Origin of the sequence: Halorubrum sp. SP9 (assembly GCF_005435015.1) — an archaeon.
GTDB classification, from domain to species: Archaea; Halobacteriota; Halobacteria; order Halobacteriales; family Haloferacaceae; genus Halorubrum; species Halorubrum sodomense.
This window is the reverse complement of sequence record NZ_SGXU01000001.1, coordinates 167599-359541: the sequence shown is the minus strand read 5'-3', so window position 1 is coordinate 359541 and position 191943 is coordinate 167599. Positions and strand designations below refer to the sequence as shown.

Annotated in this window: 181 protein-coding genes, 1 tRNA gene and 3 pseudogenes (1 of these 185 only partly in view); 74 read left to right on the top strand and 111 right to left on the bottom strand. The window is 69.5% G+C overall.

The window, feature by feature from the left end:
- A partial coding sequence (locus EXE45_RS01740) for an MFS transporter (protein ID WP_137693357.1) occupies positions 1–432 on the bottom strand: 432 nt, incomplete at its 3' end.
- A 105-nt stretch (positions 433–537) separates the two neighbouring features.
- Positions 538–1725: a Xaa-Pro peptidase family protein gene (locus EXE45_RS01735; protein ID WP_137693346.1), complete on the bottom strand. Its 1188-nt coding sequence runs from the start codon at positions 1723–1725 to the stop codon at positions 538–540.
- Positions 1726–1911: 186 nt separating this feature from the next.
- Here EXE45_RS01735 and msrB point away from each other — a divergent pair, with 186 nt between their 5' ends.
- Positions 1912–2349 carry a peptide-methionine (R)-S-oxide reductase MsrB gene (gene msrB, locus EXE45_RS01730; RefSeq protein ID WP_137693345.1) on the top strand — a complete coding sequence of 146 codons (438 nt, stop codon included), beginning with the start codon at positions 1912–1914 and terminating at the stop codon, positions 2347–2349.
- Positions 2350–2400: 51 nt separating this feature from the next.
- Here msrB and EXE45_RS01725 read toward each other — a convergent pair whose 3' ends face one another.
- The 5 genes from EXE45_RS01725 to EXE45_RS01705 all read right to left on the bottom strand — a co-directional run bounded on the left by EXE45_RS01725 (position 2401) and on the right by EXE45_RS01705 (position 6451).
- A complete protein-coding gene (locus EXE45_RS01725) occupies positions 2401–3147 on the bottom strand; it encodes a sensor histidine kinase KdpD (protein ID WP_137693344.1) in 747 nt (248 codons plus the stop codon).
- 69 nt (positions 3148–3216) lie between these two features.
- Complete coding sequence (locus EXE45_RS01720; RefSeq protein WP_092922291.1) at positions 3217–4371, bottom strand: acyl-CoA dehydrogenase family protein; 1155 nt, start codon at positions 4369–4371, stop codon at positions 3217–3219.
- Positions 4372–4486: 115 nt separating this feature from the next.
- Positions 4487–4807: an antibiotic biosynthesis monooxygenase gene (locus EXE45_RS01715; RefSeq protein ID WP_137693343.1), complete on the bottom strand. Its 321-nt coding sequence runs from the start codon at positions 4805–4807 to the stop codon at positions 4487–4489.
- Positions 4808–4826: 19 nt separating this feature from the next.
- Positions 4827–5966 carry a pyridoxal phosphate-dependent aminotransferase gene (locus tag EXE45_RS01710; protein WP_137693342.1) on the bottom strand — a complete coding sequence of 380 codons (1140 nt, stop codon included), beginning with the start codon at positions 5964–5966 and terminating at the stop codon, positions 4827–4829.
- Positions 5963–6451 (bottom strand): Lrp/AsnC family transcriptional regulator, encoded by a 489-nt coding sequence (locus tag EXE45_RS01705; RefSeq protein ID WP_137693341.1) that lies wholly within the window; start codon positions 6449–6451, stop codon positions 5963–5965. Before EXE45_RS01705 ends, EXE45_RS01710 begins: the two co-directional genes overlap by 4 nt.
- 118 nt (positions 6452–6569) lie before the next feature.
- Here EXE45_RS01705 and EXE45_RS01700 point away from each other — a divergent pair, with 118 nt between their 5' ends.
- From EXE45_RS01700 to EXE45_RS01690, 3 genes are all read left to right on the top strand, one after another.
- Complete coding sequence (locus EXE45_RS01700; RefSeq protein WP_092922304.1) at positions 6570–6845, top strand: ribbon-helix-helix domain-containing protein; 276 nt, start codon at positions 6570–6572, stop codon at positions 6843–6845.
- A gap of 67 nt (positions 6846–6912) precedes the next feature.
- A complete protein-coding gene (locus EXE45_RS01695; protein WP_241989412.1) occupies positions 6913–7101 on the top strand; it encodes a type II toxin-antitoxin system RelE/ParE family toxin in 189 nt (62 codons plus the stop codon).
- 74 nt (positions 7102–7175) lie between these two features.
- Entirely contained in the window at positions 7176–8039 is an 864-nt protein-coding gene (locus EXE45_RS01690) for an aldo/keto reductase (RefSeq protein ID WP_137693340.1), read from the top strand.
- Between the two features lie 30 nt (positions 8040–8069).
- Here the strand turns inward: EXE45_RS01690 and EXE45_RS01685 are convergent, their stop codons facing one another.
- Positions 8070–8879 (bottom strand): hypothetical protein, encoded by an 810-nt coding sequence (locus EXE45_RS01685; protein ID WP_137693339.1) that lies wholly within the window; start codon positions 8877–8879, stop codon positions 8070–8072.
- 102 nt (positions 8880–8981) lie between these two features.
- The gene (locus EXE45_RS01680; protein WP_092922313.1) at positions 8982–10379 is read right to left on the bottom strand and encodes an adenylosuccinate synthase; all 1398 of its coding nucleotides are present in this window, start codon (positions 10377–10379) and stop codon (positions 8982–8984) included.
- Between the two features lie 301 nt (positions 10380–10680).
- Here EXE45_RS01680 and EXE45_RS01675 point away from each other — a divergent pair, with 301 nt between their 5' ends.
- On the top strand, positions 10681–10986 hold the full coding sequence (locus tag EXE45_RS01675) for a hypothetical protein (RefSeq protein WP_004595838.1): 306 nt from the start codon (positions 10681–10683) through the stop codon (positions 10984–10986).
- Positions 10987–11069: 83 nt separating this feature from the next.
- On the opposite strand, the gene EXE45_RS01670 is transcribed toward EXE45_RS01675, so the two are convergent.
- Positions 11070–13370 (bottom strand): hypothetical protein, encoded by a 2301-nt coding sequence (locus EXE45_RS01670; protein WP_137693338.1) that lies wholly within the window; start codon positions 13368–13370, stop codon positions 11070–11072.
- Positions 13371–13497: 127 nt separating this feature from the next.
- Positions 13498–13971: an NUDIX hydrolase gene (locus EXE45_RS01665; protein ID WP_092922321.1), complete on the bottom strand. Its 474-nt coding sequence runs from the start codon at positions 13969–13971 to the stop codon at positions 13498–13500.
- 125 nt (positions 13972–14096) lie between these two features.
- Here EXE45_RS01665 and EXE45_RS01660 point away from each other — a divergent pair, with 125 nt between their 5' ends.
- A complete protein-coding gene (locus EXE45_RS01660) occupies positions 14097–14585 on the top strand; it encodes a cupin domain-containing protein (RefSeq protein WP_137693337.1) in 489 nt (162 codons plus the stop codon).
- Between the two features lie 50 nt (positions 14586–14635).
- Here EXE45_RS01660 and EXE45_RS01655 read toward each other — a convergent pair whose 3' ends face one another.
- Together EXE45_RS01655 and EXE45_RS01650 are read right to left on the bottom strand one after the other, a co-directional pair.
- Positions 14636–15607 carry a transcription initiation factor IIB family protein gene (locus EXE45_RS01655; protein WP_092922328.1) on the bottom strand — a complete coding sequence of 324 codons (972 nt, stop codon included), beginning with the start codon at positions 15605–15607 and terminating at the stop codon, positions 14636–14638.
- A 271-nt stretch (positions 15608–15878) separates the two neighbouring features.
- Positions 15879–16532, bottom strand: coding sequence for a hypothetical protein (locus EXE45_RS01650; protein ID WP_092922331.1), 654 nt, complete (start codon positions 16530–16532; stop codon positions 15879–15881).
- An 86-nt stretch (positions 16533–16618) separates the two neighbouring features.
- Between EXE45_RS01650 and EXE45_RS01645 the strand changes: the two genes are divergently transcribed.
- Positions 16619–16906, top strand: coding sequence for a CDGSH iron-sulfur domain-containing protein (locus EXE45_RS01645; RefSeq protein WP_092922334.1), 288 nt, complete (start codon positions 16619–16621; stop codon positions 16904–16906).
- A 19-nt stretch (positions 16907–16925) separates the two neighbouring features.
- On the opposite strand, the gene EXE45_RS01640 is transcribed toward EXE45_RS01645, so the two are convergent.
- The gene (locus tag EXE45_RS01640; RefSeq protein WP_092922337.1) at positions 16926–18011 is read right to left on the bottom strand and encodes a DNA topoisomerase IV subunit A; all 1086 of its coding nucleotides are present in this window, start codon (positions 18009–18011) and stop codon (positions 16926–16928) included.
- Positions 18012–20477, bottom strand: a complete 2466-nt coding sequence (locus EXE45_RS01635) for a DNA topoisomerase VI subunit B (protein WP_137693336.1) — start codon at positions 20475–20477, stop codon at positions 18012–18014.
- A gap of 170 nt (positions 20478–20647) precedes the next feature.
- On the opposite strand from EXE45_RS01635, the gene EXE45_RS01630 reads away from it, so the two are divergent.
- Positions 20648–21616 carry an oxidoreductase gene (locus EXE45_RS01630; protein WP_137693335.1) on the top strand — a complete coding sequence of 323 codons (969 nt, stop codon included), beginning with the start codon at positions 20648–20650 and terminating at the stop codon, positions 21614–21616.
- A gap of 70 nt (positions 21617–21686) precedes the next feature.
- Here EXE45_RS01630 and EXE45_RS01625 read toward each other — a convergent pair whose 3' ends face one another.
- Together EXE45_RS01625 and EXE45_RS01620 are read right to left on the bottom strand one after the other, a co-directional pair.
- A complete protein-coding gene (locus EXE45_RS01625; RefSeq protein ID WP_137693334.1) occupies positions 21687–22226 on the bottom strand; it encodes a hypothetical protein in 540 nt (179 codons plus the stop codon).
- A 117-nt stretch (positions 22227–22343) separates the two neighbouring features.
- Positions 22344–22538, bottom strand: coding sequence for a cold-shock protein (locus EXE45_RS01620; protein WP_004045866.1), 195 nt, complete (start codon positions 22536–22538; stop codon positions 22344–22346).
- Between the two features lie 180 nt (positions 22539–22718).
- Between EXE45_RS01620 and EXE45_RS01615 the strand changes: the two genes are divergently transcribed.
- The gene (locus EXE45_RS01615; RefSeq protein WP_137693333.1) at positions 22719–25382 is read left to right on the top strand and encodes a heavy metal translocating P-type ATPase; all 2664 of its coding nucleotides are present in this window, start codon (positions 22719–22721) and stop codon (positions 25380–25382) included.
- 81 nt (positions 25383–25463) lie between these two features.
- The gene (locus tag EXE45_RS01610) at positions 25464–26120 is read left to right on the top strand and encodes an NAD(P)-dependent oxidoreductase (RefSeq protein WP_092922352.1); all 657 of its coding nucleotides are present in this window, start codon (positions 25464–25466) and stop codon (positions 26118–26120) included.
- Positions 26121–26147: 27 nt separating this feature from the next.
- On the opposite strand, the gene EXE45_RS01605 is transcribed toward EXE45_RS01610, so the two are convergent.
- From EXE45_RS01605 to acs (EXE45_RS01575), 7 genes are all read right to left on the bottom strand, one after another.
- Positions 26148–26423, bottom strand: a complete 276-nt coding sequence (locus EXE45_RS01605) for a hypothetical protein (protein WP_092922355.1) — start codon at positions 26421–26423, stop codon at positions 26148–26150.
- Positions 26424–26495: 72 nt separating this feature from the next.
- Positions 26496–26957 (bottom strand): universal stress protein, encoded by a 462-nt coding sequence (locus EXE45_RS01600; protein ID WP_092922358.1) that lies wholly within the window; start codon positions 26955–26957, stop codon positions 26496–26498.
- Complete coding sequence (locus tag EXE45_RS01595; RefSeq protein WP_137693332.1) at positions 26957–28786, bottom strand: VC_2705 family sodium/solute symporter; 1830 nt, start codon at positions 28784–28786, stop codon at positions 26957–26959. The genes EXE45_RS01600 and EXE45_RS01595 overlap by 1 nt, the downstream gene beginning before the upstream one ends.
- Positions 28783–29262 carry a DUF4212 domain-containing protein gene (locus tag EXE45_RS01590; protein WP_137693331.1) on the bottom strand — a complete coding sequence of 160 codons (480 nt, stop codon included), beginning with the start codon at positions 29260–29262 and terminating at the stop codon, positions 28783–28785. Before EXE45_RS01590 ends, EXE45_RS01595 begins: the two co-directional genes overlap by 4 nt.
- 111 nt (positions 29263–29373) lie before the next feature.
- Positions 29374–31368, bottom strand: a complete 1995-nt coding sequence (gene acs / locus EXE45_RS01585; protein ID WP_092922367.1) for an acetate--CoA ligase — start codon at positions 31366–31368, stop codon at positions 29374–29376.
- 96 nt (positions 31369–31464) lie between these two features.
- Positions 31465–33243 carry a bacterio-opsin activator domain-containing protein gene (locus EXE45_RS01580; protein WP_092922370.1) on the bottom strand — a complete coding sequence of 593 codons (1779 nt, stop codon included), beginning with the start codon at positions 33241–33243 and terminating at the stop codon, positions 31465–31467.
- A gap of 202 nt (positions 33244–33445) precedes the next feature.
- On the bottom strand, positions 33446–35407 hold the full coding sequence (acs, locus tag EXE45_RS01575) for an acetate--CoA ligase (protein WP_137693330.1): 1962 nt from the start codon (positions 35405–35407) through the stop codon (positions 33446–33448).
- 281 nt (positions 35408–35688) lie between these two features.
- On the opposite strand from acs (EXE45_RS01575), the gene sfnG reads away from it, so the two are divergent.
- Positions 35689–36837, top strand: a complete 1149-nt coding sequence (gene sfnG / locus EXE45_RS01570) for a dimethylsulfone monooxygenase SfnG (RefSeq protein ID WP_137693329.1) — start codon at positions 35689–35691, stop codon at positions 36835–36837.
- Positions 36834–37433 carry an NADPH-dependent FMN reductase gene (locus EXE45_RS01565; RefSeq protein ID WP_137693328.1) on the top strand — a complete coding sequence of 200 codons (600 nt, stop codon included), beginning with the start codon at positions 36834–36836 and terminating at the stop codon, positions 37431–37433. Before sfnG ends, EXE45_RS01565 begins: the two co-directional genes overlap by 4 nt.
- A 61-nt stretch (positions 37434–37494) precedes the next feature.
- Here EXE45_RS01565 and hflX read toward each other — a convergent pair whose 3' ends face one another.
- From hflX to EXE45_RS01550, 3 genes and pseudogenes are all read right to left on the bottom strand, one after another.
- The gene (gene hflX / locus EXE45_RS01560) at positions 37495–38862 is read right to left on the bottom strand and encodes a GTPase HflX (protein WP_137693327.1); all 1368 of its coding nucleotides are present in this window, start codon (positions 38860–38862) and stop codon (positions 37495–37497) included.
- Positions 38859–38960: pseudogene (locus EXE45_RS21190) on the bottom strand (DUF2209 domain-containing protein); the annotation flags it as partial. The gene hflX and the pseudogene EXE45_RS21190, both read right to left, overlap by 4 nt.
- A 103-nt stretch (positions 38961–39063) precedes the next feature.
- Positions 39064–40107 (bottom strand): low specificity L-threonine aldolase, encoded by a 1044-nt coding sequence (locus tag EXE45_RS01550; protein ID WP_137693326.1) that lies wholly within the window; start codon positions 40105–40107, stop codon positions 39064–39066.
- Between the two features lie 166 nt (positions 40108–40273).
- Between EXE45_RS01550 and EXE45_RS01545 the strand changes: the two genes are divergently transcribed.
- The gene (locus tag EXE45_RS01545; RefSeq protein WP_137693325.1) at positions 40274–41800 is read left to right on the top strand and encodes a carboxypeptidase M32; all 1527 of its coding nucleotides are present in this window, start codon (positions 40274–40276) and stop codon (positions 41798–41800) included.
- Positions 41801–41826: 26 nt separating this feature from the next.
- On the opposite strand, the gene EXE45_RS01540 is transcribed toward EXE45_RS01545, so the two are convergent.
- The 6 genes from EXE45_RS01540 to trpC all read right to left on the bottom strand — a co-directional run bounded on the left by EXE45_RS01540 (position 41827) and on the right by trpC (position 47760).
- A complete protein-coding gene (locus tag EXE45_RS01540) occupies positions 41827–42444 on the bottom strand; it encodes a hypothetical protein (protein WP_092922391.1) in 618 nt (205 codons plus the stop codon).
- A 108-nt stretch (positions 42445–42552) separates the two neighbouring features.
- Positions 42553–43725: a 3-dehydroquinate synthase II gene (locus tag EXE45_RS01535; RefSeq protein ID WP_137693324.1), complete on the bottom strand. Its 1173-nt coding sequence runs from the start codon at positions 43723–43725 to the stop codon at positions 42553–42555.
- A gap of 92 nt (positions 43726–43817) precedes the next feature.
- The gene (locus tag EXE45_RS01530) at positions 43818–44609 is read right to left on the bottom strand and encodes a 2-amino-3,7-dideoxy-D-threo-hept-6-ulosonate synthase (protein WP_092922397.1); all 792 of its coding nucleotides are present in this window, start codon (positions 44607–44609) and stop codon (positions 43818–43820) included.
- Between the two features lie 101 nt (positions 44610–44710).
- Positions 44711–45607: a tryptophan synthase subunit alpha gene (trpA, locus tag EXE45_RS01525; protein WP_092922400.1), complete on the bottom strand. Its 897-nt coding sequence runs from the start codon at positions 45605–45607 to the stop codon at positions 44711–44713.
- Positions 45608–46912, bottom strand: a complete 1305-nt coding sequence (trpB, locus tag EXE45_RS01520) for a tryptophan synthase subunit beta (RefSeq protein WP_092922403.1) — start codon at positions 46910–46912, stop codon at positions 45608–45610.
- Positions 46909–47760 carry an indole-3-glycerol phosphate synthase gene (trpC, locus tag EXE45_RS01515; RefSeq protein ID WP_137693323.1) on the bottom strand — a complete coding sequence of 284 codons (852 nt, stop codon included), beginning with the start codon at positions 47758–47760 and terminating at the stop codon, positions 46909–46911. The genes trpB and trpC overlap by 4 nt, the downstream gene beginning before the upstream one ends.
- 154 nt (positions 47761–47914) lie before the next feature.
- Between trpC and EXE45_RS01510 the strand changes: the two genes are divergently transcribed.
- Entirely contained in the window at positions 47915–48385 is a 471-nt protein-coding gene (locus tag EXE45_RS01510) for an MGMT family protein (RefSeq protein WP_092922409.1), read from the top strand.
- 156 nt (positions 48386–48541) lie between these two features.
- Here the strand turns inward: EXE45_RS01510 and cmk are convergent, their stop codons facing one another.
- Positions 48542–49156: a (d)CMP kinase gene (gene cmk / locus EXE45_RS01505; protein WP_092922412.1), complete on the bottom strand. Its 615-nt coding sequence runs from the start codon at positions 49154–49156 to the stop codon at positions 48542–48544.
- 132 nt (positions 49157–49288) lie between these two features.
- Between cmk and EXE45_RS01500 the strand changes: the two genes are divergently transcribed.
- Both EXE45_RS01500 and EXE45_RS01495 read left to right on the top strand, forming a co-directional pair.
- Entirely contained in the window at positions 49289–52252 is a 2964-nt protein-coding gene (locus EXE45_RS01500) for an ATP-dependent helicase (protein ID WP_137693322.1), read from the top strand.
- Positions 52200–53048 (top strand): CDP-alcohol phosphatidyltransferase family protein, encoded by an 849-nt coding sequence (locus EXE45_RS01495; RefSeq protein WP_241989411.1) that lies wholly within the window; start codon positions 52200–52202, stop codon positions 53046–53048. The genes EXE45_RS01500 and EXE45_RS01495 overlap by 53 nt, the downstream gene beginning before the upstream one ends.
- 38 nt (positions 53049–53086) lie before the next feature.
- On the opposite strand, the gene EXE45_RS01490 is transcribed toward EXE45_RS01495, so the two are convergent.
- Complete coding sequence (locus tag EXE45_RS01490) at positions 53087–53467, bottom strand: hypothetical protein (protein WP_137693321.1); 381 nt, start codon at positions 53465–53467, stop codon at positions 53087–53089.
- Between the two features lie 165 nt (positions 53468–53632).
- Here EXE45_RS01490 and EXE45_RS01485 point away from each other — a divergent pair, with 165 nt between their 5' ends.
- From EXE45_RS01485 to EXE45_RS01470, 4 genes are read left to right on the top strand one after another with little or no spacing between them, the layout of a single operon-like run.
- Positions 53633–54682, top strand: coding sequence for a zinc-binding alcohol dehydrogenase (locus EXE45_RS01485; RefSeq protein ID WP_137693320.1), 1050 nt, complete (start codon positions 53633–53635; stop codon positions 54680–54682).
- Complete coding sequence (locus EXE45_RS01480; protein ID WP_092922424.1) at positions 54682–55053, top strand: 6-carboxytetrahydropterin synthase; 372 nt, start codon at positions 54682–54684, stop codon at positions 55051–55053. The genes EXE45_RS01485 and EXE45_RS01480 overlap by 1 nt, the downstream gene beginning before the upstream one ends.
- A 7-nt stretch (positions 55054–55060) precedes the next feature.
- The gene (locus tag EXE45_RS01475; RefSeq protein ID WP_137693319.1) at positions 55061–56227 is read left to right on the top strand and encodes a glycosyltransferase family 4 protein; all 1167 of its coding nucleotides are present in this window, start codon (positions 55061–55063) and stop codon (positions 56225–56227) included.
- Positions 56224–56997 carry a class I SAM-dependent methyltransferase gene (locus EXE45_RS01470; RefSeq protein ID WP_092922430.1) on the top strand — a complete coding sequence of 258 codons (774 nt, stop codon included), beginning with the start codon at positions 56224–56226 and terminating at the stop codon, positions 56995–56997. The genes EXE45_RS01475 and EXE45_RS01470 overlap by 4 nt, the downstream gene beginning before the upstream one ends.
- 34 nt (positions 56998–57031) lie before the next feature.
- On the opposite strand, the gene EXE45_RS01465 is transcribed toward EXE45_RS01470, so the two are convergent.
- Together EXE45_RS01465 and EXE45_RS01460 are read right to left on the bottom strand one after the other, a co-directional pair.
- A complete protein-coding gene (locus tag EXE45_RS01465) occupies positions 57032–57220 on the bottom strand; it encodes a hypothetical protein (protein ID WP_092922433.1) in 189 nt (62 codons plus the stop codon).
- Positions 57221–57371: 151 nt separating this feature from the next.
- Positions 57372–58352, bottom strand: a complete 981-nt coding sequence (locus tag EXE45_RS01460; protein ID WP_137693318.1) for a formyltransferase family protein — start codon at positions 58350–58352, stop codon at positions 57372–57374.
- A 180-nt stretch (positions 58353–58532) separates the two neighbouring features.
- Between EXE45_RS01460 and purS the strand changes: the two genes are divergently transcribed.
- From purS to EXE45_RS01445, 3 genes are read left to right on the top strand one after another with little or no spacing between them, the layout of a single operon-like run.
- Complete coding sequence (gene purS / locus EXE45_RS01455) at positions 58533–58784, top strand: phosphoribosylformylglycinamidine synthase subunit PurS (protein WP_092922439.1); 252 nt, start codon at positions 58533–58535, stop codon at positions 58782–58784.
- Between the two features lie 25 nt (positions 58785–58809).
- Positions 58810–59487, top strand: a complete 678-nt coding sequence (gene purQ, locus EXE45_RS01450; protein ID WP_137693317.1) for a phosphoribosylformylglycinamidine synthase I — start codon at positions 58810–58812, stop codon at positions 59485–59487.
- A 38-nt stretch (positions 59488–59525) separates the two neighbouring features.
- Entirely contained in the window at positions 59526–59918 is a 393-nt protein-coding gene (locus tag EXE45_RS01445) for a VOC family protein (RefSeq protein WP_092922450.1), read from the top strand.
- Between the two features lie 28 nt (positions 59919–59946).
- Here EXE45_RS01445 and aglF read toward each other — a convergent pair whose 3' ends face one another.
- Positions 59947–60699, bottom strand: coding sequence for a UTP--glucose-1-phosphate uridylyltransferase AglF (gene aglF / locus EXE45_RS01440; protein WP_092922453.1), 753 nt, complete (start codon positions 60697–60699; stop codon positions 59947–59949).
- Between the two features lie 143 nt (positions 60700–60842).
- Positions 60843–61595: a glycosyltransferase family 2 protein gene (locus EXE45_RS01435; RefSeq protein ID WP_137693316.1), complete on the bottom strand. Its 753-nt coding sequence runs from the start codon at positions 61593–61595 to the stop codon at positions 60843–60845.
- Between the two features lie 306 nt (positions 61596–61901).
- On the opposite strand from EXE45_RS01435, the gene EXE45_RS01430 reads away from it, so the two are divergent.
- From EXE45_RS01430 to EXE45_RS01415, 4 genes are all read left to right on the top strand, one after another.
- Complete coding sequence (locus tag EXE45_RS01430; protein WP_092922459.1) at positions 61902–62720, top strand: AAC(3) family N-acetyltransferase; 819 nt, start codon at positions 61902–61904, stop codon at positions 62718–62720.
- A 256-nt stretch (positions 62721–62976) separates the two neighbouring features.
- Entirely contained in the window at positions 62977–64167 is a 1191-nt protein-coding gene (locus tag EXE45_RS01425; RefSeq protein ID WP_241989410.1) for a glycosyltransferase family 4 protein, read from the top strand.
- Between the two features lie 181 nt (positions 64168–64348).
- Positions 64349–64780: an NUDIX hydrolase gene (locus EXE45_RS01420; protein WP_394327279.1), complete on the top strand. Its 432-nt coding sequence runs from the start codon at positions 64349–64351 to the stop codon at positions 64778–64780.
- Between the two features lie 20 nt (positions 64781–64800).
- The gene (locus tag EXE45_RS01415; protein ID WP_137693315.1) at positions 64801–65331 is read left to right on the top strand and encodes a hypothetical protein; all 531 of its coding nucleotides are present in this window, start codon (positions 64801–64803) and stop codon (positions 65329–65331) included.
- 26 nt (positions 65332–65357) lie between these two features.
- Here the strand turns inward: EXE45_RS01415 and EXE45_RS01410 are convergent, their stop codons facing one another.
- Both EXE45_RS01410 and EXE45_RS01405 read right to left on the bottom strand, forming a co-directional pair.
- The gene (locus EXE45_RS01410; protein ID WP_137693314.1) at positions 65358–65933 is read right to left on the bottom strand and encodes a metal-dependent hydrolase; all 576 of its coding nucleotides are present in this window, start codon (positions 65931–65933) and stop codon (positions 65358–65360) included.
- Positions 65934–65936: 3 nt separating this feature from the next.
- Positions 65937–66896 (bottom strand): DUF1616 domain-containing protein, encoded by a 960-nt coding sequence (locus EXE45_RS01405; protein WP_137693313.1) that lies wholly within the window; start codon positions 66894–66896, stop codon positions 65937–65939.
- Positions 66897–67254: 358 nt separating this feature from the next.
- Between EXE45_RS01405 and EXE45_RS01400 the strand changes: the two genes are divergently transcribed.
- Positions 67255–67554, top strand: coding sequence for a transcriptional regulator (locus tag EXE45_RS01400; RefSeq protein WP_092922471.1), 300 nt, complete (start codon positions 67255–67257; stop codon positions 67552–67554).
- Here the strand turns inward: EXE45_RS01400 and EXE45_RS01395 are convergent.
- On the bottom strand, positions 67496–69676 hold the full coding sequence (locus EXE45_RS01395) for a hypothetical protein (protein WP_199233583.1): 2181 nt from the start codon (positions 69674–69676) through the stop codon (positions 67496–67498). The genes EXE45_RS01400 and EXE45_RS01395 overlap by 59 nt on opposite strands.
- Before the next feature lie 215 nt (positions 69677–69891).
- Between EXE45_RS01395 and EXE45_RS01390 the strand changes: the two genes are divergently transcribed.
- Entirely contained in the window at positions 69892–71016 is a 1125-nt protein-coding gene (locus EXE45_RS01390) for a DUF354 domain-containing protein (protein WP_092922474.1), read from the top strand.
- Positions 71013–72386, top strand: coding sequence for an antibiotic ABC transporter permease (locus EXE45_RS01385; protein WP_241989409.1), 1374 nt, complete (start codon positions 71013–71015; stop codon positions 72384–72386). The genes EXE45_RS01390 and EXE45_RS01385 overlap by 4 nt, the downstream gene beginning before the upstream one ends.
- A 32-nt stretch (positions 72387–72418) precedes the next feature.
- Here the strand turns inward: EXE45_RS01385 and wecB are convergent, their stop codons facing one another.
- From wecB to EXE45_RS01355, 6 genes are read right to left on the bottom strand one after another with little or no spacing between them, the layout of a single operon-like run.
- Positions 72419–73501, bottom strand: a complete 1083-nt coding sequence (gene wecB / locus EXE45_RS01380) for a non-hydrolyzing UDP-N-acetylglucosamine 2-epimerase (protein WP_137693312.1) — start codon at positions 73499–73501, stop codon at positions 72419–72421.
- 3 nt (positions 73502–73504) lie between these two features.
- On the bottom strand, positions 73505–74749 hold the full coding sequence (locus EXE45_RS01375; protein ID WP_137693311.1) for a glycosyltransferase family 2 protein: 1245 nt from the start codon (positions 74747–74749) through the stop codon (positions 73505–73507).
- Positions 74749–76143: a nucleotide sugar dehydrogenase gene (locus EXE45_RS01370; RefSeq protein WP_092922484.1), complete on the bottom strand. Its 1395-nt coding sequence runs from the start codon at positions 76141–76143 to the stop codon at positions 74749–74751. Before EXE45_RS01370 ends, EXE45_RS01375 begins: the two co-directional genes overlap by 1 nt.
- Complete coding sequence (locus EXE45_RS01365; RefSeq protein WP_137693310.1) at positions 76140–77126, bottom strand: Gfo/Idh/MocA family protein; 987 nt, start codon at positions 77124–77126, stop codon at positions 76140–76142. The genes EXE45_RS01370 and EXE45_RS01365 overlap by 4 nt, the downstream gene beginning before the upstream one ends.
- On the bottom strand, positions 77119–78246 hold the full coding sequence (locus tag EXE45_RS01360) for a DegT/DnrJ/EryC1/StrS aminotransferase family protein (protein ID WP_137693309.1): 1128 nt from the start codon (positions 78244–78246) through the stop codon (positions 77119–77121). Before EXE45_RS01360 ends, EXE45_RS01365 begins: the two co-directional genes overlap by 8 nt.
- Entirely contained in the window at positions 78243–78863 is a 621-nt protein-coding gene (locus tag EXE45_RS01355) for an acyltransferase (protein ID WP_199233582.1), read from the bottom strand. Before EXE45_RS01355 ends, EXE45_RS01360 begins: the two co-directional genes overlap by 4 nt.
- Positions 78864–79308: 445 nt before the next feature.
- Here EXE45_RS01355 and EXE45_RS01350 point away from each other — a divergent pair, with 445 nt between their 5' ends.
- Positions 79309–81093 (top strand): hypothetical protein, encoded by a 1785-nt coding sequence (locus EXE45_RS01350; protein WP_137693308.1) that lies wholly within the window; start codon positions 79309–79311, stop codon positions 81091–81093.
- A gap of 49 nt (positions 81094–81142) precedes the next feature.
- On the opposite strand, the gene EXE45_RS01345 is transcribed toward EXE45_RS01350, so the two are convergent.
- The 3 genes from EXE45_RS01345 to EXE45_RS01335 form a co-directional block, all read right to left on the bottom strand.
- On the bottom strand, positions 81143–82327 hold the full coding sequence (locus EXE45_RS01345; RefSeq protein ID WP_137693307.1) for a hypothetical protein: 1185 nt from the start codon (positions 82325–82327) through the stop codon (positions 81143–81145).
- A 182-nt stretch (positions 82328–82509) separates the two neighbouring features.
- Positions 82510–83727, bottom strand: a complete 1218-nt coding sequence (locus EXE45_RS01340) for a glycosyl hydrolase (RefSeq protein WP_137693306.1) — start codon at positions 83725–83727, stop codon at positions 82510–82512.
- A 10-nt stretch (positions 83728–83737) separates the two neighbouring features.
- A complete protein-coding gene (locus EXE45_RS01335) occupies positions 83738–84949 on the bottom strand; it encodes a Gfo/Idh/MocA family protein (protein WP_137693305.1) in 1212 nt (403 codons plus the stop codon).
- 170 nt (positions 84950–85119) lie between these two features.
- Here EXE45_RS01335 and EXE45_RS01330 point away from each other — a divergent pair, with 170 nt between their 5' ends.
- On the top strand, positions 85120–86130 hold the full coding sequence (locus EXE45_RS01330) for a glycosyltransferase family 2 protein (RefSeq protein ID WP_137693304.1): 1011 nt from the start codon (positions 85120–85122) through the stop codon (positions 86128–86130).
- Between the two features lie 41 nt (positions 86131–86171).
- Here the strand turns inward: EXE45_RS01330 and EXE45_RS01325 are convergent, their stop codons facing one another.
- The 8 genes from EXE45_RS01325 to EXE45_RS01290 form a co-directional block, all read right to left on the bottom strand.
- Positions 86172–86399 (bottom strand): hypothetical protein, encoded by a 228-nt coding sequence (locus tag EXE45_RS01325; protein WP_092922508.1) that lies wholly within the window; start codon positions 86397–86399, stop codon positions 86172–86174.
- A gap of 96 nt (positions 86400–86495) precedes the next feature.
- Positions 86496–86714 carry a hypothetical protein gene (locus EXE45_RS01320; protein WP_137693303.1) on the bottom strand — a complete coding sequence of 73 codons (219 nt, stop codon included), beginning with the start codon at positions 86712–86714 and terminating at the stop codon, positions 86496–86498.
- A 108-nt stretch (positions 86715–86822) separates the two neighbouring features.
- A complete protein-coding gene (locus tag EXE45_RS01315) occupies positions 86823–89921 on the bottom strand; it encodes a hypothetical protein (RefSeq protein ID WP_241989408.1) in 3099 nt (1032 codons plus the stop codon).
- Between the two features lie 278 nt (positions 89922–90199).
- A complete protein-coding gene (locus EXE45_RS01310; protein WP_137693302.1) occupies positions 90200–92020 on the bottom strand; it encodes a right-handed parallel beta-helix repeat-containing protein in 1821 nt (606 codons plus the stop codon).
- On the bottom strand, positions 92017–93606 hold the full coding sequence (locus EXE45_RS01305) for an alkaline phosphatase family protein (RefSeq protein WP_092922517.1): 1590 nt from the start codon (positions 93604–93606) through the stop codon (positions 92017–92019). Before EXE45_RS01305 ends, EXE45_RS01310 begins: the two co-directional genes overlap by 4 nt.
- Positions 93607–93735: 129 nt before the next feature.
- Complete coding sequence (locus tag EXE45_RS01300) at positions 93736–94968, bottom strand: alginate lyase family protein (RefSeq protein WP_158293694.1); 1233 nt, start codon at positions 94966–94968, stop codon at positions 93736–93738.
- 49 nt (positions 94969–95017) lie between these two features.
- Positions 95018–96190, bottom strand: coding sequence for a VCBS repeat-containing protein (locus tag EXE45_RS01295; RefSeq protein WP_137693301.1), 1173 nt, complete (start codon positions 96188–96190; stop codon positions 95018–95020).
- Positions 96191–96250: 60 nt separating this feature from the next.
- A complete protein-coding gene (locus EXE45_RS01290; protein ID WP_167603399.1) occupies positions 96251–97756 on the bottom strand; it encodes a lipopolysaccharide biosynthesis protein in 1506 nt (501 codons plus the stop codon).
- A gap of 179 nt (positions 97757–97935) precedes the next feature.
- Here EXE45_RS01290 and EXE45_RS01285 point away from each other — a divergent pair, with 179 nt between their 5' ends.
- Positions 97936–98946 carry a glycosyltransferase family A protein gene (locus EXE45_RS01285; protein WP_137693300.1) on the top strand — a complete coding sequence of 337 codons (1011 nt, stop codon included), beginning with the start codon at positions 97936–97938 and terminating at the stop codon, positions 98944–98946.
- Positions 98947–98955: 9 nt separating this feature from the next.
- On the opposite strand, the gene glmS is transcribed toward EXE45_RS01285, so the two are convergent.
- Positions 98956–100770, bottom strand: a complete 1815-nt coding sequence (glmS, locus tag EXE45_RS01280) for a glutamine--fructose-6-phosphate transaminase (isomerizing) (protein ID WP_137693299.1) — start codon at positions 100768–100770, stop codon at positions 98956–98958.
- A 563-nt stretch (positions 100771–101333) separates the two neighbouring features.
- Here glmS and EXE45_RS01275 point away from each other — a divergent pair.
- The 5 genes from EXE45_RS01275 (at position 101334) to EXE45_RS19550 (ending at position 104220) form a co-directional block, all read left to right on the top strand.
- The gene (locus tag EXE45_RS01275) at positions 101334–101933 is read left to right on the top strand and encodes a hypothetical protein (protein WP_092922531.1); all 600 of its coding nucleotides are present in this window, start codon (positions 101334–101336) and stop codon (positions 101931–101933) included.
- Positions 101934–102120: 187 nt separating this feature from the next.
- Entirely contained in the window at positions 102121–102675 is a 555-nt protein-coding gene (locus EXE45_RS01270; protein WP_092923261.1) for a hypothetical protein, read from the top strand.
- Between the two features lie 196 nt (positions 102676–102871).
- The gene (locus EXE45_RS01265) at positions 102872–103135 is read left to right on the top strand and encodes a HalOD1 output domain-containing protein (RefSeq protein ID WP_167603401.1); all 264 of its coding nucleotides are present in this window, start codon (positions 102872–102874) and stop codon (positions 103133–103135) included.
- Positions 103136–103562: 427 nt separating this feature from the next.
- Positions 103563–103874 (top strand): HalOD1 output domain-containing protein, encoded by a 312-nt coding sequence (locus tag EXE45_RS01260; protein WP_137693298.1) that lies wholly within the window; start codon positions 103563–103565, stop codon positions 103872–103874.
- Between the two features lie 169 nt (positions 103875–104043).
- Positions 104044–104220 carry a hypothetical protein gene (locus tag EXE45_RS19550; RefSeq protein ID WP_158293491.1) on the top strand — a complete coding sequence of 59 codons (177 nt, stop codon included), beginning with the start codon at positions 104044–104046 and terminating at the stop codon, positions 104218–104220.
- Between the two features lie 392 nt (positions 104221–104612).
- On the opposite strand, the gene EXE45_RS01255 is transcribed toward EXE45_RS19550, so the two are convergent.
- Positions 104613–104849 carry a HalOD1 output domain-containing protein gene (locus tag EXE45_RS01255; RefSeq protein WP_158293490.1) on the bottom strand — a complete coding sequence of 79 codons (237 nt, stop codon included), beginning with the start codon at positions 104847–104849 and terminating at the stop codon, positions 104613–104615.
- A 327-nt stretch (positions 104850–105176) separates the two neighbouring features.
- Positions 105177–105907, bottom strand: a pseudogene (locus tag EXE45_RS01250) (TrmB family transcriptional regulator).
- 277 nt (positions 105908–106184) lie between these two features.
- Here EXE45_RS01250 and EXE45_RS01245 point away from each other — a divergent pair.
- From EXE45_RS01245 to ilvD, 3 genes and pseudogenes are all read left to right on the top strand, one after another.
- Positions 106185–107435: pseudogene (locus tag EXE45_RS01245) on the top strand (RNA-guided endonuclease InsQ/TnpB family protein).
- Positions 107436–107534: 99 nt separating this feature from the next.
- Positions 107535–108335 (top strand): TrmB family transcriptional regulator, encoded by an 801-nt coding sequence (locus tag EXE45_RS01240; RefSeq protein ID WP_092922540.1) that lies wholly within the window; start codon positions 107535–107537, stop codon positions 108333–108335.
- Positions 108336–108528: 193 nt separating this feature from the next.
- Positions 108529–110319: a dihydroxy-acid dehydratase gene (gene ilvD / locus EXE45_RS01235; protein WP_092922543.1), complete on the top strand. Its 1791-nt coding sequence runs from the start codon at positions 108529–108531 to the stop codon at positions 110317–110319.
- A 160-nt stretch (positions 110320–110479) separates the two neighbouring features.
- Here ilvD and EXE45_RS01230 read toward each other — a convergent pair whose 3' ends face one another.
- Positions 110480–111070 (bottom strand): NYN domain-containing protein, encoded by a 591-nt coding sequence (locus tag EXE45_RS01230; RefSeq protein ID WP_241988310.1) that lies wholly within the window; start codon positions 111068–111070, stop codon positions 110480–110482.
- A 210-nt stretch (positions 111071–111280) separates the two neighbouring features.
- Between EXE45_RS01230 and EXE45_RS01220 the strand changes: the two genes are divergently transcribed.
- A complete protein-coding gene (locus EXE45_RS01220; protein WP_092922549.1) occupies positions 111281–111535 on the top strand; it encodes a hypothetical protein in 255 nt (84 codons plus the stop codon).
- A 315-nt stretch (positions 111536–111850) separates the two neighbouring features.
- On the opposite strand, the gene EXE45_RS01215 is transcribed toward EXE45_RS01220, so the two are convergent.
- The gene (locus EXE45_RS01215; RefSeq protein ID WP_092922552.1) at positions 111851–112513 is read right to left on the bottom strand and encodes a S26 family signal peptidase; all 663 of its coding nucleotides are present in this window, start codon (positions 112511–112513) and stop codon (positions 111851–111853) included.
- A gap of 127 nt (positions 112514–112640) precedes the next feature.
- Here EXE45_RS01215 and EXE45_RS01210 point away from each other — a divergent pair, with 127 nt between their 5' ends.
- A complete protein-coding gene (locus tag EXE45_RS01210) occupies positions 112641–113825 on the top strand; it encodes a glycine cleavage system aminomethyltransferase GcvT (RefSeq protein WP_137693297.1) in 1185 nt (394 codons plus the stop codon).
- 37 nt (positions 113826–113862) lie between these two features.
- On the opposite strand, the gene moaC is transcribed toward EXE45_RS01210, so the two are convergent.
- Together moaC and EXE45_RS01200 are read right to left on the bottom strand one after the other, a co-directional pair.
- The gene (moaC, locus tag EXE45_RS01205) at positions 113863–114390 is read right to left on the bottom strand and encodes a cyclic pyranopterin monophosphate synthase MoaC (RefSeq protein WP_137693296.1); all 528 of its coding nucleotides are present in this window, start codon (positions 114388–114390) and stop codon (positions 113863–113865) included.
- Positions 114383–115882 carry an NAD(P)H-hydrate dehydratase gene (locus tag EXE45_RS01200; protein WP_137693295.1) on the bottom strand — a complete coding sequence of 500 codons (1500 nt, stop codon included), beginning with the start codon at positions 115880–115882 and terminating at the stop codon, positions 114383–114385. The genes moaC and EXE45_RS01200 overlap by 8 nt, the downstream gene beginning before the upstream one ends.
- Positions 115883–116243: 361 nt before the next feature.
- Here EXE45_RS01200 and EXE45_RS01195 point away from each other — a divergent pair, with 361 nt between their 5' ends.
- From EXE45_RS01195 to EXE45_RS01185, 3 genes are read left to right on the top strand one after another with little or no spacing between them, the layout of a single operon-like run.
- Positions 116244–117308 carry a glycosyltransferase gene (locus EXE45_RS01195; RefSeq protein ID WP_092922564.1) on the top strand — a complete coding sequence of 355 codons (1065 nt, stop codon included), beginning with the start codon at positions 116244–116246 and terminating at the stop codon, positions 117306–117308.
- Positions 117309–119075, top strand: a complete 1767-nt coding sequence (locus EXE45_RS01190) for a DUF2070 family protein (RefSeq protein WP_092922567.1) — start codon at positions 117309–117311, stop codon at positions 119073–119075.
- Positions 119076–119115: 40 nt separating this feature from the next.
- Complete coding sequence (locus EXE45_RS01185) at positions 119116–119616, top strand: hypothetical protein (protein ID WP_137693294.1); 501 nt, start codon at positions 119116–119118, stop codon at positions 119614–119616.
- 7 nt (positions 119617–119623) lie between these two features.
- On the opposite strand, the gene EXE45_RS01180 is transcribed toward EXE45_RS01185, so the two are convergent.
- On the bottom strand, positions 119624–120637 hold the full coding sequence (locus EXE45_RS01180) for a lysylphosphatidylglycerol synthase transmembrane domain-containing protein (protein ID WP_092923270.1): 1014 nt from the start codon (positions 120635–120637) through the stop codon (positions 119624–119626).
- A 148-nt stretch (positions 120638–120785) separates the two neighbouring features.
- Here EXE45_RS01180 and EXE45_RS01175 point away from each other — a divergent pair, with 148 nt between their 5' ends.
- The 5 genes from EXE45_RS01175 (at position 120786) to EXE45_RS01155 (ending at position 125823) form a co-directional block, all read left to right on the top strand.
- Positions 120786–121649: a hypothetical protein gene (locus EXE45_RS01175; RefSeq protein ID WP_092922570.1), complete on the top strand. Its 864-nt coding sequence runs from the start codon at positions 120786–120788 to the stop codon at positions 121647–121649.
- Positions 121650–121707: 58 nt separating this feature from the next.
- On the top strand, positions 121708–122745 hold the full coding sequence (locus tag EXE45_RS01170) for a glycosyltransferase family 4 protein (protein WP_092922574.1): 1038 nt from the start codon (positions 121708–121710) through the stop codon (positions 122743–122745).
- 88 nt (positions 122746–122833) lie between these two features.
- Positions 122834–123610: a pyrroline-5-carboxylate reductase gene (gene proC, locus EXE45_RS01165; protein WP_137693293.1), complete on the top strand. Its 777-nt coding sequence runs from the start codon at positions 122834–122836 to the stop codon at positions 123608–123610.
- A complete protein-coding gene (gene proB / locus EXE45_RS01160; protein ID WP_137693292.1) occupies positions 123603–124478 on the top strand; it encodes a glutamate 5-kinase in 876 nt (291 codons plus the stop codon). The genes proC and proB overlap by 8 nt, the downstream gene beginning before the upstream one ends.
- Positions 124462–125823: a glutamate-5-semialdehyde dehydrogenase gene (locus EXE45_RS01155; protein ID WP_137693291.1), complete on the top strand. Its 1362-nt coding sequence runs from the start codon at positions 124462–124464 to the stop codon at positions 125821–125823. The genes proB and EXE45_RS01155 overlap by 17 nt, the downstream gene beginning before the upstream one ends.
- Positions 125824–125850: 27 nt before the next feature.
- Here EXE45_RS01155 and EXE45_RS01150 read toward each other — a convergent pair whose 3' ends face one another.
- Both EXE45_RS01150 and EXE45_RS01145 read right to left on the bottom strand, forming a co-directional pair.
- The gene (locus tag EXE45_RS01150; protein WP_092922584.1) at positions 125851–126504 is read right to left on the bottom strand and encodes a TrkA family potassium uptake protein; all 654 of its coding nucleotides are present in this window, start codon (positions 126502–126504) and stop codon (positions 125851–125853) included.
- A gap of 4 nt (positions 126505–126508) precedes the next feature.
- Positions 126509–127963, bottom strand: a complete 1455-nt coding sequence (locus EXE45_RS01145) for an APC family permease (RefSeq protein WP_137693290.1) — start codon at positions 127961–127963, stop codon at positions 126509–126511.
- Positions 127964–128170: 207 nt separating this feature from the next.
- Between EXE45_RS01145 and EXE45_RS01140 the strand changes: the two genes are divergently transcribed.
- Positions 128171–128824 (top strand): TrkA family potassium uptake protein, encoded by a 654-nt coding sequence (locus tag EXE45_RS01140; RefSeq protein WP_092922590.1) that lies wholly within the window; start codon positions 128171–128173, stop codon positions 128822–128824.
- Between the two features lie 186 nt (positions 128825–129010).
- Positions 129011–129811, top strand: coding sequence for a sulfite exporter TauE/SafE family protein (locus EXE45_RS01135; RefSeq protein ID WP_092922593.1), 801 nt, complete (start codon positions 129011–129013; stop codon positions 129809–129811).
- A gap of 105 nt (positions 129812–129916) precedes the next feature.
- Here EXE45_RS01135 and EXE45_RS01130 read toward each other — a convergent pair whose 3' ends face one another.
- Together EXE45_RS01130 and EXE45_RS01125 are read right to left on the bottom strand one after the other, a co-directional pair.
- Positions 129917–130603, bottom strand: a complete 687-nt coding sequence (locus EXE45_RS01130; RefSeq protein WP_137693289.1) for an SCO family protein — start codon at positions 130601–130603, stop codon at positions 129917–129919.
- A gap of 96 nt (positions 130604–130699) precedes the next feature.
- Entirely contained in the window at positions 130700–131203 is a 504-nt protein-coding gene (locus EXE45_RS01125; RefSeq protein WP_092922599.1) for a helix-turn-helix domain-containing protein, read from the bottom strand.
- Between the two features lie 113 nt (positions 131204–131316).
- On the opposite strand from EXE45_RS01125, the gene EXE45_RS01120 reads away from it, so the two are divergent.
- Entirely contained in the window at positions 131317–131676 is a 360-nt protein-coding gene (locus EXE45_RS01120; RefSeq protein ID WP_394327280.1) for a hypothetical protein, read from the top strand.
- A gap of 81 nt (positions 131677–131757) precedes the next feature.
- Here the strand turns inward: EXE45_RS01120 and EXE45_RS01115 are convergent, their stop codons facing one another.
- From EXE45_RS01115 to EXE45_RS01100, 4 genes are all read right to left on the bottom strand, one after another.
- On the bottom strand, positions 131758–132330 hold the full coding sequence (locus EXE45_RS01115) for a nitrous oxide reductase accessory protein NosL (protein ID WP_092922602.1): 573 nt from the start codon (positions 132328–132330) through the stop codon (positions 131758–131760).
- A gap of 135 nt (positions 132331–132465) precedes the next feature.
- Complete coding sequence (locus EXE45_RS01110) at positions 132466–133329, bottom strand: copper ABC transporter permease (RefSeq protein WP_137693353.1); 864 nt, start codon at positions 133327–133329, stop codon at positions 132466–132468.
- Between the two features lie 14 nt (positions 133330–133343).
- Entirely contained in the window at positions 133344–134216 is an 873-nt protein-coding gene (locus EXE45_RS01105; RefSeq protein WP_092922605.1) for an ABC transporter ATP-binding protein, read from the bottom strand.
- Positions 134213–136312 carry a NosD domain-containing protein gene (locus EXE45_RS01100; RefSeq protein ID WP_137693288.1) on the bottom strand — a complete coding sequence of 700 codons (2100 nt, stop codon included), beginning with the start codon at positions 136310–136312 and terminating at the stop codon, positions 134213–134215. The genes EXE45_RS01105 and EXE45_RS01100 overlap by 4 nt, the downstream gene beginning before the upstream one ends.
- Positions 136313–136666: 354 nt before the next feature.
- Between EXE45_RS01100 and EXE45_RS01095 the strand changes: the two genes are divergently transcribed.
- From EXE45_RS01095 to EXE45_RS01070, 6 genes are all read left to right on the top strand, one after another.
- Positions 136667–137500 carry an MBL fold metallo-hydrolase gene (locus tag EXE45_RS01095; protein WP_137693287.1) on the top strand — a complete coding sequence of 278 codons (834 nt, stop codon included), beginning with the start codon at positions 136667–136669 and terminating at the stop codon, positions 137498–137500.
- A gap of 94 nt (positions 137501–137594) precedes the next feature.
- On the top strand, positions 137595–139355 hold the full coding sequence (locus EXE45_RS01090; protein WP_092922614.1) for an alanine-zipper protein: 1761 nt from the start codon (positions 137595–137597) through the stop codon (positions 139353–139355).
- Positions 139356–139453: 98 nt separating this feature from the next.
- Positions 139454–140359 (top strand): hypothetical protein, encoded by a 906-nt coding sequence (locus EXE45_RS01085; RefSeq protein ID WP_092922617.1) that lies wholly within the window; start codon positions 139454–139456, stop codon positions 140357–140359.
- Positions 140360–140719: 360 nt separating this feature from the next.
- Positions 140720–141100: a DUF5805 domain-containing protein gene (locus tag EXE45_RS01080; RefSeq protein ID WP_137693286.1), complete on the top strand. Its 381-nt coding sequence runs from the start codon at positions 140720–140722 to the stop codon at positions 141098–141100.
- Positions 141093–142124 (top strand): tyrosine-type recombinase/integrase, encoded by a 1032-nt coding sequence (locus EXE45_RS01075; protein WP_137693285.1) that lies wholly within the window; start codon positions 141093–141095, stop codon positions 142122–142124. The genes EXE45_RS01080 and EXE45_RS01075 overlap by 8 nt, the downstream gene beginning before the upstream one ends.
- 215 nt (positions 142125–142339) lie before the next feature.
- A complete protein-coding gene (locus EXE45_RS01070) occupies positions 142340–143200 on the top strand; it encodes a phosphatase PAP2 family protein (protein WP_092922626.1) in 861 nt (286 codons plus the stop codon).
- Between the two features lie 164 nt (positions 143201–143364).
- Here EXE45_RS01070 and ftsY read toward each other — a convergent pair whose 3' ends face one another.
- The 10 genes from ftsY to EXE45_RS01020 form a co-directional block, all read right to left on the bottom strand.
- Positions 143365–144462: a signal recognition particle-docking protein FtsY gene (gene ftsY, locus EXE45_RS01065; protein WP_137693284.1), complete on the bottom strand. Its 1098-nt coding sequence runs from the start codon at positions 144460–144462 to the stop codon at positions 143365–143367.
- 15 nt (positions 144463–144477) lie between these two features.
- Positions 144478–144933, bottom strand: coding sequence for a prefoldin subunit alpha (gene pfdA / locus EXE45_RS01060; RefSeq protein ID WP_092922632.1), 456 nt, complete (start codon positions 144931–144933; stop codon positions 144478–144480).
- Positions 144933–145109: a 50S ribosomal protein L18Ae gene (rpl18a, locus tag EXE45_RS01055; protein WP_092922635.1), complete on the bottom strand. Its 177-nt coding sequence runs from the start codon at positions 145107–145109 to the stop codon at positions 144933–144935. Before rpl18a ends, pfdA begins: the two co-directional genes overlap by 1 nt.
- 160 nt (positions 145110–145269) lie before the next feature.
- Positions 145270–146085 carry an ABC transporter permease gene (locus tag EXE45_RS01050; protein WP_092922638.1) on the bottom strand — a complete coding sequence of 272 codons (816 nt, stop codon included), beginning with the start codon at positions 146083–146085 and terminating at the stop codon, positions 145270–145272.
- On the bottom strand, positions 146082–147056 hold the full coding sequence (locus EXE45_RS01045) for an ABC transporter ATP-binding protein (RefSeq protein WP_137693283.1): 975 nt from the start codon (positions 147054–147056) through the stop codon (positions 146082–146084). Before EXE45_RS01045 ends, EXE45_RS01050 begins: the two co-directional genes overlap by 4 nt.
- A 76-nt stretch (positions 147057–147132) precedes the next feature.
- A complete protein-coding gene (locus EXE45_RS01040; RefSeq protein ID WP_092922644.1) occupies positions 147133–147798 on the bottom strand; it encodes a translation initiation factor IF-6 in 666 nt (221 codons plus the stop codon).
- A 1-nt stretch (position 147799) separates the two neighbouring features.
- Positions 147800–148078 (bottom strand): 50S ribosomal protein L31e, encoded by a 279-nt coding sequence (locus EXE45_RS01035; protein WP_092922647.1) that lies wholly within the window; start codon positions 148076–148078, stop codon positions 147800–147802.
- Positions 148079–148231: a 50S ribosomal protein L39e gene (locus EXE45_RS01030; RefSeq protein ID WP_004050128.1), complete on the bottom strand. Its 153-nt coding sequence runs from the start codon at positions 148229–148231 to the stop codon at positions 148079–148081.
- A gap of 93 nt (positions 148232–148324) precedes the next feature.
- Positions 148325–149443 (bottom strand): M20 family metallopeptidase, encoded by a 1119-nt coding sequence (locus EXE45_RS01025; RefSeq protein ID WP_092922650.1) that lies wholly within the window; start codon positions 149441–149443, stop codon positions 148325–148327.
- Between the two features lie 123 nt (positions 149444–149566).
- Positions 149567–149851: a DUF357 domain-containing protein gene (locus EXE45_RS01020; RefSeq protein WP_137693282.1), complete on the bottom strand. Its 285-nt coding sequence runs from the start codon at positions 149849–149851 to the stop codon at positions 149567–149569.
- Positions 149852–149963: 112 nt separating this feature from the next.
- Between EXE45_RS01020 and EXE45_RS01015 the strand changes: the two genes are divergently transcribed.
- From EXE45_RS01015 to EXE45_RS00995, 5 genes are read left to right on the top strand one after another with little or no spacing between them, the layout of a single operon-like run.
- Positions 149964–150734 (top strand): RNase P subunit p30 family protein, encoded by a 771-nt coding sequence (locus EXE45_RS01015; RefSeq protein ID WP_137693281.1) that lies wholly within the window; start codon positions 149964–149966, stop codon positions 150732–150734.
- On the top strand, positions 150718–151341 hold the full coding sequence (locus EXE45_RS01010; RefSeq protein ID WP_092922659.1) for a class I SAM-dependent methyltransferase: 624 nt from the start codon (positions 150718–150720) through the stop codon (positions 151339–151341). Before EXE45_RS01015 ends, EXE45_RS01010 begins: the two co-directional genes overlap by 17 nt.
- 10 nt (positions 151342–151351) lie before the next feature.
- Positions 151352–151831 (top strand): Rpp14/Pop5 family protein, encoded by a 480-nt coding sequence (locus EXE45_RS01005; RefSeq protein ID WP_137693280.1) that lies wholly within the window; start codon positions 151352–151354, stop codon positions 151829–151831.
- A 4-nt stretch (positions 151832–151835) separates the two neighbouring features.
- Positions 151836–152606 (top strand): archaeal proteasome endopeptidase complex subunit alpha, encoded by a 771-nt coding sequence (psmA, locus tag EXE45_RS01000; protein ID WP_092922665.1) that lies wholly within the window; start codon positions 151836–151838, stop codon positions 152604–152606.
- A 53-nt stretch (positions 152607–152659) separates the two neighbouring features.
- Positions 152660–153565, top strand: coding sequence for an SDR family oxidoreductase (locus EXE45_RS00995; RefSeq protein ID WP_137693279.1), 906 nt, complete (start codon positions 152660–152662; stop codon positions 153563–153565).
- Between the two features lie 13 nt (positions 153566–153578).
- Here the strand turns inward: EXE45_RS00995 and EXE45_RS00990 are convergent, their stop codons facing one another.
- Complete coding sequence (locus EXE45_RS00990) at positions 153579–154133, bottom strand: hypothetical protein (RefSeq protein WP_137693278.1); 555 nt, start codon at positions 154131–154133, stop codon at positions 153579–153581.
- 228 nt (positions 154134–154361) lie between these two features.
- Between EXE45_RS00990 and EXE45_RS00985 the strand changes: the two genes are divergently transcribed.
- Positions 154362–156287, top strand: coding sequence for a beta-CASP ribonuclease aCPSF1 (locus tag EXE45_RS00985; protein ID WP_092922674.1), 1926 nt, complete (start codon positions 154362–154364; stop codon positions 156285–156287).
- A gap of 30 nt (positions 156288–156317) precedes the next feature.
- On the opposite strand, the gene EXE45_RS00980 is transcribed toward EXE45_RS00985, so the two are convergent.
- The 3 genes from EXE45_RS00980 to EXE45_RS00970 form a co-directional block, all read right to left on the bottom strand.
- Positions 156318–157928 carry a hydantoinase B/oxoprolinase family protein gene (locus EXE45_RS00980; RefSeq protein WP_092922677.1) on the bottom strand — a complete coding sequence of 537 codons (1611 nt, stop codon included), beginning with the start codon at positions 157926–157928 and terminating at the stop codon, positions 156318–156320.
- The gene (locus EXE45_RS00975; RefSeq protein ID WP_241989407.1) at positions 157925–160033 is read right to left on the bottom strand and encodes a hydantoinase/oxoprolinase family protein; all 2109 of its coding nucleotides are present in this window, start codon (positions 160031–160033) and stop codon (positions 157925–157927) included. The genes EXE45_RS00980 and EXE45_RS00975 overlap by 4 nt, the downstream gene beginning before the upstream one ends.
- Positions 160034–160156: 123 nt before the next feature.
- Positions 160157–160531 (bottom strand): cupin domain-containing protein, encoded by a 375-nt coding sequence (locus tag EXE45_RS00970; protein ID WP_092922680.1) that lies wholly within the window; start codon positions 160529–160531, stop codon positions 160157–160159.
- A gap of 231 nt (positions 160532–160762) precedes the next feature.
- Here EXE45_RS00970 and EXE45_RS00965 point away from each other — a divergent pair, with 231 nt between their 5' ends.
- The 3 genes from EXE45_RS00965 (at position 160763) to EXE45_RS00955 (ending at position 163187) form a co-directional block, all read left to right on the top strand.
- Positions 160763–162103 (top strand): hypothetical protein, encoded by a 1341-nt coding sequence (locus EXE45_RS00965; protein WP_137693351.1) that lies wholly within the window; start codon positions 160763–160765, stop codon positions 162101–162103.
- A gap of 113 nt (positions 162104–162216) precedes the next feature.
- Positions 162217–162597 carry a methylglyoxal synthase gene (locus EXE45_RS00960; RefSeq protein WP_137693277.1) on the top strand — a complete coding sequence of 127 codons (381 nt, stop codon included), beginning with the start codon at positions 162217–162219 and terminating at the stop codon, positions 162595–162597.
- 50 nt (positions 162598–162647) lie between these two features.
- Positions 162648–163187, top strand: a complete 540-nt coding sequence (locus tag EXE45_RS00955; protein WP_137693276.1) for a hypothetical protein — start codon at positions 162648–162650, stop codon at positions 163185–163187.
- 4 nt (positions 163188–163191) lie between these two features.
- Here EXE45_RS00955 and EXE45_RS00950 read toward each other — a convergent pair whose 3' ends face one another.
- The 3 genes from EXE45_RS00950 to EXE45_RS00940 all read right to left on the bottom strand — a co-directional run bounded on the left by EXE45_RS00950 (position 163192) and on the right by EXE45_RS00940 (position 164998).
- Positions 163192–163734, bottom strand: coding sequence for a hypothetical protein (locus tag EXE45_RS00950; RefSeq protein WP_137693275.1), 543 nt, complete (start codon positions 163732–163734; stop codon positions 163192–163194).
- Positions 163735–163808: 74 nt separating this feature from the next.
- A complete protein-coding gene (locus EXE45_RS00945; RefSeq protein WP_092922692.1) occupies positions 163809–164129 on the bottom strand; it encodes a transcription factor S in 321 nt (106 codons plus the stop codon).
- Positions 164130–164197: 68 nt separating this feature from the next.
- Positions 164198–164998, bottom strand: a complete 801-nt coding sequence (locus EXE45_RS00940; protein WP_092922695.1) for an alanyl-tRNA editing protein — start codon at positions 164996–164998, stop codon at positions 164198–164200.
- 165 nt (positions 164999–165163) lie between these two features.
- Here EXE45_RS00940 and EXE45_RS00935 point away from each other — a divergent pair, with 165 nt between their 5' ends.
- A complete protein-coding gene (locus tag EXE45_RS00935) occupies positions 165164–167002 on the top strand; it encodes a hypothetical protein (protein ID WP_137693274.1) in 1839 nt (612 codons plus the stop codon).
- 32 nt (positions 167003–167034) lie between these two features.
- Here the strand turns inward: EXE45_RS00935 and EXE45_RS00930 are convergent, their stop codons facing one another.
- Genes EXE45_RS00930 through EXE45_RS00900 form a run of 7 tightly spaced genes read right to left on the bottom strand, consistent with a single transcriptional unit; the run spans position 167035 to position 176416 of the window.
- Positions 167035–167808 (bottom strand): hypothetical protein, encoded by a 774-nt coding sequence (locus EXE45_RS00930; protein ID WP_092922701.1) that lies wholly within the window; start codon positions 167806–167808, stop codon positions 167035–167037.
- Positions 167805–168290 carry a hypothetical protein gene (locus EXE45_RS00925; RefSeq protein WP_092922704.1) on the bottom strand — a complete coding sequence of 162 codons (486 nt, stop codon included), beginning with the start codon at positions 168288–168290 and terminating at the stop codon, positions 167805–167807. Before EXE45_RS00925 ends, EXE45_RS00930 begins: the two co-directional genes overlap by 4 nt.
- Positions 168283–169266, bottom strand: coding sequence for a hypothetical protein (locus EXE45_RS00920; protein WP_199233580.1), 984 nt, complete (start codon positions 169264–169266; stop codon positions 168283–168285). The genes EXE45_RS00925 and EXE45_RS00920 overlap by 8 nt, the downstream gene beginning before the upstream one ends.
- Positions 169254–169868 (bottom strand): hypothetical protein, encoded by a 615-nt coding sequence (locus EXE45_RS00915; RefSeq protein WP_137693273.1) that lies wholly within the window; start codon positions 169866–169868, stop codon positions 169254–169256. Before EXE45_RS00915 ends, EXE45_RS00920 begins: the two co-directional genes overlap by 13 nt.
- 1 nt (position 169869) lies before the next feature.
- Positions 169870–170397 carry a hypothetical protein gene (locus tag EXE45_RS00910; RefSeq protein ID WP_092922713.1) on the bottom strand — a complete coding sequence of 176 codons (528 nt, stop codon included), beginning with the start codon at positions 170395–170397 and terminating at the stop codon, positions 169870–169872.
- A complete protein-coding gene (locus tag EXE45_RS00905; protein ID WP_137693272.1) occupies positions 170387–172414 on the bottom strand; it encodes a type II secretion system F family protein in 2028 nt (675 codons plus the stop codon). Before EXE45_RS00905 ends, EXE45_RS00910 begins: the two co-directional genes overlap by 11 nt.
- Positions 172415–172441: 27 nt before the next feature.
- On the bottom strand, positions 172442–176416 hold the full coding sequence (locus EXE45_RS00900; protein WP_137693271.1) for a type II/IV secretion system ATPase subunit: 3975 nt from the start codon (positions 176414–176416) through the stop codon (positions 172442–172444).
- A 107-nt stretch (positions 176417–176523) separates the two neighbouring features.
- On the opposite strand from EXE45_RS00900, the gene EXE45_RS00895 reads away from it, so the two are divergent.
- The gene (locus EXE45_RS00895) at positions 176524–177222 is read left to right on the top strand and encodes a DUF1405 domain-containing protein (protein WP_092922722.1); all 699 of its coding nucleotides are present in this window, start codon (positions 176524–176526) and stop codon (positions 177220–177222) included.
- Positions 177223–177272: 50 nt separating this feature from the next.
- Complete coding sequence (locus EXE45_RS00890) at positions 177273–177587, top strand: nucleoside triphosphate pyrophosphohydrolase (RefSeq protein ID WP_092922725.1); 315 nt, start codon at positions 177273–177275, stop codon at positions 177585–177587.
- Between the two features lie 248 nt (positions 177588–177835).
- On the opposite strand, the gene EXE45_RS00885 is transcribed toward EXE45_RS00890, so the two are convergent.
- The 3 genes from EXE45_RS00885 to EXE45_RS00875 all read right to left on the bottom strand — a co-directional run bounded on the left by EXE45_RS00885 (position 177836) and on the right by EXE45_RS00875 (position 179198).
- Positions 177836–177908 (bottom strand) — tRNA-Arg (locus tag EXE45_RS00885).
- A 51-nt stretch (positions 177909–177959) separates the two neighbouring features.
- The gene (locus EXE45_RS00880; protein ID WP_092922728.1) at positions 177960–178235 is read right to left on the bottom strand and encodes a twin-arginine translocase TatA/TatE family subunit; all 276 of its coding nucleotides are present in this window, start codon (positions 178233–178235) and stop codon (positions 177960–177962) included.
- A gap of 81 nt (positions 178236–178316) precedes the next feature.
- Positions 178317–179198 carry a hypothetical protein gene (locus EXE45_RS00875; RefSeq protein WP_241989406.1) on the bottom strand — a complete coding sequence of 294 codons (882 nt, stop codon included), beginning with the start codon at positions 179196–179198 and terminating at the stop codon, positions 178317–178319.
- A gap of 183 nt (positions 179199–179381) precedes the next feature.
- Between EXE45_RS00875 and EXE45_RS00870 the strand changes: the two genes are divergently transcribed.
- Complete coding sequence (locus EXE45_RS00870) at positions 179382–179852, top strand: redoxin domain-containing protein (protein ID WP_092922734.1); 471 nt, start codon at positions 179382–179384, stop codon at positions 179850–179852.
- Positions 179853–179890: 38 nt separating this feature from the next.
- On the opposite strand, the gene EXE45_RS00865 is transcribed toward EXE45_RS00870, so the two are convergent.
- The 4 genes from EXE45_RS00865 to gyrB form a co-directional block, all read right to left on the bottom strand.
- Positions 179891–181990 (bottom strand): AMP-binding protein, encoded by a 2100-nt coding sequence (locus EXE45_RS00865; RefSeq protein ID WP_092922737.1) that lies wholly within the window; start codon positions 181988–181990, stop codon positions 179891–179893.
- Positions 181991–182038: 48 nt separating this feature from the next.
- A complete protein-coding gene (locus EXE45_RS00860; RefSeq protein WP_092922740.1) occupies positions 182039–182419 on the bottom strand; it encodes a hypothetical protein in 381 nt (126 codons plus the stop codon).
- 87 nt (positions 182420–182506) lie between these two features.
- Positions 182507–185005, bottom strand: a complete 2499-nt coding sequence (gene gyrA / locus EXE45_RS00855) for a DNA gyrase subunit A (protein WP_092922743.1) — start codon at positions 185003–185005, stop codon at positions 182507–182509.
- Positions 185002–186918 (bottom strand): DNA topoisomerase (ATP-hydrolyzing) subunit B, encoded by a 1917-nt coding sequence (gyrB, locus tag EXE45_RS00850; RefSeq protein WP_092922746.1) that lies wholly within the window; start codon positions 186916–186918, stop codon positions 185002–185004. The genes gyrA and gyrB overlap by 4 nt, the downstream gene beginning before the upstream one ends.
- 175 nt (positions 186919–187093) lie before the next feature.
- On the opposite strand from gyrB, the gene EXE45_RS00845 reads away from it, so the two are divergent.
- Positions 187094–188305: an iron-containing alcohol dehydrogenase family protein gene (locus EXE45_RS00845; RefSeq protein WP_092922749.1), complete on the top strand. Its 1212-nt coding sequence runs from the start codon at positions 187094–187096 to the stop codon at positions 188303–188305.
- 37 nt (positions 188306–188342) lie between these two features.
- Here EXE45_RS00845 and EXE45_RS00840 read toward each other — a convergent pair whose 3' ends face one another.
- The 5 genes from EXE45_RS00840 to EXE45_RS00820 all read right to left on the bottom strand — a co-directional run.
- Complete coding sequence (locus EXE45_RS00840) at positions 188343–188726, bottom strand: nuclear transport factor 2 family protein (RefSeq protein ID WP_092922752.1); 384 nt, start codon at positions 188724–188726, stop codon at positions 188343–188345.
- Positions 188710–189903: a potassium channel family protein gene (locus tag EXE45_RS00835; protein ID WP_137693270.1), complete on the bottom strand. Its 1194-nt coding sequence runs from the start codon at positions 189901–189903 to the stop codon at positions 188710–188712. Before EXE45_RS00835 ends, EXE45_RS00840 begins: the two co-directional genes overlap by 17 nt.
- Before the next feature lie 100 nt (positions 189904–190003).
- A complete protein-coding gene (locus EXE45_RS00830) occupies positions 190004–190531 on the bottom strand; it encodes a hypothetical protein (RefSeq protein ID WP_092922757.1) in 528 nt (175 codons plus the stop codon).
- Between the two features lie 45 nt (positions 190532–190576).
- Positions 190577–191515, bottom strand: a complete 939-nt coding sequence (mch, locus tag EXE45_RS00825) for a methenyltetrahydromethanopterin cyclohydrolase (RefSeq protein ID WP_092922760.1) — start codon at positions 191513–191515, stop codon at positions 190577–190579.
- A 241-nt stretch (positions 191516–191756) separates the two neighbouring features.
- Positions 191757–191943, bottom strand: the end of a protein-coding gene (locus EXE45_RS00820) for a hypothetical protein (RefSeq protein WP_137693269.1). It continues 311 nt past the right edge of the window; 187 of the gene's 498 nt are visible here — the last part of the coding sequence; the start codon falls outside the window, past its right edge — the gene reads right to left on this strand; its stop codon occupies positions 191757–191759.

Genomic DNA, 191943 nt, shown 5'->3' with positions numbered 1-191943 from the left:
GAGCCCCGCGAGCGGCCCGCCGGCGACGTGGACGCCGACGGCGCGGCCGGTGTCCTCGAACTGCCGCGTCAGGAACGTCGTCGCGACCGAGTAGTGGAGGCCGGCGCCCACGCCCAGCGCGGCCGCGAACAGCCCGAACGCGAGCATCGACGGCGACGCGGCGAGGAGGACGGAGGCGACCGCGGTGGCGCCGACGGCGGCGAGGATGACGCGGCGCTCGCCGTAGCGGTCGCCGAGGACGCCGGAGGGGAACTGCGTCAGCGCGTACGTGAGCCACATCCCGCTGAGCGCGAGCCCGACGGTGCCGTTGGTCACGTCGAACCGGGTCGTGATCTCCGGCACGAGCGGGCTGACGACGAGCCGCGCCACCATCGTCCCCGTGAACGCGAGCGTACAGAGCGCGAGCGCCGTGTGTTCGTACCGCCAGTTCACGGTCGCCGTTCCCGACACGGGTCAAAGCGGCTTCCGATCGCGGTCAGACGGGCCGGGTGTCGCGCGGCGGTCGCCCCCGACGCCCGCGTCTCCACCGTCCCGGGCTCACTCCGCCGCGAACCGGATCGGGTAATCGGTGAGGTTCTCGTAGCCGTCCTCGGTGACGACGACGAGGTCCTCGATCCGGACGCCGCCGACCTCGGGGTCGTAGAGGCCGGGCTCGACGGTGATCACGTGCCCCGGTTCCAGCTCCTCACCGCCGTTCGCCAGCCGCGGCGACTCGTGGACGTCGAGGCCGATCCCGTGGCCGGTCGAGTGGATGAACCCCGTCTCGGTCTCGGGATCGGTCCGGAAAGTGGGTTCTCCGGCCTCCTCGTACACCTCGCAGGCGGCGGCGTGGACCTCCTCGCCGGTGGCGCCGGGCTCGACCGCGTCGAGCGCGGCGTCCAGCGCCCGCTCGGTGAGGTCGTACCACTCGCGGAGCGCCTCGCCCGGCTCGCCGACGCAGAACGTCCGCGTCATGTCGGCGTTGTACTTCGTCGCCTTCGACCGCGGGAAGATGTCGACGATGACCGCCTCGTTCGCGCGGAGCGGGCCCGAGCCGCGGTCGTGCGGGTCCGCGGCCTGCGCGCCGCCGGCGACGATCGTCTCGTCGAGCGCACAGCCGTGTCGCAGGAGGGTCACCTCGATCTCCTCGGTCACGCGTTCGCTCGTCAGCGGTTCGCCATCGCGGAGCAGGGTGCCGGGCTCGACGCCGCCGTTTGCGGGAACGTCCTCGCCAGCCACGTCGGCTCCGGCGATCAGGGCCTCCGCGGCCCCCATCGCCGCCTCGTTGGCGCGCTGTGCCTCGCGGATCGCGTCGATCTCGTCGTCGGTCTTCACCGCCCGGACCGCCTGAAGGCGGTCGTCGGTGTCGACGGTGACCTCGACGCCCCGCTCGCGGAGGGCGTCGGCGGTGCCGACCGGGCCGCGGGGTGGCATCGAGACGGCGTCGACGCCCTTGTCGCGGACGAACGCCGCGTACATGTCGTTCTTCTCCTCGCGACTGCCGTACTCGTAGTCGTAGTCGGCGTGGCGTTCCACCGTGTCGGCCGTCGCCTCCGACTTCGCGCGGCCGTACTCCAACCCGCTGACGAGGACGTGGACCTCGCCGTCAGCGTACAGCGTGAGGAACGGGTCGTGCCCGGTGAACCCGGAGAGGTACAGCTGGTTGGCGTCCTCCTGCGAGGCGTCGAGCAGGTAGCCGTCCGCGTCGATGTCGGCGAGGCGGTCGTCGAGTCGCGTTCGGTTCATACCCGAACTGCTCGGGCGAGGCCCAAATCGATTGCCCTCGCGGAACCCTCGGGGGTCCGGCGTCGAACCGTCCGAGTAGGCGGGAATCTCACGGGGGCCGGCCGACCGACGCGTCGGTCGCGTCCGTCTCCGTCCGTCTGCCGGGACCGCCGCAACGGCCTTTGGCGTGGGGCTCGTATCGGTGGTATGAGCGAAACCGGCGAGCGCGACGCGGCCGACGGCTCGACGCCGACCGACCCCGACGAACTGACCGACGCGGAGTGGCGCGAGCGGCTCTCCGAGGAGGAATACCGCGTGCTTCGCGAGAGCGGCACGGAGGCGAAGTTCTCCGGGGAGTACGTCGACCACCTCCCCGACGACGGGGAGTACCGCTGTGCCGGCTGCGGCACGGTGCTGTTCGACGCCGAGACGAAGTACGAGTCCGGCTGCGGCTGGCCCGCCTTCTACGCCGCCGAGGAGGAGTCCGTGACGACGACGGTCGACACCAGCCACGGGATGCGCCGGACCGAGGTCCGGTGTGCGAACTGCGACTCGCACCTCGGCCACGTGTTCGACGACGGCCCCGAGCCCACCGGGAAGCGGTTCTGTATCAACTCGGTCGCGATGGAGTACGACGACGAGTAGCTCGGACGGCAGGACCGGGCCGGGATCGGCGGCGCGGTGGATCCCGTCCGGTCAGGCGTCACAGAGCGGGAGCCGGACGACGAAGACGGCGCCCTTCGGCTCGTTGTCCTCGATCCGCGCGTCGCCGCCGTAGATCTCGACGAGCGATCGGACCAGGTAGAGCCCGATCCCGGCGCCCGGGCTGTCGAGCCCCTTCTCGCCCTTCCCGAATATCTCGTCGCGCTGGTCCTCGGGGATCCCCGGTCCGTTGTCCGCGATCCGCACCTCCGCGACGCCGTCGGCCTCGTCGACCGTCGCGGACACAGTCACCTTCGGCGGGGTCTCGTCGTTGTGCTGGACCGCGTTCCGCAGGAGGTTCCGGAACACCGAACTCAGCATCTCGTCGCCGACGACGTCCGCCTCCGGGAACGACCCCTCGACCGTGAAGACGGCCTCGGAGTACGCCGACCGGACCTCTTCGACCTGCTGTGAGAGAACCCGATCGAGCGAAACGCGGCTCGGCTCGGCGTCCTCTCGAAGCATCACCTCCGCGAGGTCCCGGACCGTCGTCGTGAGCGAGACGGCGCTCTCCGTGTTCCGCTTGATCACGTCGAGGTACTCTTTCCCCTCCTCATCGACGTGGTCGTCGAGCAGTTCGGCGTACGCGCCGACGAGCTGGAGGTCGTTGCGGATGTCGTGGCGCATCACCTGGTTCAACAGCTGTAGGTCGTCTCGCTGCCGCTTGAGACGCTCTTCGGGGCTGAGATCCCCATCCGCGTCCGCCTCGCGGTCCGGTTCAGCGTTCGCCTCCTCGCTCATGAGGATCCGTACGCTCCCCCGTCGCTTTTACGTACCGGTCGCTCCCGACGCGTCCTCCCGACGGCGGGGTTACATCCCCTCGTCGAGCAGCTCGCGGGCGACGATGTTCTTCTGAATCTCCGTGGTGCCCTCGTAGATCTGAGTAATCTTCGCGTCGCGGTAGAGCCGCTCGACGTCGTGGTCGTTGACGAAGCCGGCGCCCCCGTGGACCTGGACCGCCTCGTCGGCGACCTCGACCGCGGTGCGCGAGGCGAACTCCTTGGCCATCGACGCGAGCGCGGTGAGGTCGCCGGCCTCGTTGTCGACCGCCCACGCCGAGCGGTAGGTGAGCCAGCGGGCGGCCTCGGTGTTCGTGTGCATCTCCGCGAGCTTGTGTTTGATCGCCTGAAAGTCGCTGATCGGGCGGTCGAACTGCTCACGCTCCTCGGCGTACTCCAGCGCGCGCTCGGCGGCGCCGCGGGCGATGCCGACGCCCTGCGCCGCGACCGCGGTGCGGGTCTCGTCGAAGAACTGCATCAGCTGGAGGAACCCCATCCCGCGCTGGCCGATCAGGTTCTCCTCGGGCACCCGTACGTCGTCGAACCTGAGTTCCGCGGTGTCGCTCGCGCGGATCCCGAGCTTCCCGGTGATCTTGTCGCGGGTGAGCCCGTCGCGGTCGCCCTCGACGAGGATCTGCGAATAGCCGGAGTAGCGGTCGTCGACCTCGGGGTCCGTCTCGCAGACGACGACGAAGTAGTCCGCGACGGTGCCGTTCGTGATCCACATCTTCGAGCCGTTGATCACCCACTCGTCGCCGTCCTTCTCCGCCCGAGTGGCGACCGAGGTGACGTCCGATCCCGCCTGCGGCTCCGAGATGGCCGAGCCCATCACCGCGTCGCCCGCGGTCACCTCGGGGAGGACGCGCTCCTTCTGTGCCTCCGTGCCGAACTCCATCAGCGCCTCCGCGCCGAAGCCGGCGCTGGAGATACAGAGCCCGATCCCGGGGTCGGCGGCGAACAGCTCCTCGGTGAGGATCGCGTTCTCCAGCGAGGAGTAGCCGATCCCGCCGTACTCGACCGGGACGTGCGGCGCGAGCAGCCCCATGTCGGCCGCCTTCTCCATCACCTCGTGGGGGTACGCCTCGTCGACGTCGTACTCCGTCGCGACCGGTCGGATCTCCTCGTCCGCGAACTTCCGCACCTCCTCGCGAAGCTGTTTCTGTTCGTCGGTCAGTTGGAACTCCATGTCCCGACGAACAGGATCGAACGTGATAATCGTTGGCGAACGGCGATGAATTCGAGAAGAGTTGTTCGTTTATTTGTGCCGCGTTTCCGGCGGCGGAGCGATCCGAGACCGCCGCTCAGTACTCGCGCTCCTCGCGCACCTCGTAGTGGCGCGCGCGGTCGTCGTACCGCTTCAGCACCTCGCGGGCCGCCGGCGGAACGTGCGCCTCCCGGTACTCCTCGCCCGCGAACCGCTTCACCGACTCGACCGAGTCGAACCGGAGGATCGTGACGAACTCGACCTCGTCGGCGTCGGCCTCGCGGCGGAGTATTCGAGCGCCCCGGTAGCCGTCGTTGTCCGCGTCCGCGAACGAGGGGAGGATCTCCTCACGGAGCAGTCGCTCGTACTCGTCCGCGTTCTCCCGAGTCGTCCAGCCGTGCCAGATCCTGTCGATCATCGGCCCTCCACGAACTCGGTCATCGGCCCTCCACGAACGCCGCGATCCGGTCGGTCGCCTCCTTCAGCTCGCGCATCGAGGTCGCGTACGAGACTCGGAGGTGGCCCTCGCCGCCCGCGCCGAAGACGGAGCCGGGGACGACCGCGACGCCCTCCGCCTCCAGCAGCGCCTCGGCGAACGCCTCGTCGTCGCCGCCGCACTCGGGGAACGCGTAGAACGCGCCGCCCGGCTCGAACGTGTCGAGGCCCATCTCGTTGAACCGGGAGACGACCAGCCGCCGCCGGCGGTCGTACTCCTCGACCATCTCCGTCACCTCGTCGTCGCACCGGTCGAGCGCCTCGATGGCGGCGTACTGCGGCGTCGTCGGCGCCGACAGCATCGTGTACTGGTGGATGCGGTTCATCGCGTCGATGGCGTCGGTCGGGCCCAGCGCGTACCCCAGTCGGAGTCCGGTCATCGCGTACGCCTTCGAGAAGCCGTTGACGACGACGGTCCGCTCGCGCATCCCCGGCTGCGTCGCGATCGAGGCGTGGTCCGTCCCGTAGGTGAGCGCGGCGTAGATCTCGTCGGCGACGACGCGGAGGTCCTCGTCGCGGCAGAACGCGGCCACCTCGGCCAACTGCTCGTCGGTCATCGTCGCGCCCGTGGGGTTGTTCGGGTAACAGCACACCAGCAGGTCGGCGTCGCCGGCGCCCGCGGCCTCCAACGCCTCGCGGGTGAGCGCGAAGTCGTCCGCGGCCCGCGTGGGCACCGTCAGCTGCTCGCCGCCGGCGAGCTCGATTCCGGGGCCGTAGGAGATGTACGTCGGCTCGTGGACGGCGACCGTGTCGCCGGGGTCGACCAGGGCCCGGAACGCGAGGTCGACCGCCTCGCTCGCGCCGGTGGTGACCAGTATCTCCGACTCCGGCTCGTACGACTGATCGTAGCGCTCGTGGTGGTCGGCGATCCGCTCGCGGAGCGCCGCCATCCCGCGGTTCGCGGTGTATGAGGTCTTCCCGCGTTCGAGCGAGTCGATCGCCGCGGTCCGGGCGGTCCACGGGGCCGAGAAGTCCGGCTCGCCGACCCCGAGCGAGATGACATCGTCGCGCGCCTCCGCGAGCTCGAAGAACTTCCGGATCCCCGACTCCGGGAGGGTGCGCGCGCGGTCCGAGAGCCTCATGGCGACACGGAGAGGCGGTCGTCGTCGTCGCCGTCCTCGAACCGGATCCCGCCGTCCTTGTACGTCTCCATGATGTAGTGGGTCACCGTCTGGGTCACCGCCGGCATCGGCGCGACCTGCTCGGAGATGAACTCGGAGACGTCCTGCATGTTCTCGCCGAGCACCTCGACGGCGAAGTCGTAGTCGCCCGAGACGAGGTGGAGGGCGTCGACCGCGGGGAACTTCGCGATTCGGTCGGCCACCTGCTCGTACCCCGTTTCGCGGTCGAGCTCGACGTTGATCTCGACGACCGCGCGGATCTTCCCCTCGTCGACGCGGTCCCAGTCGATCACGGCCTGGTAGCCGTGGACGACGCGGTTCGACTCCAGCGCGTCGATCGCGTCCGCCACCGCCGCCGCGTCGAGGCCCGTCTGGGCCGCGATGTCGTCGATGTCCTCGCGGGCGTTCCGCGCCAACACGTCGAGTACCTCGCGCTCGGCGTCCATACCTCACGATCGCGCGGGGGCGGTTTATGAGTAGCGACGGGCGCAACACGGACGAGCGGCGGGGCGTCGGGTGCGTGCGCCCCGAACGCTTTTCAGTGGTACCACTGTATCACACGATATGAGCACCGACACAGACGCGGGCGACGACCGGATGGAGAAGATTAACGTCCGGGTTCCGAAGTCCCTGCTGGACCGTATCGACGAGGAGTGGGAACGGCGGGGGTACGCGAGTAAGTCCGAAGCGATCCGCGATGCGCTGCGCGACTGGGTGGACCCGTCGGTGACGCTCTCCGAGGAGACGCTGTCTGATTTGGCGGAGAGCCGCGAGCAGGCGGAACGCGACGAGACGGTGTCGGCCGACGAGGGACGCGAGCGACTGGGCCTGGATGACTGAGGTCGAGTACACCGAACAGGCGCTCTCTCACCTCGAATCACTCGATCCGTAGGCCGCCGACCGGATTATGAACAAGGTCGACGAGGCGACGGAGTGGACCGAGCACCGGTTGGAACCGCTCTCCGGCTACCCGTACCACAAGCTCCGAGCCGGAGACTACCGAGCCATCGTCACGTGGGACCGGAGCGCCGACCTCATCCGCGTCGAGGCCGTCGGTCACCGCCGGAACGTGTACGACCGACACCTCCCGCCCTGACCGCTCACTGCTGCTCCTCTCCCTCTCCTTCCGGCATCCCCACGGCTTTCCGCGTGGCGCGAGATCGGTGACCCATGGCTTCCAACACCACCGGCGGACGCGAGACGTTCGACGTCGGCGGCGAACTGACAGTCAACCGCCTCGGCTTCGGCGCGATGCGGGTCACGGGCGAGGATATCGTCGGCCGCCCGGACGACGAGGCGGCGGCGAAGGACGTGCTCCGGCGCGCCGTCGACCGCGGCGTCGACTTCGTCGACACCGCCGACTCCTACGGCCCGGGCGTCTCGGAGCGGCTCATCGGCGAGGCGTTGGGCGACCCCGACGACGTCGTCGTCGCCTCGAAGGCCGGACTGCTCCGCAACCGCGAGGGCGACTGGCTCCCCCACGGCGACCCGGACTTCCTGAAGAACCAGGTGCTGTGTAGCCTCGACCGGCTCGGCACGGAGACCATCGACCTCTACCAGTACCACCGGCCTGACCCGGACACCGACTTCGAGGAGTCGGTCCACGCGTTCGCGGAGATGAAGGACGCCGGCCAGGTCGCCCACGTCGGCCTCTCGAACGTCACCGTCGAGCAGCTGGAGACGGCGACGGAGATCGTCGATATCGCCACCGTCCAGAACCGTTACAACGTCGGCCACCGCGACGACGAGGACGTGCTGCGCGCCTGCGAGCGCCGCGACGTCGGCTTCATCCCGTGGGGCCCGATGTACGCGGTCGACGAGGGGGACGGCGGCGACGCGCTGGACGAGGTCGCGGAGCGCCGCGACGCCACGCCGCATCAGGTCGCGCTCGCGTGGCTGCTCGACCACTCCGACGTGACGCTCCCGATCCCGGGCACGTCGAGCGTGGAGCACCTCGAGTCGAACCTCGCCGCCGCGGATCTGACGCTCACCGACGAGGACCTGGCGACGCTGAACGCCGTCGACCCGCAGTGAGCGAACGGCTCGGTCGACGACCGACGACCGCTACCCGACGGTCTCGATCCCGGCCATCTCGGCGACCTTCAGCGCGGTCGCGACGTTGAACGCGAGCCCCAGCGGCGCGGCGACGACCGCGGCCGCGACCGCGCCGCCGGGGCCGGCGTGCGCGAGGAGGCTCACGGGGACCGAACAGAGCGCCGTGACGACCGCGACGGCGAGGAAGAAGCCGAGCGGTCGGTGTTCGTCCACGAGCGCCCGCGCCCGCCGCGCAGCGGACTCGATCCCGCGGTCCTCCAGGGCGATGACGTAGACGGTCGGGAAGTACAGGTACGAGACGACGAGCGCCGCGAGGACCGCGACCACGAACAGCGGCGGGACGACGACCAACGGGAGGAACAGCGCGACGAGCGCGGCGACCACGAGCGCTTCGAGGAGGATCATCCGGACGCCGAACCGCCGGACGCCGGCGGTGAAGTCGAACCGACCGGTCGTGATCCCGGCCGCGATGCTCCCGAAATACCCCGCGCTCAACGCGCCGGAGACGACGACGTACGCGCCGATCAGGGGGACGAGCAGCGGCAGCGGATCGACGGCCCCGAACGGGAGCGACACCGTCACGCCGCCGCCGCGCGGCGCGTCGACGAAGCTCCAGAGGTCGTACCGGTAGACGGGGAACGAGGCGCGGAGCGAGACCCCGTTCGTCCGTCCCGTCGCGAGCAGTTCCCGGGCGCGGAACAGCGCCGTAGCCAGCGGGACGAGCGCGAGCGGAAGCAGCCGCCCGAGGTGCGAGGCGGTTCGTTCGACGAGCGATTCCGGCGAGTCGGGATCCGAGCGATCGCTGGAGGGCTGCGCCATAGCGGCGGTTCGCGTTCCGGCCTCAAAAACGTCGGCCGGCCGCGACGGTCGTTCGCACGGGCGAGCGGGTCCGACGTCTGCCCCGTCGCCGTCGGCCGCGCCCTACGCCTCGAACGGGTTCGTCAGTTCGACCGTCTCCTCGCGGTCGGGGCCGACGCCGACGGCGTAGACCGGGGTGTCGATCTCGTCGGCGACGAACTCCAGGTACTCGCGGGCCGCCTCGGGTAAGGCGTCGTAGCCCGCCTCGGCGACCGCGGCCGAGTCGAACGGCTCCCACGTGTCGAGGGTCTCGTAGACCGGCTCGCAGCGCTCCCAGCGGTCGGTGGTGGTGGGCACGGTGTCGAGCGCTTCTCCGTCCAGTTCGTAGCCAGTACACACCTTCAGCTCGTCGAGTCCGGCGAGCACGTCGACGTGGTTGACCGCCACCCCGGTGAACCCGGAGACGCGCGCGGCGTGGCGGAGCATCGGGAGGTCGAGCCAGCCGATCCGGCGCGGGCGCCCGGTGACGGTGCCGAACTCGCCGCCCCTCTCGCGGATCTCGTCGGCGAGCGCCTCCTCGTCGGCGTCGCCGTCGAGCTCGGTCGGCATCGGCCCCTCGCCCACTCGCGAGAGGTACGCCTTCACGATGCCGACGACCTCGCCGGCGCCGACGGTCGTGACGCCGACGCCCGAGCCGACCGCCGCGGCGCCGGCGGTCGGGTTCGAGGAGGTGACGAACGGGTAGTTCCCGTGGTCGACGTCGATGTGGGTACCCTGTGCGCCCTCGAAGAGGATCTCGTCGCCCGCCTCGCGGCGGCTGTGGAGGTAGTCGGAGCAGTTGACGGTCATCCCCTCGTCGGCGAGGCGCTCGCCGATCGCGGCGAACTCCTCGTGGAGCGCGTCGACGTCGAACGCCTCGGCGCGGTCGTCGCCGCCGGACTGCGTCCGGCTGCCGGGGGCGCTCTGCGCCTCGCTGCCCGTGAGGTCGATCCCGTACACGTCCTCGACGAGCGCGCGCTTCTGCGGGACGACGTACTCGAGCTTCTCGCGGAGCGCGTCGGGGTCGAGCAGGTCGGCGACCCGGATCCCGCGACGCCCGGCTTTGTCCTCGTAGGTCGGGCCGATGCCGCGGCCGGTCGTGCCGACCTCGTCGCCCGCGTCGTCGTCGGCCTTGACCTCCTCTTCGATCCCGTCCAGCACGCGGTGATACGGCATGATGACGTGGGCGCGGCGGGCGACTCGCACGTCCGGATCGAGCCCCCGTTCGCGCAGGTCGTCGATCTCGGTGAACAGCGTGTTCGGGTTGACGACGCAGCCGTTTCCGAGGACGCCGACCGTGCCTCGGACCGCGCCGCTGGGAACCAGCGAGAGCTTGTACTCCGCGCCGCCTTCGACGACGGTGTGACCGGCGTTGTCGCCGCCCTGATAACGGACTACGACGTCCGCGTCCCCTCCCCATCGGTCGACGAGCGCGCCCTTGCCCTCGTCGCCGAGCTGGGAGCCGACGATGGTGAGTGTCATACGACCTGCCGATTCCCGGCGGGGGGTAAAACCGATTACGGTCTGGGACCACGAGACCACCACAGACATGGATCACAAACACGATACACTGATGGGAATACTCCCGTTCGTGTATTTACTCGACTTCGCTCCGCGGCGTCAGCTTCGGTCTCCTCCGTCGCGGTACGGTCCCCGTCCGCCGTGGCGGGATCGAACACGTTAATTACTGTCACGTCAAAGCGTTCGGTCACGCGATCTACCGGGTCCGTGCCGGCCGCCGACAGCAACTTTTAAACGGGGGCATGACGAGTTAACATGTGCCATGATAGATCGACTAGAGAAAGAGGTAGACATGCTGGAGCGTCACCTCCAGGTCCTACGGATGGTCATCGAAAACGAGCCGATCGGCATCGTGAAGATGTCGAACGAGACCGGCTACCCGCACCACAAGGTGCGGTACTCGCTGCGCGTCCTCGAGGAGGAGAACCTCATCGAGCCGTCCAGCCAGGGCGCGATCACCACGGAGCGGACCCACGAGTTCGTCGACGAGCTCGACGAGAAGCTCGACGAGACCGTCGAGAAGCTCGGCTCCATGCGGATCGACGACGCCGCCGAGCTCGAGAACTGACCGGAATTCCGATTTCGCCCGCCGACGTGACTGCCGCGCTTTCGCTCCCCGCGTAGCCGCGAGTCCGAACCGCTCGGCGGCAGCTACAGGTCCGGAACCGTCATGTGGAACCCGCCGTCGCGCGCCTCGACGAGACACAGGTGGAACCCCTGCTTGCGCGAGAGCTTCACGAAGCTCGCTCGCTTCGACCGGCTGAACAGGCCGCCGCCGACCGCGTCGCTCGCGGTCTCTAACGCCCCCGGCTCGAAGAAGCTCTCCGTCACCGCGAACGCTCCGGCGAACGTCTCGTTCGACGCCGCGATGTCGCGCCCGTTCCCGACGAGCGACTCCAGCGTCCCCTCGGGCGTGGGGTCCCGGCTGTCGTTCAGGTCGGCGACGAACAGGGGGTGGCCCATCCGGTCGCGCAACACGAGGTCGAACGCGCGCTGTTCGCGGGTCTCCTCGCCGCCCTCGCGGAGTTCGATCGACACCGTCCCGCCGATCTCGGCGCGGTCGACCTCGGGCAGCGCGTCGTAGAGGTCGCGGAGGGTCCCCTCGTTGCCCGTGCCGCGGACCTCGAACGGGAGGTCCTCGACGAGCCAGCGGGTGAAGCCGTACTCGATGGTGTCCGCTAAGAACTCCTCGAACGGCTGTCCGTCGACCGCGAGGCCGTCCGTCTCGAAGCTCGTGTGGTGTTCGACCCGGAGGTTCTCGCGGAGCGCCTCGCGGTCGACGCTTCCCTCGTGGGCGTCGGCCAGCGTCGCGCCCTCCTTCGAGTCGTACCTGATGAACAGGTTCGTCCCGTTCCGGGCCTCGGACGGCGTGAGCGTCCGGTCCGCGTCCGGGAGCCGTTCCCTCGCGTTCGAGAGCTCGCGACGGAGGCGGTCGCGCTCCTCCCTGAGGTCGTCCACGTCCGATTCGAGCCGCTGGACCTCGTCGGCCAACTCGTCGCGTTCCGTCTCGATCTCGTCCCGCTCGGCGGCCAGCCGGTCGCGTTCGTCGGCGAGCGACTGCCGCTCCGTCTCCGTCTCCTCGAGCGCCGTCTCGAGCTTCCGGACCCGCTCGGGGGCCGCGTCGCTCGACGCGTCGCGCCCCTCGCGCTTCGAGACCGCCGACGGCCCCGACGCCGACTGGGCGGTCGAGCGCGGCGACGGCGACCCGCCGGCCTCGCTCGACTCGCTCCGTTCGGACCGACCGCGGTCGTCAGCCGACCGAGAGCGCCCCGACGATCCGGTGCGTCGGTCGTCGGTCGTTCGGGGCTCGCCGCCCGCTTCGGAGGGGTCGAGCGCCGGAATCGACTTCTCTTCCCGCCACTCGGCCTCCTCCGAGAAGACGTCTTCCGCGTCCGGCGCGTCGCCGGCGTTCGAGTCGGCGGCGCCCGCTGTCGGGCCTCGGTCGGAGTCCCTCGGCGGCCGTCGCCCGGGGTCGGGCGCGCCTGCCTCCTCGGTGTCCCGGTCGGCGGACTCGGCGTCTCCGATCTGAACCGCACCGGACGTCGGCGCGTCGTCCGCATCCGTGGCCTCCCCGCTCGCATCGGCGTCGTCGGATTCGTCCGCGACGGGGCCCGCGTCGGCGCCCGTCGGCTCATCCCCTCGGGTCGGCGCCGTCGAGTCGCCGTCTCGGCCGGCGCTCGAGGCGGAGCCGACGGCGCGCGGCGGATCGTCGTCGCCTCGATCCGCGGTCTCCGTTTCGTCGTCACTCCCGATGCCCGCAGTCTCGTCGTCACTCCCGACGCCCGCAGTCTCGTCAATCGGCTCTCCGTCCGCGGCGGCGGTCGATCGATGCGGTTCGGTCGGGTCAGTCGAGTCGGTCGAGTCGGTCGGGTCAGTCGAGTCGGTAGTGCCGCTCGCCTCGCCCGCACCGTCTCCGTCCGGGAGGTCGCGAACGTCGAGTTCGACCTCGTACACGGTGTAGATGCCGACCTCGTCGGCGGCGAGGTCGAACGCCTCGTCGCCCGTCTCCAGCCGCCTCGCGTTGCCGACGTACGCCGCCGCCATCGACTCGCCGCCCGTGTAGGCGACGTAGTAGTCGCCCGAGAGGACGTTCTCCGACAGCTCGATGTAGCCGGTGAATCCGCCCTGCGAGAGCTTGCGGTCCGCCTCTGCCAGCGGCGTGTCCTTGGTGTAGTACTTCGCCCGCGGCTCGCCGTCGAGCTCCTGCATCGCGAAGAGCACCGGGAGCGCGTCGTCCGGGGCCCGGTAGACGGTCCCCGAGGCGTCGGCGAAGGCGTCGAGCGTCGCGTCCGCGACGCCGACGACGCGCCCGCCGACGAAGAACAGCCAACCGGTCCCGTCGGTCGCCGCACCGGAGAACCCGTCGTCGACGATCCGACGGAGCCCCGCGAACCCGTCCGAAAACGAGCGGTCGTCCCACTCGGCGATCGCTTCCCGTCGCTGTGCGTCCATCCTGCGTTTACGTCGCCAACACCGACCCAAATACCTTCCGGAGCGTGAGACGGCCGTCTGACGCCTCGACTCCGGGTCCGCGTCGAACGACGGCGGTTCCGTTCGACCGCTCGACGGTCCGAACCGCTCAGTCGCCGTCGACGGCGGCGATCGCCTCCCGACCGAGGTCGACGACGTCTTCGGGGAGGTCGCTCGCCGCGAGCTCCTCGGGGGTGTACCACCGCCACTGCGTCGGGTCGACCTCGTCGTCGCCGTCGGGAGCGATCGCTCGGGAGTCGACCCGGGCGTAGTAGAGGTGGTCGACGTGCTGGTGGCCCACCGACCCGTCTTCGTGAACGTTGATGTCGTGGAGCATGAGGTGGGCCGGCTCCGGGAGCCCGCGGGTGTTCGGGCCCGTAATCTCCGACGCCGTCGCGATCAGCTCGGGGGTCAGCCCCGTCTCCTCGCGGACCTCGCGGCGCGCGGCCTCGTGGGGGAGCTCGTCGCGGTCGACGTGGCCCCCCGGCGGCAGCGTGATCCCGAGCCGCTCGTGCTGGTGAAGGGCGGTCGCCCCGTCGTTGACGATGTACGTCGTCGCCGTGAAGTGGCGAGTCGTCTCCATACGGTGGGGTGGCGACGCGCCGCCTTCGCGGTTTCGGCTCCCGACCGCGCCGGGCCGAGGGGCCGGACAGCGGACGTTCCCCCGGCGACGCGAACGACTTTGGCGTTCCCTCCTAACGGTCGTCCATGCCACCGATAAACGCGGACGACCTGTCGTGGACGACGCCCGACGCCGACGACGCCGCCTGGCGGCGGAAGCAGCTGGCCGAGGCGGCGGGCGGCGACGCCCTCGGCTGTAGCCTCTACGAGCTGCCGGCGGGGGAGCGCTCGTGGCCGTACCACTACCACACGGCCAACGAGGAGGCCCTGTACGTCCTCGCGGGCGAGGGGACGCTGCGTCTGGACGAGGAGGCGCACCCGCTTCGACCGGGGGAGTACGCCGCGTTCCCCGCCGACGCCTCGGGCGCGCACCGGGTCGTCAACGACGGCGACGAGGTCCTGCGCTACCTCGTCGTCTCGACGATGCGCGAGCCCGACGTGACCGTGTACCCGGACTCAGAGACGTTCGGCGTGTACGTCGGCTCGCCGCCCGGCGGCCGCGAGGAGCGGTCGCTGTCGGGGTACTATCGGATCGGCGACGAGGTGGACTACTGGGAGGGCGAAAGAGGCGATTGAAACCGGGAGCGACCTCCGAACGCCGCGACGCCCGGACCCGGAGCGACGCGTCAGTTCAGCGCGACCGAGTCCTCGGCCTCGAGGAGCTCGTGGTACCGGTTCCGGATGGTGACCTCGCTGATGTTCGCGACCTCGCTGACCTCGCTCTGGGTCACCTTCTCGTTGACGAGCAGCGAGGCGGCGTAGACGGCGGCGGCGGCGAGCCCGACCGGTGACTTCCCGGAGTGGATCCCCTGTTCTTTCGCCGTGTCGAGCAGGCCGCGTGCGCGCCGCTCGGCCTCGTCGGAGAGGCCGAGGTCGGAGGCGAACCGCGGGACGTAGCTCTCGGGGTCGGCGGGCTGGATCTCCAGCTTGAGCTCGCGGACGACGTAGCGGTACGTCCGGGCGATCTCGTCCTTCTCGACGCGGGAGACGCCCGCGATCTCGTCGAGGCTGCGCGGCGTCCCCGCCTGCCGGGCGGCGGCGTACAGCGACGCCGTCGAGACGCCCTCGATGGAGCGGCCGGGGAGCAGGTCCTCGTCGAGCGCGCGGCGGTAGATGACGGAGGCGGTCTCGCGGACGTTGTCCGGAAGGCCGAGGGCGCTGGCCATGCGGTCGATCTCGCCGAGCGCCTGCTTGAGGTTACGCTCCTTGGAGTCGCGGGTGCGGAACCGCTCGTTCCAGGTGCGGAGCCGCTGCATCTTCTCGCGCTGGCGGCTGGACAGCGACTTGCCGTAGGCGTCTTTATCCTGCCAGCCGATGTTCGTCGAGAGCCCCTTGTCGTGCATCATGTTCGTCGTCGGGGCCCCGACCCGCGACTTGTTGTCCTTCTCCTTGGAGTCGAACGCACGCCACTCCGGCCCGCGGTCGATCTCGTCCTCCTCGACGACGAGCCCGCAGTCGACACAGACGGTCTCGCCGTGCTCCGTGTCGGTCGCTAACTGGCCGCCGCACTCCGGGCACTGCAGCTCCTCTGTCTCGCTCTCCGACTCGGTCTCGCTCTCGTCCTGCTCGGTCGTGTACGTTCGAAGGTTCTCGCTCATTGGTTTGGTGCGTGGAGGGAAAGACGAAACCGAGAGACGGATCTCGGTGTTTTCCTCACCCTACGGTAAGGGATCCGAATACTTAAATGTTCGTGTGTTTGGCGTCCCAGGGACACGCCCGAAACTGCCGTGTACAACCCTGTACAATTCGGGATTGCCGATCGAGTCGACTGAGCGGCGACGAGCGGGTAATCGACGGCTTCTGAGCGAGGTATAGTATATAGGCGTTTCGCGGGCGTTCGGGTGCCATCCGGAACGAGCGCACCGGCCGTCAGTCGCCGGCCGCGACCGCCGCCGCCGCGCCGGCGAGACCGCCGACGGTCACGCTCAGTCCCGTGACGAGAACGAGGGCCGCGACGAGGTCGGGCCCGGCGGACACGCCCGTCGCCTGCGACACCGGAATCCCGTCGGCGTCCGATATCGGAACGGCCCCGTCGGCCGCGTGGCGAGTGAGCGGCACGCGCGAGATCCACCGCAGCGCGAGCATCGTCGGGAGGTACCCCAGCGCCGTACCCGCCCCGGTCACGGCCCCCGTCAGCGGGTCGGTGGTCCCGAGGTACCGGACCGCGCCCGCACCGGCGACTCCGATCACCGCCACGACCCCGCGGAGCGGCCACAGCGCGGCGTCCGCCTGTACCAGCGGCCGGCCGAAAATCGTGGTCCCCAGTCCGGGGCCCGTTCGTATCCGAACCCAGTGCGCGTCGAAGAGGAACCAGATCGCGCCCTCGACCGCGGAGATCGGACCCCCGACCGTCCACCGAGCCACCTCCGAACCGCCGGGCGTCACGCCGGCGGTCACGAGACCGATCCAGGCCGACGCCAGTCCGAGCAGCGCCGCGCCGCTCCCGGAGGCGACGACGACCGGCAGCCAGCCCGCGGGGAGGGTCACGAGCGAGCGGACGGTAGTCCGTTCGGTTGTCGGCATCCCGGACCCCGTTACCTAATGAGCGGTATATGCCTTGTCGCGGTGCCGGCCGCAAGCCGTATTCGGGTGCGCACCGATCGACGACTATGGCGCGCGAAGTGACGCACGAGGAGCGCGGACCGGCGATACTCGACGAGTCCGACGCCGGCGACGACGGCCTGATCTACGTCTGTCAGTGCGGTCTGTCGGACGCGAAGCCGCTCTGTGACGGCTCGCACAACGCGACCGACGACGAGGCGGACGGCGTCGTGTACAAGTACTCGAACGACGACGCCGACGGGGAGCGCCGGGAGGTCGGCGAAATCGACGGCGGGCGGCGGGGAGTCAACAGCGAGCGGCGGGAAATCGACGGAAACGACGACGCGGACCGGTAGCGGATGCGGCGGCGGGCGTTCAGAGCACGCCCATCTCCCCGAGCCGCTCGGGGAGGTACGTGTCGGTGACGAAGTCCAGCCCGCGGCTCGCGAGCGACTGCTGTTCGGACTTCTTCCCGATGTCGAGCTGGAGTTCGATCTGCTCCTCCCAGTAGTCGGTCTGGAATCGCGGGTCCTCCAGCTCCGATTCGAGGGCGTTCACGTCCGAGTCGGACAGCGGGTCCGAGGGGAGGTCGTACTCGACGATGTCCTCCGGTTGGATCCCGATGAACCGCGCCTCGGGGGTCGCGAGGTACTTCGAGAGGTGCGCCGACTTGATCGAGCCGTACGCCACGGAGCCGTAGATCCGGTACGACCACGGGTCGCCGTCGGTGAACACCACCACCGGGAGGTCCAGCTCGTCGCGGAAGCGCTTCGTCAGGCGGCGCGTCGCGCGGGCGGGCTGCCCGCCCAGGTGGACGACCAGGGCGTCGTGCGCCTCGTCGAACCCGTTCTCGACGAGCCGGTCGCGCATCCCGCCGGTCTCGACGCAGAGGACGAACTCGGCGTCGTTGTCGAGGAACTCGATGGTGTCCGGGTTGTTGGGGATCTGGTAGCCGCCCTGGCCGACGTCGAGCTGACAGTGGATCTCGCGGTCGCCGCGGTTGGTCTGCTCGCGGATCTCCAGCGGCCCCATCACCTTCGCGCCCGACTCCTCCGGTCGCATGTGGAAGTCCTCGCGGGTGACCCCGGTGACGATTTCGAGGTCCTCCACGAGGTCGTTCGACTCGTCTTGGCTCTTGAACTGCGCCTCGTCGTTGTTCCACGACTCCGAGAGGTAGTACAGCTCACGCAGCGTCGACGAGCGGTCGTCGTCGAGCTGGTTCGCGAGGAACTCGATCGTGTACGCCGCCTTCAGCAGCTTGCGCGCGCCCCGAACCGAGTTGGCGCTTCGCGTCGAGGTGCGGTCGCCGTAGGTCCAGACGCCGCTCGCCTCGTCGTACTCGATGTTGCTCTTCGTCCGCGTGGGAAGCGTCATCTCCGGGATGTCGCCGGCCGCGAACTGGTCGTAGAAGTCTGCCGCCAGGTCGATCAGCTCGTCTCGTGCGTCGCTTTCGGTCGTCATTTAGGCGTTCACCGTGAGTTTCTCGGTCTCCACGCCGCCGACACTGACCTCGAACTCGGGGTCGCCGTCGACCGCGTACGTCAGTTCCCGCTCGTCGCCCGAGGGCACCTCGGGCTTCCACTGGACGAACCACTCGCCGTCCATGTCCACCACCGTGCCGTCCGACAGATCGGTCGGCTCCGTCGAGACGATGTCGGTGATCTCCAACGCCTCGTTCACGTCCGAGTGGTTCTCGACGACGAGCGTCACCGACTCGCCGTTCACCTCGCGCTCGACGCTGACGTTGTTCATGATCCGCGCCAGGGCCCCGTCGATGTCCGGGCGCGGCCGGCCCGTCACCTCCGAGACCTTGTCGGCCATCTCGGGGAGGATCTTGCCGAGCACGTCCTGCTTCTCCCGGCGCTGCTGCATCGAGCGCCGCTTGTTGAGGAACGACTTCAGCTCGCGGGCGGCCTCCCGCACCGCGAGCTCGATCTCGTCTTCGATCGCCGGGACGTTCGCGAGCGCGTCCTTCGACTCGCTCGTGAACGGGACGTTCGTGGAGGCGACGTGGATGCTGATGACGGCCGGGCCGTTGGGGAGCCCCGAGCCGCCGGGCTGATCGAGCCCGTAGTTGCGCCACCCGATCCGCTTTATCACGTCCGTCGTCGCGCAGGCGCCGCGCTGGTAAACGAGCGGGACGCGGTTCGCGAACCGGAGCAGTTCCACGGACCCGTCCGCCGGAATCTCGCCGCCGTACGCGATGCCGGCCTCGACGATGAACGGGTCGCCGCCGTGGACCTCGGCGTCGCGGGTCGCGGCCGCGTAGAAGTCGGCGTCGTACTCCTTCCGGAGCCCGGCCTCGACCAACTCGGCGGTGATCGGCGCGAGGCAGTCGGTCGGCGGCGCGAGGATGTCGGTCGTCCGCATCGCGTCGAGCAGGTCGGCGGCCGCGTCGCGGCTGCCCGCGATCGCCTTCACCTTCGGCGGGTCGTCGGGGACCCTTCGCGCCCGCGACCAGAACGCCTCGACGACGTTCTCGCGCGCGGTCTCGCCGAACGTCGCGTCGCGCTGCTCGGCGACGAACGACGCCGCGTCCGCGACGAGCCGTTCGAGGTCGTCGCGGGTGATCCGGAACGCGTCGCCGTCGAGGTTCTCGAACCGGCGCGCGAGCGCCTCGGCCATCGCCTGAACCGCGGCGTCGTCCTTGCGCGTCGACGTCGCCTCGTCGACGAGCGCGTAGGCGTCCGCGACGAGCGGCGACTCGTCCGCGTCGTCACCGCTTTCGGTGTCCCCGCCCGAATCGGTGGCCTCGTCCTCGTCACCGCCGAGCCCCGTCACCGCCCGCCACGCGGCGTCGACCGCGTTCTCGCGGACGGTGCCGCCGAACGTCTTGTCGGTGTCGTTCTCGACCGTCTCCGCGACGGTGTCCACGACCTCCGCGAGCTCGGAGCGGGTGATTCGGTCGCTGTTCCCAACCGTCTCCGCGACGCCCTCCGCGAAGGCGGTCGTCGCTTCCGCGCCCTTGTTCGCGACGGCCTCGCTCACCGCGCTCGCGACGTCGCGGTCGTCGCGGGCGCGCGGCGGCGACCAGGCGAGCTCGCGGCCGTAGTAGACGTCGCGGAAGTTGTCGATCACGCTGTCGGCGGTCTTCTTGCCGACCCGCGTGAACTCCTCCTGGAGGAACCCGGAGACGGAGTACGACTCGGTCGCCTCCAGCATCTTGATCAGCGCGCCGAGTTCGACGCCGTGCGGGTGCGGGCGGATCTCCTCCGTCTCCGCCGGCAGCTCGTCGGTCGCGCGCTCGAACTTCAGCGGCTCGTCGAGCCCGGGCTCGCGCAGCTCCAGCCGCGCGTGGGGGTTGACGACCGCGGTGTGTTTCACGTAGTCGTGGAGCTGCTGGCGCGCGCGCATGTTCGCCTCCATCTCCAGCTCGATCCGGGTGCCGTGCGGGCGGTCCCACGTCGTCTCCTCGTCGGCCTGAATCTCCGGCTCGTTCGTGTCCGTGTCGATGATGAGCTCGAAGTACTGCGCCCGCGACTGCCCCTTCGGCCGCGAGGTGATCTTCGCGGGCTGGCCGGAGGTCAGCTGCGAGTACAGGACGGCCGCCGAGATCCCGATCCCCTGTTGACCGCGATTTTGTTCACGAGTGTGAAACCTTGAACCATACAAGAGTTTGCCGAAAACTTTTGGGAGCTGTTCCTTCGTGATGCCCGGCCCGTTGTCTTCGATGACGACCCGGTAGTAGTCGCCCACCTCCTCTATCTCGATGTAGATGTCGGGGAGGTACCCGGCCTCCTCGGTCGCGTCGAGGGCGTTGTCGACCGCCTCCTTGACGGCGGTGACGAGCCCGCGGGCGCCCGAGTCGAACCCGAGCATGTGTTTGTTCTTCTCGAAGAACTCGGCGATGGAGATCTCGCGCTGGCCCTCGGCCAGCTCCTCCGCGATCCCCTCCTCGTCGCCGATCGTCGACTGGAAGGACGTCATTCGGTACTCCCTCCTTTCACCGAGGCACCTAAAAACGCACCGCCGGCGCGGTGAAAGTGGATCCCGGCGTCAGACGGCGTCTCGTCGCCCCGATAGAGAACTTCTCTCACGAGCGGGTAACGTCCGATCCGGCCGACAGGTTTCTCCCCCTGACGCCCCTTCGGTACCTCATGGCAGACTGGACGACCGACGAGATGCCGCGATTGGACGGGAAGACGGTGGTCGTCACGGGGGCGAACAGCGGGCTCGGCTACGCGGGGACCCGCGCGTTCGCCGCCCGGGGTGCGACCGTCGTGATGGCGTGTCGGAGCGTCGACCGCGGCGAGGCGGCGGCCCGCGAGATCCGCGCCGACGCGGGGGGCGAGGTTGGCGGCGACCTCGATGTCCGCGAGTGCGACCTCGCCTCGCTCGACTCGGTCGAGGCGTTCGCTGACGGCCTCGCCGCCGACTACGACGCCGTCGACGTCTGCTGTAACAACGCCGGCGTGATGGCGATTCCCCGCAGCGAGACCGAGGACGGGTTCGAGACGCAGTTCGGCGTCAACCATCTCGGGCATTTCGCGCTCACCGGGCGGTTGTTCCCGCTGCTCGAAGCGGCCGACGGCGTCGGCGGCGACGCCCGCGTCGTCACCCAGTCGTCGGGGGCCCACGAGCAGGGCGAGATGGACTTCGCCGACCTCAACTGGGAGGGGTCGTACGGCAAGTGGAAGGCGTACGGGCGCAGTAAGCTCGCGAACCTGCTGTTCGCCTACGAGTTCCAGCGGCGCCTCGACGCGGCGAACGGCGAGAGCGACGAGCCCGACGAGCCCGGGATCCGCAGCGTCGCCTGCCACCCCGGCTACACGGACACGAACCTCCAGATGCGGACCGCCGAGGAGAGCGGCAACCCCCTCATGAAGGTCGGGATGAAGGCCGCGAACGCGCTGCTCGGACAGGACGCGGACATCGGCGTCGAGCCGATGCTGTACGCCGCGACGGGCGACGTCGACGGCGGCGCCTACGTCGAGCCCGGCGGCCTGATGAACATGCGCGGCCACCCGACCGTCGGTCGGTCGAACGACGCCTCCTACGACCGCGATGACGCCCGGCGGCTCTGGGAGTACTCGACGGAGGCGACCGGCGTCGAGTACCCGGTGTAGGCGGTCGCGGCCCGGCGCGACCCGGCGCGACCCGGCGCGGTCCGGCCTCCGCGACTCCGCGGCACGCCGCTCAGTGGAGCGTCCCGTCCCGAACGTGCGCGTCGTACGCGAACAGCGCGTAGCCCACGTCGAACGCGCGGTAGCCGGTCTCGGCGGCGATCTCGCGGATCGGCCCGATCATCGTCACGTAGTCGGCGGCGTCAAACGACTCTTTGCGGCCGTCAAGGTAGCCGAGCCGCTCCAGCGACGCCCAGACGCGCGTGTCGACGACGGCGTGGCGGTCGCCGTCGAGCGCGGCGACCACGCACGACGCCGTCGGCGCCTTGAATCCGGAGAGCCCGGTTATCAGGTGGATCGCGGAGAAGTCGCCGTCGACGGCGCGGGCGTTGCGCGTCACCTCCCGACACCGAGACTCGGGGTTCTTCTCGACGTGGTAGGCGCTCCGCGTCGACGACTCGTAGGCGATCTCGTACAGCTGGTCGCGCGTCAGGTGTCCCTGCGAGCGGTACGCCTCGCCGAACTCGTCGAGCCGTTCGGGAAGGACGCCCTGCGTCTCGGCGTAGCGGTCGAGGTTCTCGGCGACGAACGCGTCGAGGTCGGCGGCCTCCATGCGCGCCGCTTCCGGCTCGGCGACCAAAACGGCGGCGCCGCCGCTTGGGGTGATAATATACGCGGAACGCGTTTCGAGAGCTGTCCGAGTTCGCCGGTAGCGGATGCCGCGACCGAGCTACAGCCGAGTGAGGTTCGTCGCGCGCGGACCCTTGTCCGCCTCCTCGATCTCGAACTCTACCTCCTGTCCCTCCTCGAGGTCCGGGCCGCCGACGTCTTCCATGTGGAAGAACACGTCCTCGTCAGCGTCGTCAGTCTCGATGAATCCGTAGCCGCCGGTGTCGTTGAAGAAGTCGACCTTACCTGTCGCCATCGCATCCAAACCGTCTCCCGACGTGGTGATAAGTGTTGCGTGCCGCGCTCGCGGCGGAGAACTCGACACGATTTCGACGCAAACCCGGAATGAGGTTTCGATCCGAAATTTCATCCTCGTTCAGACTTTGGTTTCGAATGGGAAAGCGCACTAAGGGAGTAGCCCCTAGTACCAACCAAGATGAGTACCAGAACCACCCACCTCGACGTCACGGGAATGAGCTGTGCCAACTGCTCGGCGACCGTCGGTGACGCCGTGGGGTCGCTCGACGGCGTCACGCGGGCGGACGCGAACTACGCGACCGACGAGGCGACCGTCGAGTACGACCCGGAGGCGACGTCGCTCGCGGCGATCTACGACGCGATCGAGGGCGCGGGCTACGGAGCGGTCTCCGAGACGGCGACCGTGGCGATCACCGACATGTCGTGCGCGAACTGCGCGGACGCCAACCGCGAGGCGCTCGAGTCCGTGCCTGGCGTCGTCGACGCCGACGTGAACTACGCGACCGACGAGGCGCAGGTCCGGTACAATCCCGCCGACACGTCGCTTTCGGCGCTGTACGACGCCGTCGAGGACGCGGGCTACTCGCCGGTCCGCGAGGACGGCGACGGCGCCGGTGAGTCCGACGGGGACGGCGACGGATCGGGCGAGAGCGCGCGCGACGCGGCCCGGAACGCCGAGATCCGCAAACAGCGTCGGCTGACGCTGTTCGGCGCCGCGCTGGCCGCGCCGCTCCTCTTCCTCCTCGTCGACAACCTCCTCCTCGGGGGCCGCATCGCCCCGGACCGGGTCTTCGGCGTCGGGATCCACTGGGTCGCGTTCGCGCTCGCGACGCCCGTCCAAGTCGTGCTCGGCCGGCCGTTCTACGTGAACTCCTACAAGGCGCTCGTCACGAACGGTCGCGCCAACATGGACGTGCTGATCGCGTTGGGATCGACGACGGCGTACGTCTACTCCGTCGCCGTCCTCCTCGACGCGGTCGCCGGGAGCGTCTACTTCGACACGGCGGCGCTCATCCTCGTCTTCATCACCCTCGGCAACTACCTCGAGGCCCGCTCGAAGGGACAGGCGGGGGAGGCGCTCCGAAAGCTGCTGGAGATGGAGGCCGACACCGCCACGCTCGTCGACGAGGACGGGACCGAACGGGAGGTCCCGATCGACGAGGTCGAGGTCGGCGACCGGATGAAGGTCCGGCCCGGCGAGCGGATCCCGACCGACGGCGTCGTCGTCGAGGGACAGTCCGCCGTCGACGAGTCGATGGTGACCGGCGAGTCCGTTCCGGTCGAGAAGACCGAGGGCGACGAGGTCGTCGGGTCCACCGTCAACGAGAACGGCCTCCTCGTCGTCGAGGCGACGAAGGTCGGTGCGGACACCGCCTTACAGCAGATCGTCCAGACGGTGAAGGAGGCGCAGTCCCGCCAGCCCGACATCCAGAACCTCGCGGACCGAATCTCCGCGTACTTCGTGCCCGCGGTCATCGCGAACGCGGTGTTCTGGGGCGTCGTCTGGTTCGCGTTCCCCCAGACGCTCGCCGCGTTCGTCGACTGGCTCCCGCTGTGGGGCCAGGTCGCGGGCGGCCCCGCAGTGGTCGGTGGAACCGTCTCGACCTTCGAGTTCGCGGTCGTCGTCTTCGCCTCGTCGGTCCTGATCGCCTGCCCGTGTGCCCTCGGGCTCGCGACGCCGGCGGCGACGATGGTCGGAACCACCATCGGCGCGCAACACGGCGTCCTGTTCAAGGGCGGCGACGTCCTCGAGCGCGCGAAGGACGTCGACACCGTCGTCTTCGACAAGACGGGGACGCTCACGAGAGGCGAGATGGAGCTCACGGACGTGGTCGCGGTCGGCGAGCTCCCCGACGGCGGCGCGGTCGCCGAGCGCGGCGACGCGGCGACCGACGACGGTTCTGCGGGGACCGGCGACGGCGCGCTGGCCGACGAGGACGAGGTCCTCCGGCTCGCCGCGAGCGCGGAGCGCGGCAGCGAACACCCCCTCGCCCGCGCCATCGTCGACGGCGCCGAGGCGCGCGGCCTCGAACTCGGTGACCCCGCCGACTTCGAGAACGTCCCCGGTCACGGGGTGAGGGCCACCGTCGAGGGCGACGAGGTGCTGGTCGGCAACCGGAAGCTGCTGCGCGACGCGGGGATCGACCCCTCGCCCGCCGCCGAGACGATGGAACGCTTAGAGAGCGAGGGGAAGACGGCGATGCTCGTCGCCCGGATCCGGGCCGGCGCGGACGACGGGGAGCTCCTCGGCGTCGTCGCCGACGCGGACACGGTGAAGCCGAGCGCGGAGACGGCGGTGAGCCAGCTCCGCGAGCGCGGCGTCGACGTGATGCTGATCACGGGCGACAACGAGCGCACGGCCCGTGCGGTCGCAGAGCAGGTCGGCATCGACCCCGACGACATCCGCGCCGGCGTCCTCCCGGAGGACAAGTCCGACGCGGTCGAGGCGATCCAGGCCGACGGCCGCCGGGCGATGATGGTGGGCGACGGCGTCAACGACGCCCCGGCGCTCGCGGTCGCGTACGTCGGCACCGCCATCGGCTCCGGGACCGACGTGGCCATCGAGGCCGCCGACGTGACGCTGATGCGCGACGACCCGCTCGACGTGGTGAAGGCGATCCGCGTCTCCGACGCCACCCTCCAGAAGATCAGACAGAACCTCGTGTGGGCGCTCGGCTACAACACCGCGATGATCCCGCTCGCCTCGCTCGGGCTGCTCCAGCCCGTCCTCGCGGCCGGGGCGATGGCGGTCTCCTCCGTCTCCGTCCTCACCAACAGCCTCCTGTTCCGCCGGTACGACCCCGACGGCGACTACGCGCTCCTCGGGTTTCTCCGGCGCTGATCGGCCGTCGACCGACCGCGGGTTTCCCCGTCCTGACGGCGCTCCCGAAGCCCCAAGACGGCGCGGGGCGTACGACGGCACATGTCGACCCTCCTCGTCGTCGGCGGTAGCGGCTTCATCGGACGCGGCGTCTGTCGGTTCGCGGTCCGCGACGACCACGAGGTCCGCAGCGTCTCGCGGGGCGGCCGCCCCGACGTCGACGCCGAGTGGGCGGACGCCGTCTCGTGGACGAGCGCCGACCTGTTCCGCCCGAACGCGTGGCGCGACCGACTCGACGGCGTCGACGCCGTCGTCCACTCGGTCGGGACGCTCACCGAGTCGCCGAGCGACGGGGTCACCTTCGAGCGCGTCAACGGCGACGCGGCCGTGCTCACGGCGCTGGAGGCGGAACGCGCCGGCGTCGACGCCTTCGTCTTCCTCTCCGCCGCGGCGAAGCCGCCCGGCGTCCGGAACGCCTATTTGACGGCCAAGCGCCGCGCAGAGACCTCCGTCGCCGACCTCGACCTCGACGCCGTCATCCTCCGGCCGGGACCGGTGTACGGCGAGGGCCAACCGCACCTCCCCGGGGTCGCGGACCGGTTCCTCCGGTTCGTCGCGAGCGCGCCGCCGATCGCGTCCCGGCTCGGCGAGTCGCGACCGCTCTCCGTCGACACCGTCGCGAGGGCGACGTATCGGGCCGCGCTGAATCCGGACGCACGGCTGCTCGACGTCTCGGACATCCGAGAGCTCGCTCGGTGACCGACCGACCGGAAGCGGGGTGCCGACTCAGCGCGCGCCGCGCTCCCTCGCGATCTCCAGCGAGATGAAGAAGCCGAAGTACGCCGGGATCCCGGCGAGCATGAACATGTACAGCACCCACTGCGGAGCCGCGGAGAAGGCGAAGTCGTACAGCAGCGACACGAGCCCCACCCACGCGAACGCGAACAGCAGGTCCTGGACCATTCCGGTGCCGTTCTCGCTGAGCACGTTCCGGGCGCGGTCAGCGACGCTGGGGTCGGGTGAGGCGTCGTCCGGCGTCTCCGCGGCGTCCGTGTCGGGCATGAGGTGAGTGTGTGAGAGGGGGTACGTCGGTGTTGCGGAATCGCGCGGGGTCGGCCGCGCGATCGAGGACGTTCAGTCCTCGTCGAGGTAGTCGACGACGAGGACGGGGACGTGCGTCGAGCGCAGGGTGCGCTCCGTGACGCTGCCCAAGAGCGCGCGCCTGACGCCGGCCCGGCCGTGGCTCCCCATCACGATGAGGTCGATCCCGTTGTCCTCCGCGTAGTCGGCGATCACTTTGTGCGGCCGGCCGCCGGAGACGTGTTCGACGACGTCGACGCCACGCTCGGCACCGTGGTCGGCGACCACGCCGGTCGCCTCGTCCGCCTGGTCTTTCAGTTCGCCCATCTCGTCGAACCGACCCTGCTTGAGCCGGTCGACCTGCTCGGTCCCGAGGCTGAAGTTCACCGAGTCGATGTCGACCACGTACAGCGCGTGGACCTCGGCGTCGTACCGCTCCGCGAGGTCGAGCGCGTGGTCGACGGCGGCCTCCGCGACGTCGCTTCCGTCGGTGGGAACGAGGATGCGTTCGTACATTACCGCTCCGCCTCCGTGGAGTCGTCGTCAGCGCGGTCGCTCTCGGCGGCCGCGTCGTCAACTGCGGGGCCGCCGTCTGCGGCCGCGTCGTCAACTGCGGGGCCGCCGTCTGCGGCCGCGTCGTCAACTGCGCGGCCGCCGTCGGTCGCCACGTCCTCGCCGCCGTCCGCGGCGACGACGTCCTCGGCGGTCTCCTGTTGACTCATCGGCTCGGGGCTGTGACACTGCCGGACGATGCGCTTCGTCTCCAGCGACGGTTCGTCGGTCGCCATCGAGACGACGATGGTGACGACGAACACGATCGGGAGCGTGATGAGCGCCGAGCCGATGGCGGGCATCCACGTCGCGAGCCCGGTCGACAGCGGCGCCTCGAGCGAGCCGATGTACGTCGGGACGATCTGGTTGATCATCGGGATCGACCAGAGCGTCAGCCCGGTGGTCATGCCGGCCAGCGCCCCCTGTCGGTTGGCGTTCTCCCACCACATGCCGAGGAAGAACATCGGGAACAGCACGGAGCCGGCGAGCGAGAACGCGTATCCCACGAGCGCCGCGATCGAGGACGCGGGATTCAGCGCGGCCAGCGTCGTCAGCGCGCCCAGCGCGACGATCGAGAGGCGGCCGACGAGGATCTGCTGGCGCTGCGTCGCGTCCTCGTTGATGATGTTGGTGTAGATGTCGTGGCTGATCGCCGACGAGCCGGCGATGAACAGCCCGGCGACCGTCGCGATGGCCGCGGCGATACCGCCCGCCGCGACGATGCCGACGAACCAGTCCGGGAGGCCGGACAGCTGCGCCGCCAGCACGACGATGACCTCGCTGGCCGCGCTCGTCATGCCGGGGTCGCCGTACGTCGCGCCGACGTTCTGCGAGTAGAGGTCGGTGCCGAACGCCGCGAACGCCGGGGCGCTCCAGTAGAGGATACAGATGAAAAACAGCCCCCAGACCGTTGACCAGCGGGCCGTCCGCTCGCTCTCGACCGTGTAGAACCGGACGAGGACGTGCGGAAGCCCGCAGGTGCCGACGATGAGCGAGAACGTCGTGGCGACCCAGAGGTAGTAGCTCGAACCCGCGAACGGCTCGGAGAACTCGCTGCCGAGCTGGCTGATCAGCGCGCCGTACTCGAGCTGCGGCAGCACCGTGGAGTAGCCGTTGGTGTAGCCGACGACGAACAGTCCGACGACGAACGCGAGGATGAGGATGACGTACTGGACCGCCTGGTTCTTCGTGGCGCCCAGCATGCCGGACAGCGTCAGGTAGCCGACGGTGACGACCATCATCGCGACGACCATCACCTGGTACCCGTCTAAGCCGGGGATGAGGCCGCCGTAGTTACCGAAGATGTACAGGCCGACCAAGGCCATCCCCTTCGCCTGTCCGATGGCGTAGACGAAGCCGATGAGGAACGTCGTCACCGCCGCGATGGCGCGCGCGGTGTCGGAGTTGAACCGGTCGCCGACGAAGTCCGGCGCCGTGTACTTCCCGAACCGGCGCAGCTGCGCGGCGAGGAAGATGAGCAGGATGAAGTAGCCCGTCGTCCAGCCGACGACGAACACCAGCCCGTAGAAGCCGGCCAGCGCGATCGACGCCGCCATCCCGAGATACGACGCCGCGGACATCCAGTTCGCGCCGATCGCCATCCCGTTCTCGACGTTCCCGATGGACCGGCCGGCGACCCACATGTCGTCGGTGTCGGCCACGCGGAAGACGAACCCGATCGTCAGGAACAGGCCCAGCATTCCGATCACGAGCAGCGCCGGCCCGATCTTGAACGAGATGTCGAGGGCCTCCGGGAGGAGTTCGCTCTGGAGGAGCAGCGAACGTCCCGTCATTCGTCGGTCCCTCCGTCGGTCGCGGCGACGTCAGTGTGCTCGATCCCGTACTTTTCGTCGAGCGCGTCCCGCTTGCGCGAGTACCAGAACGCCAAGATCAGCGCGCTGGTCGGCGCGCCGAACGCGACGAGGAAGTAGTGGAGCGGGAACTGTAAGATCGGCATCGTCTGCGTCATCGCCTCGGGTGCGAGCCGAGTCAGGGTCACCGGCCCCCATACCGCGAGGACCCAGATCGCGAACCCCGTCCAGACGATGCGGAGGTGATCGCGCATGTACGGCGTGCTCGGGTTCAGGATGTTCACCTCCGCTCCGAGGTAATCGGTATCCTTGTGCGTCTGTGCGGCTCCCGCGGAAGCGACGCCGCCATCAGTGGCCACGTCATCGGTTGCGCGGCCACCGTCGGCCGCCGCGTCGCCGGTTGCGCGGCCACCGTCGGCCGCCGCGTCGTCCGAACTTCGTGAGTTATCGTTTGTCATGTGTTGTGGTGTGTATTATCGTGATTCGTTTGTGCGATTTTATCGTGATATTCGTGCGCCGTGCCGTGCGCTCCGTCCGTGTTGGTCGCCTCGAAAACGGGCCGCCGAGCGCTACTCGGCGTCGGCCTTCTGTTGGATCTCCTCGACGATCTCGGGGTTCCGGAGCGTGCTCGTGTTCCCGAGCTCCTCGCCGTCCGCGATGTTCTCGAGCAGGCGACGCATGATCTTCCCGGACCGGGTCTTCGGCAGGTCCGGCGTGAACACGACCTGCTCGGGGCGGGCGATCGGCCCGATGGCGTCCTCGACGCCCCCGACGATCGCCTCGCGGAGTTCGTCGGTGCCCTCGTAGCCGTCCTCGGTGGTGACGTAGGCGTACACCGCCTCGCCTTTGATCTCGTGGTTCCCGCCGACGACGGCGGCCTCCGCGACGCCTTCCACGCCGACGATCGCCGACTCGATCTCCATCGTCCCCAGCCGGTGGCCGGAGACGTTGAGCACGTCGTCGACGCGTCCGAGAACGGTGATGTACCCGTCGTCGTCGATCTTCGCGCCGTCCTCCGGGAAGTACACCCAGTCGTCGGGATCGTCGCTGTCGGTGTCGGAGTACTCCGCCCAGTACTCCTCGATGTAGCGCTCGTCGTTGTTGTACAGCGTCCGGAGCATGCCGGGCCACGGCTTCTGTACCGTGAGGTATCCGGCCTTTCCGGGCTCTACCTCGTCGCCGAGCGTGTCGAGGATCTGGACGTCCAGCCCCGGCAGCGGCGGCCCCGCGGCGCCGGGCTTCATGTCCTTGACGCCGGGGAGCGTCGTCACCATCATCCCGCCGGTCTCGGTCTGCCACCACGTGTCCACGATCGGGCACTCCTCGTTCCCGATGTGCTGGTAGTACCACTTCCACGCCCGCGGGTTGATCGGCTCGCCGACCGTGCCGAGCAGCCGCAGCGAGGAGAGGTCGTGGCGGTCGGGGAACTCCGAACCCCACTTCATGAACGCGCGGATCGCGGTCGGCGCGGTGTACAGCTGGGTCGCGTCGTGTTCCTCGACGATCTCCCAGAGCCGGTCGCGCTCCGGGTGGTCCGGCGTCCCCTCGTACATCATCGTCGTCGTGCCGAGCGAGAGCGGCCCGTAGACGATGTACGAGTGGCCGGTGATCCAGCCGATGTCGGCCGAACAGAAGTAGGTGTCATCGGGCTTGATGTCGAGGACCGACTGCGAGGTCCACGACACCCACGACATGTAGCCGCCGGTCGTGTGTTTCACGCCCTTCGGCTTGCCGGTCGTCCCCGAGGTGTACATCAGGAACAGCATGTCCTCGGCGTCGCGGGTGACCGGCTCGACCTCGGCGCCCTCGTGGGCCGCGACGAGGTCGTCGTAATCGATCTGGTCGTCGCCGAGGTCGTGGCCGAAGTCGTCGCCGTTCGGGCCGAGCCGGTCGACGACGACCGTTGTCGTCTCGTGGTCGACGCCCGCGAGCCCCTCGTTCGCCTTGTCGAGGTGGTCGAGCGGGTCGCCGCGACGGTAGTAGCCGTCGCAGGTGACGAGGTACTCCGACTCCGCGGCGTTCATCCGCGTCGCGAGCGCGTCGGCCGAGAACCCGGCGAACACGACGCTGTGGGGCGCGCCGATGCGCGCGCACGCCAACATCGCGATCGGCAGTTCCGGGATCATCGGCATGTACATCGTGACCACGTCGTCCTCCTCGACGCCCTGCTCCCGAAGGGCGGCCGCGAACTCGTTCACCTCGCGGTGGAGTTCCTCGTAGGTGTACGTGCGGTCGTCCTCGTCGACGGGTTCACCGACCCACTCGATGGCGGCCTCGTCGCCGCGCTCGTCGAGGTGTCGGTCGAGGCAGTTCGCCGACGCGTTCAGTTCACCGCCCGTGAACCACTCGTAGAAGGGCGGGTTGCCGTCGTCGAGCACCTGGTCGTAGTCGGTTTCCCACTCCAGCAGGTCGGCGGCCGCCTCCCAACACTCGGGCCAGTTCTCGTCGAACTCCTCGTAGATTTCCGGGTCGGAGACGTTCGCCTGCTCGACGAACGACTCCGACGGCTCGAATACTTCCTGTTCCGCTAATCTCGCTTCCAGTTGGCCGTCTCCCTCTGTCATGGTACGGTCGTACTCAACCAATATCGCCATATAAACGCTGACGCTAAATACGAAAAATCGTGACAGACTGGTGCCGATCTGTCCGGGTCGCCGGGCTCACCCGTTGCGGACCGCGCGCTCGTCGCCGTCCCGGACCGATCGCTCCGTACCGTCCTCGAAGACGCCGTCGAGCAGGGCGCGCTGGGCCTTCCGGAGGTGGTTGTGGAACGTCGGCGACGAGACGTCCATGGCGTCTGCGACCTCCTCGGCGGTGCTGCCGCGCGGCCAGTCGAAGTAGCCGCCGTGGTACGCCGCGGACAGCGCGGCCCACTGGCGGTCGGTGAACCTGTCGGCGATCCCGTCTCGCAGCGACGACTCCGTGCGCGGCGAGCGCGCGACCGACTCCTTGCTGGCGAGTCGAACGTCCGCGAAGCGGTCGCGGAGACCGTCCGCGACGGGCCTCACGTTCGTGCCCTCGGGGAAATCTGCGGCGACGCGGACGCGGCCGTCGGCGGCGGACGCCTCGCGGACCGTCGCGCCGCGGTCGACGAGCGCCCGGACCAGCGATCCGGCGGCGAGGCGCACCGACGCCGAGCAGCCGTCCTCGCGGGTCTCGATCACTCGGAAGTCGGAGACGCCCGGCGCCGCCTCGACGGCGGCCGCGAAGTCCTGCGGGCGCGCCCCGTCGACGGAGAGGTACGCCCGGGAGACCTCGTCGTCGACGTCGACGGTCGACGCCAACTGGATCCGGCAGTCGAGTCGCTCGCTCGCCCGCGCGAGGAACGCGGCGTCGTCCCTCGTGTGGAATTCGACCTCGGTGACCGCGTCCGAGTGGAGCAGCTCCCGCCATCGGTCCGCGGTGATCGCCCGACCGAGACACCGTCCGAGGACGGCGAGCGCCCGGCGCTCGGTCCCGCCGACGGGATCGTCGTCGGCCGCGACGACGCAGAGCGCCCCGTGAACGACGCCCTCGTAGGCCGCCGGGACCGCGACCGCGGGCCGGCCCCTCGTTCCCTGGTGACCGTCGGTCGCGGTCGGCGTGCGGTCCGCTATCGCGTCCGACCACGGTCCCTCGGCGGTCGCGCCCCGGTCCGCGAGCGTCTCTCGGTCGACGCCCGCGGTCGCGGCCACGTCGGCCGGCTCGCCCCCGACCGCCCGACGGACGACCCAGGCCTCGGCCCAGCGATCGCTCTCGAGGACGCCCGCGGGGACGGCCGCGACGGGATCTCCCGATTCGGGGTCCGCGAGCGCCTCGAACCCCGCCAAGGCGGTCGTTCCGGTCCGCTCCGCCGCGGCGGCGTCCTCCTCGCCGGCTATCGCGGCCGCGAGCGCCTCGCCGTCGAGCGGATCGAGGTACGGGTCGAGCGTGCCGAGCGACTCCCAACCGCCGGCGTCGCGGACCGCCCGCGGGTCGACGTCGCGCTCGACGAGTAACCGCCGAGCGAACGTCTTCCGAAGGGCGCTCGGGGTGACCCGCTCGTCGGGCGCGGCGTCGGTGCGGTCGGCGGCCCGCGCGGCGGTCTCGCTCACGATCATCTGGACGCGACGCGGCGAGACGCCGACGTACGGGTCGTCGTCGTCGAGTCCCTCGCTCGTCGCGTACCGATCGAGGTCGGCGGCCAGCGAGGCCGAAACGACGGTCTCGCGGTCGATCGGGTCGTCTCCGGGTCCCGTCGACTCCGCGGCGTCTCCCTCGTCGCCGCCGATCGCGGGCACCGCGAGGATTCGAACGCCCGCGACCGACTCCGCCTCGCGGAGGTGCCGGGGGGCGACGCGGGGTATCTCTCCGGTGCGGAGCCCCGCCTCGCCGGCCAGCCTGACGACGAGCGCCGCGCGATACGTCTCCGCGGCGGTGACGAGCGCGCCGTAGGCGTCCGCGTCGAGGGCGTCGACCATTCGTTTCGGATAGCAATAAGCAGACGAAACTAAACTGTTCCGGAAGTTCGCTCCTCGCCGCGGTCATTCGGGCACGCGCGGCGAGACGCCGTCGTCGGGCGTATCATCCGGGTACTCGTTTCGTTATCTCATCAGATCCCGAAACGGTCGCGGTCCGGCGTCGAGACGCTCCGACGGGAGGAGACCGAATCCCGCGAGACCGTCAGTCGTCCCCCTTTCGGACGGTCGACTCGATTTCGCCCACGACCTCCGGGTTACGGAGCGCGCTCACGTCTCCGAACTCCTCGCCGCGGGCGATGTCCTCCAGCAGTCGTCGCATGATCTTCCCCGAGCGCGTCTTCGGGAGTTCCGGGGTGAACACGATCCGATCCGGGCGAGCCACGTCTCCCACCGCGCTCGCGAGTCGGTCCGCGATGGCGTCGCGGAGCCCCTCGTCCGGCTCCACGTCGCCTTTCGTCGTCACGTACGCCACGATCTGGCCGTCGTCGTCACCGACGACCGCGGCCTCGGTCACTCCCTCGGCGTCGACGATGGCCGCCTCCAGCTCGCCGGTGTTGAAACGCTGTGCCCGGACGTTGATCACGTCGTCGACGCGGCCGAGGATCGCGACGTAGCCGTCCTCGTCGACGGCCGCGCCGTCGCCGGTCCGGTAGCGCCAGCCGTCCTCGCCGTTCAGCCAGTACTCCCGCAGGTAGCGCTCGTCGCCCTCGCGCAGCCCGCGGAGCATCCCGGGCCACGGGGACGCCAGCGTGAGGTACCCCGACTCGCCGGGGTCGACCGGCTCCCCGTCCTCGTCGACGACGCGGGCGTCGATACCCGGGAGCGGCGGGCCGACCTTCCCCGGTTTCATCGGGGTGATCCCGGGGAGCGTGGCGAGCGCGATGGCCCCGGTCTCGGTCTGCCACCACGTGTCGACGACGGGGGCGTCGCCCCCGCCGACGTGCTCGCGGTACCAGCGCCACGCCTTCGGCGTGATCGACTCGCCGACGGTCCCCAACAGCCGGATCGACGAGAGGTCGTGCGACTCGGGGTATTCCGCGCCCCACTTCATGAACGACCGGATCGCGGTCGGGGAGGTGTAAAAGACGGTGACCGCGTTGCGCTCGATCAGGTCCCAGACGCGGTCGCGGTCGGGGTAGTCGGGCGACCCCTCGTACAGCACGGTCGTCGTGCCGGTCGCGAGCGGGCCGTACACCCCGTAGGAGTGACCGGTGATCCAGCCGATGTCGGCGGCGCACCAGTAGGTGTCGTCGGGGCGCACGTCGAGGACGTTCCGCGTCGTCCACGCGACGTGCGCGAGGTAGCCGCCCGTGGCGTGTTCGACGCCCTTCGGTCGCCCGGTCGTCCCCGAGGTGTACATCACGAACAGCAGGTCGGTCGCGTCGCGCGCGACCGGTTCGACCGTCTCGCCGTCGTGCGCGTCGACGAGCGCGCCGTACTCGTGTTCGTCGTCGCCCAGCGAGACGGCGAGCTCGTCGCCGAGCCGGTCGACGACGACCGCGGCCGACAGCTCCCCCTCGGCGCGGATCCGAGCGTTGTCCGCCTTCGACTTCTGGTTGAACGCGTCCTCCCGGCGGTAGTAGCCGTCGCAGGTGATCAGGTACTCGGAGTCGGCCGCGTCGATCCGGGTCGCGAGCGCCTCCGCGGACAGGCCCGCGAAGACGACGTTGTGCGGCGCGCCGATGCGCGCGCACGCCAGCATCGCGATCGGCAGCTCCGGGATCATCGGCAGGTACAGCGTGACCACGTCGTCCTCCTCGACGCCGAGGTCGCGGAGCCCGGCCGCGACCGCGTTCACCTCCCGGTGGAGGTCGAGGTACGTGTACGACCGGCGCTCGCCGCGCTTCCCGAACCACCGGATCGCGAGCTGGTTCCGGCGGTCGTCGAGGTGGCGGTCGACGCAGTTCGCCGCCGCGTTGAGCCGCCCGTCGGGGAACCACTCGTAGAAGGGGGGCTCGGAGTCGTCGAGGACGGTCTCGTACTCCCGGTCCCACGTCAGCAGGTCGGCGGCCGCGCCCCACGCCTCCGGCCCCTCCCGGTCGAACCGCTCGTACACCGCGGGGTCGCTCGCGGCGGCCCGACCGCGAAATTCCGCCGGCGGCTCGACGGCGTCGCCGTCAGCACCCCCGAACGCTCGCCACCCGTCGACTCCGACGTCGTCCATGGTACCAGTTCGCAATCCAAGGGATGTATACTTTGTCCGGATCCCCGCCGGCTGAGGGTGACCGGTCCCCCGCCAGTAGGGGCCGATTGAGCCCCTGCCCCATGGAAGTGATCGGCTCCCTACCGAGTGGAACGGTCGGGGCGCCGATGCGGACCGGCCGGCGGCGGCGTCCCGTTCGTCCCGCGGATCCGAGAGAGCGTCAACCATTGCCGTCTCCGGGGAGCAACGCCATGACTCACCACTACGGGGCCTCTTACCCGTGAACCGACCGGACGAGGGGTATGGACACGGAGTTCGCCTACTGGGTACCGAACGTCAGCGGCGGGCTGGTCGTCTCCGACTGGGAGATGGACACCGACTGGACGTACGAGTACAACCTCGACCTGGCGCGGACGGCGGAGGACGTCGGCTTCGACTACGCGCTCGCGCAGGCCCGGTTCTTCGGGAGCTACGGCGCCGACCGCCAGTTGGAGGCGCTGTCGACCGCGAACGCGCTGGCGGCGCAGACCGAGACCCTCCACGTCATCGGCGCCGTCCACCCCGGGCTGTGGGAGCCCGGCCCGCTGGCGAACTTCATCGCCACCGCCGACCGCATCAGCGACGGCCGCTTCTCGATCAACGTCGTCTCCGGGTGGTTCAAAGGCGAGTTCACCGGGTTCGGCCGGTCGTGGCTCGCCCACGACGAGCGGTACGCCCGCTCCGAGGAGTTCATCGAGGCGATGAAGGCGCTGTGGACGGAGGAGCGCGCCACCTACGACGGCCGGTTCTACACGATCGGCCGCGACATCGACGGCTTCGAGGGCGCGCCGCTGGAGCCGAAGCCGGTCCAGGAGCCGTACCCGCAGGTGTTCCAGGGCGGCAACTCGCAGGCGGCCCGGAAGATGGCCGCGCGCAACGCCGACGTGCTGTTCATCAACGGCGGGAGCCTTCAGGAGATCCGCGCCGTGATCGAGGACGTCGAGGAGTACGCCGCGGAGTTCGACACGGAGCCGCCGCGGTTCGCGGCGAACGCCTTCGTCATCCAGCGCGACACCGAGGCCGCGGCGAAGGAGACGCTGGAGGGAATCATCGAGAACGCGACCGACGAGGCGGTCGAGGCGTTCCGGGAACAGGTGAAACAGGCCGGGCAGTCGTCCGCCGAAGGCGAGGGGATGTGGGCCGACTCCGACGTAGAGGACCTGGTCCAGTACAACGACGGGTTCAAGACCGGACTCATCGGGACCGACGATCAGATCGTCGAGCGGATCCGGAAGCTCGACGCGATCGGGATCGACGTCGTGCTCGCCGGGTTCCTCCACTACGACGAGGAACTGGAGCGGTTCGGCGAGACGATCATCCCGCGGGTCGAGGAGGCCGACCCGCTCGATCTCGACGAGATCGAAGGGGGCGACGAGGTCGAAGAGATCGCCGGCGCGCAGGTGGCGCGGTGACCGACGCGACCGGCGTCCTCGGGATCGCGGGCAGCGTCTCGACCGAGTCGAAGACCCGCAGCGCGGTCGAGACCGCGCTCGAGGCGGCCGATTCGGCCGGCGACGGGGTCGAGACGGAGGTGCTCCACCTCGCGGAGTACGACCTCGTCACCGCGGACGGACGCGGGCTCGACGAGTACGAAGGCGACACCGCGGCCGCGCTCGAACGGATCGTCGCGGCCGACGCCTACGTCGTCGGTACGCCGGTCTACCGCGGCTCCCACTCCGGGGCGCTGAAGAACCTGCTCGACATGGTCCCGCGCGGCATGTGGCAGGCCGACGTCGCGCCGTTCGAGGACGCCGCGGTCGGGCTCGTCGCCACCGGCGCGACGGATCACCACTACCTCGCGGTCGATCAGGAGCTCCGACCCGTCTTCGCCTTCTTCGGCGCCCACGTCGTCGACGGCGTGTACGCGAGCGACGACGACTTCGAGTCCCGCGAGGTGGCGGACGACGCCGTCCGAGAGCGGCTGGAAACCCTCGGGGCCGCGACCGTCGACCTCTCGCGGGCGATAGAGGAGAGCAACGCGCTCGGGTCGCTCGGTCCGCAGTTCTGAGCCGGAGCCGTCCCACCGGCCCGCAGCGAACCGGACCCGGTCGCGTCGTCGAGGCGACCCCTCACGCCGACTCGGCGGGCGCGATTTCGGCCGCCTTCGCGCGGGCCCGAGAGACGATGGAGGGCTTCGCCTCGAAGTCCACCGTCACCTGGTCGCCCGCGTACGTCTCCTCCGCGACGTACCCGTGGTCGTGGACCCACGAGACGAGGCTCATCGCGTCGTCCGAGACGGGGAGGACGAGTCGCTCGCGCTCCCAGTCGGGGAGCTCGCCCTCGACGCGGTCACGGAGTTCGGCCACCCCGGCCCCGGTCTTCGCCGAGACCGCGATCGGATCGGGCGCGACGCCCGAGAGGGCGGCGCGCTTGTCCGCGAGTTCGCCGGGTTCCAGCCGGTCGATCTTGTTGAACACCGTGACGACGGGCGCCTCGTTGCGCTCGTAGAGGGTGTCGTGGCTCGTGACGAGCTTCTCGCGCATCTCCGCGACCGGCTCGCTGGCGTCGACGACGAGCAGCACGAGGTCGGCCCGGTAGACGGAGTCGAGCGTCGACTCGAACGACTCTACGAGCCAGTGCGGGAGGTCCGAGATGAACCCCACCGTGTCGGTGAGGAGGACGTCGCGCTTCTCCATCTCCGCCCGGCGCGTCGTGGTGCCGAGCGTCGTGAACAGCATGTCCTGCGACTCGGCGGTGGTGTCGAGGTCGCGGTGGCGGTCGGCGTTCTCGTCGACCGCCAGCTCGTCCGCGAGCCGGCGCATCAGCGTCGACTTCCCGGCGTTGGTGTAGCCAGCGAGGGCGACCAGGTCGAAGCCGGACTCGCGGCGCTGCTCGCGGCGCGCCTCCTCCTTCTCCGCGATCGACTCCAGCTCGTCGCGGATCTCGGATATCTGGCGTTTGATGTCGCGCTCGACGCTCTCGTCGTACTCGCCCAGCCCCATGAATCCGGGGCGCTCGTCGCGCTTCGCGAGGCTCGCCTTCGCCTCCGCTCGGGGGAGCTCGTACCGCAGCTCCGCGAGCTCGACCTGGAGCTGCGCCTTCCGCGTGTTCGCGCGCTGCCCGAAGATCTCGAGGATGAGCGTGAAGCGGTCGACCACCTCGACGCCCTCCGGGAGCTTCCCGCCGACGTTGAACGTCTGGTACGGGCCCACGTCGTTGTCGACGATCACCGCCTCGGCGCCGGTCCGGCGGACCAGGTCGCGGAGCTCCGCGACCTTCCCCTCGCCGAACATGAAGGCGGCGTCCTCAGTGCGGGTCTGCGTGAGTTCGTCGACCACCTCGTAGCCGGCGGCGGCCGCGAGCTGCCGGATCTCGGATAGGTCGGCCTCGCCGGAATCGACGCGCTTGGCGACGACCGCTCGGCGCATTCCGGTGATCGGTTCCCCGTCGCTGCCCAACTCCCCGTCGCTACCCGGCTCCCCGGCACCGCCGCTCATGGAAGGGGATCGCGGGCGGCGTTCGCGGCGTGATGTGCTGCCTGCACTGTTTCGGCCCCGTCTACGCCCTCGACGTATTTAAAATCGGGCTGGAGGGCGCGTTCGCCGCGGGTCGAGGCCCGCGGGGTCGGCGACCCGCGGCTTCAGTCGCGGGCTCGCCGGTGAGCGCCGCCCGTCTCCGCCACCGACCGAACCGTCGAGTCAGTCTCGCAGGCCCTCCACGACGGCCGCGATCCGGTCGATCGCGGCGTCGACGTCGGCCTCGTCGACGTCGAGGTGCGTGGTGAACCGCGTCGTGTAGTCGTCGAATTCGACACAGCCGACGCCGGCCTCCTTACACGCCGCGTAGAGCGACTCGGCCGGGATGCCGGCGTCCTCGGTGTGGGCCACGACGATGTTGGTGTCGGGCGCGGGCGCGTCGACGCCGTCGAGCGCGTCGAGACCGGCCGCGAGCCGCTCGGCGTTGGCGTGGTCCTCGGCGAGGCGGTCGACGTTCTCCAGCGCGCGGAGCCCGGGCGCCGCGATGATGCCCGCCTGGCGCATCCCGCCGCCGAACAGCTTGCGGACGCGGCGCGCATCCTGGATAAACGACTCGTCTCCGGCGAGGATCGAGCCCACGGGCGCGCCGAGCCCCTTCGAGAGGCAGAAGGTGACGCTGTCGACGGGGGCGACGATCTCGCTCGCGTCGACGCCGAGCGCGACCGCGGCGTTGAACACGCGCGCGCCGTCGAGGTGAATCGGCACGTCGGCGTCGCGTGCGGCCTCGGCCGCGGCCGCGATCCGATCGACGGGGATCGCCTTGCCGCCGCGGTAGTTGTGCGTGTTCTCCAGGCTGAGGAGCCCGGTACCGGGGCGGTGGAGGTCCTCGTCGACGAGCCCCTCGCGGACGGCGTCGGGCGTCGGGACGCAGCGCTCGCCGGCGTCTATCGTCCGCGTCTGGACGCCGGAGAGCTTGGCCGCGCCCGCCAGCTCCCACCGGTAGATGTGCGACTCGCGCTCTAAGAGGAGCTCCTGACCCGGTTCCGTGTGGGCGTGGACCGCGATCTGGTTCGCCATCGTTCCCGAGGGGACGTACAGCGCGGCCTCGGTGCCGACCGCCTCGGCGGCGCGCCGCTCCAGCTCGTTGACGGTCGGGTCGTCGCGGTACACGTCGTCGCCGACCTCGGCGGTCGCGGCCGCCTCGCGCATCTCCGCCGAGGGCGCCGTGACGGTGTCGGACCGCAGGTCGATGAACTCGTCGGACATCCGTTACGGGTCGTTCCGCGGCGGCGGACATATATCTCGCGCTCGACGAACGGCCGCGGCGACGGGGAGAGTTCGGCGGTTCCGCGTCCGGTCCCGGCGGTTCCGCGCGAGTCGGCCCGGTTCCGCGTCCGGTCCCTTCTTAACGGCCGGGATCGATCCGTCGCGTATGGCAACGGAAGCCGCGCCAGACGACGCAACCGACGCACCGGACGCCTACGACGCCCTCCTCGACCGGGTCCAGCGGTGGAACGCGGTCGGCAGCGCCTCCGGCGTCCTCGGCTGGGACCAGCAGGTGATGATGCCCGAGGGCGGCACGCCCGCCCGGTCGAAGCAGCTCTCGGCGCTCTCCTCCGTCCACCACGACATGGTCACCGCCGACGAGACGGGCGAGCTGCTCGACGAGCTCGACGACGCCGACCTCACCGACGAGCGGGCGGCGGTCGTCCGCGAGGTCCGCCGCGAGTACGAGCGCGCCGATGCCGTCCCGGTCGAGCTCGTCGAGGAGATCTCCGAGACGGGTTCCGAGGCGCTCCAGGCGTGGGAGGAGGCGAAGGCCGAAGACGAGTTCGAGACGTTCGCGCCCTACCTGGAGAAGCACGTCGAGCTGAAGCGAGAGTACGCCGAGCACATCGACCCCGACCGCGACCCCTACGAGGTCCTCTTCGAGGAGTTCGAGCCGTGCCTCTCGATGGAGCGCGCGGAGTCGATCCTCACCGAGCTCCGGGAGGCGCTCGTCCCGATGATAGAGGCGATCCGCGAGTCGGATGTCGACCTCGCGGTCGACACCTTCGAGGGGACGTTCCCCGAGGAGACGCAGGAAGCGCTCTCCCGTGACGCGCTGGAGCTCGTCGGCTACGACTTCGACCGCGGCCGCCTCGACGTCTCCTCGCACCCGTTCACCTCCGGCAACCAGTTCGACTGCCGCGTGACGACCCGGTTCGACGAGGAGGACCCGCTCGGCGCCGTCGGCTCGACGATCCACGAGTTCGGTCACGCGCAGTACAACCTCGGGCTCCCGCAGGAGCACTTCGGCACCCCGCTCGGGGAGTCCCGCGACCTCTCGGTCCACGAGTCGCAGTCGCGCCTCTGGGAGAACCACGTCGGCCGCAGCGAGGCGTTCTGGGAGCGGTTCCTCCCCGTGTTCCAAGAGCACTTCCCGCAGACGGAGGATGCGACGGTCCGTGACGCCTACGAGGCGTTCAACCAGGTGTACGAGGACAACTTCATCCGCGTCGAGGCCGACGAGCTCACCTACCACCTCCACATCGTCATCCGGTTCGAGATCGAGCGCGACCTGATCCGCGGCGACCTCGACGTCGAGGACGTGCCCGAGGTGTGGAACGACAAGTACGAGGAGTACCTCGGTATCCGCCCCGACACCGACAGCGAGGGGTGCCTCCAGGACATCCACTGGAGCCACGGCAACTTCGGCTACTTCCCCACCTACTCGCTCGGCTCCGTGATGGCCGCCCAGCTGTTCGACGCCGCCGAGGCCGACATCGACGACCTCGACGGGAAGATCGCCGAGGGCGAGTTCGACGACCTCCAGGACTGGCTCGGCGAGAACGTCCATCGGCACGGCTCCCGCTACGAGACGAACGAGCTCGTGAAACGGGCGACCGGCGAGGACTTCTCGGCGGACGCCTTCCTCGACTACGTCGACGAGAAGTACGGCGAACTCTACGGGATCTGAGTCGCTCCGTTCCCGCGACGTTTCATTTATATTCCCAGTCGGAACCCCGTCATCAACACGATGAGCGCGAGCATCACGGCGCCCTCGAACAGGCCGACGACGAGGTTCTGCTTCTCGATCGATTCGAGCCGCGAGGAATCCGGATCCGGCGACAGCGTCTCGTAGTACGCGCTGAGCTGGAGCCGGTGGGGAACCGCCAGCCCGAACGCGAACAGCCCCCAGCCGACGCCGAGCGCGAGCCCCGACCACGTCCCGCCGAAGCCGTACCCGAGCCCGAGGTCGGGCGTGAGGAGGACCGTCCCGGACAGCACCGTCGTCAGCGAGAAGCCGACGAGGAAGAAGACGGCCTTCGGAATCAGCGTCCTGTTCACCGCGGCCGACGCCTCCTCGTCGAGGCCGCCGAGCGTCGGACCGATGAGGGCCGGGAAGATGACCGCGAAGCCGAACCAGACCGCGCCGGCGGCGACGTGCGTGTAGAAGAGCAGTTCGGTGCTCGCGAGCGCGAGGCTCGCGGCGAAGAACGCCAGCGGCACGAGGAAGCTCCCGGCCGCGAACGCCGGGTTCGCGGCGTCTGCGAGGTGACGAACCCGGTCGACGAATCCCGACTCAGCGACGTGACGGCTACCTTCGTCAGCGACTGCCATGGACACCGGATCCGGGGTCTCCGTGAAATGCGTTCGGGTCGACACGATCCGGGCCGGTTCTCCGCCCCCGAGCGCGATCGGAGTCGCGGCCGCGCGACCGCGACCGCCTCACTTCTCGATGATGCTCTCCTCGACGGCCTCGCCGAAGTGACGCGCGACGTCCTCGTAGAACACGAGCGCCTCGTCGCCGGGCTCGACGTCGGTGACGGCCTTGCGCCCCTCGCTCGTGGCGATCTTCACGGTCTCGGCGTTCTGGATGAGCGTCTCGATCCGGTCGGTGCCGTCGTCGGTCTCGATCTCCGCCTGGATCCGGAACATCGGGCGCTTCTCGATCTTCACCCGCCCCACCACCGCCTCGCGGGTGTGGCCGTCGGTGTCGACGACCTGGACCTCGTCGCCGCTCGACAGCTCCGCGAGGTAGTTGGTGCCGCCCTCGGGGTTGCGGACGTACGCGTGGACCGCGCCCGCGTTCACGCGGAACGGGCGCGACTCGACGTACGGCGACTCCGCGGTCTCGGCGTGGACGAAGAAGAGCCCGCGCGACATCGAACCGACGAGCATCCCCTCGCTGTCGTCCATCAGCGATCCCGTGTCGATGCAGACGCGGTCCGCCATCCCGGTCTGTTCGATCTCCGTCACCTCGGCGCGGCGGAGGTCCAGCGTCTCGCGGTCGGCCGCGTCGCGGGCCTCGACCGCGCCGCGGATCTCGTCGGGCGAGTCGGAATCGAGGAGGACGCCGTCGGCGCCGATCTCCAGCGTCTCGAACGCGGTCCGGGCCTCGGCGGCGGTCGTCGCGCCCGCGACGAGGTGCGTCTCCTCGCCGACGCGGGCGATGAGGTTCTCGAGCGGGATGATCGACCAGTCCTCGCCGACGACCACGGTGAACTCGGCGTCTTCGGCCGCCGCCTCGGCGAAGCGCTCGTACTCGGTGCCGAGGACGCGGACGTACGCCCCCTGTGCGCGGTCGTCGCGACGGCGCAGCGTTGTCAGGTCCGCCGACCCGGAGAAGTCCTCGGGCATCGATATCGTCCCGTCGCCCTCCCCGCCCTTCCCGACGAAGTACGCGTCGGCCTCGACGTCGGTCTCGGCGTCGTCGATCACGTCGGCGTCGGAGCGGAACGCCGCCACGTTCACGTCGCCCAGCTCCCGGACGCGACCCACGTCGTCCTCGTCGACGAGCACCCAGTCCGCGCCGGCCTCGATCGCGGTCGTGACCCGTCGCTTGCGCGCCTCCCAGTCGCCGACGTCGCCGTCGGCCTTGACCCAGACCGTGCGTGTCATTACCGGAACCTCACGGCGCGACGGCTTGAAAACTGCGAAAGGAACAGCGGACCGGGCCGAACCGCGGCCCCGCGGTCAAGCCCCGCCCGACCTCACGCCTCGACGAACCCGCCCGCCCGGAGCGCCTCCTCGACGCCGGCGTCGTCGTGGACGACGGCGGAGACCGCCCGAGCGATCCCCTCGGGGTCGTCGTGCTGGAAGATCGACCGCCCCATCGACACGCCGGCGGCGTCGCCGTCCATCGCGCCGCGGACCATCTCCACCGTCTCGCGGTCGGTCCCCTTGGAGCCGCCGGCGATGACCACCGGCAGGCGGGTCGACTCCGTGACGCGTTCGAAGGAGTCGCCGTCGCCGGAGTAGCCCGTCTTCACCACGTCCGCCCCGAGCTCCTCGGCGAGCCGGACGGCGTGCCCGAGGGCCTCGGGATCGGACTCGTCGACGCCCGGGCCGCGCGCGTACGCCATCGCGAGGACGGGGAGCCCGAGGCGCTCGGCGTCGGCGGTCAGCTCCGCGAGCTCCTCGATCTGGTTCGGCTCGTACTCCGAGCCGACGTTGATGTGGAAGGAGACGGCGTCGGCGCCGGCGCGGACCGCGTCCTCGGCGGTGCCGGTGACGCGCTTGTCGCTCTCGTCGGGCCCGATCGTCGTCGACCCGTTGAGGTGGACGATGTAGCCCGCGTCGTTCTTGTTCTCGTGGACGCGGGGCGCGATCCCACGCTGGGTGAGCACCGCGTCCGCCCCGCCGCCGGTGACGCCGTCGATCGTCGACTCGATGTCGACGAGCCCCTCGACGGCGCCCATCGTGATCCCGTGGTCCATCGGGACGATGAGGTATCGGTCGTTCGTGGAGATGCGGTCGAGTCGTGCCGAGAGTCCTGCTGTCATGGTGTGGTGGGTCGTTGTGTGAGAGTGTGGCAATCGGAGGTAAGTCGGTTTCGTTCGGGGACGTATTGTGTCGTTTCGGTCCGCGGGCGTCCCGGTCCGACTCAGGCGGACTCGACGGCCTCGGTCCGCGAGCGGTAGCCGCGCTCGGCGCCCGCCTTCAGCTCTCGCGAGAGCGCCTCTAGACGGTCGGCCACCTCTTCGGTCGACAGGTCCTCCGCGACGCCCTCGGCGACCACGTCGACGAGCGCCGAACCGACGATGATCCCGTCGGCGCCGCCCGCGACGATGCGCTCGGCGTGCTCGCCGGTCGAGATGCCGAACCCGACCGCCTTCGGCACGTCGTACTCGCGGAGCCGGTCGAGGCTCTCCGTGGTCTGGTCGGAGACGTCGTCGCGGGCGCCGGTGGTCCCGAGCCGTGCCTGGACGTACACGTACCCCGACACGCGCTCCATCAGCCGGTCGAGGCGGTCCGCGCGGGTCGTCGGCGCGACGATGAAGACGAGGTCGAGCCCGAACTCGTCGCACGCCTCGCGCAGCGGGTCCGCCTCCTCGGCCGGGAGGTCGGGGACGACGAGCCCCTGAATCCCCGCGGCCGCCGCCCGCTCGACGAACGGCCGGGGACCGGTGCTCGCGGCTTCGCCGCTCGCGTTCGAGGCGCTTCGCGCCTCGCCGTCACCGTACTGGTAAATCAGGTTGTAGTAGGTCATACAGACGAGCGCGGCGTCGACCTCCACCTCCTCCGCGAACGCGAAGAACCGCTCCGGCGTCATCCCCGCGTCGAGCGAGCGGACGAGCGCCTCCTGGATCGTCGACCCCTCCGCGATCGGCTCGGAGAACGGGAGGCCGAGCTCGATCACGTCGGCGCCGCCGCGGTCGAGCGCCTCGACGTACGCCTTCGACGACTCGTAGTCCGGGTCGCCCACGACGAGGTACGGGACGTAGGCGGGGCCGTCCGCGAACGCGGCGGCGACGGCGTCGGAGTTGCCCGTCTCCCCCATTCAGATCCCCCCCGTGAACATCGACATGTCCGGCGCGTTCGGCACGTCGCGCCGGTCCGTCTCCTCGATGGCGGCGTCGAGGTCCTTGTCGCCGCGCCCGGAGACGTTGACGACGACGCGGTCGCCGAGGTCCTCGTGGTGCTCTTCGAGGTAGCCGAACGCGTGGGCCGTCTCAAGTGCGGGGATGATCCCCTCGGTGTTCGAGAGCCGGTGGAACCCCTCCAGCGCGGCGTCGTCGTCGACCGCGACCGGTTCGACGCGCCCCTCGTCGACGAGGTACGCGAGCTCGGGGCCGACCCCGGCGTAGTCGAGCCCGGAGGAGACGGAGTGGCTCTCCATGATCTGCCCGTCGGAGTCCTGGAGGAGCTTCGTCCGCGCGCCGTGGAGGACGCCCTCCTCGCCGGCGTACAGCGACGCGGAGTTGGGCGCGACGCCCGCCTCCTCGTCGACTTCGAGCGTGGAGCCGCCCGCCTCGACGGCGCGGAGCGCGACGGACTCGTCGTCGACGAACTCGGCGAAGGTCCCCATCGTGTTCGAGCCGCCGCCCGCGCAGGCGACCACGTCGGTCGGAAGCCCGCCCGTCTTCTCGATCGCCTGCTCGCGGGCCTCCTCGGAGATGACCGCCTGGAAGTCGCGGACCATCACCGGGAACGGGTGCGGCCCGACGATGGACCCGATCACGTAGTGGGTGTCCTCGACGGTCGCCGCCCAGTCCCGCATCGTCTCGGAGATGGCCTCCTTGAGCGTGCCGCGCCCCGTCGTCACCGGCTTCACCTCCGAGCCGTTGAGCTTCATCCGGAACACGTTGGGGCGCTGGCGGTTGATGTCGCGCTCGCCCATGTAGATCGTACAGGGCATGTCGAGGTGCGCGGCCGCCATCGCGGTCGCGGTGCCGTGCTGCCCGGCGCCGGTCTCCGCGATGATGCGCTCCTTGCCCATGTACTTCGCGAGCAGCACCTGCCCGAGCGCGTTGTTCAGCTTGTGTGCGCCGCCGTGGAGGAGGTCCTCCCGCTTGAGGTACACCTCCGTGTCGTAGCGCTCCGAGAGCCGGCCGGCGCGCTGGAGCGGCGTCGGCCGCCCGCCGAAGTCGGCGAGGCGCTCGCGGAACTCGTCCATGAACCCGTCCTCGTTGTTCAGGACGTAGCGCTCGTAGGCGTCGGTCAGCTCCTCGATGGCGGGCATCAGCGCCTCCGGAACGTACTGGCCGCCGTAGCGGCCGAACTTCCCGTCGTCGCGGCCGCGCTCGCGGCCGGGGCGCCGCGCCCGCTCCGTTTCCTCCGTCGTCCGCGTGTCGGTCTCGCTCATGTGGGGGTCTCCGTGGTGTCTTGGGTGTCGCTCACGTCCTCCTCGTCCGCGACCGCGCCGCCCTCCGCGGCGCCGTCACCGTCCGCCTCCGTCCGCACCAACTCGCGCGTGTTCGCCTCCACGTCGCCGTCCATTATCGCGCTGCCGACGAGCAGCGCGTCGGCGCCCGCCGCCCGCATCCGGCGGACGTCCGCGGGCGATCCAATGCCGCTCTCGGCGATCAGCGTCACGTCGTCCGGGACGCCGGGCGCCACGGACTCGAAGGTTTCGAGGTCGACGACGAGCTCCGCGAGGTCGCGGTTGTTCACGCCGACCGTCGTCGCGCCCGCGTCGAGCGCGCGTTCCAGTTCCCCGCGGTCGTGGACCTCGACGAGGACCTGAAAGCCGCGGTCGCGGGCGGCCGCGAGCAGGTCCGGGAGGTCGTCGCCGACGAAGCGAGCGATCAGGAGGACGACGTCGCTCTCGACGGCGTCCAACTGTCCCTCGTCGACGACGAAGTCCTTCCGGAGGACCGGCACGTCGACGGCGTCGCGCACGCGTTCGAGCGTGTCGACGCTCCCGCCGAAGTGCTCCGGCTCGGTGAGCACGCTCAGCGCCGCCGCCCCGCCGGCGACCATCCCCTCCGCGAGCGCGACCGGGTCGTCGTCGCGAGCGCCATCGGTCGTCGGGCTCGTCGGCTTCACCTCGGCGATCACCGGGACGCGCCCGTCGGTCTCGGCCCGCTCGAACGCGGCCGAGAGGTCGCGTGAAGCGACCGAGACGCTCTCTCCCGAGCCCGCGTCGGCGCGCTCCCGAGCGGCGGACAGGATCGATCTGACCGCCGGCGCCAGCTCGTCTGGATCGTCCATTACTATACACTAATGTACGTATCTGTTCATAAGGCTTGCGGGCCTCGCCGATCGACTCGGAATCGACGCGGGGCCGGGTCGGGGACCCGCGCCTGCGATCCAAACTCGGTCTCGCGGCCGGTGATTTAAGTGTTCGACCCTTCCAATGGAGGGTATGAGTATGTCGGGCACGTCCGGCGTTTTCGCCCGGGAGTTCGACGAGATCGGTCGGACCGTACAGGTCGGGTTCGCCGGCGGGCGCGTCATCTCGGTGTCGTTCCCCGCCGATCCGCCGGCGGACGCAGAGACCGATCACGAGTTACTGGACCGGATCGACGCGTACCTCGACGGCGAGCGCGACGAGTTCCACGAGGTCGCGCTCGGACTGACGGTTCCCACCGAGCAGCGGGAGGTGTTGGAGTCGCTTCGGAGCGTGCCCTACGGCGAGGACGTCTCCGTGAGTCGGCTCGCGCGGCTCGCCGGGTTCGACCCCGACGACGCCGACGACTTGGAAATCGTGACCGACGCGCTCACCGACAATCCGATACCCGTCCTGCTCCCGGACCACCGAGTGGGCGGCGGACCGCACGCGACGCCGAGCGACGTCCGGAGCGCGTTCCGGCGCGTCGAGGGCCTCTCTCAGTGACGGTGCCCCGCGTCGGCGTGCGAGACCGGAGAGCCTCGCATGAGAACTCTCTGTGATCGTTCGGTATCGGCGGCGACGAGGCGTTGCGACTCGACGCTCGGTCGCCCGCTGAACGACGGCAGACACCGGGCCGTCAAGTCCGCTGCGCTCGCGGACTCAGATCTCGAAGTCGGGGGTGTCGAACGCGCCCTCGTCGGCGTCGACGTCGTACCCCTTGATGCCGGTGAGCGCCAGGTCCAGCGTCGCCTCGGCGTCCCACCGGCCCGTGTTGACCACGAGGTCGTAGATGGAGCGGTCGCTCAGGTCGATCCCGTAGTATGACTTGTAGCGCTGCTCCTCGATGACCTCGCGGACCTGCATCTCGGAGGTCATCTCCTCGCGCTCCGCCGTGCGGTCCGCGCGGACCTCGTCGGGCGCGTCGAGCCAGATCCGAATGTCTGCGCGGTTACCGGCGATCCAGCCCGCGAGCCGCGACTCCAGCACGAACGCCTTGTTCGCGGCACCCCACTTCTCGGCGATCCGGCGGAGCCGGCGGTCGAGCGCGCGGTCGATCTCCTCGGACTCGCCGGTCTCGGCGATGAGCTGCGAGAGGCTCATGTCCCGCTCGGCCGCGATCTCGCGGAACAGCTCGCCGCCGGAGACGTAGCCGCAGTCGAGCGCCTCGGCGATCCCCTCGACGAGCGTCGTGGCCCCGCAGCCCGGCGGGCCGGAGACGGTGACGAACAGGTTCCGGTCGATCCGTCGGTCGGGCTCCGGCGAGGTGCCGCTCATGCGTGTGGCGCCACGGATGGCCGCCGGATAAACGGGTCGGTTCCGCGAACGTCCGCGGAGCCGCCGGATAAACGGGTCGGTTCCGCGAACGTCCGCGGAGCCGACGCAACCGATTTCCCTTCCCGAGCCCTCGTGAACGTCGTGAGCGAGACCACGGATCGCGGCGACGAGGCCGCCGCTCGGGCGCTCCTTAGCGACGCCGTCTCTCGCGGCGCTATCCCGGATCCGAACTTCGATCCGGAAACGGTCACGATCGGTGACGCCGACGTGCTCGCTCGGCTCTCGCCGCCGGTCCGTCGCTGGTGGGTCGAGCGGTTCGGCGGGTACGTCGCCGAGAACGGCGGCTTCTTCACGCCGCCGCAGCGCGAGGCGATCCCCCACGTCGACGCCGGCCGGAACTGCCTCGTCGCCGCGCCGACGGGCAGCGGGAAGACGCTCGCCTCCTTCCTCGCGGTCCTCGACGACCTCTTCGCGCGCGACCGCGCCGGCGAGCTGGAGAACTCCGTCTACTGCCTGTACGTCTCGCCGCTGAAGTCGCTCGCGAACGACATCGAGCGCAACTTGGAGGCGCCCTTGGCGGGGATCGGCGAGGCCGTCGCCGCGGCGGAGGCGGACGGAGACGGTACGGACGCGACCCGGGAAGCCGCTCTCGACGACGCCGGAGACCCTTACGAGCCCGGCGTCAGGCAGGCGATCCGGCACGGCGACACCTCGAAGGCGGACCGGCAGGCGATGCTCTCGGAGACGCCGCACGTCCTCAACACCACGCCCGAGACGCTTTCGATCCTGCTCAACTCGCCGAAGTTCAAGGAGAAGCTCCGCACCGTCGAGTACGTGATCGTCGACGAGATCCACTCGCTGGCCGCGAACAAGCGCGGCACCCACCTCTCGGTGTCGCTGGAGCGGCTGACCGAGCTCGCGCGGAACGGCGAGGGGGAAAGAGAGACCGCGATCACTCGGATCGGCTGCTCTGCGACCGTCGAACCGCTCGACGGGATCGCCTCGTTCCTCGTCGGGCGCGAGCGCGTCGCGGGCGAGGCGGGCGACGTCGACGGGTTCGAGACGCGCCCCTGCGAGGTGGTCGACGCGCGGTTCGCCCGCGAGTTCGACCTCGAGCTCCGGACGCCCGCCGCCGATCTGATCCACACGCCGCGGTCGGCGGTCACCGACCGCTTCTACGAGTCGCTGCGCGAGCTGATCGACTCGCACGAGAACACGCTGGTGTTCACGAACTCCCGGTCGGGCGCCGAGCGCACGCTCCAGGAGCTCCGCCAGCGGTTCGACTACGACGAGTCGGACTCGGGCTGTCACCACGGGAGCCTCGGGGAGGCCCAGCGCACCCGGGTCGAGGAGGGGCTGAAGTCGGGCGAGCTCGACGTGGTCACCACCTCGACGAGCCTCGAACTCGGCATCGACATGCCGCACCTCGATTTGGTCGTTCAGGTCGGCTCCCCGAAGTCGGTCGCGGCGCTGCTCCAGCGCGTCGGCCGCGCGGGCCACAGCCCGGGCGAGACCGTCGAGGGGCGGGTGTTCGCGCTCGACCGCGACGAGCTGATCGAGTGCGCGACGCTGCTCGCGCGCGCCGAGGACGGGTTCGTTGACCGGGTGTTCCCGCCCGAGGGAGCCTACGACGTCGCCGCCCAGCACGTCTACGGAATGGCCATAAACCGGATCCGACCGGACCGGGAGGTCCGCGAGGTCCTCCGTCGCGCGCACCCGTACCGCGACTTCGACGGCGGGGCGTACGAGCGGCTCATGCGGTACCTCACGGGCGACTACGACGGGCTCGAAGCGAAGAACGTCTACCCGAAGGTGTGGCGCGACGCCAACGACCCGCCCGACGGCGAACACCACCATCCCGAGTACCCCGTCGGTGAGACGCTGGTCGGGAAGCGCGGGCAGCTCGCGCGGGTCATCTACATGACGAACGTGGGGACGATCCCCGACTCGTTTACCTGTGACGTGTTCACTCGCGACGACCGGTGGGTCGGCACCCTCGACGAGTCGTACCTCGACACGCTGGAGTCGGGCGACGTGTTCGCCCTCGGCGGCGAGCGGTTCGCGTTCCGCTACCGCCGCGGCTCGAAGGTGTACGTCGACCGGACGAGCGAGCGCCCGACGGTCCCGTCGTGGTTCGCGGAGCGCCTCCCCCTGTCCGCCGACCTCGCGCGGGAGGTCCTCGAGTTCCAGGCCGAACTCCTCGACCGGCTGGCCGGCGACGGCCCGAACGCGGGCCCGGCCGCGGTCCGCGCGTGGCTCCGCGAGTTCCCCCTCGACGGGAACTCGGTCCGCGCGCTCGCCCGGATGTACGACGAGCAGGTCCGGTACGCCGGACCGGAGGCCGTCTCGACGCCCGACCGCCTCGTCGTCGAGGAGGAGCTCGACCGCAACGAGTACAAGCGCCGGTTCTACGTCCACTCCGTCTACGGCCGGCGGTTCAACGACGGGCTCTCTCGGCTCGTCGCGGCCGCGGTCGCGGACCGGACCGACGCCAACGTCGCCGTCGCGGTCGCGGACCGCGGCTTCAGCCTCGCGCTCCCGCTGAACCGAAAGGTCGACGTGGCACGGATTCTGGCCGATCTCGACCCGGAGACGGTCCGCGAGGACCTCCGCGAGGCGGTTCAGGGAACGGACCTGCTTCAGCGCTACTTCCGGATCGACGCGGGGCGATCGCTGATGATCCTGAAACGGTACAAGGGGTACGAGAAGTCGGCCGCCGAACAGCAGGTGTCCGCCGAGATGCTGCTGTCGTTCGCGGCCGACTTGGAGGAGTTCGCCGTGCTGGAGGAGACGTACCGCGAACTGCTGGAAGACCGGCTCGACGTCGAGGGGATCCGCGAGATCGTCGGGCGGGTTTCGGCCGGCGACCTCGCGGTCGAACACCGCGTCGTCGACTCGCCCAGCCCCCTCGCGTTCGGCCTCGCGACCCTCGTCGACTCCGACACCGTCATCGCCGACGACGAGTCGGCCGTACTCCGCGAATTCCACGCCCGCGTGATGGAGGAGATAGGCGAGGCGCCGCCGGGCGCCGACGGCGGTGCCGGTGACGAGGGGGACCACGACGCCGAACCGCCCGCGGACCGCGGACCAGACTGACATGTCCGGTCCCGAGTCGCCTCCGGCCGCGTCCGCGCCGCCTCGGCTCCGTCTGCGGTTCGCCGGGAGGGTCGCGCTCGGCGCCCTCGGACTCGCCGTGCTGCGGGGCCCGCTCGGGACCGCGTGGGTCCTCGCCGCGGCCGTCCCCGGCGCGTACCTCGCCGCGTACGCGCGGACCAACCTCGACGCGAACCGCTCGCCGGACGGCGGGGAGCCGTTCGCGCGGCTCGGCACGGCGAACGGGATCACCCTGTTCCGCGGCTGGCTCGCGGCGGTCCTGACCGGCGCGCTGGTCGCGTCCCCGCCGGACCCGCGGATCCCCGTCGCGCTCTTCGCCGGCGCGGTCGGCCTCGACGCGGTCGACGGCGCGGTCGCCCGACGCACCCGCGAGACGGTCCTCGGCGCGCGGCTCGACGGCGCGACCGACGCGCTGGCCGTCCTCGTCGGCGCCGCGGTCGCCGTCGCGCTCGGGTCACTCCCGGCGTGGTACCTCCTCGCGGGCGCGGTCTGGTACGCCTACGCCGGGTCGCTGTGGCGGCGACGGCGGAACGGGGAACCGGTGTACGATCTCCCCCCGAGCCGGATCCGCCCGTTCGTCGGCACCGCGCAGTTCGCCGTCGTCGCGCTCGCGCTCCTCCCGAGCGTCGGCGGCGCGGGCGGAACCCCCCGGCTCACCGCGCTCGCGGGGGTCGTGCTCGCGGCGCTGTTGGGGAGCTTCGCGCGCGACTGGGCGGCCGCGACGGGGCGGCTCGGCCGCGACGACCCGCCGCTCGCGTCCGGACGGGGCGGCGACTGAACGGGGCGGTGACGGACTCGGCGCGGAGTCGGCCGAGTCTACGATTCTCTCGACAACAGGACCGCGAGGACGCCGATCAGCAGGATCTGCGCGACCTTGTCGACGGCGCCGTAGATTCCGATGTCGGCCGGGAACGAGTACGTCCCGGCGACGAAGTTGATGACGTACCACAGGACGATCTGTCCGGCGGTGAACGGGATTCCGAGCGCGTACGTCAGCCGCCGCCGGTAGCCGGCGATGATCGCCGTCACGCCCGCGCCGAAGCCCAGGGTCGCGACGAAGAAGGAGATCCCCAGCGCCCCTCCGACCTGAACGCCGAGCACGGCGTGTACGATCCCGGACACGGTCGCGGCGAGGATTCCGATCCAGTGGAGGGAAGTCAGCGATTCGACGTCGACGCCGGCGTCGGAGCGTGCCATGGACACGTGGAACACGGACTCGGACGGCTTATGTCTACTCCTCGTCACCGCGGTCGACGGACGGGATTCCCGTCCCCGTTACTGCCGTGGGTTTATGCCGGATCGGTCCGTGTAATCGCTAATGACACATCGTCTCGGTCGTCGGTCGCGGACGGGTGAGTCCGCGTGAGCGACGGCGACGCGGAACGAGCGGTGGAGTTCACCGGGCCGGAGCGCGTCGAGGTCGTCCCGATCGACGACCCCGTCCCCGATCCCGACGAGGTGGTCGTCGAGGCGTCGGTGTCGGCGGTCAGCGCAGGCTCCGAACTGCTCGCGTATCGCGGGGAACTCGACCCCGAGACGGTCGCGGACGAGGAGCTGTCCTCGCTCGACGGCGACCTCTCGTACCCGCTCCGGTACGGCTACGCGGTCGTCGGTCGGGTGACGGCGGTCGGCGACGCCGTCGACCCGTCGTGGCGCGACCGGACCGTCTTCGCGTTCAACCCCCACGAGAGCCGGTTCGCCGTCTCCCCCGACGCGCTCCGCACGGTCCCGGACGGGATCGACCCGGAGACCGCGACGCTGTTCGCGAACGCGGAGACGGCGGTCACCCTGACGCTCGACGCCGCTCCCCGGATCGGCGAGCGCGTCGCGGTGTTCGGCCAGGGCGTCGTGGGCCTGCTCACGACCGCGCTGCTCGCGCGGAGCGGCGCCGAGACCGTCGTCGCGGTCGAGCCGAAGGACCGCCGGCGGGAGTTGGCGGCCGAGTTCGGCGCCGACGCCGTCGTCGACCCGAGCCGGTACGACGGGCGCGAGGGCGTCGTCGACGCGGTCCGCGAGCGGGCCGGCGACGGCGTCGACCTCGCCGTAGAGGTCTCAGGGCGACCCGAGACCCTCAAAACGGCCGTCGAGACCACGCGGTTCGACGGCCGAGTAATCGTGGGCTCGTGGTACGGGACCAAGCGAGCCGACCTCGGCTTCGGCGACCACTTCCACCGGGGGCGAGTCACCGTCCGGAGCAGTCAGGTCACCACCATCGCGCCCGAGCTCCGCGGGCGCTGGGACAGCGAGCGGCGCCGCGAGACGGCCTGGCGCGAGCTCCGACAGCTCGACGCCGACCTCGACGTGGCCGACCGGCTCGTCACCGACCGCGTCCCAGTCGTGGGCGCACCGACCGCGTACCGACGGCTCGCGGACGAGGCCGAACCGACCCTCCAGGTCCTGTTCACCTACTAATGTACGAACTGACCGTCAGCGAGTCGTTCGTCGCACAGCACTACCTCACCGTCCCGAACCCGCCGGCCGACGAGGCGGAGCTCCACTCGCACACGTTCGAGGCGGAGGCGACGTTCCGCGGCCCGGAGCTCGGCGAGCACGGCTACCTGCTCGACATCGACCTCGCGCTGGAAGCGATCGCGGACGCGGCCGACCGCTACCGCGACGAGACGCTCAACGATCACTTGGAGGGGAACCCGAGCGCCGAGCGGCTGGCGCGGGCCCTGTTCGACGCGCTCGCGGACGTGGACGCCCCGGCCGCGACGGAGCTGACCGTATCGGTTCGGGAGGACGACGCCGCGAGCGTCTCGTACACCGGCGAGCTGCGGTGACCGCGGGATGCGCGTCGCGCTCGTCCTCGCCGGCGACATCGAGTCCGGGTCGGGCGGCTTCTACTACGACCGGCGGCTCCGCGACCGGCTCCGCGAGCGCGGCCACGCGGTCGAGGTCGTCTCGCTGCCGCGAGGGTCGTACCGGGAGCGCCTCGCGCCGAACCTCCGCGCCCGCGGGCTCGCCGACCGGCTCTCCGGTTTCGACGTCATCGTCGAGGACGGGTTAGCGCACCCCTCTCTGCTGTGCGCCAACCGGCGGCTCGACGCGCCGACCGTCGCGCTCGTTCACATGATCGCTTGGCGTGCGCGTACGGCGGAGGCGGCGGCCCGGGCGGGGGGGACCGGACTCGGCGGGCGCCTGCGCGCCGAACTCGGGCGCCGCGGCGTCGCGGCCGTCGAGCGCCGGTTCCTCCGCGGGGTCGACGCCGCGGTGTACAACGCCGAGACGACGCGGCGCGACGCGGCCGGGCTCGGCGGGCCCGACCGCAACACCGTCGCGCCCCCGGCCGGCGATCGGTTCGACCCCGTGACCGCGGCGTCAGAGATCCGCGAGCGGGCGGAGACCGGCCCGCTCGAGGTGACCTTCCTCGGCAACGTCGTCCCCCGGAAGGGGCTCGACGCGCTCGTCGAGGGGGTCGCACGGCTGGACGGGACCGACGTGGACTGGCGGCTGACGGTCGTGGGCGACCGGAGCGTCGATCCGGGCCACGCCGAGTCGGTCGCGGACGCGGCCGACGCGGCCGGGATCGGCGACCGGGTCGACTTCGCCGGCCGCCTCGGCGACGAGGCGGTCGCGGCTCGGCTCCGCGAGAGCCACGTTCTCGCGGTTCCCTCCCGCTACGAGCCGTTCGGCATGGTGTACCTGGAGGCGATGGGGTTCGGCTGCGTCCCGGTGGCGACGACCGCGGGCGGGGCGGGCGAGTTCGTCCGCGACGGCGAGTCGGGGGTCCTCGTTTCCCCCGACGACCCTCGGGCCGTCGCCCGGGCGCTCCGGGACCTCGACGACCGCGACCGGCTGGCGGCGATGGGGACCGCCGCGCGCCGCGACTACGAGGCGCGGCCGGGGTGGCCCGAGACGCTCGACCGCGTCGTCGAGTTCCTCGAAGCCGAGGCGGCGCGCGGGGCGGACGACCGGGCGGCCGGCGAGCGAGGGGAGCGAGGTGAGCGCGCGTGACCGATCACGCGGCGTACCTCGACGCGAAGCGCGCGCTCGACGACCGGTCGCTGAACCGCGACGTCCTCGACCGGTTCGCGGCCGAACTCCCGCCCGAGCCGGAGGTCCTCGAAGTCGGCGCGGGCACGGCGACGATGGTCGAGCGGCTCGTCGACTGGGGTGTGATCGAAGGGGGTCGGTGGGTTGCGGTCGACGCCCACGAGGAGGCCCTCGCGGCGGGCGAGGCCCGGATCGGCGACGCGGTCGGCAATGTCGCGGTCGAGTTCCGCGCGGCCGACGCCTTCGAGTTCGCGGCGGAGGCCGCGGGCGCCGGCCGGCGGTTCGACGCGGTCGTCGGCTGCGCGTTCTTCGACGTGGTCGACGCGGCGCCCGCGGTCGACGCCCTCGGCGAGGTGACCCCCGTCGCGTACGCGCCGATCACCTACGACGGCGAGACGCGCTTCGCGCCGCCGGATCCCGACGACGACGCCGTCCTCGACCGCTACCACCGTCACATGCGGGAGTTCCGGCCCGGGGGTCCGGACGGGGCGGCGGCGCTGGCCCGGGAGGCGACCGTGATAGCGGAGGGCCCCTCGCCGTGGCGGATCGAACCGCCGTACGAGTCGGGCGAACGGACGGTCCTCGCGCACCTGCTCGACACCGTCGAGGAGGCCGTCGGGGAGACCGGCTACGACGCGAGCGACTGGGCGGACGGGCGGCGGGAGGCGCTCGGTGACGGCCGGCTGCGCTACGAGGCGGCGAACCGGGACCTGCTGGTCCGGCTGGAGTGAGACGCGACCGGGAGCGATCGTGGGCGTCCGTCGGCTACGGCCGGGGCGGCACGTCCGGTATCGGGTCCGGGAGCCCCTCCAGTAGCAGCGTCGTGTAGTAGAGGAAGACCGCGAGCGCCGCGAGCGACAGCAACAGCAGGAACAGCAGGATCAGTCGCTCGTCGCTGCGGACGACCGCGGCCGTGTCGGCGAGGAACCGCCCCCAGGCGCCGCGCTGAGTCATGGACCCGTCGTTGCGGCCGCGTCCGCTTAAAACTGGGAGGCGAGGCGGCCGGGTCGGTCGAACCGGTCCGGCCCGCTGGCTCGAACTCGGCCTGTCGGGTCGACCTCGGTCCGTAAACTCGACCCGATCCGCCGCCGGCGACCGTGCGCTGTCAGTCGTCGGAGGGGGACACGGGAGAGCGACCGAGGGGCTCGCCGTCGACGGGCTCGTCGGGGTTCGCGTCGATAGCGGCGTCGGAGAGGCCGAACTGCGCGTCGACGTCGGCCTCCTCGCGGACGTGGACGGTGCCGCGGTGGACCGCGATGGCGTCCGCGAGGTGGAGCCGGACCGCGTCGATCAGCACGTCGGCCTCGAGGGGCTGCCCGCGGCGCTTGATGGCCTCGACGTCGGCGCCCGGCGGCACGTCGAAGGCGCGCTGGGCGATGACCGGGCCCTGGTCGAGGTCGGTCGTGACGTAGTGGGCGGTGACGCCCGCGATCCGGACGCCCGCGTCCTTCGCCTGCCGGTACGCCTCCGCGCCGGGGAACGCCGGCAGCAGCGAGGGGTGGACGTTGATGATCCGCCCCTCGTACCGGAAGACGACCTCCGGCGAGAGGATGCGCATGTAGCGGGCCAGCGCGATGAGGTCGACGTCGTACTCCGCCAGGAGGTCGAGGAGGCGCCCCTCGTCGGTGTTGCCGTTGCCGTCGCCCACGTCGTAGAACGGCTTGTCGTAGCGCTCCGCGAGCGACCGGAGGTCGCCGCGGTTGCCGATGACGACCGGAATTTCCGCCTCCGCGCCGTCGTCGGCCAGCTCGTCGTTGGCCTCGGCCTCCAGGAGGGCCTCGGGCGCGTGCGTCTCCTTCGTGACGAGGATCGCGACCCGGCGGGCGTCGCGGTCGCTCGGGAAGCGGACCTGGATGTCCACGTCGAGCTCGCGGCCGAGCTCGGCGAGCGCGCGGCGCAGTTCGCCGCGGGAGGTGTCCATCTCCGACGCGTCGACGCGGGTCGTCATCCGGAAGACGCCCTCCCGGACCGCCTGGTCGAGGTCCTCGATGTTGATTCCCCGCTCGAACAGCAGGGAGGTGACCCGCGCGATGAGTCCGGTCTTGTCTCCTCCGACGACCGTGATCTCGGTCAGTTCGCGGGTCATGCGACGATCACCTCCGCGGGTTCGAGCGGCTGCATACAGATCACCCAGCAGTCGGAGGGTTTTGCCCCTTTCGTTCCGTGCGCTCTCTGCCTCCCGCACGAACGACCGGCACATATCCACAAACGTGCCCATAAACGCCGTTCCAAAACGGTTTTTACACACGACTCCGCACCGATAGGTATGACCGCGTACACGGCGACGGTGACGGTCCGGCTGAAGCGGGGCGTCCTCGACCCGGAGGCCGAGACGACCCAGCAGGCGCTCGAACGGCTCGGGTTCGACCTGTCGGATCTCCGCTCGGCGGACCGGTTCGAGGTGGACCTCGACGCCGCCGACGCCGACGAGGCCGCCGACCGCGCCGGCGAGATGGCCGAGCGGCTGCTCGCGAACCCGACGATCCACGACTACGACGTCGCGGTCGCGGAGCGATGACGGTGGCCAACGCGGGGTGGGCGGCGTGACCGTCGCCGTCGTCCAGTTCGGCGGCTCGAACTGCGACCGCGACGCCGTCCGCGCGCTGGACCACCTCGGCGTCGACGTCGAGCGCGTCTGGCACGGGGACGGCCTCCCCGACGACGCTGAGGGAATCGTCCTCCCCGGCGGCTTCTCCTACGGCGACTACCTGCGCGCCGGCGCGATGGCCGCCCGCGCCCCGATCATGGAGGAGGTCCGCGCCGCGGCCGACGACGGCGTCCCCGTGCTCGGTGTCTGTAACGGCGCGCAGATCGGCTCGGAGTCCGGGCTGACGCCCGGCGCGTTCACCACGAACGCCTCCGCGCGCTTCCAGTGCGAGCCGGTCCACCTGCGCGTCGAGCGCGCCGACACGCCGTGGACCGCGGCCTACGACCGGGGCGACGTGATCGAGGTCCCCATCGCGCACGGCGAGGGGCGCTTCGAGATAAGCGAGCCCGCCCACGCCGACCTCGTCGACGACGACCGCGTCCTCTTCCGCTACTGCGACCCGGACGGGAACGTGACCGAGGAGGCTAATCCGAACGGCTCGACCGACAGCGTCGCCGGCGTCCTCGGCGAGCGCGAGACGGTCGCCGTGCTGATGCCCCACCCCGAGCGCGCCACCCTCCCGGACCTCGGTCGCAGCACCGACGGTGCGGGAGTTCTCGAAGCGTTCGCCTAACTGTCGCCTTTTTGCGGCCGGCCGCCGAATCGGCTCCCATGCGAGCGCGACACATCGACCACGTCAACCTCCGAATCCCGGGCGACGGCGCCGACGACGCCCGCGAGTTCTACGGCGAGAAGCTCGGATTTGGCATCGAGGACGCGCTGTACGCGGCCGACGAGAAGCCGTTCCTCGACGTGCGGCTCTCGGCGACCGCCGTGATCCACCTCTGGCCGACCGACGAGTTCGAGCGGCCGACGAAGACGAACTACGACCACGTCGCGGTGGTCGTCGAAGAGTCGGTCGAGGAGATCGAGCGCGAACTCGAAGACGCGGGCGTCGCAGTCGAGAAGACGCTCGACTCGCCGCTCGGCGCGACCGGCGAGGCGGGCGCGGTGTACGTCCGCGACCCGTTCGGCTACCGGGTGGAACTGAAAGCGCGGGTGTGAACGGAGCGACGGCGGGTTGCGATCGCCGTCAGTCGTCGGCGGCGTCGCTCCCCGTCACCGCCTGTTCCTCGTCGGCGCGCAGCAGGCGTTCAGCTCGGTCTCGGTCCTCGGGGTAGCCGACGTCGACCCGCCAGCCATCCATCGGGATCGCGTCGATGCTCCGGCCGGACTCAAGCAGGAGGTCGATCGTGTCCGGGAGTTCGTACTCGCCGCGGTCGGAGGCTTGGACGAGGTGGCAGGCGTGGAATATCGCCGGAGAGAAGGTGTAGAACCCGGTCATCACCAGGTTCGACGGCGGGTCGTCCGGCTTCTCGACCACTTCGACGATCTCGCCGTCCTCGGTGGTCTCACAGACGCCGTACCGGGAGGCCTCCTCGATCGGGACCTCTTCGACCAGGAAGGCCGCGTCCACGTCCCCGCGGCGCTGACGGTCGATCACGTCTCCCAGGTTGGCGTCGAAGACGTTGTCGCCGAGCATCAGCGCGAACTCCTCGTCGACGTACGGCTTGGCCTGTAAGAGCGCGTGAGCGAGGCCGAGCTGCTCGCGCTGGTGGGCGTACGTGATCGGCACGCCCCGGAAGCTGTCGCCGTACCGGTCGATGATCTGGCTCTTCCGGTAGCCGACGACCACGACGAACTCCGAGATCCCCACCTCGACGAGCTGCTCGAAGACGTGCTCCAGCAGCGGTCGGCCGTCCACCTCGACGAGGGCCTTGGGCTGATCGTCGGTCAGCGGCTTGAGTCGCGTGCCTTTCCCCGCCGCGAGGATGACTGCCTTCATACACGCCCCTGGCCGGAACACGACCTAAAGTATGAGCGGCCTTATTTGGTCGGTAGCGGCAGTACGAAGCCGTTCGAACCGAAACGGTGCGCCCGCGACGACACCCTGAACCCGTTCCCCGGCCGTCGGCGCCTCGGTTCCGCTTAGTCGGTCGGACCCGCATCCTGCCGACGCATTCCACGGACGCGGCCGGCAGCGCCGGCCAGCGTCCCGGCGCCGTGAATCAGGCCCGATCGCAGCGGCAGCCCGATGTAGTTCGTGGGCGTGACCGCGTCGGCGAGGATCATCAACCACTGCTCTCGCTCGCTCCGCCCCTGTTTGGCCCACAGGTACGGTCGCTCGACCTCCTGACGATACGTCTTCGTGAGGTAGTCCGACACCGAGTCCGCGTATACGTGATCGACCACCAGGTCCGGGTCGTAGTATATGGGCGAGACCCTGAGGACCCGCTCCGCGAGCTCGAGCTCCTCGTGTCCCCACGGGATCTCCTCGTCCCACCCGCCGACCTCGTCGAACACCGCTCGCCTGACCCCCATGTTACAGCCCCAGAAGCGCGTGACGTAGCGCGGCTCGTCGCCGAAGTCGTAGTGTTTGGTGAGATTCCCGGCGAAGATGTCGTCGCGGGGGTGGACCGTCCTCCCAGCGACGGCCGTCTCCGTTTCGAACAGCTCGGACATCCGAGCGAGGTACCCCTCGCGCGGCCGGGAGTCGTCGTCGAGGAACACCAGTTTGTCCGACTCCGCGCGCTCGATGCCCGCGTTCCGGGCAGACGTCGCCGTGGGCTCGCTCTGGAGGCAGACCTCGTAGTCGGAAAACGAGTTGGACTCCAAGTGGTCGATACACTCGACCTCGTCTCGAGGCTTCAGCGTGGGGATAATGACACTGATGTCCGTCATACACCTTAGATCGGCGGTTCTCGCTTTCGTTATAGATTACTTACCAGTTGTTCGGACGGTCCCGCGGTCCTCCCGCTCCGAAATGGGCCGAGCCGTTTGGCCAGCGTTGACGCGTCGACGGCGCTCGCGGTCTCGTCTCGCACCGGTAACGATACGTTACTCTAGGGTACGAAGATCGTAACTAGGCCGCGGAACCGTGACGACCGAGTATGACCGTTGTGCGTGTCGCCCGGGGTCGGACCGAGACAACTGTAACTGAGCGACGCCGCGGGTCCGGCGAGACTGACCGACCCGGCGCGAACTGACATGCCGTTCGAACCGCTGTCGGACGCGAGCCGGGCCGCGAACCTGGTCAAACACCAGGCTCTCAAGCGGCTCAACCGGCGACGGAGCACGTCTGCGGTCCCGCCCGCTCGGTTCGAAGAGCTGCTCGACTACCACGGCGACGGGCACTCGAAAGCGTTCGTTCACGTCGGGCTGAGCGACGTGAAACAGGCGTTCGGGACCGACCCGTACGCGTTCCTCCGGTCGACGCTGAGCGACCGCTTCCGGAGCGTGCTCGCGCCGGGGTTCACGGACTACTTCGCCACGTCCGGGGTGTATCACAAGGAGTACTCCCGGCCGAAACACGGGACCTTCGGGCCGCTGTTCCTCCGGGACGCGGACTACCGGACCGACGACGCGATGAAGTCGATCCTGGTCGAGGGGCCGTACCGCTTCGACGGCTGCCGCCACTCGGACAGCTACCACGAGGACGGCTGCTTCGCCCGTCTCGTCGAGGAGGACACCCTGATACTGGACGTCGGGACGCCGTGGCTTACCTGCTCTCACCTCCACCACTTCGAGAGCCGGCTCGACCTCGACTACGTCGCCGAGGAGACCTTCGAGGGGGTGCGATGCTCCGAGGAGGACGGCTGCGTGCCGGTCGAGCAGACCTGCGGGGTCCGGACTTCGCCGTTCTACTCGTGGAACAAGCCGAAGCTGACCAGGCGCCTAGAGCGCGACGGCGTGCTCCACAGGTACGACCTGAACGGGCTCAAAGTCCTCTTCTTCACCCTCGGCGACCTGGAGTCGTCCCTCGTTCCGCGTCTGAAAGCGGACCCGCAGTACCTGGTGACGCTATGACCGTGATCCCCCGACATTCAGACGACACCAGGGTAGGTGAGACGGTGCGGGCCGCGCCGCCGGACCCGCTGGGAGCCCCTCGCGGCGCCGTCGTCGGTAGTCGACGGATAACAAAACTGATCTCCGTGGAGGGGGCTGACATGAACGGCGAATCCCCGCCCGGTCGGCCGCTCATCGGGCCGTGCGGTGCGGACGAGGGCGGCGGTCGACAGTTTGACGGCGCGCCCGAGGAGGAGACCGCGCGGAGGCGGTCGGTGTGCGGACGGAGGGCGAGATGAGCCTCGTCGACGGGGCGGACGCCGACGCCGCCGACGGCGAGTCGGTCTCGGCGTCGGCCGCGTCCGCGGTCCCGATGTCGACGGCGGTGCTCGTCGTCGGCCCGGCGGGGTACCGTACCGAGGGTACCGGAGGGATCGGCCAGTACATCGCCGAACAGCGGCGGCATCTCGAGGACCGCGTGTCGCTAAACGTCGTCGACACCGCCGTGCGGACTCCAGAGCGACCGATCGAGTACCTCCGGACCGTAGTGACCGTCCTCCTCGTGTGGCTCGGATTCCTCGCGCGCCGGCGACCCGACATCGTCCACGTCCACACCTCCCACTCGTTCTCGTTTTTCCTCTCGGCCCCGTACGTACTCGTCGCCGGGCTGTTGTGGCGGCGGCCGGTAATACTCCACGTCCACGGCTCCGCGTTCGACGAGTTCCTTGAGGACGCCTCGGCGGTGGCCGCTCGCTTCCAACAGGCGGTGTTCGACGCCTGTACCGCGGTCGTCGCCCTCTCGGACCACTGGCGCGAGGTCCTCGCTGCTCGCGTCCCGTCGGAACGCATCGTCGTGATCCCCAACGCCGTCAACCCGGACGAGTACGACCCGGACCCTGGAGCCGACCCGCCGCATCTCGTGTTCGTCTCTAACCACATCGAGCGGAAGGGGATAGTAGAGGTGACGAGGGCCATCGACGAGCTCAGAGACGCCGGGGTCCGGTTCCGGGCGACAATCGCCGGAAGCGGCCCGCTGTCCGACCACGCTGAGGCCGTCGCCGACGCGCACGACGGTGTGGAATACGTCGGCTTCGTGTCCGAAGAGCGGAAGCGCGACCTCCTCGGTGAGGGGAGCGTCTACGTCCTCCCCACGAGGGCCGAGGGGCTGCCGATCGCCGTCCTCGAGGCGATGGCCGGAGCGAACGCGATCGTCTCGACCGACGTCGGGGGGATCCCTTCCCTCGTCGACGAGGCGAACGGTGCGCTCGTCGTTCCCGGGGACGGTCGGGCTCTAACAGACGCCCTCGAGGAGGTGCTCGCGGATCCGGAGGCGACCGAACGGATGGGCCGAGTCAGTCGCCGCCGCATCGAGGAGTCCTATGCGTGGCCCGACGTGGTCGAAGAACTGCTCTCGCTGTACGCTCGCGCGCTGGACGACGACGCTGCGACCACCCCCCCCGAGGAGTGAACCGGTCCTCCCCGCGGCCGCTGCGTCCGGTGGACCTCGGTCAGAAGGCTGTACCTGTGCCGAGGTATGAGCCGTATAATAATCAACACGGGTCCTGTCGGTAGGGAGTATGCGAAATCACCCTTCCGAAGGCGTCGTCCGGTGGGTACGCGATGAGCGAGGGGCTCCGTCCCCTCCGAACGTGTCGGAGGGTGAACCCGAGCGCCGGAAGCTCCGGTTCGGAGCGAAAGCCCTCGTCACGAACGACGACGGGGTCCTGCTCGTCAGGGAGCGCCACGACGACGGCTCGCCGTTCTGGACGCTCCCGGGCGGCGGCGTCGAGCCCGGGGAATCCCTCTCGGAGTGTCTCAGCCGGGAGATCGCCGAGGAGATCCGGTGCCGCGCCGCCGTCGGCAAGCGGGTCGGCCGCCTTGTTTACCGGCACACGAGTCGCCCCGCGACGACCGTCTACACGATATTCGACGCGACGCTCGAGTCGGAGCCAGCGCCGAACCCGTCGGAGCGAATCCTCGACTACGACTGGCTGAAGCCCACTGAGCTGCTGTCGACGACTCTCGAACCCGTCGAGCGCTTCATCGAGCGGTCGGTGGCGGAACCGGACGGAGAGCGGTGACACCGCCACCGAGCCACACGATGACGGAAACTCAGGAAAACGGACTGAGCCAGGACGAGCTGTTCAGCCTCCTCAGCAATCCGCGACGGCGGTTCATCCTTCAGTACCTGAATAAGAACCCGGGTGGGATCCGACTACAGGACCTCGCGACCGAGGTCGCGGCGTGGGAAAACGAGACGGACCCCGAGGAGCTGACCGACAAAGAGGAGAAGCGGCTCTACGTCTCCCTCCATCAGACGCACATTCCGAAGCTCGAAGCGGCCGGGATCGTCGAACACGACAGCGACACGGGCGAGATACGGCTCACTGACCGCGGCACCGACGTCAACCGCTACCTCGACGCGGACGCCCCCGACGGCGACGACTCGCGACCGTGGGGACGCTACTACCTCCTGATCGCCCTGTTCGGTGTCGCGGTGTACGGCCTGGTCACGCTCAGCGGCGGATCGGTCGACCAGACCGAGGTCGTGGCGATCGGTGTCGCCTGGGCTCTGCTCGTCGCGATCGCGCTGTTCCAATATATCGAGACCGAACGGGGCGGTCGGGACTGAGCCGCACCGTCGGGGGGACCCGTCCGTCACTCCGAGCGCCAGACCGCCCGCGGCAGGGCGAAACCCGGTTTTCCGTCGCGGAGCCAGAGAGCCGCGGTCCCGCAGAGGAAGAGCCCCTGTGCCAGGAAGTACGTCCGACCTACTTCGCCGCCGAGGAGAGCCCGGCTGTCCAGCAGCAGCTGTAGCGTCTTCGCGCCGAGCCCCGGCGGGGCGGAGGCGGACACGGGGGGCGCGTAGACCGGCCAGAGGAACGAGGGGAGGACCGGCGGCCGACCGAACAGGCCGGCGAAGAGGATGTCTCCCAACACGTGGATCACGTTGCCGATCGCGACCGCGGCGCCGAACTCGGCCTGACCCCTGAACCGGAGGCCGACGGCGACGGCGAGCGCGACGGGAACGCCGACGATCAGGGAGTGCGCGGCGCCGACGCCGTTGCTCAGCAGTCCGAACTGCCAGGCCAGTGGCTTGTCGATGAGGTCCGGAAGTTGGGTGGCGACCGCGAGGACGACCGCGGCCCGGTCGCTCGGCCGACGCCGTAACGCGATCCGGACGAACGCCGAGAACGCGACGTACCCGACCGCCAGGTGACTCCACGGCCACATCGCTTACTCACCGCTCGCCGCGGACGGCTGGATGTCCAACCAAACGTAGGTGGTCCTGTACGCCGTGTCGGCCGTCGGGTTCTCGGGCGGATCCCCTCGGTAGAGATACGTCACGAAGCGCACGTTCTCACCGGCGAGCGACGCCCGGAACTCCTCGGACTCGCGCCAGCTCTCACCCTGCGCCAGCTCGAAGGCGTGTTGGTCTATCCGACGCTTGTCGGTGACGACGACTGACCGCCCGCTGAGCTGAAATCGTTGAAGCTCAGTGACGACGGTGTACTCGACCGGCCGATGCTCGTCGTTGGTCACGCCGACGGTGATGGCAGCCGACTCGCCCTGGGTCAGCGCGTTCGGGTAGTCGTTCGCGACCAGCTGTCCCCCCTGTTCGGTCAGGAGGTGGAGGTCCGTCGCCGTCTCTCCGTCGGCTGGGACGGTCACCGCCGTGCCCAGCGTTCCGACCGCGAGGATCACGCTCACCGCGAGGATGACCGTGGAGGGAGTTAGACCGCCGGAGAGGAGGCCGGATGACGATATCTCGGTCCCGGATCGCGCCGGTCCGGTCCGGTGACCGCCGCCTCCGGAGTGGCCGGTGCGACGGACGACCGTGGCGGCGGCGACGACGACGACGTACCCGGAGACGAGCCCGACGAGCCCCCACGTGGTCAGCGCCCCGACCGCGAGGTAGACGATGATCGCGAGCAGGGGGAGTATCGCCAGACTGCCGCCGAGCGAGAGCGCGAACCGCTCGACGACGGTTGTGAACGTCCATGGCGCGCGCTCGCGCCCGGCGTACGCGAACGCCGCGGTCACGTACCCGGGGAGCACGAGGAGCAGGAGGACGGCGGGCGGGAGTCGGGCCACACCAGTCGTACCGATCGCGATGGTCACGACCGAGACCGCGACCGACACCCCCACCGCCAGAAGGTCGCGGCTCTCGAAGAGCTCGTCGGCTATCGAACTCATCGCCGTCCGGGGCGCGAGCGGTTGGGCCCGCTACGGCGGGTTCCTACGGCGACCGGGACTGGACGACGGTCACGCGGTGCGGGGTGACGCTCGCCGGACGAGGGGGCACGGCCGCGTGAGACGAGACGGCGGTCACTCATTCGGACATCTCTCCGTCGGGTCGCCATATCGTTATGGAGAACATATTCCGGTCCTCTGACGCGATGGCCGATCGCCCGCAGCCGGTAAGATTTCGTTACCGCCTGACTCCGCGCGGATCGCCGACAGCCGGACCGCGGGAACCGAGTCGTCGTCGCGGCGCTCGGGTCGTCGTAAACAATCTCCACGCCTTATGCCCGTACGGCAGGTAGGGAGCCCGATGGAGAACGAGCGGAACGAAGACTCCACTGACTGGGATCAGATCGGGTTCATCATCAGCTCCAAGTACCGAACGGCGGTGCTCGAACAGCTCGTCGACGGCCCGTCGATCCCCTCGTCTATCGCGTCCCGAACTAGTCTCCCGATCACGCACGTCTCGCGGGCGCTGCGCTCCCTCCGGGAGCGCTCGCTCGTCGAACTGCTCGTCTCGAAAGAGAAGCGAAAGGGTCGCATCTACGGCGTCACTGAGGAAGGGAAGCGGCTCTGGGAACGGATCGAGGCCGAGGGGTTGGCCGACTGAGCCTCGACGCGGCCGCGACGGGAACGCTCGGCGCCGTTCTCCGCGCTCTCCCGGAGGCGATCCGCTCGCGGTCGTCGACCGCGTTCGCGGACGGGTCCTCCTCGATGTCGACGAAGTAGACCGTCAACTCGCCGTTATCCCTGACTTTCCCGACGTTCGGCTGGGCAGCAACGGCCTCGAAGCTCTCCGCGGAGTACCGCAGTTCCCGGTACGCCTCGACCTCCCGCTGGCGGTCGGCCTCCGCGACCACGAAGTAGTGGTCACGCCTGACGACTTCCTCCGGGTGGTTCGCGTAAAACGTCGGCAACCCGTCCAACATCGCCTGCTCCGGGACCGGTGCGCTCTTTTTCACGGCCGGTTTTACCTGTCGGTCCCACGGCGCCCCCGCCGCGCCGTACAGCGCGATCTCGTAGCGATCGGACGTGTGACGCACTCCGCTGAACCACACCGGCGACCCGCTCGACTGGCTCGCGAACGCCCGCTCGTAACCGTCCATCTCGCCCTCCGGGACGTGCGAGCCAGACAGGTAGACGAACGGAGAGGGGAAAATCGTCGCCAGCGACAGCGACAGGACGAGCACGACGGCCGCGACCGTCGCGACTGTTCTGGCGTCGGGGAGCGACGCCGCGATCCGTCGCCCGGTCGACCGGCTCTCGGGCTCAGTCCACGGGTAATCGACGTCGCTCACGGACGATTCCTCGTCGAGCAGGTACCGGACGCCGACCGCCCCGAATATCGTGGCGAGCATCACGAGGAACCCGACGTGTCGGAAGAGGTACGTCGAGATGGACCCCACGAGGTGGGCCGCGAAGAACGGGAACAGCAGCAGACACCCGGCGAAAAACAACGCGGTGACGTCCCTGGCGGTGTCCGGCGTGGACCGCATCGATCCGGCCCCGGCCGGCGGGCCGAGGTAGCCGGTCAGTCGCCCCGCCACGACCCCCGCCGCGAGCAGCGAGTAGACCGCCGCGACCCCGAACAGCTTGACGAACAGCACCTGGATGCTCGCCCCGACCGACGACGCGGACTCCCTCTGGCTCGCCACGCGGGGAGTCGCGCTACCGTCGCCGGTGACGAAGTCGCTCACCGACTGGATCATCGCCTCCGCCGTGTTGATGAACTGCCACTCGTGGGTGGCGATCCAGGCCGCGAACGCCACCGTGAGAAAGATCGTCTGAAGCGTGACCAGCCGGTACCCGGCGATCGGGTCGTTCGGGCGGAACCATCGGAACGCGTGCTGTGCGACCGCCATCCCACCGAGCAGCAACATGACGTTCAACGCGACCTGAGGGTGAACCAGCAGGAGGGCGAACAGGACCGGCGGCAGGAGGTAGGTCGTCGGGGCCGGCCGCCGCAGTCCCACGTCGAACGCCGCACCGTCGTCGTACCCCAACCCGGCACGGTCGATCGCTCCCCGTCCGTCCGCGACCCGTTCGACGAGGCGCTCACGTCCGTCCCCGCCGATCAGGTGCGAGAACACGAGGTACAACACGAAGGGAACGAACAGCATCCCGATCGAGTAGGTGTGGAAGTGGAGGTACGTGCTGACGTTGTTTACCGGGAGGAGGAGGAACGCGGAGAATGCCCCGACCCCGAGCGCCCGGCGGTCGGGGACCAGAAACCAGACGCAGAGCGCGACGCTCGCGAAGAACAGGAGCGTGTACGCCCACATGACGAGCATCATGGCCCGTGGGACGTCCACGGCCGCGACCTTCGCGAGCCCGGTCGCGATGAGGTGGCTCCCCGGATAAAACAGCTGGAGCGGGTCGTTTCCAATCTTTATCGACCGGACGAGTCCGAGGTGAACGAGCGAGTCGCTCCGGCCGTAGAAGTGGTAGCCCCGGATCAGCGGGAGCCCGGCGACCGACCCGGCCCCGAGCCCCCCGAGTAGCACCGCCGGTGCGAGGTACCGCTCGGCGGTGAGGAAGACGGCGACCGAGATCGCGGCTACGACGGCGAGCGCCGCCCACGTCGCCGTCGGCGTCGACGCGTATATCGACAGCTCGTAGCCCGTCGCCGGGGCGGTGTACGCGGCGCCGACCGCGGCCCCGAGGGCGAGGTAGCCGACCGCCAGTCCCGTTTCGACCACTTCCTCTCTGCCGAGTCTGACCGGCTTCCTCACGTCGTCTCACTCCGTGTTCGATCTCGCGGACCGCGACTCGTCCGCGTTGTCGCGGGCCTGACGCGCTGGTGAACGAGCACTACCCTATCGAACCCGGTGGCGTGTTTTGTTATACATCGGTTACCGGCCCCGGAAGCCCCCCGTTTCCCCGCCCGCCGGGGGTCAGGGCGGTAAGCGAGCCATTACAATTAGATCGGGTCTCCGAAATCGAGCACATGCGATTCGTCTTCTTCACGAACACGCCCGCCCACGTACATCTGTACAAACACGCCGTCGACCGACTGGAGCGGGCCGGTCACGACGTGCTCGTCTTGGGCCGGGACTACGGCTGTACGGTCGCGCTGCTCGACCGGTACGACCTTCCCTATCGGATCTACGGCGCCTGCGGAACGACGAAGGAGTCGCTGTTCCGGAACCTCCCCTGGCACTACGCCCGCCTCGTTCCCGCGGTCCGGTCGTTCGCTCCCGACGTGATATTCGGGGTCGGCGCGTACGCTGCCCACGCCGGGTTGGTCAGCGGCGCCCCCGCGGTGTTGGTCCTCGACTCGGAGCCGACCTCTCTCGATCACGCCGTCTCCCGACCGTTCGCCGCGGCGTTCCTCACGCCGCACACCTTCGGGAAGGATCTCGGGGAATCCCATTACCAGTTCCACGGCTTCTGCGAGACGGCGTACCTCCACCCGGACGCCTACCGGCCGAACCCGGAGATACGCGATGCCCTCGACCTCGCCGACGACGAGGCGTTCGTCCTCCTGCGGTTCAACGCGTTCGGGTCGCACCACGACGTGGGGCACTCCGGATTCGCGCCGGAACAGCGCGAACGGCTGGTCGAGACGTTCGCGGACCACGCCGCGGTGTTCGTCTCCGACGAGGGCGGGACGCTGGACCTCGACTCGCTTCCCGCCCGCGAGTTCGACGTCCACCCCGCGCTACTTCACGACGCGCTGTCGGCGGCGCGGCTCGTCGTCACGGACACGCAGACGGTCTGTACCGAGGCCGCGCTGCTCGGGACGCCGGTCGTCCGATCCAACTCCTTCGTCGGCGACGGCGACATGGGGAACTTCACAGAGCTGGAGCGACGGGGTCTAGTGGTCAACACTCCCGAGTTCGAGGAGGTCGTCTCTACGGGCGTCGACGTCCTGCGCGACGAATCGATCGGCGAGGACTGGCGGCGCCGACGCGACGAGTACGTCGGCGGACTCGTGGATCTCACGGACGTGATCGTCGCGGTCGCTGAAGCGGACGGCGGGACCGCGGTCCCGGGCCTCGAACGGTGGCGCGGCGGGACCGAGCGACACACACCCGACCGGTCGACGCCCCTCACGGAGGAGTCGACGTGACGGCCTCCGACATCGGGGCGGCCGACGAAGACGGCGTGAACCGCGCGGAGAGGGCCGGCGGTGAGCCGGGTCGGCCTCTCGCAGACCGCGGGACCGACGACGCTCTTCCCGCGCTCGAGACCGGCGGACACGACGACGCACACTGGGTCGCGGACGACGCCGTCGCGGAGATTCTGACGGAGACGCTCCGCTATGCGAGGGAGCGCGACTACACCGGCTGGGACTACTTCGACGGCATGAGCAGCCGCATCAGGCGGGCGCTGCCCTTCGAGACCAAGTGGACGAACATCCTGATACAAGAGGTCATAAAGCGGGCGCCGGTCAACGTCCGGCGGCTCATGTCGGTGGAACAGCGGCAGAGCTTCAAGGGGACCGCGCTGTTCGTGCTGGCAAATCGGCGGGCGTACGACCGCCTCGGCGACGCCTGCTACCGCCGCGAGGCCGACCGGCTGTCGACGTGGCTCGTCGAGAACCGGACGCGCGGCTACGGGGGGTTCTGTGGCGGGCACCAGCACGCGACGCAGGGGCTCGACAAGCGGTTGCCGGCGAAACACCCCGGCATCGTCTCGACCGGTTACGCGGTGCGAGCGCTGCTGTCCCAGAGCGACGGCACCGGAGACGTCGAGAACGACGCGGATCCCCTCGACGGAGCTGCCGGCGGAAGCCTCGCGGCGGTCGCCGAGTCCGCGCTCCCGTTCGTGTTCGAGGCGCTCAACTACCGGGAGTCGGACGGGACGGCCAGGATCGACTACCACGCCGGCGCCGAGGCGGGCGAGGCGACGGTCATCAACGCGAACGCGCTCGGCGCGCGGCTGCTCCTCGACCTCCACGATCGCCACCCTCGTCCCGAACTCCGCGAGCGAGCGGAGCGGATCTTAGACTACGTCGCGAGCCAGCAGGCCGACGTCGGCGGGTGGACGTACACCGACCCGCCGTCCGCCTCGCACCTCTCGATGGACAACCACCACAACGGGTTCGTCTTGGAGTCGCTCCTCCGGCATCGAGAGGTGACGGGGGCGACCCGGTACGACGACACGCTAGAGCGCGGGATCGAGTTCTACCGCCGGACGCTGTTCGAGCCCTCCGGGGCGCCCAACTGGGACGAGGAGAGCGCCTATCCGAAGGACGTCCACGCCGCGGCGGAGGGGATCGTGCTGTTCAGCGCGGCCGGCGACACGGCGTTCGCGTCCCGGATCATCGACTGGACGCTCTCGGAGCTGTACGCCGGCGACGGGCAGTTCTACTACCAGAAACGCCGGTTCTACACGAAGCGGTTCACGCTGATGCGCTGGTGTCAGGCGTGGATGGCTTTCGCCCTCGGCGAGTACCTGAACGCCCGTGAGCGAGGGCGCGAACGGAACGGGCAGTAGCGGTCGGCGGCGCGACCGCGCTTCTCCTCCGCTCAGTCGTCCGGCGCGTCGGCGAGCCTCGTCTCGATGGCCGAGACGGTCAGATCGGCCGCGTTGCCGCCGCCGTACAGCTCGGGTTTCGGCGGGAGCTCCGATCGGTCGAACAGCGCCCGGGAGATGCGGTCCGGGTCGCTCCCGACCAGCACGTTCCATCCCGCCTCGACGGTCTCGACCCACTCCGTCTCGTCGCGGAGCGTGACGCAGGGCGTGTCGAGGTAGAACGCCTCCTTCTGGACCCCGCCGGAGTCGGTGGCGACCTTCGACGCGTTCGCGAGCAGTTGAAGGAACTCGACGTAGCCGACCGGGTCGACGAGGCGGACCTCCGCAGCCGCGCGGTCGTACAGGCCGTGCTCCCGGAGCGCGTTCTCCGTCCGCGGGTGGAGCGGCAGGACGACCGGGATGTCGACCCCGGTCAAACCGTCGAGGATCCCTGCCAGTCGGTCCGGATCGTCGGTGTTCGACGCCCGGTGGACCGTCGCTAAAGCGTACGCGTCGGGGCGGAGCCCCGGAACCGGGAGGGGAGCGTCCCCGTCGAGCACCCGGTCGCGAACGGCGAGGACGGCGTCGTACATCACGTCGCCGGTCACGACCACGTCGCCCCTGATCCCGCCGTCGCGGAGATTCTCCGCGGCGTTCTCTCCGGGCGTCAACAGCAGGTCCGAGCAGTGGTCGGTGAGGACGCGGTTCACCTCCTCGGGCATCGACCACTTGCCGCTCCGGAGGCCGGCCTCGACGTGCGCCAGGATCGGTTCCCGTTTCGCCGCGACCAGCGCGGCCGCGAGCGTCGAGTTCGTGTCGCCGTAGACGAGCACGGCGTCCGGCGACTCCGCCTCGATCACCTCGTCTATCAGGCGCATCATCTCGGCCGTCTGCGGGGCGTGATCCGCCGATCCCACGCCGAGGTTGTACTCCGGTTCCGGGATGTCGAGCTCCTCGAAGAAGACCCCGGACAGCGACTCGTCGTAGTGCTGTCCGGTGTGGATCAGGACCTCCTCGTGGTTCGCGCGCAGCCGCCGAGAGACCGGGAACGCCTTGACGAACTGGGGGCGCGCGCCGACCACCGAACAGATCCGCACGGGTCAGTCCTCCCTCGCGGTCGACTCGTCCGTCGTCGGTGCGATCCCCGAGCGCTCGTCCCCGGTAGCCCCCTCGGACGCGGCGAAGTCGAACTCCCCGGAGAGGTCGCCGGGCTCGACGTGGACCTCGAGGCCCGCGTCGGCCCGCCGCTCGGCCGCGACGCCGGTGAGAAACGATGCGAGCCCGAACAGCCCGAAGACGCCGGTTGCGACGGTCGTTCCGCCCGCTCCGGTGAAGGCAGACCCGGCCGCGAGCGCGGCCCCGCCGACGAGCAGTCCCATCCCGAGCAGCTGTGCGACGGCGGTCGGCGACCCCATCCCGCGGTCGCCGTCGTCGAGCAGCCGACCGAGGTAGCTCCGAAACAGCAGCAGCGAGAGTCTCGGGACGAACGAAGCGTACCGGATATTGCTGGTCTCGTCGCCGTACACCGCCCGCATCGGCACGTCGGCGATCCGAAGCCCCTGTTTGTTCAAGCGGACGAGCAGGTGGTTACAGAACCCGTAGTCCTCGTAGAGCGACTCGAATTCGACGCGGTCGAGCGCCCGGCTGGAGATCGCGGTGTACCCGTTCTGGGGGTCCGCCATCCGCCAGTAGCCGCTGGCGATCCGGGTAAGCCCCGTCAGCAGCACGTTGCCGAACATCCGCCACGTCGACATCTGCCGCCGGTACTCCGCGTGTCGCAGGCGGTTGCCCTTGGCGTAGTCGGCCTCGCCCCGGACGACGGGACCGATTATCCGGTCGAGTATCGCCGGGTCCATCTGGCCGTCGCCGTTCATCACCGCCACGACGTCGACGTCGGCGTCGTCGGCCATCGCGTTGCGGTAGCCCGTCTTGATGGCGCCGCCGACCCCAGCGTTCTCGCGGTGGCGGAGCGCGACGACGATGCGGTCAGGCAGCACCGTCCCGGTGCGCGCGTCGCGGGCAACGATCCGGTCGCGCCAGGCCGGCCCCGCCGCGACTTCGGTCCCGTCGGGACCGTTCGTCACCGATCCCGACCCGTCCGCCAGCGGTCCCGATCCCTCCGCGGGCGACTCGTCGGCGATCGGTCGCAGGCTACCGCCGGGTCGCTCCGACCCTTCGAGCCCGGTGAGCGTCTCGCGTATCTCCGTCCACGTGCCGTCGGTCGAACAGTCGTCGACGACATACACGCGGTCGACGAACCCGGGGACGGTCTCGATGACCTCGCCGACGAACCCCGCCTCGTTGTACGCTGGGATCACGACGGCGACGGTGGCGCCCCCGTACATCAGCGCCACCCCCGTCCGACGGTGTAAACGCTGTGTGCCGTCTCCGAGAGGTCAAGCGCCTGTCGCCCGTCGACGACGGTGATGCCGCGCCGACCCCCCTCCGGTCCCTCGCGTTCGAAGGCGCGCCAGTCGACGTGCCCGAACTCCTCGTGAGCCGTGACGAGGGCGGCCGCGTCGACGTCGCGTTCCGTTATCTCGTCGATATCGACGCGCTCGGCGGGCATTTCGGGCAGTTCGTCGAGGATCGGGTCCACCGCGAGGACGGTCGCACCCAGCCGGTCCAACCGGTGAGCGACGTCGATCGCGGGCGAAGCCCGCGCCTCGGGAACGCCCGCGCGGTAGGCCACGCCGAACAGCGCGACCGTCGCGCCCTCGACGGGGCCGTCGGTCGCCAGCCCGTCGACCAGCGTCTCGACGACGAACCCCGGCATCAGCTCGTTGACGGACCTCGCCGTCCGGATCAGCGGCGCGGGGTCCGCCACCCCGTCGAGCAGGAAGTACGGGTAGTACGGGATGCAGTGCCCGCCGACGCCGGCGCCAGGGGTGAGGATATCACAGTACGGCTGCGTGTTCGCGGCCTCGATGGCCTCGATCACGTCGACGTCGAAGGCGTCGGTCAACGTCGCCAGCTCGTTGGCGAGCGCGATGTTGACGTCGCGGTAGACGCCCTCGAAGAGCTTGACGCACGCCGCCGTCCTCGCGCTGTCGGTCCTGACGACCTCGTTGTCGCTCACCTCGTCGTAGACCAGCGCCGCGACCCGCCCGCTCTCCGCGTCGACACCCCCGACGACCTTCGGATACGACCCGCGGATGTCGCGGAGCGCGCGGCCGCTGGCGGTTCGTTCGGGGGTGTGCGCGAGCCCGAACTCCCCCGGCTCTCGGTCGCCGGCGGTGAGGATCGGCTGGATGACCTCCGCGCACGTCCCCGGCGGGACCGTCGATTCCACGAATACCGCGTCGCCCGGGTCGAGACCGGACCGCACGGTCTCTGTGACCGCCTCCAGCGCCCCGAGGTCCGGGTCGTCGTCGCCGTCGATCACGGTCGGCACGACGATCACGTGGACCCGAGCCGTCGCCGCCGCGGCCTCCCCGTCGGTCGTGGAGGTGAACCGGCCGTCGGCGACCAGCTCCGACAGCAGCCCGGACACGCCCGGCTCGTGCTCGAAGGGGTTGTTCCCGTCCGCCAGCGCGGCGACGCGCTCGGGGTCGACGTCGACGCCGGTCACCGCACCGCTCGTCTCGCCGTACACCAGCGCCAGCGGCAGCCCGATCTTTCCCATCCCGTACACCGCGACGGGGGCGCGCCCCTCGCGGAGGGCCGCGCGCTGTTCGTCCGGAGACGCGTCGGCGCCGTACAGCCCGACGGTCTCCGTCGAGGGAGCGTTCGTCGTCATCGGCCACCCGACTTCGCGACCGGCGCTTCGGGACCGTCGAGCGCCTCGCTGATCTCGCGGATCAGCTCGATCACCCGGAGCCCGTCCTGCCCGGTGACCTCGGGGGCGGTCCCCTCGTTCACGGCCGAGACGAACGACGCGATCTCGCCGCGGAGGGGCTCGCCGTTTTTGACCTGCGGTCGCTCGACGACGCTCTCTGAGCGGTACCTGACGTCGCCGTTCGACTCGACGTAGCCGGGCAGCGAGTGCCGGTGGATCTTCACCGACTGGGTCAGGTAGTCTACCGTCACCCGACAGTCCCGACCGGTGACCGCGAGTTCGCGGACCTTCTGGTGGGTGATCCGACTCGCGGTCAGCGTGCCTAACACGCCGTTGTCGAGCCGGAGCGTCGCCGTGACGTAGGGGTCCGAGCGGATCCCCGCCGCGAACGTCTCGTCGACCTCGGCGTCGAACAGCGACAGGAGGATATCGAGGTCGTGGATCATCAGGTCCTCGACCACGCCGTCGGCGGTATCGCGGTCTATCGGTGGCCCGAGCCGACGGGCGTCGACCGCGAGGACGTTCATCTCCGGAAGAACGTCTCCGAGGGCCCGCACCGCCGGGTTGAACCGCTCGATGTGGCCGACCTGCAGCCGGAGGTCCTTCCGGTCGGCGAGCGAGATCAGCTCCCGGCCGGTCGCAATGTCGTCGACGAACGGCTTCTCGACGAGGACGTGCGTGTCGGCCTCCAGCGCCTCCCGCACGACCGACGCGTGGAACTGCGTGGGCACGACCACCGAGACGGCGTCGACCGCCTGAAGCAGCGTCCCCCGATTGAGCGCCCGCGTCCCGTGTTTCTCGGCGATCTCTTTCGCCCGGTCCCAGTCGTCGTCGGCGACGCCGACCAGGTCGACCGCGGACGACCCGGCGTACACGCGGGCGTGGTGGGCGCCCATGCTCCCGACGCCGATGACCCCGACGCGGAGCGGCGCGTCGTCAGTCATTCGCGATCACCTCCGCCTCCGGCAGGCCGTAGTGGTCGCGGACGGCGTCGGCGATCCGGGTGAGGTCCTCGTCGGTGACACCGGGGTGGACGGGCACCGACACGACCTCGTCGACGATCCGACTCGCCGTCGGAACCGACGCTTCGTACCCGTCGTACGCCGGCTGGTCCGGGATCAGCGTCGGGTAGTAGACGGCCGTGTCGACGCCGCGATCGTCGAGGTGCTCCCGGAGCGCCGCCCGGTCCGGACAGCGGATCGTGTACTGGTGGTAGACGTGACGGCGCTCCGGCGGCTCCACCGGCAGCGTCAGCGCCGAGACGTTCTCGAGCGCCGCCGAGAGCCCCGCCGCGTTCTCCCGGCGGCGCGCGTTGTACGCCGGGAGCTTCCGGAGCTGTTCCACCCCGATAGCGGCCGAGAGGCTCGTCAGTCGGAGGTTGTGCCCGACCGAGACGTGATCGTAGCCGTGGTCGGCGGAGTCCGACCGCCCGTGGTTGACGAAGCGGGCGGCGCGCTCGGCGACCCCCTGATCGTCGGTGACGACCATCCCGCCCTCGCCGGTCGTCATGTTCTTCGTGGGGTAAAACGAGAAGCAGGCGGCGTCACCGAACGTGCCGACGGCCGTCCCGTCGTAGGCAGCTCCGTGCGCCTGCGCCGCGTCCTCTATCAGCGCGACGTCGTGTTCCTCGGCGATGTCGGTCAGCCGGTCCATCTCCGCGGCCAGCCCGTACAGGTGGACCGGGAGAATCGCAGCGACGTCGTCGGTCGCCTCGACGACGGCCTCGACCGAATCGGGGTCAAGCGTGTACGTCGCCGGGTCGATGTCGGCGAACACCGGGCGCGCGCCGCAGAGCCGGACGGCGTTCGCGCTCGCGACGAACGAGAAGGGCGTGGTGACGACCGCGTCGCCGTCGCCGATCCCGACGGCTTCGAGCGCGGTCTGTAAGGCGGCGGTCCCGTTGGCGACCGCGACCCCGTGGTCGGCGCCGCAGAAGTCAGCGAACTCGCGTTCGAACTCGCGGACGACGGGGCCGTCCGCCAGTCGGCCGCTCGCTAACACCTCGCGGACGCGCTCGAGTTCCCGTTCGCCGACGTCGGGGTCGGCGATGGCGACCCGGCTCATGCTATCGTGTTGGAGTCGTCGAGCGGTTCCGGGAGGTCTCGGTGTTCGGCGGGGACGCCGGCGGCGAGCGTCTCGGGCGGCACGTCGTCGGTGACGACGGCGCCGGCGGCCACGAACGCCCGTTCGCCGACGGAGACGCCGGGGAGGACGGTCGCGTTGGCGCCGATAGAGACCGAGTCGGCGAGCGTGGGCCCCTCGAGGTCGCCGTTCCGGCGGACGGGGTAGGGGTCGTTCGTCAGCACCGCGCCCGGTCCGACGAACACGCCGTCGCCTATCGCGGTCTCCCGGGGGACGTACACGTTCGTCTGGAGGCTCACGTGCGAGCCGACCGTCGTCTCCCCGTCGATGACGCTGTTGGTGCCGACGAGGACGTCGTCGCCGAGCTCGGTCCCTTCCCTGACGAGGGCGTTGTGTCCGGTCGTGAACCCGTCTCCCGCACGCACGTCCGCGTACACGATCGAACCGGACCGCACCGTCGCGTCGGCGCCGAGGACGGTCGCACCGGCGCCCTCGGCGTACTCGTACCCGACCGTCGCGCGCTCGCTCACCGTCGACCGCGGACCGAGTTCGACGTTCGTGACCGTCGAGGCCGGGGCGTTCCGTTGTAAATCGTCCATGACTGACTCGTGTGGCGATGCGGCCGGTCCGGTCATTGTTATGGAGAGGCTTGTCGGGGTACGATCTGCATACTCGGTCGGCCCCGACCGGCGACCGAATCCACGCTGAAGCGGGCGAAATCGGGCGAGAGGACCATTCGAAAGGCGCTCGGCGCGGATCTGGATCGACGGCCGGTCCGCCGAGCGGAACGCTGACGAGGGCCCGCGTCGACGGAGCCACGGACGCGACCGGGGCAGAATGCCGTGAACCCGACGACGGAGTAAGGAGTGGGCACGCGGCTCACGTCTCGCGTTACTCGCCTCGCCTCCGGCGTTACTCACCTGTCCCCCGGCGTTACTCGGCTCGCGCCAGCGGGGGATCGCTATCGCGCCGCTCCCCCTGTTCGAGCCCGCTCTCCCGAGGTATGCCCATCGTAACAAAGTCGACATTCGCGGACACTCACGTATGGAGATAACCGGTATCCACGCGGTGGCTGCGGTGCTGCTCGTCGTCGGCGGGACCGTCGGTGCCGCGTCCGTCGCGGATCTCGGAGGCGGTGCGTCGGTGACCGTCGATGACACGGAGACGGTGAAGCCGACCACCGGCGACACCGCCTTCGAGGTGCGGACCACGCTCAACAACAGCGACGCCGCGAACGCGACGCGATCGTACGACCTGGTCGTCGAAGGCGGGAGCGGCTCCGCCGTCACCGTCGACGAGCGGACGGTGACCCTGTCGGCCGGGGAGACGCGCCGGCTCACCCTCTCGGCCCCGAGGGACGCGCTGAGACCGGGACGGTACAACTTCACGCTGAGCGACGGCTCGGAGGCGTTGGCGACGGGCAACGTCACCCTCGATCCGCCCGCGTTCGTCCTCTCCGACGCCGGCGCGGGCGAGGTCGTTCGCGGCGATCTAGGGACCGTCGACGTGACCGTTCGCAACCGCGGCGACTTCCGCGGGCTGCGGAACGTTGATCTTCTCCTTGACCGCGACCGCGACGGCGCGTTCGAGGTCGGGGAAGCCGTCGCCACGAGGGCGCCGACACTCGGGGCCGGAGCCGACACGACCGTGCGGTTTTCGGTCGGGACCGACGGGCTCGATCCGGGGACCTACGCGTACCGCGTCGAAACGGCAGATGGCGCTCGGGAGGGGACACTCGTCGTCCTCCGCCCGGCGACGTTCCGCGTCGCGGGAGCGACGATGACCACCGACGCCGTCAGGGGCGACCGGTTCAACGGGTCGGTGACGCTGACGAACGCGGGCGACGTCCCCGGCACGGAGACGGTCTGGCTCGACGGCCCGGCCGAGTCGTTCGACTGGAACCGGTCGGTGACGCTCGACGGGAACGAGACGAGGACGTTCGAGTTCGCGGCGGCGACGGCGAACCTCACCCGCGGGAACTACTCGGTCGCCGTCGCGACGGCGAACGACTCGGCCACGGCGACGCTCCGCGTCCGCGAGAGCTTCTTCAAAGTCGACGACGTCGACGGACCGGAGTCGGCCGACGTGGACGGCGACGTCGAGTTCACCGCGCGGGTGTCGAACATCGGCGACGCGGCCGCGAACGAGACCGTCGAACACCGCATCGATCTGAACGGCGACGACGACCCGGAGACGGTGACCGGGAACCGGACCGTGACCCTCGCTCCGGGCGAGCGGACGACCGTTGAGTTCGTGATTCCCGCCGACAGCGACCGGTTCACCGACGACGACCTGCTCGGCACGCACGTCTTCGGCGTGTACACCGGAGACACCAACGCGACCAGCGTCGTGGTCGTCCGGGACTACTACTCGGGCGGTGGTGGTGGCTCCGCCTCATCGTCGTCATCTTCCTCGTCGAACGACGAGACCGAGACGGTCTCGAAGGACGTGATCACCCAGGAGAAGTACGGGCTCGACTACGACGAGGTCAGCAGCGAGACGCAGTCGCAGGTCGACGAGATCTACGAGCGGCAGCCGTTCGCGGACGGGCTCGTGATCACCGAGGTCCTGACCCGCGAGGAGATCGCGCGACAGGAGTTCGGCCTCGACGTCGAGCGGAACGACGACTTCGATTTCACCTCGATCGACGTCGAGACCCAACAGGAGATCGAGGCCGCCTTCGACGAGCAGTTCGAGTCCGACGACGGCGACCGGATCGAGTCGTGGGACGAACTGGCCAGGGCGGAGTTCGACAGCGAGTACGAGGCGCTTAACGAGGAGCAAAAAGAGACGATCCGCGAGCGGTACCGAGCGCAGTTCGACTCCTGAAGCCGCACGTGTTTGCGCCCGTCGCGGGCGTCAAGTCGCCCGCCGACGCCTACGGCGGGCCGTCGGGGAACTGGGCGCGATAGAGCGTCGTTATTTCTCCCTTCGTCTCCCCGCTCAGTTCCGAGAAGGGCATCTCGTAGCGCATCCGCGAGAGCTCGTCTTTCGTGAGCTTCGTCTCGGCGTCCTGCCGGTCGTGGACCGACCGGACGAGCCGAGCAGTCGGCTCGCTCAACTCGTCGAAGGGTATCCCGTACGCGACTCGTGAGATCTGGTCGAGCGACTGCGTCCCGTTTTCCGGCACCGGTTCCGCGGTGACCGCCGACTCGTCGACGGTCACGTTCAGCTCGTAGGGCCCCGAGCTGTCCGCTACGTCCGCCACGGCGACGAAGTACCACTCGCTCTCCTCGGCGCTGAACCGGATGGTGGCGGGAGCCCCGCTGCCGACGTACCGCGTCGCGGTGTCGGTCGGCTCCCCCGCGGGGGCGGTGTCCACGTTCAGCACCGAGACACCGTCCGCCGACTCCCGGTCGACCGTGACGGTGACCGGGACCGTCACCGACCGCGGCTGCTCGGGCGTCTCGTAGTCGGGGAGCGTGAACGCGTAGTAGTCGACGTCGGCGCCCTCGAGGTCAGCCGAGACCGTCGCGTTGCGTCCGGCGTCGGTGGCGGTGAGTTCGAGCCGCGTCGCGTTCTCCCGGTCGTCGTTCGGCTCGTCCGGCACGTCGGCGGTCTGCGCTATCTCGAGCGAGAGTTCGAACGTCCCGGTGGCGCGGACGGTGGTGCTCTCGACTCTGACCGCCGCTCGGCCCGGCGCCTTCGTCGTCGCGTTGAATCGCCTCGTCTCCCCGCTCTGAACGCCGAGACCGGCGCTGTCGGGGGCCACACTGCCGTCGGGCATCTCGGCCCGAACCGACGCCGTGTAGACCATCGACGTGTCTGTCGGTTCCTCAAGCGAGAACTCGATCGTGGCCCGCTCGCCGGGCTCGATGTCGAACGCGTAGACCGGGAACGCCGACAGGGTCCCGGTCACCGTCTCGCCCGGTTCGACCACCGCGGGACCCCCCTCGGTCTGGCGCCGGACGTCCCCGGGCGACGCCCGTCCGCGGTCCGGCTCGTCGGCGACCGCCGTTCCGTTACCGGCGTCCGAGACGGGGGCGCTCGCCCCGTAGACGCCGGCGGCTATCCCGCCCGCTGCGACCAAGCAGACGGCGATCAGTACGACGGTTCGCTCCATGTGTCTCTTGGACATAAGCGGGCGAGCGCGTGACCGCACCGCCGCATTGTAATTCAGAGAGTAATACGGGTAGGGACGCCGTAGCGCGACCGGTCGGGCGGTACCCGGGTCTCACCCGCCGGGCCGGTCGAACACGACCCGTCGCACGGATTTGACCGTCGAGCCCGCGGCGAGGACGCCCGCTACCGGTCGGGAGCCGACGCGTCCACCGCGGGCGCTTCGTCGGCGACCCGGGACACCGCTTCGGGCGGGACGCGCATCACTGATCCGCCGTCGCTCCGCGCGTTGAACGGGTTAACGAACAGTCCGAGTCGCTCGTCGGCGGCGAGGAACACGTACGCGCTCGCGGTGGGGACCCCCGGAACGCGCTCACCGACCGGCCGGCGGCGGCGGAACGCGGCCAGCTCGTACCACGTCTCGTACGACGACGACGAGGAGGCGACCAGCACCCGCGCCGCGTCGCCGCTGCGGTTCCGCCGACCCGCGGGCGCGGTGCTGTCATCGCCGATCTCTGCCGCCGTCGCGACGGCGACCCAGAGGTCACCGTCGACCGTCAGCGTCGCCGCGTAGTACGCCGACGCGTCCGTACGTCCGACCGTTTCGGGCTCTGCGGGCCCGTCGCGGCGCAGCCGAAGGAGCTCCACGTCCGCCGCGTACGAGCAGTCCATCCCCCACAGCACGGCCGTCGGCGTGAACGCGAGCCCGACCGCCCGCCACCGCTGGCTCCCGCTCCCGACGCGGACGAACTCGCCGTCGACGAGGCGACCGACCGCGCTCTCGTCGTCGGTGTCGCCCGCCGTCGCCCACAGGGCGTCCCGGTACGGGTCGTGGAAGACGCCGTGGAAGTGACGGACTTCGGTCGTCTCGACGCGAATCTCCCACGTCCGCCCGTCGTCATCGCTGCGGAGGATCCGAGCCGGGTCGTCCCCGAGCGTGTACTCCGCGAGGTAAACGTCGCCGCCGTGGAGACAGACCGAGGTCGGGAGCGTGCCCATCGGTCCCGACGAGTCGGGGAGCCGATGGACCGGCGCCCACGACCGCCCGGAGTCGCCGGAGCGGAACACCCGCCGCCCGACTGTCGCGAGCAGCGTGCCGTCGCGGAGCGGCCAGAGGTTCGTCGTCGTCCACGAGCCGACGACGGGACGTAAGGCCGCCTTCGCGAACCGGCCGTGTCGCAGGCGAAAGGCCGCGTCAAGCCGCCCGTCCCCCGGCGTCGGGAGGGTACCGAGCGAGACGCCTCCCTCGGACCGCGTCCAGACGCCGACCGTCCGCCCGCGCGTCCAGTAGAGGCGTCCGTCTCTCACCCCGCCGATCCGCACCTCCGGACCGAGGTCAAGCGGTTCGCTCCGCATCCCAACGACGCCGCGCTCGGTCGCCCGCTCGAGGTGGCGTCGGGTCATCGGGGACGGGTCACCGTTCGGCGGCCGACCCGTCGCCGGACCCGTCCGCGGGGGTGTCGGCGGCGGACGCCGCGCGGTCGGCCGCGGGACCGAGCCACCCGGTGTCGATCATCGCGACGAGCGGGTTGTCCTCGATTTCGAGCGGGAGGTCGACTCGCCCGCGCCGTCTGGCCGACTCCCACGCGGCGAAGACCACCTCCGTCGACCGGAGCGCGTCCCGTCCGGACAGTTCGGGCTCCGACCCCGTCTTCAGCCCCTCGACCGTGTCCGCGATGGCCCGCTCGATGAACACCGGTCGCTTCTGAACCTCGGTCGAGACCAGCGGCAGTCGCGCCCGCACACCGCGCAGCGCGGCGCCGAGGTATCCCTGGAAACCGAGGCCGTGGAGGTTCTCGCCGTCCGTCTCGACCGACTGCCACGTCCCGCCGTCGGTCCGGTAGCGGAGCGTCGGTCCGCCGTCGACGCCGAGTTCGATGGCGCCGTCCGTGCCGGCCAACCGGAGGTAACACGCCCCCTCCGGGGCCGACTCGCCGGTGGTCGCGATCCCCACCGTCCCGTCGGCGTCGCGCCACTGAACGAGCGCCTGCGTGGCGTTCGGCGTCCCGAACCACCGGTTCTCCTCCCGGTAGTCGACCTGCGCCAGCACCCACTCCACGTCGACGCCGTCGGTGAAGTACCGGGAGAGGTCGACCTGGTGGATCCCGGCGTCGAACAGCGTCTCGTCCGCGAACTCGATCCGCGTGAGCGAACCGATCGCGCCGTCGTCGAGGAGCTCCTTGGCCCTCCGGAACGGCGCGCCGAACCGGCGCTGGTGGTTGACGGTGAGCTGGACCCGGTTCCGGTCGCAGGTCCGGACCATCGACTTACAGTCGCCCCAGGTGTCGGCCATCGGTTTCTCGCAGTGGATCGCCGAGACGTTCCCGCTCTCGGCGCAGTCCTCGACGATCGCGGCGTGGATCCCCGGCGGCACGCAGACGCTCACGAGGTCCGGCTCGACCGCGTCGAGCATCGTCTCGTAGTCCTCGTAGACGGTTCCCTCGCGCAGGTCGAACTCGCGGGCGAAGGCCCGTCCGTTCTCGAGGACGATGTCCGCGCACGCGACGAGCTCGCAGTCGTCGTTGCTCTCGTAGGCGCGCCCGTGACGATACCCCATCGCGTATCCGTCTCGGTCGGGGTCGGAGGGGTCGGGGCCCGTGCCGATGACCGCGACGTCGTAGACCATTTCGAGCGGAGAAGGCCACCCCCGACCAAAGAGTATAGACCGCCTACCGCACGCGGTCGAATCGAACCGCCGGGCTGCGGGCCGATTCGACGGGCGACGTTCGAACGAGCGTCGAGCGGGGGCGGCGGTACGATTCCCATAACAATACCGCCGCTCTCGGATACCCCGTTGTGGCTCCCACTCCCAGCCCCTCGACCGGCGAGACCCGCCTCGGCGAGGCGAGCGACGGCACCGACGCATCGGGTGACGGACTGCCGTTCGTCTCGGTGGTGATCCCGGTGTACAACGACCCGGCCGGAATCGAGGCGACGCTCGACTCGCTCCGGCGACAGACCGCGACCACCGACCGGTACGAGGTGATCGTCGTGGACAACGGGTCGACGGACGAGACGCGCGACGTCGTCCGCGAGTACCTCGGGGACGAGACGTTCGAGGGGCTGCGGTTGTTCGTCGAGGACGACGTTCAGGGCTCGTACGCCGCCCGGAACGTCGGTATCTCCGCCGCGACGGGGTCGGTGGTCGCCTTCATCGACGCCGACATGGTCGTCGATCCCGGGTGGGTCGAGGCCGTCGCGCGGGAGATGGCCCTGACGGACGCGGCGTACCTCGCCTGCGACGTGCGGCTGTTCACGACCGGCGACGAAGGGACGGTGGCCAAGTACAACCGGCTGAAGGACCTCAACGTCCAGCGGTTTGTCGAGGAACTCTCGTTCGGGCCGACCTGTTCGCTGGTCGTCACGCGGACGCTCCTCGAGGACGTCGGCGGGTTCGACGCGCGGCTCCGGTCGAGCGGGGACGTCGAGTTCGGGAACCGCGTTGCGGCGAGCGGCCGCGAACTCCGATACACCCCAGACATCGTGGTGTATCACCCGACCCGGACGACCCTCGGCGCGCTCCTCCGGAAGTCTAGGCGGGTCGGACGCGGGAAAACTCAGCTGCGGCGGTACTACCCCGAGCGCTACGGGCCGCCGGTTCTCGCCGCGCTCAACCCCGCCGCCTTCCTCCCGCCGCGGCCGAGTTTCATGCGCCGGTCGGTGCGCGACTGGACGGAGCTACCCGTCCGCCAGCAGTTCGCGTTCCTCTTTTTGAGCTACGTCGCGTCGCTCGCGAAGGCGTACGGCCAGCTGCTCGAACTCGCGTCGCCGACGGACACGGGCGCCGAGAAACCGTCCAGTCGCTGACGCGCTCGGGCCGGGTCACCGCCGACGCGGTCGCCGTCGCGTCAGGAGTCGTCGGTCTCCTCGAACGCCTCGACGCCCGGTAGGTCGGAGACGCCCTCGTGTTGGCCGACGTACGCCGCCGACTCCGTCTCCGACTCGAAGGTCTCCTCGTCCGGGTACTCGCGGACGGTCAGGACACGTCCGTCGTCGACGGCGAACACGATCTCCACCGACCCGTCGGCGTGTCGGTACTCCGCGGCATTCCTCGCCGAGTCGCCAGAGTCTGCCATCCGCTCGTGTTCGTGTCTCAACGGCTTAGCCGTTTCGCCCGTGATCGGTGTCGCGACCCGGTTTCGACCGGGAGATCGGTCGATCCCTCGTTGCCCCTATCTGTTGTCGAGCAGGTCCGCGACGGCCGTCGGCTCGGCGACGATGAACGCCTCCTCTCGGAGCATCTCCTCGTCGTCCGGGAGGTACAGGAACTTTTCCGACTCGGTCCCCGTCGCCCGGATCCGTTCCCAGTCGTCGAGATCGTATCCGAGGTCCTCGCTGCCCGGGTCGTCCGGCTGGTCCTCCCACTCGACCTCGAGCGAACTCCGCGTCATGCTCCCTCCGCCGTGCGGTCGCTCCCCGTCGCGAGGCTCCCTGCGGGACGGTGTCGACGCGGACCGAGCGGCGGCTCTCCGAGAGGGCTGCGGCGTGGCGCCATCAGTTCACCTCCGGAAGGTGAGCGACGCGTCGCCGTCGATCCGTAGCCGCGTGACGTCGCCGGAGAAACCGAACGTGTCGCGGTCCTCCGCGACGGTCCCGCTGGCGACGCCGCCCGTCGCGGCGTCCGACGCCTCGGCGCCCCAGCCGCCGTCGCGCTTCGCGACCGAGCCGGTCGTCTCGACGAGGTAGCTCGCCTCGGCGCCGTCGCCGTCGACGACGAGCTCGTGCGGCAGGTCGTGACCACCGTTCAGGGTCGACGGGTCGACGGGCTCACCGTCCACGCGGACGACGAGGTCGCTCTCGACCTGGAAGTTCGTGAACGCACCGGTGACCGCGTAGGCGCTGGTGTCCCCCTCGACGCGTCCGGTGACCGTACCGTCGGTCACGTCCGCGTCGGTCGCGCCGTCACCGGCCGTCACGCTCCCGTCCACCGTGAACGTGTACGCGAGCGGGTCGTCCGTCTGGCTGCCGTCGACCTCGACCGTTCGGGCGGGTTCGACGCCCAGCTCCGAGGGCTCGACCGTCTCGCCGTCCAGGCGAACGGGGATGTCGCCGTCGAGTTGGAAGTCGGTGAACGCGCCGGTGACGAGGAACGAGTCGATCCCGCCCTCGACGTGGCCGGAGATGGTCGAGCCGTCGATCACGTCGCTCCCGTTCGCTCGCGGCCCGGGCTCGACGCTCCCGTCCATCGCGAACGCGTACTCGACGCGGTCGGACGTGCCGCTCCCGTCGACGACGAGTTTGCGCTCTTTCGTCGTCTCCGTCGCAGAGCCGTCGGACATCGTGTCGTCGCCGGTCGAGCCGTCGCCGGTCGAGCCGTCGCCGGTCGAGTCGTCGCCGGTCGAGTCCACTAACTCCGAGGGGTCGACCGTCTCGCCGTCCAGGCGAACGGGGACGTCGCCTCCGAGTTGGAAGTCGGTGAACGAACCGGTGACGATGAACGAATCGATTCCGCCCTCGACGTGGCCGGTGACGGTCGAGCCGTCGATCACGTCGCTCCCGTTCGCTCGCGCGCCGGGCTCGACGCTCCCGTCCACCGCGAACGTGTACTCGACGCGGTCGGACGTGACGCCCCCGTCGATGACGAGCTTCGCCTCATCGACCGTCGAGTCGGTGTCGCTGGTGGAATCGGTGTCGCCGGTCGAGTCGCCGTCGTCAGTCGTCCCGTCGGTCGAGCCGGTGCCGTCGGTTGAATCGCTGGTCGAGTCGGTCGTCTCCGAGACGACCAGCTCGGACGGGTCGACCGTCTCGCCGTCCAGACGGACTTCGGGGTTGCCGTCGACCTGGAAGTCGGTGAACTCGCCGGAGACCCAGAAGGAGTCGATCCCGCCCTCGACCTGCCCGGAGACGGTCGTCCCGTCGATCTCGTCGCTGGCGTTCGCTCGCGGCCCGGGCTCGACGCTGCCGTCCACCGTGAACGTGTACGTGAGCCGGTCGGTGGTTTGGCTGCCGTCGACGACGAGCTCCTGTGTTCCGTCGGGAGCGGTCGACGTCGAGCCGTCGGTCGAGTCCTCCGTGCCGGTAGACTCCGTGTCGTCCGTCGAGTCCGTGGACGCCGCCTCCGGATTCGGGAATGGACACGACCCGTCCTTGGTTATCGACGAGCTCGACGCCGTCGAGTTCTCGAGGGTGACCTCCCTGCCGGTCACGTCGACGGTGGAGTCCTCGACGACGCCGCCGCTCGAGTCCACGAAGTTGACACCGTCGCGGCTCGACCCCGTCTGGTGGACACAGCAGTTCCGGACGATCGAGTCGTCGGCCTCGACGAGGCGGATCGCCTCTCGACCCGACGCCGACCCGGTGATGCTGACGTTCTCCATCCGGATCCAGTGCGGTTTCGGTGGCGTCCGCTGCCACTCGCGCCACGGGATGACGCCGGGGCGGCCCCGCCGGACGGCCCACATGTCGTCGATGTCTACCCGGACGCGGGTGTTCTCGACGCGCACGCTCCGTCCCTGCGGCGAGAGGTTGATCATCGCGATGCCGCTCGGGGCGTCCGCGCCGACGAGTTCGCAGTCGCGGACCTCCGCACCCGCCGGGATCGACTCGGCGCCCTCGAGTTGAACGCCCTGATCGATGTGGATCCCGCGCATCCCGAACCCGGTCGAGATGTCGCCGAGCGCCGGTCCGGTGTACTTCTCGAAGTCGATTTCCACCGTACAGTTCTCGATGTAACTCCCCTCCCCGCCGATGCGGACGTTTGCGGCGTTGTTGTTGAGGAAGTAGCAGTCGACGATCTCGACCTGTCCGGGCGTCCGGGAGGTGTACGTGCCGTTGTTGCCGAACTCGCGGAAGTCACACCCCTCGATCCGGACCGTTCCCTTGTTCGACCAGCCGACCCAGACACCGATCCGTCCGTTACCCCTCGCGTACCCGTCGATGCGAGAGCCCTTCTTCGCCACTGCGTCCCGCAGCACCCCGCGGCCGCTCTCGCTCGTGATCCCGAGCAGGAAGGCGCTGACCTGCCCGGAGTTATCCGTGAGCCCGCGGCCGAGGAACTCGACGTCTTGGATGTGGAAGTGGTTCCGGCAGCGCAGCCGGATCCCGGTCGTGGTGTCATCCGCCCGCATGTCCACGTCGACGTTCTCGATGAGCACGTCGTCGGGCACCGGGTCGTAGTTGAACAGGAATCCGGAGTAGCCGGTCGGCGGAACGAACCGGACGTCGCCGTCGCCGAGCACGCCGACGCGGTCGGCGTCGATCTCGACCACTCCGTCGAAGCTGTACTCGCCCTGGGGGAACCGCACCAGCGTCCCGTCCGAGAGCGCGTCTTCCAGGCGGTCGTTCACCGGGTCGTTCCCGCTCGGGTCCAGTCCCAGGTCGTCGACCGCGTCCAGCACCCGATCGAACTCGATCCCGTGGCGGGTCGTTCCTCCCGCGGCGGCGCCGCCCGTCGAGACGGTGGCGACCGTGGCGGCGGCCACGCCCGCCATCTTCAGGTAGCCGCGCCGGTCGAGCAGCGACGTGTCGTCACCCCCCTCCGTCTCGATCTCCCGTTCGTCGTCGGCCCCTGTTTCGGACTCGTAATCACGGCCTACCGGACGATCGGCGCGATAATCGGTTCCTACTGACTCGTCGTCGGGTGCCCGTTCTTTGGACATGCCCCGGCGTTCCGGGGTCACCATAATATTCGTTTTCGCCAGTAACTGACCGGAAGCGTGCGGATGGGATGGATTGGTTACCAGATGAAGCCCGATTGGTGGCGATACGGTTCATCTCACGTTAGGAACAGATTACTTTCATAATTTTACAGGACGTATCCGATAACCGGTGAGTAACGGGTCGTAGGACGTGCTTACCGATCCAGACGACGACCAGATCGCCGCGAGTCGCGATCCGGGGCTCGGCTGGCGCGCGGAGCGCAGCCGCGGGGCGAGCCTCACGGTCGGTACAGCACCCGTCCGATCGGCACGTCCCCGTCCAGCGCGTCGACGCTGATCCGGAGCGAGTTCGAGACCGACTCGGCGTCCGGGAGGGACGGCACCGCCGGACCGAGCCCGAGGCAGATGCGCTCGGTCCCAGCGGTGCGACCGAGCGTCCGGAGGAAGGGCACGGCCGCGGTGAGATCGACGCCGGACCCGTCGTCGCCGAACCGCTCCAAGACGGTCTCGACGCCGAGACACAGGAGGTGATCGTCGAGCGGTGTCGTCAGGTCGGCGTCGACGACGATCGGGTGACCGTCGGTCCGGATCTCGCTCCCGCTCACCGCGCTCCGCGGCGAGTGATCCAGGAACACCCCGTCTCGGTCCCGCCCGGGACAGTCGATGTCGCAGTCGATCACCGCCGACCCGGGCGCCAGTCTGAGGTCGACGGCGACGCCGCCCGCCGCGTCCCCGTCGACGGTGACGTTCCGCAGTTCCGTCCAGTGTGGCGGCGGCGGGCGCCGTCGGTCCGGGCGGTAGGGGAGCGCTCCTACCGGGCCGCGGCGCACCGCCGGTGTCCCGTCGATGTCGCATCGGATCTCCGTGTCGCGGACGACGAGACTCCGCGCCACCGGCGACTGTTCGACGACGGACTGGGACAGCGGCGACGACCGGGCACGGATCGTGCAGTCGCGGATCTCCGCGCCCGCGGGTAACGGCGGCGCGCCCTCGCGTTGGACGCCCTGTTCGACGACGACCGCCCGCGTGTTGAACTCATCCGACGCGTCCACCGCGCCGCCGGTGTAGCGACTGAGATCGATCTCGATCGTGCAGTTCTCGACGTAGCTCCCAGCGCCGCTGATGCGGGCGCTCGTCGCGTTGTTGTTGAGGAAGTAGCAGTCGACGATCTCGACGTTTCCCGGCGTCCGGGAGCCGTAGACGCCGTTGTTGCCGAACTCGCGGAAGTCACACCCCTCGATCCGGACCGTTCCCTTGTTCGACCAGCCGACCCAGACACCGATCCGCCCGTTCCCTCCCTTGTACCCGTCGATGCGAGAGCCCTTCTTCGCCACCGCGTCCCGCAGCACCCCCCGTCCGTCCTCGTCGTTGACCGCGAGGGCGAACGCGCTCGGCGTTCCGCCGTCCGATTCGCTCGTCCCGCGGCCGAGGAACTCGACGTCTTGGATGTGGAAGTGGTTCCGGCAGCGCAGCCGGATCCCAGTCGTGGTGTCGTCGGGGCGGACGTCGACATCGACGTTCTCGATGAGCACGTCATCGGGCACCGGGTCGTAGTTGAACAGGAGCCGCGTGTAGCCGGCCGGGAGAACGAACCGGGCGTCGCCGTCGCCGAGCACGCCGACGCGGTCGGCGTCGATGACGACCTCGCCGAGGAGTAAATACTCGCCCTGGGGGAACCGCACCAGCGTCCCGTCCGAGAGCGCGTCTTCCAGGCGGTCGTTCACCGGGTCGTTCCCGCTCGGGTCCAGTCCCAGGTCGTCGACCGCGTCCAGCACCCGATCGAACTCGATCCCGTGACGCGTCCCGAGGTCTCCGTCGTCGGGCTCGTCCGCGGACCCGCCGTCGGGGCCGTCGTCCGACGCCCCGTCGTCCGCGCCCGGATCGTCGGGAGCGGCGTTCGCCGCCCCGTCCGACCCCAGACCGAGACAGCCGGCCGCCGAGGCCACCGCGGCACCGACGACCCCGAGATAGGGGCGCCTGCCGCAGGAGCCGGGCCCGCCGCCGACGCCACGCGAACCGTCGCCCCGATCCGAGCCATCGTCGTCGGGTGAACCGTCGTCGCTCTCGGAACGGTGGTCGTCGTCCCGGCCGGCGTTCATAAGTAACCCAGGCCGCGAAGGCGCTCTTCGACCGCTTCGTCGCTCCCGGGACCGTCGGTCGCCGCGTCCGAGGAGGCGTGGTCCCGCTCGACTACATCCCGGGTTGCCGGCGGCGACCCGGGCTCGAACAGCTCCGTCAGCACGCGGCCATGGGCGGCCGCGGGAACGGGCTCGCCGAGCCCGTGGAGCAGGGTCGGCGCCACGTCGACGACCGTCGCCCCTTCGACCGCGATGTCGGCGGCTATCGGGGGGCCGCGGGCGAAGAGGACGCCCTCGGGCCGGTGATAGCCGGCGATCCCGTCAGCGTCGACGACGGTCTCGTCGGCGAGTCCGGGCTTGACATGATACCCCTCGACGCCCTCAACGACCACGTCGGGCGCGAACTCGTCTTCGGGGTTGAGGTCGTCGCCGTCGCGGACGGAGAGCACCCGCTCTCCGGTCTCGGGGTCGGTCACCGCCGCGAGCGCGGACATCACCTCCGACTTGACTCGGTCGCGCTCGCCGGGGGCGACGGCCCCGTCGTCGAACCGCGACGTGTCGTTGACGTAGACGCTGCCGAGCCCGTGGAGGAACGCCCGCGTCTGCGCGGAGTCGACGTCGTAGAGGGCGTGGTCGCCGGGCACCGCCCGCGCGACGCTGTCGACGACCGACGCCGGAAGCCGCTCGACGAGCGTCTCGTCGTCGATGCCGATCCGTGCTAACGCGTTCAACACGGTCGACTTCGACACCCCGGCGCGCGAGAGCACGCCCCGGGCCCCCGTCGAGCGCTTCGGCGTCAACAGTCCCGCGTCCGCCAGCGCTCGGTTGACGTTGACGACCCGCGATATCGGCCCGAACCCGTGGTCGGAGACGACGTACAGCGTCGCGCCCAGCCGGTCGCAGTAGGTCATCACCTCGGCGAGGACCGCGTCCAGCTCCCGGTAGTGTTCCAGGATCACCTCCTCGTCCCAGATCAGATGCTGGAGCCTGTCGGGCGCCGTGAAGGTGAAGAAGAACAGTCGCCAGTCTTCCCGCTCCGTGAGCGACCGCAACAGCTCGCGGCGCGCCTCGAACAGCGACGCGAAGTCCGCGAGGAACTCGTCGCGCCGGTCCTCGCCGTACTCGTGCCACCTGAGGCCGACTCGGTAGTCGGGAATCTCTTCGCGGATCGCCTCGCCCAGCCGGGCCGGCTGCGTGAACCCCGCCGCGTCGGTCGAGCTCGTCATCATTCCGGCGACCATCGCTCCGTCGTCGCCGACCCCGCCGGCCGGGTACGTCATCGGCACGTTCGCGACGACGGCGGGCGAGAGCAGCTCCCAAAGCGGCGGCTGTCGGAGGTCCTCGCGGTTGTAGGGCCGCTGACTGTAATCGCTCCCCAGTTTCATGAACTCGTAGAGTCCGTGTCGGTCGGGCCAGGTACCGGTCGCGATGGAGGGCCACGCGACCGGCGTGTTCGCTGGCGTCGTGCTCCGGAGGGGACCGGCGGCTCCCGTCTCGATCAGCTCGGCGAACGCGGGGAGCTCCCCAGCTTCGATCCACGGCCGGACGAGCGGCCACGGGACGCCGTCAAGCCCCAACACGAACGCGCGGTTACCGTCGTCGCTCACCGCGACCGCCCCCGTCGACGCCGCTCGGTCCGAATCATTGAGCCTCGTTTGGGGAAAGACGAAATTTGTTATGACTGCCGTACCCGAGTAAGACGGCCTTACCCTCGAAAACGGGGTTCGCGAGCGGTCTCAGTCGACGTCGAGCTCGAAGCGACTGGCGTGCGTCAGCGTTGTCCACCCGAGGATCCGCCGGTCGTACAGCGGTCGTCCGATCGACTCGAGCACCTCGCGGAATTCTGAGCGGTCCCACCGGGAGTACGCGAGCTCGTACACCGACCCTGCCGCCGTTCGGTCCGCGTCGGTGTATCCGTTCTCGCCGGTGCCCCACTCCCACTTCTCGGCGTCAATGACGTACGGACAGAGGCCTTCGAAGGCCCGTAGGAGCGCGCTCACGTCGTCTTCGGGGAGCGTGTGACCGTAGAGGTCGACGCCGTAGTGCCGGGCTATCTCCGCGGTGAACGCGAGCGCCTTGAGCCCGTACACCGAGTACTCCAGCCCGTCGACCCGCTGCCGCTCGTGCCGCAGGAGGCCGTTCGGTTCGAGCTGGTCGAAGCCGTGCTCGCGCCAGTCGTCGAACGCGCGCGTCAGCGCCTCGCGGTCGTCGAGGTACGCCGCCGCGGTCGCTCTCGCGAGGATCCACCAGGCGTAGATGTTGTTCTTGACCACGCCGGTGTAGCGCTGCTTCCCCCGTCCGTCCTCGAGGTCCGCGAGGTACGTCTCCACCCACGAGCGGAGCGCCTCGCGGTCCGCCCCGACGGTCGACCACCGCGGGGAATCGCGGACGAGCGCAGCCCCGTAGATGAGCGTCGGCAGCGTAATGTGAAGTTCGATGGAGAAGTACGTCTCGCCGAAGTTCCGGCCGGAGGGGTACATCCGCGTCTCGGGGTCGAGAAACCAGTGATCGAGCAGCCGGATCGCCTTGCTCGCGAACCGCTCTCGGCCGGTGAACACGTAGCCGATCCCCAGGTCCCGGACCCACGTTCCCATCTCGATAGCCGCCCGGTAGTCAGGGCGGTCCTCGCCCGTGGCGAACCGATGCTCGTCGACGCCCGCGGGCGACCCGTCGTCGACGACGCTCCTCGGCGTCGCCGCCAGGGCTCGATTCGCGTCCCTGATCTGGGCGTCGTAGGCCGTCTTCCACGGGTCCTGACCGTCCTCGACACGTTCGCGAATCGCGACGACCTCGTTGGCGTCGAGGAACCCGGCGTACACCGCGGGGTCGTCGCGCAGTTCCCGGGGTGATCCGGAGCCGGCCCGGTCCGAGTCGGAGCCGCAGCCGGCAATGATCCCGGCGACCCCGAGCGAGGCGGCGCCGCGCAGGAGGTCGCGCCGGCGCTTGCCGTCCTCGTCGCGTTCAGTCACGCCCAGCGTCCGGCCCCCGTCGCCGGAGTTCCGATCGATCCGCGCTGCGTCACCGGTCGCCGCCCCCCTCGTTGTGCCAGATGTCCACGTGGTGGTCCGGCGTGTAGGACTTCCCGACCACGTCCGGGAGGCCTGTCCCCGAGATGTCGACCGCCTTCGCCTCGTGGGTCTCGGCCCCCTCCGCGACGACGGTCCGCTCGAACCGACCGTCCCCCTCGTTCGTGAACAGGTAGTGGCGCGGAGTCTCGTTCTCGCCGAGGCTCATCTCCGCCGCGTACACGTCGAGCCGCCCGTTCCCGTCGAAGTCCGCGAGCTGGAGGGTATGCGGACAGAACAGGTCCTCGCCGATGACGGTCTCCGCCCAGCCGTCGGCCTGCCGATCGAACAACCCTACTCGACCGGGGTGGGTGCCGTAGGTGGGGGAGTCGCCCTCCGCCAGCACGACCTCGTGTTCGCCGTCGCCGTCGACGTCACCGACCGCGACGCGGACGTCATCCCAGCCGGTGACGATCGGCTCGCGGTCCCACTCGTGGGTCCCCTCGCGGCGCCGATAGATGCCCGTGCCGACGACGAGTTCGGTCCGACCGTCCCCGTCGACATCGCCGATCCACACGCCCTCGGCGTCGCTGTCGCCGTCCACGACGTGACAGTTCTCGTCGGGCCACGGCCCGCCGGTCGGGCCGTCGGGGATGTCGTAGTAGAACACCACCCCCGACCGCTGTGACAGCCCGACCACCTCGGGCTCGCCGTCGTCGTCCACGTCGCCGAAGGCGAGGTCGTGGTACTTCTCGAATCGCTCGGTCACCAGGTGCGGCTCCCACCGCGACCGCGGGTCCGGGGGTTGTTCGAACCAGTATACCCCGTTATAATGAATGCCCTGTCCGGCGAGGACGTCGACCCGGCCGTCGCCGTCGACGTCGCCGAGCGCGCAGCCGACCCCCAGCTGGGGAACGTCGGCGATCGCGTGTCGCTCCCACCCGGGGTTCTCGTACCAGAACAGTGTCGGCCCGGCGAGCCCCGCCACCTGCTTGATCCCCTCTAGGCTCGGCAGTCGGGTGCGGCCGCCGCCCACGAACAGCTTCGTCTCCGGGCCGGCCCCGCCGACGATGACGTCCGGGCGACCGTTGCCGGTGAGGTCGGTCGTCAGACAGATCCCGAGCTTCGTCGTCGGGGGAACGGGGTCGATGACCTCGTGGCGAAAGCGAAGTCGCCGTGTCTGCATGGGCCCACACTAGGCGGTAGTCGGCTTTGTTATCAACCGCCTACGATGCGGGCTCGACGGTCAGATCGCGCCGGCGAAGTTCCGGAGCGTCTCCCGTAGCCCCCAGTTCAGTTGCGTCTCGAACACCAAGACGGCGGTCCCGTACACCGCGCCCCCGGCCGCGACGAGGACGAGCAGCTCGAGGAACACCCACGGGAGCGACAGCGTCGCCTGTAACCAGAGGACGACGCCACCCATGAGGAGGCTCGCGACGGCCGGGTACGACACCTCTCGGAGCAGCCGACCGAGGCTCGTCTCCACCGACTTGATCACCAGGTACACGTCGATCGGCATCACCGGGAACACGTAGACGCCGAGGACGGCCGCGGCGGCGCCGACGATGCCGAACTCGCGGGTGACGGGGACGATGATCAGCGCGGTCACCACGAGCCGGAAGGCGCCGAGTTTTACCATGTAGTCTGGGCGCCCCAGGGCCTTCCACACCGGGGAGTACGTCGACCCGAGCGCGATGAGGAGCCCGTACACCGCGACCAGTTGCATCACCGGCACCATCGGCAGCCAGTCGGTGCCGAAGACTGCCTTGACGAAGGTCGGAGCCACCACCGCGATGCCGACCGAGGCGGGAAACGCGATCACTATCGTCACCTGGAGGGTTTGGTAAAACGCCGACCGGAGGGCGGGGATGTCGTCCTGGAGCTTCGAGTACGCCGGGAAGGCGACGCTCGAGATGATCTGCGAGATCTCCGTCGCCGGCGCCTTGGCGAACTGGTAGGCGACCTGATACAGCCCGAGCGACGCGGCCGACAGCAGCCAGCCGATGACCGCGTCGTCGCCCTGATTGATGAGGAAGTAGACGCTCTCGGAGCCGGTGATCCACTTCCCGAACCCGAAGAGGTCGCGGGCGATCTCGACGTCGAAGTCCGGCCACGGACGGTAGCCGTGGACGGCGTACGACGCCAGCATGCGGGCGGCGTCGGAGGCGACGTAGCCGAGCACGAGCGCCCAGACGCTCTGGGTCGCGAGCGCGACGGAGAGCGCGACGGCGAAGTTCGTCACCGATCCGCTCATCGTGTAGACGAACTGCTTGTGGAACTCGAGGTTCTTCTTGAAGTAGACGATACCGGGGTTTCGCAGCCCGAGGAGCAGCGGCGTGAGCGCGATGACCCGGAGGACCGGAGTGGCGCGCGGTTCCCCGAAGAATCCGGCGACCAGCGGGGCGATGAGCGCGAGGATCCCGGCCAGCAGGAGGCCGCGGAGGATCTCGATGCTCCAGTAGGTGTTGAGGTAGTCGTCGACGTTGCCTGACGCATTCTGGATGAGCGCCTGGTCGAATCCGATGTTGGAGAAGCGCTTGAACGCCGTCAGCGTCAGCAGGGCGATACCGAGCAGCCCGAAGTCGGCCGGCGTGAGCATCCGGGCGAGGATCGCGATCATCAGCAGTTGGAGGCCGCGGTCGAGGATATTGGTGATCGTGGCCCAGATACCGCTTTTCACCGTCTGTTCGGTGAGATCGCCGCCCGGCGTCAGGCGGACGAGGAGTCGACGAACCGACGAGAGAGCGGACATTGTGCGGTGTTCCGTCTCGAAAAACCCTCGTTTCGGGCATTGTTATGTACGCGTTACCGTCCCGTCGCGCCGGGGCTACCCGCGTCACGCCCGACCGCCGCGCGGTCACGGGGGGCTCGACGCGAGCACCCCCGGTAACGACCGTCCTAACAATACCGCTGCCGGGGCACGTCCACCCAATGGAGACACGGGACCGACCGCTAGTGAGCGCGGTCGTGATAACCCGCGATCGACCGGCGAAGCTCGCTGACGCGCTCGCCAGCGTCCGGGCCCAGACGTACCCGAACCTCGAACTCGTCGTCGTCGACGGCTCCGACGAGCCGGTCGAGTCGCTCGTGCGCCGCCGCGCCGGGGACCGCCCGGTGACGTACCGCCGCGACGACGGCGAGGGCCCGGGGGCCGCCCGGAACATCGGGATCCGGGCCGCGAGCGGGGAGTACGTCGCGTTCCTCGACGACGACGACAGGTGGCTCCCCGAAAAGGCCGAGCGCCAGGTGGCGGCGTTCGAACCCGGCGTCGCCGTCGTCTACACGGGCCAGTTCGCCGTGCGGGACGGCGAGCGCGTCGGCGGACGCTCTCCCTCGCTGTCCGGCGACGTCACCGAGGCGCTCCTCCGCGGGGTCCCGTGCGCCCCGACGTCGACGGTCATGGTGCGGCGGGCGACGATAGACGACGCCGGGGCGTTCGACGAGGGGCTCCCGATCTGGGAGGACCGCGAGTGGTACGTCAGGCTCTCGGAGCACGGGGAGTTCAGACCGGTCCCCGAAAAACTGGTCCAGCGCGGGATCGGGGAGTACGACCAGCTCACCGACGACTTCGAGGCCGCTCGAGACGTCGCCTATCCGCGGTTCCTCGACGCGCACCGGGAGCGGGCCGCGGAGTACGGCGCCGGCTGCGAGCGGATGCTCGTCGCGTCGCTCTCGCGGAAACTCGGTGCGACCGCGATGGAGAACGGGCTTTACGGGGAGGCGCGCCGCTGGCTGGCGCGCTCGCTGCGTCACGAGCCGGGACGGCGACGGACGTGGGTCTACCTGCTGGTGTCGCTCGGCGGAGCCCCGGCTTGGCGGGGCGTGCGACGCCTCCGACGGACCTATCGGTCGCTCACGAGCCGTGGGACGACGACGCAGTCCCCGGATTCGTGCGGTACTCGCGGCGGTCCTGACCGGACGCAAGAGGACGGGCGGGACTGACCGCGCGGCTCAGACCGTGACGCTCTTTGCGAGGTTGCGCGGCTTATCGATGGCCCGCCCCCGCTGTTTCGCGGCGTGATACGCGACGAGTTGGAGCTGGACGTTGGCGAGCACGCCGGCGAGCTCCGGATGGGTCGACGGGACCGACAGGACGTGGTCGACGGTCTCCGCGAGGTCGGAGGTCTCCCCGCCCGCCACCGCGACGACCGGGCCGCCGCGCGCACGTATCTCCTTGACGTTACCGAGCGTCTCCGTGTCGTCCGTCCCGCCGTTGAACACCGCGAACACCGGCGTCTCCTCGGTGACGAGCGCGAGCGGCCCGTGTTTCAGCTCCGCGGCGGTGAACCCCTCGGCGTGCTCGTAGGTGATCTCCTTGAACTTCAGCGCCCCCTCCAGCGCGACCGCGTGTCCCGGGCCGCGTCCGATAAAGAAGTACGACTCCGAGTCGGCGAACGCGTCGGCGATCCGCTCCGCCGCGCCGCTCTCGACGACCCGGCGGACCTGATCCGGTAGTCGCGTCAGCGCGGAGAGGAACGCCGCCGCGTCCGGCGACGGGTCGCCGACGGCGTCCCGGCGGATCCGCTCGGCGAGCAGCGACAGCGTCGCGACCTGTGCGGAGAACGACTTCGTCGCGGCGACGCCGATCTCCGGTCCGGCACGGACTAATAGCGTGTCGTCGCACTCCCTCGTCAGCGACGAGCCGACGACGTTCGTCGCCACCATCGTCCGCTCCGCGCTGGCCGCCCTGACGGCCGCGATCGTGTCCGCGGTCTCGCCGCTCTGTGAGATCGCTATCACGAGCGTCCCGTCCTCCTCGGGCGGCGGTGACCCCGCGTACTCGGAGGACATGAACGCGCGTGCGGGAACCCCCCGGCGTGCGAGCAGCGATTCCGCGTACATCGCCGCGTGATACGAGGTCCCCATCGCGACCAGGTGAACCCGGTCGATCCCGTCGAAGCTGCCGGGCGGGAACCCATCGAGGTCGACCTCCTCGCCGCCCGAGTCGGTCCGACCGCTGACCGATCGGCCGAGGGCGGTCGGCTGCTCGTTGATCTCTTTGAGCATGTAGTGGTCGTATCCGCCCTTCCCGGTGTCTTGCGGGTCCCAGTCGACGGTCTCGGTCGCGCGGTGGACGCGCTCGCCGCGCTCGTCGGTGACGGTGAAGCCGGACGGCGTGACCCGGACGACGTCGCCGTCCTCGAGGTACGCCACACGGTCGGTGAACTCCAGGAACGCCGGCACGTCGCTCGCGAGGTACTGCGTCGAATCGCTCGCGCCGACCACCAGCGGTGAGTCGTTTCGAGCCGCGTACACCGCCTCCCTGCCGCCGATGACCGCGGCGACGGCGTAGCTCCCCTCGATCCGATCGATGGCCGCGCGGAACGCCGCCGCCGGGGCCGCCCCGTCCGCGAGCGCCGACTCGATCAGGTGCGGGATTACCTCGGTGTCGGTGTCGCTCTCGAAGGCGTGTCCCGCGTGAGAGAGCTCGCGACGGAGCCGTTGGTAGTTCTCGATGATCCCGTTGTGAACGACGGCGACGCGCCCCGAGCAGTCCGTGTGCGGGTGTGCGTTCGCGTCGGTCGGCGGTCCGTGGGTGCTCCACCGCGTGTGACCGATCCCGAGGGACCCGCTCGGGGGGTCCGCCGCGAGCGCGTTCCGGAGGTCGTCGATGCCGCCCGCCTGCTTGCGGACGTCCACGTCGCGGTCGGTCTGAACGGCGAGGCCGGCCGAGTCGTAGCCGCGGTACTCGAGGTTTTCCAGCCCGACGAGCAGTTCGTCGACCGCGTCGTCGGCCGCTCCGATCCGAGCCACGATGCCGCACATTACGCGACCACCCCGTCGACCGCGTCGCCGTCCGCGCGGCGAGGCGCGCGGCGGCGGCGCACACCGGTCGTGATCGCTTTGGGGCCGATTTGCATACCCACCGCATGCCGAGAGGAATACTTTGTTATGGACCGGATTTTGCCGCCGTTCACCGGTAAGTGACGGATAGCAAGCGGAAGCCTCGCCCTTACGCGAGGGAGTCAATGATACGCTCGGTCGGCGTTTCACTGTTCCTCTCGCCTGTTGCCGGTCGCCGTCTCGCTTTCTATGCCACCGAACTCTCGGTACTCGTGGGGGAGAGCGACGACGAAACTTGTCGTGCGAAGAACACGATATTTCTCCCGTATACGGCCGCGACGATACTGTTTACTCAATTATTCAGTACAGAAATGCTTCGTGAAGATGTGATAGAGTTAAGTGGATTACATGAGTAGCGGCAACATGACCCGCCATACCCTGTTCGACCCGTGAAATGATATAATACCGAAACTCCCCACGATAACGATGTACGACAACGTAACGAGAACAGACGACGTTGCGACAGATCAAAACGGTGGTGTACGATGAGTGCCGACTCAGAAGCGAAAACGCGGGACGCGGCCCAGGCCGATCGGGAGTTCTCGGGACCGGAAACCGATGCTTCGAGTACTGAGCCGGAGAATATCGAGCGAGCAGAGATCGGCTTCGATCAGCTGTTCGAGATCCTGAAAAACAAGCGGCGCCGACGGGTGATACGGTACCTGCTGGAAGGCAAGAACGAGGAGGCGACGTTGGACGAGCTGGCCGAGGCCATCGCCGCGCGCGAGACGGGCAAGGACATCAAACAGATCTCCTCGCAGGAACGCAAGCGCGTGTACGTCGGACTGTATCAGTGTCACCTGCCGAAGATGGACGACTACGGCGCGATCTCGTACAACAAGCCGCGCGGCCGGATCGAGACCGCAGAACACACGGACCTGTTCGAACGCTACCTCTCAGTCGACGACGATGTCGATGGTTCCGGGTGGACGCGGTACCACTCGACGCTGTCGCTCGTCGCCGGCGCCTTCCTCGTCGTTCCCGTCGTCGTCGGGGCGTTCATATCGAACGCGGCGCTTCAGGTGGTGACCGCTCTCCTCGTCGGAGCGCTCGTCGGCGTGTCGGCGTACCGGTACTTCGAGTGACGCGGCACGGGCAGCGCTCCGGTTTCGCGGCCGGTTCAGCGACTTTTGGGCGAGAAGTGAAAGTGACGTGAATATGGGTTAAAAGCGTCCTAAGTCCGGATAAGCCAGACCATAACTATGTCCCGTTTGCGAAAGGAACGAGCATGGAAAGAGACGGGACCGACGAACAGGACCGGTGCTCCTGACGATGAGTTCCGCTGACACCGAGCCGTTGACGCCCGACGGTGTCTTCGAGCTACTGAGCAACCACCGGCGCCGAATGGTGTTGTACTACCTCCGGACGAAGGGCGGATCGGTCGACGTCCAGGAGCTCGCCACGGAGATAGCGGCGATGGAAAACGATGTCTCGGCCGACGAACTGACCAGCCAGCAGCGGAAGCGCGTCTACGTGTCCCTGTATCAGACCCATCTCCCGAAGATGGCGGAGATGAACACCATCGAGTACGACAAAGACAGCGGGACCGTTCGGCTCGCAGACCGGGCGGACGACATCGACGAGTACCTCACGACGGACGACCAACCGACGTACCCGTGGCGATTCCACTACTTCCTCCTCACGGTCGGCGGGGCGACGGCGCTGTCGCTCACGGTGCTGAGCGTTCCCGGCTTCGGCGCCGTCCCCCTGCCGGTGGTAGGCGCAGCCGTACTCCTCGTGTTCACCCTCTCGGTCGCGTGGCAGTACTGGCAGGCGCAGAACCGCACGGAGCCGGTTCCCGTCGAACTGCGTCAGTACGACCAGTAAGCGGTCGTTCTCGGCGTCTCGTGTGCGGTCGTTCTCGGCGTCGGAAAGCCGCACGCGCCCGCTCCCGCTCGCGACGCCGGTAACTTTCAGCTCGCGTACATGTAAGAGTAACACACGAACGGCGCGGTTCGAGTAAGCACGAGGGGGGCAGAATATGTACTTTATTATTAATTAGCTGGGGTGTGAACGCGTATCCATGAGTAGTGCTCACGAGGAAATCTGTGTGACCGTGAGCGAGACCGTCTCCGAGGCGCGCGACGAACCCGTCGACGCGCTCCCGCCGCTCTCGGACGCGATCGACACCGACGGGCTCGACGCGATAGTGACGGGAGATTCCTCACACGACGTAACGGTCGCGTTCTCGTACGCCGGGATGGCCGTGTTCGTCTACGCCGACTCCACCGTCTACGTTCGTCCGGAACGCCCCCGCGAGGACAGTGTACCGGGCGCACACGTGTGAGCCCAGTGAACACGCTACCGCTGTGACTACGACGAAATCACGCAGACGTGTCCACTCCGAAACGCGTGGAACACACCGACGTGTCGGCTACTAAAGCGGTCGACGCCTACGAGAGGGACGAACGGTCGACCACGAGAGCGTCGTGGGGGTCGTCGCGGCCCTCGTAAGCGACGGTCCGACCTCGTTCGGCCCGCTGTACGCCCGAATCGACCCAGACGCGCCGGAGGCCACCCTCCGGTCGGACGGGAGCGAGCGAGGCCTCCTCGAACAGGGTGCGGCACGGTCTCAATAACCGTGCGCAGAGGTGCGATCGCATCGTCCCGGTCGCCGGGCCGTCCCGGAAAAACGTCGAAAACGTCGCTGTTCGGCCTTTACCGTTGTAATCCACAAGAGTTAGTAGTGCCTTCGTCCTATCGATAGTGACTGAATGAAGGAAGAGAATCAAAATATTTCCAATCACGTAGCTAAGGAGACCCCGGAGGTCCGGGCGACGTACGACTGGGACTCAACGCCGCCGAGCACCGGCGTGGTCGAAGTGGTATCAAGCGCGACAGGCCGCGAGCCGCTGGCGCTTCCGCAGCTCTACGGCGCCATCGACTCGGACGCACTGGACACGCTGTTTCGTTCGAGCACCGTCGAGACGTCTCTCACCTTCGCGTTCGCCGACTGCGAGGTAACCGTCACGGGCGACGGTGAGGTCGTCGCGAAGCTGGATTCCGATCTCGACTCGGGCCGGTAGCTCCGCGATTTCGCAGAGCGCCGTCGCCCCGCCGGGGCGAGTTCGACAAGCGCGTCGGACGCGGTGCGTCCGTCTCCGCACAGTCCGTTTCTGCTAGCGGCCGGTCCGGACCGCGGCCGCGTAGGTCGCTCATAACAATCTCGTTCGCTGCGGTGTCCCCTCATATCCGATGGACACGGACTCACCGACCCCGCGATACGAGGCGTACGAGGCGGCCGTCGTCAGCGACCACGGGGGGTCGACCGAATGTACGATATTCCCGAGGGACGCCGACGACGACCGCCGAACGACCGCGTGGATCACCGCCCGCGAGGAGGCCTACTGCTCGGCGGCCTCAATGCGGTGACCACGTGCTCGGGACCTCGCGCCGACCGCTTCGCCCCCGTCTCGCCTTCCGAAGCAACTTTTCCTTACAACGTCCGAAGGAGCCGACCGCCGATCGGACCGGACACAGAACACGGGTTCGACCGAAGGGCGGCTGAGCCGGCCTTTCGTCCGCTTCAACAGGTGTATCCGGGGCACGCCCGGGATCGGGTCGAGTAATACCCGATTACCGTCGGGAACGGCCTAATTACTCAAGTTACCCGAGCTTAACGGCCGTGTATGGAAAGTTCCATCACAGAGGCCGACAAGCAGCGAATCGAGACGTTCGTGTCGACCCCGAAGTACAAACGCGATCCCGAGATGCTCGTCCCCGACGACGAGTAACGTCGTCGTTCGGCAGTCGTCGAACGGCGTTCAGCGGGCCTCTCGGACCGTTTCGCCGTCGACGAGGATCCGTCCGGTCCCCGTGACCTCGACGACGTGGTCCGGCGTCTCGAACTGGAGGCGCCACGAGTCGCTGTCGTGGCTCGCGAGGTTGCGGACCGCGTCGGTGGAGACGTGATTCTCCAGAGAGACGTCGAGCTCCTCCGGGTCCACCGATTTGACGTCAGCGAGGGCTCTCGCTATCTTTTCGGTGAGGTCAGCTGTCACGTTCGATCATTTCGATGTTCATAATCAAAAGTTTGTCCATCTTTCGCGTCGTCGATCGCACGCGGCGAGTCGGAACGAAATAGTGACTCGATTAATCAGAAATCTAATTTCCGTGACCACGTCGACAGTTGAGTCCCGTTCCCGGCGAGAGGCGCGGGAACATGTGACAGTCGTTTCGACGCCGCCCTCGGTCTCGTCGCGGCCGGACCGCGACCGGGCCGAGGACGCGATCCGGTATCGATCGGATCGACGCGTCGAGGCGGTGTCGGACGCGCCCCCCGCGGAGGACGCCGGATCGCCCCCGAAACGCAGCGCAGGGGTCGGCGGTCAGTCCGCGTCCTCGCTCTCTAACCGCCGGGTGAATATCGCCTTCAGCACGACCGACAGACTGTTCGTTTCCCCTTGTCCCCAGATGGCCGTCTCCGACCGCGGGTCGGACGAGGACGCGTCCGGTCCGGTAACGAGGGCGCTGACGAGCGTCTTCCGGCCGTCGATCATCAGCAGCCGTCCCGCCGACGTGTCCGACCAGACCCACAGGGACTCGAACATCGTCGCCCCGAGGATGTCGTCTCTGATGCGCCGTCGATCAGTTCGTCGTTGAGGAGGTCCTCGACGGTCATATAGACGATCTCCTCGTCCACGTCCGCGAAGAACTCGAGGGTTCGCTCCGAGACGGCCCGCTGTCCGTCGACCGTCCAGACGCCCCGTTGTTCGGTTCCTCGGTCGGCGGGTTCGAGCTCGCTCAGCGCGGTCCGGAGGACGTCGACCCGGTGTCGGAGCTCGTGTTCGAGCGTCCGACTCGTGGTCTCGGCCGAGATCGCACGAAACCGTTTCGGCGACGATTGAAGGACATCGACGAGTCCCCTGTCGCGGAGCTCGTCTATCGCGTCGTACACTCGCGTCCGCGGGACCGCCGACACGCGACTCACGTCTCTGGCCGTTCCCGACTCCAGTGCGGAGAGCGCGATGAACGTCCGCGCGGCGTACTCCGTCAGACCGAACTCCGTGAGCTGCTCGACGGCTGTGGACCGCGGGTCTGCGATTGGCTCGTCGGTCATTGACATTGGTGAGTTCCGAACGGCCGGCCACCTCGAAACGAGGTGACCGCACCGGGCACGCAGCAGTTCGCGTGGTTGGGACACTCGAGTTAGCTGCGTGCGAGTACAGCAGCGGTTCCCAGACAGTTATTCTTTCTGTGATTAACTGAGTCACCAGAAGTGAGGCGAGAATGCCCCTTCCTCAAGGAGCGACCAACGGGAGCGAGTAGGGAGGGGATGAATCGCCGCACACCAGTACAAACCATTAACACAACATATCGATAATCAATAGACAGCGATGGAATACAGTCACCGCTACCATGCCTACCCGACACAACAGGTAGCGGCTGAACTAGACTACCATATCGACATTCATCGCCAAGCGTACAACTACACCCTGTACGAGTACGAGAACGTGGACGCCGACGACATCGGCTCTGCGTACAAGCACCACTCCCGACTCCCCGACTGGAAAGATGAGTTCCCCGTTTTCTCGGAAGTCAACTCGAAGGCTCTACAACGAACCGTCACTCGGTTCTACCAGAATCTCACTGGACTCTCCGAGCAGAAGCAAAACGGACGCAAGGTCGGGAAGCTCAACTGGAAGTCTCCGAGAGAGTTCCAGAGTATGACGTATTCGCAGTCTGGCTTCGAACTCAAAAACACGAGTGGCAGACGCGCGACGCTCTAGCTCTCCAAAATCGGAGATATCAAACTCCGCTACCACCGCGAGATCCCTGACGAAGCAGCTATCAAAGAAGTCACAGTGAAAAAAGAGACGACCGGTGACTGGTTCATCTCTTTCGGGCTGGAAACCGACGAGGGTGACCTGCCTGAGAAACCCGACGTGGACTCGCTCAACGCGGACAATAGCGTCGGCGTTGACCTCGGCATCCTCAACTATATCCACACGTCGGACGGGACGACTGTGGACTGGATCGACCTCGAAGACGAATACGAGCGTCTGTACCGTGAACAACGCAAACTCTCACGGAAAGAACACGGGTCAAACAACTACGAAAACCAGCGCCAAGCGGTTGCGAAGGTCAAACGCCACATCCGTCAGAAGGTGCTGGACTACCAGCACAAGCTCACGATATGGCTCGTCACAGAGTACGATGCGGTGTTCGTGGAAGACCTGAACGTCGCTGAGATGCTTCAAGACGATGGGAACGCGCGGAACAAGCAGGCTGCGGCGTGGCGACAGTTCATCACTCTTCTGGAATACAAAGGTGAGCTGTACGGGACACACGTCGTACAAGTCGAAGCAGCGGGAACGACGAAAGAGTGTGCGACGTGTGGTGTGGAGACAGCGAAACCCATCTGGGTCAGAGAGCACTCGTGTCCGAGTTGTGGGTTTGAGTGTAACCGTGACGCGAACGCGGCGATGAACATCTTACAGAGAGGCTTTGCTGAACTAGGGCTGGGATGGCCCGAATCAACGCCTGTGGAGACTGTGCTCCCTACGGACACCACTCGCGTGTCTGCAAAGCGCGTCGTCGAAACAGGAAGCCCCACCCTCAACGAAGCCACGCCTGTGGCTGAGTAGGGTGGGGTAGTTCACCGTCACCTCAAAAGTAACAATACCTATCTGTCCTGAGGGAGAATCCACAGGCGAATTCCGGGGGGACCCGGAAGGTTGGGACACATGAACACATCAAACAACGGGGAGGAAGCGATTGACATCCTCCAGCAACTCGGATTAAAAGAGTACGAGGCCCGATGCTTCGTCGGATTAGCTCGGCTTGACACCGGCACGGCGAAGAAGCTCAGCGAGATCACGGAGGTCCCTCGGACCCGGGTGTACGACGCGATACGGGTTCTGGAGGCGCAGGGGCTGGTCGAAGTCCAACACTCGAGCCCGCAGCGGTTCCGGGCGGTTCCGCTGGACGAGGCGACCGAGACGCTTCGCGACCAGTACGAGGAGCGCGTGGGGCGGCTCCAGAGCGCACTCGACGCCGTCGACATCGTGGGCGACGACGAGGAGTCCCCGACACAGGAGATCTGGGCCATGTCCGGTCGGGACGCGATCGAGAACAGGACGAACCGGCTCATCGGCGCGGCGAAAGAAGAGGTCGTCCTCGTCGTCGCCGACGAGACGCTCCTCACCGACGATCTCACCGAGACGCTCAACGGCGTCGACGACGACATCGACCTGGTCATCGGAGCCCTCTCTGAGCCGCTTCGAGAAGAGTTAGAATCGGCCGTTCCGCGCGCAACGACCTTCGTTTCCGGGCTTGAGTGGTTACAGGATCGAGACGTGCCGGCAGACGAGACGGGGATCGGGCGGCTCCTCTTGATCGACCGCTCGACGATCCTCGTGAGTTCGATCATCCCCGACAACAAAGCGGAACAGGCGATCTTCGGCGAGGGGTTCGGGAACGGTCTCGTCGTGATCGCCCGGCGACTCATGGCTCAGGGGCTGATCCCCGCTCGCGACCCGCAGTAGCGGTCTGACCCGCCGACGGTGTGGCGTCCGCGTCGCGAGGGGACTGTGTCACCGAAAATGGCCGACAGCGACTGTACACGGACGACGTCCGGCCTCCGACGCGAACGCCGACGACGGGCCGAACCCGTTCGTCCCGCCGAGCAACCCTCGCCCCGACGCGGCGGTTTAAGAGTCCCGAGCGACAGGGGCGAGTATGAGCGAACAGCAGCCGCGATCCGACGACGACGAGCGTCGTCGGCGACGGGAGGACTCGGACCGATTCGCCGGCGAGAAAGACGGAGACCTGCGGAGCCGAGACGTGACCGAGGGACCGGACAAGGCGCCACACCGGGCGATGTTCCGCGCGATGGGGTTCGACGACGAGGACCTCTCCTCCCCCATCGTCGGCGTGCCGAACCCGGCCGCCGACATCACGCCGTGTAACGTCCACCTCGACGACGTGGCGGACGCCGCGCTCGACGGCATCGACGCCGCGGGCGGGATGCCGATCGAGTTCGGAACGATCACCATCTCCGACGCCATCTCGATGGGGACCGAGGGGATGAAGGCGAGCCTGATCTCGCGAGAAGTGATCGCGGACTCCGTCGAGCTCGTCTCCTTCGGCGAGCGCATGGACGCGCTCGTGACGGTCGCCGGCTGCGACAAGAACCTCCCCGGCATGATGATGGCCGCGATCCGGACGGACCTGCCGAGCGTCTTCCTCTACGGCGGATCGATCATGCCCGGGCAGCACGACGGCCGCGACGTGACGATCGTCCAGGTGTTCGAGGGCGTCGGCACCTACGCGCAGGGCGACATGGACGCCGAGGAGCTCGACGATCTGGAGCGTAACGCCTGCCCGGGCGCGGGCTCGTGCGGCGGGATGTTCACCGCGAACACGATGGCGTCGCTCTCGGAGGCGCTCGGGCTGGCGCCGCTCGGCTCGGCCTCGCCGCCCGCCGAGGACGAGGCGCGCTACGCGGTCGCCGAGCGGGCGGGCGAGCTCGCGATGGACTGCATCGAGAACGACCGTCGGCCCTCCGACATCCTCTCGCGAGAGTCGTTCGAGAACGCGATCGCGGCCCAGACCGCGATGGGCGGCTCGACGAACGCGGTCCTCCACCTGCTCGCGCTCGCGGGCGAGGCCGACGTGGACCTCTCGATCGAGGACTTCGACGAGATCTCCGAGCGCACGCCGAAGATCGCGAACCTCCAGCCGGGGGGGAGCCGCGTGATGAACGACCTCCACGAGGTCGGTGGCGTGCCGGTCGTCCTCCGCCGCCTGCTCGAGGCCGACCTGCTCCACGGCGACGCGATGACCGTGACCGGTCGGACGCTCGCCGAGGAGATCGCGGCGCTGGAGGAGCGCGGCGAGCTCCCGGACGACGACGAGATCGAGGCCGACTTCCTCTACAGCGTCGACGACCCGAAGGAGGCGGAGGGCGCGATCAAGATACTCGACGGCAACCTCGCGCCCGACGGCTCGGTGCTGAAGGTGACCGGCGACGACGAGTTCTACCACGAGGGGCCCGCGCGCGTGTTCGAGAACGAAGAGGACGCGATGGAGTACGTCCAGTCCGGCGGCATCGAGTCCGGCGACGTGATAGTCATCCGCAACGAGGGGCCTCGCGGCGGCCCCGGGATGCGCGAGATGCTCGGCGTCACCGCCGCGGTCGTCGGCGCGGGCCACGAGGACGACGTGGCGCTGCTCACCGACGGCCGCTTCTCGGGCGGCACCCGCGGTCCGATGATCGGTCACGTCGCGCCCGAGGCCGCGGTCGGCGGCCCGATCGGGCTCATCGAGGACGGCGACCACGTCACCGTCGACATCCCCGAACGCGACCTGACGGTGGACCTCTCCGAGGCGGAACTCGACGAGCGCCGCGAGGCGTGGGACGCGCCCGAACCCCCGTACGAGGGCGGTATCCTGGCGAAGTACGGCCGGGACTTCGCCTCCGCGGCGGACGGGGCAGTGACGAACCCGCGGCTCACGCGGGAGTTATAAACGGGACGGGCGGATACTCCGTGGATCTAAATACGCGGTGACGAGCTGGGGGGTGAGGCTGCGGTGCGGTTGCGGCCGGGTGGGACGCAAAGGGGTTCCGGAGGCGTTCGCCGCAGAAGATCGTTCGTTCGTCACTCGCCGCTGCCGACGTTCTCGACCGCTATCGCGTCGAGGCCGATTCGCTCTCCGCCTCATCTTCGTCGCTCACGGACTCGCCCCTCGTATCGCCGTCGAGCGTCACGGAGCCGTTAGCGGCGTTCCGCAACGCGTCCGACCGGCCGAACTCGCCGGGCGCGATGGCGAGCGTCCGGATCCCGTAGCCGTTCGCCGTCTCGACGACCGGCTTGAAGTCCGTGTCGCGGGAGGCGATCGCGAGCGTCTCCATCCGGCCCTCGGCCGCGAACCGCGCGGCGTCGACCGCGAGCTTCACGTCCACGTCGCCGCTCGTCATCACGACCTCGAAACCGCGGGCCTCCGCGGCCTGGATCAGCCCCGGCGTCGCGTGCTCGTCGAGATAGAGCCGGGCGGTCACCAGCGGCCCCTCCGCCTCGGCGGCCCGACGCACGTCATCTAAGTCGACGTCGAACTCCTCGCGCAACACGTTCGGGCCGTCGACGAACAGCGCAACGCCGCCGGCGTCCGCGTCCGTCACGCCGTCCGGTCCGACCTCGCCGTCGGCGGTCGCCTCGCCGTCCGCGCTCGTCTCGCCGTCGGCCGTCGCCGCGCCCTCCGGCCCGTCGCCTCGGTCCATGGCCGGCCTTCGCCGTCGCGGGAGATAGGGATGGTGATTCCCTCGCGGCCCCTTCGACCCGTCTTCGATGCGCAGTCCGTCCACTAATCACCCGTATTCCTGCCGATTGTTCTGAAAATTTAACACCTTATATCGATATTACGACCTGACTCACGTCTGTAGTGGGTATACGCAGAATTGAAGTAAGGTGTTCAATAATAACGGAGTAAGATGTCACAATCGAACGCGTACACCGTTACTTCCGCACAGAACGATCATGATTGTACCACAGTACGTGCCCATCCGCGCAACGAGACGTTCCACGTCGTCGAGTACGCCGACGAGGACGCCCGCGAGCGCGTCGCGGACCTGCCGGTGGGCTCGGTCGTGAAGATGGAGCTGTCGCGCGCCGGCCGTCGGAGCAACGTCTGGTGCGCCGAGTCGGTCACGACCGCACGGACCGACGGCGGGACGAGCGGGGAGTAGAGCGAGCGGTTCTCGACACGGTATTCCGGAGCGTTCGATCTCTTCTATTGTGAAGAATCGCCCGCACCGTCGGATCGACGGGTGCCGGCACCGAAGCCCGCCTCACGGCTGCCCTTTGCGTCCCGCCCCGCACAGCACCTCACGCCTCACACCTCCCCAGCCTCGCGGCTCACGCTCCGCGGCCGCGCCGCTCGCGTTCGCCGCGTCCCTCGCGCCGCGCTCCTCGCGGCCGCTCGTAGGCACGCGCCGGTCGCACCGCATTTGACGGGCGCGACCGGAGGCCAATTGAACGCCGTGTCGCCCTGTCGGACTGTCTCACCGCCGTCGTTTCCGCCGAATCCGTCCCAGCAACAGCGTCCCGACTCCCCCCGCGAGGCCCGCGAACCCCACCAGGACGACGCCGGTTGCGACCCCGCCGTATCGCGCGGCCGTCGCGTCGATCCCCACCCGGATCCAGCCGAGGTTCGGCACCGCGAACAGCGCCTTCCCGACGATCCACTCCTCCGGGACGACCGGGGCGATGCCGGCGCTCTGGTCGTACAGCCCGTTCGCGTCGCCGTGCGTGACGTACCCGTCGTACGGCGCCGGGCAGGTCGAAAGCTCCGCGCAGTCGGCGGCGAGGAGCGCCGGGTCGGCGCGCTTCGTCCAGTCCTCGCCCGCCTCGACGCGGAACGCCAGCCGGTGGAACACCGGTCTCCCCCCGGCGCCCGGAACGGTGTAGACGACCACGTCGCCCGTCCCGCCGAGGCGGGTCGGCGCGTCGGAGTCGGCGGCGGTCGAGAGGTCTCCCCACGGCGCCCGGTCGGGGGCCGTGACGACGACGAGGTCGCCGCGCTCGACGCCGGGCGCCATGCTGCCGCTCTCGACCGCGACGAACGGCGGCCACGTTCCGACGAGCGCGCCGACGAGGACCGCGATCAGCAGGACTGCGACCACGGGCGCGAGCGGACCGGCGCGAGCGGGTCGAGGGCTGCTCACGCCCGAGAGGGAGAGCGGCGTCCGCTTGAGGCTGTCGCCCGAGTCGGTCGTCGACGGGGGAGTCCGCGGCCGGCGCGGGGACCACCGATGTCACAAAAGCTTAGGTTCGTCCGGGAGAGGTGCGAGTATGACCGATCGGCTCCCTCCGCTTCACGAATCCCACGACGCGCGCGGCGCGAAGTTCACCGACTTCGGCGGCTGGCAGATGCCCGTCGAGTTCGACTCGATCCGCGAGGAACACGCCGCGGTCCGCGGGTCGGTCGGCGTCTTCGACGTCTCGCACATGGGCGAGATCGAGGTCTCCGGACCGGACGCGACCGAGCTGATGAACCGACTCACGACGAACGACGTTCGCGCGCTCGACCCCGGCGACTCCCAGTACGCCGCGGTCACGGACCAGGACGGCGTGATGCTCGACGACACCGTCGTCTATCGGCTCCCCGACGGCACCGCGGCCGGCGAGGGGGCGTCGTCGCTCGCGGACCTGGAGGCGACCCACGACGGCGACCTCGACGCGCCGAGCGGCGACCCCGCGTACCTGTTCGTCCCGAACGCGGGCCACGACGCCCAGATGTTCGATCGCTGGACGGCCCACCGGGACGAGTGGGACCTCGACGCGACCGTCGCCAACGCCACCGACGACTGGGCGATGCTCGCGGTCCAGGGCCCCGACGCGGCCGACGCGCTCGACGAGGCCACGCCCCGCGACGGAGTCGTCGATCTCTCGAAGTTCGAGGCGACGGCGGCGGCGGTAGCGGGCACCGAGAGCTGGGTCGCGCGCACCGGTTACACCGGCGAGGACGGCTTCGAGGTGATGTGTCCCGCCGGCGCCGTCGACCCCGTCTGGGCGGCGTTCGTCGACGGCCCCGATCCGGCCCAGCCCTGCGGGCTCGGCGCGCGCGACACGCTCCGAACCGAGATGGGGTTCCTGCTCTCCGGACAGGACTTCGACCCCGACGACGAGCCACGGACACCGTACGAGGCGCGGATCGGCTTCGTCGTCGAACTCGACGCGGAGTTCGTCGGCCGCGACGCCTTGGCGGCCCGGAAGGAGGAGGGCGTCGACGAGACGTTCGTCGGGGTCAGGCTCCTCGAGCGCGGCGTCCCTCGAAGCGGCTACGCGGTCACCGACGGCGATCTCACCCGCGTCGGGAAGCTGACCTCCGGAACGATGAGCCCGACCCTCGACGAGCCGATCGGTCTGGGCTACCTCCACGAGTCGTACGCCGACGCCGGCACCGAGGTGAGCGTCGTCGTCCGCGGCGACGAGAAACGGGCCGAGGTCGTGATTCCGCCGTTCCTCGACCGCTAAACGGGTCGACGCGACCGCAACCGCCGGGCTCCGGCGGCTACTCTCCGACCGGCTCCTTCCGCTTCTCGACCACTTCCACGTCCGCGATCCGCGTGTCCGGATACCCGCCGTCCGCGTCCTTCTCGGCGGCCTTCACCATGTCCCAGACGGTGTTGAGTCCGGTCGTAACGCCCTCTAACGCCTCCATTTCACACCCCGTCTTCCCCGTGGTCTCGACCGCGACGGTCAGTTCGATCCGGTCGTCGTCGACGACGAACTCGGTGTCGACGTTCGTGATCGGGATCTGGTGGCACATCGGGATCGTCTCCCAGGTGTGTTTGACCGCTTGAACCGCGCCGATCCGGGCGGTCGCGAGCACGTCTCCCTTCTCGACCGCGTCCGCCTCGACCGCGGCGACCGTCTCCGGCGTCATCCGTATCTCGCCGCGGGCGACCGCGCGTCGGCTGCTGTCGGCCTTCGCGCCGACGTCGACCATCTGAACGTCGCCGGAATCGTCGGTGTGGGTCAGCGCGTCGGCGCGTCCGTCGCTCCCGTCGTCGGACCGGGCCGCTCCCTCGTCACTCATTACGCATCGCCTCCGGCAGCCGGTCGGGTAAGTCCGTCGCCACCAGTCCGTTCCCGTTCGCGTCCGCGGCGGCGTCGCCCGCGCGACCGACGGCGTAGGCGCCCACCGCGGCCGCGTGAAACGGGTCGGTCGCGGCCGCCAGCGCCCCGACCGTCCCCGCCAGCACGTCGCCGGTCCCGCCGACGGTCATCCCGGGGTTGCCGGTGCGGTTCAGCCGCACGTCGTCGCCGTCGGAAATCACGTCGACGGCGCCCTTCACGAGCAGCGCGTGGCCCAGGTCGGCCGCGAACTCCCGGACCAGTTCGGCGCGCTCGTCGGGGTCCGGCGCCGTCTCGCCGCCCATGTCGACGAGTTCGCCCTGGTGCGGGGTACAGACCAGGTCGGCGCCGGTGTCGACCTCGGGGACCGCCCGGAGCGCGTCGGCGTCGACGACGGCGCGCCCCTCGAACTCCGTCAGGAACTCGCGGACGAACTCCCGGGTTCCGTCCCCGTCCCCGAGCCCGGGACCGAGGACGACGGCGTCGCTCGCGGCCGCGAGCGACGCGACCCGCTCGGCGCGGGACGGTCCGACGCGGTCGCCGGGCAGCGCGCGGACGATGAGGTTCGGCGAGAACCCCTGAACCTCGCTCGCGACCGACTCGGGACAGGCCACCCGAACGAGGTCCGCGCCGGTCCGGAGCGCGGCGAGCGCGGCCAGCGTCGGCGCGCCGGCGTAGGGGCCACCGCCGACAACGAGGACCTCGCCGTTGTCCCCCTTGTGGGAGTCCGGGTCGCGGTCGAGCCCGAGCAGGTCGCCCGGCCCGGTGAACCGCTCCGCGGCGGTCGGGATCCCGATGTCGGCGACCGTTGTCTCGGCGTCGAGCCCGGCCAGCCCGGGCTTCTCGTCGTGGAACGTCACCACCCGGTCAGCGTCGACGGCGACGGGGTCGGTCGTCGCGTCGCCGTCGGCGGGGGCGGCGGTGTCGTCGGCCGAGTCGCCGGTCGGCTCGCCGGTGTCGGCGTCGATCCCGGAGGGGACGTCGACCGCGATCACCGTCGCGTCGCTCGCGTTGATCGCGGCGGCCGCGGTCCGTTCCGGTTCGCGGAGGCCGCCCGAGACCCCGGAGCCGAGCATCGCGTCGACGACCACGTCCGGGTCGTCGCCGTCGGAGTCGATGAGGTTGAAGTCGCGCGAGTCGGTGACGGTCTCCCGGGGGATCTCCGCGTTTCCGAGCGCCGCCCAGTTCTCGCGGGCGATGTCGGTCCGGATCGTCTCCGGACGACCGAGCAGGTGGACCGTGACCTCGTATCCGCCGAGAAACCGCGCGGCGACGAGCGCGTCGCCGCCGTTGTTGCCGCGGCCGCAGACGAGCGCGACCGTCGCGCCGGGCTCCGCGACGGCTCGCACCTCGCGAGCGACCGCGTTGCCGGACGACTCCATCAGCTGCTTGCGGGGCACGCCGAGCGCGGCCGCGTTGGCGTCGACGGCCGCCATCCGGTCGGTCGTGATCATGACCGTCCGTTCGGCCGCCCGGGGATTAAGCGAGGGGGATCGGGGCGCACCGGCTCCGAGGTGCCCCGGCGCGGCGGTGTGGCGCCGTTCCGCCTCGCTTCGAGGCGTGACGCCGTTCCGCCTCGCTTCGAGGCGTGACGCCGTTCCGCCTCGCTTCGGGAAATGAAAATGTTGAAGCGGTCAGGTGGCGAACCCCGCGAGTAACCGTGGTATCGGCACTATACGTCGGCGCGGCCGCCCCGCTACCCTCCTCCCCGGCCGAGGCGGCCGACCCGTCCCCTCCACTCCGAGACCGCTGCGACCGCTGGGACCGACGCGACGGCCGCGGCCGATCGCGCCCCATCGACCGCCAGACGCCACTATGAACATCGGCTTCTTCACCGACAGCTACTTCCCCGGGATCGACGGCGTCACCTACACCATCCAGGCGTGGCGGGAGCGCCTCGAAGCCCGGGGCCACGACGTGTACGTCGTCTATCCCGCGAGCAGCCACGATCCCGACGACAACGAGATACCCGTCCCCTCGCTGCCGAACCCCTTCTACCGTCAGTACCGCCTGCCGACGTACCGTCGCCTGTCGACGCTCCCCGACCTCGACGTCGTTCACTGCCACGGCCCGGCGTCGACCGGCCTGATGGGGATCCGGTACGCGAAGCGGTACGGCGCGAGGTCGGTGTACACGCACCACACGCCCGTCGAGGACTACTTCGTCCAGGGGCTCAAGTCCGAGCGGCTCGCCGCGCTCGCCGGGAAGGCGTACGTCGCCTACGAGAACCGATTCCTGAACGCGTTCGACTGCGTCACGGCCTCGACCTCGCGGATCCGGCGGGACGTGGAGCCGTACCGCCTGCCCGTCGGGATCGAGATGGACCGGTTCCGGCCGCGCGAGGACGGCCGCGTCGCCGCGCTCGCGACCGACGGCGGCCCGACCGCGGCGGACGCCCCGGTGATCGGGTACAGCGGTCGGATGACCCACAAGAAGAACGTCGACCAGATCCTCCGGCTCGCGGAGCGGCTGCCCGAGGTGCGGTTCGAACTGGTCGGCGAGGGACCGGTCCGGGCGGACCTGCTCGCGGACGCGCCCGCGAACGTCCGGTTCCACGACTTCCTCCCGCGGGACGAACTTCCCGACTTCTACGCCGCGCTCGACGTGTTCGTCACCGCCTCCACCTGCGACACGCTCGGACTCTCGACGCTGGAGGCGAACGCCTGCGGCACCCCGGTGGCCGCCGCGGACGTGGCGCCGTTCGACGAGACGATCGGCCCCGAGAACGGTGCCAGATTCGCGCTGGGTGACCTCGACGACATGGAGCGCGCGGTCCGGGACTGCCTCGACGGGGACAGGGACACCCGCGCGGCCGTCCAGCAGTTCTCGGTGGAACAGACGATAGACGAGCTCGAGTCGATCTACGGGGTGACCGCGTAGATGGGCGCGGACAACGTCGACGCCTTCCAGCGGTTCATTTTCTCGGTTCCACCCCTCAGGATTCAGGCGGCCGCGCTCGTCGTTCTCAGCGCCGTGTACGCCGTCGGCACGTTCGGCGGAATCTGGCTCTTCACGCCGTTCGCGCCGGACCCGTCTCGGATCGTCCCGGTGGCCGCACTCATCTTCTTAGTCCCGTTCGTCGTCGCCGCGGAGCTGTTCCCTCGCGTCCTCGACGGCTACCCGCGGCCGTGGAGCTACTTCCTCGCGCTCACCTCGCAGTTCGTCCTGTTCGTGTACGCGCTGGTGCTCTCCGGCGCGAACGACGTCGGGAACGCCTGGAGCATCATCTGGCTCAGCTTCATCACGCTGTACCTAGTCAACATCCTGGTGCTCGTCGTCTCGACGGGCATCGACCGCTCCGACCGGATCCTCCTCGTGTCGCTGGCGGAGCCGGGGCTGCTCATCACCGCCTTCTACGCGCTGGGCGGCAGCGACTTCGGCTTCTCGACGTACCGCCACGTGTTCGCGTTCGCCTCGCTGCTCATCGCGGCGGGCTTCCTCGTGTTGGTCCTCGTGGTCGTCGACTACCTGATCAAGAGCAACACCGACGTCTCCGCGTTCGCGCTCACCTCCGGGCTCCTCCGGAACGACCGCGAGTCGCTGGACTTGGGCGTCGAGGCCCGCCCGTCCGTGGAGACGTTCGCCGTCGACAACGGGGCCCGGCTCACGGTCGCGGCCCCGTGGGTCCACCCCGGCCCCCTCGGCGGGTTCGGCGGCGGTCAGCTGAGCGGGAACCTGATCGACTCGCTGAACGGGGGTCGAGGGGACGGTGCGGGGCGCGATCCCGCCGAGGTCGCCGCCGACGGAGGAGCCGAGACCGCTGCGATCGACGGCGGGACCGGCGCGGCCTCGGACGGCTCGGCCGGGTTCTTCTTTCACGTCCCGTGTACGCATAAGGAGGACCTCTCGAACCCGGCGGACGCGGAGCGGATCCTCGACGCGATCGCGGAGCCGGAGCGGACCGAGCGCGCATCCCGGCTCGTCACCGAGTCGTACGGCGAGCGGGAGGGGTACGCGGACGTGCGATTCCACGGCCGTCGGATCGGGGAGAAGGAGGTGATCGTCCTCCACGGCGAGGGGATCGACGACTACGACACCGGCGTGTTCATGCGCGACGTCGACCACGACGACGTGCTTTTGATCGACCAGCACAGACACGACATCCAGAACGGCCCCGACGTCGAGATCCAGTACGGCTCCGCCGAGGCCGACCGCCTCAAGCGCGCGTTCGACGACTTCCGCGACCGGCTCGCGGCCGCCGAGCTCGCGGACGACTACGCCGCCGGGTTCGAGGTGACCCGGACCGGGCAGGACGCGCTGGCGATGGTCGAGTCGGTCGACGGCCAGGAGGTCCTCTGGATCGGCGTCGACACGAACGGGCTCACCCCTGACGTGCGGGCGACGGCCGACGCGTACCGCGAGGAGTTCGACGCGGTGATCCCCTTCTCGACGGACACCCACGCGTCGATCCACGAGCTGGCGAACATGCGCGAGTCCGACACCGACGCGATCGAGCGCGCGGTCGACAGCGCCGTCGACGACGTCGCGCCCGCGACGGTCGGCTTCGAGAGCCGCCGCACGGAGCCGGTGAAGCTCCTGAAGAACGACTACAACGGGCTCGTGTTCAGCGTCAACATCCTCATCCGCCTCACGCTCATCGCCCTCGTGACGCTGTACGTGCTGCTCGTGCTGTGGCTCTTCTTCTGAGACCGGGGCGTTTCCGAGCGAGCGGTTCCCCGTGGCGTTTGTGCCCTCTCGTCGACGTGCCCGCACGGTCTCGCGAGCCCTCCTCCTCGGTACCGAGCGGACCCCGAAACGCGCGTTCGGAGCGGTCGCGGTCGCGTTCGTCGCCGCGTCGCTCCTCGTCGCCCTCCCGGTCGAGTCGAGACGGGCCCCCGGGCGGTACCCGACCTGGGCCGGTCTCATCGCGGTCGGCCTCGCGAGCGCCGGGTGCGCCGGCCGGCAGCGCGGCGGCCTCCTCCCCGGCCGGGGCGGCGTCTTCCTCGCGACCGTCTGGATCGTCGTCGTCCCGCCGCTCGCGGCGCTCGTCCGCGGCGATACGCTCGACGACGGCGGCTACGCGGTCCCGCGTCCGTCGATCGTCGCGCTGCGTCCGCGCGCCGAACTGCTGACCGGACTCCGGATCGGCCCGATCGTCGCGCTCGTGCTCGCGCTCACGCTGGGGAGTACGGCGTTCGCACTCGGAGCAGGGCTGCGGCGGCGCTCGGAGCGCGTCGAGTCCGGGTGAGGCCTCGTCACTCCAGCACGCGCACGCCCAGCGCGGACGCCGAGAGGCCGCCGATGAGCATCGGCAGCCAGTAGACCGCGCCGCGGAAGATCAAGACCGCGGCGGTGATCGCCGAGGCGGCGACCCCGGTCGTCGGGACGAGCAGGCCGACGAGCGCGGCCTCGATACCGCCGAGCCCGCCGGGCAGCGGCGTCGCGCCCGCGACGTACGACAGCGGGACGACGAAGACGGGGATCAGCGGCGAGATCGGGTGCCCGACCGCGGCGAACGCGACGGTGAGCGCGGCGGCCTGAAAGAGCCAGCCGACGAGCGAGAGCGCGACGATCCCCAGGAGCCGCCGTCGGTCGGTGCCGACGCGCTCGATGTCGGCGAAGAAGTTCCCCAGCCGGTCCGCCAGCCCGGCCTCGATCGTCTCGGCGTCGAAGCGGTCGAACCGCCCGAGGAACGGTCCGACGGCGCCCGGCACGCGGTCGACGACCGCCACGCGGTAGCGCCAGACGAACGCGATCGCCGCGACGATCGCGGCGACCAGCGCGACCGCGCTCGCGACGGCGAACCCGACGCGCTCGCCGATGGCGGTGGTGGCCGCGTACGACCCCACGCCGACGAACACGAGCGAGACGGAGGGGACGACGTTGAGCACGTCGACGCTCGCGATGCCGACGAGCCCCGTCTCGTACCGCGCCTCGCCCACCTTCGAGATGAGGGCCGCGGCGACCGGTTCCCCGCCCGCCTGTCCGAACGGGGTGACGTTGTTCGCGAAGGCGGCGCCGCTGTACACGAGGAACGCGGTCCGGACCGACAGCCGGACGTCGAGCGCCCCCAGCACGGCGCGCAGCATCAGGCTCCACGACGCGAGCCAGCAGAGGCCGAGTCCGGCGGTCGCCGCGACGAGCGCCGGGTCGGCGGCCGCGAGCGCGTCGACCACGCGCTGGACGCCGACGACGACGAACAGCACGGCGAAGAGGATGACGGCGCCGGCCGACCCGAGGATCAGCGCGCGCCGTTGTGAGCCGTTCATAAACGAGGTGACGCGGTAGCGAACTTGAAACGTCTGCTTCGTCTCTGCGGGGTGCGAGCCGTCGGCGGCGCCGGTCGTGTCGGAGGGGTCGGCGTCCGGAGCGACCGAATGAGAATACATACGTACCGGCGGGCCGACGACCCACCCAATGGAAGATCAGCGGTTCCTCGAGTCGGAGTGGGATTACTGTCTGGTGCTCGACGCGTGCCGGTACGACGTGTTCGCAGACGTGTACGACGAGTACCTCGACGGGACGCTCGAGAAGCGGAAGAGCATCGGCTCGTCGACCCCGGAGTGGGCCTACCGGACGTTCACCGGCGACCACGACATCGCGTACTTCTCCGGGAACCCCTTCATCAACGACCTGGGGATCCCGCTGAACGAGCTCAAGTGGGGCGCGTCCTGCGACTACGAGTGGACCGCGTCAGAGCATATCAGCGACATCCACGACGTGTGGAAGACCGACTGGGACGACGACCTCGGGACCGTCCCGCCGGAGGGGCTCGCGGACGCGTTCCACCGCAATCGGGACGCGGTCGAGCGCGCCGACCGCACCGTCCTCCACTACATGCAGCCGCACGCCCCCTACCTCTCGCGGGGCAAGGGCCAGAAGCTCAAGCAGATCCAGAAGGGGATCAAACGCCAGGAGGAGGAGGCCGAGGGCGGAAGCGACGACGACGGCGGGCTGCTCTCCTCGCTCAGCGACTCGGTCCGGCCGAAGATCGAGAGCCGGCTCGACGACAGCGAGTTCGCCCAGAAGGCCGGGCTGTGGCTCGAACTCGACCCGAAGGACCTCGTGAAGGACGGCACGCGCGTGACGGCGCTGTCGATGTACGAGGAGAACCTCCGGATTGCCTTAGAGAGCGTCTCGGAGCTCGTCGCGGAGCTCGACGGCGACGTGGTCGTCACCGCCGACCACGGCGAGGCGTTCGGCGAGGAGGGCGTCTGGGAACACCACATCGAGACGTACATTCCCGCACTGATGGAGGTCCCGTGGCTGGAAGTCGAGTAGCCGTCCGCACCGACGGCCACGGCGCGGTCGGCGCGCGGACCGGAGCCGCTCCCCACCGATGAAGGTCAGCCACTACTTCGAGTTCGAAGACCACGTCACCGGGGGGATGGCCGCCTCCGTCGACCACCAACGAAAGATGTTCGACCGGGTCGGCATCGAGTACACCACGGAGCCGACGCTGGACGCCGACGTGCTCCACTGCAACCTGATGGGGCCGCGCTCGGTCTGGTACGCGCGCCGCGCCCGGAAGGCGGGCGTTCCCGTCGTCGCCCACACCCACGTCACCGCCGAGGACTTCGGTGACAGCTTCCGGTTCACGAACGCGCTCGCGGTGCCGCTCAGGCCGTACCTCCGCCGTGCGTACGGGCTCGCCGACCGCCTCGTCTGCCCCTCAGAGTACAACCGCGAGGTGATCGAGGGGTACGCGGACGTGCCCGCGACCGTCGTCTCGAACGGCGTCGACCGCGAGAAGCTGACGGGGTTCGAGTCGCTGGAAGCCGAGTACCGCGAGCGCTACGACCTCGACCCGCCGACGGTGTTCATGGTCGGTCACGTCATCAAGCGGAAGGGGTTAGAGACGTTCGTCGAGACGGCCCACCGGATGCCAGACGTGGACTTCGCGTGGTTCGGCCCCATCGACCGGTCGCTGAAGGGCCGCGAGACGAAGCGGCTGGTCGACGAAGCGCCGTCGAACTGTACGTTCACGGGGTTCGTCGACGACATCCGCGGCGCGTACGCCGCGGGCGACGTCTTCTGTTTCCCGACCCACGAGGAGAACGAGGGGATCGCGCTGCTGGAGGCGATGGCGGCCGGGAAGCCGCTCGTCGTCCGCGACATCGAGACGTTCTCGTGGCTCGACGACGGCGAAGACTGCCTGAAGGTGGGAGACGACGAGCGCGACGACGGGACGGCCGCGAGCGCGGACGAGACCGACGCCCGCGGCGACGACGTGTCGGGGTTCATCCAAGCCATCGACGAGCTCCGCGACGCCGACCGCCGAGCGGAACTGGGCGAGGCCGCCGCGGAGCGCAGCGAGGCGTTCTCGCTCGACGCGATCGCCGAGCGGTACCGGTCGCTGTACGCGGACCTGACGTAGCGGGCGCCGAGGCCGAGCCGCTCGGCGGTCCGCGGAAACTTGCGAAAACCGCAGTTGGTATGTCCTCCCACCGACTCCGTAGAGGCAAATGACTCGAGTGAGCGTTATCGGCTGCGGGAACATGGGGGGCGCCCTGCTCAGGGGGCTCGCCCGCGCGGAGGGGTACCACCTCACGGCGATCGACCTCGACCCCGAGGCGCTCGCCGCGATCGAAGACGCCGTCGACGAGACGACCGAGGACGTGGCGGCGGCGCGCGACGCCGACATCGTCGTCCTCGCGGTGAAGCCGGACGTGGCGCCGGCGGTCCTCGACGACCTCGACCTCCGCGCCGACCAGCGGCTCGTGACGCTGGCCGCGGGGCTCCCCCGCGAGTTCGTCGCCGACCGCACCGACGCGTCGGTCGTCCGGATCATGCCGAACCTCGCGGCCGAGACGGGCGACATGGCGGCGGCGGCGACGAACGAGGGCCTCACCGACGAGGTCCGCGCCATGCTCGACGCGGTCGGGGAGTTCGTCGAGGTCGACGAGTCGCTGATGCACGTCTCGACGGCCGTCAACGGCAGCGGGCCCGCGTTCGCGTTCTACCTGATCGACGCGATGAAACAGGGCGGGGTCGAGAGCGGGCTCGACCCCGAACAGGCGGAGACGCTGGCGGCGCAGACGTTCAAGGGCGCCGCGGAGACGGTGCTGCGCGACGACCGGAGCGTCGACGAACTCATCGACGCGGTCTGCTCGCCGAACGGCACGACGATCGAGGGGATGGAGGTGCTGTGGGACAGCGACGCCGACGCCGCGGTCGGGGACGCCGTCGCGGCCGCGGAGCGCCGGTCTCGCGAGCTCGCCGCGGAGTTCGAGGATGCCTGAGGACGCGGGCGCCGACCGCGTGGGCGCGGCCGACGCCGACCGCGTCGCGGCCGCTCGGAAGCGGGCGGCCGCGGCCGACCGCGTGATCGTCAAGGCCGGGACGAACTCGCTGACCGACGACGACTCGCGGCTCGACCGCGTGAAGCTCGACAAGCTCGTCGCGGACGTGATGGACCTCCGCGAGCGCGGCACGGAGGTCGTGCTGGTCTCGTCCGGTGCGGTCGGCGCCGGCACGGGCCGACTCGACGAGGGCCCGGAGTCGCGCGACGGCGTCGACTCGATCGCGGAGAGCCAGGCGCTCTCGACGGTCGGCCAGGGCCTGCTGATGCGCCACTACACGCAGAGCTTCGAACGGTTCGACCAGGACGTCGCGCAGATACTCGTGACGGGCACCGACCTCGACGCGCCGGAGCGGTTCGACAACTTCACGAACACCGTCGAGACACTGCTGTCGTGGGGAGTCGTTCCCGTCGTCAACGAGAACGACGCGGTGGCGACCGACGAGCTGCGGATCGGCGACAACGACATGCTGTCGGCGTCGATCGCGATCGGGCTCGACGCCGACCTCCTCGTGACGCTCACCGACGTCGACGGCGTCTACACCGGGAACCCGAAGCGCGACGACGACGCGGAGCTGATCGAGGCGGTCGACGACGGGTACGAGCGGCTGCGGGAGATCGTCGGCGACGGCACCGAGACCGACTTCGGCGGCATCCGCACGAAGGTCGAGGGCGCTCACGACGTGAGCCGCAACGGTATCCCCGCGATCATCGCGGGGTCGGCCGAGCGCGACGTGTTAGCGCGGATCGCAGCGGGTAAGCCGACGGGCACGCTATTCGTGCCGGAGAGGGATGACGACGATGAGTGAGACAGACGCCGACACGAGAGACGACATCGAGGCCGACACCGACGAGCTGGCCCGGCGAGCCGAGCGCGCCGCCCTGCGGCTCGCGAACGCGGACGAGGCGACCCGGAACGAGGCGCTCCGGTCGATCGCGGACGCGATCCGCGACCGCGAGTCGGAGATCCTCGACGCGAACGCGGTCGACGTCGAGGAAGCGGAACAGCTGCTCGCGGACGGGGAGTACACGCAGGCCTTGGTCGACCGGCTGAAGCTCGACGAGACGAAGATCGAGGAGATCGCGTCGATGGTCGAGTCGGTCGCCGAACAGGACGACCCGCTCGGCGAGACGCTCGCGGCCCGCGAGCTCGACGAGGGGTTGGAGCTGTACCGGGTGTCGGTGCCGATCGGCGTCGTCGCGACCGTCTTCGAGTCGCGGCCCGACGCCTTAGTCCAGATCGCGGCGCTCGCCCTGAAGTCCGGCAACGCCGTCGTCCTCAAGGGGGGCAGCGAGGCCGCCGAGTCGAACCGCGTCCTGTACGAGGCGATCGTCGACGCGACCGCCGACCTCCCCGACGGGTGGGCCGCGCTGATCGAGGCCCACGAGGCGGTCGACCGCCTGCTCGAACTCGACGACCGGGTCGACCTCGTGATGCCGCGTGGCTCCTCGGAGTTCGTCTCCTACGTCCAGGCGAACACTCAGATACCCGTGCTCGGCCACACCGAGGGGGTCTGTCACGTCTACGTCGACGCCGACGCCGACTTGGAGATGGCCGCAGACGTCGCCTTCGACGCGAAGGTCCAGTACCCCGCAGTCTGTAACGCCGTCGAGACCCTGCTCGTCCACGAGTCGGTCGCCGAGGCCTTCCTCCCGGACCTCGTCGCGCGCTACGAGGACGCCGGCGTCGAACTGCGCGGCGACGAGCGGACCCGCGAGGTCGTCGACGTCGCGCCCGCGACCGACGACGACTGGGACACGGAGTACGGAGACCTCGAACTGTCGATCAAGATCGTCGACGACGCCTACGAGGCGGTCGAACACGTCAACGACCACGGTTCGAAACACACCGAGTCGATCCTCACCGAGGACTCCGAGACGGCGAAGACGTTCATGACCGGCGTCGACGCCGCGAGCGTCTTCCACAACGCGTCGACGCGGTTCGCCGACGGCTACCGCTACGGGCTCGGCGCGGAGGTCGGCATCTCCACCGGGAAGGTCCACGCCCGCGGCCCGGTCGGCCTGGAGGGGCTCACGACGTACAAGTACTACCTCGAGGGGGACGGCCACCTCGTCGCGACGTACAGCGGCGAGGACGCGGTCCCGTTCACCCACCGCGAGCCCGACGCGGAGTGGGGGCTCGGCGGGGAGTAGGGTGAGTCGTCGCTCTCAAGCCACCGCCTAGCCTTGGAGCAGGTTCAACACCTCGTCTGCGACGTCGGGTTCGACGGCGACGACGTAGCGCTCGCCCGGAGTCAGCGTCGTCTCGGAGCGGGCGATCCGCCGACCGTTGGCTCCGGAGACGACCACCGTTCCGGCCGGGAAGCGGACCTCGGAGAGCGCCTTGCCCGCGGCGGGCGCCTCCTCCGCGACGCGGATGAGCATGATGTCGAGGTTCCCCGTCACGTCGGCCAGCGTCTGGACGTCGCTGCCGAGGACCTCGTTCGCGGCCACCCGAGCCCCGGCCCGCTCGGGGAACAGCACCGCGTCGACGAACCGCGTGTACGACTCGCCGGCGGCGCGGTCGATGCGGGCGACCGTCCTGACCCCCGGAGAAAGCTCCGTGGCGGCCAGACAGACGGCGAGGTTCAGCCCCGTCTCTCCGGTGAGCGCCGCGATCGCGTCTGCCCGTTCGATATCGGCCTGTTCGATGATGTCGGGGTTCGTCGCGTCGCCGCGGATCACCGTCGCGACGTACTCGTCGGCGATCTCGGAGACGATCCGCTCGTCGCGCTCGATGATCGTCACCTCGTGGCCGCGGTCCGCGAGGATCTCCGCTGTCTGGAAGCCGACGCGTCCGCCGCCCGCGATCACGACGTCGAGTGAGCTTGGCATTGGTTCAGTCCTCCGTCTCCGGGGTGATGTCGGTGTCGGTGACCGCCGGTCCCGCCTCCGGCTCCGCGCGCAGCCTGTTGAGGATGAGATACGCGACCCCGCCGAGCAGGATCCAGCCGGCGCTGAGCCCCAGCGCCAACGGGTCGGTCCGCAGCAGGTACTCGACGAGCACGCCGGTCAGGACCAGGTTGAGCGCGATGCCGATAAGCGGCGGCGCCGGGTAGAACGGCATCTCGTAGGGGCGGTGCATGTTCGGCCGTTCGCGGCGCAGCCTGATCGCGGCCACGTTGACGATGACGAACGACAGCAGGAAGAAGAGGCTCGACATGTTGCCGGCGCTCTGCGTCGGCAGCGCGACCGAGCCGAGCATCACCACCGCGCTGGCGAGGATCGCGACGAACGGCGTCCCGTACCGGTGGTGAATCTGGCCGAACGAGGGGAGCAGCTGCCCCTCGCGACCCATCGAGAACGCGACCCGGGAGGAGGCGATGACGACCGCGTTCAGCGCCGTCAGCGTCGAGAACACCGCGCCGAAGACGACGAGCGCGCCGCCGTTCTGAATGATCGGCAGGCCGGTCGGCATGAACGAGGTCGCCGCCGTCGCGATCCCGGCTTCTCCCGCCTCGGCGAGTCCGTCCGCCCCGAGCGTCCCGACGGCGACGGTCACGACGGCCAGGTAGACGACCACGGTCACGGCGAGGCTCACGAAGATCGCCTTCGGGATGTTCTCGCGCGGGTTCTTCACCTCCTCGGTGACGGTCGTGATGAGGTCGTACCCCTCGAAGGCGATGAACGTGAGCCCCATCGCCGGGAGGACGGCGGCCGCCCCGCTCCCCCCGGGGAACAACGGCTGGAACTCCGCCCCGGAGAACATCGGCGACGCCACCCCGAAGGCGACGAACACCAGCAGGATCGTCACCTTGATTATCGTGAACACCGTCTCCGCCTTCCCGCTGGCGGCCGTGGAGACGGCGTTGAGCGCCACCAGTCCGAGCACCGCGACGAACGCCAACAGAAACCCGACCGAAATCGCTCGGTCCACGATCGGGAGGGCGACGGCTCCGACCTCTCCCGGCGGCGGAACGATTCCGTACACGTGGAGGAGTTCGAGGAAGTTCGGGGCGAACCCGAGCGCGTACAGCGCCCCCGCGATCATGTAGGCGAACCACAACATCCATCCCATAATGAACGAGGAGAGGTCGTCGAAGATCTCGCGGACGAAGGCGTACCCGCCGCCGCTCTTCGGGATCGAGCTGGCGAGTTCGGCGTACGAGAGTCCGGTGAACGCGGTGACAACGCCGTTCAGCGCGAAAACGATGATGGCCGCCGGCCCGGCGATCTCGGCTGCCAGTCCGGTCAGCACGAAGATTCCGGCACCGATCATCGCTCCCATACCGATCATCGTCGCGTCCAGCAGTCCGAGCTCGGCGTCCGGCGACCGAGTCTGGCTCCCGCTCATCGGTCGAGGGCCTCGTGTCCGGCGTTGTCCATCGTGCGCGTCGATCTGTACGGATTCGACCACTTCATTTTCGGGGGTAGTTCTCTTGATGTAGTAATCGTGGCGGGGTCTGATAACGTTTATCCGCCACGGGGGGTTCCGAGCGGCGTTCCGGCCGCGTAGGAACGTCGGGCGGATTAAAGTCGCTGCGCGCCGAGACGCGGCACGATGACCCGGACAAAGCGGTTCGTCATCGCCGGCGGAGGTCGGGTCGGGCTACGGACGGCGGAGAACCTCACGGAACAGGGCCACGAGGTACTGCTGATCGAGGTCGACGAGGAGCGCGTCGAGGAGTTGGCCGACGCGTATCTCGGCCCGGTGATACGCGGCGACGCCACGCGCCAGTCGATCCTCCGGCAGGCGGACCTCGGTGACGCCGACGCCATCGCCGCGCTCACCGACGACACGGAGACGAACACCGAGATCTGTCTGACGGCCCACTACCTCGAACCGTCGATCCGGACGCTCGCCCGCTCGGAGACGGCGACCGAGCCAGACCACGACGAGGTCGTCGACGCGACGCTGCTCCCGCAGTCGCTCGGCGGCGACCACGCCGCCGACATGCTCACCGGCGAAGGGATCCGGACGCTCGTGTACCCCACCGCCGACCTCGACATCATCGAGGTGACCGTCGCCGAGTCGGCCCCGGTCGCCGGGCGGCGGCTCGACGACGTCGCCCTTCCGGCGGGCAGCCTCCTCATCTCCACCGCGGACCGGGAGACGCTCGCCGGGCCGGAGACAATGCTGGAAGCCTCGGAGCGGTACATCCTCGCGGTCGAGTCGGACGTCGTCGACGAGGTTATCAACCTCTTCCGCGGCTGAGCGTCGCCCGCGGGACGGACCCGGTGACCGCGACGGTTCTCGCCGGGCACGTTCGTGGTCGAGTCACCCTCGACGACAACCTCGGAGGACGGAAACCGATGCGTGCCTCCCGTCCGATGACATCAGTACTCTCTCGTTCGAGAGGGACACCAGACGACACAAACCCGTACGCAACCGAGGGCGACCGTGATCGAGTCACTCCTCCGAATCGACGTCGTCCTCTTCGCTCTCATCGGCGTACTCGGCGGCGCACACTGTATCGGGATGTGTGGGCCGTTAGTGACGATGTACTCGAAGCAAATGACGCCGCAGCCAGACGGCGGGACGGTGACAGCCGACGACCGGCGTGCCGGTCATCTCACGACCTACGAGGTTCGCCAGCACTTCCTGTTCAACGTCGGCCGAGCGACGACGTACGCGATTCTCGGGACCCTCTTCGGCGCGCTCGGGAGCGTCGTGTTCGTTACCGCTGACCAACTAACACCGATCGCCGATCTCCTGCGGGGTGCTGTCGGTCTCGCGGTAGGAGGGTTCATTGTGGCGACCGGCGTTCGATATGTCATTGGCGGAAGCGGAGGCGATATTCGAATACCCGGCGTCCAGCGCGTTACGTCGTGGCTCGCAACGAGAGTTCACCGGCACGTCAACAGCCCGAGTATTGTCGGTCTCGGGGCCGTCCACGCGTTTCTTCCCTGCCCGATGCTGTATCCCGCGTATCTGTTCGCCTTCGCGAGCGGCTCTCCGACCACCGGTGGAATCGCTCTCGGTGCCCTCGGTATCGGGACGATTCCGGCCGTCTTCCTCTATGGGACGACTATCCAGTCGATCGACGTTGCCCACCGGCGACGCGTTCATCGGCTACTCGGCGTGGCGTTCGTCGTGCTGGGGTACGTGCTGTTCGCGCACGGACTGGTGGCACTCGGTGTTCACCTCCCACATCCGATGTTCCCGCATTACCAGCCCCTCGGGGGGGCGATGGGGCACTGACCGAGCACTGGATCCTTTTCGCTGGCTCGATACAGGCGATGGGTTCCAATCAACAACTACGATGCGGAAAACGACGGTAGCTGGCCTCCCTGAACCAAAGAGCTGTCACTCAGTTGCCACTCGTTCGAGGTCGTCGACGAGCCGTTCGATGTCGGTTCGCGGTCCCCGAGCGTACGCCCGCTCGATGATCCCCTGCTTATTGGCGAGAATGATGAGCCCGTAGTGCGGGAAACGATACTCCAGACTCTCGACATCGTCTGCGGGTCGCTTCTCGATCTCCAGACCGAAGTGCTCGTCGTGTATCTCTCGGGCCCGCTCGTAGGTCTCTGGGCGGAGGAAGTGCCAGTTACCCGCGTCGAGGTCGACCCCCTGCTGGCCGGCGTACTCGCGGAGGGCCTCGGCGGTGTCACGCTCGGGGTCGAACGTGGTGGGGAGAAACGCGACCCGGTCGCCGTACCCCTCCTCGGCGGCGGCCTCCTGCCCGCGACGGAGTCGGAGAATGAGCGCGGGACACACCCCGTCCGGACAGTTGGTGTAAAATGACGTCCACAGCACCGCGCGCTCCCCCTCGAACTGGGCCGTCGATATCTCCTCGCCGTGGATCGGGTCGGGGACGGTGAAATCGGGCATATTGTCACCGTAGCTCGGGAATGACGCCTCGCTGAGGTCCCGCTCCGGCGGTCCGAGAACGGTTCCTTCGGCGCCACTACTGCCAAGGACACCAAGACAACCGGCAGTGCCGGCGGTGACTCCCGCGAGGCCGGCTGTTTTACAGAAACTCCGTCGGTCCATGCGCTCACGTATCGGTCCCGCGGTCTTGAGGTATCTGGTGTGACCCTCGAACGCGCCACTCGCGTCCGATCCGGGCGGGTTCGGCCAGTCCGCTCCTCATTCGAAGAGGCTGTCGACGGTCCGAATGAACCGGTCGACGAGCCGGTCCGGCAGCGAGGGCGACACCGCCTCAAGCAGTTCATCCGTGCGGTCCGGGCGGGCCAGCGTGATCGTCATCGGGCGGTCGTCGGACTTCGTGACGATTCCAGCGTCGCTGAGGTTCGAGACGTGCCACGAGACCGTGCTCCGCGCGAGGTCCAACTCTGTAGTTAGGGTTTCCGGGCGAAGGGGACCGTCCGCATGGAGCCGCAGTACGATCTCGCGGGCGGTCTCACGTCGAAGGAACGCGAGCGCGCGCCGTTCCCACGGGTCGAAGGCAGGGTCGAAGTAGTGAGTTCGACCAGCGATTCGTTCGACGACCAACTCCTCGTCGTTCACCAGCCGTCGGAGGTGATACTGCGCCTGTCCGGTGGCGATGTCCAGGTCGCGTTCCACCCGGTTGAAGTGGACGCCGGGCGTCTCGCGGACGTGTCGTCGCACCCGATCCCTGGTCGTCGCCATCCTGAGTGTTCGCCCGTAATCGACTGAGAAATAAAACCTGTCGGGGCGTTCCACTCGCCCGGGAACCGTCACCCGTGTCTTCTTATCACCCCCAACGCATACTGGCCGGTGTCGTGATCGCATCGCTCATCTCGCGGGTCGTCCTCCCGGCGCTCGTGCCACTCACCGTCCAGGGGTCGCCCGTGCTGCTGGCCGTCATCGCGTGCGCCGGGATCGGAACCGGTGCGCTGTTTCTCGTGAGTCTCGTCGCGTATCGACGCCGCCGGACCGGCCGGTACCGACTGATCAGCGCCGCGGTCGGCGTGCTCGTTCTGCGGTCGCTGGTCGGTGCCGGGACCGTGTTGGGGATCGTCCCGATGCCGGTTCACCACTTCGTCGAACACAGCCTCGATTTCCTGATCGCCGCGATGGTTCTCTACGCCGTGTACGCGTACGCGCCGGGCTCGCTGAATGACAGCGCCACCGCGGACTGACTCGATCAGACCCGATCGTGATTGTGCCCGCGCTGCGGCAATCAGTGACCGCCTCCCTCCCGGTCCGTCCGGTTCGTCCGCTCAGTTTCCCGATTGCCGGATCCCTTCGATCAGGGTGCGGTCGATCGCTTCGTAGCCGAACATCTGGCCGCCGTGCGTGTCGATGAACGACTGGGCCTCCGCTTGGTCCGAGAACGGGTGGAGCGCCGGGCCCATTCCACCCATCACGTCGCTTTCGGCGACGTAGATGAGATCGGTCGCGTCGGCGAACGTCTCCGGTGCCGTCGGCGACGGCATTCGCGGCGACCCGTCGCGCTGCCGCACGGTGTAGTCGACGCGCGAGAAGTCGGTCACGTAGACGACGAGCGGCTCCCAGCCGCGGTCCAGCCGATTGAAGTGGTAGGGAAAGAGGCTGTGGACGAGGGTGTGGAACCACGCCGGGTTGCCCTCGTCCCGCGGATCGGCGTCTCGATAGAATATCTGCCCGTTCGCGCCGCCGTGGGGGCCGATCGCCATCCCGTGATCGGTGTCGAACTTTCCCTCGAGATCCACCGGATCGGGGAGCGCTTCCTCGGAGGCGCTCCCGCCGAGACAGCCCGCGAGTCCGGTGACCGCACCGCCGATCCCGGCGGCGACGACGCGGCGTCGGTTCATACTCACGTGTACGCTCACCCGATCATATCCGTTCTGGTGGGAACGTCGAATTCGCCTCACGCAACGATTGGGTGCGTTGATGCCGCGAAGGGAACGGACGACTCGAATTCCGATACGATCCGGCGACCGGATTCCTCACTCCGCGAACCGGAATCGGCTCCGTTCGATTACGGTACTCACGCGCTCCCGGAAGGCGAGCGTTCCGACCGAGGCGAGGCTTCCGAAGAGCGTCCACCCCGCAAGCGAGCCGACCGCCCGGCCGACGTCGACGAAGTTCCCCTCCTGCGCGAACGAAACGCCGATCACGGTCTCGAAGACGAGCCCGCGGAAGGCTCCGTTCGGCGTGAGCGCGGCTCGTCCGGCGACCGCCGACGGGTCGGCACCGGCCATCAGCGACTGAATGAGCGCCAGGTCGCCCCCGAGCGTTCCGGCGAGGAACGCGAGGACCGCGACCGCGGCCGCGCCCCGCCGGCTCGTCGCTGCCGCCGACACCCACATCGACAGGGCGAGGAACGCCGCTCCGAACAGCGTGATCAGTGCGAGAAAACGGACGTACAGCAGCGGCGAGTCGACGCCCGCGTGGGTCGCGAAGATTCCGGTGTCAGGGGCGGCGGTCACCCAGACGTAGCCGCCGATCACGGCGAATGGGAGGCCGACGACCGCAACCAACGCGACCAGCCGTGCAAGTAGGACGCCGACGACGTAGCCCGCGACGCCAACTGAATGCGTCCGGATCACGGCGAACTCGCCGCTGACCGCGTCCGCCAACAGCGCCCGATACCCCAGCACGACCGCGAGCAGCGGCACCAGCAGCTCGGCCGGCAGGAGGAGGTCGACAACCGCCGGAACGAACCCCGTCGCGCCACCGCCGCCGACGGCGACCAGAAGCCAGAGCACGGCGAGTAAGCCGACCCCCAGGACGCCGTAGCCGGGCGTGCGCAGGACTGTCGCGAGCTCTCGCCGGAACACGGTCCCTGCGCCGGCAAACGCGTCGGTCACGCCGAGATCCGCGGTCATCGTTCGGATACCCCCGTCACGTGGACATCGCGGTCGCCGTCGTCGCCGGGCCCGTTTCGCTTGTCTTCGGCCGCCGCACCACTTCTCGCTGGGTCTGCGTCGTCGTCGGTCCCGGACAGGGTAGCGTCGCGTCCCGCGGCCTCGTACAGCGCCGTGGTCGTGTCGACGCCGTACTCGTCGCGGAGGGCGTCGAGGTCCCCGGCGGCCGCGACCCGTCCGCGGGCGAGCATGACGACGCGATCAGCGTGGGCATCGACGAGGTCGAGATTGTGTGTACTCACGACGACCGTCACGTCGTCGGTCGCGTGGGCGGCCGCAGTCCGGAACGCCCGCTCGCGCATTCCGGGGTCGAGCCCGCTGGCCGGCTCGTCGAGCACGACGAGCGGCGGATCGCCCAACATCGCCTGTGCGATGCCGAGCAGCCGCTGCATTCCGCCCGAGAGATCCTCGACCGGTCTGTCGGCGGCGTCCGACAGTCCGACCGACGCGAGCGCGGCGTCGGGGTCTCCGTCGACCAGTCGCGCGTAGAACGCGAGCGTTTCCCGAGCGGTGAACCCCTCCCGGAACGGGACCCGCTGGGGGAGGTAACCGATCGACTTCCCACTCCCGTCCTCGACGTTCGGCCGTCGGATCTCCCCGGTGATCGGGGGAACAGTTCCTGCGAGCGCACCGAGCAGCGTGGACTTTCCGGAGCCATTCGGGCCGATCACCACGGTGAGTCCCGGCCCGAACGCGAGTGACACCGAATCAAGCACCGGCACGCCGCCGTACGTCCGGGTGAGGTCGTCGACGACCACGCGATCTGGTTTAGCGCCGTCGACCGCCGACCCGGCATCGGGCGTCCCCTCCGTCGACGAGCGCTCGGTCATGGAGACGCCTCCTCGACCGCTGCCCGTTCGTTCGGCTCGGTACCCCAGTTCGGTCGCGTTGCGTTTCGGTCGTCCGCGGTCATGGGTCGGTCGTCGAGTTGCCGAGCAGCATGGCCGCGGTTATCGATCTGCGCCCGCCAGTCGGCGTGGACCGCCGTCCCGTTCGGGTCCGCGGCCGCCGCGATCCGATCGGGAGCGTACGGCTCCGGCGCCGGTGCCGGATCGATGATACTCCCAGAACGCGCTCCCGCGACGGTGCCACGGAGTCGTTCGAGAAGTTCGTTCACCGGCGACTCGCGGAGCGCGGCGACGGCGGGTTCCCGGTGGAGCGCGGCGTCGATCGGCCACGTCGGGCGGTAGGCGCGCTCGCCCGGCTCGTGGAGTCCCGCGTTCGCTCCCTCCCAGTAGTTGCCGCAGTCGCCGTCGGCCCACACGCGTAGCGGTCCTGCTCCCGCCCCGGCGTGGTGGTCATTCCCCACAAAGTCGTTCGCGACCACGCGGCTCGCGGGCACGACCGTCGTCGCTCGGGCGCCCACCTCGTTGTCCACGACGACGTTGTGCTCGTACAGCGAGCCGCGGGAGCTGGTCGAAAATCCCAGACCGTTGTGTGCGAGCGTGTTGTAACCGATGTACGTCAGCGTGCCGGATGACTGTATCCCGGCCGCCGAGCCGCGGACATCGTTGCCGACGATCGCGTTGCGGGCTGGCCGGGTCATCACCGTGATCCCCGCGAAGATCTCATCTCGGAACGAGTTGTCCGCGATCAGGGCGTCGCCGGTGTACATGAGATGGACGCCGTAGCGGTTCCGTCTGAACGTCGAGTTCCTGACGATCGACCCGTCGGCGCGGTGGAGGTAGATCCCGTCGCGACCGTTCGTGAACGTCCCGTTGGTGACCGTCACCCGGGACTCCATTCCGGTGATTCCCATGAAGCCGTCGTCCCACTCGCCCGTTCCGTTGACCTCGATATCACGGATCACCGCGTCCGATCCGTCCCGCAGGAGAACGCCGCTCGCGTTCGTATCGATCGCCACGTCGTCTATGAACAACCCCGGCGCGTCGAGTCCGCGGATCCCGGCGTCGCCGTAGCCGTATCCGAGTTGGATGTTCGTGTCCCACGACTCCGTCTCGCTTCCTTGCGCGGCCTCTTCGGCCCGTCGTCGGGCCGCTTCGGGATCCCGGGTCCGATTACCGGTGCCGTCGATCGTCAGTCCTGTGACCGCGACGTTCGGAGCCCGGACGGTGATCACCGAACCGTTCCCGCCGCCGCTGACGTGTGCGCCTTCGCCGGCGATCGTGAGGGGTTTCGTGACGTTGATCCGCTCCTCGTAGGATCCAGGCGGCACGACGACCGTCGTGTTCGGCGGGGCCGCGTCGACCGCGGCCGAAATCGTCTCGGCGTCCGCACCGACGGTTACCGAGACGGGGCGGTCGGCGGTTCGCTCCGCGGCCGTGACCCGTCTGTCCGCCACCTCCCACCGTTCCGGTGCCATCGCCCGCGCGACCGCCCCGGAGTCGACGTCGAACGACCGCGTCCGAAGCTCCGCCCAATCGACGGTTTCCCCGCCGTGACTCCCGGTGAACGCCGTTGCCGCGTCCCGAGAGGCAAACGGGATGACCGTCTCGCCGGCGGGCGTCCGAGCCTCGCTGCCGACGACGTAGACCGCTTCCCGGGCGGGCGTCCACGACGACGGTCTCGATTCGGCCGCCGTGAACAACCCCGTCTCAGTCGTCCCCGGTTCGGTTCCGTCGAAGGTTTCGACGTACGCGACGAGCGGATAGCCGAACCGACGTTCGGTGTCGCCATCGTCGAGTCGATCGACGAAGGATTCGACGCCGTTGTATCCGATGACGTACTGAAGCTGCGAGTAAAACACCTGAACGCGCGGGATTCGGCCCGAGTCGGACATTAGCGAGTCCGTCTCCGTAGACAGCCCGAGCTCGACGGTATCATCGTACGCGACGGGGTCGGGCGCGTTCGCCGCAGGGTCGGAGAGAAACGCTCCGGCGACGACGAGCCCGCCGATGGCCGCGAATACGGCAACCCAGGCAAGCACAGCCCGCGATCGGTCGCTGTACGGGTCGAGAATCGCCACGGAACAGGTACGCGTCGTCGGGATATATCTGATCTGGTTCGATTTTCGAATCTCGGTGTGAATTGTCTCATCGCAAAATCGGGTCTCCAGCACCGAACGGGAGGTATTCGACCAGATGGACGAAGACGGTCGTGGCCGTGGAATCGTCTGCCGTCCACGTCGAAAGGGGATCGCGTCCGACGCGGTTCCTGTACCGTGTGTCGACGCGGCCGCGAGTTTTCGTATAGCGATATATGATATATACGTTCGAATCAGAACAGATATGCGTCGTTCGTTACCCGACAGAATTTGCGGCCGCCGGCCGATCGGAAGGACTCCGGAATAATTACCCCCGCCGAATCCGCAGCGACGCCCATGGTCGACTCCGACTGGGGCGACTGGCTGCCGCGCGCTGTCGCGGCCGCCGACCCCGACACGGTGGCGCTGTGGTACCTGGGCTGTAACGGCTTCGCGGTCAAGGGGAGCGGGGGGACCGTCCTCTGGATCGACCCGTACGTCGGGACCGGCGACCCGCCGCGGACGGTCCGGATGATCCCGATCCCCTTCGATCCCGCCGACGTCAACGTCGCGGACGCGGTGCTGGCAACCCACGAGCACACGGACCACGTTCACGGCCCCTCACAGGCCCCGATTCTCGAGAACACGGACGCCGACCTCGTCGCGCCCGACGACTCGCTCGCGGTCGCGCGAGAGGAGGAGCGGTGGACCGACGAGTACGCGGTGAGCGAGGCCGCTTTCACGGAGGTGACGGAGGGCGACGAACTGCGGATCGGCGAGTTCACCGTCCACGTCGTCGAAACGCACGACACGGACGCGACACATCCCGTCGGCTACGTGATCGAACACGAGGCGGGGACGGTGTTCCACGGCGGCGACAGCAAGCCTTCCCCGTCGTTCACCGAGCTCGCCGAGCGGTTCGACATCGACCTCGGAATCCTCGCGTTCGGCTCCGAGGGGACGATTCCCGACGGGGAGACGGGCGAACCGGTCCGGACGAAGTGGTACAGCGACGAAAACGAGATCAGCGCGGCCGCGAACGACCTCGGGCTCGACCGGCTGGTGCCGACTCACTGGGACATGTGGAAGGGGCTGACCGCCGACCCGACCGCGCTCCACGACCACGTTCGGAGCTACGAGTCGCCGGACCGGCTCGAAGTCGTCGAGATCGGCGACCGGATCGACCTCTAAACGGGAGTCGAGCGGCCGTTTTCGCGGGGTTTCGGTTATCAACCACGAAACGCGGCCCGTGGAATTTAAACCCCTGCTCCGGGACCGTGCGGGTATGAGCGAACGGACGGCAGAGGCGACGACGACCGTCGACGAGGACGGGATCCGCGTCGAGAAATCCTTCACGGACGACGCGTTCCCCGTGCCCGCGGTGAGGTATCTCCTCTCCTCGAACCGCGAGGACCCCGTACGGGTGCGCATCGTCGATCGGATTCCGGAGTCGTTCCCGATGGACCGGGTGGGGTTCCACCCGGAGTACGAGAGCGAGAACTGGACGGCGTACAAGGACCACCGGGTGGAGTTCGAGCGCGTGATCGACCCCGACGAGAGCGTCGAAACGGTGTTCGGGATCCGGGACGACGACCCCGACCTCGACGGGTTCCTCGGCACGCCGGTGATCGAACACGTGCCCGTCGGCGAGGAGATAGAAGACGTGCTCGGCGCCGGCGACACGGACGCGGTCAGGGAGGTCCTCTCCGGCGACCGCGAGACCCTTCCCGGCATGGCCGAATCCGACGATCTGCCGCCCGAAGAGCCCGATGAATCGCCCCCCCAAGCGCCTGAGCCCGAAGCGACCGGCGCGGATCCCGAAGGCGACAGTGCCGACGAGGCGGAGACCGACTCGCCCGAACCCCGGACGGTCACCGACGACGGCGCGGCGGCAGTGACCGAACACGAGGGCGCGCCGCTCGGAGCCGCGGCCGAATCGGAGACCGAGCCCGACGAGGACGAGCCCGCTGAATCGCCCGCAGTCGACGATTCGGAGGCCGTGGTCGAGGAGGTGGACGAGGGCGTCGACACCGAGGGAGGAGAGGAGGGCGTCGACACCGGTGAAACGGACGATACCGCCGGCAGCCTCCCGGGTGAGGGGGGTCTGGCGGCCGCGCTGGCGGCCGAGATCCGGACGGGCGCGGCGGACGAAGAAGACATCGCGACCATCGAGGAGGCGTTCGACGCGGCCGTTCCCCGCAGCGTCGACGTACGCATCTCCCGACTCCAGTCGAGCGTGGCCGATATCGAGGCGTACGCCGACGCCCTCGCGGAGTTCATCGACGAGGAGGGGACGGCCCGAGAGATCCTCGACGGCATCGACGAGCGCGTCGACGCCGTCGAATCCGAGGTGGACGCGCTCGACGAGCGCGTCGACGTCGCGGACGAGGAGCGCGAGGCGATCGAGTCGGACGTCGAGCGCGTCGATTCCGCGGTCGATTCGACCTCGGACGCCGTCGACGCGGTCGAAACGCGCGTCGACGCCGTCGAGGGCGAGATCGAGGAGGTCGAAGGCGACGTTCGCAACGTGGAGGACGACGTCCGCGACGTCGAGGGCGACGTGCGGGCGGTCGAAGACGAGGTCGCGTCCGTCGACGAGACGGTCGAGTCCGTCCGAGACGCCGTTTCGACGGTCGAGACCGACGTCGACGACCTCACCGCGGACGTCGAGCGGATCGACGGCCAGGCGGACGCCGTCGCGGAGACGGTCGACGACCTAGGCGACGACGTCGAGACGCTGTACGAGGAGGTCGACAAGGCGGCGGAGCGCGCCGAAAACGCCGAGGGTCGGGCCGAAGACGCGGCGGAGCGCGCCGAAAACGCCGAGGATCGCATCGACGACGTGGAGTCCGGCCTCGACCGCTTCGACGAGGAGTTCGACGACCTGTGGGACGACCTCGCGGAGATCGACGCGCGGCTCACCGACATCGAGGACCGTCTCGGCGAGGACCTCGACGACGTGGCCGCCGAGTTGGACGAGATCAACGATCACCTCGACGAACTCGACGAGTTCCGAACTCGTCTCAACGAGGCCTTCGGGCCCTAATTCGACCGTTTACGACGATACACGACTCCTGTCGTCCGGCTCTGTCCGATCGGTTCCAAAACGCAATCCGTTTCACGCGCGCGACCCCATCTCGCCCAATGACAGATCCGGTTCCGGTCGCGGTTCCTCGCAAGGGACGCCCGCTCGAGGCCGTCTTAGAGCGGGTCGCGGCCGTCGCGGACGACGACCGCATCGACCGGCTCGCGGACACCGTGAGCAACACGCTCCGGTACGAGAAGGCCGTCACGAAGGGCGCGGTCGACGCCGACGACGGTCCCTACGAACGGCTCGCCGAGTACTCTGACCCGACGACGGAGGCGAAACCGGAGTTCACGCTGCTGCGCGACGACCGGAACGGGAAACCCCGCCGGATCGTCTTCGACGCCGCAACGGTCGATCTGGGCGGTGTGACGGTCACGCTCGTCGGCCGCGAGGAACCGTTTCGAGCGCTCCGGACCCACGAGTTCGCGCTCGGATTCGACTCCGCCGACCTCGTGTTAGAGGAGGTGGTCGGGATAAGAGCGACCGGGCTCGGTAACATCTCCGACATCAACGACCGAATCGATCCGGTCGACACCGACGTCCGCGTCGTCGGCGGACTCGGTGACACGGTGTATCACACTCTGATGGGGCGCGAGAACGGCCGGGCTCCGAGCGAGACGTTCGACCGCGCGTTCCTCGTCGACTACGAGGGGCCGCTGTGTATCTCGCCCCGGTACGAGCGTCTCGTCACCGCGGTGCTGGGGACTGACGCGCTCGACGGCGTCGAGTTCGTCTATCCCGAGGCCGACGAGGAAGAGGAGGCCGCTATCGCCCGAGTCGGCCTCGGCGTGTACCTCACCGTCACCGGTTCGACCGCCCGCGAACACGGGCTCTCGGTCGGCGAACAGCTGTTCCCCAGTGAGACGGTTCTGATGCGCAACGCGGCCGAGACGGCGGAGTCGGTCTCGCGCGTGCTTCGAGCGCTCGACCGCGAAGCCGCCGACTCGGAGATTCGCGTCTGACGCCGGATACGATATCGCGGGATGCGATATATGCGGTAGTGGTGAGACGGGTATCGACCCCGGCACGTTACCCCGCACTGACCGTCTCGATGCCGCGAGAAAACGGTAGCAGCTGATCGAGTCGTTCCGATCGGAGTGAGCGACCGACGATTCGGCTCGAACTCGCGCGGGTGTTTCGCACGGTTACCCACGAAAAGTATATCCGAAGATGTAGTACTAGATTTTCATAGTAGTATCCCTAGATTGCGAGATATTCAATACGCGGTGGTCGGCTAAGAGCACTAGAAAAGAAGATAAGGTCACTTATCCGTAAATCTAGGATAGATTAAAGTCACACGCGCGAGAAACGTCGTTCGAACGATGGGAGGCGATCGACAGTCGGTGAAGACGTACGTCCCGACGGAACAGAAGGACGTCTGGCGAAACCACGCCGACGAACTCGACATGTCGCTGAGCGAGTTCGTCAGGACGATGGTACAGGCCGGGCGCAGGGGGTTCACGCCGACCGAGTCGGCGGGGCACGACGAACCCGCTCCCGAGGCCTCCGACCCCCAGGGTCACGACCTCGAAAGGCGGGTCCACGCGGCTCTCGAATCCGGGCCTCGTTCGTGGGACGAACTCGTCCAGGCCGTCGTCGGTGACGTGGAAGACGAACTGGAGGCGACGCTGGACGACTTACAGGATCGCAACCGCGTCCGATACAGCGGCCCGGACGGGGGATACGTGTTGACCGATGAGTAGCGCCAGAGCGGCTCCCGATCCGGACGACCCGATCGGCTACTTCCTCGAAGACCTCACGTATCACGGGAAGACCGACCGAACCAGAGCGGCGTACGAGCGCGTCCTCCGTCGGTTCGAGGCGTTTCTCGACGAGACCGAACCGAACGCCGCGACGCACCGGGACTGTATGTCGTTCGTCCACTCGCTGCGGGGCGACGCCGCCGACAGCACCGTCGCGACGTACGCGGCGTACCTGCATCGGTTTTACGGGTATATGACGGAAGTGGGCGCCTTCGACGACAATCCGATGACGCTGGTGATGGAGGAGATGGACGAGACCGTCGATAAGGACCCCGCCCGTCGCGACGTCTCGATCCCGGCGATGCGGTCGTTTGTCGCCGGGATCCGTCATCCCCTCCACCGCGCGCTCGTGGTGACGCTACTGAAGACCGGCATGCGGGTCGGCGAGTTGTGTAACCTCGACCTCCGCGATCTGGCCGTTTCCGACCCGGAGCTCGACGCCGCGTACGCGCTCGGCGGGCGCCCCGCGCTGTCCGAGCGACCGGACTCGATATTCGTGACCGCGGAGGCGACCGTCGGCGAGGAACTGAACGGCGAGGCGCGGACGGCCGCCAACAAGCGGAAGCGCGGGACGGTGATCCCGGTCGACGACGAGCTTCGGCGGACGTTGAAGGCGTGGCTCGCGGTCCGACCGGATTCTCCGTCGCCCGCGGACCCGTTGTTCGTCGGCACCGCGGAGGGATGGGGCGAGCGACTCCGGCCGCAGGCGGTCAGGCACGTCGTTGAGCGGTACGCCCGCAAGGAGGGCTGGTATCGGACCGGCGGCGGCGCCGACGAGAACGTTACGCCTCACTACTTCCGGCACTTCTTCACGACGCACCTCAGAGACAGAACCGGCGACCGCGGCGTGGTGAAGTACCTGCGCGGCGACGTCGCCGACGACGTGATCGACACGTACACCCACAACTGGGGCGATCAGGTCCGGGAGACGTACGAGGCGAACGTCTACCGACTGGTTTCGTGAACCAGCCGTCCCGTCGCGTTGGTCGGGTGTCAACGGATCAGGTATGTGTTGTCCAAATACCAACGTATCCTGTTCGCACGAGAACGCGTAAATAGTATTTCGCTATATCCAATTGCCCCAGTCGGTTCCATCAGCCGCGAACGACAAGACGCGAAGGAACGACCGCCGTGGTACCGTGTCACTCATATGTCGCGACGATCCGTGTAAAGACGACGATGGCGCTCCTCGAAGTGACCGCCGCTACCGGCCTCTCGGTAATGGCCGGAACGGCGGTCACAGCCCTCCTCTGTGTCGGGCCTCGACAGGTGTCGCGGGCGATGACCGATGTCGACGAGCGCATCCGCGGGGTCGCCCCCTACCTCGGGGCGGCGGTCGCGCTCCTCGCGGTCAAACAGCTCACGCAAGGGTATCGGCTACGCTTCTCTCGCGCGCTGGGCTGGAACATCACCGACGAGCTGTACGCGCTGGAAGGCGGGTTCGTGGCGGGCCTCCAAGACGTGACGCCGGAGGCGACGCTGGAGTTCTTCACCGTGAGCTACATGGTCGGGTTCGCGTTCCTCCTCGTCGCGGGACCGATAACGTACTTCCTCTCGGCGGGACGCCGACAGCGACACCTGAAGGAACTGCTCGTCGCGTACATGCTGAACTACGCCGTCGGCACCGTCTGTTACACCCTGTTCATCTCGTACGGGCCGCGAAACCACTTGGAGACCGTCTCCGGACTGATGTACCGGGTGTACCCGCAGACGCAGGACCTCACCGCGGCGGTGGCGTCGAATACCAACGTGTTTCCGTCGCTCCACACCTCCCTGTCGGTGGCCGTCGTCGCGGTCGCCTGGCGCTCGCGACGGACGCATCCGCGCTGGACGCCCGTCGCCGCCGCGGTCGCGGTCGCCGTGGTGTTCTCGACGATGTACCTCGGCATCCACTGGCTCACCGACGTCGTCGCCGGCGCCGCGCTCGGCGTCGGGTCGGTGTTCGCCGCGGTGCGGATCGTGGACCGGGCGGAGTCGCGGTCGCTCACGGCTCGCGACGACACCCACGAGGAACCGGCCGGCCGGGCCGGCGACGATTAGGGGAACGACGGTCCTCCGACCACGGACCGCGACGACGAGGCCGGAGCGAGAGACGGCGGTCACCGCTTCCGCGAGCCCCGACTAGCCGGTGTTCCGAATCCCGATGAACGCGAGCGGAGAGACCGTTCAGACGGAGAGCGTCCGGACCGAGCTCGTCTCGGGGGTCACTCCTCGTCGAGCAGGCTCTCGACGAGGGCCTCGGGGTCGAACCGGGTGATGTCGTCGTACCCCTGTCCGGTGCCGAGGAAGAGGATCGGCTTGCCGGTGACGTACGCGACCGAGATGGCGGCGCCGCCCGAGGAGTCGGCGTCGGCCTTCGTCAGGATCGCGCCGTCGATCGCCGCGGCGTCGTCGAACTCCTTCGCGCGGTTGACCGCGTCTTGGCCCGCGACCGCCTCGTCGACGAAGAGGGTCATGTCGGGGTCGACGACGCGGTCGATCTTCTCCAGTTGGGCCATCAGGTCGTCGCTTGTGTGGAGCCGCCCCGCCGTGTCGCCGAGGACGACGTCGATGTCGTTCGCCTCGGCGTACTCGACGCCGTCGTAGATGACGGCCGCCGGATCGCCGCCCTGATCGTGGCTGATCAGGTCCCGGCCGAGCCGGTCGGCGTGTTCGCAGATCTGCTCGTTCGCGCCCGCGCGGTAGGTGTCGCCGTTCGCGAGGACGGACGAGTAGCCGCGGTCTGCGAGCCACTCCGAGAGCTTCGCGATGCTCGTCGTCTTCCCGACGCCGTTGACGCCGGTGAAGACGATGGTGACGGGCTTGTCCGCCTCGGCGATCCGCTGCTCGAAGTCGAACTGCCCGACGGCGATGACGTCGAGGAGGGCGTCGTGAAGCGCCGACTCGACGAGTTCGCCGGTGGTCTCGACCTGCTTGCGGGACTCGCCGAGCATGCTCTCGCGGACGCTGTCGAGGATCTGCTCGGCGACGCTCATCTCCACGTCGCTTTCGAGCAGCGCCATCTCGAGGTTCCACAGCGGCTCCTCTAAGTCCTCCTCCTCGATGATAATTCGCCCGGTCGCGAACGCCTTCGCGCGCTGGAAGGTGCTCGGTTCGTCGTCGTCCGAGGTCGTCTCGTCGGCCTCGACTGCGTCGGCTTCGGCGGCGGTCGCCGCAGCGCCGCCTTCGGGGGCCTCGTCGCTCGCGTCGGCGTCGCTCCCCGGGGCCGCTCCCTCCTCGGGGGACGCCTCCTCGTCGACCTCGGTCGACGCTTCGACGTCCTCTCGGAAGCCCGAGAGCTTGTCTTTCAGTCCGTCGAACACGGTCTGACCCTCGTCTTACTCCTCTCCGTCCTGCGTCTGCTGCATCTGCTGCATCTGCTGTTGCTGCATCTGCTGTTGCATCTGCTGGGCCTGCTGTTCGAGCTCGTCGCTCTCGGACTCCAGCTCTTCGACCTCCGCCTGCGTCTCTTCGATGCGGTCGTCGAGCGCCTCCTGCTTGCGCCGGAGGACGTCGATGGCGTCGTCCTGCTCCTGCTCCGCGGAGTAGTTGCCGCCGAGCGAGACGATGACCTCGTCGATGTCCTGGACCTCGGCGCGGAGGTACGCGCCGCCGCCGAGCGGGACCTGAACGGTCGCGCCCGTGTCGAGGGTCTCGATGGCCTCGACCGCGTCGTCGATGTCGGCCTTCTCCTCGCGGTAGTCGGCTATCTCGGCTTCGAGCGCCTCGATCTCCTCGTCGAGCGCCTGGATCTCTTGGGAAAGCTGCTGAAGCTGCTGTTGTCCGCCACCCATCATGCCTCGGACACCTCCTCGATGTCGATCTGGGTGCGCTTGCGGTTGTGCTGGCTCCCGACGTTGGTGTAGATTCGCTCGCGGGCGAGGTCCTCGTTTTCCGCCTCGACATCCTTCGTGAACGGCTGATCGCCGTCTCGACTCTGGAACCGTCCACTCACCGTGTACGTACTCATGTTTCCCGATGTGGCAGGGACAGGGAAGTATCTTCCTAAAGGGGGACAGGCCGCCGCGTCGACGAGGGGGGCTTCCGAGCGGGAGATATTCCCAGCGGGGGGCCTTCTCAGCGGGGGACCCTCCCAGCGAGAGGTCTCCCGAGCGGCTCCGCCTTCCGAGTCACCCCGAGAGATCCGCGCGCCGGAACCGAACGACGGCGAGCGCGACGAGGACGACCGTCGCCGCGAGCAGGACCGCCGCGCCCGTCGAATCGTACTCGCCCGATACGAGGACGGCGGACGGGTCGTAGTGCGCCGTCGGACTGAGATCCCCGACCGCCGCGTAGTCGGTGCTCGCCGCGACCGACTCGAGCATGAACAGCGCGAACAGCGCGCCGAGCGCGACCCGCTGAGCGATCCCCGGCCGCGAGACGAGCGTCGACACGGCGATGCCGAACGCGACGCACGTCAGGTGGTACGGGACCGCGAGCGCGTGGACCGCGACGAGCCGCTCGACCGCGATCGTCTCCCCGACCGCGAGGACGCCGACGTACGCGACGACCGGTACCACGAGGTTCAGTAGGGCGACGAGCGGCACCAGTCCGAGGAACCGCCCGATCACGACGTCGCGGCGCGCGACCGGCGCCGACAGCGTGAGGTCCATCCGGCCGGAGGCGACGTCGCCGGCGATTGTCCCCCCGGCGAGGTACGCGAGGTAGAGGCCGACCAAGAGCAGCCACGCGAACTGGTAGAACTCCACCGCGAGGAACCCCTCGACGGAGGAGATGGCGATGATCCCGAACGCCTCCCGGACCGCCGGCGGAAACGCCTCGACGTAGGCGTCGAGGTCGACTCCGGATGTCGACAGCGACGGGTAGAAGGCCAAAAAGAGGAGTAGCGCCGCCGAGAGCAGCCCCGCCACCGCGAGCGACCCGCGGGCCCGGCCGGCGGCGTCGTAGCGCGCGATCGCGAGCCACGGCGCCGGGCGGTCGCTCATCGGGCGTCACCCCCCGATCCCGCGGTCGCGTCCCTCGACGCGTCGCTCCCGCCGCTGCCGGTCGGTCTCGGTCCGCCGCCCCCGCTCGGCCCCGGCACGTCGCCGTCGTAGAAGGTCATGAACGCCTCCTCGAGCGGGGCGTCGACGACGTCGAGGTCCAGCACGGTGTACCCCGAGAGCAGGTCGATCAGCGCGTCGTACTCCCCGGTCCACGTGAACGAGACGGTCTCGCCGACGCGGAGGTTCATCGCGCCGCGGACCTCGAAGTCGTCCCGGTCGACGTCCTCCGCGACGCGGACGCGGACCTGTTTGCCGCCGCGAGACCGGAGGTCCGAGACGGACTCGACCGCGGCGAGATGACCATCCCTGAGGACGCCGACGCGGTCGCACAGCGCCGCCACCTCGCCGAGGACGTGCGAGGAGAGGAGGACGCTCGCCCCGTCGTCCACGCGTTCGCGCACCAGGGCGGCGAACTCCTCTTGGAGCAGCGGGTCGAGCCCGGAGGTCGGCTCGTCGAGCAACAGGAGATCCGGGTCGTGCATGAACGCGGCCACCAGCGCCACCTTCTGCCGGTTGCCCCGCGAGAGGTCTGCGATCCGACGCGACTCGTCCAGGTCGAACCGGTCGACGAGGCCGTCGCGGCTCGACTCGCCGCGGAGCGCCGCCTGGTGGTCGAGGAACGCCGCCGCGGTGCGGTCGCGGTCGAGCCCCGGGTCGCCGGGGAGGTACCCGATCCGCTCCCGGGCGCGGCGCGACTCGACGGGGTCGGTGACGTCGTGTCCCAGGAGCGTTCCGCCGCCGCTCGTCGGGGACAGGAATCCCAGGAGCGTGCGGATCGCGGTCGTCTTCCCCGCGCCGTTCGGCCCGAGGAAACCGAACACCTCGCCCTCCTCGACGGTGAACGAGACGTCTTCGACCCCGCGGACGTCGCCGTAGTACTTGCTCAGGTCTCGGCACTCGATAGCGGGCATGCCGCACGCAACTCCGCTGGGGCTTATAAATGTGGGAGCCGGCGACGAACTGAAAACGGGGGAACGGAGGACTGGTTCAATCGATGAAGCCGAGCGTCTCTTCGATCCGGCCGAGTTCGGGGCCGGTCGTGTCCTCGCCGACGACGTACCCCTCGTCGGTGGCGACGAGGCCGGAGCCGACGAGCGGCGCGCCGTAGTTGACGGTGCCGAGGTCGGCGCGGACGTCGAGCGCCTCTTCGACCGCCTGAAGCTCCGACTCGGTCGACTGGGGGTGACAGAGCACGCCCGTGTCGTTGGCGACCGCCGCGGTGCCGACCGTCCTGACCCCGCCGAGGTCGCCGCGGGTGACGGGGACGTCGAGGGCGTCCTCGACCGTCTGGACCGCCTCGCGCGAGAGGTCCGGGTGGACGTACGCGCCGTAGTCGTTCGCGAGGACGACGTTGCCGGCGGCGTTGATCTCGCCCGGGAGTTCGGCGGCCGGGACGCCGGCGACGTCCGCGATCCGGTCCTTCTCGCGTTCGGTCGCGCGCGAGGAGACGAGCACGCCGTGCTCGTTACCCGTCGCGAGCGCCCCGACCGTGTTCGACCGTCCGACGGTCGTCAGCAGCGGCTCGGCGCCGAGTTCCGCCGCGAGGTCCTCGGCGAGGCCCTCGTCGACGTCCGGCCGAACCAGGAGGAGGTCGTCGACCGCGCGGGCGAACACGCCCACGTACGACGATCCGGTGAAGGTCGCCCGTAACACGTTACTCGGCGTGTTCGGCCTCGACGACCGGCTCGCCGTCCTCGACGAACCGAGCCGCGCGGACCCGCACCGTGCTGGGCGGGTTCTGTCGCCCGTTCGTCCAGACGGCCTCGTTGACCGAGCCGTCGATGATCACGTCGTCCTCGTCGACGGAGAAGTGCTGCGCGAGGTGCTGTCGCGTGATCTTCATCGCGTAGTCGGCGCGCTGCTGGACGGGCTTCTCCTTCGCGTCGCGGAGCGGGACGGTGACGACGCGCTCCTCGAAGTCGTTCGTCGACATTTACTCGTCCAGGTCGTTCCGGCGCCAGTTGCGCCGCTTGGGGTTTCGCGTCACGTTCATGTCCGTCTTCATCATGACCCACGCGGGGACGCGGGTGTTCTGGCGCTCCGCCTTCGCCAGACGCTTCTTTTGAGCCTTCGACTTGTCTCCCATAGTGGCGCACACTTTCCGCGGGGCGCATAAAACCCCTTCCATACGGGTCGCCACCGGGCCGCCGAACCCCGACCGAGGCCGCCGTCGCGACCGCTACAGTTCCCGCTCGGCGATATCCGCGTAGATCCGGTAGCAGCGGTCGAGGACGTCCAGGCTCGCGCTCTCGGTGTCGGTGTGCGCCTGCCCCGGCTCGGAGGCGCCACAGACCAGACAGTCGGTCCCGGCCTCGGCGAGCCATCCGGCGTCGGTCGCGTGCGGCTTCGTGACGTGTTCGGGCGCGTCGAGGCCGCGCTCCTCGTGGACCGCGCGGGCCACGTCGAGTGCGGCGTCGGCGAAGGCCGCGTCCCCGCAGGCCATCGGCGGGAGGTCCTGATCGACGACGAGCTCGACGCCCGGCGTCGCGTCGGCGACGCCCGCCACGTCCGCGCGACCGCCGGGAACCGTGCGCTCGTCGACCGTCGCCTCGCAGCGCTCCGGGATGACGTTCCACGTGTCGCCGCCGTCGACGATCGTGACCGCGAGCGACCCGGAGACGTCGTTGCCGAGGACCGTCGCCCGCGGCGCGTCGAGGTCGCGGACCCCGTCGATCGCGTCGCAGGCGCGGTAGATCGCGTTCTCGCCCGCCTCCGGCTCCGAGGCGTGCGCGGCCGCCCCGTGCGCGACGAGCCGCGACCCGCGCCGGCCGCGGTGGGCGACGACCACGTCCGTGACGCCCGGCTTCGAGTAGTTCGTCGACCCCTCCGCGACGACCGCGCGGTCGGGGGCGAACCCGGCGTCGATGGCGTGGCGCGCCCCCTCGCCGCCGACCTCCTCACCGACGAACGAGGCGAGTATCAGCTCGCGGTCGGCGGGCGGCGTCGCGTCGCGGAAGGCGAGCATCGCGGCCGCGACCGACCCCTTCATGTCGGCGGTCCCGCGCCCGTAGATCCGGCCGTCGCGACGCTCGACGACGTACTCGCCGTCGAGGCCGTCGCCGGTCGTCTGCTCGGGCGCGGGCGGCACCACGTCGTGGTGGCCGACGAGGGCGAGCGAGTCGGCGTCCGGGTCGTCGGTCGCGCCGGCAAACGCGAGGACGTTGCCGGCGTCGTCGCGCTCGACGGTCGCGTCCGTCTCCGCGCGCAGCCACTCCTCGATCGCGTCGCCCGCGGCCGTCTCGTCCTCGTGGGAGGGGATCGAGACGAGCCGCTCGGTCAGGGCCCCGAGTTCGTCCATGCGCCCTCTGAAACGCCGCACCGCATAAGGGCGTCCCTCGGGGCGAGGGCGCCCTGACGTGAGCCGCGAGGGGCCGCGACGCGAGCGACGCGGGGCGAGCGACGCGGCGCGCCCGAGCCGGCCTCAGGTCGTGAACAGCTCCGTGTCGTCTGGCACCGCGAAGAGTCCGAGCCTGACCCCGGCGTCGAGCCAGCCGTACCCGTACGAGTACGAGGCGAGCGCGTTCACCGGGTCGCCGTCCTCGCGGAAGTGCCGGCCGTCGTCGAGGTACGACTCGGCCATCTCCGTCACGTCCGCGGCGGCCTCGCCCAGCGGCGTGTCGGCCGGCGGACGGGGCTCTGCGACGGAGAGCGCGTCCGCGAGCATCCGCTCGTAGCGGTCCGTTTTCTCCTCCAGATCGGCGGGCATACCCGAGTGTTCCGACGGGCGGACAAAAGCGGCCGGGTCGGACCGGGGGCGCTGTACCGCTCCCGGTCCCGAAAGCGCAACGCCGATACGCTCGGCCGCGAAACGGGGGTCCATGTACGAGGCCGTTCACGCCCACCCGGACGGCGAGGCGACCGTCGCGCGCCACGCCGCGACCGCCGCACGACAGGGCTACGACGGGATCGTGGTCCGCTCGCGCGACGCGCTGGATCCGGCCACCGGCGGGGGGCGATCGGGCGGCGACGGCGGGTCGGCCGCCGGCGACCGCGGCGAGAGCCCCGTCCGAGACCCGAACGCCCTCGCCGAGGAGTACGGGATCGACGTCGTCGACGCGGTCGAGATCGACGCCGACGACCCGACGAGCGCATCCGGCGCGGTCGGGAACTACCGCTCCGACCGGACCGTGGTCTGCGTCGTCGGTGGGGACGACGCCCTGAACCGGTTCGCCGTCGAGCAGGCGCGCGTCGACGCCCTCGTCCGTCCGACGGCGGGGGGCGGCGACTTCAACCACGTGCTCGCGAAGGCGGCGCGGGAGAACGCCGTTCACGTCGAGTTCGACTTCGGCCCGGCGCTCCGCGAGACGGGCGGGAAGCGCGTTCGGGCGCTCTCCGACCTCCGGAAGCTCCGCGAGATCGTCGATCACTACGACGCGCCGTACGTCGTGAGCGCGAACGCCCGCTCGCACCTCCAACTGCGCGCTCCGCGGGAGCTGGTCTCGGTGGGAGAGGCGGTCGGGTTCGACGCCGAGGCGGTCCGCGAGGGGCTCCGAGCGTGGGGTGACATCGTCGAGCGCAATCGGGAGCGCCGCTCCGAGAGCTTCATAGAGCCGGGGGTCCGACGTGGCAGGTATGAAGAAGACGGTTGAGGAACACGCCGAGCGGTTCTCCGAGAAGGCGGCCGCGTACGACGACTCGAAGAGCGACGAGTACCACGCCTGCGCGAGCCTCGTGATCGACCACGCCGCGCCCGAGTCGGACGACGTCGTCCTCGATCTGGGCGCCGGGACCGGCGCCATCGCGCTCGCGGTCGCGGCGGACGCCGAGCGCGTCCTGGCGCGCGATATCAGCGAGGGGATGATGGAGGAGGGTCGTCGGAAGGCCGCCGACCGCGGCCTCGACAACGTGGAGTTCGCGTACGGCGAGTTCCGCGACCCCGACCTCGACCCGGACCAGCGGGTCGACGTCGTCACCTCGAACTTCGCGCTTCACCACCTCGCTGACGACGAGAAGCGCGAGGCGATCCGGGTGATGAGCGAGACCGGCGCGCGGCGGATCGCCCTCGGCGACGTCGCCTTCTTCGAGGGGCCGGACCCGGACGCGCCGTTCTACAGCCCCGAGGTCGACGACCCCGCGACCGTCGGCACGCTGGTCGAGGCGTTCACCGAGGAGGGGTTCGCGGTGACCGCCGTCGAGCGCGTCCACGACCAGGTGGCGGTGATCGTCGCGGAGCGGCTCCGCGAACTCCCGGCGTGAGGGTGCCGAGATGAAACACCTCCCGAAACACCTTCGCCCGCGGTGGCGGTACCTCGCGGTCGGGATCGAGACGTGGACGGACGCCGAGGTCGGCCGGCGCGCGTTCCAGCGCGCGCTATGGTACAGCGCCGGCAACCTCCTCGGGGACGCCGGCAGCGCCGACGCCGACCTCACGCTGCTGTCGTTCGCGCACGCGGACGGGACCGGCGAGGCCGTCGTCCGCGTCAGACACGGCCACGTCGACGACGCGCGCGCCGCCGTCGCCTGCGTGAGCGAGGTCGACGGCGAGCCCGTCGGAATCCTCGTCAGGGGGATTTCGGGGACGGTGCGTGCCTGTGAAGAAAGATATATGCGTCGCGCGACCGCCAGTTCGACACAGCGAGACGTCGCGTTCGAAGGCGCCGAACGGTCCGCGACCGTGCGCGGTGACGCGTGCGACCTGCGGGTCGAGTCGGGTCGTGTCGGCGCGACGACGTTCGACACCGAGTGATATCATGCAGGGCCAATCTCAACAACAGGCGTACGACCGCGGCATCACCATCTTCTCTCCGGACGGCCGACTCTATCAGGTCGAGTACGCCCGGGAGGCGGTGAAACGGGGGACGGCGAGCGTCGGGATCCGCGCCGAGGACGGGGTCGTCCTCGCGGCCGACAAGCGCGCCCGCTCCCCGCTGATGGAACCGGAGAGCGTCGAGAAGCTCCACAAGGCCGACGACCACGTCGGCGTCGCGAGCGCGGGCCACGTCGCCGACGCCCGCCAGCTCATCGACTTCGCGCGCCGCCAGGCGCAGGTGAACCGGCTCCGCTACGGGGAGCCTGTCGGCATCGAGACGCTGACGAAGAGCATCACCGACCACATCCAGCAGTACACGCAGGTCGGCGGCGCGCGCCCGTTCGGCGTCGCGCTCATCGTCGGCGGGATCGAGAACGGCGAACCGCACCTGTTCGAGACGGACCCCTCTGGCACCCCCTACGAGTGGCAGGCGCTGTCGATCGGCTCGGACCGCAGCGACCTCCGGGAGTACCTGGAGGAGACGTACGAGGAGGGCCTCACCACGGACGAGGCGGTCGGGCTCGCGCTCGATACCCTCGCGCGGTCGAACGACGGGGAACTGTCCCCGGAGGGCGTCGGCGTCGCCACGATCACCGTCGACGACCCCGAGTACGCCGAGCGGCCGACCGACGAGATCGAGGCGGTCCTCGAGGAGCGCGACCTGCTCCCGGCCGACGAGGACGAGGCGGACGGCGAAAGCGACGGGGAGTAGCGCTTCTTTTCCCCCGATCGCCGGCGGGCGTCCCGCCGCCGGTCGGGAGAGTTATGCCGTCGGAGACAGACCGGAGAGGCGTGCAGAAGACGGTACTCATCACCGGCTGTTCCTCGGGCATCGGTCGCGCCGCGGCACACACCTTCGTCGACGAGGGATGGACCGTGTACGCCACCGCGCGGAACCCCGCGGACATCGAAGCGCTCGGCGAGGCGGGCTGTGAGCTCGCCACGCTCGACGTCACCGATCAGGACGACGTCGACCGCGTCGTCGAGCGGATCCTAGACGAGGCGGGCGCGATCGACGCGCTGATCAACAACGCCGGCTACGGCCAGTTCGGGCCGATCGAGGACGTTTCGACGGAGCGGGTCCACGAGCAGTTCGACGTGAACGTGTACGGCCCGCATCGGCTGATCCGGGCGGTCCTCCCCGGGATGCGTCGCGAGCGCGACGGGACGATCGTCAACGTCTCGTCGGTCGCGGGCCGGGTATCGATGCCCGGCGGCGGCGTGTACAGCGGATCGAAGTTCGCCGTGGAGGCGATGTCCGACGCGCTCCGCAACGAGGTCTCGGACCTCGGCGTCGACGTGGTCGTCGTCGAGCCCGGCCCGGTGAAGACGAACTTCTCGAAGCGCGCACAGGCGGAGGCGGGCGTCGATCCGGAGGGTGACGACCGGGAGCGCGAGGCCGACGCCGGGGAGCGCGACGGTATCGACCGGACCGCCGCGTACGAGGGGTTCTACGAGCTGTTCGAGGACGCACAGCTGATCGGCGGCGACGGCCCCGGCGCCGTGGAGCCTGAGCTCGTCGCGAACGCCATCTACGACGCCGCGAGCGCGACCCGACCGCCGGCCCGAGTTCAGCCGGGAACGGTCGCCCGCGTGGGCGTCCTGGCGCGGTTCCTGCCCGACGCGCTGCTCGACAAGGCGTACGGGCTCGTCAGGAACGTCACGTCGTAGTCGGTCGCCGCTCTCACGGACTCCCTTCCCCGGCCTCGTCGTCGACCGCGAACGGGCTCTCTCCCTCTCGCCAGTCCCAGCCGGGGAGCCGCGTCTGGAACCCCGCCGCGAGCGCGGCGTCGAGGTCGTCCGCGCCGGCGGTGCCGGCGCCGGCCCGGTCCGCGTCGGCCGCCGCGTCCCGGTCGACCTCGGCCGTGACATCCCGATCCACGTAGGGGTCCGCGACGTGGAACGTCGCCTGCGCGAGCAGCGAGAGCGGACGCCCGCCGGCTATCGTCGCGGCCAGCTCCCGGCCGAGGACCTCGTCGACGACGAACCCGGGGTAGTCGCCCGCCACGTCGAGGTCGCGGAGGAGGGCGACGCAGCCGGCGACGTTGACCGCGACCTCGCCGTCGGCGAAGACGGCGTCGACCTCGCGACGGTAGCCGTCGGGCGCGACCGCGTCCACGTCGGTCTCGAACAGTCGGCCGAGTCGGTCGCGGGTGTCGTTGATGACCGGGACGATCACGTCGGCGCGGTCGCGGACCCAGGCGTGTTCGTCGCGGACCGTCTGCGGCGTGACGCGCATGGCCCGTCTTGGGCCGGCCGAGGCTTGCCCTTTGCGAAGGCTTTTATAACGGCGGGGCAGTAGCGTGATCCAAGCGGGTTTTCGCTGGCTGTTCCCGCGCACGGAACCAGTACGGACAGTACTTCCACTATGCCTACCCCGTCACGGTCGACCGTTCGGCGACGAGCCACGGACCGGCGCGCGGACGCGTTCGACGGCGGCGGCGACCCCAACTACCCGCGGTAAGATATGAGTCAAGTCGACAAGCAGCTCGATACCCTGAAATCAGAGATCGAACAGGAGATCCCGAACGGCATCACGGTCACCGACGTGAAATACGAGGGCCCGGAACTGGTCGTCTACACGCGCGACCCGAAGCAGTTCGCCGGCGACGGCGACCTCATCCGCCGGCTCGCCTCCAAGCTCCGGAAACGAATCACGGTCCGCCCCGACCCCAGCGCCCTCTCCCCGCCGGCGCGCGCCGAGGAGGCGGTTCGCGAGGTGATCCCGGAGGAGGCCGGCGTGACTGACCTCGACTTCCACGAGGACACCGGAGAGGTCGTCATCGAGGCCGAAAAGCCCGGGATGGTGATCGGCCGCCGGGGCTCGACGTTACGGGACATCACCCAGGAGGTCGGCTGGACGCCCGAGGTCGTTCGGACGCCGCCGATAGAGTCCTCCACCGTCTCGAACGTCCGCGGCTTCCTGAAGAACGAGCGCGAGGAGCGCCGCGACATCCTCGAGCGCGTCGGCCGACAGATCCACCGCGAGGAGATGTCCGACGACGAGTGGGTCCGGATCACGACGCTCGGCTGCTGTCGCGAGGTCGGCCGCGCGGCCTTCATCCTCTCGACGCCCGAGACCCGGATCCTCATCGACTGCGGCGACAAGCCCGGCGCGGAGGGCGAGGTGCCGTACCTCCAGGTGCCCGAGGCGCTCGGCGCGGGCGCGGCGACGCTCGACGCGGTCGTCCTGACTCACGCTCACCTCGATCACTCGGCGCTCGTGCCGCTGCTGTTCAAGTACGGGTACGACGGCCCCATCTACACGACGGAGCCGACGCGCGACCTGATGGGCCTCCTCACGCTCGACTACCTCGACGTCGCCGCGAAGGACGGCCGGACGCCGCCGTATGAGTCCGCGCAGGTCCGCGACGCGATCAAACACACCATCCCGCTCGAGTACGGGGACGTGACCGACGTCGCCCCGGACGTGAAGCTCACCTTCCACAACGCGGGCCACATCCTCGGCAGCGCGGTCACCCACTTCCACATCGGCGACGGCCTCTACAACGTCGCCTTCTCCGGCGACATCCACTACGAGGACACCCGGCTGTTCAACGGCGCCGTCAACGACTTCCCGCGCGTCGAGACGCTCGTCTTGGAGTCCACCTACGGCGGCCGCAACGACTACCAGACCGACCAGGAGGACTCCGAGGCGGCGCTCAAGGAGGTCATCAACGAGACGTACGAGCAGGGCGGGAAGGTCGTCATCCCCGCCTTCGCCGTCGGGCGCTCCCAGGAGATCATGCTCGTCTTGGAGGAGGCGATGCGCGAGGGCGAGATCCCGGAGATGCCGGTGCACCTCGACGGGATGATCTGGGAGGCGACCGCGATCCACACCACCTACCCCGAGTACCTCCGCGACGACCTCCGCGACCGCATCTTCCACGAGGACGAGAACCCGTTCCTCGCCGAGCAGTTCAACCACATCGACGCCGGCGAGGACGAGCGGCAGGAGGTCACCGACGGCGACGAGTGTATCATCATCTCCACCTCGGGGATGATCGAGGGCGGGCCGATCATGTCGTGGCTCCGCCACATCGGCCCCGACCCGGACTCGAACCTCGTGTTCGTCGGCTACCAGGCGCAGGGGACGCTCGGCCGCCGGATCCAGAACGGCTGGGACGAGATCCCGGTCGACGGCTGGGGCGGCGGGAGCCGCGGCGACACGCTCACTCTGGAGATGGGCGTCGAGGTCGTCGACGGCTTCTCCGGCCACGCCGACCGACAGGGGTTAGAGAACTTCGTGAAGACCATGAACCCGCGTCCGGAGAAGGTGCTGTGCGTCCACGGCGACGAGAGCTCCGTTCAGGACCTCTCCTCGGCGCTGTACCACGATTACAACATGCGGACGTTCTCGCCGAAGAACCTGGAGACGTTCCGGTTCAAGTAGGCCGACCGGCGAGTTCGACCCCGCCAGCCGTCAGTCCTCGACTTTCCCGTCTCGCCGGTCGCGCTCGCGAGCCTCCGGGTCGCGCTCGGTCGGGTCGCCGTGCCCGCCGCCGCCCGGCGTCAGAACGGACACCGTCGTCCCGGCCGCGACGTCGACGGCCGTCTTCGCCGGGACCGCCTCGCCGTCGATCAGGTTCCGACCGGTCGCGCCGTCCTCGCCGCCGTCGAGCCCCCGCGGGGCGGTTCGGCGACGCTCGGTCAGCAGCGAGACGGTCGCGTCGGTCTCGACGGTGACGGTCCGTTCGAGGCCGAGACCGCCGCGGTACCGCCCGTCGCCGCCGCTCGACGGGCGCAGCGCGTACCGCTCGACCCGGAGCGGGTACGCCGCCTCCAGCGCCTCGACCGGGGTGTTGAGCGTGTTGGTCATCCCGACCTGAACCCCGTCCATTCCGTCTCTGCTCGGACGGGCACCGAAGCCCCCGCCGATGGTCTCGTAGTAGGTGAACTCGCCCCCGCGGTCGCCGACGATCAGGTTGTTCATCGTCCCCTGTCCGCCGGCGGGGATCGCGTCCGGTACCGCCTCGGCGAGCGCGGCCAGCGTCACGTCCGTGACGCGCTGGCTCGTCTCGACGTTCCCGCCGACGACCGCGGCCGGGGAGGAGGGGTCGAGCAGCGATCCCTCGGGGGCCGAGATGGAGACCGGTTCGTAACAGCCGTGGTTCGGCGGGATCTCCGGGTCGGTGACCGCGCGGACGACGAAGTAGACCGCGCTCTTCGCGACCGAGAAGGGGGCGTTCAGGTTGCCGTCGACCTGGTCGGCGGTGCCGGCGAAGTCGACGTCGATCGCGGCGCCGTCGACGGTGACGGTCACCGCGACCGGAATCTCCGCGTCGGTCACGCCGTCGCCTTCGAGGACGTCGCGCGCCCGATAGGTGCCGTCCGGGAGTTCCCGGAGCTCGCCTTCGACACGCTCGCGGGAGTAGTCGATGACGGCGTCGAAGGCGTCAAGGAGCGCGTCGCCGTGTTCGTCGAGCAGTTCCCCGACGCGCTCCTCGGCGCGCGCGTTCGCGGCGCGCTGCGCCCGGAGGTCCGCCTCGCGCTCGTCCGGCGTGCGGACGTTAGCGAGGATCAGGTCGCGGACGGCCTCGTTCGGCTCGCCGCCGTCGACGAGCCGGACCGCCGGGAGCCGGAGCCCCTCCTCGTATATCTCGCGCGCGCCGGGCGGCATGCTCCCCGGCGCGCTCCCGCCGACGTCGGCGTGGTGCGCGCGAGACACCGCGTACCCGACGATCTCGTCGTCGGGCGCGACCGTCGAGACCAGCGTGACGTCCGGGAGGTGCGTCCCCCCGGCGAACGGGTCGTTGACGACGAACACGTCCCCCGGTTTCGGGTCCTTCTCGAGGACGACCTCGACCGCGTCCGGCATCGCGCCGAGGTGTACGGGGATGTGTTCGGCCTGTGCCACCATCCGGCCGTCGGCGTCGAACAGCGCCGTCGAGCAGTCCTGTCGCTCCTTGATGTTCGGCGAGTACGCGCCGCGGATCAGCACGTGTCCCATCTCGGCCGCGACGCTCTCCAGCTGGTTGCGGAGGATCTCCAGCGTGACCGGGTCGACGTCCGGGCCGGTCTCCGCGTCGCTCACGCGTCGCTCACCTCCGCCACCAGCGCGCCGTCGTCGCGGAGTCGCACGCGCCACGCGGGCGGGACGACGACCGTGCTCTCCGGCCCCTCGACCACGACTGGCCCCTCGATCGGTTCGGCGGCCGGGAACCGCTCTCGGTCGTAGACCGGCGTCTCGCGGCGCCCGTCCGGGAACACCGCCTCGCGCGTCGTCCGGGGGGCGGCGTCGTCGCCGCCGACCGACTCGATCGCCGGCGCACTCCGGGGGACGGTCGCCGTCGCGCGACAGTTCACGAGCTCGACGGGCTCGTCGGCCCGGTAGCCGTACGCCGACTCGTGGGCCGCCGCGAACCGCTCGCCGACCGCCGCGGGGTCGAACGGTCGCTCGACGTCGACGGTGAGCTCGAAGCTCTGCCCGGCGTACCGGCAGTCCGCGGCGTACTCCAGCCGCGCCGCGTCCGGGTCGCTCACCTCGCTCAGCAGCCGGTCGAGCAGTTCCCCGTAGACGGCGTCGACCGCGTCCGGGTCGACCTCGGCGAGCGGTCCCTGGTGCGTCCGCACCGCGTCTCGGGTCTCGTCGGCCGCGAGCAGCCCGTAGGCCGACAGAACGCCGGACGCGTGCGGGACGACGACGCGCTCGACGTCGAGGCCGTCGGCGATCGAGACCGCGTGCATCGGCCCCGCGCCGCCGAACGCGACGAGCCCGAACTCACGCGGGTCGTGACCGCGCTCAACGGTGACTGATCGGATCGCCCGGGTCATGTCCGCGTTCGCGACGCGGTGGACGCCCAGCGCGGCCGCGACCGGGCCCTCCATCCCGGCCTCGTCCGCGAGGCGGGCGAGGGCGTCGCGGGCGGCCGCCGCGTCGAGCGACAGGTCGCCGCCGAGGTCGGTGTCCGCCCCGACGTACCCCAACACGAGGTCCGCGTCCGTGACGGTCGGCTCGGTACCGCCCTTGCCGTAGCAGGCGGGCCCGGGATCCGCGCCGGCCGAGCGCGGGCCGATCCGGAGCGCGCCCCCGGAATCGACCCACGCGATCGAGCCGCCGCCCGCGCCCACCGTCTCGACGTCGACCATCGGCGTGCCGATCGGTCGGTCGGCGATGGTCGCCTCCGTCGTCCGCTCGACCTCGCCGTCGCGGACGAGGCTGACGTCGCTGGAGGTGCCGCCCATGTCGAAGGTGATCAGCCCGTCGCGGTCGTCGGCGGTCGCCGCCGTCGCGCTCGCGCCCACGACGCCCGCGGCGGGGCCCGAGAGGACGGTCGTCACGGCGTTTCGCCTGACCGTGTCGGCGTCGGTGACGCCGCCGTTGGCCTGCATGATCCGCGGCTGCGGGAGACCCAGGTCCCGCGCTCGCTCGGTGAGGCGACCGACGTAGCCGTCGATCGCCGGGCGCACGTAGGCGTCGACGACCGTCGTCGAGGTGCGCTCGTACTCGCGGAACTCCGGGAGCACCTCGTGGGAGGCGGACACCGGGACGTCGAGCGCGTCGCGCAGCGCGTCCGCGACGCGTTCCTCGCTGTCGGGATGCGCGTAGGCGTGGAGCAGGCAGACCGCGACGGACTCGACCTCGGCGTCGCGGAGGTCGGCGACGACCGACTCGATCGCCGCGTCGTCGACCGGACGCTCGACCCCGTCGACGGTCGACCGCTCGGAGACCTCGAACCGGCGGCGTCGAGGGACGAGCGGCGCCGGCTTCTCGGCGTCGAGGTCGTACAGGGACGGTCGGGTCTGCCGGCCGATCTCCAGCACGTCGCGGAACCCCTCGGTCGTCACGAGGGCGGTCCGCGCGCCGTCGCCCTCCAACAGCGCGTTGACGGAGACGGTCATCGCGTGGGAGAACTCCGTCACGCTCTCGGGGTCGATCCCAGCCGCCTCGCAGGCCGTCTCGATGCCGGCCGCGACGCCCTCGCTCTGGTCCGCGGTGCTCGGCACCTTCGCGGTGACGAGGTCGCCGCCGAGCGAGAGCGCCACGTCGGTGAACGTCCCGCCGACGTCGACGCCGATCGCTCGACCGTCCGTCTGTCGTCCGTCGGTCGCCCGGTCGCCCGTCGATCGTCCACCGGTCGCCCGGTCGCCCGTCGATCGTCCACCGGTCGCCCGGTCGTCCGTCGATCGTCCGCCCATCTACGACACCCCGACGGCGCCTCGGGGGCTCCGGACGCCGAGCGGCGCGGTGTCTCGGTCGCGTGGCATGGAGCCCCCTCGTTACCGGACGGACTTAAGCGCGTGCCGTCGCGCGCGCTCCGCTCACCCGTCGGGGTCGAACGTCCCGGTCCTCAGCCCCCGTCGGACCGGCTCGTGCTCCTGGTCCGTCGGAGGCGGCGCGGTGACGAGGACCGCCTCCAGTCGCGTCCCGTCGGCCCGGACGCCCCGGTCTTCGCCGGCGGGGACCGTGACCACCGACCCGGGGGAAACGGCATGCTCCTCGTCGCCGTCGCGGACGACTCCCTCGCCGGACCGGACGACGACGGTCACGTCGCTGTCGGGCGCGTGGACGGGAATGAACTGGTCCGGTTCGAAGTAGCCGCAGACCGTCTTCGATCGCTCCGTGCGAGACACCTCGCGGGCGGTGAAGCGCTGGTCGTCGTACTCGCGCTCGGCCTCGACGCTGGTCGCGGTCATGCCCCACCGTCCGCGTCCCGCCGGTACCCGCGTTGTGCCGAACATCTTCCCCGTCGACGGGGACCCGGTGACGGGGAACCGGCGACAACGCGCGTCGCGTCCGGCGACGGGGTACTCCCGCGCTCCGACGAGCCCGCGAACATCTTCGGGAACAGTCGGAGGGCGGCGGCGGTTCGTGATCCGAACATGGGCGCAGTTCCGGGCGGAATCGACGCGGCGAAGGGGCCGCCGATGACGGTGCCGCTTCGGCATTTCCTCGTCGGGCTCGCCCTCCTCGTCGGCGCCCTGCTCGTCGGGATCGGGCTCGTCGTCGAGAGCGTGCCGGGGCTCGGCGGCCTCGTCCACGTCCACCTCCTGCTGGTCGGGTGGGTGTGCGTGACGATCATGGGCGCGATGACGCAGTTCGTCCCGGTGTGGTCGGGGACGACGCTCCGCTCGCGGCGGCTCGCGAGCGTCCAGCTCGCGCTCGTCGTCGGCGGGCTGGTCGGGTTCGCGGCCGCGCTCGCGCTGGGCCGACTCCCGTGGCTCGCGGGGTTCGGGGCCGTCATGCTCGTCGGCTTCTGGGCGTTCGTCTACAACGTCGGGCGGACGCTCGCGACGGTCGAGGAGTTCGACGTGACCGAGCGCCACTTCGCCGTCGCGCTCGCCTTCTTCGTCGGCCTGACCGGGCTCGGCGTCCTCCTCGCGGCGGACCTCGGGTCCGGGTTCCTCGCCGGGGTCGGGGTCTCGCACGCCGGCATCCGCGGCGCGCACGTCACCCTCGCCGTCTTCGGCGCGGTGCTCACGACCATCTACGGCGCCCTCTACCAGCTCGGCACGATGTTCACGCAGACCGAGCTCCACGGGATCGACGGCGGGCTCCGCGCGGTCGAGGAGGTCGGCCACCCGGTCGGCGTCGTCGCGCTCGCGGCGGGTCGGCTGGTCGGCGTCGTCGCGCTCGCTCGCGTCGGCGCGGCCCTGATCCTGCTCGCCGCGCTGGCGTTCGCGGTCGTCCTCGTCCGTCGGCTCTACGAGATGCGCGTCGAGCGCACGCCGATGCACGCGCGGTACGCGGTCGTCGCGCTCGCGCTCGCGGCGTGGGCCGCGACCGCCGCGCCCGCGTGGCTCCGGTCGCCGACCGCCCCCGATCACGTCCTCGGCGGCCCCGGCAGCGCGCCGCTGCTGCTCCTCGGCGTGATCGGGTTCGTGATCCTCGGAACGCTGTACCACGTCGTCCCGTTCGTCGTCTGGGTCCGCCGGTACAGCGACCGGCTCGGCTTCGAGGCGGTGCCGATGGTCGACGACCTCTACGACGACCGGCTCGCGGCCGCAGACGGGACGCTGCTGTTCGCCGGGACCGCGCTCGTCGTCGCCGCCGACCTCCTCGCGGGCGCGTCCGGGACGACGCTCGGGGGCGGGGCCCGAGGACCGGCGCTCGCCGGGATGTCGCTGGTGACGCTCGGCGTCGTCGTCTTCGCGGTCAACGCGCTCTCGGTGATCCGCCGCCACAGCCCCGGCACGCTGGTCCGCGTCGCGCTCGGGCGGTTCGCCCCGCGCGGTGCGGTCGCCGGTGCGGACGCGAGCGACGGCTAAGCGAGTCGGTCGCGGCCGCGACGCGTGAGCCGGGACGAGGACCGCGTCGAGGCGAGCGTTTCGAGGACCGCGTCGAGGCGAGCGTTTAAGCGACCCCGCGATGAGCGCACCGTATGCGCGTCGCGCTCATCGCACACGACGAGCTGAAAGACGAGATGGTCGCGTTCGTCGAGACGCACGCCGAGGCCCTCGACGAGTGTGAACTGGTGACGACCGGCACGACGGGCAAGCGGATTTCGGAGGCGACCGGCCTCTCGGTGAACCGCCAGGCCTCGGGGCCCTTCGGCGGCGACCTCCAGATCGGTGCGATGATCGCGAGCGACCGGATCGACGGGGTCGTGTTCCTCCGCGACCCGCTGACCGCACAGGCCCACGAGCCGGACATCTCGGCGCTGCTGCGCGTCTGCGACGTGAAGGACGTGCCGCTGGCGACGAACGTCGCGTCCGCGGAGCTGCTGGTCGAAGGGCTGCTTGGCTCCGATTCTCTCGACTGATACCGGCGCCGGCGACGATTTAAGTGAGTCCGGCGAAGGAGGGAGTGATAATGGATCGCCCGGGGTCTCGGGCCGTCGCGCTGTCGCTACTGGTCGTCGTAGCGACCGCCGGCGTCGGCGCGGCCGCGGGGCAGACCGCGGGAGTGGAGTCGCTCGCTCAGCCGTCGGCCGCGGATTCCTCGGGCGGTCCCGCGACCGTCGGGCCGGGCGTCGACGCGAACGAGGGGATCACCCCGATCACGCGGTGTTTCAGCGGCGAGGGGTATCCGATTTCGATCGGCGGCGGCAAGGGAGGCGCGACGATGGCGGCGGTGATCCACCTCTCCGTGCTGACCGATCCCGCCGCAGGCAACGAGTTCGGTCTCGAAACCGCCGGTCGGCTCGGCGACGAATCGATCGTGACGCTCGCCGCGGGCGTCAGGCTGACCGCCCGGGAGGCGTTCGCGAACGGGGTCGACCCGTTCGCGGCGTTCGACGTGTTGTACACCTACGAGCTGCGACTGCCGATGTTCGAGGGCGCCGTCGGCGACGCGGAGTACGAGGACGACGGGTCGCCGATCGGGTCGAGCGCGGGCGCGGTCGCCTGCTGATCGGTCAGTCCGAGCGTTCCGAGCCGTCGCCGGCGTCGGATCGCGGCCGGACGCCGCGCACCAGCGCCAGCAACTCCCGCCGCGTCGCCTCGGACCCGTCGCCGGTCGGATACGCACCGCCGGCGAGCAGGTACTCTCCCGACGTCCACACCGCGAGCGGCGCCTCCACCGGCACCCGCTCGCCGTCGACCGCGCAGCGCCCGCGGAACACGGAAAGCGTCGCGCGCGACGCGTTCGGGTCGTCGACGTCGAGCGGCCTGTCGTCTCGGTGTTCGAGGCCCGTGATACGCCGGTCTGCGAGTCGGTCGCGGAACCCCTCTCGGGCCCGCGACTCGACGAGTCGGGTCAGGGCGGGGTTCGGTCCGGCGCCCGGCGAGATACGGAGTCGGCTCGCGAAGAAGAACGGGCGCGGCGGCGGCGTCTCGCGCTCGTACCGGGTCGTTCCCGCCGTGACCGACACCGGGCCCGCCTCGAAGGGACGCTCCGTGGTCTCCGCGACGAGCGTCCACCCGTCGAGGCGGTCGCGCGGGACGACCGGTGGCTCCATGGACGCACCTCTCTCCGGACGGAGATAAAACGGACGGCGACGGGTGGCGCGGTGCTCGGACGAAGGCGGGCCGTTCAGTGGTCGTCTTCGCGCCACTTGTGTTCGCACTCGGTACAGACGAAAAAGCGGGTCTCGGACTCGTCGGCCGCGCGGATCTGCTGCATGTACCAGTACGCCTGGTCGTTGTCGCACTCGGGACACCGGGCCGTCGTCGTCGGGAGCCCCTTGTCCTCGGCGTCGCTCACGTCGACGATCTCGGACTCGACCTGCGACTGGGTCGTCCACTCGTCGTCGCCGTCGTCGCGCCCGATCTCGGAGCCGCAGGAGCCGCACACCCAGTGGTCCTCGCCCTCGCCGGATTTCATCATGGAGCCGCACTCGTCGCAGAACTTCATGCCCGAACCTACCGCGGATCGTATATAAGCGGCGGGATCGCGGACGACCGAGAGCGTCCCCGAGACCCTCACTCGCCGCCGTCGACGTGCTCGGCGAGCGCGAAGCGGACGCGCTCTTCGTCCGGGCCCTTCGTCTCCCGGCCGGTGACGACGACCTCGCCGATGTCGGCCGTGTTCGCGACGTGCGTCCCGGCGCAGGCGGTTCGGTCGTAGGGGTCGTCGTCGCCGTCGGCCCCCGCGATCTCGACGATCCGGAGTTCCTCGATCGAGTCCGGGAGGAGGTCGATCCGCGTCCGGTCGGTGTCGAGCGTCGCCTCCGCCGTCTCGCGGTCCATCGTGTAGCTGGACACCCCGCGCCCGTCGTCGACGAGGTCGTTGAGTCGCGCCTCGACGCGGTCGAGGTCGTCGTCGGTGAACCGGTCGTAGGCGACGTCGATGCGCGCTCGATCGTGATACAGCTGGTTGCCGGTCGTCGGCGCGTCGAACTCGTCGAGCAGCAGCGCCGACAGCAGGTGTTGTGCGGTGTGGTATCGCGAGTGCGCCTCGCGGCGGTCGGCGTCGATCTCGCAGGTCACGTCGGTTCCGGGCTCCGGGAGCGCGGGCGCTTCGCCCGCGTCGCCCGCGTCGTCGCCCTCGGACAGCGGCTCGACCTCGTGGTGGACCGTGTCCGCCATTTCGACGTCGACGACCCGGAAGTCGCCGCCTCCGTCGACCGCCCGAATCGCCCCGGTGTCGTGGGGCTGGCCGCCGCCGGTCGGATAGAAGTGGGTCCGGTCGAGGACGAGCCGGTCCGGATTCGAGAGGACGCGCTCGACGGTCGCCTCGAACGTCGTCACCGCGTCGTCCGCGAGGTAGAGTCGCTCGGTCACGGGTGCGGGAACGGTCGCCGGCGAGAAATATGTACGGTTCCACGAGGGGCCGATCGCCGTGCGGAGCCGTCGGGCGGTCGTCGACCGCCGAAGGTCCCGTCTCGGGCTATCGCGACTGATAGCCGGGTGTCCACGTTTATGAGCGGCTCGGACCTACGGAGGGGCATGGAACGAGGAGAGCGGGGAGCGCCGACCGAGCGCGCGCAGAGCGAGGTGCTCGGCACGGTGCTGCTGTTGGGGTTGACGGTCGCGGTCGTCGGCACCACGGTCGCGCTCGGCGGCGCCGCGCTCGACGACGCCCAGCGGACCGCGGACCTCCAGCGCGTCGAGGGGGCGATGACGCAGCTGGACTCGAAGGCCAGCCTCGTCGCGCACGGGGGGTCGCCGTCGCAGCGGGTCCGGGTGGACGTCGGCCGGAGCGCCGGCCTCCGCGTCGACGAGGGCGCCGGCTGGCTGCGGATCGAGGTGAGCGGCGGCGAGAACGGGACGTACGCGAACCGGATCGCGCTCGGCGCGATCGTTTACGAGCGCGGCGGCAGCACCGTCGCGTATCAGGGCGGCGGCGTGTGGCGCTCGAACGGCGACGGCGGCTCGGAGATGGTGTCGCCGCCGGAGTTCCACTACCGCGGGACCGACGGGCCCGAGACGCTCACGCTCCCGCTGGTGACGATCGAGAACGGGTCGGGGCGGCTGGGCGACACCGTTCGGATCACCGAGAGCGCGTCCGGCGCCGCGTCGGTGTTCCCGAACGCGGACTACGGGAACCCGCTCTCCGACAGCAACGTGACCGTCGAGATTACGGTTCAAAGCGAGTACGCCGACGCGTGGGGGCGGTTCTTCGAGTCGCGGACGAACGCGGCGGTGGCCGAACTCGACGACGACCGGGTGCGGATTCTGCTCCGCACCGCGACCGTCCACCCGACGCTCAGCGCGAGCGTCTCGGCGACGGGGCGCTCCGAGCTCCAGATGGGGGACGTCGACTGGCTGTACGCCGACAGCTACAACTCGAGTAACGGGACCTACGGCTCCCAGACGCCCGGCGACGGCGCGAGCATCCAGACCCGGGGCGACTTCGCGCTCACTAAGGGCGGCGGCGGAAACACCGAGACGGTCAGAATTCGCGGAAACCTGACGGCCGAGTCGTACAACATTCCGCCCGGACAGTCGGCCAAGCTGAACGTCAGCGGCGAGCGCCGTATCGAGACCGCGTTCGACCAGCTCGCACCGGTCGAGGGCGGGATCAGACAGCGGATCGACGGCGTGAGAGAGCGGAACCTCGCGGACAACGCGCCGAATCAGTCGACGGGCATCGATCTGTCGGGCGACGAGACGCTGACGATCGACGAGAACACGTACGTCGACGGCGACGTCTCCGTCTCCGAGCGCGCGACGCTCCGGGTCACCGACGGAGCGACGATTCACGTCGCCGGCTCGGTGACGGTCGAGGGCGACGAGACGGCGACGCTCGACGTCGAGACCGGGAGCGGGAACGTCACGGTGCTGGTCGACGAGGGGCTCGATCTGAGCGGTAGCGCCTCGGTCAGGGCCTCCGGCGGCGGGCGTGCGGAACTGTACGTCGACGACTCGATCACCGTTCAGGGCACGGCCTCGATAGCGACGGCTGAGAACACCCGGCTCGACATCTACAACACCGGCGATATCGACCTGAACGGACCGGTGACGGTCGCTGCCGACGGCGACGTGGCGAGCAACCTCTGGCTGTATTCGAGCGGCGACGAAGTGGAGATGGCCGGCGGGGAAGACGACGGCGACCGGATCCGGTTCACCGGAGTGTTCTACGCCCCGCAAAGCGACGTGGAACTGGAAGACGGGATGACGATCAAGGGGTCGTTCACCTTCCGGCGGTTCTCGTTCGACGACGGCGACATCGAGATCCACTACGACGAGGCGCTGCGCACGCACCAACCGTTCGACGGCGAGACGGTCCCCGTCGTGAGCTACCTCCACGTCTCCACGCACGGCGTGGTCGTGGAGTCGGACTGAGTTCGGAACCCGTCTCGCTCGGCTTCATCGGCTCAGTCGGAGAACTCGACGCGCGCGACGGTCCGATGGAGGACGAACCGGTCGTAGCGGTCGGCGACAAACGTTACGGCGAGGTCCGACGGTCCGTTCGTCGTCACCGAGATCCGGTCGTGGTCGGCCGCGAGGTCGCGGTAGTAACGCTCCCAGACGGTCGCCTGCGTGGAGTTAATAGTCAGCGTGACGTTCGCGGCGGCGGTCCGGTCGTCGACGGCGACCGCTCGGGCCGTGCGCTCCCCGACGACGAGAACCGTTCGCTCGCCGCTCGCCGTCTGCGGCGGACCGGAGAGCCCGTACAGTGAGTAGACGATCGTCTCGCCGACGAGCAGGTCGGGCTCTCTGATCATGACGCCGTTGTCGCCTTGCATCCGGAACACCGCGCCGTTCTCGTAGACGATGCGGGTGTCGCCGGCGCCGCGATACGTGAGCGATCCCCGTTCGGTGACCGGGCCCTCCATGCCGCTGCCGTTGAGTCGGAACTCGGACGCCGATTCGAACGCGAGCTCGCCACCGCCGAGTCGGAGTTCCGTCGCCCGGCTCGGGACGCCGTCCTGGCTGAGGTCGTTAAGATTGTCGTGGAGGACGTCGAACGCGCGCTCGACGTTGTCGTCGCGCTCGGCGAGCCGGGCGTCCTCCAGCCCGCCGAGCCCGACGGTGAACGTCACGGCGATGGTGGACGTGATCAGCGCGAACACCAGCACGAACCCGACGGTCTCGCTGACGCCGCGGTCGGCCGAGCGGAACCCGTCGCCGCGGTCGAGCGGCGTCATCGCTCGCTCACCACCACGGAGCCGTTCGGGCCGGCGTCCGGGTCCCAGAATATCAGGAGGTCGCCGCCGTCGACGGTCACGTTGCGGACCGCGACGCCCTCGCTCGTGCGGAACGGGACCGCGACGCTCGCGTCGGTCTGCCCGCTTTCGAGCGCGATCGTCCCCTCGGTGCCGCTCGCGGTCACGCGGATCCGATAGCCGGTTCCGGCCGCCCTGTTCGGAAGCGTCAGCGACCGGTTGACCGTGAGTTCCTCCCGCGACGACGCGCTCGCTGCGAGCCGGTCGACGGTGCCGACGTCGGCGGCGATCCGCTCGCCGACGACCGTGAGCTCACCCTGCGCCGCGCGTTCGCGCTGCGTCTCGACGAACGACCCGCCCGCGACGAACAGCCCCGAGAGCAAGAGCGTCGAGATCGCGAGCGTCATGACGTAGCCGACGGTGACCGACACGGCGCGGTCGGAACCCTCCGACCCGTCACGCATCGCGCTCACCCGGCGCGAGCCGGACCACGTCGCGGTAGGTCAGTTCCGGTGTCCGGTGGAGGACCTCGACCTCGACGCTGTAGATCCCCTCGACGACGTACGGCCGCGAGGAGCCGTCGAGAGTGGAGGTCCCGCTATCGACCACGAAGCTGTACGTTCCAGTCGCGTTGTCGCCGTTCTCGTAGCGAATGTCGTACGCGTCGTACGGTTCGTCGTCGCTCTGGACGCCCCCGGCCCAGACGGGTCCCGGAAGCTGCTGACCGGCGACCGTGCCGGCGGTCAGGTCGATCGTGACGTTCCCGCCCTCGTGAGAGAACGTCTTCGGGGGAGGGTCGCTTGTCGCGTTCCGTACTCGCACGTCGATTGCGTCGGCCGAGCCGTTCGACAGCGTTACCGACCAGTTCTCACCCGCGCCGTCGGCCACGATCGTGAACGCGTCGCCCGCGTCGTCGGAGAGGGTCGCGGAGTCAACTGTCAACCGATAGTTTCGCGTGCGGTTGACGCCGCTCACGACCGTCCAGTCGGTGGCCGAGCCGCCGGGTGACGTCATGTTTCGGAACCCGGTGTCGCTCTCGTTCTGGGCGACGAAGTAGCCCGTCTCGACGGTCGAGCGATTCACCGATACGTCCGCTATCACCCCGTCTCGCGCGCGCAAGTCCCCGACCGTCCGGGCGTACGTCGCCGCGCTCGCGGCGAAGTCGTCGACCACGCCGTCGGGGCTGCTCCGGTTCCGGTGTTCGCGATACATGATCCCGGCGAGATCGTCGACCACGCCCTCGCGGAACTCGATCGCCTCCGCCCCGCCGGCGTCGGCGCCGCGCGTCGCGAGGTTCTGCGTGTAGATGACGGTGTTCAACAGGAGCACGACCGCGACGAAGAGGACGGCGAGCGTCAGCCCGGTGATCAGGATGATCTGGGCGCGGTCCTCGTCCTCGCTCGCTCGGCCGCGACCGCGGGGAGAGTTCACATCTGCCATGCGGTGATCCTCACCTCCACGACCGTGTACAGGACCTCCGGCGACCCCCCGGTGACCGGGGGCGCGAAGTACGACGCGGAGCCGTTCTCCGCGAGCGTGTACCCGTCGTCGACGCCGAACCGATCGTCGCCGTACAGGGCCACGCGGACGCTCGCGGTGGCCGCGTTGTCGCTGGGCGACCCCATGTCGACCATCGCGGTGTCGCCCGTCTCGTTGCCCCCCTCCTCCGGGTAGTACACGTCGATGTCGAACGCGATCTGTCGGTCGCCGAACGCCTCCGTCAGCGGGTCGTGGAGCGGGTGCGAGTCGGGCGGCACGCCCGCGTAGGTGCCCCCGTCGTCCGCGCCGACGAACCCGCTCCCGTCTTCGTAGTACAACAGCGCCGCCTCGAGGTCGCCGCTCGCGTCTGCCGTCGAAAGCAGGTCCTGGGCCGCGATCGCCGCCTGGTTCTCGACGTGCTGGTTCGACGTGCTGGCCGAGAGCGGCGTCACGGCCGTCGCCTGCGTCGCGAAGATGAGCCCGGTGACCAACAGCAACGATGCGGTGAACGCTTCCAGCGTGTGCGCCTGCCCCCGGTCGTCGGGGAAGTGTTCGACGAACATCTCACCACACCCGCAGCGTGAGCCGGTAGGTCTCGGGCCCCCGCCGGTCCTCGGGGTCGTCGATCGTGACGATGCGACTGGCGGACGAGACGCTCTCGCTCCGCGGCGGCGCCGGCCCGGCGCGCATCGCGACCGCGGCGCCGTCGGGGTCGAGCGTCCCGACGGCCCCGCGTCGCGTGACGGTGAGGTTGAGTCCCCGGCGGTCGTCGACGCCGAGTTCGGCGTGCAGGTCGTTCGCGTTCGCCGTCCAGGTACAGTCCGACTCGTCGGCGGCCGTCTCCGGATCGGTCCCGTCGAAGAACGCGAGCGTACAGGCGTGCGACAGCGTCGCGGCCGACCCGCCGCCGGCGAGCGACGACTCCGCCAGCCGCGCGGCGCCGCGCTCGGCCACGATGACGGTCGCTCCCTCGCCGACGGCGTACGGCTCCAACAGCGACGGGACGAACGAGAAGGTGAACCCGACCGCGACGAGGAACACGGACATCCCGACGACGAAGTCGAGGACCGTCTGCCCGCGGTCACCCGACATAGATCCACACCCCCAGCGCCAGCGTCATCAGGATCACGGCGAACTTGACGCCGGAGATCAGCTCCGCGTCGCGGATGTAGCCGCTGATGAAGCCCGAGAGGATCGCCTGAATCGTCACCGCGTGGAAGAACAGCATCGAGAGGACGTCCGGGTCGACGCCGCCGCCGCCACCGAAGCCCGCCCCGCCCCCGCCGTCGCTCTGGCTCACCAGGTCGCCCATCACGGCGATGAACTGCGTCTGGAGGATGGCCATCACGCCGAGCAGCGTGACGTACGTCATCACGATGATCGCCACCTGCATCCGGGTCCGGGACTTGCGCTCGCGCTCGATGTCGTCCTGGTTCTCCGAGGCCTGTGCGGCGGTCGTCAACACGTCCGTGATCTGCGAGGACGCCTCCTGCGCCTCGGTGATCAGCTTCACGGTCCGGGCGAGCCGCGGGACCGCGTAGGCGTTGTTGAACTCCACGAGGGCGTCGCGAAGACTCATCCCGTAGTTCACCTTCGCGTGGATAACCTCGAACTCCTCGGCGAGCTTCCCGGTCGACGTCTCCGAGACCGTGCGCACGGACTCGAGCAGCGTCTGCCCGGTGTCGTTCGCGGACGAGAGCTTCCGAAGCGTATCGGAGAGCTTCCCGGTCACCGCCCGACGCGAGCGCTGGTGCCATTCGTAGAAGAACCCGAGGGGGATCAGTACGACGTACACCGGGACGTACACCCACACGAACGCCGACCACACCGGACGGGCGACCCACCCCTCGAACGTCGTCGGCGCCGAGCCGGACGCGACCGCGACGCCGACGATCGCGAGCGACGCGGGAACGGTCAACGCGAGCGTGTACGGAGGGTTCTCGCGGAGGAAGAGGTGCGGCGCGGAGAGGATCTCCACCGTCTTGTGGGTCCCTTCGCGGTCGCGGATGCGGTCGAAGACGCCGGACGTCCCGACGAACGCCTCGACGAGCCCGAAGTGGAGCAGCCCCTCTTTGCTCGTCTGTCGGAGCCGCTCGCTCCCGCCGTCGGGCTGGAGGAAGCCGTCGCCCGGGTCGTCCTGTTTCACGGTCGAGACCAACACGAGGAAGCCGACGCCGACCAGCGGGATGAGGACGTACACCGTCGCGTACAACAGCCGGTCGTCGGCCTCGCCCATCATTCCCATGATGACGAGGATGATGATGAGAAGCAAGGGGAACAAGGAGAGCGTCATGTACATCTCGCCGAACAGCTCCAGCGTCTCCAAGGTCATCTCGCGCTCCTGTTTCGACGTGCGGAGGTGTTTCTCCTTTTTGTCCTTCAGGAAGCCCTCCATGTCGCCGCCGGAGTTAACGATAGAGAGCATGTCGGAGAGGAACTGGGAAAGCTCGTCCGAGGGCGTCTCCATCGACTGCTGGCGGATCGCGTTGCGGTAGTCGGTGCCGAAGTACTCCGTCTCGTTGACGATGCTCTGGAACTCGCGGGACACCTCGCCGTAGGTGTCCTCCGCGGTCGCCATCGCGCGAAGGATTTCGAGCTGGTTGAGCCCGCCGACGGAGAGCGCGTACATGAACGAGACGGAGTCCGCGAGCAGGAGGTTGATCTCCCGTTTCCGCGCCGAGGCCCGCGAGTACGGGACCGCGACGACCCCGCCGAACCCGACCGCGAACCCGATCGATCCGAAGACGAGCCCGCTGAGAAGCACCGCTGTCGGGACGACGAGCGAGCGGAGCAGCTCCTGGACCGCAGGCGTCGGCGCCGGCACGCCGAGCGAGAGCGTCGACGGGTCGATCAGCCCGAGCGAGAACACCCCGTAGCCGACCGCCGTCCCGAGCGCCCACAGCGCGCCGCCGACCGAGAGTCCGACGGCGAGCGCCAGCGAGACGTACATCTCGACCTGATCGGGCATCCGCGCTTCTACGAGTTTGCGCTCGACGTCTCCGACGAAGTCGCCGTCGGCGTCGAACAGTCGCTCGAACACCGGGTAACAGAGCCCGGCGAGGACGTTCGCGTCGACGCCGCTCTCGCCCGCGTCCAGGTCGAGGCTCACGGCTCGGCCCTCGCGACCGACATCGCGTCAGTCGTCCTCCTCGGGTTCGACGGCGTCGAACCCCCAGTCGTCGATGTCGTCGCTCGATTCGTCGTCGAAACCGCCGTCGCTCGCGCCCGTGTCCTCGTCGTCGGCCTCCGTGTCTCCATCTCCGTCAGCGCCCGCGTCGTCGACGCGGTCTCTCTCCCCGTCGTCGATGGCGCTCGACTCGTCGCCGTCGGTTTCGTCGGGCGCGTCGCTCGCGACGGGGCCGCCGGCGCTGAACCCCTCGCTCACGTCCGGCGTCGCGCTCCGATCGGGCGGTCCCGCGGGCGACGAGAGGACGTCGACCCCCTCGTCGAACGATTCGTCGAAGTCGATGCCCTCGCCGGAGCCGTCGCCCGCCGGGACCGCCTCGGAAACCCCCTCGAAATCACCGTGCGCGGGACCGGGCGACGGGGCGGCCGAAGGGCCGGAGTCGGTCTCACCCGCGTCGATCGCGTCCGCTTCGGCCGCGTCCGACTCGGCGGCGTCCGCGTCGCCCGCGTCCGCGTCGATCGCGTCCGGCTCGGCGGCGTCCGCCTCCCGCGCCGTCTCGGCGAGGGCCTCGCGGTCGTCCGTCGGACGGGCTTCGACATCGGGGACGCGGTCCATCTCGAGGAGGGCGTTCGCGACGGAGTCCGGCACTTCGCCGCGGTACGTCTCGAAGAGGTCGTCGGCGGATTCGAGTATCTCCTTCGCCTCTCTTTTGCCCTCCTCGTCCGGCTTCGGACGGGGGACCAGCGCCTCCTTCTCGCGGTCGACGTTGATCAGCACCGACTCCATCTCGCGGAGGTCCTCAAGCGACCGCTCCAGTTCGTCGTTGGCCATCAGCGCCAGCACCGTCTCCGGGTCGTTGATGAACGCCTGGAACGTCGCCGCCACCTGCGCGTAGCTGTTGAACCCGCGGTCGATGAGGTACGCCAACACCACCCGACGCTTGCGGAGCTCCTCGTCGAGGATGGCCCGACTCCAGCCGCGGTCGAACATGATGTCCTCGAGGGTGTTCGAGTCGCCCATCTGGAGGAACTCGTCCGTCTCCGCCTGCCACTGGAACACGTCTTGAACGTTGATCTCGTCGTTCTCGGCGTCGTAGTGGTTGATCTCGGTGATCGACTTGTTCCGGCGCACCTTCTTCCCCTGAACGCGGGTCGACGTCTGGATGGAGACTAAATCGAGCGCCGTGAACATCGTCTTCGAGACGTTGATCGGGTCGGTGGTGAACCGCTTGAGCACCTCGCCGACCGAGTCGGCGTGGAACGTCGTGTAGGTGGTGTGGCCCGTCGACATCACCTGGAAGGCGGTCCGCCCTTCCTCGCCGCGGATCTCGCCCATCACGATGTAGTCGGGACGCTGGCGGAGCGCGGCCTCAAGCAGGTCGAACTCGTCGATGTCGCCCTTGTCGTCGTCGGAGAACGAGGGGCGCGTGACGGAGGCGATCCAGTTGCGCTGCGGGAGCTCCACCTCGCGGGTGTCCTCGATGGAAACGATCTTCGCGTTCGAGGGGATAAACAGGGAGACGGCGTTCAGGCTCGTCGTCTTCCCGGAGGCGGTGCCCCCCGCGAAGATCAGGCTCTTGTGGTTCTCGATCGAGAGCCACAGGAAGGCCATCTCGTCGAGCGAGAACGTCTTCCAGTTGATCAGGTCGATGGGGGTGAACGGGACGTCGTTGAACTGCCGGATCGTGTAGTTGGTCCCGTGGTCGGACACCTCGCGGCCGAGCGTGAGCTGGGCGCGCGAGCCGTCCGGGAGCGTGGCGTCCACCTGCGGTCTGCGCTTCGAGATCCCCTTCCCGGAGCGCTGGGCGAGCTTCACGACGAAGTCGTCGAGCTCGTCGGTGCCGTGGTGGATGTTCGTGATGATCTGCTCGTACTCCGAGTGGTAGACGAAGACGGGGGAGTTGTACCCGTCACAAGAGATGTCCTCGACGTTGATGTCGTACTTGATCGGGTCGATCCGCTCGTAGCCGATGAAGTCGCGCTTGAGGTAGTACAGCAGCTTCTCGACCTGGTGTGCGGAGAGCGTCCGGGCGTCCTCCGCGAGGACGGCCGGCTCCGGGCGGGCGCTGATCGACGGCGGGTCGGACGGCGACTCGATCGGTGGTTCGTACCCCAGCGACTCCGCGATCCGTCCCGCGATGCCCTCCGTCGGGTCGATGCCGAACCGGTCGACCAGCGTGTCCGCGAGCCCGCGATCGTCGCCGTCGTCCTCGTAGAGCCCGTAGCGGTCGAGCAGCGAGCGCGTCTCCTCGACGATCACCTCCTCGCGGAACGCCTCGTCGCCGCCCGCGATCGACTCGTCGGCGTACTTGATCGACGTGCGGAGCTTCCCGGTGAGGAACTCCGTCAGGTCCGTTTCGATCTCCGTGCGGTACGGCTGGACGGCGTAGTACTTCGCCTCGTTCTCCTTCGTCGACCGGAAGACGATGACGAACGCGTACGGCTTGTTCACCCAGTAGCGCTCCTCCTCGCGGAAGTGCGTCTTCTTCGGCATCGGCACCGCCTTCTCGAGGTCGTACCGGTTCGTCAGGGTGGTCCGACCCTCCCCGGTCGAGAAGAACGCGTCCTCGTCGACCTCGGGATTGACGTTCACGGTTCGCTCCTCGACGAGGTCGGCGAGGTCGGCCGCGGCGCCCCCGCCCGCCCCGAGCAGCTCCTCGGTCCGGTCCGGATCGAATCCGAGCGCCTCCGTCTTGTCCTCGTGGGTGAACTCGAGCGGCACCGCCTCCCCCTCTTCGTTCTCCTCGGTCGGCGGATTCCCGTCCTCGTCGAGGAAGAACTCCTCGCGGTAGTCGTCCCACGTGTAGTACCCCTTCAACACCGGGACCGAGTAGGGGTCGTACCGGGCCGCGCACCGGTCCCAGAGGACGTCGCCGACCGCGGCGGCGGCGCGGAACCGGTAGCCGATCTCGTCCGGGTCGAACCCGAGGAGTGCCGCCGGATCGAAGTCGACTCGGTCCCACTCCTCCGGGGTCGGCGCGCGCGACGGCACCGACTCGACGCCGTCCCCGGGAGCGACGACGACCCCGGAGACGCCGCCGCGACCGACCGGACCGGTGAAAACGGTATCCGGACGGAGATCCGCGGCGTCGGCGGAATCCACGCTGTCGGCGGAATCGGCGGAATCGGCGGAATCGCCGGCGTCTCTCGGCCCGTCGTCATCGTCGGGGGCCGCCCCTGCCTCGTCGGGTTCTGCCGCCGAGGAGTCGCCCTCGACGTCGGCGCCCGCTCCGTCGTCGACTTCACTGCCGTCGGCGTCTCCGGCGGCGACGGGTGCCGGCGGCGACGCCCGTCGCTCGCCGGTCGGCACGACGGCGGCGCCGTCGAGAACGACGGCGTCGGGACCGACGACGAGCGTGCCCCGATCGGGAGTGCCGTGACCGGGAACGGCGGTCTCCCCGTCGGCCTCGAAGGGTTCGTCGACGCCGGCGGCCCGGACCACCTCGTCGACGCCGTTCGGGAGGTGGCGGGCGACCGCGTCGGCCGGAACCACCGGCACGTCCGGTACGTCGGCGTACACGCGCTCCGCGGCGTCCGCTCGGCCGTACTCCGCGAGCAGCGACCGCCAACTGTATCTGTCGGTGACGACCGGTCCGCCCTCGGTCGGTCCGTCTCTCGCGCCGAACTCCGAGGGTTCGAACGTCGGCTCGTCCGAATCGCCGGACCCCGTCTGATCTACCGGTTCCGCCTCCGCATCCGCTTCCGCCTCCGCATCCGCTTCCGCCTCCGCCGTCACCGGCGTCTCTTCGTCCGTCGCGTCCGCTTCCTCCCTCCGCGTCTCGCCTGGTATCCCCTCTCCGTCCTCCGCCTCTGTCTCGCCTTCCGCCTCTGTCCCGTCTTCCGCTTCTGTCTCGCCTTCCGCTTCTATCTCGTCTTCCGCTCCGCCGGAGTCCGCCGCCCTCTCCTCGGCGGACGCATCGGACGGCGAGCGCTCCCCCGCGGGTTCGGATCGGGGGGCGGAACGCTCGGCGTCCTCGTCGGTCATAGTCGTGATGACTCCTCATCCGTTGAAAAAGGTGTCTCGCAAAACACCGCGATTGATAATCGACCGGGACAGGCGGATTTTAGGTCCTCGCGCTCCGACCGGCGGCCGTGTCACGTTCCGAACGGTTCCGACGAGTTCGGCAGCTCCGACGGCCCGTAGTCAGGAAGCGGGTCCGGGCGGCGATCGCCGAGGAGCTGCTCGGGACGCCTCGGAGCCTCGCCGCGGTCTGCGGATTCACGGTCTTCATGCTCGCGGTGGGGGTCGGGTACTACGCGCCGACCGCCGGCGCGGTGCCGCGATTCCTCTGGCCGCTGTACGCGGACTCGGCGGTCGCGGTCGCGCTCGGCGGCGCCGTCCTCGCGACCCTCGTGGCGACCGTTCGGCGCGGCGGCGACGTCTCCGCGGACGCTCCCGCGTCGCTGGGACTGGCGTACCTCCACACGCTCGCGTTCGTCTGGCTGATCCAGTTCGGCGTCTGGCCGTTGGTCTCGCTCAACCTCGCGTTCGGCCGGTACGTCGCCGCGCCCGACGCCTGGATCTACTACTGGGGCGTGATCGGCACGCACCTGTTGTTCGTCGGGCTCGCGCTGCTGTTCCCCGCGTTCGGCCGCACGACGCGCGGGGCGCTCGCGGCGGCGCTGGCGCTCGGCGTCGTCAACGTCGTCGTCGACTACGGGTTCGGCTACCACCCGCCGCTGTTGTACGAGCCGGGCGCGCTGCTCGCGGGCGCGACGCTCGCCATCGCGGTCGGCTCCGTCGCGCTCGCGTCGCGCTCGTTCCGGCGGCTGGGAGAGGACACGGACTGAGAGGTTCGAACGCCCCCTGAAGCCAAATGGGTTGGCGCCGATCGACCGACATGGCCGGCGAATACGACAAGCTGGTACGAGACGAGATCCCGGGGATCATCGAGGCGGACGGGGAGCGGCCGCGGACGCACGTCGCCGACGAGGACGAGTTCGCGGATCGCCTCGCCGAGAAGTTAGCCGAGGAGACGGCGGAGTACCGGGAGAGCCGCGACCCGGAGGAACTGGCCGACGTGTTGGAGGTCGTCCACGCGCTCCGCGAACTCGACGGGCTCACGGCCGAGCAACTGGAGGAACTCCGGTCCGAGAAGGCCGAGCGACGCGGACGATTCGACGACCGGATCGTTCTCGAACGGGTTACGGAGTAACCTCCCCGAACTGGTTTCGCCGCCGACGGGCGCGACTGGCTTCGAACCTCAGTCACTCCGCTCGCAGATAGCGGGCGCGGCGGGATCCACGTGAGCGAGCGAAGCGAGCGTGGAGCCAGTCGCGCCCGTTCCCTCACTACGTTCGGTCACGGGCGCGACGGGATTCGAACCCGGTGGCGAGACTCACTTTGTTCGTCTCGCGTGGTTCGAATCCTCGGCCCGCTACTGCTCACTTCGTTCGCAGGTAGCGGGCACGGCGGGATTCGAACCCGCGATCGAGAGGTTAGGAACCTCTCGCCCTGTCCGCTAGGCCACGCGCCCAGAAGGGGTGAAGAAAACGGGACGGCGGAGATCGGTCGGCGGCGGGGCGGCTTACGCGCTGGTTTCCTTGTCGGTCTCGGTCTCGAGGTCGTCGAGGTCGTCGTCCTCGTCGTCGAGCGTCGAGTCCGCCGTCTCGCTCTCCTGCATGTCTTTCAGTTCCTCTTCGACCTGTTCGCGGCCCTTCTTGAACTCTCCCATCGCCTGGCCGGTCGACCGAGCGAGCTTCGGAATCTTGTTCGCCCCGAACAGCAGGACCAACACGAGCAGGATGATGAGGAGCTCCGGCCCCGCCGGAATGCCGCCGATCAGTGGTGTCGCAGTTACCATGTCTGTCTCGCAGTAACCCTGTGGCGATTATAGTCTTTTTGCCTCGCCGGATCGCCGCGGTCGGCGCGCGAGCCGACCGAGTCAGTCCGGTCGATCGAGGTGTGCGAAGTACCACTCACCGTCGTAGCGGACGAGCGGGGCGACGCCCTCGTCCGTCGAGAGCGCGTCGATGACGGCCGCGAACGCGTCCGAGTGCGGCGCGACCTCCGCGTACTCCGACTCGATCGTCGCGTCGAGGATCGCACGCTGGTCCGGGGTCAGGCCCTCGACGGATCGGCCGCGCGCCTCCCCGACTGCGCGGCGGAAGCCCCCCTGCGACGAGGCGACGCGGTCGGCGCGAACGGCGACGGTCGGGATCTCGGCCGACCGCTCTCCGTCGAACGCGAACCGGAGCAGTTCGCCGTCCCACTCGACCCGCTGCCCGTCGTTCCCCGGGACGAACCGCGAGCGCTCCCGTCGCTCGGCGGACGCGTACGCGAAGGTGACCTCGAACGGCGGATAATGCGGTGCGTGGACGAGCGACGCGTTCCCGATCGCGTCGCGGACGGCGTCGCGGTCGTGCTCCGGGAGGTCCGCGAAGGGGACGCTCGACGGCGGACCGAGGAGGAAGGAGTCGACGGAGTCGACGGCGACCGTGTACGCGTAGCCCGTCGCCGGGACGGAGTGGACCGTCTCGGTCCGGACGCGGTAGTACTCGGCGTCGTCGGTGACGACGTACGGCGCCGAGACGCCCGGCGCGTAGTAGCCGCTGACGGTCGCCTCACCGCCGTCGACCGCGGTCCGGACGGCCGCCCGTCCGGCGTGGTCGACGGCGTCGACAGGGGTGCTGAACTCGTTCGAGACGCCCACGGGCGACGCCTCGTCGAGCCGAAGCGCCGTCTCCTGGCGGGCGCCGTCTCCGGAGTCGTCCGCGAGACACCCGGACAGCGCCGTCAGCGAGGCGGTCGCCGCGAACAGTGCCATCCGTCGGCGGGTCGGGCGGCGTGGAGGGCCTGACATGCGCGAGCGTTCGTCGGCGGCGCACTTGATTCCCCCCAACGCCGACCGCGCCGCCGTCCGTCGTTCGGTGACGCGGTTCGGAGGATCGGGGTTCCGGCCGGGCTCCGCCGCCGAAACGGTGATACGCTCGGCCGACGACGATCCGATATGCCAGACATCGGCGACGACGCGCCCGGCTTCACCGGATCGCTCGTGGACGGCGACATCGCGCCGTTCGACCTCTCCGACCGCCTCGGCGACGAGCCGGTCGTGCTCGCCTTCTTCCCCGCCGCCTTCTCGAACACCTGTACCGACGAGATGGAGGCGCTGCGCGACGAGTTCGACCGCGACGACTGTACCCTGTTCGGCGTGAGCACCGATCTGCCACACGCGCTCGGGGCGTACCGCGCGCAGTACGACCTCCCGTTCGCCTTGGTCGGCGACCCCGACCACCGCGCGATCGAGGCGTACGACGTGATCGAGGAGTTCGAACACTACGGCGTGGAGACGGTCGCGCAGCGCGCCGTCTTCGTGATCGACGCCGACGGCGTCGTGACCTACCGCTGGCTCGCGGACGACGCCGGGCAGGAGCCGGACTACGACGCGGTCGAGGAGGCGGTCGCGGACGCGACCGCCTGAGGCGCTCGCCGGACGGATCGCCGTGGGACCGGTCGCGCTCAGGCCGGGTCGCGGAGCGCGTCGAGGGCCTCTGGGTTCTCCATCGACGAGAGGTCCCCCGGATCCTCGCCGACGTACACCGACTCGATCGCGCGCCGGATGATCTTCCCGGACTGCGTCTTGGGGAACGCGTCGACGAACAGCAGCTCGCGCGGCCGGAAGGGCTTGCCGTGTTCCTCGCCGACCAGGGCCCGCAGCTCCTCGCGAAGGTCGTCGCCCGGCTCGACGCCCGGTTCGAGGACGACGTACGCGACGACCGCGGTCCCGGTGGTGTCGTCGGGGACGCCGACCGCGGCCGCCTGGTTGACGGCGTCGTGGTCGATGAGGACGCCCTCGATCTCCGCCGGCCCGACCTTCCGGCCCGCGACGTTGAGGGCGTCGTCGGCGCGGCCGTGGAGGAACCAGAAGCCGTCCTCGTCCTTCTGCGCGAAGTCGCCGTGGTCCCACAGGTCGTCCCACGTCGACCAGTACTCGTCGAGGTAGCGCTCGTCGCCCGACCAGAGCGACTTCGTCATCGACGGGCAGGAGTCGCGCGCGACGAGGTAGCCGCGCTCGCCCGACTCCGTCACCGACTCGCCCGTCTCGTCGACGATGTCGACGTCCATCCCGAGCCCGGGGCCGCCGAGCGTACAGGGCTTCAGCGGCTGGTTCGGCATCGGCATCAGGAAGCAGCCGCAGATCTCCGTCCCGCCGGAGATGTTGATGATCGGGCAGTCGCCGCCGCCGACCGCGTCGTAGAACCAGCGCCACGACTCGGGGTCCCACGGCTCGCCCGTCGAGCCGAGGATCCGGAGCGAGGAGAGGTCGTGGTCTTCGACCCACTCATCTCCTTGCTTGCGGAGCGCGCGGATCGCGGTCGGGGAGATGCCGAACTGCGTGATTCCGTGCCGGTCGATCAGCTCCCAGAAGCGGTCCGGCTCGGGGTGGTCCGGCGCGCCCTCGTACATCACCACCGTCCCGCCGAACGCGTGGTTGCCGATCAGCGTCCACGGACCCATCATCCAGCCGATGTCGGAGACCCAGAAGAACCGGTCGGCGGGCTTCTGGTCGAAGCCGAAGTGGATCTCCTTCGCGCACTGCGTGAGGACGCCCGCGTGGGTGTGGACGATCCCCTTGGGCTCGCCGGTGGTCCCCGAGGAGTACAGCAGCATGGACTCCTGGTCGCTCGGCAGGTGTTTGGTCTCGTAGTCGGCCGGCTGCGAGCCGACCGCCTCGTCCCACGTCCGGTCGCGATCGCCGTCCCAGGGGACGGGGTCTGCGTCGGCGCCGTCGCTCGGGTCGGCCTCGCCGCCGCCGTCGTCGCCGCCCCCGGCGGGCGTCGCCCCGAGCCGGTCGTACACGACCACCTCCTCGACGTGGCCGGCGTCCGCGATCGCCTCGTCCGCGGTCGCCTTCAGCCGGACCTCGTCCCCCCGGCGGTAGAAGCCGTCGCCGGTGAAGAGTACCGAGGGCTCCGCGTCGTCGATCCGCGTCGCGGTCGCCTCGCGGCCGAACCCGGAGAAGATCGGCACCGCGATCGCGCCGACCTTCAGGCAGCCGTAGAGGATCGCGACGACCTCCGGCACCATCGGCATGTACAGCCCGACCGTGTCGCCGGTCTCGATCCCGGCCTCCGTCAGGTAGTTGGCGACGCGATCTGTCTGTCGTCGGAGCTCGTGGAAGGTGACCTCGCGGACGTCGCCCGGTTCGCCCTCCCAGATCAGCGCGACCCGGTTCCGGTTCGGCGAGTCGACGGCTGCGTGGCGGTCGACGACGTTGTGCGCGACGTTGATCTCGCCGCCCGGGTACCAGTCGGAGAACTGCGGGCCGTCGGCGTCGTCACCGGACTGCGTCCGGTTGCCCGCGGAGCGTCGCTCCGCGCTGTCCCGGACCGCCTCGTAGTCCGTGTAAAACTCGATGTCGAGGTAGTCGACGATCTCGTCCCAGAACCAGTCGACGCCGGACGCGGGCTCGCCGTCGACCGTCGATGTGGTGCGCTCGATCAGTTCCTCGTAGTCGTCGATCCCGTACTCGCGCATGAACGCGGCGACGTTCGTCGACTCGGCGAACGCCTCGCTCGGTTCGTGTACGACCTCGTCTATCCCCTCGTACTCGTCCATCTCGGCCGGTGATTTTCGCGGCGACAGTAAGTAATTTTCCTGAGAGACCTACCGGGGGTCGACGCACTCGCCCGCGACCGCGACGGTCTCGGCGTCGACCGTCACCCGCCCGTCGTACAACGCGCAGGTGCCCGCGTCCCACGCGAGCCGTCCCTCCCAGTCGGCGCCCGTCACCGCGACCTCGTGGCGCCCCGTCGCGCCGACGGTGACCTCGAACGCCCGGGCGACGCCGGCGTCGACGCGGTCGGACGTCTCCTCGTACGTCGTTCCGTCGTCGCCCGTGACGGTCACCTCCACGTCGACGGGGGCGTCGCCGTCGTTGCGGACCGTCAGGTCGAGGCGGCTCGGGTCGGGGTCGGAGCCGAGACAGCCGGCGGCCGCGACGGCGACCGTTCCGGCGCTCGCGGTGAGGAGCGTGCGTCGTTTCATGCCGGTCGCTCGTCGCGTCGGAACTTCAACCCCGCACACGCGACTCGCGGTCGTCGACGCCGTCGAGGATCGGGCCGTCGGGGACGGCTACGCCGAGTCGTCCGTCTCGGCGGCCTCGTCTCCGTCCGGGGCGGCGTGGACCGACTCGGGGACGATGTCGACGGAGGCGACCTCGTCGTCGGGTTCGAGGTTCATCACGATGACACCCTTCGTGTTGCGGCTCACCGTGGATATCTCCTCGACGCGGGTCCGCATGATCTGGCCGTCGGCGCTCATCGCGACGAGGTGGTCGCCGTGGGTGACCGCCTCGATGGCGACGGCCTCGCCGTTGCGGTCGCCGGTCTTGATGTCGACGAGCCCCTTCCCGTTCCGCGACTGCGGGCGGTACTCGTCGAGGTCCGAGCGCTTCCCGTAGCCGTTCTCGGTGACCGTGAGCACCCAGTTGTGGTACGCGTCGTCGATGGCGGCGACGCCGGCGACGGCGTCGTCCTCGCGGAGGTCGATCCCGATCACGCCGCGGGCCGTGCGACCCATCGCGCGGGCGTCCGACTCGTCGAAGCGGATCGCCATCCCGTGCCGGCTGCCGATGACGATGTCGCGGTCGCCGTCGGTCACTTCCACGTCGACGAGCTCGTCGCCGTCCTCCAGCCGGATCGCGCGGATCCCGGTCGACCGGATGTTGCCGAACTCGTCGACCGCGGTCCGCTTGACGTAGCCGTCGCGGGTGACCATGGTGAGGAACTCGTCGTCGTCGAGGTCATCGGTGTTGACCACCGACTCGATCTCCTCGCCGTCGTCGAGGTCGAGGAGGTTGACCGCGGACTTCCCGCGCGCCGTGCGTGACATCTCCGGGATCTCGTAGGTCTTCAGCTCGTAGATCTGCCCGTGGTTCGTGAACACGAGGAGGTAGTCGTGGGAGTTGGCCGCGAACACGGAGGAGACGCGGTCGCCCTCCTTGAGTCCGGTGCCGATGATCCCCTTGCCGCCGCGGTTCTGCGCGCGGAACTCGTCGAGCGGCATCCGCTTGATGTAGTCGTCCTCGCTCATCACGACGACGCACTCCTCCTCGGGGATGAGGTCCTCGTGGGTCACGTCCCCGACGTCCTCGATGAAGCTCGTGCGGCGCTCGTCGTCGTACTCCGCTTTGATTTCTCGGAGCTCGTCGACGATCACCTGGTCGAGCTCGTCGGGGTCAGAGAGGATGGTCTCCAGCCGCTCGATCCGCGCGTTCACCTCCTCGTACTCCTCCTCGATCTCGGCCGTCTCCATCGAGGTGAGCGAGCCGAGCTGCATCCGGACGATGTGGGCCGCCTGCGCCTCGGTGAAGTCGAACGTCGACTCCAGCGCGGCCTTCGCGGCGTCGCGGTCGTCGGAGTCCTGGATCGTCTCGACGACGCTGTCGACGTTGTCGAGCGCCTTCAGGCGCCCTTCGAGGATGTGCGCTCGGTCCTCGCGCTCCGCGAGCTCGTGCTCGGAGCGCCGCCGGACCACTTCGCGGCGGTGGTCGACGTAGTGTTCGAGCGTCTGCTTGAGGTCTAACACCTGCGGCGAGCCGTCGACTAAGGCGAGGTTGATGACGCCGAACGTCCGCTCGAGGTGGCTCTCGAGCAGCTGGTTCTTGACGACCTCGGCCATCGCGTCGCGCTTGAGCTCGACGACGATCCGGATCCCGTCGCGGTCGGACTCGTCGCGGAGGTCGCGGATCCCCTCGATCGCGCCCTCGTTGACGTCCTCCGCGATCCGCTCGACGAGCCGCGACTTGTTCTGCTGGAAGGGGAGTTCCGAGATGACGATCCGGCCCTCCTCCTCCATCACTTCGAACTCGGCGCGGACGCGAACCCGTCCGCGACCCGTTTTGTACGCCTTGTGGACCGCGTTCCGGCCGACGATGTTCGCGCCGGTCGGGAAGTCCGGCCCCTTGACGTGTTCCATCAGGTCTTCGACGGTCGCGTCCGGGGTCTGAATGAGCTCGACGGTGGCGTCTATCACCTCGCCGAGGTTGTGCGGCGGGACGTTCGTCGACATCCCGACGGCGATGCCCGACGAACCGTTGACGAGCAGGTTGGGGAACGCCGCGGGCAACACCTCCGGCTCCTCCAGGCGATCGTCGTAGTTCGCCTGGAAGTCGACGGTGTCGCGCTCGATGTCGGCCATGAGCTCCTCCGCGATGGGGGCCATCCGGGCCTCCGTGTACCGCATCGCGGCCGGCGGGTCGCCGTCGACGGAACCGAAGTTCCCCTGCCCGTCGACGAGCGGGTAGCGCATCGAGAAGTCCTGCGCCATCCGCGCGAGCGTGTCGTAGATGGCGCTGTCGCCGTGCGGGTGGTAGTCACCCATCGTCTCGCCGACGACTGACGAGGACTTGCGGTGCGCGGAGTTGCTCGTCACGCCCGCCTCGTTCATCGCGAAGAGGATGCGGCGGTGGACGGGTTTGAGCCCGTCTCGCACGTCCGGGAGCGCGCGGCCCGCGATGACCGACATCGCGTAGTCGATGTACGACTGCTCCATCTCGTCCTCGATGCGGGCGTTCGTCACCTGCGCGGCGCGCACGTCGCCCGGGTCGGCGTCCGGCGTCTCCGAGCTCATATGTCCACCCACTCCGCGTCGGTCGCGTGCTCCTTGATGAACTGTTTCCGCGGCTCGACCGCGTCACCCATCAGCACGTTGAACATCCGGTCGGCGGCGGCCGCGTCGTCGATGTTGATCCGCTTGAGGCGGCGGTTCTCCGGGTCCATCGTGGTGTCCCACAGCTGCTCGGGGTTCATCTCGCCGAGGCCCTTGAACCGCTGGACCTGGGTGGGGTTACCGTCGCACTCCTCCTCGACGATGCGGTCGCGTTCTTCCTCGGTCATCGCGTCGTACGTCTCGCCGCGGTAGCGGACGCGATAGAGGGGCGGCTGGGCCGCGTACACGTAGCCGGCCTCCAAGAGGGGCTTCATGTGGCGGTAGAGGAGCGTGAGAAGGAGCGTTCTGATGTGGGCTCCGTCGACATCCGCATCCGTCATGAGAATTATTTTATTATATCTGACATCTTCGATGTCGAATTCTTCTCCGATCCCCGCACCGATCGCGGTGATCAGCGCGCGGATCTCGTCGTTCTCCAAGATGCGGTCGAGGCGGTGTTTCTCGACGTTGAGGATCTTCCCCTTCAGCGGGAGGATCGCCTGATTCTCGCGGTTGCGGCCCTGTTTTGCCGAGCCGCCCGCGGAGTCGCCCTCGACGACGAACAGCTCCGCCTCGGTGGGGTCGCGGGTCTGGCAGTCCGCCAGCTTGCCGGGGAGCGCGGTCGACTCCAGCGCCGACTTCCGGCGGGTGAGCTCCTCGGCCTTCTTCGCGGCCTTCCGCGCTCTGGCGGCCTCGGCGGCCTTATGGACGACCTTCTCGGCGGTGTCCGGATTCTCCTCGAAGAAGGTGCCGAGCTTCTCGTGGGTGGCGGACTCGACCACGCCGCGGACCTCGCTGTTGCCGAGCTTCGTCTTCGTCTGCCCCTCGAACTGCGGGTCGGGGTGTTTCACCGAGACGACGGCCGTGAGCCCCTCACGGACGTCCTCGCCCTTGAGGTTGGCGTCGAGGTCGTCGACGAGTCCGTGCTCGTTGGCGTAGTCGTTGACCGTCCGGGTGAGGGCGGTCTTGAACCCGGTGAGGTGGGTGCCGCCCTCCCGGGTGTTGATGTTGTTCGCGAACGCGTGGACGGAGCCCTGGAGCTCCTCGGTCGCCTGCATCGCGACCTCGACGTGGACGCCGTCGGTCTCGTCCTCGAAGTAGATGACCTCCTCGTGGATCGGCGAGCGCGTCTCGTTGAGGTACGCGACGAACTCCCGGATGCCGCCGTCGTACTTGAACGTCTCCTCGGTGTCGTCGCGGTCGTCGACAAGGCGGATCTCGACGCCGGAGTTGAGGAACGCCAGCTCGCGGAGCCGGTTCGCGAGCGTCGAGGTCTGGAACTCGGTCGTCTCGAATATCTCCTCGTCGGGCCAGAAACGGATCTCCGTCCCGGTCGACTCGTCCGGTCCCATATCGCGGACGCGCTCGAATCCGTCCTCGGCCGGTTCGCCCCGTGCGAACTCGTGACGGAAGACGCCGCCGTCGCGTCTGACCTCGACCTCCAGCCGCTCGGAGAGCGCGTTGACGACGCTGACGCCGACGCCGTGGAGGCCGCCGGAGACCTGGTACGACTTGGAGTCGAACTTCCCGCCGGCGTGGAGGACGGTCAGGATGACCTCCAGCGCGGGCCGGTCGTACTCCTCGTGGGTGTCGACCGGAATTCCCCGCCCGTCGTCGCTGACGGAGACGGAACCGTCGTCGCGGATCCGCACCTCGATCTCCTCGCAGTGGCCCGCGAGGGCCTCGTCGATGGAGTTGTCGACGACCTCGTAGACGAGGTGGTGGAGCCCTCGACCGTCCGTGGACCCGATGTACATCGCCGGTCGCTTACGGACGGCCTGTAGGCCTTCGAGGACCTGTATTTGGCCGGCTCCGTATTCGCTCTGCTCTGACATAGGAACTTACCGTCGCTAATCGCCGTCGGGTTATAAAGCCGGCGCACGCGCGCGGGCGTGAGAGAGACGCCAGCGACGCAGATTCGCCACGCGGTCCGGCCCCGGTCCGGACCACGACGGCGGTGTGACGGCACGTCCCACAGCTACAAACCGACGCCGCGCGTATCGCCCTCCGATGCTACCGATCGCGGACTCCTTCGAACACGTTCACCGCGGCTGCGAGATCCGGTACGGTCGAGGCCGGATCGCCGACCTCGGCGGCTGGCTCGGCGACCGCGGCCTCGACGACGCGCTCGTCGTCTGCGGTTCGAACACGGGCGCGAACGACGCGCTGATGGACCCGGTTCGAGAGGGCCTCGGCGACCGGCTCGCCGGCGTCTTCGACGGGACCTCCCCCGACAAGCGGATCGAGACCGCGTACGACCTGCTCGACGCGAGAGCCGAGGTCGGCGCGGACGTCCTCGTCGCGGTCGGCGGCGGCGCCAGCCTCGACATCGCGCGGCAGGCGACGCTGCTCGCGGCCGACGGCCGCGACCTCGGCGAGCTCCGCGCCGACGCGGAGGACGGGCCGGACGCGCTCGGCGACCTCGCCCCCGGGAGCGACCCGGCGCTCCCGTCCGTCGTCGTGCCGACGACGTTCGCGGGCGCGGACGTCTCCACCGGCGGGTCGCTGGAGGTCTTCTCGGCCGACGAGTCCCCGACCGGCCAGCCGGTGAACGTCAGCGGGAGCGGCGCGTGGCCGCTCGCGGACGTGGCGGACCCGGCGCTGTTCGAGACGACGCCGACCTCGGTGCTGGCCGGATCGGCGATGAACGGCTTCGACAAGGGGATCGAGACGCCCTACGCCCGCGACGCCGACCCGATGAGCGACGCGGCCGCTGTCCACGGGCTCCGGCTCCTCTCCGACGCGCTCCCGCGCGTGGCCGGCGACCGGCCGGGCGGCGAGGCGGCGACAGACCGCGCGGTCGTGGGGGCGTTGCTGGTCCAGCTCGACCGGAAGATATCGGTGATCCACGCGTTCGGCCACGGATTCGCCCGGCGCTACGACGTTCAGCAGGGCGCGATCCACGCGGTCGTCGCGCCCCACGCGCTGGCGTACCTCTTCGACGAGGTCGACGCGAGCCGCCGGGCGCTCGCGGCCGGCCTCGGTGTCCGGACCGACGGCCGCGACGACGACGCGATCGCCGAGGACGTCGTCGAGGCGGTCGCGGAGGTCCGCGACGCGCTCGACGTGCCGAGCCGGCTCCGGGACCTCCCCGAGACCGACGAGGCCGACCTGCCGGCGGTCGCCGAGTTCGTCGCCGAGGACCCGCCGATGGAGCGCGCGCCGGCCGACCTCGACGCGACCCCGGAGGGGATCCTCGGCGTGTTGCGCGCGGCTTGGTAGGCGCCGATCCGGCGGGCGACACCGCCCGCGCGCCGCCCTACGACTCGGCGGCGTACGTCTCCAGCGCGGTCAGCGTCTCGCCGTCCGAATCGAACGCGTCGACGAACGCGAACAGCTCCTCGCCGTCGGCGTCGAGCAGTCGGCCGCGGACCGCCACGCCGGGACCGGACGGGTAGACGCGGTCGACGACGTGCGTGGTGTCGGTGTTCGGCCGCTCGTCGCGCATGAACGCGACGAAGCGGTCGCGTCCCTCGAACGTTCGGTCGGGGCGTCGCTGAACGAAATCCGGGTCGAGCAGCGATCGCAGCCGATCGTACTCGCCCGCGTCGAGCGCGTCGTAGTAGGCCCGGGCGAGGGCGGTGGGGTCGGAATCCGCGAGCGGCGCCGCTTCCTCCTCTCCGCCCTCACGCCGCGAGGGCATCGAACTCCTCGGCGGAGGTCCGGGTCCCCTTTGAGATGATCACGTCGCCGCCCCGGAGCGTGGTGTCGATGTCGGGCCCGACCAGCCACTCGTCGTCCGAGCGCCGGATCGCGAGGACGCTCGTCGAGATGTCGGTCGCGGGCACGCCGTCGACGACCGCGGTCCCGTCGAGGTCGCTCCCCGCGGCGACCTCGGTGCGGGTGATTATTTCGTCGGACTCCTGGACCGCCATCTCCACGACCGGGTGGACGTCGAGGTCGCGGCGGACCCCCTCGGTGATCGCGAGCGCGGCGTCGGAGATCTCCTCGGTCGCGACGCCGAGGTGGATGAGTCCGCGCAGCGACACCGGGTCGTCGGCCTCGGCCGCCGCCCGGAGCGTCCACGCCTCGAAGCGCGACTGGAGCGCGTCGACCTCGATCTCCAGGTTGCTCACTTCCTCGGCCAGCTCCTCGTTGTCGAAGAGGACCGAGCCGTACGCCAGGTCGACGGCGAGCTCCGAGAGGTTCTTCATCAACACGATCGAGTCGACCGCGCGTTCGAGGTCGTCGATCGCGGGCTCGGGCGACGGCGCCGGCTCGAACGGCTCGCCGCTCAGTTCGGGGTACACGTCGGCCACGCCCCCTTCGGGCCCGCGCAACAGCGTCACGTCGCCCGCCTCCAGCCGGGTCGTCGGTCCGGGGTTGAGGATCCAGTCCTCGTCGCGGCGGACCGCGATGACGCGGACGCCAGTCTTCGATTCGAGGTCGATCGCCTTCAGCGTCCGACCGGCGTACGCGGACTCGTCCGCGACCGTCCCCCGGACGAGCGTCTCGACGCCCTCGGAGAGCGCGCTCCGCATCGCGCTCGGGATCCCGATCTCCTCGGTGACGATCTTGGCGATGTCGCCCGCGGCGTCCGCGACCTTCTCCGCGGCGGCGATGACGCCGAGGACGGGGGCGAGCGTCTCCGCCTCGCCGGGGTTCCGCGCCGCGAGCATCAGGCTCATCCGGGCGCGCATCTGGAGCGCGTCCATCCGGTGTTCCAGCTCGACGACCTCGTGCGCGACCGTCGGGCTCCCGTGGAGGACCGCCGAGTACGACAGGTCGATCAGCAGCTCCGCCGTGTCCTTCATCTCGACGAGCAGGTCCTTGACGCTCGTCGGCTCGTAGCGGACCGTGCGCCCGTCGAAGCGTCCCATGTGACTCCGTCTCCGGCACCGAGTAAAAGGCTTGTTGCGGGGACGGCGCGCGGGCGAGCGGGGTTTGTTGCGAGAACGGCGCGCGGGCGAGCGGGCCGAGTCAGAGCGCGTCGCCCGCGACGTAGCCGGGGTCGCTCCCCGACGCTTCCGGGTCGCCGTCGACGGGCGCCGCGAGGCCGACGAGCGCGAGCCAGCCGAGCAGCCGAGACGCGCGCTCACGCCACGCGGTCTCCCAGTCGGGGTTCCGAGCTCTGTCGTGACGGGGGACCGCGTCGCGAGTGGCCGCGAAGAGGTCGGCGGCGGTCAGGGGGTCGCCGGGCGAGGCCTCGTCGAGCGCCGCGAGCGCCTCCGGGACGAACAGGACCCCTTCCTCGAGTCCCGCGCGGACGCGCTCCCGGGTCGGCTCGGCGTCGGCCCGGACGAACCCCCGGGAGGTCTCCTCGACGAGGCCGAGCGCGCGCAGGAACGCGAGCCAGTCGTTTGCGGTCCGGCGGTCGGGGAGGTCACAGCGCCGACGGAGTCGAGCGCAACAGTCGTCTGTGTCGCCGGGGACGAGCGGGACCGCGCGCTGGTACTCGCGGAGCGCGTCGAGGTCCGACGGCGGTTCGGGGACTGGTTTGAGTCGCACGGGATTCGGGGCGTAGCCGGTGGAGTGAGAGGTCGAGCGGTCGGCTCAGCGGTAGCCGAACGACTCCGCGAGCAGTTCCTCGTTCGTCTCGCCCACCGTGTAGACGGGGCCGTCGACGACATCGACGGTGACTTGCGCCGGGGCGAACACGCTCTCGGGCACGTCGTAGAAGTCCCAGTCGGCGTCCTCGAACACCTCGACGAAGGGGGTCCCGTACTCCTCGTCCGCGGTCGAGACTATCTCGTCGAAGCGGTCGTCGTCGCGGGCGACCTGGAGGTGGACCTCGCCGCCGTACGCCAGCGCGTCGTTCGTCCGCCCCATCGCCTCGGCCTCGTCTCGGGTCGCGGGCGCGAGCGGTGCGGACCCGGAGGCGTGGAGCACGTCGGTGGGCTCGTAGCCGACCTCCAGCAGGCGGAAGACGGCGAGTTCGGCGGCGCGGGCCGCGGTGGTGACGGAGCCGGCGGTCGAGCCGGTGGCGAACGTCGGGAGGAACACGCCGTCGGCGTCGACCTCGGCCATCTCCGCGACCTGCTCGGCCACCGCCTCGTCGGGCAGCGTCGTCGACTCGACGGCCAGCGTGGCGAACTCGGAGGAGTCGTAGTAGCCGACGCGCTCGAACTCGGTTTCGCGGCCGACGAGCGCGCGGGCCGGCCCGGAGCCGAGCCCCTCGAAGCCGCCCTCGGTCGTCAGCTCCCAGCCGGCCTTCTGCGAGCAGAGTAACGCGATCGCGGGGTGGTCGGTCGACAGCTCGACGTGCTGGCGCGGCGCGCCGGCGAGCTCGCCCATCCGGGTCTGGAGGTTCGCCAGCCCGGCCGTCTGGATCTCCGCGAGCAGCAGGCCAGCTTCGACCCCGCCGGCCGCGTCGACCCCGAAGTCGACGACGGTGGCGCCGTTGTCCAGCTCGTAGCCGACGACGTCCAGCTCGCCGGCGAAGTCGAGCGCCTCGTCGACCAGCTCGATCGCGGTCCGGTTGATGCTCTCCATGTCCGGGCCTACTCGCTCCCCGTTTAAGGGGTTTGGCTGTTCGGCTCAGGGACGCTCGGGAATCAGCCGAACCCGATCAGTCACGGGAGACGCGGTGGCGCGTGCCTGCGAGCGGCCGCCCTCGACGGCGGCGACCGGGGCTTTGGAGGAGTTCACCGTCGACCGCCGGTCAATCAGGTATCAGCGAGCGTCCGGGGCGTTCCCGGTGTCGGACTCGATTCGTAAATCGCCCACCGCGCAGTCACCAGAAGCCGCCGTCGGAGTCGCTCGGACCGCCGGCCTCGCCCGGACCGGTCGGACCGCGCGGCCCGCTCGGCCGCGGGTCGGGGTTGATCTCGACCGGTTCCGACTCCGCTTTCGGATCGATCTCGCGCCCCTCCGCGTAGCGGACGAACGAGAGGTAGAACGGCTCGCCGCAGCCGACGCCG

Bases quoted from the DNA above. Each gene is read 5' to 3' on its own strand.
- EXE45_RS01735 (WP_137693346.1), bottom strand. From the start codon at position 1,725: ATGAACCGAACGCGACTCGACGACCGCCTCGCCGACATCGACGCGGAC.
- msrB (WP_137693345.1), top strand. From the start codon at position 1,912: ATGAGCGAAACCGGCGAGCGCGACGCGGCCGACGGCTCGACGCCGACC.
- EXE45_RS01725 (WP_137693344.1), bottom strand. From the start codon at position 3,147: ATGAGCGAGGAGGCGAACGCTGAACCGGACCGCGAGGCGGACGCGGAT.
- EXE45_RS01720 (WP_092922291.1), bottom strand. From the start codon at position 4,371: ATGGAGTTCCAACTGACCGACGAACAGAAACAGCTTCGCGAGGAGGTG.
- EXE45_RS01715 (WP_137693343.1), bottom strand. From the start codon at position 4,807: ATGATCGACAGGATCTGGCACGGCTGGACGACTCGGGAGAACGCGGAC.
- EXE45_RS01710 (WP_137693342.1), bottom strand. From the start codon at position 5,966: ATGAGGCTCTCGGACCGCGCGCGCACCCTCCCGGAGTCGGGGATCCGG.
- EXE45_RS01705 (WP_137693341.1), bottom strand. From the start codon at position 6,451: ATGGACGCCGAGCGCGAGGTACTCGACGTGTTGGCGCGGAACGCCCGC.
- EXE45_RS01700 (WP_092922304.1), top strand. From the start codon at position 6,570: ATGAGCACCGACACAGACGCGGGCGACGACCGGATGGAGAAGATTAAC.
- EXE45_RS01695 (WP_241989412.1), top strand. From the start codon at position 6,913: ATGAACAAGGTCGACGAGGCGACGGAGTGGACCGAGCACCGGTTGGAA.
- EXE45_RS01690 (WP_137693340.1), top strand. From the start codon at position 7,176: ATGGCTTCCAACACCACCGGCGGACGCGAGACGTTCGACGTCGGCGGC.
- EXE45_RS01685 (WP_137693339.1), bottom strand. From the start codon at position 8,879: ATGGCGCAGCCCTCCAGCGATCGCTCGGATCCCGACTCGCCGGAATCG.
- EXE45_RS01680 (WP_092922313.1), bottom strand. From the start codon at position 10,379: ATGACACTCACCATCGTCGGCTCCCAGCTCGGCGACGAGGGCAAGGGC.
- EXE45_RS01675 (WP_004595838.1), top strand. From the start codon at position 10,681: ATGATAGATCGACTAGAGAAAGAGGTAGACATGCTGGAGCGTCACCTC.
- EXE45_RS01670 (WP_137693338.1), bottom strand. From the start codon at position 13,370: ATGGACGCACAGCGACGGGAAGCGATCGCCGAGTGGGACGACCGCTCG.
- EXE45_RS01665 (WP_092922321.1), bottom strand. From the start codon at position 13,971: ATGGAGACGACTCGCCACTTCACGGCGACGACGTACATCGTCAACGAC.
- EXE45_RS01660 (WP_137693337.1), top strand. From the start codon at position 14,097: ATGCCACCGATAAACGCGGACGACCTGTCGTGGACGACGCCCGACGCC.
- EXE45_RS01655 (WP_092922328.1), bottom strand. From the start codon at position 15,607: ATGAGCGAGAACCTTCGAACGTACACGACCGAGCAGGACGAGAGCGAG.
- EXE45_RS01650 (WP_092922331.1), bottom strand. From the start codon at position 16,532: ATGCCGACAACCGAACGGACTACCGTCCGCTCGCTCGTGACCCTCCCC.
- EXE45_RS01645 (WP_092922334.1), top strand. From the start codon at position 16,619: ATGGCGCGCGAAGTGACGCACGAGGAGCGCGGACCGGCGATACTCGAC.
- EXE45_RS01640 (WP_092922337.1), bottom strand. From the start codon at position 18,011: ATGACGACCGAAAGCGACGCACGAGACGAGCTGATCGACCTGGCGGCA.
- EXE45_RS01635 (WP_137693336.1), bottom strand. From the start codon at position 20,477: ATGACGTCCTTCCAGTCGACGATCGGCGACGAGGAGGGGATCGCGGAG.
- EXE45_RS01630 (WP_137693335.1), top strand. From the start codon at position 20,648: ATGGCAGACTGGACGACCGACGAGATGCCGCGATTGGACGGGAAGACG.
- EXE45_RS01625 (WP_137693334.1), bottom strand. From the start codon at position 22,226: ATGGAGGCCGCCGACCTCGACGCGTTCGTCGCCGAGAACCTCGACCGC.
- EXE45_RS01620 (WP_004045866.1), bottom strand. From the start codon at position 22,538: ATGGCGACAGGTAAGGTCGACTTCTTCAACGACACCGGCGGCTACGGA.
- EXE45_RS01615 (WP_137693333.1), top strand. From the start codon at position 22,719: ATGAGTACCAGAACCACCCACCTCGACGTCACGGGAATGAGCTGTGCC.
- EXE45_RS01610 (WP_092922352.1), top strand. From the start codon at position 25,464: ATGTCGACCCTCCTCGTCGTCGGCGGTAGCGGCTTCATCGGACGCGGC.
- EXE45_RS01605 (WP_092922355.1), bottom strand. From the start codon at position 26,423: ATGCCCGACACGGACGCCGCGGAGACGCCGGACGACGCCTCACCCGAC.
- EXE45_RS01600 (WP_092922358.1), bottom strand. From the start codon at position 26,957: ATGTACGAACGCATCCTCGTTCCCACCGACGGAAGCGACGTCGCGGAG.
- EXE45_RS01595 (WP_137693332.1), bottom strand. From the start codon at position 28,786: ATGACGGGACGTTCGCTGCTCCTCCAGAGCGAACTCCTCCCGGAGGCC.
- EXE45_RS01590 (WP_137693331.1), bottom strand. From the start codon at position 29,262: ATGACAAACGATAACTCACGAAGTTCGGACGACGCGGCGGCCGACGGT.
- acs (WP_092922367.1), bottom strand. From the start codon at position 31,368: ATGACAGAGGGAGACGGCCAACTGGAAGCGAGATTAGCGGAACAGGAA.
- EXE45_RS01580 (WP_092922370.1), bottom strand. From the start codon at position 33,243: ATGGTCGACGCCCTCGACGCGGACGCCTACGGCGCGCTCGTCACCGCC.
- acs (WP_137693330.1), bottom strand. From the start codon at position 35,407: ATGGACGACGTCGGAGTCGACGGGTGGCGAGCGTTCGGGGGTGCTGAC.
- sfnG (WP_137693329.1), top strand. From the start codon at position 35,689: ATGGACACGGAGTTCGCCTACTGGGTACCGAACGTCAGCGGCGGGCTG.
- hflX (WP_137693327.1), bottom strand. From the start codon at position 38,862: ATGAGCGGCGGTGCCGGGGAGCCGGGTAGCGACGGGGAGTTGGGCAGC.
- EXE45_RS01550 (WP_137693326.1), bottom strand. From the start codon at position 40,107: ATGTCCGACGAGTTCATCGACCTGCGGTCCGACACCGTCACGGCGCCC.
- EXE45_RS01545 (WP_137693325.1), top strand. From the start codon at position 40,274: ATGGCAACGGAAGCCGCGCCAGACGACGCAACCGACGCACCGGACGCC.
- EXE45_RS01540 (WP_092922391.1), bottom strand. From the start codon at position 42,444: ATGGCAGTCGCTGACGAAGGTAGCCGTCACGTCGCTGAGTCGGGATTC.
- EXE45_RS01535 (WP_137693324.1), bottom strand. From the start codon at position 43,725: ATGACACGCACGGTCTGGGTCAAGGCCGACGGCGACGTCGGCGACTGG.
- EXE45_RS01530 (WP_092922397.1), bottom strand. From the start codon at position 44,609: ATGACAGCAGGACTCTCGGCACGACTCGACCGCATCTCCACGAACGAC.
- trpA (WP_092922400.1), bottom strand. From the start codon at position 45,607: ATGGGGGAGACGGGCAACTCCGACGCCGTCGCCGCCGCGTTCGCGGAC.
- trpB (WP_092922403.1), bottom strand. From the start codon at position 46,912: ATGAGCGAGACCGACACGCGGACGACGGAGGAAACGGAGCGGGCGCGG.
- trpC (WP_137693323.1), bottom strand. From the start codon at position 47,760: ATGGACGATCCAGACGAGCTGGCGCCGGCGGTCAGATCGATCCTGTCC.
- EXE45_RS01510 (WP_092922409.1), top strand. From the start codon at position 47,915: ATGAGTATGTCGGGCACGTCCGGCGTTTTCGCCCGGGAGTTCGACGAG.
- cmk (WP_092922412.1), bottom strand. From the start codon at position 49,156: ATGAGCGGCACCTCGCCGGAGCCCGACCGACGGATCGACCGGAACCTG.
- EXE45_RS01490 (WP_137693321.1), bottom strand. From the start codon at position 53,467: ATGGCACGCTCCGACGCCGGCGTCGACGTCGAATCGCTGACTTCCCTC.
- EXE45_RS01480 (WP_092922424.1), top strand. From the start codon at position 54,682: ATGTACGAACTGACCGTCAGCGAGTCGTTCGTCGCACAGCACTACCTC.
- EXE45_RS01475 (WP_137693319.1), top strand. From the start codon at position 55,061: ATGCGCGTCGCGCTCGTCCTCGCCGGCGACATCGAGTCCGGGTCGGGC.
- EXE45_RS01465 (WP_092922433.1), bottom strand. From the start codon at position 57,220: ATGACTCAGCGCGGCGCCTGGGGGCGGTTCCTCGCCGACACGGCCGCG.
- EXE45_RS01460 (WP_137693318.1), bottom strand. From the start codon at position 58,352: ATGACCCGCGAACTGACCGAGATCACGGTCGTCGGAGGAGACAAGACC.
- purS (WP_092922439.1), top strand. From the start codon at position 58,533: ATGACCGCGTACACGGCGACGGTGACGGTCCGGCTGAAGCGGGGCGTC.
- EXE45_RS01445 (WP_092922450.1), top strand. From the start codon at position 59,526: ATGCGAGCGCGACACATCGACCACGTCAACCTCCGAATCCCGGGCGAC.
- aglF (WP_092922453.1), bottom strand. From the start codon at position 60,699: ATGAAGGCAGTCATCCTCGCGGCGGGGAAAGGCACGCGACTCAAGCCG.
- EXE45_RS01435 (WP_137693316.1), bottom strand. From the start codon at position 61,595: ATGACGGACATCAGTGTCATTATCCCCACGCTGAAGCCTCGAGACGAG.
- EXE45_RS01430 (WP_092922459.1), top strand. From the start codon at position 61,902: ATGCCGTTCGAACCGCTGTCGGACGCGAGCCGGGCCGCGAACCTGGTC.
- EXE45_RS01415 (WP_137693315.1), top strand. From the start codon at position 64,801: ATGACGGAAACTCAGGAAAACGGACTGAGCCAGGACGAGCTGTTCAGC.
- EXE45_RS01410 (WP_137693314.1), bottom strand. From the start codon at position 65,933: ATGTGGCCGTGGAGTCACCTGGCGGTCGGGTACGTCGCGTTCTCGGCG.
- EXE45_RS01405 (WP_137693313.1), bottom strand. From the start codon at position 66,896: ATGAGTTCGATAGCCGACGAGCTCTTCGAGAGCCGCGACCTTCTGGCG.
- EXE45_RS01400 (WP_092922471.1), top strand. From the start codon at position 67,255: ATGGAGAACGAGCGGAACGAAGACTCCACTGACTGGGATCAGATCGGG.
- EXE45_RS01390 (WP_092922474.1), top strand. From the start codon at position 69,892: ATGCGATTCGTCTTCTTCACGAACACGCCCGCCCACGTACATCTGTAC.
- EXE45_RS01375 (WP_137693311.1), bottom strand. From the start codon at position 74,749: ATGTACGGGGGCGCCACCGTCGCCGTCGTGATCCCAGCGTACAACGAG.
- EXE45_RS01370 (WP_092922484.1), bottom strand. From the start codon at position 76,143: ATGACGACGAACGCTCCCTCGACGGAGACCGTCGGGCTGTACGGCGCC.
- EXE45_RS01365 (WP_137693310.1), bottom strand. From the start codon at position 77,126: ATGACTGACGACGCGCCGCTCCGCGTCGGGGTCATCGGCGTCGGGAGC.
- EXE45_RS01360 (WP_137693309.1), bottom strand. From the start codon at position 78,246: ATGAGCCGGGTCGCCATCGCCGACCCCGACGTCGGCGAACGGGAACTC.
- EXE45_RS01355 (WP_199233582.1), bottom strand. From the start codon at position 78,863: ATGGACGATTTACAACGGAACGCCCCGGCCTCGACGGTCACGAACGTC.
- EXE45_RS01350 (WP_137693308.1), top strand. From the start codon at position 79,309: ATGGAGATAACCGGTATCCACGCGGTGGCTGCGGTGCTGCTCGTCGTC.
- EXE45_RS01345 (WP_137693307.1), bottom strand. From the start codon at position 82,327: ATGGAGCGAACCGTCGTACTGATCGCCGTCTGCTTGGTCGCAGCGGGC.
- EXE45_RS01340 (WP_137693306.1), bottom strand. From the start codon at position 83,727: ATGACCCGACGCCACCTCGAGCGGGCGACCGAGCGCGGCGTCGTTGGG.
- EXE45_RS01335 (WP_137693305.1), bottom strand. From the start codon at position 84,949: ATGGTCTACGACGTCGCGGTCATCGGCACGGGCCCCGACCCCTCCGAC.
- EXE45_RS01325 (WP_092922508.1), bottom strand. From the start codon at position 86,399: ATGGCAGACTCTGGCGACTCGGCGAGGAATGCCGCGGAGTACCGACAC.
- EXE45_RS01320 (WP_137693303.1), bottom strand. From the start codon at position 86,714: ATGACGCGGAGTTCGCTCGAGGTCGAGTGGGAGGACCAGCCGGACGAC.
- EXE45_RS01315 (WP_241989408.1), bottom strand. From the start codon at position 89,921: ATGTCCAAAGAACGGGCACCCGACGACGAGTCAGTAGGAACCGATTAT.
- EXE45_RS01310 (WP_137693302.1), bottom strand. From the start codon at position 92,020: ATGAACGCCGGCCGGGACGACGACCACCGTTCCGAGAGCGACGACGGT.
- EXE45_RS01295 (WP_137693301.1), bottom strand. From the start codon at position 96,190: ATGCAGACACGGCGACTTCGCTTTCGCCACGAGGTCATCGACCCCGTT.
- EXE45_RS01290 (WP_167603399.1), bottom strand. From the start codon at position 97,756: ATGTCCGCTCTCTCGTCGGTTCGTCGACTCCTCGTCCGCCTGACGCCG.
- EXE45_RS01285 (WP_137693300.1), top strand. From the start codon at position 97,936: ATGGAGACACGGGACCGACCGCTAGTGAGCGCGGTCGTGATAACCCGC.
- glmS (WP_137693299.1), bottom strand. From the start codon at position 100,770: ATGTGCGGCATCGTGGCTCGGATCGGAGCGGCCGACGACGCGGTCGAC.
- EXE45_RS01275 (WP_092922531.1), top strand. From the start codon at position 101,334: ATGAGTGCCGACTCAGAAGCGAAAACGCGGGACGCGGCCCAGGCCGAT.
- EXE45_RS01270 (WP_092923261.1), top strand. From the start codon at position 102,121: ATGAGTTCCGCTGACACCGAGCCGTTGACGCCCGACGGTGTCTTCGAG.
- EXE45_RS01265 (WP_167603401.1), top strand. From the start codon at position 102,872: ATGAGTAGTGCTCACGAGGAAATCTGTGTGACCGTGAGCGAGACCGTC.
- EXE45_RS01260 (WP_137693298.1), top strand. From the start codon at position 103,563: ATGAAGGAAGAGAATCAAAATATTTCCAATCACGTAGCTAAGGAGACC.
- EXE45_RS19550 (WP_158293491.1), top strand. From the start codon at position 104,044: ATGGACACGGACTCACCGACCCCGCGATACGAGGCGTACGAGGCGGCC.
- EXE45_RS01240 (WP_092922540.1), top strand. From the start codon at position 107,535: ATGAACACATCAAACAACGGGGAGGAAGCGATTGACATCCTCCAGCAA.
- ilvD (WP_092922543.1), top strand. From the start codon at position 108,529: ATGAGCGAACAGCAGCCGCGATCCGACGACGACGAGCGTCGTCGGCGA.
- EXE45_RS01230 (WP_241988310.1), bottom strand. From the start codon at position 111,070: ATGGACCGAGGCGACGGGCCGGAGGGCGCGGCGACGGCCGACGGCGAG.
- EXE45_RS01220 (WP_092922549.1), top strand. From the start codon at position 111,281: ATGTCACAATCGAACGCGTACACCGTTACTTCCGCACAGAACGATCAT.
- EXE45_RS01210 (WP_137693297.1), top strand. From the start codon at position 112,641: ATGACCGATCGGCTCCCTCCGCTTCACGAATCCCACGACGCGCGCGGC.
- moaC (WP_137693296.1), bottom strand. From the start codon at position 114,390: ATGAGTGACGAGGGAGCGGCCCGGTCCGACGACGGGAGCGACGGACGC.
- EXE45_RS01200 (WP_137693295.1), bottom strand. From the start codon at position 115,882: ATGATCACGACCGACCGGATGGCGGCCGTCGACGCCAACGCGGCCGCG.
- EXE45_RS01195 (WP_092922564.1), top strand. From the start codon at position 116,244: ATGAACATCGGCTTCTTCACCGACAGCTACTTCCCCGGGATCGACGGC.
- EXE45_RS01190 (WP_092922567.1), top strand. From the start codon at position 117,309: ATGGGCGCGGACAACGTCGACGCCTTCCAGCGGTTCATTTTCTCGGTT.
- EXE45_RS01180 (WP_092923270.1), bottom strand. From the start codon at position 120,637: ATGAACGGCTCACAACGGCGCGCGCTGATCCTCGGGTCGGCCGGCGCC.
- EXE45_RS01175 (WP_092922570.1), top strand. From the start codon at position 120,786: ATGGAAGATCAGCGGTTCCTCGAGTCGGAGTGGGATTACTGTCTGGTG.
- EXE45_RS01170 (WP_092922574.1), top strand. From the start codon at position 121,708: ATGAAGGTCAGCCACTACTTCGAGTTCGAAGACCACGTCACCGGGGGG.
- proC (WP_137693293.1), top strand. From the start codon at position 122,834: ATGACTCGAGTGAGCGTTATCGGCTGCGGGAACATGGGGGGCGCCCTG.
- proB (WP_137693292.1), top strand. From the start codon at position 123,603: ATGCCTGAGGACGCGGGCGCCGACCGCGTGGGCGCGGCCGACGCCGAC.
- EXE45_RS01155 (WP_137693291.1), top strand. From the start codon at position 124,462: ATGACGACGATGAGTGAGACAGACGCCGACACGAGAGACGACATCGAG.
- EXE45_RS01150 (WP_092922584.1), bottom strand. From the start codon at position 126,504: ATGCCAAGCTCACTCGACGTCGTGATCGCGGGCGGCGGACGCGTCGGC.
- EXE45_RS01145 (WP_137693290.1), bottom strand. From the start codon at position 127,963: ATGAGCGGGAGCCAGACTCGGTCGCCGGACGCCGAGCTCGGACTGCTG.
- EXE45_RS01140 (WP_092922590.1), top strand. From the start codon at position 128,171: ATGACCCGGACAAAGCGGTTCGTCATCGCCGGCGGAGGTCGGGTCGGG.
- EXE45_RS01130 (WP_137693289.1), bottom strand. From the start codon at position 130,603: ATGGACCGACGGAGTTTCTGTAAAACAGCCGGCCTCGCGGGAGTCACC.
- EXE45_RS01125 (WP_092922599.1), bottom strand. From the start codon at position 131,203: ATGGCGACGACCAGGGATCGGGTGCGACGACACGTCCGCGAGACGCCC.
- EXE45_RS01115 (WP_092922602.1), bottom strand. From the start codon at position 132,330: ATGAACCGACGCCGCGTCGTCGCCGCCGGGATCGGCGGTGCGGTCACC.
- EXE45_RS01105 (WP_092922605.1), bottom strand. From the start codon at position 134,216: ATGACCGAGCGCTCGTCGACGGAGGGGACGCCCGATGCCGGGTCGGCG.
- EXE45_RS01095 (WP_137693287.1), top strand. From the start codon at position 136,667: ATGGTCGACTCCGACTGGGGCGACTGGCTGCCGCGCGCTGTCGCGGCC.
- EXE45_RS01090 (WP_092922614.1), top strand. From the start codon at position 137,595: ATGAGCGAACGGACGGCAGAGGCGACGACGACCGTCGACGAGGACGGG.
- EXE45_RS01085 (WP_092922617.1), top strand. From the start codon at position 139,454: ATGACAGATCCGGTTCCGGTCGCGGTTCCTCGCAAGGGACGCCCGCTC.
- EXE45_RS01080 (WP_137693286.1), top strand. From the start codon at position 140,720: ATGGGAGGCGATCGACAGTCGGTGAAGACGTACGTCCCGACGGAACAG.
- EXE45_RS01075 (WP_137693285.1), top strand. From the start codon at position 141,093: ATGAGTAGCGCCAGAGCGGCTCCCGATCCGGACGACCCGATCGGCTAC.
- EXE45_RS01070 (WP_092922626.1), top strand. From the start codon at position 142,340: ATGGCGCTCCTCGAAGTGACCGCCGCTACCGGCCTCTCGGTAATGGCC.
- pfdA (WP_092922632.1), bottom strand. From the start codon at position 144,933: ATGGGTGGCGGACAACAGCAGCTTCAGCAGCTTTCCCAAGAGATCCAG.
- rpl18a (WP_092922635.1), bottom strand. From the start codon at position 145,109: ATGAGTACGTACACGGTGAGTGGACGGTTCCAGAGTCGAGACGGCGAT.
- EXE45_RS01050 (WP_092922638.1), bottom strand. From the start codon at position 146,085: ATGAGCGACCGCCCGGCGCCGTGGCTCGCGATCGCGCGCTACGACGCC.
- EXE45_RS01045 (WP_137693283.1), bottom strand. From the start codon at position 147,056: ATGCCCGCTATCGAGTGCCGAGACCTGAGCAAGTACTACGGCGACGTC.
- EXE45_RS01035 (WP_092922647.1), bottom strand. From the start codon at position 148,078: ATGTCGACGAACGACTTCGAGGAGCGCGTCGTCACCGTCCCGCTCCGC.
- EXE45_RS01030 (WP_004050128.1), bottom strand. From the start codon at position 148,231: ATGGGAGACAAGTCGAAGGCTCAAAAGAAGCGTCTGGCGAAGGCGGAG.
- EXE45_RS01025 (WP_092922650.1), bottom strand. From the start codon at position 149,443: ATGGACGAACTCGGGGCCCTGACCGAGCGGCTCGTCTCGATCCCCTCC.
- EXE45_RS01020 (WP_137693282.1), bottom strand. From the start codon at position 149,851: ATGCCCGCCGATCTGGAGGAGAAAACGGACCGCTACGAGCGGATGCTC.
- EXE45_RS01015 (WP_137693281.1), top strand. From the start codon at position 149,964: ATGTACGAGGCCGTTCACGCCCACCCGGACGGCGAGGCGACCGTCGCG.
- EXE45_RS01010 (WP_092922659.1), top strand. From the start codon at position 150,718: ATGAAGAAGACGGTTGAGGAACACGCCGAGCGGTTCTCCGAGAAGGCG.
- EXE45_RS01005 (WP_137693280.1), top strand. From the start codon at position 151,352: ATGAAACACCTCCCGAAACACCTTCGCCCGCGGTGGCGGTACCTCGCG.
- psmA (WP_092922665.1), top strand. From the start codon at position 151,836: ATGCAGGGCCAATCTCAACAACAGGCGTACGACCGCGGCATCACCATC.
- EXE45_RS00995 (WP_137693279.1), top strand. From the start codon at position 152,660: ATGCCGTCGGAGACAGACCGGAGAGGCGTGCAGAAGACGGTACTCATC.
- EXE45_RS00990 (WP_137693278.1), bottom strand. From the start codon at position 154,133: ATGCGCGTCACGCCGCAGACGGTCCGCGACGAACACGCCTGGGTCCGC.
- EXE45_RS00985 (WP_092922674.1), top strand. From the start codon at position 154,362: ATGAGTCAAGTCGACAAGCAGCTCGATACCCTGAAATCAGAGATCGAA.
- EXE45_RS00975 (WP_241989407.1), bottom strand. From the start codon at position 160,033: ATGGGCGGACGATCGACGGACGACCGGGCGACCGGTGGACGATCGACG.
- EXE45_RS00970 (WP_092922680.1), bottom strand. From the start codon at position 160,531: ATGACCGCGACCAGCGTCGAGGCCGAGCGCGAGTACGACGACCAGCGC.
- EXE45_RS00965 (WP_137693351.1), top strand. From the start codon at position 160,763: ATGACGGTGCCGCTTCGGCATTTCCTCGTCGGGCTCGCCCTCCTCGTC.
- EXE45_RS00960 (WP_137693277.1), top strand. From the start codon at position 162,217: ATGCGCGTCGCGCTCATCGCACACGACGAGCTGAAAGACGAGATGGTC.
- EXE45_RS00955 (WP_137693276.1), top strand. From the start codon at position 162,648: ATGGATCGCCCGGGGTCTCGGGCCGTCGCGCTGTCGCTACTGGTCGTC.
- EXE45_RS00950 (WP_137693275.1), bottom strand. From the start codon at position 163,734: ATGGAGCCACCGGTCGTCCCGCGCGACCGCCTCGACGGGTGGACGCTC.
- EXE45_RS00945 (WP_092922692.1), bottom strand. From the start codon at position 164,129: ATGAAGTTCTGCGACGAGTGCGGCTCCATGATGAAATCCGGCGAGGGC.
- EXE45_RS00935 (WP_137693274.1), top strand. From the start codon at position 165,164: ATGGAACGAGGAGAGCGGGGAGCGCCGACCGAGCGCGCGCAGAGCGAG.
- EXE45_RS00930 (WP_092922701.1), bottom strand. From the start codon at position 167,808: ATGACGCCGCTCGACCGCGGCGACGGGTTCCGCTCGGCCGACCGCGGC.
- EXE45_RS00925 (WP_092922704.1), bottom strand. From the start codon at position 168,290: ATGCGTGACGGGTCGGAGGGTTCCGACCGCGCCGTGTCGGTCACCGTC.
- EXE45_RS00920 (WP_199233580.1), bottom strand. From the start codon at position 169,266: ATGGCAGATGTGAACTCTCCCCGCGGTCGCGGCCGAGCGAGCGAGGAC.
- EXE45_RS00915 (WP_137693273.1), bottom strand. From the start codon at position 169,868: ATGTTCGTCGAACACTTCCCCGACGACCGGGGGCAGGCGCACACGCTG.
- EXE45_RS00910 (WP_092922713.1), bottom strand. From the start codon at position 170,397: ATGTCGGGTGACCGCGGGCAGACGGTCCTCGACTTCGTCGTCGGGATG.
- EXE45_RS00900 (WP_137693271.1), bottom strand. From the start codon at position 176,416: ATGACCGACGAGGACGCCGAGCGTTCCGCCCCCCGATCCGAACCCGCG.
- EXE45_RS00890 (WP_092922725.1), top strand. From the start codon at position 177,273: ATGGCCGGCGAATACGACAAGCTGGTACGAGACGAGATCCCGGGGATC.
- EXE45_RS00880 (WP_092922728.1), bottom strand. From the start codon at position 178,235: ATGGTAACTGCGACACCACTGATCGGCGGCATTCCGGCGGGGCCGGAG.
- EXE45_RS00875 (WP_241989406.1), bottom strand. From the start codon at position 179,198: ATGGCACTGTTCGCGGCGACCGCCTCGCTGACGGCGCTGTCCGGGTGT.
- EXE45_RS00870 (WP_092922734.1), top strand. From the start codon at position 179,382: ATGCCAGACATCGGCGACGACGCGCCCGGCTTCACCGGATCGCTCGTG.
- EXE45_RS00865 (WP_092922737.1), bottom strand. From the start codon at position 181,990: ATGGACGAGTACGAGGGGATAGACGAGGTCGTACACGAACCGAGCGAG.
- EXE45_RS00860 (WP_092922740.1), bottom strand. From the start codon at position 182,419: ATGAAACGACGCACGCTCCTCACCGCGAGCGCCGGAACGGTCGCCGTC.
- gyrA (WP_092922743.1), bottom strand. From the start codon at position 185,005: ATGAGCTCGGAGACGCCGGACGCCGACCCGGGCGACGTGCGCGCCGCG.
- gyrB (WP_092922746.1), bottom strand. From the start codon at position 186,918: ATGTCAGAGCAGAGCGAATACGGAGCCGGCCAAATACAGGTCCTCGAA.
- EXE45_RS00845 (WP_092922749.1), top strand. From the start codon at position 187,094: ATGCTACCGATCGCGGACTCCTTCGAACACGTTCACCGCGGCTGCGAG.
- EXE45_RS00840 (WP_092922752.1), bottom strand. From the start codon at position 188,726: ATGCCCTCGCGGCGTGAGGGCGGAGAGGAGGAAGCGGCGCCGCTCGCG.
- EXE45_RS00835 (WP_137693270.1), bottom strand. From the start codon at position 189,903: ATGGGACGCTTCGACGGGCGCACGGTCCGCTACGAGCCGACGAGCGTC.
- mch (WP_092922760.1), bottom strand. From the start codon at position 191,515: ATGGAGAGCATCAACCGGACCGCGATCGAGCTGGTCGACGAGGCGCTC.